This is a genomic window from Streptomyces sp. DSM 116793 (assembly GCF_057320905.1).
The window spans coordinates 6,902,555-7,133,240 of record NZ_CM170494.1 but is presented as its reverse complement, the minus strand read 5'-3'; the positions used below and the strand labels follow the sequence as shown (position 1 = coordinate 7,133,240).

167 protein-coding genes, 3 tRNA genes, 3 rRNA genes and 2 pseudogenes (1 of these 175 only partly in view) are annotated in these 230,686 nt (G+C 72.6%); 50 read left to right on the top strand and 125 right to left on the bottom strand.

What is annotated here, in order from left to right; genetic code table 11:
• A protein-coding gene (locus ACSMXW_RS28015) for an ATP-dependent helicase (RefSeq protein WP_485800313.1) crosses the window boundary here: on the top strand, window positions 1–4,100 show its 3' portion. Its footprint begins 886 nt before the window's first position; only the last 4,100 of its 4,986 coding nucleotides appear in the window; its start codon lies off the left edge, out of view; the stop codon is at window positions 4,098–4,100.
• 374 nt (window positions 4,101–4,474) lie between these two features.
• Here ACSMXW_RS28015 and ACSMXW_RS28010 read toward each other — a convergent pair whose 3' ends face one another.
• From ACSMXW_RS28010 to ACSMXW_RS27970, 9 genes are all read right to left on the bottom strand, one after another.
• Entirely contained in the window at window positions 4,475–5,335 is an 861-nt protein-coding gene (locus ACSMXW_RS28010; RefSeq protein WP_485800311.1) for an Fpg/Nei family DNA glycosylase, read from the bottom strand.
• A 527-nt stretch (window positions 5,336–5,862) separates the two neighbouring features.
• The gene (locus ACSMXW_RS28005) at window positions 5,863–6,243 is read right to left on the bottom strand and encodes a helix-turn-helix domain-containing protein (protein ID WP_485800309.1); all 381 of its coding nucleotides are present in this window, start codon (window positions 6,241–6,243) and stop codon (window positions 5,863–5,865) included.
• 109 nt (window positions 6,244–6,352) lie between these two features.
• Window positions 6,353–6,877, bottom strand: coding sequence for a CinA family protein (locus ACSMXW_RS28000; protein ID WP_485800307.1), 525 nt, complete (start codon window positions 6,875–6,877; stop codon window positions 6,353–6,355).
• A complete protein-coding gene (gene pgsA / locus ACSMXW_RS27995; protein WP_485800306.1) occupies window positions 6,874–7,755 on the bottom strand; it encodes a CDP-diacylglycerol--glycerol-3-phosphate 3-phosphatidyltransferase in 882 nt (293 codons plus the stop codon). The genes ACSMXW_RS28000 and pgsA overlap by 4 nt, the downstream gene beginning before the upstream one ends.
• On the bottom strand, window positions 7,752–9,383 hold the full coding sequence (rimO, locus tag ACSMXW_RS27990; RefSeq protein ID WP_485800304.1) for a 30S ribosomal protein S12 methylthiotransferase RimO: 1,632 nt from the start codon (window positions 9,381–9,383) through the stop codon (window positions 7,752–7,754). The genes pgsA and rimO overlap by 4 nt, the downstream gene beginning before the upstream one ends.
• 80 nt (window positions 9,384–9,463) lie before the next feature.
• Entirely contained in the window at window positions 9,464–10,483 is a 1,020-nt protein-coding gene (locus ACSMXW_RS27985; RefSeq protein ID WP_485800302.1) for a RodZ domain-containing protein, read from the bottom strand.
• A 463-nt stretch (window positions 10,484–10,946) separates the two neighbouring features.
• Window positions 10,947–13,790, bottom strand: coding sequence for a DNA translocase FtsK (locus ACSMXW_RS27980; RefSeq protein WP_485800301.1), 2,844 nt, complete (start codon window positions 13,788–13,790; stop codon window positions 10,947–10,949).
• 572 nt (window positions 13,791–14,362) lie between these two features.
• Window positions 14,363–15,046, bottom strand: coding sequence for a response regulator (locus tag ACSMXW_RS27975; RefSeq protein ID WP_485800300.1), 684 nt, complete (start codon window positions 15,044–15,046; stop codon window positions 14,363–14,365).
• 287 nt (window positions 15,047–15,333) lie between these two features.
• On the bottom strand, window positions 15,334–20,835 hold the full coding sequence (locus ACSMXW_RS27970) for a HAMP domain-containing protein (protein WP_485800298.1): 5,502 nt from the start codon (window positions 20,833–20,835) through the stop codon (window positions 15,334–15,336).
• A 288-nt stretch (window positions 20,836–21,123) separates the two neighbouring features.
• Between ACSMXW_RS27970 and ACSMXW_RS27965 the strand changes: the two genes are divergently transcribed.
• Window positions 21,124–23,847, top strand: coding sequence for a SpoIIE family protein phosphatase (locus ACSMXW_RS27965; RefSeq protein WP_485800296.1), 2,724 nt, complete (start codon window positions 21,124–21,126; stop codon window positions 23,845–23,847).
• Window positions 23,848–23,936: 89 nt separating this feature from the next.
• Here the strand turns inward: ACSMXW_RS27965 and ACSMXW_RS27960 are convergent, their stop codons facing one another.
• The 7 genes from ACSMXW_RS27960 to thyX all read right to left on the bottom strand — a co-directional run bounded on the left by ACSMXW_RS27960 (window position 23,937) and on the right by thyX (window position 34,246).
• Complete coding sequence (locus tag ACSMXW_RS27960) at window positions 23,937–24,596, bottom strand: DegT/DnrJ/EryC1/StrS family aminotransferase (protein WP_485808363.1); 660 nt, start codon at window positions 24,594–24,596, stop codon at window positions 23,937–23,939.
• A 111-nt stretch (window positions 24,597–24,707) separates the two neighbouring features.
• A 5S ribosomal RNA gene (gene rrf, locus ACSMXW_RS27955) occupies window positions 24,708–24,824 on the bottom strand.
• 91 nt (window positions 24,825–24,915) lie between these two features.
• Window positions 24,916–28,036 (bottom strand): 23S ribosomal RNA (locus ACSMXW_RS27950).
• Window positions 28,037–28,360: 324 nt separating this feature from the next.
• A 16S ribosomal RNA gene (locus ACSMXW_RS27945) occupies window positions 28,361–29,890 on the bottom strand.
• Together the 16S, 23S and 5S rRNA genes form the textbook arrangement of a ribosomal RNA operon.
• A gap of 439 nt (window positions 29,891–30,329) precedes the next feature.
• Window positions 30,330–32,015, bottom strand: coding sequence for a ribonuclease J (locus ACSMXW_RS27940; protein WP_485800294.1), 1,686 nt, complete (start codon window positions 32,013–32,015; stop codon window positions 30,330–30,332).
• 240 nt (window positions 32,016–32,255) lie between these two features.
• Window positions 32,256–33,155 carry a 4-hydroxy-tetrahydrodipicolinate synthase gene (gene dapA, locus ACSMXW_RS27935; protein ID WP_485800293.1) on the bottom strand — a complete coding sequence of 300 codons (900 nt, stop codon included), beginning with the start codon at window positions 33,153–33,155 and terminating at the stop codon, window positions 32,256–32,258.
• A 350-nt stretch (window positions 33,156–33,505) separates the two neighbouring features.
• Complete coding sequence (gene thyX, locus ACSMXW_RS27930; protein WP_485800291.1) at window positions 33,506–34,246, bottom strand: FAD-dependent thymidylate synthase; 741 nt, start codon at window positions 34,244–34,246, stop codon at window positions 33,506–33,508.
• A 262-nt stretch (window positions 34,247–34,508) separates the two neighbouring features.
• Between thyX and ACSMXW_RS27925 the strand changes: the two genes are divergently transcribed.
• Together ACSMXW_RS27925 and ACSMXW_RS27920 are read left to right on the top strand one after the other, a co-directional pair.
• On the top strand, window positions 34,509–34,760 hold the full coding sequence (locus tag ACSMXW_RS27925) for a hypothetical protein (RefSeq protein ID WP_485800290.1): 252 nt from the start codon (window positions 34,509–34,511) through the stop codon (window positions 34,758–34,760).
• A 112-nt stretch (window positions 34,761–34,872) separates the two neighbouring features.
• A complete protein-coding gene (locus ACSMXW_RS27920) occupies window positions 34,873–35,427 on the top strand; it encodes a hypothetical protein (protein ID WP_485800289.1) in 555 nt (184 codons plus the stop codon).
• Window positions 35,428–35,739: 312 nt separating this feature from the next.
• Here the strand turns inward: ACSMXW_RS27920 and ACSMXW_RS27915 are convergent, their stop codons facing one another.
• From ACSMXW_RS27915 to eccD, 6 genes are all read right to left on the bottom strand, one after another.
• Window positions 35,740–36,204: a hypothetical protein gene (locus tag ACSMXW_RS27915; RefSeq protein ID WP_485800287.1), complete on the bottom strand. Its 465-nt coding sequence runs from the start codon at window positions 36,202–36,204 to the stop codon at window positions 35,740–35,742.
• Between the two features lie 138 nt (window positions 36,205–36,342).
• On the bottom strand, window positions 36,343–37,098 hold the full coding sequence (gene dapB, locus ACSMXW_RS27910; RefSeq protein ID WP_485800285.1) for a 4-hydroxy-tetrahydrodipicolinate reductase: 756 nt from the start codon (window positions 37,096–37,098) through the stop codon (window positions 36,343–36,345).
• A 192-nt stretch (window positions 37,099–37,290) separates the two neighbouring features.
• The gene (locus ACSMXW_RS27905) at window positions 37,291–38,670 is read right to left on the bottom strand and encodes a M16 family metallopeptidase (protein ID WP_485800283.1); all 1,380 of its coding nucleotides are present in this window, start codon (window positions 38,668–38,670) and stop codon (window positions 37,291–37,293) included.
• Window positions 38,667–40,913 (bottom strand): polyribonucleotide nucleotidyltransferase, encoded by a 2,247-nt coding sequence (locus tag ACSMXW_RS27900; protein WP_485800280.1) that lies wholly within the window; start codon window positions 40,911–40,913, stop codon window positions 38,667–38,669. The genes ACSMXW_RS27905 and ACSMXW_RS27900 overlap by 4 nt, the downstream gene beginning before the upstream one ends.
• 610 nt (window positions 40,914–41,523) lie before the next feature.
• Window positions 41,524–41,811 (bottom strand): 30S ribosomal protein S15, encoded by a 288-nt coding sequence (gene rpsO / locus ACSMXW_RS27895; RefSeq protein WP_485800278.1) that lies wholly within the window; start codon window positions 41,809–41,811, stop codon window positions 41,524–41,526.
• 588 nt (window positions 41,812–42,399) lie between these two features.
• The gene (gene eccD / locus ACSMXW_RS27890) at window positions 42,400–43,902 is read right to left on the bottom strand and encodes a type VII secretion integral membrane protein EccD (protein ID WP_485808362.1); all 1,503 of its coding nucleotides are present in this window, start codon (window positions 43,900–43,902) and stop codon (window positions 42,400–42,402) included.
• A 308-nt stretch (window positions 43,903–44,210) separates the two neighbouring features.
• Here eccD and eccCa point away from each other — a divergent pair, with 308 nt between their 5' ends.
• From eccCa to ACSMXW_RS27865, 5 genes are all read left to right on the top strand, one after another.
• Window positions 44,211–48,188, top strand: coding sequence for a type VII secretion protein EccCa (eccCa, locus tag ACSMXW_RS27885; protein ID WP_485800277.1), 3,978 nt, complete (start codon window positions 44,211–44,213; stop codon window positions 48,186–48,188).
• A gap of 385 nt (window positions 48,189–48,573) precedes the next feature.
• Window positions 48,574–49,023: a hypothetical protein gene (locus ACSMXW_RS27880; protein WP_485800275.1), complete on the top strand. Its 450-nt coding sequence runs from the start codon at window positions 48,574–48,576 to the stop codon at window positions 49,021–49,023.
• Window positions 49,023–51,284, top strand: a complete 2,262-nt coding sequence (locus ACSMXW_RS27875; protein ID WP_485800271.1) for a DUF6571 family protein — start codon at window positions 49,023–49,025, stop codon at window positions 51,282–51,284. Before ACSMXW_RS27880 ends, ACSMXW_RS27875 begins: the two co-directional genes overlap by 1 nt.
• 5 nt (window positions 51,285–51,289) lie before the next feature.
• Window positions 51,290–52,045 (top strand): hypothetical protein, encoded by a 756-nt coding sequence (locus ACSMXW_RS27870; RefSeq protein WP_485800270.1) that lies wholly within the window; start codon window positions 51,290–51,292, stop codon window positions 52,043–52,045.
• Between the two features lie 177 nt (window positions 52,046–52,222).
• Window positions 52,223–52,531 (top strand): DUF397 domain-containing protein, encoded by a 309-nt coding sequence (locus ACSMXW_RS27865; RefSeq protein WP_485800268.1) that lies wholly within the window; start codon window positions 52,223–52,225, stop codon window positions 52,529–52,531.
• 180 nt (window positions 52,532–52,711) lie between these two features.
• On the opposite strand, the gene ACSMXW_RS27860 is transcribed toward ACSMXW_RS27865, so the two are convergent.
• The 7 genes from ACSMXW_RS27860 to eccB form a co-directional block, all read right to left on the bottom strand.
• Window positions 52,712–53,014, bottom strand: a complete 303-nt coding sequence (locus ACSMXW_RS27860) for a WXG100 family type VII secretion target (protein WP_485800267.1) — start codon at window positions 53,012–53,014, stop codon at window positions 52,712–52,714.
• Window positions 53,015–53,071: 57 nt separating this feature from the next.
• Complete coding sequence (locus ACSMXW_RS27855; protein WP_485800266.1) at window positions 53,072–53,410, bottom strand: WXG100 family type VII secretion target; 339 nt, start codon at window positions 53,408–53,410, stop codon at window positions 53,072–53,074.
• A gap of 149 nt (window positions 53,411–53,559) precedes the next feature.
• On the bottom strand, window positions 53,560–54,669 hold the full coding sequence (locus ACSMXW_RS27850) for a S8 family serine peptidase (protein ID WP_485800264.1): 1,110 nt from the start codon (window positions 54,667–54,669) through the stop codon (window positions 53,560–53,562).
• A 202-nt stretch (window positions 54,670–54,871) separates the two neighbouring features.
• A complete protein-coding gene (locus tag ACSMXW_RS27845; RefSeq protein ID WP_485800263.1) occupies window positions 54,872–56,539 on the bottom strand; it encodes a WXG100 family type VII secretion target in 1,668 nt (555 codons plus the stop codon).
• Window positions 56,536–56,979, bottom strand: coding sequence for a hypothetical protein (locus tag ACSMXW_RS27840; protein ID WP_485800262.1), 444 nt, complete (start codon window positions 56,977–56,979; stop codon window positions 56,536–56,538). Before ACSMXW_RS27840 ends, ACSMXW_RS27845 begins: the two co-directional genes overlap by 4 nt.
• 307 nt (window positions 56,980–57,286) lie before the next feature.
• Entirely contained in the window at window positions 57,287–58,561 is a 1,275-nt protein-coding gene (gene mycP / locus ACSMXW_RS27835; protein WP_485800261.1) for a type VII secretion-associated serine protease mycosin, read from the bottom strand.
• Window positions 58,562–58,571: 10 nt separating this feature from the next.
• Window positions 58,572–60,086: a type VII secretion protein EccB gene (gene eccB, locus ACSMXW_RS27830; protein WP_485800260.1), complete on the bottom strand. Its 1,515-nt coding sequence runs from the start codon at window positions 60,084–60,086 to the stop codon at window positions 58,572–58,574.
• A gap of 182 nt (window positions 60,087–60,268) precedes the next feature.
• Between eccB and eccE the strand changes: the two genes are divergently transcribed.
• The 8 genes from eccE to ACSMXW_RS27790 all read left to right on the top strand — a co-directional run bounded on the left by eccE (window position 60,269) and on the right by ACSMXW_RS27790 (window position 73,920).
• On the top strand, window positions 60,269–61,639 hold the full coding sequence (gene eccE / locus ACSMXW_RS27825; RefSeq protein WP_485800259.1) for a type VII secretion protein EccE: 1,371 nt from the start codon (window positions 60,269–60,271) through the stop codon (window positions 61,637–61,639).
• The gene (locus ACSMXW_RS27820) at window positions 61,639–62,496 is read left to right on the top strand and encodes a hypothetical protein (RefSeq protein WP_485800258.1); all 858 of its coding nucleotides are present in this window, start codon (window positions 61,639–61,641) and stop codon (window positions 62,494–62,496) included. Before eccE ends, ACSMXW_RS27820 begins: the two co-directional genes overlap by 1 nt.
• 408 nt (window positions 62,497–62,904) lie before the next feature.
• Complete coding sequence (locus tag ACSMXW_RS27815) at window positions 62,905–67,044, top strand: SCO5717 family growth-regulating ATPase (RefSeq protein WP_485800257.1); 4,140 nt, start codon at window positions 62,905–62,907, stop codon at window positions 67,042–67,044.
• A gap of 395 nt (window positions 67,045–67,439) precedes the next feature.
• The gene (locus ACSMXW_RS27810) at window positions 67,440–69,383 is read left to right on the top strand and encodes an ABC transporter substrate-binding protein (protein ID WP_485800256.1); all 1,944 of its coding nucleotides are present in this window, start codon (window positions 67,440–67,442) and stop codon (window positions 69,381–69,383) included.
• A 130-nt stretch (window positions 69,384–69,513) separates the two neighbouring features.
• Window positions 69,514–70,596: an ABC transporter permease gene (locus ACSMXW_RS27805; RefSeq protein ID WP_485800255.1), complete on the top strand. Its 1,083-nt coding sequence runs from the start codon at window positions 69,514–69,516 to the stop codon at window positions 70,594–70,596.
• Entirely contained in the window at window positions 70,593–71,537 is a 945-nt protein-coding gene (locus tag ACSMXW_RS27800) for an ABC transporter permease (RefSeq protein WP_485800254.1), read from the top strand. Before ACSMXW_RS27805 ends, ACSMXW_RS27800 begins: the two co-directional genes overlap by 4 nt.
• Window positions 71,534–72,748 (top strand): ABC transporter ATP-binding protein, encoded by a 1,215-nt coding sequence (locus ACSMXW_RS27795; protein WP_485800253.1) that lies wholly within the window; start codon window positions 71,534–71,536, stop codon window positions 72,746–72,748. Before ACSMXW_RS27800 ends, ACSMXW_RS27795 begins: the two co-directional genes overlap by 4 nt.
• 98 nt (window positions 72,749–72,846) lie before the next feature.
• The gene (locus ACSMXW_RS27790; RefSeq protein WP_485808360.1) at window positions 72,847–73,920 is read left to right on the top strand and encodes an oligopeptide/dipeptide ABC transporter ATP-binding protein; all 1,074 of its coding nucleotides are present in this window, start codon (window positions 72,847–72,849) and stop codon (window positions 73,918–73,920) included.
• Window positions 73,921–74,352: 432 nt separating this feature from the next.
• Here the strand turns inward: ACSMXW_RS27790 and ACSMXW_RS27785 are convergent, their stop codons facing one another.
• The 8 genes from ACSMXW_RS27785 to rimP all read right to left on the bottom strand — a co-directional run bounded on the left by ACSMXW_RS27785 (window position 74,353) and on the right by rimP (window position 82,770).
• A complete protein-coding gene (locus tag ACSMXW_RS27785; RefSeq protein WP_485800252.1) occupies window positions 74,353–75,309 on the bottom strand; it encodes a bifunctional riboflavin kinase/FAD synthetase in 957 nt (318 codons plus the stop codon).
• Between the two features lie 194 nt (window positions 75,310–75,503).
• Window positions 75,504–76,421, bottom strand: a complete 918-nt coding sequence (truB, locus tag ACSMXW_RS27780) for a tRNA pseudouridine(55) synthase TruB (protein WP_485800251.1) — start codon at window positions 76,419–76,421, stop codon at window positions 75,504–75,506.
• Window positions 76,418–76,918 (bottom strand): 30S ribosome-binding factor RbfA, encoded by a 501-nt coding sequence (rbfA, locus tag ACSMXW_RS27775; protein WP_485800250.1) that lies wholly within the window; start codon window positions 76,916–76,918, stop codon window positions 76,418–76,420. Before rbfA ends, truB begins: the two co-directional genes overlap by 4 nt.
• Window positions 76,919–77,026: 108 nt before the next feature.
• Window positions 77,027–77,320 carry a DUF503 domain-containing protein gene (locus ACSMXW_RS27770; RefSeq protein ID WP_485800249.1) on the bottom strand — a complete coding sequence of 98 codons (294 nt, stop codon included), beginning with the start codon at window positions 77,318–77,320 and terminating at the stop codon, window positions 77,027–77,029.
• A 135-nt stretch (window positions 77,321–77,455) separates the two neighbouring features.
• On the bottom strand, window positions 77,456–80,500 hold the full coding sequence (gene infB, locus ACSMXW_RS27765) for a translation initiation factor IF-2 (RefSeq protein WP_485800248.1): 3,045 nt from the start codon (window positions 80,498–80,500) through the stop codon (window positions 77,456–77,458).
• A 166-nt stretch (window positions 80,501–80,666) separates the two neighbouring features.
• Window positions 80,667–80,942, bottom strand: coding sequence for a YlxR family protein (locus tag ACSMXW_RS27760; protein WP_485800247.1), 276 nt, complete (start codon window positions 80,940–80,942; stop codon window positions 80,667–80,669).
• Window positions 80,943–81,079: 137 nt separating this feature from the next.
• Window positions 81,080–82,168 carry a transcription termination factor NusA gene (nusA, locus tag ACSMXW_RS27755; protein WP_485800246.1) on the bottom strand — a complete coding sequence of 363 codons (1,089 nt, stop codon included), beginning with the start codon at window positions 82,166–82,168 and terminating at the stop codon, window positions 81,080–81,082.
• A gap of 2 nt (window positions 82,169–82,170) precedes the next feature.
• Window positions 82,171–82,770: a ribosome maturation factor RimP gene (gene rimP, locus ACSMXW_RS27750; RefSeq protein WP_485800245.1), complete on the bottom strand. Its 600-nt coding sequence runs from the start codon at window positions 82,768–82,770 to the stop codon at window positions 82,171–82,173.
• A 654-nt stretch (window positions 82,771–83,424) separates the two neighbouring features.
• Between rimP and ACSMXW_RS27745 the strand changes: the two genes are divergently transcribed.
• From ACSMXW_RS27745 to ACSMXW_RS27735, 3 genes are read left to right on the top strand one after another with little or no spacing between them, the layout of a single operon-like run.
• Entirely contained in the window at window positions 83,425–83,958 is a 534-nt protein-coding gene (locus ACSMXW_RS27745) for a hypothetical protein (protein ID WP_485800244.1), read from the top strand.
• Window positions 83,955–84,482, top strand: coding sequence for a ferritin-like domain-containing protein (locus ACSMXW_RS27740; RefSeq protein ID WP_485800243.1), 528 nt, complete (start codon window positions 83,955–83,957; stop codon window positions 84,480–84,482). The genes ACSMXW_RS27745 and ACSMXW_RS27740 overlap by 4 nt, the downstream gene beginning before the upstream one ends.
• 19 nt (window positions 84,483–84,501) lie before the next feature.
• The gene (locus ACSMXW_RS27735) at window positions 84,502–85,485 is read left to right on the top strand and encodes an aminoglycoside phosphotransferase family protein (protein WP_485800242.1); all 984 of its coding nucleotides are present in this window, start codon (window positions 84,502–84,504) and stop codon (window positions 85,483–85,485) included.
• A 430-nt stretch (window positions 85,486–85,915) separates the two neighbouring features.
• Here ACSMXW_RS27735 and ACSMXW_RS27730 read toward each other — a convergent pair whose 3' ends face one another.
• From ACSMXW_RS27730 to dxr, 10 genes are all read right to left on the bottom strand, one after another.
• Window positions 85,916–87,613: a proline--tRNA ligase gene (locus ACSMXW_RS27730; protein WP_485800241.1), complete on the bottom strand. Its 1,698-nt coding sequence runs from the start codon at window positions 87,611–87,613 to the stop codon at window positions 85,916–85,918.
• Window positions 87,614–87,859: 246 nt separating this feature from the next.
• Complete coding sequence (locus tag ACSMXW_RS27725; RefSeq protein ID WP_485800240.1) at window positions 87,860–88,429, bottom strand: GNAT family N-acetyltransferase; 570 nt, start codon at window positions 88,427–88,429, stop codon at window positions 87,860–87,862.
• A 285-nt stretch (window positions 88,430–88,714) separates the two neighbouring features.
• Window positions 88,715–89,563, bottom strand: coding sequence for a GNAT family N-acetyltransferase (locus ACSMXW_RS27720; RefSeq protein WP_485800239.1), 849 nt, complete (start codon window positions 89,561–89,563; stop codon window positions 88,715–88,717).
• A 395-nt stretch (window positions 89,564–89,958) separates the two neighbouring features.
• Window positions 89,959–90,864, bottom strand: coding sequence for an ABC transporter permease (locus ACSMXW_RS27715; RefSeq protein ID WP_485800238.1), 906 nt, complete (start codon window positions 90,862–90,864; stop codon window positions 89,959–89,961).
• Entirely contained in the window at window positions 90,864–91,922 is a 1,059-nt protein-coding gene (locus ACSMXW_RS27710; RefSeq protein ID WP_485800237.1) for an ABC transporter permease, read from the bottom strand. The genes ACSMXW_RS27715 and ACSMXW_RS27710 overlap by 1 nt, the downstream gene beginning before the upstream one ends.
• The gene (locus tag ACSMXW_RS27705) at window positions 91,919–93,028 is read right to left on the bottom strand and encodes an ABC transporter ATP-binding protein (RefSeq protein WP_485800236.1); all 1,110 of its coding nucleotides are present in this window, start codon (window positions 93,026–93,028) and stop codon (window positions 91,919–91,921) included. Before ACSMXW_RS27705 ends, ACSMXW_RS27710 begins: the two co-directional genes overlap by 4 nt.
• 61 nt (window positions 93,029–93,089) lie before the next feature.
• The gene (locus ACSMXW_RS27700; RefSeq protein ID WP_485800235.1) at window positions 93,090–94,319 is read right to left on the bottom strand and encodes an ABC transporter substrate-binding protein; all 1,230 of its coding nucleotides are present in this window, start codon (window positions 94,317–94,319) and stop codon (window positions 93,090–93,092) included.
• 535 nt (window positions 94,320–94,854) lie between these two features.
• On the bottom strand, window positions 94,855–96,009 hold the full coding sequence (gene ispG / locus ACSMXW_RS27695) for a flavodoxin-dependent (E)-4-hydroxy-3-methylbut-2-enyl-diphosphate synthase (RefSeq protein WP_485800234.1): 1,155 nt from the start codon (window positions 96,007–96,009) through the stop codon (window positions 94,855–94,857).
• 172 nt (window positions 96,010–96,181) lie between these two features.
• Entirely contained in the window at window positions 96,182–97,483 is a 1,302-nt protein-coding gene (locus ACSMXW_RS27690) for a M50 family metallopeptidase (protein ID WP_485800233.1), read from the bottom strand.
• Window positions 97,480–98,742 (bottom strand): 1-deoxy-D-xylulose-5-phosphate reductoisomerase, encoded by a 1,263-nt coding sequence (gene dxr, locus ACSMXW_RS27685; protein ID WP_485800232.1) that lies wholly within the window; start codon window positions 98,740–98,742, stop codon window positions 97,480–97,482. The genes ACSMXW_RS27690 and dxr overlap by 4 nt, the downstream gene beginning before the upstream one ends.
• Window positions 98,743–99,418: 676 nt before the next feature.
• Between dxr and ACSMXW_RS27680 the strand changes: the two genes are divergently transcribed.
• From ACSMXW_RS27680 to ACSMXW_RS27670, 3 genes are all read left to right on the top strand, one after another.
• A complete protein-coding gene (locus tag ACSMXW_RS27680) occupies window positions 99,419–99,625 on the top strand; it encodes a hypothetical protein (RefSeq protein ID WP_485800231.1) in 207 nt (68 codons plus the stop codon).
• Between the two features lie 175 nt (window positions 99,626–99,800).
• On the top strand, window positions 99,801–101,441 hold the full coding sequence (locus ACSMXW_RS27675) for a helix-turn-helix domain-containing protein (RefSeq protein ID WP_485800230.1): 1,641 nt from the start codon (window positions 99,801–99,803) through the stop codon (window positions 101,439–101,441).
• A gap of 34 nt (window positions 101,442–101,475) precedes the next feature.
• Window positions 101,476–102,048 carry a hypothetical protein gene (locus tag ACSMXW_RS27670; protein WP_485800229.1) on the top strand — a complete coding sequence of 191 codons (573 nt, stop codon included), beginning with the start codon at window positions 101,476–101,478 and terminating at the stop codon, window positions 102,046–102,048.
• A gap of 346 nt (window positions 102,049–102,394) precedes the next feature.
• On the opposite strand, the gene ACSMXW_RS27665 is transcribed toward ACSMXW_RS27670, so the two are convergent.
• The 4 genes from ACSMXW_RS27665 to ACSMXW_RS27650 form a co-directional block, all read right to left on the bottom strand.
• Window positions 102,395–104,353, bottom strand: a complete 1,959-nt coding sequence (locus tag ACSMXW_RS27665; protein WP_485800228.1) for an acyl-CoA dehydrogenase family protein — start codon at window positions 104,351–104,353, stop codon at window positions 102,395–102,397.
• A gap of 417 nt (window positions 104,354–104,770) precedes the next feature.
• On the bottom strand, window positions 104,771–106,216 hold the full coding sequence (locus ACSMXW_RS27660) for an aldehyde dehydrogenase family protein (RefSeq protein ID WP_485800227.1): 1,446 nt from the start codon (window positions 106,214–106,216) through the stop codon (window positions 104,771–104,773).
• Between the two features lie 542 nt (window positions 106,217–106,758).
• Window positions 106,759–108,438, bottom strand: a complete 1,680-nt coding sequence (locus tag ACSMXW_RS27655; RefSeq protein ID WP_485800226.1) for a PucR family transcriptional regulator — start codon at window positions 108,436–108,438, stop codon at window positions 106,759–106,761.
• Window positions 108,439–108,849: 411 nt separating this feature from the next.
• The gene (locus ACSMXW_RS27650; RefSeq protein ID WP_485800225.1) at window positions 108,850–111,210 is read right to left on the bottom strand and encodes an ATP/GTP-binding protein; all 2,361 of its coding nucleotides are present in this window, start codon (window positions 111,208–111,210) and stop codon (window positions 108,850–108,852) included.
• Window positions 111,211–111,653: 443 nt separating this feature from the next.
• On the opposite strand from ACSMXW_RS27650, the gene gabT reads away from it, so the two are divergent.
• Entirely contained in the window at window positions 111,654–112,988 is a 1,335-nt protein-coding gene (gene gabT / locus ACSMXW_RS27645; RefSeq protein ID WP_485800224.1) for a 4-aminobutyrate--2-oxoglutarate transaminase, read from the top strand.
• A 600-nt stretch (window positions 112,989–113,588) separates the two neighbouring features.
• Entirely contained in the window at window positions 113,589–114,470 is an 882-nt protein-coding gene (locus ACSMXW_RS27640; protein WP_485800223.1) for a phosphatase PAP2 family protein, read from the top strand.
• On the opposite strand, the gene ACSMXW_RS27635 is transcribed toward ACSMXW_RS27640, so the two are convergent.
• From ACSMXW_RS27635 to ACSMXW_RS27625, 3 genes are all read right to left on the bottom strand, one after another.
• A complete protein-coding gene (locus ACSMXW_RS27635; RefSeq protein ID WP_485800222.1) occupies window positions 114,411–115,124 on the bottom strand; it encodes a GNAT family N-acetyltransferase in 714 nt (237 codons plus the stop codon). The genes ACSMXW_RS27640 and ACSMXW_RS27635 overlap by 60 nt on opposite strands.
• 13 nt (window positions 115,125–115,137) lie before the next feature.
• Window positions 115,138–117,387 carry a hypothetical protein gene (locus ACSMXW_RS27630; RefSeq protein WP_485800221.1) on the bottom strand — a complete coding sequence of 750 codons (2,250 nt, stop codon included), beginning with the start codon at window positions 117,385–117,387 and terminating at the stop codon, window positions 115,138–115,140.
• A gap of 477 nt (window positions 117,388–117,864) precedes the next feature.
• Window positions 117,865–118,620, bottom strand: coding sequence for a DUF4190 domain-containing protein (locus ACSMXW_RS27625; protein ID WP_485800220.1), 756 nt, complete (start codon window positions 118,618–118,620; stop codon window positions 117,865–117,867).
• Window positions 118,621–119,210: 590 nt separating this feature from the next.
• Between ACSMXW_RS27625 and ACSMXW_RS27620 the strand changes: the two genes are divergently transcribed.
• Both ACSMXW_RS27620 and ACSMXW_RS27615 read left to right on the top strand, forming a co-directional pair.
• Window positions 119,211–120,257 carry an adenosine deaminase gene (locus ACSMXW_RS27620; RefSeq protein WP_485800219.1) on the top strand — a complete coding sequence of 349 codons (1,047 nt, stop codon included), beginning with the start codon at window positions 119,211–119,213 and terminating at the stop codon, window positions 120,255–120,257.
• 206 nt (window positions 120,258–120,463) lie between these two features.
• Window positions 120,464–121,195: a glycerophosphodiester phosphodiesterase gene (locus ACSMXW_RS27615; RefSeq protein WP_485800218.1), complete on the top strand. Its 732-nt coding sequence runs from the start codon at window positions 120,464–120,466 to the stop codon at window positions 121,193–121,195.
• 242 nt (window positions 121,196–121,437) lie between these two features.
• Here the strand turns inward: ACSMXW_RS27615 and ACSMXW_RS27610 are convergent, their stop codons facing one another.
• Window positions 121,438–122,895, bottom strand: a complete 1,458-nt coding sequence (locus tag ACSMXW_RS27610) for a gamma-aminobutyraldehyde dehydrogenase (protein ID WP_485800216.1) — start codon at window positions 122,893–122,895, stop codon at window positions 121,438–121,440.
• Between the two features lie 423 nt (window positions 122,896–123,318).
• Here ACSMXW_RS27610 and ACSMXW_RS27605 point away from each other — a divergent pair, with 423 nt between their 5' ends.
• The 4 genes from ACSMXW_RS27605 to ACSMXW_RS27590 all read left to right on the top strand — a co-directional run bounded on the left by ACSMXW_RS27605 (window position 123,319) and on the right by ACSMXW_RS27590 (window position 127,344).
• The gene (locus ACSMXW_RS27605) at window positions 123,319–124,050 is read left to right on the top strand and encodes an ABC transporter ATP-binding protein (protein WP_485800215.1); all 732 of its coding nucleotides are present in this window, start codon (window positions 123,319–123,321) and stop codon (window positions 124,048–124,050) included.
• Window positions 124,032–125,222: a hypothetical protein gene (locus ACSMXW_RS27600; protein ID WP_485800213.1), complete on the top strand. Its 1,191-nt coding sequence runs from the start codon at window positions 124,032–124,034 to the stop codon at window positions 125,220–125,222. The genes ACSMXW_RS27605 and ACSMXW_RS27600 overlap by 19 nt, the downstream gene beginning before the upstream one ends.
• A 375-nt stretch (window positions 125,223–125,597) precedes the next feature.
• On the top strand, window positions 125,598–126,005 hold the full coding sequence (locus ACSMXW_RS27595) for a VOC family protein (protein ID WP_485800211.1): 408 nt from the start codon (window positions 125,598–125,600) through the stop codon (window positions 126,003–126,005).
• Window positions 126,006–126,270: 265 nt separating this feature from the next.
• Window positions 126,271–127,344, top strand: coding sequence for an LOG family protein (locus ACSMXW_RS27590; RefSeq protein WP_485808358.1), 1,074 nt, complete (start codon window positions 126,271–126,273; stop codon window positions 127,342–127,344).
• A 478-nt stretch (window positions 127,345–127,822) separates the two neighbouring features.
• Here ACSMXW_RS27590 and ACSMXW_RS27585 read toward each other — a convergent pair whose 3' ends face one another.
• From ACSMXW_RS27585 to rpsB, 10 genes are all read right to left on the bottom strand, one after another.
• Window positions 127,823–128,899 carry an ABC transporter ATP-binding protein gene (locus ACSMXW_RS27585; protein WP_485800209.1) on the bottom strand — a complete coding sequence of 359 codons (1,077 nt, stop codon included), beginning with the start codon at window positions 128,897–128,899 and terminating at the stop codon, window positions 127,823–127,825.
• Window positions 128,900–130,942, bottom strand: a complete 2,043-nt coding sequence (locus ACSMXW_RS27580; RefSeq protein WP_485800207.1) for an ABC transporter permease — start codon at window positions 130,940–130,942, stop codon at window positions 128,900–128,902.
• A gap of 29 nt (window positions 130,943–130,971) precedes the next feature.
• On the bottom strand, window positions 130,972–132,006 hold the full coding sequence (locus ACSMXW_RS27575) for a thiamine ABC transporter substrate-binding protein (RefSeq protein WP_485808356.1): 1,035 nt from the start codon (window positions 132,004–132,006) through the stop codon (window positions 130,972–130,974).
• A 358-nt stretch (window positions 132,007–132,364) separates the two neighbouring features.
• Window positions 132,365–133,495, bottom strand: a complete 1,131-nt coding sequence (gene rlmN / locus ACSMXW_RS27570; RefSeq protein ID WP_485800205.1) for a dual-specificity RNA methyltransferase RlmN — start codon at window positions 133,493–133,495, stop codon at window positions 132,365–132,367.
• Window positions 133,496–133,564: 69 nt separating this feature from the next.
• On the bottom strand, window positions 133,565–134,911 hold the full coding sequence (locus ACSMXW_RS27565; protein WP_485800203.1) for a hypothetical protein: 1,347 nt from the start codon (window positions 134,909–134,911) through the stop codon (window positions 133,565–133,567).
• Between the two features lie 254 nt (window positions 134,912–135,165).
• Entirely contained in the window at window positions 135,166–136,194 is a 1,029-nt protein-coding gene (locus ACSMXW_RS27560) for a phosphatidate cytidylyltransferase (protein ID WP_485800201.1), read from the bottom strand.
• Window positions 136,194–136,751 carry a ribosome recycling factor gene (frr, locus tag ACSMXW_RS27555; protein ID WP_485800199.1) on the bottom strand — a complete coding sequence of 186 codons (558 nt, stop codon included), beginning with the start codon at window positions 136,749–136,751 and terminating at the stop codon, window positions 136,194–136,196. The genes ACSMXW_RS27560 and frr overlap by 1 nt, the downstream gene beginning before the upstream one ends.
• Window positions 136,752–136,935: 184 nt before the next feature.
• A complete protein-coding gene (gene pyrH, locus ACSMXW_RS27550; protein ID WP_485800198.1) occupies window positions 136,936–137,703 on the bottom strand; it encodes a UMP kinase in 768 nt (255 codons plus the stop codon).
• Window positions 137,704–137,891: 188 nt separating this feature from the next.
• Window positions 137,892–138,728, bottom strand: a complete 837-nt coding sequence (gene tsf / locus ACSMXW_RS27545; RefSeq protein ID WP_485800196.1) for a translation elongation factor Ts — start codon at window positions 138,726–138,728, stop codon at window positions 137,892–137,894.
• 154 nt (window positions 138,729–138,882) lie between these two features.
• Window positions 138,883–139,761 (bottom strand): 30S ribosomal protein S2, encoded by an 879-nt coding sequence (rpsB, locus tag ACSMXW_RS27540; RefSeq protein WP_485800195.1) that lies wholly within the window; start codon window positions 139,759–139,761, stop codon window positions 138,883–138,885.
• A gap of 925 nt (window positions 139,762–140,686) precedes the next feature.
• Here rpsB and ACSMXW_RS27535 point away from each other — a divergent pair.
• The gene (locus ACSMXW_RS27535) at window positions 140,687–141,409 is read left to right on the top strand and encodes a murein hydrolase activator EnvC family protein (RefSeq protein ID WP_485800193.1); all 723 of its coding nucleotides are present in this window, start codon (window positions 140,687–140,689) and stop codon (window positions 141,407–141,409) included.
• A 179-nt stretch (window positions 141,410–141,588) separates the two neighbouring features.
• Here ACSMXW_RS27535 and ACSMXW_RS27530 read toward each other — a convergent pair whose 3' ends face one another.
• From ACSMXW_RS27530 to nsdA, 24 genes and pseudogenes are all read right to left on the bottom strand, one after another.
• Complete coding sequence (locus ACSMXW_RS27530) at window positions 141,589–142,155, bottom strand: TetR/AcrR family transcriptional regulator (protein ID WP_485808355.1); 567 nt, start codon at window positions 142,153–142,155, stop codon at window positions 141,589–141,591.
• Between the two features lie 404 nt (window positions 142,156–142,559).
• Complete coding sequence (gene whiG / locus ACSMXW_RS27525; protein ID WP_485800191.1) at window positions 142,560–143,396, bottom strand: RNA polymerase sigma factor WhiG; 837 nt, start codon at window positions 143,394–143,396, stop codon at window positions 142,560–142,562.
• Between the two features lie 286 nt (window positions 143,397–143,682).
• Window positions 143,683–144,837, bottom strand: coding sequence for a DNA-processing protein DprA (gene dprA, locus ACSMXW_RS27520; protein WP_485800189.1), 1,155 nt, complete (start codon window positions 144,835–144,837; stop codon window positions 143,683–143,685).
• Complete coding sequence (locus ACSMXW_RS27515) at window positions 144,834–146,444, bottom strand: YifB family Mg chelatase-like AAA ATPase (RefSeq protein WP_485800187.1); 1,611 nt, start codon at window positions 146,442–146,444, stop codon at window positions 144,834–144,836. Before ACSMXW_RS27515 ends, dprA begins: the two co-directional genes overlap by 4 nt.
• Window positions 146,444–146,800: pseudogene (locus ACSMXW_RS27510) on the bottom strand (YraN family protein); the annotation flags it as partial. The pseudogene ACSMXW_RS27510 and the gene ACSMXW_RS27515, both read right to left, overlap by 1 nt.
• Window positions 146,801–147,688: 888 nt before the next feature.
• Window positions 147,689–147,997, bottom strand: coding sequence for a DUF2469 domain-containing protein (locus ACSMXW_RS27505; protein WP_003965949.1), 309 nt, complete (start codon window positions 147,995–147,997; stop codon window positions 147,689–147,691).
• 56 nt (window positions 147,998–148,053) lie between these two features.
• Window positions 148,054–148,530 carry an NUDIX hydrolase gene (locus ACSMXW_RS27500; protein ID WP_485808353.1) on the bottom strand — a complete coding sequence of 159 codons (477 nt, stop codon included), beginning with the start codon at window positions 148,528–148,530 and terminating at the stop codon, window positions 148,054–148,056.
• 277 nt (window positions 148,531–148,807) lie between these two features.
• Window positions 148,808–149,563, bottom strand: a complete 756-nt coding sequence (gene lepB, locus ACSMXW_RS27495; RefSeq protein WP_485800162.1) for a signal peptidase I — start codon at window positions 149,561–149,563, stop codon at window positions 148,808–148,810.
• A 532-nt stretch (window positions 149,564–150,095) separates the two neighbouring features.
• Window positions 150,096–150,962, bottom strand: a complete 867-nt coding sequence (gene lepB / locus ACSMXW_RS27490; protein WP_485800160.1) for a signal peptidase I — start codon at window positions 150,960–150,962, stop codon at window positions 150,096–150,098.
• Window positions 150,946–152,088: a signal peptidase I gene (gene lepB / locus ACSMXW_RS27485; RefSeq protein ID WP_485800158.1), complete on the bottom strand. Its 1,143-nt coding sequence runs from the start codon at window positions 152,086–152,088 to the stop codon at window positions 150,946–150,948. The genes lepB (ACSMXW_RS27490) and lepB (ACSMXW_RS27485) overlap by 17 nt, the downstream gene beginning before the upstream one ends.
• Entirely contained in the window at window positions 152,081–152,671 is a 591-nt protein-coding gene (gene lepB, locus ACSMXW_RS27480; protein WP_485800157.1) for a signal peptidase I, read from the bottom strand. The genes lepB (ACSMXW_RS27485) and lepB (ACSMXW_RS27480) overlap by 8 nt, the downstream gene beginning before the upstream one ends.
• A 296-nt stretch (window positions 152,672–152,967) precedes the next feature.
• Complete coding sequence (rplS, locus tag ACSMXW_RS27475) at window positions 152,968–153,318, bottom strand: 50S ribosomal protein L19 (RefSeq protein ID WP_485800155.1); 351 nt, start codon at window positions 153,316–153,318, stop codon at window positions 152,968–152,970.
• Between the two features lie 340 nt (window positions 153,319–153,658).
• Window positions 153,659–154,534, bottom strand: a complete 876-nt coding sequence (trmD, locus tag ACSMXW_RS27470) for a tRNA (guanosine(37)-N1)-methyltransferase TrmD (protein WP_485800153.1) — start codon at window positions 154,532–154,534, stop codon at window positions 153,659–153,661.
• Between the two features lie 299 nt (window positions 154,535–154,833).
• Window positions 154,834–155,349, bottom strand: a pseudogene (gene rimM / locus ACSMXW_RS27465) (ribosome maturation factor RimM); the annotation flags it as partial.
• Window positions 155,350–155,512: 163 nt separating this feature from the next.
• Window positions 155,513–155,752, bottom strand: a complete 240-nt coding sequence (locus ACSMXW_RS27460) for an RNA-binding protein (RefSeq protein ID WP_018850017.1) — start codon at window positions 155,750–155,752, stop codon at window positions 155,513–155,515.
• Between the two features lie 2 nt (window positions 155,753–155,754).
• Complete coding sequence (rpsP, locus tag ACSMXW_RS27455) at window positions 155,755–156,183, bottom strand: 30S ribosomal protein S16 (protein WP_485800151.1); 429 nt, start codon at window positions 156,181–156,183, stop codon at window positions 155,755–155,757.
• A gap of 328 nt (window positions 156,184–156,511) precedes the next feature.
• Entirely contained in the window at window positions 156,512–157,108 is a 597-nt protein-coding gene (locus tag ACSMXW_RS27450) for a hypothetical protein (RefSeq protein ID WP_485800150.1), read from the bottom strand.
• 575 nt (window positions 157,109–157,683) lie between these two features.
• Entirely contained in the window at window positions 157,684–159,099 is a 1,416-nt protein-coding gene (proS, locus tag ACSMXW_RS27445; protein WP_485800149.1) for a proline--tRNA ligase, read from the bottom strand.
• Window positions 159,100–159,222: 123 nt separating this feature from the next.
• Window positions 159,223–160,773, bottom strand: a complete 1,551-nt coding sequence (gene ffh / locus ACSMXW_RS27440) for a signal recognition particle protein (protein WP_485800148.1) — start codon at window positions 160,771–160,773, stop codon at window positions 159,223–159,225.
• A 111-nt stretch (window positions 160,774–160,884) separates the two neighbouring features.
• Entirely contained in the window at window positions 160,885–163,569 is a 2,685-nt protein-coding gene (locus tag ACSMXW_RS27435; protein ID WP_485800147.1) for a [protein-PII] uridylyltransferase, read from the bottom strand.
• Window positions 163,566–163,865, bottom strand: coding sequence for a hypothetical protein (locus ACSMXW_RS27430; RefSeq protein ID WP_485800145.1), 300 nt, complete (start codon window positions 163,863–163,865; stop codon window positions 163,566–163,568). The genes ACSMXW_RS27435 and ACSMXW_RS27430 overlap by 4 nt, the downstream gene beginning before the upstream one ends.
• 272 nt (window positions 163,866–164,137) lie before the next feature.
• Window positions 164,138–164,476, bottom strand: a complete 339-nt coding sequence (locus ACSMXW_RS27425; RefSeq protein ID WP_485800144.1) for a P-II family nitrogen regulator — start codon at window positions 164,474–164,476, stop codon at window positions 164,138–164,140.
• Window positions 164,473–165,831, bottom strand: a complete 1,359-nt coding sequence (locus tag ACSMXW_RS27420) for an ammonium transporter (protein WP_485800142.1) — start codon at window positions 165,829–165,831, stop codon at window positions 164,473–164,475. The genes ACSMXW_RS27425 and ACSMXW_RS27420 overlap by 4 nt, the downstream gene beginning before the upstream one ends.
• A gap of 348 nt (window positions 165,832–166,179) precedes the next feature.
• Window positions 166,180–167,667 carry a transcriptional repressor NsdA gene (nsdA, locus tag ACSMXW_RS27415; protein ID WP_485800141.1) on the bottom strand — a complete coding sequence of 496 codons (1,488 nt, stop codon included), beginning with the start codon at window positions 167,665–167,667 and terminating at the stop codon, window positions 166,180–166,182.
• Window positions 167,668–168,246: 579 nt separating this feature from the next.
• Between nsdA and ACSMXW_RS27410 the strand changes: the two genes are divergently transcribed.
• A complete protein-coding gene (locus tag ACSMXW_RS27410; protein ID WP_485800139.1) occupies window positions 168,247–168,990 on the top strand; it encodes a bifunctional DNA primase/polymerase in 744 nt (247 codons plus the stop codon).
• A 589-nt stretch (window positions 168,991–169,579) separates the two neighbouring features.
• On the opposite strand, the gene ftsY is transcribed toward ACSMXW_RS27410, so the two are convergent.
• Window positions 169,580–170,779, bottom strand: a complete 1,200-nt coding sequence (gene ftsY, locus ACSMXW_RS27405) for a signal recognition particle-docking protein FtsY (protein WP_485800137.1) — start codon at window positions 170,777–170,779, stop codon at window positions 169,580–169,582.
• Window positions 170,780–171,161: 382 nt separating this feature from the next.
• Between ftsY and ACSMXW_RS27400 the strand changes: the two genes are divergently transcribed.
• Window positions 171,162–171,431: a hypothetical protein gene (locus ACSMXW_RS27400; RefSeq protein ID WP_485800135.1), complete on the top strand. Its 270-nt coding sequence runs from the start codon at window positions 171,162–171,164 to the stop codon at window positions 171,429–171,431.
• 179 nt (window positions 171,432–171,610) lie between these two features.
• Here the strand turns inward: ACSMXW_RS27400 and ACSMXW_RS27395 are convergent, their stop codons facing one another.
• From ACSMXW_RS27395 to ACSMXW_RS27380, 4 genes are all read right to left on the bottom strand, one after another.
• The gene (locus ACSMXW_RS27395; protein ID WP_485800133.1) at window positions 171,611–173,023 is read right to left on the bottom strand and encodes a sugar porter family MFS transporter; all 1,413 of its coding nucleotides are present in this window, start codon (window positions 173,021–173,023) and stop codon (window positions 171,611–171,613) included.
• A gap of 231 nt (window positions 173,024–173,254) precedes the next feature.
• Window positions 173,255–176,869 (bottom strand): chromosome segregation protein SMC, encoded by a 3,615-nt coding sequence (smc, locus tag ACSMXW_RS27390; RefSeq protein ID WP_485800131.1) that lies wholly within the window; start codon window positions 176,867–176,869, stop codon window positions 173,255–173,257.
• Between the two features lie 356 nt (window positions 176,870–177,225).
• The gene (locus tag ACSMXW_RS27385; RefSeq protein WP_485800129.1) at window positions 177,226–177,435 is read right to left on the bottom strand and encodes a hypothetical protein; all 210 of its coding nucleotides are present in this window, start codon (window positions 177,433–177,435) and stop codon (window positions 177,226–177,228) included.
• Window positions 177,436–177,820: 385 nt separating this feature from the next.
• Window positions 177,821–178,102 carry an acylphosphatase gene (locus ACSMXW_RS27380; protein WP_485800128.1) on the bottom strand — a complete coding sequence of 94 codons (282 nt, stop codon included), beginning with the start codon at window positions 178,100–178,102 and terminating at the stop codon, window positions 177,821–177,823.
• Between the two features lie 139 nt (window positions 178,103–178,241).
• Between ACSMXW_RS27380 and ACSMXW_RS27375 the strand changes: the two genes are divergently transcribed.
• Window positions 178,242–179,174, top strand: a complete 933-nt coding sequence (locus ACSMXW_RS27375; protein ID WP_485800127.1) for a CAP domain-containing protein — start codon at window positions 178,242–178,244, stop codon at window positions 179,172–179,174.
• Between the two features lie 16 nt (window positions 179,175–179,190).
• Here the strand turns inward: ACSMXW_RS27375 and ACSMXW_RS27370 are convergent, their stop codons facing one another.
• The 9 genes from ACSMXW_RS27370 to ACSMXW_RS27330 all read right to left on the bottom strand — a co-directional run bounded on the left by ACSMXW_RS27370 (window position 179,191) and on the right by ACSMXW_RS27330 (window position 190,422).
• Window positions 179,191–180,201, bottom strand: coding sequence for an Fpg/Nei family DNA glycosylase (locus ACSMXW_RS27370; protein WP_485800126.1), 1,011 nt, complete (start codon window positions 180,199–180,201; stop codon window positions 179,191–179,193).
• Window positions 180,202–180,523: 322 nt separating this feature from the next.
• Window positions 180,524–181,363, bottom strand: coding sequence for a ribonuclease III (gene rnc / locus ACSMXW_RS27365; RefSeq protein ID WP_485800124.1), 840 nt, complete (start codon window positions 181,361–181,363; stop codon window positions 180,524–180,526).
• Between the two features lie 19 nt (window positions 181,364–181,382).
• Window positions 181,383–181,556, bottom strand: coding sequence for a 50S ribosomal protein L32 (gene rpmF, locus ACSMXW_RS27360; protein ID WP_189937336.1), 174 nt, complete (start codon window positions 181,554–181,556; stop codon window positions 181,383–181,385).
• 2 nt (window positions 181,557–181,558) lie between these two features.
• Window positions 181,559–182,206 carry a YceD family protein gene (locus ACSMXW_RS27355; protein WP_485808351.1) on the bottom strand — a complete coding sequence of 216 codons (648 nt, stop codon included), beginning with the start codon at window positions 182,204–182,206 and terminating at the stop codon, window positions 181,559–181,561.
• Window positions 182,207–182,672: 466 nt separating this feature from the next.
• Window positions 182,673–183,887: an ATP synthase F0 subunit B gene (locus ACSMXW_RS27350; RefSeq protein WP_485800122.1), complete on the bottom strand. Its 1,215-nt coding sequence runs from the start codon at window positions 183,885–183,887 to the stop codon at window positions 182,673–182,675.
• Window positions 183,888–184,425: 538 nt separating this feature from the next.
• The gene (coaD, locus tag ACSMXW_RS27345; RefSeq protein WP_485808349.1) at window positions 184,426–184,905 is read right to left on the bottom strand and encodes a pantetheine-phosphate adenylyltransferase; all 480 of its coding nucleotides are present in this window, start codon (window positions 184,903–184,905) and stop codon (window positions 184,426–184,428) included.
• Window positions 184,906–184,931: 26 nt separating this feature from the next.
• On the bottom strand, window positions 184,932–185,516 hold the full coding sequence (gene rsmD, locus ACSMXW_RS27340; protein ID WP_485800120.1) for a 16S rRNA (guanine(966)-N(2))-methyltransferase RsmD: 585 nt from the start codon (window positions 185,514–185,516) through the stop codon (window positions 184,932–184,934).
• Between the two features lie 296 nt (window positions 185,517–185,812).
• On the bottom strand, window positions 185,813–188,146 hold the full coding sequence (recG, locus tag ACSMXW_RS27335; protein WP_485808347.1) for an ATP-dependent DNA helicase RecG: 2,334 nt from the start codon (window positions 188,144–188,146) through the stop codon (window positions 185,813–185,815).
• Between the two features lie 350 nt (window positions 188,147–188,496).
• On the bottom strand, window positions 188,497–190,422 hold the full coding sequence (locus ACSMXW_RS27330) for a DAK2 domain-containing protein (protein ID WP_485800119.1): 1,926 nt from the start codon (window positions 190,420–190,422) through the stop codon (window positions 188,497–188,499).
• Between the two features lie 705 nt (window positions 190,423–191,127).
• Here ACSMXW_RS27330 and rpmB point away from each other — a divergent pair.
• Entirely contained in the window at window positions 191,128–191,313 is a 186-nt protein-coding gene (gene rpmB / locus ACSMXW_RS27325; RefSeq protein ID WP_189937345.1) for a 50S ribosomal protein L28, read from the top strand.
• 171 nt (window positions 191,314–191,484) lie between these two features.
• On the opposite strand, the gene thiD is transcribed toward rpmB, so the two are convergent.
• Both thiD and ACSMXW_RS27315 read right to left on the bottom strand, forming a co-directional pair.
• Window positions 191,485–192,339, bottom strand: coding sequence for a bifunctional hydroxymethylpyrimidine kinase/phosphomethylpyrimidine kinase (thiD, locus tag ACSMXW_RS27320; protein ID WP_485800117.1), 855 nt, complete (start codon window positions 192,337–192,339; stop codon window positions 191,485–191,487).
• 204 nt (window positions 192,340–192,543) lie between these two features.
• The gene (locus tag ACSMXW_RS27315; protein ID WP_485800115.1) at window positions 192,544–193,509 is read right to left on the bottom strand and encodes a thiamine-phosphate kinase; all 966 of its coding nucleotides are present in this window, start codon (window positions 193,507–193,509) and stop codon (window positions 192,544–192,546) included.
• 260 nt (window positions 193,510–193,769) lie between these two features.
• On the opposite strand from ACSMXW_RS27315, the gene ACSMXW_RS27310 reads away from it, so the two are divergent.
• Both ACSMXW_RS27310 and ACSMXW_RS27305 read left to right on the top strand, forming a co-directional pair.
• Window positions 193,770–194,003 (top strand): Lrp/AsnC family transcriptional regulator, encoded by a 234-nt coding sequence (locus tag ACSMXW_RS27310; RefSeq protein ID WP_485800113.1) that lies wholly within the window; start codon window positions 193,770–193,772, stop codon window positions 194,001–194,003.
• Window positions 194,004–194,023: 20 nt separating this feature from the next.
• Entirely contained in the window at window positions 194,024–194,554 is a 531-nt protein-coding gene (locus tag ACSMXW_RS27305) for a DUF3515 domain-containing protein (RefSeq protein WP_485800112.1), read from the top strand.
• A gap of 206 nt (window positions 194,555–194,760) precedes the next feature.
• Here ACSMXW_RS27305 and ACSMXW_RS27300 read toward each other — a convergent pair whose 3' ends face one another.
• The 3 genes from ACSMXW_RS27300 to ACSMXW_RS27290 form a co-directional block, all read right to left on the bottom strand.
• On the bottom strand, window positions 194,761–195,912 hold the full coding sequence (locus tag ACSMXW_RS27300; RefSeq protein ID WP_485800110.1) for a D-alanine--D-alanine ligase family protein: 1,152 nt from the start codon (window positions 195,910–195,912) through the stop codon (window positions 194,761–194,763).
• A 128-nt stretch (window positions 195,913–196,040) separates the two neighbouring features.
• Window positions 196,041–197,108 (bottom strand): NAD(P)H-dependent glycerol-3-phosphate dehydrogenase, encoded by a 1,068-nt coding sequence (locus ACSMXW_RS27295; protein WP_485800108.1) that lies wholly within the window; start codon window positions 197,106–197,108, stop codon window positions 196,041–196,043.
• Window positions 197,105–197,878, bottom strand: a complete 774-nt coding sequence (locus ACSMXW_RS27290) for a lysophospholipid acyltransferase family protein (RefSeq protein WP_485800106.1) — start codon at window positions 197,876–197,878, stop codon at window positions 197,105–197,107. The genes ACSMXW_RS27295 and ACSMXW_RS27290 overlap by 4 nt, the downstream gene beginning before the upstream one ends.
• Before the next feature lie 188 nt (window positions 197,879–198,066).
• Here ACSMXW_RS27290 and cofC point away from each other — a divergent pair, with 188 nt between their 5' ends.
• Window positions 198,067–198,732 (top strand): 2-phospho-L-lactate guanylyltransferase, encoded by a 666-nt coding sequence (gene cofC / locus ACSMXW_RS27285; RefSeq protein ID WP_485800104.1) that lies wholly within the window; start codon window positions 198,067–198,069, stop codon window positions 198,730–198,732.
• 99 nt (window positions 198,733–198,831) lie between these two features.
• Window positions 198,832–199,038, top strand: coding sequence for a hypothetical protein (locus tag ACSMXW_RS27280; RefSeq protein WP_485800102.1), 207 nt, complete (start codon window positions 198,832–198,834; stop codon window positions 199,036–199,038).
• Between the two features lie 299 nt (window positions 199,039–199,337).
• Here ACSMXW_RS27280 and ACSMXW_RS27275 read toward each other — a convergent pair whose 3' ends face one another.
• From ACSMXW_RS27275 to leuC, 4 genes are all read right to left on the bottom strand, one after another.
• Window positions 199,338–199,988 carry an HU family DNA-binding protein gene (locus ACSMXW_RS27275; RefSeq protein ID WP_485800100.1) on the bottom strand — a complete coding sequence of 217 codons (651 nt, stop codon included), beginning with the start codon at window positions 199,986–199,988 and terminating at the stop codon, window positions 199,338–199,340.
• A gap of 162 nt (window positions 199,989–200,150) precedes the next feature.
• Window positions 200,151–200,378: an SCO5555 family protein gene (locus ACSMXW_RS27270; RefSeq protein ID WP_485800098.1), complete on the bottom strand. Its 228-nt coding sequence runs from the start codon at window positions 200,376–200,378 to the stop codon at window positions 200,151–200,153.
• Between the two features lie 333 nt (window positions 200,379–200,711).
• Window positions 200,712–201,305, bottom strand: a complete 594-nt coding sequence (gene leuD, locus ACSMXW_RS27265; RefSeq protein ID WP_485800097.1) for a 3-isopropylmalate dehydratase small subunit — start codon at window positions 201,303–201,305, stop codon at window positions 200,712–200,714.
• A 147-nt stretch (window positions 201,306–201,452) separates the two neighbouring features.
• The gene (gene leuC, locus ACSMXW_RS27260) at window positions 201,453–202,883 is read right to left on the bottom strand and encodes a 3-isopropylmalate dehydratase large subunit (protein WP_485800095.1); all 1,431 of its coding nucleotides are present in this window, start codon (window positions 202,881–202,883) and stop codon (window positions 201,453–201,455) included.
• 217 nt (window positions 202,884–203,100) lie between these two features.
• Between leuC and ndgR the strand changes: the two genes are divergently transcribed.
• Complete coding sequence (ndgR, locus tag ACSMXW_RS27255) at window positions 203,101–203,817, top strand: IclR family transcriptional regulator NdgR (RefSeq protein WP_485800093.1); 717 nt, start codon at window positions 203,101–203,103, stop codon at window positions 203,815–203,817.
• Window positions 203,818–204,035: 218 nt separating this feature from the next.
• Here the strand turns inward: ndgR and ACSMXW_RS27250 are convergent.
• From ACSMXW_RS27250 to ACSMXW_RS27220, 7 genes are all read right to left on the bottom strand, one after another.
• A tRNA-Glu gene (locus ACSMXW_RS27250) sits at window positions 204,036–204,111 on the bottom strand.
• An 81-nt stretch (window positions 204,112–204,192) separates the two neighbouring features.
• A tRNA-Glu gene (locus ACSMXW_RS27245) sits at window positions 204,193–204,265 on the bottom strand.
• 21 nt (window positions 204,266–204,286) lie between these two features.
• Window positions 204,287–204,358: transfer RNA gene (locus ACSMXW_RS27240), tRNA-Gln, on the bottom strand.
• Window positions 204,359–204,447: 89 nt separating this feature from the next.
• Window positions 204,448–205,197: an HAD family hydrolase gene (locus tag ACSMXW_RS27235; protein ID WP_485800092.1), complete on the bottom strand. Its 750-nt coding sequence runs from the start codon at window positions 205,195–205,197 to the stop codon at window positions 204,448–204,450.
• Window positions 205,198–205,419: 222 nt separating this feature from the next.
• Entirely contained in the window at window positions 205,420–206,919 is a 1,500-nt protein-coding gene (gene gltX / locus ACSMXW_RS27230; protein WP_485800090.1) for a glutamate--tRNA ligase, read from the bottom strand.
• Window positions 206,912–207,721, bottom strand: coding sequence for a fumarylacetoacetate hydrolase family protein (locus ACSMXW_RS27225; protein ID WP_485800089.1), 810 nt, complete (start codon window positions 207,719–207,721; stop codon window positions 206,912–206,914). Before ACSMXW_RS27225 ends, gltX begins: the two co-directional genes overlap by 8 nt.
• Window positions 207,722–207,978: 257 nt before the next feature.
• Entirely contained in the window at window positions 207,979–208,197 is a 219-nt protein-coding gene (locus ACSMXW_RS27220) for a hypothetical protein (protein ID WP_485800088.1), read from the bottom strand.
• A 541-nt stretch (window positions 208,198–208,738) separates the two neighbouring features.
• Here ACSMXW_RS27220 and ACSMXW_RS27215 point away from each other — a divergent pair.
• The 8 genes from ACSMXW_RS27215 (at window position 208,739) to ACSMXW_RS27180 (ending at window position 220,006) form a co-directional block, all read left to right on the top strand.
• Entirely contained in the window at window positions 208,739–212,926 is a 4,188-nt protein-coding gene (locus ACSMXW_RS27215) for a sensor histidine kinase (protein WP_485800087.1), read from the top strand.
• 9 nt (window positions 212,927–212,935) lie between these two features.
• Window positions 212,936–213,349, top strand: a complete 414-nt coding sequence (locus tag ACSMXW_RS27210; RefSeq protein ID WP_212911881.1) for a roadblock/LC7 domain-containing protein — start codon at window positions 212,936–212,938, stop codon at window positions 213,347–213,349.
• A 130-nt stretch (window positions 213,350–213,479) separates the two neighbouring features.
• Window positions 213,480–213,887, top strand: coding sequence for a DUF742 domain-containing protein (locus ACSMXW_RS27205; RefSeq protein ID WP_485800086.1), 408 nt, complete (start codon window positions 213,480–213,482; stop codon window positions 213,885–213,887).
• Entirely contained in the window at window positions 213,868–214,443 is a 576-nt protein-coding gene (locus ACSMXW_RS27200; RefSeq protein WP_485800085.1) for a GTP-binding protein, read from the top strand. The genes ACSMXW_RS27205 and ACSMXW_RS27200 overlap by 20 nt, the downstream gene beginning before the upstream one ends.
• 439 nt (window positions 214,444–214,882) lie before the next feature.
• The gene (locus ACSMXW_RS27195; RefSeq protein WP_485800084.1) at window positions 214,883–218,344 is read left to right on the top strand and encodes a nitrate- and nitrite sensing domain-containing protein; all 3,462 of its coding nucleotides are present in this window, start codon (window positions 214,883–214,885) and stop codon (window positions 218,342–218,344) included.
• Window positions 218,345–218,354: 10 nt separating this feature from the next.
• Window positions 218,355–218,768 (top strand): roadblock/LC7 domain-containing protein, encoded by a 414-nt coding sequence (locus ACSMXW_RS27190; protein WP_485800082.1) that lies wholly within the window; start codon window positions 218,355–218,357, stop codon window positions 218,766–218,768.
• A gap of 91 nt (window positions 218,769–218,859) precedes the next feature.
• Window positions 218,860–219,444: a DUF742 domain-containing protein gene (locus ACSMXW_RS27185; RefSeq protein ID WP_485800080.1), complete on the top strand. Its 585-nt coding sequence runs from the start codon at window positions 218,860–218,862 to the stop codon at window positions 219,442–219,444.
• Window positions 219,425–220,006, top strand: a complete 582-nt coding sequence (locus ACSMXW_RS27180; protein WP_485800079.1) for a GTP-binding protein — start codon at window positions 219,425–219,427, stop codon at window positions 220,004–220,006. The genes ACSMXW_RS27185 and ACSMXW_RS27180 overlap by 20 nt, the downstream gene beginning before the upstream one ends.
• 484 nt (window positions 220,007–220,490) lie before the next feature.
• On the opposite strand, the gene ACSMXW_RS27175 is transcribed toward ACSMXW_RS27180, so the two are convergent.
• The 3 genes from ACSMXW_RS27175 to ACSMXW_RS27165 all read right to left on the bottom strand — a co-directional run bounded on the left by ACSMXW_RS27175 (window position 220,491) and on the right by ACSMXW_RS27165 (window position 223,082).
• The gene (locus ACSMXW_RS27175; protein ID WP_485808345.1) at window positions 220,491–220,670 is read right to left on the bottom strand and encodes an acyl-CoA carboxylase subunit epsilon; all 180 of its coding nucleotides are present in this window, start codon (window positions 220,668–220,670) and stop codon (window positions 220,491–220,493) included.
• 116 nt (window positions 220,671–220,786) lie between these two features.
• A complete protein-coding gene (locus tag ACSMXW_RS27170) occupies window positions 220,787–222,379 on the bottom strand; it encodes an acyl-CoA carboxylase subunit beta (protein WP_485800077.1) in 1,593 nt (530 codons plus the stop codon).
• A 178-nt stretch (window positions 222,380–222,557) separates the two neighbouring features.
• A complete protein-coding gene (locus tag ACSMXW_RS27165) occupies window positions 222,558–223,082 on the bottom strand; it encodes a hypothetical protein (protein ID WP_485800076.1) in 525 nt (174 codons plus the stop codon).
• Window positions 223,083–223,474: 392 nt separating this feature from the next.
• Here ACSMXW_RS27165 and ACSMXW_RS27160 point away from each other — a divergent pair, with 392 nt between their 5' ends.
• A complete protein-coding gene (locus ACSMXW_RS27160; RefSeq protein WP_485800074.1) occupies window positions 223,475–224,077 on the top strand; it encodes a YceI family protein in 603 nt (200 codons plus the stop codon).
• Between the two features lie 85 nt (window positions 224,078–224,162).
• Here the strand turns inward: ACSMXW_RS27160 and ACSMXW_RS27155 are convergent, their stop codons facing one another.
• From ACSMXW_RS27155 to cimA, 3 genes are all read right to left on the bottom strand, one after another.
• The gene (locus ACSMXW_RS27155; protein WP_485808343.1) at window positions 224,163–225,455 is read right to left on the bottom strand and encodes a hypothetical protein; all 1,293 of its coding nucleotides are present in this window, start codon (window positions 225,453–225,455) and stop codon (window positions 224,163–224,165) included.
• Between the two features lie 488 nt (window positions 225,456–225,943).
• Entirely contained in the window at window positions 225,944–228,430 is a 2,487-nt protein-coding gene (locus ACSMXW_RS27150; protein ID WP_485800073.1) for a glycoside hydrolase family 3 N-terminal domain-containing protein, read from the bottom strand.
• Window positions 228,431–228,729: 299 nt separating this feature from the next.
• Window positions 228,730–230,346: a citramalate synthase gene (gene cimA, locus ACSMXW_RS27145; protein WP_485800072.1), complete on the bottom strand. Its 1,617-nt coding sequence runs from the start codon at window positions 230,344–230,346 to the stop codon at window positions 228,730–228,732.
• Window positions 230,347–230,686 lie beyond the last annotated feature (340 nt).

Below are 230,686 nucleotides of genomic sequence, written 5' to 3'. Positions count from 1 at the left end.
GCAACAGGCTGAACGAGATCGCGTACGAGCGCGCCACCGGGGAGCCCCTGGAGGAGGCGCACTCCCCGGCCCAGCTCATGGGCGGCTCCGGCGCCGCCCACGGCGCCCCTGCGGTCATCGCGCGCGCCCACCACGGCTCGGTCTCCAAGGAGCAGCGCGCCCAGGTGGAGGAGGACCTGAAGGCGGGCCGGCTGCCCGCCGTCGTGGCCACCTCCAGCTTGGAGCTGGGCATCGACATGGGCGCGGTCGACCTCGTCGTGCAGGTGGAGTCGCCCCCGTCGGTGGCGTCGGGGCTGCAGCGCGTCGGTCGCGCCGGCCACCAGGTGGGCGCCGTCTCCACCGGCGTCGTCTTCCCCAAGTACCGCGGCGACCTGGTGCAGGCCGCCGTGGTCACCGAGCGGATGCGCGCCGGCGCGATCGAGGCGCTGCGCGTCCCGGCCAACCCGCTGGACGTGCTGGCGCAGCAGCTCGTCGCCATGACCTCCATGGACACCTGGCAGGTGGACGACCTGCTGGCCCTGGTGCGCAGGGCGGCGCCCTTCTCCTCGCTCCCGGAGTCCGCCTTCACCGCCGTCCTGGACATGCTCGCCGGCCGCTACCCCTCGGACGCCTTCGCGGAGCTGCGGCCGCGGGTGGTGTGGGACCGGGTCGCGGGCACCGTCACCGGCCGTCCGGGGGCGCAGCGGCTCGCGGTCACCTCGGGCGGCACGATCCCGGACCGGGGCCTCTTCGGGGTGTTCCTCGCCGGGGCCGACCCCAAGAAGGGCGGCGGACGCGTCGGTGAGCTGGACGAGGAGATGGTGTACGAGTCGCGGGTCGGCGACGTGTTCACCCTGGGCACCACGTCCTGGCGCATCGAGGACATCACCCGGGACCGCGTGCTGGTCTCCCCCGCGCCCGGGGTGCCCGGCAGGCTGCCGTTCTGGAAGGGCGACCAGCTCGGCCGCCCGCTGGAGCTGGGCCGGGCGCTGGGGGCCTTCCTGCGCGAGGTGAGCGCGCTGCCCAGGGACGACGCCCGCCTGCGGCTGCTGGCCGCCGGCCTGGACGCCTGGGCCTCGGACAACGTCCTCGGCTACCTGGACGAGCAGCGCCAGGCCTGCGGCCATGTCCCGGACGACCGGACGATCGTGGTGGAGCGGTTCCGCGACGAGCTGGGCGACTGGCGGGTCGTCGTCCACTCCCCGTTCGGAGCCCAGGTGCACGCCCCGTGGGCGCTCGCGCTGGGAGCCCGGCTCGCCGAGCGGTACGGCATGGACGCCCAGGTCATGCACGCGGACGACGGCCTCGTGCTGCGGCTGCCCGACGCCGACCTGATGGGCCTGGACCTGCTCGACCAGGACCCGGCGCGCCCCGGTACGGAGTACGACGCGAACCAGGCACCCGTGGGCGGCTCGGACGTCGTCTTCGACAAGAGCGAGGTCGACGGGATCGTGACCGACCAGGTCGGCGGCTCGGCCCTGTTCGCCTCCCGGTTCCGCGAGTGCGCCGCGCGGGCGCTGCTGCTGCCGCGCCGCAATCCCGGCCGGCGCACTCCGCTGTGGCAGCAGCGCCAGCGCGCGGCGCAGCTCCTCGAGGTGGCCAGCGAGTTCGGCTCGTTCCCGATCGTCCTGGAGGCGGTCCGCGAATGCCTCCAGGACGTCTTCGACGTCCCGGGTCTCGCCGAGCTGATGGGCGACATCGAGTCCCGCAAGGTGCGCCTCGTGGAGGTCACCACCCAGGAGCCGTCCCCCTTCGCGCGGTCGCTGCTGTTCGGGTACGTGGCGCAGTTCCTGTACGAGGGCGACTCCCCGCTCGCCGAGCGCCGGGCCGCCGCGCTGTCGCTGGACTCCAGGCTCCTCGCCGAGCTGCTGGGGCAGGCCGAGCTGCGCGAACTGCTCGACGCCGATGTGCTGGCCGAGCTGGAGCGTGAGTTGCAGTGGCTGACCGAGGACCGGCGGGTGAAGGACGCGGAGGGGGTCGCCGACCTGCTGCGCGTGCTCGGGCCGCTCACCGGCGCGGAGATCGCCGAGCGCGGCGGGCAGCCGGAGTGGATCGACGGGCTGGCTGCCGCCCGCCGCGCCATCCGGGTGCGTATCGCGGGCACGGAGCACTGGGCCGCCGTGGAGGACGCGGGCCGGCTCAGGGACGCGCTGGGCACCGCGCTGCCCGTCGGGGTCCCCGAGGCGTTCACGGAGCCGGTGCGGGACCCCCTGGGAGACCTCCTCGCGCGCTATGCGCGCACCCATGGGCCGTTCACCTCCGCTGCGGCCGCCGCCCGGTTCGGGCTCGGCGCCGCGGTCACCGACGGCGAGCTGAACCGCCTGACGGCGAGCGGGCGCCTCGTCCAGGGCGAGTTCCACCCGGCCGGCGTCGGCCAGGAGTGGTGCGACGCCGCGGTGCTGCGCAGGCTGCGCCGCCGGTCCCTGGCGGCCCTGCGGCACGAGCTGGAGCCGGTGCCGCCCGCCGCGCTCGCGCAGTTCCTGCCGCAGTGGCAGCAGCTCGGCGGGCACGGGCTGCGCGGCATCGACGGCCTGGTGCGGGCCATCGAGCAGGTGCAGGGTGCATCGGTGCCCGCCTCGGCCCTGGAGCGGCTGGTGCTGCCGTCCCGGGTCGCCGACTACACGCCGGCCATGCTGGACGAGCTGACGGCCGCCGGCGAGGTCGTGTGGGCCGGTGCGGGGGCGCTGCCCGGCAAGGACGGCTGGATCGGTCTCTACCTGGCCGATGCCGCGCCCGTCCTCCTGCCGCCTCCGCATCCCCTGGAGCTGACTGCGCTGCACCAGGCCGTCCTGGACGTGCTCTCCGGGGGCTACGGGCTGTTCTTCCGGCAGATCGCCGACCAGATACGCGCCACCACCCACCCCGATGTCACCGATCCCCAGCTCGCCGACGCGATCTGGGAGCTGACATGGTCGGGGCGGCTGACCAACGACACCCTCGGCCCACTGCGCGCCCTGCTGGGCTCGGGCCGCACCGCGGGGGCCACCGCGCACCGCGCCAAGCGCGCCGTCCCGCGCGGCCGCTTCGGGACGCTGACGACGTCCCGCGCCACGTCCCGCAACGGCCCGCCCACCGTCGCGGGCCGCTGGTCGCTGCTGCCGGAGCGGGAGACCGACGCCACGGTCCGCGCGCACGCCCTGGCCCGTACGCTGCTCGACCGGCATGGTGTGGTGACGCGGGGCGCGGTGGCCGCCGAGGGCGTGGAAGGCGGCTTCTCCGCGGTCTACCGCGTACTGTCCGCCTTCGAGGAGAGCGGGCAGGCCAGGCGGGGCTATGTCGTCGAGGGGCTGGGGGCGGCCCAGTTCGCCATGGACGGCGCGGTGGACCGGCTGCGGGCCGTGGCGAACGCCCGCGACCGGGGCGAGACACTGCCGCCGCCTCCGGGCGCCTCGGCCCCGGGTGCCCCGGGTACCCCGTCCGGGGCCGACGGGGGCTTCGAGGCGGCCGTGGAGTGGGCCGAGGGGTTCGGCGTGCCCGGCGCCGAAGGGGCACCCGGCGCCTCCGGGCGCTCCGGGGGGCCGGTCCCTCACTTCGAAGGGCCGCGGAGCCTCCAGGGCGTGCGTGGTGCCTCCGGTGGCTTCGAGGACTTCTCCGACGGCGACGGTGACGCGTCGGGTGGGTACGGCGGGTACGACGGCCCCGGCGGATACCGCGGCCATGGCGAGGGGCGCTCGGGCGTGGCGGGCGGCGCCCGGGGCCTCGGCGGGCGCACTCGGGCACGTGGCGCGCCGCGTGCCGTGGTGCTGGCCGCGGCGGATCCGGCGAACGCCTACGGGGCGGCTCTGCCGTGGCCGGAGCCGCCGGCCGGCGCGGGGCACAAGCCGGGGCGCAAGGCGGGCTCCCTGGTCGTCCTGGTCGACGGCGAGCTGACGCTGTACATGGAGCGGGGCGGCAGGACACTGCTGGCCTGGCCCGAGCAGCCGGATGCGGCGCTGTCCGCTGAGGACGGCCGGCTTGGCGCCGCGGCGGAGGCGCTGGCCGCGGCGGCCCGGGCGGGCAGGCTGGGGACGGTGACGGTGGAGCGGATCAACGGTGAGGGCTCGCTTACGTCGCCGTTGGGCGGACTTCTGGAGTCTGCGGGGTTCCATGCGAATCCGAGGGGGCTGCGGTTGCGGGCGTAACCCGCGGCCCTGGGGTCGGCAGTCTGTCCCGGGGCTCTGTGCGGGCCTGTGCGCCGGGCGCTGTGGGCTCCGCCGGGTGGGGTGTGCGCGGTCGTCTCCGGACCTGCTGTCCGCGGGGGCCGTTCGCGCAGTTCCCCGCGCCCCTGGCGAGGCGCACCCCCCATCCCCGCCACCCCGGGCAGCCCGGGACCAGCTCCCGCGACCGACCCGGAAGGACACGTTCAGTCATGCCCGGACCGACCGCCGTGGTGGCTGCTCACGCAGTCCCCCGCGCCTGACAGGGCGTACACCGCCGAGCCCACCGCCCGCCCCGCGCCTGAGGGCGTACACCGCCCAGCCCACCGCCCGCCCCGCGCCCCTGTCGGGGCGGCGGGTTACCCGGAGGCGCGCCAGGAGGTGCGGCGGGCGGTGGCTGCCCTGGGCTTGGGTGTGGGGTGGGGGTGGGGAGACGGGCCCGGTTGGCATGTGGGGCACCAGTACGTGGGGCGCTCCCGGGAGCCGTCGCCCTGGGTGTCCACTCGGATCGAGGTGCCGCAGCGCAGGCAGGGGCGGGGGGCGCGGCCGTAGACGAAGAGGCGGGGGGCACGTCGGCCCGTGGTGGAGCGGTTGGGCTCCGTACGGTTCGCCTCCAGCAGCCGCTTGGCGAAGGCGAGGAGCCGTTCAGGGGCTCCTGTGGCCAGTTCCCCCACCGGAAGCCAGGGGCCGGCCCCGATCAGGAAGCACAGTTCGGATGTGTAGACGTTGCCCACGCCGGCGAGATTGCGCTGGTCGAGCAGGGCCTCGCCGAGCGCACGGGACGGATCACGGAGTAGGTTGGCCAGAGCCGCCTCCGGGTCCCAGTCGGGGCCCAGCAGGTCGGGGCCGAGGTGCCCCACAGCACGTGCCTCGTCCGAGGTGCGCAGCAGTTCCACGACGGGCAGTCGGTAGCCCACGGCCGTGGCCCCGCCCGTGCCCAGGATCGCCCGGATCTGATGCCCGGGGCCGCCCCGCCAGCGCTCGCCCGGCCCGTACACCCTCCACGAGCCCTCCATCCCCAGGTGGGAGTGGAGGGTCAGGCCGCCTTCGAGCCGGGTGAGCAGGTGCTTTCCCCGCGGTGCGACCTCCAGGACCGTGCGCCCCGTGAGATCGGCCGTGGCATGGGCCGGCACCCGCAGGTCGGAGCGGGTCAGCTCGCGTCCCGCAAGGCTGCGGTGCAGCCGCTGCGCGGCCTGCCAGACGGTGTCTCCTTCGGGCATGACTTCCAGGGTGTCATGGACTCCGGGGTGGGTGGCTCGGCTCCCAGGTGCCCTCGGGCTCCAGGGGGCGGTCTCGGCTCCAGGGGGCGCGGCTCCTGGACGCGCTCGCGGTCTCGGCCTCCGGGGGATCTCGGCCCCAAGGGGACGCGGCTCCTGGAGGCGGTCGCGGTCTCGGCCTCCGAGGGATCTCGGCTCCAGGAGGGCGCGGCTCCTGAGGGCGGGCGCGGCTCCAGCGGTCGCGGCTCCAGCGGGCGCGGCTCCAGCGGGCGCGGCTCGGCTTCAAGGGCGGTCGCGGTCTCCGCCTCGGGGGGCGGTCTCGGCCTCCAGGGTCGCCTCAGTTCGGGAGAACCCCGGGAATGCGCCAGAATGCGCCACGAGCCCCGGCTCGGGCGGTCACGACGTTCGTGCCACCCCGGCCGGGGCTCCGTGCTCTTGCCTACGTCTGGTGAACGGGGCATCCACCTGCCTTGCAGGCCCCGTGGGCGCCCGGCGCACACGCGGCGCCGGGACATACCGCAGCGGGTCTGTCAGGCGGCGACTACGTCCACCGCTTCGGCGGGTGCCTTGATCGTCACCCGTTCCGGGGGGACCCCGGCGACCGATACCGAGTTCAGCATGGGGTGCACCGCTGCCGGTGCCGGCACCGGTTCGGTCGCTGCCGCCGACTCGGCGAGCTCGGCGAGGGCGAGTTCGTCGCTCACCTCGTGCATGAGCTCGGACATCCGTACCTCAAGCGCGTCGCAGATGGCGGAGAGCAGCTCGGAGGAAGCCTCCTTCTGCCCCCGCTCCACCTCGGAGAGATAGCCGAGCGAGACTCGGGCGGACGAGGAGACTTCGCGCAGAGTACGGCCCTGGCGCTGGCGCTGCCGACGCAGCACGTCACCCAGCAGGCGACGGAGCAGGATCATCGGTGGCTCCCTCCTCGGACCGTGTAGCCGCTTCCGTTACGCCCCACCGTACCGCCTCCCGCAGCGGCTGTGCGGGGAGCGATGTCGTGTTCACTGAGGGCTGCAAACATCAAGTCCCCCCGTTCTGTTCCGTATCCTGTGCCCGGTTCTTCCCGGGCCGTTCGCCGGAAAGCTGCTGAAGCAGCAGTTTGAGCACGCTCCGTACACTCTCCATACGGATTTCCGCTCGATCGCCGTTCAACCTCAGCTCGGCCACTTTCTCCTCGCCGTTCGGTCCAGCGACCGCCACGAAGACCTTGCCGACGGGCTGTCCGTCCTGCGGATCCGGGCCGGCGACGCCGGTGGTCGCCGTGCCCCAGTGGGCACCGAGCGCCCGGCGCACGCCGCGCGCCATCTGCAGCGCCACCTCGGCATCGACGGCGCCGCGCTCGGCGAGCAGCGTCCCGTCCACACCCAGGAGCTGTTCCTTCAGGTCGGTCGCATAGCTGGTCACGGAGCCGCGGAAGACCTTGGAAGCGCCGGGTACGACCGTCAGCTCGGCGGCCACCAGACCGCCGGTCAGCGACTCCGCTACGGCTAGTGTCTCACCGCGCGCAAGCAACTGACGCATCACTGCCTCGGCCCCGGGCGTCATCGTGGCGGCTCCTCGTGGCGGAGCTCCCCCGCGCGTACCTCCGCCTCCGTACCGTGCCGGCGCCCGGCCGCGACCTCCGCCGCCAGGGCCGCCCCGGGCCGCCCGGCGGGCTCACCGCCCACCGCCGGCCCGGTCCCCAGGGGCTCGGTCCCCACCGGCCCGGTCTCCACGGGCTCGCTCCCCGCGCTCTCGGCTCCCGCGCTCTCGGCCCCCGCGGGCCCGGCCGCCCCCGCCGGGCGCCCCTGCCGCAGCCCGCGCTGCCGCAGGACTATGGCACGTTTCACATAGTCGAGACCGGTCAGCACGGTGAGCGCCACGGCGATCGCCATCACCCAGAAGCGGAGCGACGCCAGGGGCCCGGTCAGCGCCAGGACGTACATGCCGACCGCGGTGCCCTGCGCCAGCGTCTTCAGCTTGCCGCCGCGGCTGGCCGGAATGACCCCGTAGCGGATCACCAGGAAGCGCAGCAGGGTGATGCCGACCTCCCGGCCGAGGATGACGCAGGTCACCCACCAGGGGAGCTCGCCGAGCGCGGAGAGGCAGATCAGGGCGGCGCCCATGATCGCCTTGTCCGCGATCGGGTCGGCGATCTTCCCGAAATCCGTGACCAGGTCGTAGGTGCGCGCGAGGTGCCCGTCGAAGAGGTCAGTGATCATGGCGATGGCGAAGGCCGCCCAGGCGAGCGACCGCCAGGCCGGGTCATAGCCGCCGCCGGCCATCATCAGGGCGATGAAGCCCGGCACGAGCAGCAGCCGGATCATCGTGAGCAGATTGGCGACGTTCCACAGGCTGGCCTGGTCGACGGCCGCAGCGCCCAGCTTTCCCCCGGGCGCCGGCCTGCCGGAACCGCCCGTGGCGGATGCCGGGACTCCGGTCATCTGCCCGCCTCCTCGGTACCCACGCCGCCGTCGATGACCTCGGCCATCAGGTCGACCCCCTCGGTGCCGACCACCTTGGCCACGACCATACGGCCGACGGCGGGCCGCGCACCGTTCCTCGCGGCGGCTTCGCCACCGGTGAACAGGACCTGACCGTCCGTCTCCGGCGCCTGGTGCGCGGCGCGGCCCGTGGCGGGCTCGGTGCCGTCCGCGGAGCCCGCCGACTCCACCAGCACCTCGATGGTCTCCCCGAGGCGCTCCTCCGCGCGCTGGACGGTGAGCTCCTCGGCCAGGCGGGAGATGTGCGCGAGGCGCTCGGCCACTTCGTCCTCCCCCAGCTTGCCGTCGAAACCGGCGGCTTCCGTGCCGTCCTCGTCGGAGTACCCGAAGACGCCGATGGCATCCAGCCGCGCGGCGGTGAGGAAGCGCTCCAGCTCGGCGACGTCGGCCTCGGTCTCGCCGGGGAAGCCGACGATGAAGTTGGACCGCACGCCCGCCTGGGGCGCCCGGCCCCGGATCCGCTCGAGCAGTTCGAGGAACCGGTCGGTGTCGCCGAACCGCCGCATGGCGCGCAGCACGCCGGGCGCGGAGTGCTGGAAGGAGAGGTCGAAGTAGGGGGCGACCTTCTCGGTGGACGTGAGGACGTCGATCAGGCCGGGGCGCATCTCGGCCGGCTGGAGGTAGCTCACCCGCACCCGCTCGATGCCGTCCACGCCCGCCAGCTCGGGCAGCAGCGTCTCCAGGAGGCGGATGTCGCCGAGGTCCTTGCCGTACGAGGTGTTGTTCTCGGAGACGAGCATGACCTCCTTGACGCCCTGCTCGGCCAGCCAGCGGGTCTCGGCGAGGACGTCGGAGGGGCGCCGGGAGATGAAGGAGCCCCGGAAGGACGGGATGGCGCAGAAGGTGCAGCGGCGGTCGCAGCCGGAGGCGAGCTTGACGGAGGCGACCGGTGAGCTGCCGAGTCTGCGGCGCAGCGGAGCCCGGGGGCCGGAGGCGGGGGCGAGGCCGGGCGGGAGGTCCGCGGGGGCCTGCTCGGCGGCCTGCTGCCCGGTCAGATCCGGCTCGGCACCCGGGGCAGGGGCCCCGGTGGCCGGGGCGGGGGCCCCGCTGGCCGGGGCGGCGGCCTGCCCCGGGGAGGTCTTCGGGGTGGCCGCCGGGCCGTGTCCGGGCAGTGCGACGCCGGAGCCCGCCCGCTGCCGCTCCACGGGGCTGACGGGGAGCAGCTTGCGCCGGTCGCGAGGAGTGTGGGAGGCGTGGATGCCGCCGCCGAGGATGGTCGTCAGGCGGTCGGAGATGTCCGCGTAGTCGTCGAACCCGAGGACGCCGTCCGCTTCGGGGAGGGCGTCGGCCAGCTCCTTGCCGTACCGCTCGGCCATGCAGCCGACGGCGACGACGGCCTGGGTCCTGCCGCGCCCCTTGAGGTCATGGGCTTCGAGGAGCGCGTCCACGGAGTCCTTCTTGGCGGCCTCCACGAAGCCGCACGTGTTGACCACGGCGACGTCCGCGTCCTCGGCGTCCTCCACGAGCTGCCAGCCGTCCACCTCCAAGCGGCCTGCAAGCTCCTCCGAGTCCACCTCGTTACGGGCGCAGCCGAGTGTGACGAGAGCGACGGTGCGGCGTTCAGGCATGCGCTCAGGTTACTTCGTCGCACCGGCAGTACCCGCCCCCAGGGCGCCGGGGTCGTGCGGAACGCGCTGTTCACCGCCGGTCAGCCGACCTCCGGATCGCCCTTGGTGTACGACAGGCGCCCCACCTGACCGGGCCGGAACTGGTTGTCGATCTTCTTGCCGTTCACGAAAAGCTCGACGGAGCCGGCGTTGCCGACGATGAGGTCGATCTTCTCGCTGTCCTGGAAGGTCTTCTTCTGGCCCTTCTGGAGGGTGCCGTCGAAGAGCAGTTGGCCGTTGTGGTCCTTGGCCGAGACCCAGCTGCGGCCCTGCGCGGCGTTGATCATGACCGTCACCTTGTCGCGCGGGGCGGCGGCGATGGCGCTGTCGGAGGGGCCGGGCTTGGGCGCGGCGGGCTTGGCGGGGTGGTGCGGCTTGGCAGCGGGCTTGCTCGCGGCCGGGTTGGCACCCTCGGCGGCCTGTGTTCCGGAACTGTCCGCGGGGGTGTTCCCCTGGAAGAGCGTGAAGCCGACGAAGCCGATGACGACGACGATGGCGGCGACCATGGCGGCGGTCCAGTTGGGGCTCCGGCGCTCGGGACGGATCCGCTCGGCCTCGAAGAGGGGCGTGGCGGGCGTGGGCGCCTCCTGGGCGCCGTACTCGGCGTCGTACCGCTCCAGCAGCGGCTCGGGGTCGAGGCCGACGGCGCGGGCGAGGGTCTTGATGTGGCCCTTGGCGTAGACGTCGCCGCCGCACCGGCTGAAGTCGTCCTGCTCGATCGCCTGAACGATCGGGATGCGCACCCGGGTGGCGGTACTGATGTCGTCGATGCTCAGTCCGGCGTCGAGCCGGGCACCCTGGAGGGTGCGGCCGATGGCGCTGGCGTCCAGGGGGCGGTCGTCCTCCAGGAGGCCGTCGCCGGCGTCCCGCGGGAGCTCGCCGGCGTCCCGCGGGAGCTCGTCGCCGTGCGGCGGGAGCTCGTCGGCCGCCAGGAACTCATCGTCGTCGTCCGACAGGAGGGGAGTCCGCTCCGCGGGCGGACTCTCGCCGGCCCGCTGGTGGACGTTCTCGGTCGCCGGACGAGCGCCGCCTTCCGGGCGGCGGTCCTCTTCGTCCGGCATACGGTCGTTTTCGGCCGTTGCACGGCCTTCTTCCGCCGAGCGGCGGCCTGTTTCAGGGGAGTTGCCGATGGACACGGGGGCGCCTTTCGAGCGTGTAGCCACCTGCTGGGGGTTCAGTTTATTGGGGGTGCAAAAGGGCGGGGCAACCGGGCGAGAGGGTTTTATACGCTATCCGGATGGGGCTTTTCCCCGATGGGGGAAGCCGATGATGCGCCTCTCCTCAACTTGACGTATACCGAAGCGAAACGGTTGCCCCACGCCCCTGGCGACTCGGCGGGCGCACGGCTCGACCGGGTGCTCCCGAGTGCCCTGCGCACCTGATTCCCCATGGGCGCCACCACGTCCCTCCGGAGCTGCGGTGAGGCGTCGCGGCTTCGGGGGCCGCACAGGTGCCGCGTCGCGTGTGCGCCGACTCGTGCGCCGTGTGCGACCCGCCGTCCGTCGCGAGCGCTGGTTTCGCTCCCTAGGGTTGAGCTTCCCCGCGGATCACGGCGAGCACTCCATCAAGCTCGTCGGCCTTCACAAGAACGTCACGTGCCTTGGAGCCCTCGCTGGGGCCGACGATGTTCCGGGACTCCATGAGGTCCATGAGCCGCCCGGCCTTGGCGAAGCCGACACGGAGCTTGCGCTGGAGCATCGAGGTGGAGCCGAACTGGGTGGAGACGACGAGTTCGGCGGCCTGGCAGAGCAGGTCGAGGTCGTCGCCGATGTCCTCGTCGATCTCCTTCTTCTGCTTGGAGCCGACGGTGACGTCGTCCCGGAAGACCGGCGCCATCTGGTCCTTGCAGTGCTGGACGACCTGGGCGACCTCCTCCTCGGTGACGAAGGCGCCCTGCATACGGGTCGGCTTGCTGGCGCCCATCGGCAGGAAGAGCCCGTCACCCTTGCCGATCAGCTTCTCGGCGCCCGGCTGGTCGAGGATGACGCGGCTGTCGGCGAGCGAGGAGGTGGCGAAGGCGAGCCGGGAGGGGACGTTCGCCTTGATCAGGCCCGTGACGACGTCCACCGAGGGCCGCTGGGTGGCGAGCACCAGGTGGATGCCGGCCGCGCGGGCGAGCTGGGTGATGCGCACGATGGCGTCCTCGACGTCCCGGGGCGCGACCATCATCAGGTCCGCCAGCTCGTCGACGATCACGAGCAGGTACGGGTACGGGTGCAGCTCGCGCTCGCTGCCCTCCGGCGGTTTGATCTTGCCGCTGCGCACGGCGGCGTTGAAGTCGTCGATGTGCCGGTAGCCGTAGGCGGCGAGGTCGTCGTAGCGCAGGTCCATCTCGCGGACGACCCACTGGAGAGCCTCGGCGGCGCGCTTGGGGTTGGTGATGATCGGGGTGATCAGATGCGGAATGCCCTCGTAGGCGGTGAGTTCGACGCGCTTGGGGTCGACCAGCACCATGCGGACGTCCTCGGGGGTCGCGCGCATCATGATCGAGGTGATCAGGCAGTTGATGCAGGACGACTTGCCGGAGCCGGTGGCGCCCGCCACGAGGACGTGCGGCATCTTGGCGATGTTCGCCATCACATAACCGCCCTCGACGTCCTTGCCGAGCGCCACCAGCATCGGGTGGTCGTCCTCGGCCGCGTCCGCGAGGCGCAGCACATCGCCCAGGTTGACCATTTCCCGGTCGGTGTTGGGGATTTCGATGCCGACCGCGGACTTTCCGGGAATGGGGCTGATGATCCGCACGTCGGGGCTGGCGACCGCGTAGGCGATGTTCTTGGTGAGCGCCGTGATGCGTTCGACCTTCACGGCCGGGCCGAGTTCGACCTCGTAGCGGGTGACCGTGGGCCCGCGGGTGAAGCCGGTCACGCGGGCGTCGACCTTGAACTCGGTGAAGACGGTGGTGAGGGACGCGACCACCGCGTCGTTGGCGGCGCTGCGCGCCTTTCCGGGGCCGCCGCGCTCCAGGAGGTCAAGGGAGGGCAGCGCATAGGTGATGTCGCCGGAGAGCTGGAGCTGCTCGGCGCGCGGGGGCAGGGCGCGCGGCTCGTCGGGGGCGGACTTGGTCAGGTCGGGCACCGCACCGGACCCGTCTCCCGGGCCCGAACCCGCTCCGGTGCCGTCGGGGGCGCCCGGGCCCGACGCGGCCGGGGTGTCCTGGTCGGCCTTGGTGAGCCGGGCGCGGGCCGCCGGCACCGGTGTGGTCTGGCCCGGCCGCTGGTCCACGGTGACGCCCTGGGTGAGGTCGGCCACCAGCGGCGAGGGCGGCATGCCGTGCAGGACGGCGCCGTCGAGCGCGGCGGCGGCCGCCGCGGCCACGTCCACCGGGTCCATGGGCCGCCCCGTGCCGGCCGGGCGGTCCGTGCCCGCCGCGGGCTCCGTGCCGGCGCCGGCCGGGGCCCTGCGTCCCTTGCGGCGCCTGGAGAGCGCCTGCTCCTCCGCCTCCTCGTGGTCGTACGGCTCCGCGGGCGCGCCGCGGCGGCGGGAGCGGGGCAGCGCCTCGCGCCACTGCTCCTCGTACCGGGCGTCGTCGCCCTCGTAGGCGGCCTCCTCGGCGGCGTCCTCGCCGGGGTCGGGGTGCACGATGCCGAGCCTGGTGCCGAGCAGCCGCAGCCGCTGGGGGATGGCGTTCACGGGGGTGGCGGTGACCACCAGCAGGCCGAAGACGGTGAGCAGCACCAGCAGCGGCACCGCGAGGACGTCGCTGAGGGTGTGGCTCAGCGGGGTGGCCACGGCCCATCCGATGAGGCCGCCGGCGTCCCGGATGCCCTGCATTCCGTCGCTGCGGGCGGGCGAGCCGCAGGCGATGTGCACCTGTCCGAGGACGCCGACGACCAGGGCGGAGAGCCCGATCACGATGCGGCCGTTGGCCTCGGGGCGCTCGGGGTGCCGGATGAGGCGGATGGCGATGGCGGCGAGGAGGATCGGCACCAGCAGGTCGAGCCGGCCGAAGGCGCCGGTGACCAGCAGCTCGACCAGGTCGCCCACGGGGCCGTCCAGGCTGGACCAGGTGCCTCCCGCGACGATCAGCGCGATGCCGAGCAGCAGCAGCGCGAGGCCGTCCTTGCGGTGCGCGGGGTCCAGGCCCTTGGCGCCGCGCCCGATGCCGCGGAAGAGGGCGCCCACGGTGTGGGCGGTGCCCAGCCACAGGGCGCGCACCATGCGGTAGACGCCCCCGGTGGGGCTGGGTGCCGGCTTGGGCGCGGCCTTCTTGGCGGGGGCCTTCTTCGCCGGAGACTTGCGGGCGGGCGCCTTCTTCGCCGCGGCCTTCCGCCCGGAGCCCGGTGCGGCCTTCTTCGCCGTGCCCTTCGCCGGCGCGGCCGCCTTCTTCGCGGGCGTCTTCTTGGCTGCGGACTGACGTGAGGCCATGGGGGTGAGATTACCGCCGTGGGCCTCGGTGGACACGTGTGCCCACGCTTCACCCGTTCGTGTCGCCCCCGGCGAGAGAGGAGGCTGACGGCCTGTCAGGCGCCCGTGTGGCGGCCGCGCCGGGCGGCATGGGCAGCGAGGCCGCCCCGGGCTCCACGAGGCGCTCAGGGCGCCACGAGACGCCCGGACGCCACGAGGTGCCCGTGGATACTGCAAGACGCCCTGAACACACTGCGACAAGACGCCCTGAACTTCGCAAGGCGCCCCCGGAGAGCTTCGCGGACACCGTGAGACGCCCGGACGCCCGGAGGCGTTCCGGAGAGGTGCCAGTCGAGTGCGGTACCCCGGATACCCCGGATGCCCCGGACTACGCGGGCGCCCTGGAAAGATGCCGGACACAGTGAGGGGCCCCGGACTCCGGGGGCGCCCCGGTGCCCCAGGTGCGCGGAGTCGCGAGGGTTTACCTTTCGCCGCCCGGGGTCCGGCCCGTCGGCCGGTGGGGAGTCTCCCGCCAGCGGGCGCGCCCTTGGCCGTCCGGGAGCGGTGTCCGGGAGCGGTGCCCGGAAGCGACGTCAGTTCTGCGAGGGCAGCGGCGGGGCGCCGTTGCCCGTGCCCGGCTCCAGGGCGTCGAGCGCCCGCCGCAGGCCGGTGAGCTTGCGCTCCAGGTGGGCGGCGGTGGCCACGGCGGAGGCGTCCGCAGAGTCGTCGTCCAGCTGCTTCGACAGGGCCTCGGCCTGCTCCTCGACCGCGGCGAGACGGGCCGACAGCTCCGCGAGCAGCCCGGCGGGCTCCTTCGCGTCCCCCACGGGTGACTTGCCGCTGCCTTCGAGCTGGAGGCGGAGCAGGGAGGCCTGCTCGCGCAGCTGGCAGTTCTTCATATACAGCTCGACGAACACCGAGACCTTGGCGCGCAGCACCCAGGGGTCGAAGGGTTTCGAAATGTAATCCACCGCGCCGGCCGCGTAGCCGCGGAAGGTGTGATGCGGGCCATGATTGATGGCGGTGAGGAAGATGATCGGGATGTCGCGGGTGCGCTCGCGGCGCTTGATGTGCGCCGCCGTCTCGAATCCGTCCATACCCGGCATCTGGACATCCAGCAGGATCACTGCGAAATCGTCCGTGAGCAGTGCTTTGAGCGCTTCCTCCCCGGACGACGCCCGCACCAGTGTCTGATCGAGCGCAGAGAGGATGGCCTCCAGCGCCAGCAGATTCTCCGGCCGGTCGTCGACCAGGAGGATCTTGGCCTTCTGCACCATGGCCCGCCCTCCTCGCCCCGGCATGGGGCCTCCCCTGTCCAAAGGACTCGGGGCGACACCGGGCGCCGCCCCGGGGGACGACTCCCTTACGCCGTCCGTCCTTGTGCCGGTCATCGTAGCCGCACCCCGCCTGTCGCCACACCCTGTCACTGCCATGTCACCGTGCATGGATCACAGCACACTGCGGAAACGCGGGGCGAGACCAAAAGGTTCCCCGATTACCGCAGTTCTACACGGCGCCGGAGCGGATCAAGGCTACAACTTTGCCACCTGTGAACGTACGCCAGTCAGCCCTCGCTCATCCACCTCCGCATCACCGACAGCAGGTGGTCGGGATCGACCGGCTTGGTGACGTAGTCGGAGGCGCCGGACTCGATCGCCTTCTCCCGGTCGCCCTTCATGGCCTTCGCGGTGAGGGCGATGATCGGCAGGCCCGCGAACTGCGGCATCCGCCGGATGGCGGTCGTCGTGGCGTACCCGTCCATCTCGGGCATCATGATGTCCATCAGCACCACGGCGACGTCGTCGTGCTGCTCCAGCACCTCGATGCCCTCCCGGCCGTTCTCCGCGTACAGCACGGCCAGACCGTGCTGCTCCAGGACGCTGGTGAGGGCGAACACATTGCGGATGTCGTCGTCGACGATGAGCACCTTCTCACCGTCGAACACGGCGGCCCCCCACTCCTCGGGGCCGGCCTCCCGCTCCGCGCCCGCCTCGGCACGGGGATCCTGGGGACCGTCCACGCCGTCCGGCGCGTGCGTGCCGTCCTCGTCGGCCTTCACGTGCTCCTCGGCCGGGGGGAGCTGCGGGATGGTCCTGCGACGGCGCCTGAAGAGCGCGGCGGGCCCTGACTGGGAGTCCTGGTACGACTTCACCTCGGGGGGCGTGTCCGGGTCCTCCACGGCCGTCAGGGTGTCGCCCGGCTCGATGGACGGGGCGAGCTGGGCGTAGTCGGTGGTCAGTTCACTCGGGTGCATCGGCAGGTACAGCGTGAACGTGGAGCCGCGGCCCGGTTCGCTCGCGGCGTTGATCTCGCCGCCGAGCAGCCGGGCGATCTCCCGGCTGATGGACAGTCCGAGGCCGGTGCCGCCGTACTTCCGGCTGGTGGTGCCGTCGGCCTGCTTGAACGCCTCGAAGATCACCCGCATCTTGCTGGCCGCGATGCCGATGCCGGTGTCCGTGACGGAGAACGCGATCAGCTCGGCGTCCGGGTCGCTCAGCGCGCCGGTCTCCAGCAGTTGTTCGCGGATGGCCACGGGCACGTCGGCGCCGGCGGTCCTGATGACCAGCTCCACCGCTCCCGAGTCGGTGAACTTCACCGCGTTCGACAGCAGGTTGCGCAGCACCTGGAGCAGCCGCTGCTCGTCGGTGTGCAGCGTCGCGGGCAGCTCCGGCGAGACCCGCACGGAGAAGTCGAGTCCCTTCTCCGCGGTGAGCGGCCGGAAGGTGGCCTCCACGTAGTCCACCAGCTGGACGAGCGAGATCCGCGTCGGCGAGACGTCCATCTTGCCCGCCTCGACCTTCGTCAGGTCCAGGATGTCGTTGATGAGCTGCAACAGGTCGGAGCCGGCGCCGTGGATGGTCTCCGCGAACTCGACCTGCTTCGGGGAGAGGTTCCCCTCGGCGTTGTCGGCGAGGAGCTTGGCCAGGATCAGCAGGGAGTTGAGCGGGGTGCGCAGCTCGTGCGACATGTTCGCGAGGAACTCGCTCTTGTAGCGCATCGACACGGCCAGTTGCTCCGCCCGCTCCTCCAGGACCTGGCGGGCCTCCTCGATCTCGGTGTTCTTCACCTCGATGTCGCGGTTCTGCTGGGCGAGCAGTTCGGCCTTCTCCTCCAGCTCGGCATTGGACTCCTCCAGCGCCTTCTGCCGGTTCTCCAGCTCGGCGGAGCGCTCCCTGAGCTGCTCGGTCAGCTCCTGGGACTGCTTCAGCAGCACCTCGGTCTTGGTGTTGACGCTGATGGTGTTGACGCTCGTCGCGATCATCTCGGCGATCTGGTTCAGAAAGTCCTTCTGGATCTGGGTGAAGGGCTGGAACGAGGCCAGCTCGATGACGCCGAGCACCGTGCCCTCGAAGAGCACGGGGAGCACGATGACGTGCGCGGGCGGCGCCTCACCGAGCCCGGAGGCGATCTTCAGGTAGCCCGGTGGCACGTTCTCCACCAGGATCGTCCGCCGCTCCTTGGCGGCCGTCCCGATCAGCGTCTCACCGGGCTTGAAGGACGTCGGCATGGAGCCCATCGAGTAGCCGTAACTGCCGAGCATCCGCAGCTCGTAGGCGTCGTCGGAGGCCGTCGCCAGGTCCTGGGCGTCGTCCGTGGGCAGCGCCAGGAAGAACGCGCCGTGCTGCGCGGAGACCACCGGCGTCAGCTCGCTCATGATGAGGGAGGCGACGTCCTCCAGGTCCCTGCGGCCCTGCATCAGGCCGGAGATGCGGGCCAGGTTGCCCTTCAGCCAGTCCTGCTCCTTGTTGGCGATGGTGGTGTCCCGCAGGTTGGCGATCATCGTGTTGATGTTGTCCTGCAGGACCTGGATCTCGCCGGCGGCGTCCACGTCGATCTTCAGGTTGAGGTCGCCGCGGGTCACCGCGGTGGCCACGGCCGCGATCGCGCGCACCTGACGGGTGAGGTTGCCGGCCATCTCGTTCACGGACTCGGTCAGGTCGCGCCAGGTGCCGTCCACGTCCCGCACCCGGGCCTGGCCGCCGAGCTGGCCCTCGGTGCCCACTTCGCGGGCCACCCTGGTGACCTGCTCGGCGAAGCTGGAGAGCTGGTCGACCATCGTGTTGATGGTGGTCTTCAGTTCCAGGATCTCGCCGCGGGCGTCGATGTCGATCTTCTTCGTGAGGTCGCCCTTGGCGATCGCGGTGGTGACCATCGCGATGTTGCGAACCTGGCCGGTGAGGTTGGACGCCATCGAGTTCACGGACTCGGTGAGGTCCTTCCAGGTGCCCGAGACGCCGGGCACCCGCGCCTGGCCGCCCAGGATCCCGTCGGTGCCCACCTCGCGGGCCACCCGGGTCACCTCGTCGGCGAACGACGACAGCGTCTTCACCATGGTGTTGACGGTGTCCGCGAGCTGGGCGACCTCGCCGCTGGCCTCCACGGTCACCTTCTTGGTCAGGTCGCCGTTGGCGACCGCGGTGGCGACCTGGGAGATGTTCCGCACCTGGCTGGTCAGGTTCTTGGCCATCAGGTTGACGTTGTCGCTGAGGTCCTTCCAGATGCCGGTGACCCCCGGCACCCTGGCCTGACCGCCCAGGTTGCCCTCGGTGCCCACCTCGCGGGCCACCCGGGTCACCTGTTCGGCGAAGTTCGAGAGCTGGTCCACCATGGTGTTCACGGTGGTCACCAGTTCCAGGATCTCGCCCTTGGCGTCGACGGTGATCTTCTTCGACAGGTCGCCCATGGCGACCGCCGTCGTCACCTCTGCGATGTTCCTCACCTGGATGGTGAGGTTGTTGGCCATGAAGTTGACGGACTGGGTGAGGTCCTTCCAGGTGCCGGAGACGCCCTGCACCTCGGCCTGGCCGCCGAGGATGCCCTCGGTACCCACCTCACGCGCCACCCGGGTGACCTGCTCCGCGAAGTTCGAGAGCTGGTCGACCATGGTGTTCAGGGTGTTCTTCAGCTCCAGGATCTCGCCCCGGGCGTCCACGCCGATCTTCTGGGACAGGTCGCCGCGGGCCACCGCGGTCGCCACCTGGGCGATGTTGCGCACCTGCGCGGTGAGGTTCCCGGCCATGCCGTTCACCGAGTCCGTCAGGTCCCGCCAGACACCCGCCACGCCCGGCACCTGCGCCTGGCCGCCCAGCCGGCCCTCCGTGCCGACCTCGCGGGCGACCCTCGTCACCTGGTCGGCGAACGCGGAGAGCTGGTCGACCATCGTGTTGATGGTGTTCTTGAGCTCCAGGATCTCGCCGCGCGCGTCCACGTCGATCTTCTGGGACAGGTCGCCGCGCGCGACGGCCGTGGTGACCTGGGCGATCTGCCGCACCTGCGAGGTCAGGTTGCCCGCCATGAAGTTGACGGAGTCCGTCAACTCCTTCCAGGTACCGCTGACGCCGTCCACCCGGGCCTGGCCGCCGAGGCGGCCCTCCGTGCCCACGTCCCGGGAGATCCGCGTCACCTGGTCGGCGAAGCTGGAGAGCTGGTCCACCATGCTGTTGACGGTGTTCTTCAACTGGAGCATCTCGCCGGAGACGTCCACGGTGACCTTCTGCGACAGGTCGCCGTTGGCCACCGCCGTCGTCACCTGGGCGATGTTGCGGACCTGTCCTGTGAGGTTGCGGAAGGCCGTGTTCACCGAGTCGGTGAGGTCCTTCCATGTGCCCGCGGCGCCCGGCACCTGCGCCTGGCCGCCCAGCTCGCCCTCGACGCCGATCTCCCGCGCCACCCGGGTGACTTCCGCACCGAACGAGGAGAGCCAGTCCACCATCGTGTTGACGGTGTTCTTCAGCTCCAGCATCTCGCCCGCGACATCGACGGTGACCTTCTGCGACAGGTCGCCGTTCGCCACCGCCATCGTCACCGTGGCGATGTCCCGCACCTGAGTGGTCAGATTCCGGAAAACCGTGTTCACCGAATCGGTGAGGTCCTTCCACGTGCCCGCCGCACCGGGCACATTCGCCTGGCCGCCCAGCCGGCCCTCGGCACCGACCTCGTTGGCGACGCGGGTGACCTCGTCGGCGAAGGTGCGCAGCGTCTCCGTCATCTGGTTGATGGTCTCGGCGAGCTGGGCCACCTCGCCGCGTGCGCTGACCGTCACCTTCTGCGACAGGTCGCCGTTGGCGACGGCCGTGGTGACCTGCGCGATACCGCGCACCTGCGCGGTGAGGTTGCCGGCCATGAGGTTCACCGAGTCGGTGAGGTCCTTCCACACCCCGGCCACACCCGGCACCCGGGCCTGGCCGCCCAGCTCGCCCTCGGTACCCACCTCGCGTGCGACCCGCGTCACCTCGGACGAGAACGACGAGAGCTGGTCGACCATCGTGTTGACGGTGTTCTTCAGCTCCAGCATCTCGCCGGCCACATGAACCGTGACTTTCCTGGACAGATCACCCCGCGCCACGGCGGTGGTGACGAGAGCGATGTCACGGACCTGGGCGGTGAGCCGTTCCGCCATGGTGTTGACGGAGTCCGTGAGGTCCTTCCAGGAACCCGACATGCCCCGCACCCGGGCCTGCCCGCCGAGCTTGCCCTCCGTACCCACCTCGCTGGCCACTCTGGTGACCTCGTCGGTGAACGTGGAGAGCTGGTCGACCAGGTTGTTGACGGTCCGGCCGACCTTCAGGAACTCGCCCCGCAGCGGCCGGTCGCCGCCGTCCGGCGAGGGCGTGCGCAGCTCCATCCGCTGTTCGAGGTCGCCCTGGGCCACGGCCGTGAGCACTCTGCCGACCTCGGACACCGGGCGCACCAGGTCGTCCACCAGCGCGTTCGACGCCTTGATGGCGGCCGCCCAGGAGCCCTCACCGCCCCCACCGTCCAGCCGCTCCGTGAGTTTCCCCTCACGGCCCACCACACGCCGCACCCGGGACAGCTCGCCCGTCAGATGGAGATTGCGCTCGGCGACCTCGTTGAACACGGCGGCGATGTCGGCCATGACGTCGTCACCCGAGACCGTGAGGCGTTTACGGAAGTTGCCGTCACGCATCGCCACCAACGCCGCGAGCAACTTGTGCAGGGCAGCCGTATCCACGGCGGTTGTCCCGTTTTGCCGCGATGTACGCGGTTTAGTTGGGGACTGTCCGCCTTGTGCGCGCGTGTTCCGCGTCGCTGCGCCAGACTCCACCGTGTCCCTCCCGCAGGGGTCGACCTTTTGCTCGGGCTCTCTTGAAGCTCGTTCTCAGAAGACTGTTCTCTCTTGAAGCGTGCCCAGTGTTTCACCCTTGCGGAACCAGGCCATAACAGTTCGGCAGCTTCCCACACCCTCCGCACACCCTCTGGACGGAAACTCTTACGGGCGGCATCCGCACAGACGGCGAAGGTAAGTAACCTGGCATGCGGCTGTCCAACCATGCCGGGTGCCGGGCTGGGCGGAAGCACGAGTACGAGCGGGTATCGGAGGGGCGGCCGCACCATGACCACCGGAGTGCACCTGCCCGGGGGACAATCCCCGGACCGGCCTGACGACGGGACCGGCCGAAGGCAGAGGCACATCGAGACCCGGACGAGGAGTTCTGTGATCACCGCGCGCGCGGCCGCCACCTTCGAACCCGTGGGGCGCTCCGTCGCCACGGCCCGCTCCTTCGTGCGCGACACCCTGCAGGGCTGGGGCCTCACCGACATCGCGGACGACGCCGTGGTCCTGACCAGTGAACTCGTCACCAACGCCGTCGTCCACGCCGGCACCTCCGCCGAAGTGCTCTGCCTGCGCGCCGCCGACGGAGTGCGCATCGAGGTCGCCGACCGCTATCCGGAGCGCGAGGTGCCCGTCCAGCACTCGCCCGTGGACATGGGCAGCCCCGACAGCGAGGGGGGCCGCGGCCTGCAGCTGTGTGCCGCGCTCGCCAGCCGCTGGGGCGTCGAGTACTCCCGCACCCACAAGCAGGTGTGGTTCCAGCTCACCTCCCCCGAACGCCCCGTCGGCACTCGTACCGCGGGACCACCGCTGCCGGTGAACCTTCTGCCGCTGACCGACGGCCGGGTCCGCGTCGCCGTCGCCCAGATCGACCGCACGGGCTCCCTGACCGCGTGGAACGAGGACGCCGAGGAGCTCTTCGGCTACCCGGAGGAACAGGTCGTCGGCAAGCCCCTGACCGACTTCGCCGCCTGGCCGCACACCCCGGGCACCAGCACCGGGGTAGCCGACGCCCTCCAGCTCTCCCGCTGGGAGGGCAGCTACGGCATCCGCAGCGCCTCCGGCCGGGTCGTCCCCGTCTACGCCTCGCACCTGCGCGTCCGGGACGCCGACGGCGAGCCCTCCACCGTCTGCCTGCTGGTGCGCGACCACGAGCGGGCCGTCCTGCAGACGCCGCTGCGTCCGCCGTCGTCCGACCCCGCGGTGAGCGCCGAGGGCCAGGCCGCCGACCCCTTCGAGGTCTTCATCGGCTCCCCCGCGCCGGACGACCTGGACGGCCTGCTCCAGCGCACGGTCGAGCGCGCCCGGGACATGCTCGACGGCGACGCCGCGTTCCTGCTGCTGGCCACGGACGACGAGACGGAGCTGGAGGTGCGCGCCTCCACGGGCCTGCCGTCCGCGCGCCAGAGATTCGCCCGGGTGCCCGTGGAGGCCGGCCACGGCCGTTTCGGAACGGCCCGGATGCCCGCCGTCCACGAGGACCTGTCCGTCGTCCAGGGCGCCGTCCCGCTGCTCGACGGGACGGGCATGCGCTCCGTCGTGACCGTGCCCCTGAAGGTGGAGGGCCGCCTCACGGGCTCCCTGGGCGTGGCCGCGGAGGCCCCGGCCCGGTATTCGAACGAGGAGGCGCTGCGGCTCCAGTTCGCCGCGGACCGCATCGCCCTCGCCGTGGAGTCGGCCCGCCTGGGCGAGTTGGAGCGGCTGCGCCGCGGCTCCCTGTCCTTCCTGGTGGAGGCCTCCGACCTGCTCGCCGGCACCCTGGACCGCGACCAGACTCTCGCGCTGATGGCGCAGATGACGGTGCCCACGCTGGCGACGTGGTGCGCGGTCTACACCATCGCCGACCAGTCCTCCGAGCCCGACCTCTCCTATGTGCTGCACGAGGACGAGGAGCGCATCGACGGCCTCAAGGAGCTGCTGTCGAAGATCGTCCCGCCGGACCCGGTGCCCACGCCCGGCGCGCGGGTCTGGAAGGCGCCCGCGGAGGCGGCCCACCAGGCGGCACTGCAGAGGTCGCTCAGGAACATCGACCTCAGGGAGCCGGCCACGGTCTCCTCCGGCATCGGGACCACCCTGGCGACGGCGTCCGCGGTCGGCGGCGAGACCGTCGTCCTGCCGCTGGTCGCCCGCAACCGTGTGATCGGGATGCTGACGCTCGGCAAGCCCTCCGACGACCATTTCCGCCAGGAGATCCTGGAGCTGGCCGAGGACCTGTCACGCAGGGCGGCGCTCGCGCTGGACAACGCCCGGCTGTACTCGGAGCGCACCGCCATCAGCCAGTCCCTGCAACGCAGTCTGCTGCCGCCGGAGCTGCCGGAGGTGCCCGGTGTGGAGGTCGAGGTCATCTACCGCGCGGCGGGCGAGGGCAACGAGGTCGGCGGCGACTTCTACGACCTCTTCCCCATCTCCGACGGCGCGTACGGCTTCGCCATCGGCGATGTCTGCGGCACGGGCCCCGAGGCGGCGGCGGTCACGGGTCTCGCCCGCCATGCGCTGCGGCTGCTGGCCCGTGAGGGGTTCGGCGGGCCCGCCGTCCTGGAGCGACTCAACGCCGCCATCCTGGACGAGGGCGCGCGCAGCCGGTTCCTGACCCTGCTGTACGGGGAGTTGTGGCCCCAGGAGGATGGCAGTGCGCTGCTGAAGGTGGTCTGCGCCGGCCATCCGCTGCCCCTGCGGCTGCGTCAGGACGGCTCGGTGGAGCCGGCGGCGGAGCCTCAGCCGCTGCTGGGCGTCATGGAGGATCTCGACCTCTACGAGCAGACGGTGACGCTGGATCCGGGCGATGTCCTGCTGTGCGTCACGGACGGCGTGACGGAGCGCCGCGAGGGCACCCGCATGCTCGGCGACGACGGCCTCACGGACGTCCTCACCACCTGCACGGGCCTGACCGCCGGCGCGGTGGCGGCCCGCATCCTGCGTGCGGTGGAACGCTTCGCTTCCGACGCTCCCTCGGACGACATGGCCATCCTGGCGATGCGGGTACCGGAGCCGCCGTCCGTGTGACCGGGCCGTCCGCGCGGGGCGCGCCGGTTGCGGCGCCGGTACCCGTGCCGGCGGGTCGCGGGCGGGTGGCCCGCGACCCCGTGGCCGGTCTAGGCGGGCTGGAGGAGGCCGCCTAGGGCGTTGCAGACGGAGATGGTACGGCGGATGTCCCGGTGACCGAGGGCCGCGTCCACGGGCATGGCGAGTGTCTCGTCGGCGGCGCGTTCCGTCTCCGGCAGGCTTATGTCGCGACGGAACCGTGGCAGCCGGTGCACCGGTGTCTTCACGGGGACCTGGCAGGCGATGCCGCGGGCGCGCAGGGCACGGGCGAAGGCGTCGCGGTCGGGCCGCCCGTTCCCCGGCACACGGACGACGTACTGCTCGTAGGTGTGTCCGGGGCAGCCGGCGGGGGTGAGCACACCGGTGAGGCGCTCGTTCAGCAGCTCGGCGTGCGCGCGGCGCTGGGCGATTCCGTCGAACGCGGCGTCGCGTTCGGTCTGTTCCAGCACAAGGAGGGCGTGCTTCCGGCCGATGTCGTGCAGCCGCGCAAGGTCGCAGGGATGCCCGAAACGGTGCACGGCGATCACACCGGCGGTGCGCGCGTTCACGGCGGCGGCCACGGCGCCGGGATCGAGACAGTAACTCGCCGGGTCGATGTCGGCGAAGACGGGGAGGGCCCCGGCTCGGGCGACGGCCTCGGTCGCCTCGATATTTCCGAATGCGGGAACGATGACCTCGTCGCCCGCTCCGATACCTGCCGCACGCAGCAGTTCAAGAGTCCCCATATGACGGATGGTGGCCTCGGTACGTGAACGGCGCGTAAAGAGGGGGCAAATGAAAATGGTCCCGGAACCGAAGTTCCGGGACCATTTTCAAAAGGAGTTCGGCGGCGTCCTACTCTCCCACAGGGTCCCCCCTGCAGTACCATCGGCGCTGTAAGGCTTAGCTTCCGGGTTCGGAATGTAACCGGGCGTTTCCCCCACGCTATAACCACCGAAACACACACCACCAACCACAACCCCCGCCAACCAAGACGGACTAGCGTGATTGTTCGTGGTTTCAGAACCAACACAGTGGACGCGAGCACCTGAGGACAAGCCCTCGGCCTATTAGTACCAGTCACCTCCACACCTTGCGGTGCTTCCAGACCTGGCCTATCAACCCAGTCGTCTACTGGGAGCCTTACCCCATCAAGTAGGTGGGAGCCCTCATCTCGAAGCAGGCTTCCCGCTTAGATGCTTTCAGCGGTTATCCCTCCCGAACGTAGCCAACCAGCCGTGCCCTTGGCAGGACAACTGGCACACCAGAGGTTCGTCCGTCCCGGTCCTCTCGTACTAGGGACAGCCCTTCTCAAGACTCCTACGCGCACAGCGGATAGGGACCGAACTGTCTCACGACGTTCTAAACCCAGCTCGCGTACCGCTTTAATGGGCGAACAGCCCAACCCTTGGGACCGACTCCAGCCCCAGGATGCGACGAGCCGACATCGAGGTGCCAAACCATCCCGTCGATATGGACTCTTGGGGAAGATCAGCCTGTTATCCCCGGGGTACCTTTTATCCGTTGAGCGACGGCGCTTCCACAAGCCACCGCCGGATCACTAGTCCCGACTTTCGTCCCTGCTCGACCCGTCAGTCTCACAGTCAAGCTCCCTTGTGCACTTACACTCAACACCTGATTACCAACCAGGCTGAGGGAACCTTTGGGCGCCTCCGTTACCCTTTAGGAGGCAACCGCCCCAGTTAAACTACCCATCAGACACTGTCCCTGATCCGGATCACGGACCCAGGTTAGACATCCAGCACGACCAGAGTGGTATTTCAACAACGACTCCACGAACACTGGCGTGCCCGCTTCACAGTCTCCCACCTATCCTACACAAGCCGAACCGAACACCAATATCAAACTATAGTAAAGGTCCCGGGGTCTTTCCGTCCTGCTGCGCGAAACGAGCATCTTTACTCGTACTGCAATTTCACCGGGCCTATGGTTGAGACAGTCAAGAAGTCGTTACGCCATTCGTGCAGGTCGGAACTTACCCGACAAGGAATTTCGCTACCTTAGGATGGTTATAGTTACCACCGCCGTTTACTGGCGCTTAAGTTCTCAGCTTCGCCCACCCGAAAGTGAGCTAACCGGTCCCCTTAACGTTCCAGCACCGGGCAGGCGTCAGTCCGTATACATCGCCTTACGGCTTCGCACGGACCTGTGTTTTTAGTAAACAGTCGCTTCTCGCTGGTCTCTGCGGCCACCCCCAGCTCACACCGCACGGGCGATCACCAGGAATGGCCCCCCTTCTCCCGAAGTTACGGGGGCATTTTGCCGAGTTCCTTAACCATAGTTCACCCGAACGCCTCGGTATTCTCTACCAGACCACCTGAGTCGGTTTAGGGTACGGGCCGCCACAAAACTCGCTAGAGGCTTTTCTCGACAGCATAGGATCATCCACTTCACCACAATCGGCTCGGCATCAGGCCTCACCCACAAGCCAGGCGGATTTACCTACCTGACGGGCTACACCCTTACCCCGGGACAACCACCGCCCGGGATGGACTACCTTCCTGCGTCACCCCATCACTCACCTACTACCAGCTCGGGCCACCGGCTCCACCACTCCCCTTCACCCGAAGGCTCCAGGGCGGCTTCACGGGCTTAGCATCACTGGATTCAATGTTTGACGCTTCACAGCGGGTACCGGAATATCAACCGGTTATCCATCGACTACGCCTGTCGGCCTCGCCTTAGGTCCCGACTTACCCTGGGCAGATCAGCTTGACCCAGGAACCCTTAGTCAATCGGCGCACACGTTTCCCACGTGTGAATCGCTACTCATGCCTGCATTCTCACTCGTCAACCGTCCACAACTACCTTCCGGTGCTGCTTCACCCAGCAGACGACGCTCCCCTACCCATCACGATCTCCGTTAAGAGTAATATCGCAATGACACGACTTCGGCGGTGTGCTTGAGCCCCGCTACATTATCGGCGCGGAATCACTAGACCAGTGAGCTATTACGCACTCTTTCAAGGATGGCTGCTTCTAAGCCAACCTCCTGGTTGTCTCTGCGACTCCACATCCTTTCCCACTTAGCACACGCTTAGGGGCCTTAGTCGATGCTCTGGGCTGTTTCCCTCTCGACCATGGAGCTTATCCCCCACAGTCTCACTGCCGCGCTCTCACTTACCGGCATTCGGAGTTTGGCTAAGGTCAGTAACCCGGTAAGGCCCATCGCCTATCCAGTGCTCTACCTCCGGCAAGAAACACACGACGCTGCACCTAAATGCATTTCGGGGAGAACCAGCTATCACGGAGTTTGATTGGCCTTTCACCCCTAACCACAGGTCATCCCCCAGGTTTTCAACCCTGGTGGGTTCGGTCCTCCACGACCTCTTACAGCCGCTTCAACCTGCCCATGGCTAGATCACTCCGCTTCGGGTCTTGAGCACGCTACTCCACCGCCCTGTTCGGACTCGCTTTCGCTACGGCTCCCCCACAACAGGTTAACCTCGCAACATGCCGCAAACTCGCAGGCTCATTCTTCAAAAGGCACGCAGTCACGAGAATGAAGCAAACTCCATTCCGACGCTCCCACGGCTTGTAGGCACACGGTTTCAGGTACTATTTCACTCCCCTCCCGGGGTACTTTTCACCATTCCCTCACGGTACTATCCGCTATCGGTCACCAGGGAATATTTAGGCTTAGCGGGTGGTCCCGCCAGATTCACACAGGATTTCTCGGGCCCCATGCTACTCGGGAAACAAACAAGTGAGCCGCTGACATTTCAGCTACGGGGGTCTTACCCTCTACGCCGGGCCTTTCGCATGCCCTTCGCCTACATCAACGGTTTCTAACTCACCCAACAGCCGGCAGACTGCTGAAGCTCGCTCCCACAACCCCCTGAACGCAACCCCTGCCGGGTCTCACACGCTCAAGGTTTAGCCTCATCCAGTTTCGCTCGCCACTACTCCCGGAATCACGGTTGTTTTCTCTTCCTGCGGGTACTGAGATGTTTCACTTCCCCGCGTTCCCTCCACATACCCTATGAGTTCAGGTATGGGTGACAGCCCATAACGACTGCCGGGTTTCCCCATTCGGACACCCCCGGATCACAGCTCGGTTGACAGCTCCCCGGGGCCTATCGCGGCCTCCCACGTCCTTCATCGGTTCCTGGTGCCAAGGCATCCACCGTGCGCCCTTAAAAACTTGGCCACAGATGCTCGCGTCCACTGTGCAGTTCTCAAACAACGACCAACCACCCACCACCCCAAACCACACGGCTTGAGTTCACTGGGGCCGGCAACCGAAGACACAACCAAGCGGCCGCGCCCTCAGACACCCAACAGCGTGCTCGACCCGTCCCACCCGAAGAACCACGTTCCACGCCCCCACAAGGGCAGTACTAGCAGCCTCCAGCCCAGAACCAGGCCGAATAGTCAACGTTCCACCCATGAGCAACCGGCACCGGACACTCGCCGATGAACCGGCCTCTGACCCGAACCCCACAACAGGATCCGAGTAAGAAGTGCTCCTTAGAAAGGAGGTGATCCAGCCGCACCTTCCGGTACGGCTACCTTGTTACGACTTCGTCCCAATCGCCAGTCCCACCTTCGACGACTCCCTCCCACAAGGGGTTGGGCCACCGGCTTCGGGTGTTACCGACTTTCGTGACGTGACGGGCGGTGTGTACAAGGCCCGGGAACGTATTCACCGCAGCACTGCTGATCTGCGATTACTAGCGACTCCGACTTCATGGGGTCGAGTTGCAGACCCCAATCCGAACTGAGACCGGCTTTTTGAGATTCGCTCCACCTCACGGCATCGCAACTCATTGTACCGGCCATTGTAGCACGTGTGCAGCCCAAGACATAAGGGGCATGATGACTTGACGTCGTCCCCACCTTCCTCCGAGTTGACCCCGGCGGTCTCCCGTGAGTCCCCAGCACCACAAAGGCCTGCTGGCAACACGGGACAAGGGTTGCGCTCGTTGCGGGACTTAACCCAACATCTCACGACACGAGCTGACGACAGCCATGCACCACCTGTACACCGACCACAAGGGGGACCGTGTCTCCACGGTTTTCCGGTGTATGTCAAGCCTTGGTAAGGTTCTTCGCGTTGCGTCGAATTAAGCCACATGCTCCGCCGCTTGTGCGGGCCCCCGTCAATTCCTTTGAGTTTTAGCCTTGCGGCCGTACTCCCCAGGCGGGGCACTTAATGCGTTAGCTGCGGCACGGACCACGTGGAATGTGACCCACACCTAGTGCCCACCGTTTACGGCGTGGACTACCAGGGTATCTAATCCTGTTCGCTCCCCACGCTTTCGCTCCTCAGCGTCAGTATCGGCCCAGAGATCCGCCTTCGCCACCGGTGTTCCTCCTGATATCTGCGCATTTCACCGCTACACCAGGAATTCCGATCTCCCCTACCGAACTCAAGCATGCCCGTATCGACTGCAGACCCGGAGTTAAGCCCCGGGCTTTCACAACCGACGTGACACGCCGCCTACGAGCTCTTTACGCCCAATAATTCCGGACAACGCTTGCGCCCTACGTATTACCGCGGCTGCTGGCACGTAGTTAGCCGGCGCTTCTTCTGCAAGTACCGTCACCTTGCGGCTTCTTCCCTGCTGAAAGAGGTTTACAACCCGAAGGCCGTCATCCCCCACGCGGCGTCGCTGCATCAGGCTTGCGCCCATTGTGCAATATTCCCCACTGCTGCCTCCCGTAGGAGTCTGGGCCGTGTCTCAGTCCCAGTGTGGCCGGTCGCCCTCTCAGGCCGGCTACCCGTCGTCGCCTTGGTAGGCCATCACCCCACCAACAAGCTGATAGGCCGCGGGCTCATCCTTCACCGCCGGAGCTTTCCACACCGAGGAGATGCCTCCCGGTGTCATATCCGGTATTAGACCCCGTTTCCAGGGCTTGTCCCAGAGTGAAGGGCAGATTGCCCACGTGTTACTCACCCGTTCGCCACTAATCCCCGACCGAAACCGGTTCATCGTTCGACTTGCATGTGTTAAGCACGCCGCCAGCGTTCGTCCTGAGCCAGGATCAAACTCTCCGTGAATGCTTCCCCGTACTCGGGGCGAACACATCACGAGAGCGGTGCGGGAAGAGGAATTATCTTCCCGCACACAGCATCCTCGCTGTGTATTTCTTTCAAAGGAACCTCGTCACCGGAGAACAATCTCCGGCAGACGGGGTATCAACATATCTGGCGTTGACTTTTAGCACGCTGTTGAGTTCTCAAGGAACGGACACTTCCTTTGTACTCACCCCGGAACCAAGTTCCGCAGCTTTCCTCCGGGCGTTTCCCTTCGGTGTCTCCGACTTTATCAGAAGTTCTGAGTCGGATTTTCCGTCCCCCTCGGGCGGCCCGGATGCCCCCAGCTGAGGGTCAGTCGGCTTCCCGTCGAGGCGGAGCCGTAAACGTACTGGAGCAGGGCGCCCGGATGCAAATCGAGGCGCCCTGCTCCGAGTTGGCGGCCGGTGGGTACCGGCCAGGGTCAGACCTCCACCACGACCGGGAGGATCATCGGACGGCGGCGGTAGGTGTCGGAGACCCACTTGCCGAGCGTGCGCCGCACGAGCTGCTGGAGCTGGTGGGGCTCGACCACGCCGTCCTGGGCCGAGCGCTGGAGGACGTCCTCGATCTTCGGGATGACGTCGCCGAAGGCGGAGTCGTCGATGCCGGAGCCGCGGGCCTGCACGAAGGGCCCGCCCGTGATCTTGCCGGTGGAGGAGTCCACCACCACGAACACCGAGATGATGCCCTCGTCACCGAGGATGCGGCGGTCCTTCAGCGAGGTCTCGTTGACGTCGCCGACGGAGAGGCCGTCCACATAGACATAGCCGGCCTGGACCTTGCCCGAGATCTTGGCCTTGCCCTCGACCAGGTCGACGACCACGCCGTCCTCGGCGATGACGATGCGGTCGTGCGGTACGCCGGTGAGGGCGCCCAACTCGGCGTTGGCGCGCAGATGGCGCCACTCGCCGTGCACCGGCATCAGGTTCCGGGGCCGGCAGATGTTGTAGAAGTAGAGCAGTTCGCCGGCTGAGGCATGGCCGGAAACATGGACCTTGGCATTGCCCTTGTGGATCACGTTGGCGCCCCACCGGGTGAGCCCGTTGATCACCCGGTAGACGGCGTTCTCGTTGCCCGGGATGAGGGAGGACGCCAGGATCACCGTGTCGCCCTCGACGATCCGGATCTGGTGGTCGCGGTTGGCCATCCGGGACAGGGCCGCCATGGGCTCGCCCTGGGAGCCGGTGCAGATGAGGACGATCTCGTGGTCCGGCAGGTCGTCGAGCGTCTTGACGTCCACCACGAGCCCCGGAGGCACCCGCAGATACCCCAGGTCACGGGCGATGCCCATGTTGCGGACCATGGAGCGGCCGACGAAGGCGACCCGGCGCCCGTACTCGTGGGCGGCGTCCAGGATCTGCTGGATGCGGTGCACATGGCTGGCGAAGCTCGCGACGATGATCCGCTTGTGGGCGCTCGCGAACACCTGGCGCAGTACCTGGGAGATGTCGCGCTCATGCGGGGTGAAGCCGGGCACCTCGGCGTTGGTCGAGTCGGCTAGGAGCAGGTCGATGCCCTCCTCGCTGAGCCGGGCGAAGGCGTGCAGGTCGGTGAGGCGGCTGTCCAGCGGGAGCTGGTCCATCTTGAAGTCGCCCGTGTGCACGGCCATGCCCGCGGGCGTGCGGATGGCGACCGCGAGCGCGTCCGGAATGGAGTGGTTGACGGCGACGAACTCGCAGTCGAAGGGGCCGATGCGCTCCCGCTGCCCCTCGGAGACCTCAAGGGTGTACGGGCGGATGCGGTGCTCCTGGAGCTTCGCCTCGATCAGGGCGAGGGTCAGCTTGGAGCCGATCAGCGGGATGTCCTCCTTCTCGCGGAGCAGGAAGGGCACACCGCCGATGTGGTCCTCGTGACCATGCGTGAGGACGATGCCCTCGATGTCGTCGAGGCGGTCCCTGAGCGACGAGAAGTCCGGCAGGATCAAATCGATTCCGGGCTGCTCCTCCTCGGGGAAGAGCACTCCGCAGTCGACGATCAGCAGACGGCCGTCGTATTCGAAGACGGTCATGTTGCGGCCGATTTCGCCGAGGCCGCCCAGCGGGGTGACGCGCAGCCCCCGGGCGGGCAACTTCGGCGGCGGACCGAGTTCAGGATGCGGATGACTCAAAAGACTCTCCTCACCATGCGCGCCACGTACCAGTGGGGCACGTGGCGCGCATGACGTTCGTGCGGTGGCAGTCGTCGATGGAAGGCAGGGGTACTCACCCTGCGACCAGGACACGGCGACGATCCGGCCGGGCCCTGGTGGTGTTCGGCGTTCATTGAGTTGTGCGTATTCAGTTGTGAAGTCTGTGGCGGGCGGCGGCCCAGCGGGACGGTGCCTGCGGCCGGGCTCACGGGCCCCTCTTTACAGCTGTACCCCGCCCGCGGCCAGGTCGAGCTTGAGCTGAGCGGTCTCCTCCGCGGAGAGCTCGACGAGCGGGAGGCGCAGCGGGCCGGCGGGCAGGCCCTGCAGGCCGAGCGCCGCCTTGCAGGTGATGACGCCCTGGGTGCGGAACATCCCGGTGAAGACCGGCAGCAGCTTCTGGTGGATCTCGGTGGCCTTCTGCACGTCACCGGCGGTGAACGCCTCCAGCATGGCGCGCAGCTCGGGGGTGACCACATGGCTGACCACGGAGACGAAGCCGATGGCGCCCACGGAGAGCAGCGGAAGGTTGAGCATGTCGTCGCCGGAGTACCAGGCGAGGCCGGAACGGGCGATGGCCCAGCTCGCCCGGCCGAGGTCGCCCTTGGCGTCCTTGTTCGCGACGATCCTGGGGTGCTCGGCGAGGCGGACGATGGTCTCGGTGTTGATCGGGACGCCGCTGCGGCCGGGGATGTCGTAGAGCATCACCGGCAGCCCCGTGGCGTCGGCGATCGCCGTGAAGTGCTGGTACAGCCCCTCCTGCGGGGGCTTGTTGTAGTACGGCGTGACGGTGAGCAGGCCGTGCGCGCCGGCCTGCTCGGCGGCGCGGGCCAGCTCGATGCTGTGGCGGGTGTCGTTGGTGCCGACGCCGGCGACGACGTGGGCACGGTCCCCGACGGCCGCGACGACGGCTCGTACCAGCTCCGTTTTCTCCGCGTTGGTGGTGGTGGGGGACTCGCCGGTGGTGCCGTTGACGATCAGGCCGTCGTTGCCGGCGTCCACCAGATGGACGGCGAGACGCTGTGCGCCGTCGAGGTCCAGAGCGCCGTCCGCCGTGAAGGGCGTGATCATGGCGGTGAGGACCCGCCCGAAGGGGATCTGCGGAGTGGAGGTCGGAGCCATGGGTAATACGCTACTCGCTGCTCAGCGCGCGGTCCTCCCTCGGGGGACGCGCCCGGGCGGCCGGGGCCGGGCCGGACGGCGCCCGAAGGCCGACGTCAGGACGGGGACAAGGGTGGAGCCCGGCACTGCCTGCTCGGGGGTTCAAGCAGTGCCGGACCCGTCAAATCAGGCTAGATGAAAATCGCTAAATACCGCAATACGGACAGTTCACCCGGCTGAATCGGAGGCGCGGCTGCCCACCCGGCAGGCGCCGCGCGCGGACTTGCCCCCGGGAGGACGCCGCCGACGGCAGACGCCGGGCGGCCGGGCGCACACGGGCGGGCCCGGTCAGGCGCCGTGGGCCTGTTCCGCTACGGCGCCACCCTCCCGTTCGCGTTGAAGGCCGCGTGTGTCAGCGGCATCAGCCGGGCCCAGTGCTCCTCCATCCGCTCCCCCACCATCTCGATCTCGCGCTGCGGGAAGGACGGCACCTTCGCCAGCTCGTGCTGGGTGCGCAGGCCGAGGAAGTGCATCAGGGAGCGGGCGTTGCAGGTGGCGTACATGGAGGAGAAGAGGCCGACCGGGAGGACCGAGCGGGCCACCTCGCGGGCCACGCCCGCGGCGAGCATCGCCTGGTACGCCTCGTACGCCTGCCGGTAGGAGTCCTCCATGGCGCGGACGGTCAGCTCGTGCTGCTCCCGGCTGCCGGGGACGAAGACGTACTTGCCCGGGCGGCCCTCCTGGACCAGCTTGCGGGAGGCGCCGGGCACGTAGAAGACGGGCTCCAGGCGGCGGTAGCGGCCCGATTCCTCGTTGTACGACCAGCCGACGCGGTGCCGCATGAACTCGCGGAAGACGAAGATCGGGGCGCTGATGAAGAAGGTCATCGAGTTGTGCTCGAAGGGGCTGCCGTGCCGGTCCCGCATCAGGAAGTTGATCAGGCCCTTGGAGCGCTCCGGGTCCTTCTTCAGCTCGTCCAGCGACTGCTCGCCCGCGGTGGAGACACGGGCGGCCCACAGCACGTCCGAGTCGCTGGCGGCGTGCTTCACCAGCTCGACGGTGACGTCGCTGCGGAAGCTGGGCTTGGGGTCGTCGGCGGGTGTGTCGGTCACGCTTCAGGGTCCTTCCCCTCTTGGCTCGGGCGCCGCCCACTCTACGGTCCGGCACTGACAACCGGCCCCGGCCCCGGGTGCCCCATACGCCCTCCTACCGCTGTGAACGGCGGCGAAGCAACTGATCTTCAGTGAAGACGGTTGATCACCGAAGAATTCAAGTGAAACGGGCACTTCCCGGTGGTTTCGAGCGTCTACAGGGGTAGCGGCGCTCTGTTCGAGTCGCCGCGTCGATCGATGCATCCGAGGAGTGGTAACCCCCATGTTCCGCCGGCGTGAGCCCATCCCCTTCGCCTTTCTCGCCGATACCGACAGGTTCCGCAGCAATGTCGCTCCCCCGCCCCGCCCGCGGCCCAGCACCGGGGAGCTGGCGGGCCGGGTGCTGCTGGGGCTGACGGTGGTCGCCGGGCTCGTCGGCTCCGTGATCCTCGGCCTGCCCGCGCTGTCCGCGCACCAGCCCGCGGAGCACGCCCACCAGTCCGAGGCGCAGACCGGCACGGCCCAGGGCCGCTGACCGCCCACCGCGGCTCGCCGCTCACCATCCGGACCCCCGAGGGTGGTGGGCGGCCGGCCGGCTGGATAGCCTCACCGGGCACAGCCCTGAGTGGATTGAGTGAGGATCAGCCGTGCCCCTGCCCTTTCTGACGGCCGACCGCGCGTTCGACGAGGCGTCCGCCGATGTCGCGCTGCCGTTCGACGACCGTGACCGCTGGCGCCGCCCGTATCGGCCCGGCCCCTGGCGGGTGGCCGCCGCGGCGGTGCTTCTGCTGCTGTCCTCATATGTGCTGGTCGCAGCCGTGATCATCGCCTTTGCGGGGACGCCCGCGGGTGGTGGGACCTGTGCCGGGCTCGCCGTGCTGATCATCCTCGGCGCGCTCAGGCTGCTCCGGGTGGGCACCTGGGTCAGCGCGCACGGGCTGCGCCGCGTCGGCTTCTTCGTCACCCGTACGGTCCCGTGGGGGCAGGTGGTCGCGGTACGGACCGTTCAGCAGCCGGTGCGGTGGCTGGGTCTGCCGCGCACGGTCCAGGGGCAGGCGCTGATTCTCGTCCGCGCGGACCGGCAGGATGAGCGGGCTGCGTTGCTCACCACGCATGACGGGGACTTTCTGCGGCGGGCGGAGGCGTTCGATCGGGCGTCGGACGCGGTGGAGGCGTGGGCGGAGGAGTATCGGCGCGGGTGACGCCTCCGGCGCGGGGTGCGCCTCCGGCGGGGCGCCTCCAGCGCGGTGCGCTTCCAGCGGGGGCGCCCCCGTAGGGGCGCGGGGAACCGCGCACGCAACCACCCGCCGGTCGGCGGTCCGCACACGACAGGAACAGCCCCTTCAGGACGGTGGCGATCCGACGGTCTCGTCGTGGCTGGTCGCTCCCCCGCTGCCTGAAAGGCGTGGGAGGTGTCCCCGGTTCCCCGCGCCCCTGGGTAGGCCGGGGCTGGCCCGACACCGCCGCCCCGCGCCCCTGGGTCAGCCGGGGGCGGGCACCGACAGCCGTTGCCCCTACGGGGCGCCCGTGCCGCTGTCGTGGAGTGTGATCGCGCGCTGTATCGCCTTGCGGGCGCGCGGCGTGTCGCCGGCGTCGTGGTAGGCGACGGCCAGGCGGAACCAGCAGCGCCAGTCGTCCGGCGACCGCTCGGTCTCGGACTTGCGGCGTTCGAAGACGGCGTCCGCACTGGCCCGGTCGGGACGGCCCGAGGGCCTGCGGACCGGTTCGTCCACGGGTGGCCCGCCCCCGGCGGAGCCTTCGGCGGACACCACCGCCGCCAGCCTGTTCGCGCGCCGTACGAACCGCGTGTTCTGCCACAGGAACCAGAGGCCGAGCAGGGGCAGGACCAGCACCGCCGCCCCGAAGACGACCGTGAGCGGGGTGCCGTGCCGGATCAGCAGGACACCCCGGCCGGCGGCCAGGACCAGGTACCCGACCAGGGCGGCGGCCGTGATCGCGTAGGTCACCTTCGCGCGCATCGCAGTCACCGTCCGGTGGTCGGGCGGCCGGGCCTGGGCGGCCGGAGGGCCGGGGCGGGTCAGACGTCGGATGTGGGGTCGGCCGTCGGGGACGGGACCCAGCTACCGAGAGCTCGACTCAGGACTTGAGCACAGGACTCAGATCTTGAGGTCGAGGAAGTGCTCCAAGCCGTAGGTGAGCCCCGGTGTGTCCACCACACGGCGTGCCGCGAGCAGGATGCCCGGCATGAAGCTGCTGTGGTGCAGGGAGTCGTGCCGGATGGTGAGGGTCTCGCCCTCGCCGCCGAGCAGCACCTCCTGGTGGGCGAGGAGGCCGCGCAGCCGTACCGAGTGCACGGGGACGCCGTCGACGCTCGCCCCGCGGGCGCCGTCCAGCGCGGTGACCGTCGCGTCCGGCGCGGGGCCGCTGCCCGCCTCGGCCCGGGCCTTGGCGACGAGCTGGGCGGTGCGGGCGGCGGTGCCGCTGGGGGCGTCGGCCTTCTTGGGGTGGTGCAGCTCGATGACCTCGACGGACTCGAAGTACGGGGCGGCCGCCTCGGCGAACTTCATGGTGAGCACCGCACCGATGGAGAAGTTCGGCGCGACGAGAACGCCTGTGCCTGGCGCGGCGTCGAGCCAGCCGGTCAGCCGGGCGAGCCGGTCCTCGGTCCACCCGGTGGTGCCGACCACGGCGTGTACGCCGTTCCTGACGCAGAAGTCGAGGTTGTCCATGACCGATGCCGGGGTGGTCAGCTCGATGGCGACCTGGGCGCCGGCCTCGGTGATCCGCTCCAGCGGGTCGTCGCGCTCGACTTCCGCCACGAGGTCCATGTCCTCGGCGGCCTCGACGGCCCGGGCCGCCGCGGAGCCGATCCGGCCCCGGGCGCCGAGCACCGCCACACGCAGCTTGCTCATTCCTTGATCCTTGTCGGTACGGGGCCCGGGGCACCACCGGTGTGCCCCCGGACGGGCCCGGCGAGTCCCCCGGGAGGGCCGGCGAGTCCAGCGGGTGCGCACGGCGGGGCCCCGGGCGGCACCGGTGGTGCCGTGTCGCGGGCGCCGCCGAGCGACGGCTCGGGCCGCCGACGGGCGACGGCTCGGGTGCGGCTAGGCGACGGCGTCGTCCAGCCGGGCGGCCTGCTTGTCCTTGAGCGGGCCGATGACGGAGAGCGAGGGGCGGTGCCGGAGCAGGTCGTGGGCGACGTCGCGGACGTCGTCGGGGGTGACCGCGGATATCCGGGAGAGCATCTCGTCCACCGACATCTGCTCGCCCCAGCACAGCTCGCTCTTGCCGATCCGGTTCATCAGCGCGCCGGTGTCCTCCAGGCCGAGGACGGTGGAGCCGGAGAGCTGGCCGATGGCGCGGCCGATCTCCTCGTCGGACAGGCCGTGCTCCGCGACGTGGTCCAGCTCGTCGCGGCAGATCTTCAGCACGTCGTGCACCTGGCTCGGCCGGCAGCCGGCGTAGACGCCGAAGAGGCCGCAGTCGGCGAAGCCGGAGGTGTACGAGTAGACGCTGTAGGCGAGGCCCCGCTTCTCCCGCACCTCCTGGAAGAGGCGGGAGGACATGCCGCCGCCGAGGGCGGTGTTGAGCACCCCGAGGGCCCAGCGGCGGTCGTCGGTGCGGGGCAGGCCCGGCACGCCGAGGACGACGTGGGCCTGCTCGGTCTTGCGGCCCAGCAGTTCGACCCGGCCGGCGGTGCGCACGGCGCGGTGGCCGTCGCGCGGGGCGAGCGGCTCGGCGTCGGCCCGGGTGAGGGAGCCCGCACGCTCGAAGGCGGCACGCACCTGGCGCACCACCTTGTGGTGGTCGATGTTGCCCGCGGCGGCCACCACCAGGTGGGTGGGGTCGTAGTGCCGCTTGTAGAAGCGGCGGATGCGGTCGGCGGTGAGGGCGCTCACCGTGTCGACGGTGCCGAGGACGGGGCGGCCCAGCGGGGTGTCGCCGAGCATGGTGTGCGCGAAGAGGTCGTGCACGCAGTCGCTGGGGTCGTCCTCGGTCATCGCGATCTCTTCGAGGATCACGCCGCGCTCGGCGTCGACGTCCTCCTGGCGGATCAGCGAGCCGGTCAGCATGTCGCAGACGACGTCGATGGCCAGCGGCAGGTCGGTGTCGAGCACGCGCGCGTAGTAGCACGTGTACTCCTTGGCGGTGAATGCGTTCATCTCGCCGCCGACGGCGTCGATGGCGGCGGAGATGTCCAGCGCGGAGCGCTTGCCCGTGCCCTTGAAGAGCAGGTGCTCCAGGTAGTGGGTGGCGCCGTTCAGGGCGGGGGTCTCGTCGCGGGAGCCGACGTGGGACCAGATGCCGAAGGTGGCGGAGCGGACGGAGGGCAGGGTCTCGGTGACCACGCGCAGGCCGCCGGGCAGGACGGTGCGGCGGACCGTGCCGATGCCGTCCTGGCCCTTGAGCAGGGTTTGGGTATGGGCGACGGCCCGCACCTTGGAATCGGTGCGGGCCGTCGCCGTGGAGCTACGGGACGTCACTTGGCGGCAGCATCCTTGTTGTCGTTCTTGTCGTTCTGCTGGGCGTCGCCGTCGGCGTCGTCCTCGCCCTCGATCACCGGGATCAGCGAGAGCTTGCCGCGGGAGTCGATCTCGGCGATCTCGACCTGGACCTTCTGGCCCACCCCGAGGACGTCGTCGACGTTCTCGACCCGCTTGCCGCCGGCGAGCTTGCGGATCTGCGAGATGTGCAGCAGGCCGTCCTTGCCGGGCAGCAGGGAGACGAACGCGCCGAAGGTGGTGGTCTTCACGACCGTGCCCAGGTAGCGCTCGCCGACCTCCGGCATGGTCGGGTTGGCGATGCCGTTGATCGTGGTGCGGGCGGCCTCGGCGGAGGGGCCGTCGGCGGCGCCGATGTAGATCGTGCCGTCGTCCTCGATGGTGATGTCGGCGCCGGTGTCCTCCTGGATCTGGTTGATCATCTTGCCCTTGGGGCCGATGACCTCGCCGATCTTGTCCACCGGGATCTTGACGGTGATGATCCGCGGGGCGTGCGGCGACATCTCGTCGGGCCGGTCGATGGCCTCCATCATCACGTCGAGGATGTGCAGCCGGGCGTCGCGGGCCTGCTTGAGGGCGGCGGCCAGCACGGAGGCCGGGATGCCGTCCAGCTTGGTGTCGAGCTGGAGCGCGGTGACGAAGTTCTTGGTGCCGGCGACCTTGAAGTCCATGTCGCCGTACGCGTCCTCCGCGCCGAGGATGTCGGTGAGGGTGACGTAGTGCGTCTCGCCCTCGATCTCCTGCGAGATCAGGCCCATGGCGATGCCGGCGACCGGCGCCTTCAGGGGCACACCGGCGTTCAGCAGGGACATGGTGGAGGCGCAGACGGAGCCCATGGACGTCGAGCCGTTCGACCCGAGGGCCTCGGAGACCTGGCGGATCGCGTAGGGGAACTCCTCGCGGCTGGGCAGCACCGGCACCAGCGCGCGCTCGGCGAGCGCGCCGTGGCCGATCTCACGGCGCTTCGGGGAGCCGACGCGGCCGGTCTCGCCGGTGGAGTAGGGCGGGAAGTTGTAGTTGTGCATGTAGCGCTTGCGGGTCACCGGGGAGAGGGTGTCCAGCTGCTGCTCCATGCGGAGCATGTTCAGCGTGGTGACGCCCAGGATCTGGGTCTCGCCGCGCTCGAAGAGCGCCGAGCCGTGCACCCGGGGGATGGCCTCCACCTCGGCGGCGAGCGTACGGATGTCCGTGACGCCGCGGCCGTCGATCCGCTTCTTCTCCTTGATCACGCGCTCGCGCACCAGCTTCTTGGTGAGCGCGCGGTACGCGCCGGAGATCTCCTTCTCGCGGCCCTCGAACTGCGGCAGCAGCTTCTCGGCGGCGAGGTTCTTCACGCGGTCCAGCTCGGCCTCGCGCTCCTGCTTGCCCGCGATGGTGAGCGCGGAGGCCAGCTCGTCGCGGACGGCGGTGGTCAGCGCCTCCAGGACGTCGTCCTGGTAGTCCAGGAAGATCGGGAACTCGCCGGTGGGCTTGGCGGCCTTCGTGGCGAGGTCGGACTGGGCCTTGCAGAGCACCTTGATGAAGGGCTTGGCGGCCTCCAGGCCGGCGGCGACGACCTCCTCGGTGGGGGCCTCGGCACCGCCGTCGATCAGCTTGATGGTCTGCTCGGTGGCCTCGGCCTCGACCATCATGATCGCCACGTCGCCGTCGTCGAGGACGCGGCCCGCGACGACCATGTCGAAGACGGCGTCCTCGAGCTCGGTGTGGGTCGGGAAGGCCACCCACTGGCCCCTGATCAGGGCGACCCGGGTGCCGCCGATCGGCCCGGAGAAGGGCAGGCCCGCGAGCTGCGTGGACGCGGAGGCGGCGTTGATCGCGACGACGTCGTAGAGGTGGTCGGGGTTGAGCGCCATGATCGTCTCGACGATCTGGATCTCGTTGCGCAGGCCCTTCTGGAAGGACGGGCGCAGCGGGCGGTCGATCAGGCGGCAGGTGAGGATGGCGTCCTCGGAGGGGCGGCCCTCCCGGCGGAAGAAGGAGCCGGGGATCTTTCCGGCCGAGTACATGCGCTCCTCGACGTCCACCGTGAGCGGGAAGAAGTCGAGCTGGTCCTTGGGATTCTTGGACACGGTGGTGGCGGACAGCACCATGGTGTCGTCGTCCAGGTACGCCACGGCGGATCCGGCGGCCTGCTTGGCCAGGCGGCCCGTCTCGAAGCGGATGGTGCGGGTGCCGAAGGAGCCGTTGTCGATGACGGCCTCGGCGTAGTGGGTCTCGTTCTCCACCAGCAAAATCTCCGTTACGTCTGCTGTGTCCCCGGCCCGTGTGGCGGGGGACCTGCGGAGAAGCGCGCCTTGTGTGCTGGCCGGTCTTCGATCGAAGCACCCGGGGTGCGATGCCCGGGGGCCACTACCGAGGACCGGCGGCGGCTGGGGTGCGCTCCTCCTCGTCGATGGTGTGTTCAGTTGTCCTGCGCGGCTCCCGGCCGGTGGCCGGGAGCCGGTTCTTGTGCACCAGACTACAAAGCGGTGAAGACACCGCGCACGTGCCGCGTACGGGCCCGGCCACCGCGGCCGGCCGCCGGCGGTCGGAATCCCGGCCGTGACCGGGCGGAAATCCGCGCCGTCACCGGGCGGAAATCCCGGCTGTGACCGGGCGGAAATCCGGGCCGCCGTGGCCGGATTCCGGGCCGTGGCCGGGGAATCAGGCCGGCCCCGGGGTGGGGTACGGCATGGGAAGTGCGCCATGTCCATGGCCGGCGCGCCCGTGCTCGCGCCCCGGTACCGCGGTGCGGGAACCCGCCGCGGGCGGCCGGCGCGGCACGGGCGTGGCATGGGCACGGCTATGCGAAAGGGAGCGGCTCCCAGTGGCGGGAACCGCTCCCTGTACGGCGTGCTACCTCGCGCCCGCGGCGCCGCGGCGGATGCCCAGGCGCTCGACCAGCGTACGGAACCGCTGGATGTCCTTCTTGGCGAGGTACTGGAGCAGGCGGCGGCGCTGACCGACCAGGATCAGCAGGCCACGGCGGGAGTGGTGGTCGTGCTTGTGGGTCTTGAGGTGCTCGGTGAGGTCCGAGATACGGCGCGAGAGCAGGGCGACCTGGACCTCCGGGGAGCCGGTGTCACCCTCCTTGGTGGCGAACTCGGTCATGATCTGCTTCTTCGTGGCGGTGTCGAGCGACACGCGTACTCCTCGTTCGGGTCTTGGTTCGTCTTCACGACGGCCACCGAGTGCCCCTGGTCTTGGTCTCAGGGGAGCTTCCGTGACTCGGGAGGCGGGGATCCGCTGGGCGCCGCCTCCAGGCCCCGCCATGCACGGGATCCGGGGGCGCGTACACAAACGGCCGATGACAGCCTACCAGTGGTGTGCAGGCGGTCGGTCACCGGTTGTGCCCGGCCGGAGAGGTGGGGGCGGCCGTTCCCCGGGCGGCGGCTCCCGTGTGCGATCGCGGCGGCGGTCCGTGGGCGCCAGGACGGGCGTCCGGGGCTCCGGCAGGGGTCCGCTGCGGGCCTCGCCGTGGTCGCTCGCGCAGTCCCCGCGGCCCCTTGACGGGCCCTTGCGTGCCCGCGACCTCTTCGGCCGCCAGAAGCGCGGGCTCCGGCGCGGCGCCCCGGGCTCGGGCGCGGTGCCCCGGGCTCGGGCGCGGTGCCCAGGGCTCGGGCGCGGTGCCCAGGGCTCGGGCGCGGTGCCCAGGGCTCGGGCGCGGTGCCGCGCAGGCCCCGTCGTGGTCGCGCGCGTCGCGCCGCTCCTCGGGCGTCTCGGAGCGTCGGCTCAGCTCGTCATCGCGCGCGCCGAGGCGTAGACGTCGAAGACGGCGAGCGTCAGCGGCACCAGCGTCAGCAGGACGAAGCCCTCCGCGATCTCCAGGAAGCGTCCCCAGAAGGGGCTGACGCCCTTGTTCGGGATGATCAGGCCGATGGCGGTGGTCAGCGCGGTGGCCGCGGCGATCACGGCGGCGAGCCACAGGGCGCGGATGTCGAGGCCCGTGCTGTCACCGGCCAGCGCGTGCCGGATCAGGGTCTGCGGGGGGTTGAGGCAGAGCCCGAGACCGAGCAGCAGCAGTGCGCCGAGGCCGGCGGCGAGGGCGGCCACCACCTGTGCGGTGTAGCGGAACAGCCGCGCCCGCATGATCATCGCGATGCCGGTGGCGCAGGCGAGGAGCTGGCCCCAGACGTTGTCGGCGAAGCCGAGCACCGCCGCGGCGCCCACGGCCACCAGCGCGCAGCCGCCGACCAGGCCGACCAGCAGCTCATGGCCGCGGCGCGCCTGGGCTGCGATGCGCTCGGCGTCGACCGGCTCCTGCGGACCGGGGTCGGCGGCGCCGGCGGGCGTGGCGTGCGGGGACTCGAAGCCGATCGGCAGCCGGGCGAACCGCATGGAGAGACCGGGCAGGAAGGCCAGCGCGCCCACGGCGACCGGCGCGCACACCGCGGCGGTCTCGATCGGGGCGATGTCGGTGAGGCTGGCGATGAAGACCGTGAGCACGCCGACGGCGGAGGCGAAGACGAACGCCACGAAGGGGCTGTCGCCGCCGGGCGAGAGGACGGTGAGGACCACCGCGGCGACCAGCACCGCCGCGCACGCCAGCAGGAACTGCAGCCGGCCGATCCCCTCGTGCGCGCCGAGCGCCAGCAGCCCGGACCCGGCCACCGCCACGTTGGGCAGCGCGCCGAGGCCGAGCGCGACGGCGGAGCCCCGGTCGTCGTAGACCCGGGCGCGCACGGCGGCGAGCGTGACCAGCAGGACGCCGGCGACGGTGGCGAGGATGCCGGAGAGGCCGTGCATGTCGTGCGTCGGCCGGGAGGTCCACAGGACGAAGGCGAGCAGGGCCGGCAGGACGCCGCCGGCGACCAGGCCGGCGCCGCGGGTGAGCGACTCGTTCCACAGGGTGCTGTCGCGGGACACCGCGGAGGCGACCGCGTCGGAGACGTCGTCGTAGACGGCGGGCGGCAGCGACTCGGCGAAGGGGCGCATGCTCAGCAGCTCGCCGTCGAGGACGCCCTGCGCGGCGAAGGTGCGGGCGCTGTCCAGGACGGTGCCGTCGCGGCGCACCAGGTGGTAGCCGACGGGCGCGCCCTCTGCGGGGCTCTGCGCGGACAGGCGCAGCACCTCGGGGTAGAGGTCGGCGACGGGTACGTCGTCGGGCAGCGCGACGTCGACGCGGCTGTCGGGGGCGACGATGGTGACGCGGCAGAAGCCGAGCTCCGATCTGACGCCGGCCTGCGCTGCCGGCCCAGGGCCGCCGGTTCCGGCACCCGCCGTCGAGGACACCATGCTCACCTGCTACTCCCCCTCACGGGTCACGGGTCCTTGGGCCCTCACAGGTCGAGGACCGCCTGTCCGGCCTGCACTGGGCCCCTCGCTCCCGGCCCCCGCCTGCCGCGGCCCGGTGCGGGCGGCCGGCCGGGGCCGTGGCATCGGCCCAGCCCCCATTGGCCGTTGGCGCCCAGCGCGGGCGTGCGGGCGACACCCTACCGTCCGCTTCCCCGCTCATATGTCAGTAGGATCGCACGGCGCATCGGCGTCCGTCAGAACACGTCTCGGGGGACGCGGACCTAAGAATCCGCAGGAATGGACGAGCAGTGAGCCAGATCATCGTCAAGCGGCCGCCACGGGTTCTGCCGTCGGAGGTGCCGACGGAGGAGATCGAGCTGCAATCCCCGCCCGAACTGCCGCGGGGCCAGCAGGAGGGCGCGCTCATGCAGTTGCTGCCCATGCTGGGCATGGGTGGCTCCGTCGTCTTCTACTTCATGCCGACCACGCAGCCGTTCATGAAGGTCATGGGCGCGGTGATGGTGGCGTCCACGCTGGCGATGTCGATCTCCATGCTGATCCGCTACCGCCGGGGCACCCAGGGCGAGTTGGCGAACATGCGCCGCGACTACCTGCTGTACCTCTCGCAGACCCGGCACACCGTCCGTGACACGGCACGGGCGCAGCGGGACGCCCAGTACTATCTGCACCCCTCCCCCGAACAGCTGTGGGCGCTGGTCGCCGAGGGCAGCCGGGTGTGGGAGCGCCGCCCCGGCGACGACGACTTCGCGCAGGTGCGCATCGGGCTCGGCCCGCAGACGCTGGCCTCGCCCCTGCTCGCCCCGCAGACTGCGCCGGTGGAGCAGCTGGAACCCCTCACCGCGCACGCCATGCAGCGCTTCCTCGCACTGCACAGCACCCTGGACGAGCTGCCCATGGCGGTGTCGCTGCGCGCCTTCTACCACCTGACCATCAGCGGTGACCCGGACTGCGCGCGGGCCACCGCCCGGGCGGTGGCGGCGTCGCTGGCGTCGCTGCACTCGCCGGAGGACCTGGTGATCGCGGTGGCGGCGGGCCGGGACGGGGCCGCGCACTGGGAGTGGGCGAAGTGGCTGCCGCACTGCCAGATCCCGGGCGCGCCGGACGGCGCCGGCAGCCGGCGCCTGATCACCGGCGACACCATGGAGCTGGAGGAGCTGCTCGCCGCCCGCCTGCAGGGCCGGCCCCGCTTCCACCCCGCGGGCGCCCCGCTGCCGGAGGAGCCGCACATCGTCGTCATCCTGGACGGCGTCTCGCTGCTGCCGGTCTCCACGCTGGCGAGCCCGGAGGGGCTGCAGGGCGTGACGGTCGTGGAGGTGGTGGCCGGCGAGCTGTCCGGTGCGCGCGGCGGTCTTTCCGTGGTGGTGCACCCGCGCACGGTCCACCTGGAGTCGGAGGACGGCCTCGTCTACGAGGGCACGCCCGACCTGCTGTCGTACGAGGCCGCGGAGGCGCTGGCCCGGCAGCTCGCGCCGCTGCGGGTGGCCTCCGGCGGCGAGGACGACGAGCCGCTGCTGGCCAACCTGGAGTTCACCGACCTGCTGGGGCTGGGTGACGCCGCGTCGGTGGACACCAAGCGGACCTGGCGGCCGCGGGCGCTCGCCGAACGGCTGCGGGTGCCCATCGGCGTCGGCGAGGACGGCCGCCCCGTGATGCTGGACCTGAAGGAGGCCGCGCAGGAGGGCATGGGCCCGCACGGGCTGTGCGTGGGCGCGACCGGGTCCGGCAAGTCGGAGCTGCTGCGCACCCTGGTGCTGGGGCTCGCGGTCACCCACTCGTCGGAGACGCTGAACTTCGTGCTCGCGGACTTCAAGGGCGGTGCGACGTTCGCGGGCATGGCGCAGATGCCGCACGTCGCCGCGGTGATCACCAACCTGGCCGACGACCTGACGCTGGTGGACCGGATGGGCGACTCCATCCGCGGTGAGCTCAACCGCCGCCAGGAGATGCTGCGGGACGCCGGCAACTACGCCAACATCCACGACTACGAGAAGGCGCGCGCCGCGGGTGCGCCGCTCCAGCCGATCCCGTCGCTGGTCCTCGTCATCGACGAGTTCAGCGAGCTGCTGACCGCCAAGCCCGACTTCATCGAGATGTTCGTGCAGATCGGCCGCATCGGCCGGTCGCTGGGCGTGCACCTGCTGCTGGCGTCGCAGCGCCTGGAGGAGGGCCGGCTGCGCGGCCTGGAGACCTATCTGTCGTACCGGGTGGGTCTGCGGACGTTCTCCGCCGCGGAGTCCCGCGCGGCGCTCGGTGTCCCGGACGCCTACCACCTGCCGAACGTGCCCGGCTCGGGTTACCTGAAGTTCGGCACGGACGAGATGGTGCGGTTCAAGGCGGCGTACGTCTCCGGGGTGTACCGCTCCGGTGCGCAGCAGGCCGCGCTCGGCGGTCCCGTACCGGTCGAACGGCGGCCGGTGCTGTTCACGGCCGCGCCGGTGCCGGTGCACTACGCCGACCCCGGGGAACGGGCGGCGCAGGGCAGTGCGGAGGCCGGGCGGGCCGAGGACAGCGCGCTCGCCGACACGGTCCTCGATGTGATCGTGCGCCGTCTCGAGGCGCAGGGCCCGGCGGCGCACCAGGTGTGGCTGCCGCCGCTGGACAGCCCGCCGCCGCTGGACGCGCTGCTGCCCGGTCTCGCGCCGGTGCAGGGCCGGGGCCTGACCCAGCCCGGTTACGAGGGTGCGGGGCGCCTCGTCGTCCCGGTGGGCCTCGTCGACAAGCCGTACGAGCAGCGGCGCGACCCGCTGTGGTGCGACTTCTCCGGCGCCGCCGGCCATATGCAGATCATCGGCGGCCCGCAGTCCGGCAAGTCCACTCTGCTGCGCACCCTGGTGGCGTCGTTCGCGCTCACCCACACCCCGCACGAGGTGCAGTTCTACGGCCTGGACTTCGGTGGCGGCGGCATGGTCGCCGTCGCCGGGCTGCCGCACGTCGGCGGTGTGGCGTCCCGGCTCGATCCGGAGAAGGTGCGGCGCACCGTCTCCGAGGTGTACGGGGTGATGAGCCGGCGCGAGGAGTACTTCCGCGCGCGGGGCATCAGCTCCATGGCGGAGTACCGGACGCGGCGCGCCCGGGGCGAGATCTCGGTGACGGACCAGCCCTGGGGCGACGTCTTCCTGGTCATCGACGGCTGGGGCAACTTCCGCTCCGACTACGAGGCCCTGGAGGAGTACGCCCTGGACATCGCGGCCCGGGGCCTCGGCTACGGCATTCACCTGGTGCTGGCCGCGTCCAGGTCGATGGAGGTGCGGTCCAACCTCAAGGACCAGCTGATGAACCGCCTTGAGCTGAGGCTCGGCGACCCGATGGACTCGGAGTTCGACCGGAAGGTCGCCGCGAACGTGCCGGCCGGTGTGCCCGGCCGTGGCCAGACCCCGCAGAAGGCGCACTTCATGGCCGCGGTGCCGCGCATCGACGGCCTCAGCTCCGACACGGAGCTGTCGGAGGCCACGGCCTCGCTGGCCAGTGAGGTCTCCCGGCACTGGACGGTCCCCGGCGCGCCTCAGGTGCGGCTGCTGCCGCGCGAGTTCCCCGCGGCCCAACTGCCCGCGGGGCATGTGCACCCCGAGCGCGGCGTGGCGTTCGCGCTGGACGAGAACAATCTGGAGCCGGTCTTCGTGGACTTCGAGCAGGACCCGTTCCTGCTCGTCTACGGCGAGAGCGAGTCGGGCAAGTCGAACCTGCTGCGGCTGCTCATCAAGCAGCTCACGGAGCGGTACTCCGGCGACGTCTGCAAGTTCTTCGTCGTCGACAACCGCCGCGCGCTGCTGGACGTCACGCCCCGCACGCACCTCGCGGAGTACGTGCCGATGTCGAACGCCATGGGCCACCACGTGGAGGCGCTGGCGGACCTGATGCGCCGGCGCACGCCCACCGCCGACGTCACCGCGCAGCAGTTGCGGGAGCGGAGCTGGTGGCGGGGGCCGACGGTGTTCGTGGTGGTCGACGACTACGACCTGGTCTCCACGTCCAGCGGCAACCCGCTGGCCGACCTCACCGAGATGCTGCCGTTCGCCCGGGACGTCGGCGTCCGCTTCGTCATCGCCCGCAGCTCCGCGGGGGCGGGGCGGGCCACGTACGAGCCGTTCATCCAGCGGATGACGGAGCTCGGCGCCCAGGGGCTCATCCTCTCCGGCGACCCCGGGGAGGGCGACCTGATGGCGGGCGTCCGCCCGCGCCCGATGCCCACGGGCCGCGGCGTCTTCATCTCGCGCCGACGGGGCAGGCCCCTGGTCCAGACGGCCCTGATGCCCGACATCCACTGACCCCTTCCGCCTCTCCTCCGCCCCGCCCGGCACCCGCCCCGGCCGCTGCGTGCCGGGCGGGCTGGACCGGAGTGGGCGTGGCGGGCGCCCGCACCCGCACCCGCACCCGCACCCGCACCCGCACCGAAGTGTTTCGGCCTCCGCCCGTCCGGGGTGACCACAACTCCCCCGTCAAACCCTCACAGACGGCGACCGCCCGGCCACGGGCCAAACGCCCCCCTGCGGGCGCCGCATTGGTAGGTTGACGCCTGCCCCCGCGGATCGGACTTCGGCCCGATCACACATAGAATTCGCGCCACAGGGCGGGTGTACGCGGAGGGTGGCGGGTGCCGGGGGAGGCACCGGTGCGCGGTCGTACGCCGCATGACGGGGAAGGGGTTGCCGGATGGCATGGGACGAGTGGGAGCAGCTCAAAGCGGAGGCCGCCGGCCGGCAGTCCGCGCGGATGGAGCTGAACTCCGTACCGGTGGACGGAGGCAGCACCTCGTCCGCCCCGGGCGACCTCAAGGTCAGCCAGAAGGATCTGGCCGCGGTCGGTGACGCCGCCTACAAGCTGTACAACGACTTCAACAAGTACAGCGACCACGCCCGGCTCTCCTCGATGAGTGCCGCGGGCGGCCTGGAGAAGGAGGGCTTCGCGATCGGCGGCGCGCTCGACCACGTCGCGGAGCACTGGATCGACCAGTGCCAGAGCCTGCTGGACGCCTGCGCGCACATCTCCAACCACATGGACTTCACGAAGAAGGCGCACGCGGGCGACGAGGTGTACATCGCAGGCACCCTGAGCAGCATCTCGACGCTCGACAAGGGCTTCGACGAGCGGAAGGGCAGCTGATGGACCTCGACGCGCTCCGCTTCGGCAACTTCTCCAAGCTCGGCGACGCCATCACCGACTGGGAGGAGATGGCCAAGAAGCTCGAGACCCTGGCCCGCGACGCCCAGCACAACCTGAAGGGCAAGGCCGACAAGGCGAACTGGGCCGGTGTGAACTCCCAGGTATCCCGCGGCTTCATCGACAAGACCGCCGGAGAGTTCGGTGACGCCCACACCCAGGCGAACACCGTCCACAACATCCTCAAGGACACCTACGACGAGCTCACCGGCTACCGGAAGCAGCTCAACGAGGCCATCGACCGCGGCCTGAAGAAGAACCTCACCGTGGTGGACACCGGTAACGGCGGCTTCACCGTGACCATGAACATCCACCCCGACCGGGCCGCCGAGGGCACCAAGGTCCCCGAGCACAGCGAGCAGGACGTCAACGACCTCCGCGACGAGGTCCAGCGGATCCTCAAGAACGCCACCGACAGCGACACCTCCGCCGCGAAGGCCCTGCGGCTCATCGTCGACCAGGCGAAGTACGGGTTCTCGGACGCCGACTACTCGGACCGTGACTCCGCGGCCAAGGCCATCAAGGCGGCCGAGGATATGGCCGCTCTGATGAAGAAGGACCCGAAGGACCTGAGCGACGCCGAGCTCAAGGAGCTCAACGACAACCTCGCCAAGTACGGCAAGGACCCGCTCTTCGCCGAGACGCTCGCCACCGACGTCGGCCCGAAGAAGACCCTGCAGTTCTGGACGGACCTCGCCGACCCTCAGCAGCCGACCTACGACCCCGAGCGGGACAAGCTCGCCAAGGCGCTCCAGAAGAGCCTCGGAATCACGCTCGGCACCGCCACGCTCTCCGACAGCCCCGCCATGGACGCGTGGGAGAAGCAGATGGTGGACCTCGGCCCGCAGGGCATGGGGGACGACGAGGACGGCTTCCCCAAGGGCTTCCAAGTGATGAGCGCCCTGATGCGGTTCGGGGACTACGACGACCAGTTCCTCAACGACTACGGCGACAAGCTCGTCGCCTACGACAAGGACCACAACAGCGAGGATCCGAACTTCTGGATAAACAACTTCGACCAGTCGGACCTCAACTTCTACGGCAAGGGCGACCGCGGCCGGGACCCGATGACGGGCTTCCTGGAGGCGCTCGGGCACAACCCGGAGGCATCCACGCAGTTCTTCGCCCAGCCGGACGGCGTCAAAGGCACGGTCGACCAGGACTCCGAGCTCAACGACCACTTCAAGTACCTCACCGAGGAACGCCATTGGTGGTCGGACCAGCCCCAGACCAAGCACGGCTACATGGCCGGCCAGGACGCCCTGGGCCATGCTCTGGAGTCGGCCACGACCGGCTACGCGTATGACGCCAAGCCGCCCGGCCCGGGCGCCTTCGTCGACCACCGCAGCGCCGCCACGGCGGGCGTGATGGAGCAGGTCGCCTACCTCTACGGGGGCGAGAACGGCCCGAAGATGCTGCACGAGCACCCGGAGCTGGCGGACAGCCTCGGCAAGATGGCGTCGGCCTACATCGACGACATCGACTACAGCATGTCCGGCATCGGCGACCACGGCAGGGATGCCGACAACTTCCCCGCCAGGTACCCGGGCCGGGCGGACTTCGGCAATGACGGCGCCATCAATTTCCTGAGCGTCCTCGGCCAGAACGAGGAGTCGCACAAGATCACGTCCGGTGCCCAGCATCTCTACACGCTCAGCCTGCTCCAGCAGAATCCGCCCACGGACCAGGAGCACTACGACCGGGCCAAGGACGCGCTGAGCATGGAGGCGCAGACCCGCGGCGTGCTGGACCACTCCCGCGTCCAGCAGGCGGCGGCCGACTACGGCGCGGACGCGGACGACGCCAACAAGTCCCTGGGCAGGTCCACGGACTGGATCAAGTGGGGCGTCGGCGTGACCATCGGCGCGGGTGTGGCCGCCATTCCCGGCGCGGAGGGGGCGGGTGTCGCGATCATCCCGCTCGCCACGGAGACGGCCGGCAGCGCGGTGGAGGAGTTCATCGGCCAGGGTATCGACAACGCGGCGGACAAGGCCGAGCAGGATCCGACCGCCAAGGCCCAGATGACCAGCCAGAAGTTCTTCACGGCGGGTGCCGGCGCCATCGGTGACGACTACGACTACTACTTCAGGGGCCACGAGAAGCAGGGCGACTTCGACAATGTCGTGGGCGACCTCAACGACAAGTACTACGGCACCGGCCCCAACGAGGACAGGTACCGCGGACGCCCCCCGTACAAGGACTGAGGACCGTGCGAAACTTCCACTTCTCCGAGGGCCTCGGCCGGGGCCGCCGTGACCACCGGGCTCCCAGGGGATACCGGCCCCGGCTGCTCGGCGGGGTGCTGTGGGCCGCCGCCGCGGCGACGGCCCTGGCGGGCGTGTCCGCCTGCTCGGACAACGGGCAGGGCGACGAGGGCGGGTCCCCGAAGGCCTCGGGGGCCCCCGCGACCCGAATCTGCGACGGCACCATGGACCAGCCGGCCGTGGCGGCCCTGAAGCGACTCGGAGGCACCGACACCTTCGAGGAACCCGGCGGGAAGGGTGAGCGGTTCTCGCTGAGCGACGCCTCGGCCCAGCTGAACGGCACAGGGCATCACATCAAGTGCAGCGTCTACCTGCCGGGCGACACCAGTGGCGCCCCGTTCGTCCAGCTGGACTTCAAGGCCGCGGATGACCATCCGACGCGGTCCGAGGTCGAGAAGCTGTCGCCGGGTAGGGACCTCACGTTCTACCCCCTGGGCGCCTACGCCGCCACGAGCGACAAGAACTCCACCACGCTGTACTTCCCGTGCACCACCAAGGGCTCCGGCGGTCAAAGGAGCCGCTATGTGGACACGCTGATGTACAGCACGGCGGGCCAGCTGAAGGGCGACTCCACCAGTACCAGCAAGGACAGGATGACCGTCCTCAACTCCTTCGCGCGCCAGCTGGCGGAGCGGCTCGGCTGCGCGGACGAGGCTCATCTGCCGGCGACGGTGCCGGACGGCGAGTCGGTGCGGCCATAGCCGCGTCGGTGCGGCCGTAGCCGCGCGGCGCGCAAGGTGTGCGCAGTGTGCGAGGCGCGTCACCGGGGTGTGACAATACCGTCGGCCGCGTCGTTGTCATGGCAGCGGCCGCAGGGTCCTCGGGGCCCGCGTACGCTGGCCGCGCAGCACATCCGCACCTCGTGAAGGGACCGCCCGATGGCCGACGCTCAGGACACGGAGCTGGACGCTGAGACCAAGGCGCGCAAGGAGCGCGAGAAGGAGGAGCTCTACGCGCTCGACATCTCCGGTGTCGAGTGGCACGGCGCACCGGGCACCGAGGAGCACGAGGAGCGCGTCGAGATCGCCTACCTGCCCGGCGGCGCCGTGGCCATGCGCTCGTCCGTCGACCCCGACACCGTCCTGCGGTACACGGAGGCGGAGTGGCGGGCGTTCGTCCTCGGCGCTCGGGACGGCGAGTTCGACCTGGAGCCGGCGCCGCACAACGGCGGCCTTCCGGCGGAGTGACCGCCCACGGCGGCCGGCCCCGTGACACACACCACCGGCCCGGCCGCCGCCCGGCAGCCACCCGGTGGCACCGGGAGGTACGGACGGGCGTGGCAGGGTGGCGCGAAAAGGCGGGGGTGGGCACCTCCCGCGCGTGCCCACCCCGCTGTCGTGCCGCGTACCGCGTACCGCGTGTACCGCTCAGTTGAAGTAGCTGGCGGCCTTCAGGTCACCGCCGCGGTAGTCACCGCCGGCGTTGTGCACCAGGCGCGTGATGTTCATCAGCGCCTCGTGGATGACCTTGGCGTCCTTGTCCCACGCCCGCTGCACCTCGGTGTAGGTGCGGTGGGCCTCGCCGTCCCACCCGGTGGCGGCGCGGGCCACGGCCGCCTTGATGTCCTCAAGGTCGGTCTCCAGCCGCTTGGCCTGGTTGCCCAGCTCGGTGGCCATCGCGTCGAGGCCGCCGTACTTCACTGCGAGTTCGTCGTAATGCGGGTTCGCCATGGTTACCCATCTCCTTGGTGAAATCTGCTGCGTGCGGGCGGGCGCGGTGAGCGCCGGTCAGTAGCTGCTGAGGGCCGACGTCTGGTTACCCAGGCCCGGGTCGATCTGCTTGGCGTCCGCGATGATCTTCTCCTCGGAGTCGTTCTTGATCTTCCGAGTGGCGTTCATGGCGTCCAGGAACTTCGCCAGCGTCTTACCCATGTGGACGAGGCTGGTGTTGATCTCCGACTGCTTGCTGCCGAAGGCATTGGCGCCGAGGCCCACCCAGTGCGCTTCCAGCTGGTCGATGGTGCCCTGCAGCCGCTTGACCTGATCCTTGATCGAGTCGTACTTCTCGACGATGTGCTGCTCGAGCTTGATCAGTTCTTGATCCGATACCTTCTGGCCGTCTGCCATGACTGGGCTTCCCTTCCTGAACCTGTCTCTGTCTTCACTGCGGTCTTCAGTTGTCGGGTACCTCTACGCCCGTCTGCTCGGGCTTCGAGGGGCACAGTCCGGCATCGCCGACCAGCAGCCGAATTGTGGATGTCGCTCTCGATCGCGTCTCAGGCGGTGCGCCGCTTCCTGACGAAGGCGAAGACCGCGCCGCCGACCACGACCACCGCGGCGACCACGCCGACGATGGTCCACAGCTGGCCGCTGCCGTCGGAGTCGTCCTGGGCGGCGGCCGCGGACGTCTCTCCCCCCGACGTGTCCGCGCCCTGCGATGATGCCTTGCCGTCCGAGGATGTGTCGTCCGGTTTCTGGGACGCCGATCCGGCCGCGGAGGTTCCGGAGCCGGCGGCGACTCCCGGGGTCTTCGCGCCCGTGATGGGGTCGATGTCGGCCGGGCCGGGGTTGCCCTCGTGGTGCAGGAGGTTCCGGGCCGGCCGGATCAGACCGTACCCGAGGTAGGTGCTCGGCTTGTCCTTCGGCCAGTCACGTCCGGCGGTGTCGATCAGGACGCGGAGCACCTGGTCGGCGGTCCAGGTCGGGTGTGCCGACCAGACGAGCGCGGCGGAGGCGGAGGCGATGGCGGAGGCCTGGCTGGTGCCCTCGCTCGGGCAGTACTTCTTCAGGGTCTTGTCGCACCAGGCGGGGACGTGGGCGCCGGGGGAGGCGAGGTCGACCTTGACACCGTGCTGGGAGAACTTGGTGACGGTGCCGTTCTCGTCGGCAGCGGAGACGCCTACGACGCCGTCGTAGCCGGCGGGGTAGTACAGCTTCTTGTTGCCTTCGTTGCCCATTGCGGCGAAGAGCAGTTTGCCTTTTTTGATCGCGTACTTGACCGCTTCCTCTTCCTTAAGCGTAGGAATGTCCACGCCGAAGGACATGTTGATGACCTGGGCATCGCTGTCCGCCGCAGCCCTGATTGCTTTGTCGCTGTCTCCTCCGCGTTTCGATGACAACGACTTCAGGGTTGTCCGAACAGGGTCGATCCTGGCGTCCGGTGCCAGGCCCTTGAGTCCGCCGCCCTTCCCTGAGCCCGCGATGAGTTCGGCCATTGTCGTTCCGTGGCCTTCATAGTCATCGTGTGCACCCCCCGGCGTTCCTGTCACGTCCGTGCCTGGCAGCAACTTTCCCTGGAGCGAGGGAGTCTCGGAGACGCCGGTGTCGATCACCGCGACGGTGATGCCCTTGCCCGTGCTGACCTTCCACAGCTGGTCAGCGCTCATGGCATCCAGGTACCACTGCTGCGACTGGACGTCGTCAGCGGCTGCCGCGGGGGCAAGACCCGTCAGAGCAACACCCCAGACCCCAAGCGTCGCGGCCACCAAGCCCGCGCCTCGTCGTCTGCGGCCGTGACTCCGCGCGGTGGAGCTGGCGCGGCGGTCGGTTCCTGGCTTCATGCCTGTGCACGTCCTCGTGAGAAAAGGCCTACTCGGTCTCGGGTGGTGCGTGAGGTGGGCGGTGCTGGGGCGCAGGAGGTTCCGCGCCGTCGACGCCGTGCTGGTGCTGGTGTCCCTTGGGGTCCTTGCCGTGCTGCCCGGGATGCTGCTCCTGGTCCCCCTTGCCACGGACCAGGCCTGAGCCTCCGGAGGTGAATCCCGCCCGCTCGCCCTTGGGGCCCTTCGTCCGCTCCTTGGGCGCTCCGACGACGCCCTCGGGGGCACCCGGCGCCCGCCGCATGGACCCCGGCTTGCCGCCCTGCGGATTCGGTGCTCCGATCACACCGCGCTGGCCGACCTTGCCGCCGGTGCCCTGGGTGCGGCCGGGCGTCTCCTTCTGCCCGCCGATGACGGTGCCCTTGGGAACACGGGACGTCGAGCCGGGCGTCTGGCTGGTGGGCCTGCCTCCGACCACCCCGCCCTTGCGGACGGCTCCGGCGCTCGACGACTTGGCCTGGTTCACCTGGCGCGGGGTGCCACCGGTCACGCCGCCCCGGCCCATCGGCATACGGCCGGTCGAGCTGGTGCGGCCGACGGCATGTGCCTGGTTCATCGCGCCGCGGCCCATGGTGTTGGCCGCGCGTCCGGCGCTCGTGGTGTTCCTGCCGGCTCCCGTGGCGTCCCGGACGGAACCGCGGGCCTGCACCTGGGAGGGCCGGCTGTTGCCGAGCGCCTTCACCGGGCCGTTCGCCGGGTTCTGGTTCACGGTGCCGTTGGCGATCGGCAGCGGCGACGGCTGCGTGGGGCCGTTCGGCACGGTGTGCGTCGGCGGCGGGCCGTCGGGCGGAGGCATGGTGGGCAGCGGGGTGCCCACGGTGTCGATCTGCGTGCTCACCTCGGGCCGGTGGTGCTGGTCGGTGATGATGCCGTGCGTCGACAGCCGCTGCTCGATGTCTCCGGACACGTGGCCCGTCGATCGGTGCGTCTGGGCGTCGACTCGGCCGGAGCGTTCGAGAGTGCCACTGCGCCCCCCACCTGGCGAGTGCTCAGCAGATCCGCCATGGGGCGCGGGCACCCCCACATCAGGCATCATCTCGAACCGAGGCGGCTTCTGCTGCGCCAGCGCCCCGCTGGAGACCGTGTAGAACGACGCCAGCCGGTTCATCTGGTTGATGGCCTCCTGGCGGTGGCCCTCGACCTGGACTGCCTCGTCGTACTCGGGGTTCCCCTTGACCCGCTTGGGCGCAGGGATGTCCTCGACCCTCTTCTTGTGCGGCCGGGTGTCCTTCGGCGGCATGGAGCTGCGGACCGAGCGGAGGCCGGAGCCCGCCGCGGTGATCTGCAGGCCGGCTGCGTCGGCGTAGTCGGCGAGGGCGTGTGTGTGCGTGACGAGGTTGCCGCCCCAGTCACGGAAGTTGGTGCCCGCCTCGCCGTGCCAGTCGACGTTGCCGATGTGCTGGCCGAGTTCGTTCGCGGCGTCCCTGATGGCGTCGCGGGCGTCCCAGAGTGCCTGGCCGGCGTTCTCCAGGTCGGCGGGGTTGGTGTTCTCGACGAGCTCGATCATGGCGTTGAGCTCGTGGCCCTCGAAGTCGGAGCGGCCGAAGTTGCCGTGCCCCAGGAAGGGCGCGAACAGCTCCATGGCCTTGGTGCCCACGTCCGTGACGCTGACTTCGGTCTGGGCGCGCTGGACGTCCTGCGTGTGCTTTCCGTGGGTCATGAGTACCCCGTTCCGGAATGCTTGTCGTCACTGTGGCCCTGCGGCTTCTCGGTGTGCTCCTGCGGCGGCTTGTTGTCCTCGCGGATCTGCGCCTGCAGCGCGTGGAACCTGCGCCGCAGGTCCTCGTCGAGGTTGTCGAAACCGATGTCCGCGCCGTGCACGGCGATGCCCATGGCCTCGATCTGATGGCCGAGCGACTTGGAGAGCGTGGTGAGCTCTTCGTGTACGCGGTTGTACTGGTGGAAGAGGTCGTCCGCCTCGCCGAACGCCCCCTGCCCGCTCAGTGAGGCGCGGGAGATCCGCTGGGCACCGACCTTGCCGGAACTGCCCGCCGAACCCTCGAACTCACTGAGCAGCTTGTCCACGCGCCGCTTGAAGATCTTCAACGCCTCTGCGCCGCGCTTCAGGTCGGCGCCACCGCCCGCATCCGCAGGAAGCACTGGACCTTCCCTCCCCGTTGTGTTCCCCAGAGCCGGCCCGGCCGGGGTCCCACCGGGCCGGGCTGGCGAAGCCGCTACTAACCGCGCTTTTATTACTTTAGTCAACAGGCAGAACCGGGCCAACTGATCTGTGTACTAGGTCAGTTACGACTCCACCACCACCGGGGCGGATCATCCCCCTAATTCCCCCGATTTCCCCCGCCCCTCTCGAATCAGCGCGCGAGCAACACTACCCGGCCCCTCTGACACCGGCACCCGGGCTGGCGGGAAACACCGGTCCCGTCGGTCACTCGCCCCTTTTCCCGGCTCATCCCCCGCCCCGGATCCTGCGCCTGCGCCGCCGGGCGTCCCGTGTCGCGACGCCCGTGCCGGCGAGGCCCGCCACCAGGACCGCGGCGCCGACCATGACGTAGGTGCCCAGGCGGGCGTTCCGCTCGGCCTGTGTCTCGCCCAGGTGGAGCGGGGCGGGAGTGGGGGCCTCGGCGCGGACGAGGCCCTCGTGGGGGACCGGCTTCTCCACCTTGTGGTCGTCCTCGGTGAGGGCGCGCACCGGGTCGACCACGCCCCAGCCGACGTGGCTGTCACGGCCGTTGAAGGAGCGTTCCGCGGTCTGCTCGATCTGGGCGACGATCTCCCGCGGGGTCCAGTCCTTGTGTTTGGCCTTGATGAGCGCGGCGACGGCGGCCACATAGGGGGCGGAGAAGCTGGTGCCGTCGTCGGAGCAGTGCCCGCCCTTGGGAACCGTGGAGATCATGTCGACGCCCGGCGCGGCGACGCCCACCTGGTAGCTGGACTGGGAGAACTGCGCACGCTCGTTGTTGCGGTCCGAGGCGGCCACCGCGAGGACGCCCGGGTACGAGGCCGGATAGGTCTTCTTGACGTTGCCGCCGAGGCCGTCGTTGCCGGCGGAGGCCACCACGACCACGCCGGCGTCGATGGCGTTCTCCACGGCCTGCCGCAGCCTGTCGCCGGGGGCGACGGCGTCCGAGGTGTCCTGGGAGATGTTGATGACGTCGGCCTTCTCCTGGACCGCGTAGTCGATGGCCTTCGTCAGGGTGTCGGTGTTGCCGTTGCCCTGGGCGTCGTTCTGCTTGATGGGGATGATCGTCGCCCCCGGGGCCAGGCCCACGAAGCCGGTGCCCTTGAGGGGGCGGGCGGCGATGATGCCTGCGACCTTCGTGCCGTGGCCGACGGTGTCCGTGGTGCCCTGCTCGTTGCCACGGTCGCCGATGGTCTCGCCCCTGGCGTCCTTCTTCGGCAGGAAGTTGTGCCCGGAGCCCACGTCCACGGCGTGGGTGAGCTGCGGGTTCTTCACGTCCACGCCGGTGTCGATGACGGCGACCCTGATGCCCTTGCCGGTGGACTGCTGCCACAGCTCGTCCAGGTTCACGCGCTGCAGCGACCAGGGCTTGCCCGGGTACTTGGGGTTCGGGAACGTGCATTCGCCGGAGTCGGCCGCGGCCGGGGCACCGGCGGCGGCGAGCAGGCCCGCGGCCGTGGCGGTGGCCAGCAGGGCGGCCGCCACGGTGCGCGGCCGGCCGGGGCGCCCGGGCGCCGGCCGGCGAGAGCGTGCGTGGGTCATCGGTGCCGCCTCACGAACCCTGCGGCTGGCAGGCCGCCGCCTTCGACAGCCGGGGGCCGGTCGGCAGGAACTCCGACCACGCGGCCGGGACCGGCGCCGGGGTGACGTCCCCGTAGCCCAGGCGGGTCTGGGAGTCCTTCTCCGGCGGCGGCTGCTGCCCGTTCTTCTTGCCGGTGTCGCCGATGCCGCAGTCGTCCGTGGCGCTGTCGCCGTTGCCCTGCAGGGCGTAGCGCAGCCCGGTGTCGGTGACCAGGAAGACGCCGCCGGCCTTGGTCTCGGTGTTCTGGAACTGGCGGTAGAGCTGGCCGGAGCCGGGGGTGACGTAGGCGCTGCTCGACCCGGTGGCGAGGGTGGCGGGGAAGGCGGTGCCCGCCCAGATGCTGAGGGTGGTGGAGCCGTTCCCCGCGACCGAGCGCAGCACGTTGCAGACGGTGTTGTGGGCGCCCTTCTGCGTGCTCGGGGTGTTGACCACGTGCGGCTTGTGCTCCGGCCACGTGCGGTCGCCGCCGAACTCGGTGCCGCTCGGTGTGAAGGAGCCGCGGTTGACCTTGATCGCCTGACCGGTCGTCATGACCTGGGAGAGATCAGGGTCCTGGAGGAGCAGGTTCGCCATGAAGTCGGAGACCGGCTCCACCCGGCCGGACAGGACGACGTAGTAGCGCAGCACTCCGCCGTCCAGCGCCTGGAGGATGGTGCCGACCTTGTCGGCCTGGGAGCTGAGGGTGCCGGCCACGCCGGCCGCGTTCCCGATGCCGTCGATGGTGGGGAACGCGATCCGGTCGCCCCTGTGGAGGGTGTTCAGCCACTCCTGGGACACCTTCTGCGGCTGGTTTCCGCTGGAGACGACGGCGCCGACCAGGTTCTGGTCGACGTCGAGCGGGTAGGCCATGCCGCCGTGGTCCACCACGTAGCGGGTCTTGTCGGGCCCCTGCACGTACAGGAGGTCACCGCCGCGCAGCCGCGCGGCGCCGTCCATGCGCTTCTCCTCGCGCTTGGCGAAGACGAACGCGGCCTTCTGGACGGCGCCTCCGTCCCCGGGGCGCTGGCAGACGGCCCAGCGCTTCGCCGCGCCCGCCTCGGCGGGATCCGGCAGGCGGTCGGGGGCGTAGGGGATGCCGATGGTGACGCCGTGCGGGACCTTGCCGCTGTCGAGGACGGACTCGTCGACGTTGACGACCTGGCCCTTGTCGGGGTCGAGCAGCAGCTTGGCGGAGGCCATGTTCAGCACGGGGTGCAACTGCGCCTTGTTCTTGGTCTTCAGGACGACGTAGCGGGTCGTGGACTTGCTGGCGATGATCACCTTCTCGCCCGGGGTGTCCCAGCCCTGGGGTGCGGTCGGCTTGAGCATGCCCCAGGCGCCGAAGGCGGCCAGGATCACCACCGCGATGATCACGCTGGGCACCAGGGCCCGCAGCGGCCGGGGCGCGCCCTCCTCGGAACCCGTGGCCGAGGGCTGCACGAAGGCCGCCAGCATGCGCCGCTTCGCGAAGGTGTAGGCGTTGAGTTCGTCCCGTCGTGATGCCATGAGTGTCTGCCGCTCCCCCTTGCTCCCATGCGGCGCCCGACTCCCGTACGGCGTGGGGAGGCTGCCGTCCCGTCCCCGCCTCTATTGTCGGACCGGGCCCCTACTATGCCTGGTGAGGGACCGCTCGTGTCAGGCGGGTAGGGTGCGGGATCCGAAAGCGGCCTGCCCGCAGGAGCGTTCGGATGGAAACGGACGGAATTCGGGGGTTTGAAGCAGTGACTTCCGCTACGCCGGCTCGGCCGCGGTCGAGGAGCCGGTCCGCGGCGCAGCGCTCGGGGCCCGGCCGTGGGCCACGGGCCGCCGCCGCGTCCCCGGTGCCCGCCGCCCAGGCCCCCGTCGCCTTCCGGCTCACCAGCCGCTCGGGGCAGTTCATCTCCTTCCGGCTGCAGCAGCTCGTGCTGATCGAGCTGGCGGCGGCCGTGCTGCTGGGCGCCTGGGTGGCGGACACGCTGCTGCTGGTGCCCGGTGTCGTCGTCGCCGCGCTCCTGGTGCTGCTCGCGGTGGCGCGCCGCCGCGGCCGCTCGCTGCCCGAATGGCTCACCACCGCGCGCGGGTTGCGCGCCCGGAAGCGCCGGGCGAAGAGCACGGCCATACCGCCCGGCACCGAGCCCGGCTTCGCGCCCGCGGTGGAGTGCGACCCCGCGCTGCGCACGTATGCGTACGGCGGCAAGGACCGCCGCCCGGTCGGCATGGTCGGCGACGGGACGTTCCTGACGGCCGTCCTCCAGGTCGAGTCCGACGCCACCGCGCTGCGCAACGAGCGCGACCGGCGCCCGCTGCCCCTGAAGCTGGTGCGCGAGGCCATGGACGTGGACGACATCCACCTGGAGTCGGCCCAGGTCGTGCTGCACACCCAGCCGGCACCCGCGCTGCACCTGCCCCAGGAGTCCGTGGCGGTCAGCAACTACGCGCCGCTCCAGGCGCAGACGGGCGCGCCCGCCGTCCGGATCACCTGGATCGCGCTGAAGCTGGACCCGGAGCTGTGCCCGGAGGCGGTGGCCGCGCGCGGCGGCGGGCTCACCGGTGCGCAGAAGTGCGTGGTGCGCTCGGCCGACCAGCTCGCGAGCCGCCTGACCGGCGCCGGCTTCCGCGCCACGCTCCTCACGGAGGAGGAGCTGGCCGCGGCGATCGCCACCTCCGCGTGCGCCAACCCGATGGTGACGGCGCAGGCCGGCCGGGCCGAGGCGCCGCAGCGCAGGACCGAGGAGACCAGCCGCACCTGGCGCTGCGACAACCGCAGGCACACCACGTACTGGGTGCGCCGCTGGCCGCAGCTGGGCGGCTCCGGCGGGTCGCTCCCGCAGCTCGTCGCCCTGATCACGGCGATACCCGCGCTGGCCACCACCTTCAGCCTCACCCTGGGCCGCGGTGAGCACCAGGAGATGACGGTGCGTGGCTTCGTGCGCGTCACGGGCCGGGGCGACACCGAGCTCGTCGCCGCCCGCCGCCGCCTGCAGCAGGCCGCCCGGCACACCAGGACGGCCCTGGTCCGGCTCGACCGCGAGCAGCTCCCCGGCGTGCTCGCCACCATGCCGCTGGGAGGCACCCGCTGATGGCCATGACGACTCCCCCAACGGCGCACGGCGGCAGGGGCGCGCCGGTGACCACCACCCCGGCGGGTCAGCCGGGGCCCTGGGGGCAGGAGCCGCTGGGAGCGGCGGCGCAGGGCCGGCCGGCCGCCTCCGAGGCCGGGTTCCGCGCCCGGATGCGCGCCGGTTTCGGCCTGATGGGCCCGCGGAACGGCCGTCACGCGGTCTCCGCGGCGGACGTGGACACACTGGCGCTGCCCGTCGGCGACGACGGTGTGGTGATAGGGGTGGACGCGCAGTCCCGCCCCGCGGTGCTCGGCCTGCACCGCCCGACGCCCTACGACATCCTGCTGATCGGCGGCCTGTGGACCGCTCAGGTGCTGGCGCTGCGGGCCGCGGCGACGGGTGCGCGGGTCGCCGTCGAGACCGGCCGGGCCGGTGACTGGGCGGCGCTGGCGCACACGGCGGGCGGCGCGCAGCAGATCATCACCCTGCACGACGTCGGTAGGGTGCCGCCGCTCGGCCCGTCGGCGGGCAGCCCGGTGCTGGTGCTGCGGGACTGCGGGATGCAGCCGCCGCGCGGCCGGGTGGTGTCCGGGCCCTGGCAGTCGGTGCTGACGCTGCTGCCGTATCTGAGCCCGGTGGCGCCCCGGTTGATGCGGCAGACGCGGCTGGTCGGCGTGCAGCGGCTGTCGCCCGACGAGTCCAGCAAGCTCGGCCGGCTGCTGGCGCTGCCCGGCGCGGACGTGGAGTCGCTGCCGACGCTCGCCGACGGCGTCACCCTTTGGTGTGCCGGCCGGGACCGGCAGTACGTGATGACCCAGGCCACCGACGCCGAGACCGGATTGTTGGGTATGCCGCGGCGGATGGACCGGGCGTAGGGATTTCACCCGCCGTCGGCGGTTTGGGGGTGTTTCCCGGGCGCGTGGGGAAGCGTCCGGGCGCATTCGGGCGAGGCGAGGCGCCGTACCCCCTCGACGGGTCCGCCGACGGGCCTGCCCCAGGGGCCGTCGTGGTGATTAGGCTGGGTCCGGGGCACGATCGCCGCACCCGTGGACCGGGCGGTCCGTGAGCGGGTCGGCGAGGGTGTCCCAGGGGGAGTGCCGTACGGGCCACACGGCCCGGCACGGTGTCGGACGACCGCGGCCGGAACGGCTCCAGGGCCGCGGACAGGTGCACACGGCTTTGAGGACGCGGACAGCTGGTGCCGTCGGTACACGGCAGTTGAGGTCGGCGGAGACGGTCGCCCCAGAACGGTACGAGGGTGCTCGACCACACCAGGAGGAATTGTGAGCAGCGATCGGGACGGTATCCGCGGGGGCTGGGAGTCACCCGACGATGACCAGTCCGACGCCGAGTCCGCCTTCGAGGCGACGGGAGAGTTCACCATCGACTACGCCCCGCCCGCCTGGTACACGCAGAACGCGTCGCCCAGCTCGCAGGACGCGTCGCCGGCTCCGGGGTCGCCCACACCGCCGCAGGTCTCCCCCATACCTCCGGTCGGCTCGGCCCCTCCCCCGGCGCCCACCGGCGAACCGGTGGACGTGCCGCGGCTCCCGGAGGGCAGTGGCTTCGAGCCGCGCTGGGGGACGCAGGGCGAGACACCCGGCCAGGGCGCGGCCGCTCCCGGCGCCGCTCAGGGCGGCTACGGCTACCCGGCGCCCGGCTCGGGCCATGGGCCGGGGGCGAGTGCGGGCAGTGGTCCGGGCTTTGATTCCGGTTCTGCTTCCGGTTCCGCTCCGGGCGGGGGGTACGGGTCCGGCTCGGGTACGGGTTCCGGCGCTGCCGGGGGTCCGTGGGGCGACTCCGCGGGTCAGGGTTCGGCCGGCGCGCAGGACGCCTACGGCGCGGGCCCGGGCGGCTCCTACGGTTCGGGGTACGGCTCGACGCCGGCCGCGGGGAACGGCACGGGCGCGGCCTACAGCCCGCCGAGCCCGCCCGGCGGGACGCCGTACGGTACGGACTCCTCTGGTTCCGGGCACGGTTCCGGAACCGGCGCGGGCGGTACGGCGGGGGCCGTCGGCGGGCCGGGTCCGGAGGGCACCGCCGGGGACTCCTCCTGGGACCCAGGGAACAGCGGCGACCTGGAGAGCAACGCCACGATGCGGATCTCCTCGGCCGCGCTCAAGCGGGAGCTGGCCCAACTCGCCGCCCAGCACAGCGCGTCCGCCAAGGCGGGGAGCACCGCCGGGGCCGACGACCGCTCCGGTGCGGAAACGGACGGCGCGGACGAGACCGGCGGCACCGCTGGCACGCGCGCGGACGGCCTCACGACGGACGGCCGGACGGACGGAACGGACGGGACGGACCCCGCCGCCTCCACGGGCTCCGCGGCCTCCACGGACTCGGGGGCCGCCGCGATCGTCTGGCCGCCCGAGACGGACCCCGACTACCCCCGCACAGGCCTGGGCTCCGAACACGGCACGGGCACCTCGGCCACCCCCTCCGGGGGCACCCCGGTCTCCGGGAGCGCCACATCGCCGGGCGAACCGTTCCCGGGGGCCGACGACGACTTCCCCAGCCTCCGCTCCCCCTGGTCCACGGGCCCGGACGACGACGCCGACGCGACATCCGGGACCGACCGGGACTCCGGCGCGTCGTCCGGCAGGGATGACGCCGCCGCCGACGCCGACGCCCGGTCAGGCACCGCGGACGACACCGGTACGCCTGATGCCGCCGGTGCGGGTGCCGCCGGCTCGGACGGCGACGGCACGGACCCGGCGGCGGCCGAGTACGACGGCCCGCAGGACTCCGCGCCCGGCTCCGGCACCGACGCGGACGACGCCGCGCGCGCGGAGACGGACACCGCCGACGCCGCCACGGATGCCGCCGGCGCCCCGGCCACCGGGACGGACTCCGTCGGGCCCTCGGCCGACGGCACCGCGGGCACGGACGGCACCACCGCGGACGGGGCCGGAAACCGCGGCGTCCAGGGCATGGACCCGGCGGGCACGGGCGGCCCGGCGAGCGCAGACGGGCCCGCAGGCACAGGCGGCACGCCGGGCGCCGGGCAGGGCGGCCCCGCCGGACCCGCGGACGCGGGGCAGCCCCAGCCCGGCCCCTGGGGGCCCCTCCCCGGACAGCAGGGCGGGCTCCCCGCGCCGCCGCCGTCCTTCGAACTCGCCGCGCCGGCGGCCGCCGACCAGTGGTCCGCCGCACCGCAGCAGCCCGGACAGCCCCAGCCCCAGCCCCAGCCCCAGCAGGCGGCTCCCGGCACACCGCAGCCCGGGCAAGCGGGGCAGCCGACGGCGGGCCAGCCCGGGCAGCCGGGAGCCGGGGCCCCGTTCCCCGCCCAGGGACCGGGAGCACAGCAGCCCGCGCCGCCCCCATGGCCCCACCCCACGCCCGGCGCACCGCCCGCCCCGCCCACCCCCGGACAGCCGGGTGGCTACGGCTTCCCCCAACAGAGCAACCCCGCTGCGCCGCCGGCCCCCGGCCCGCAGGGCGGCTACGGCTTCCCCCAGCAGGGCGCCCCCACTCCGCCGGCACCCGCTCCCGGGCAGCCCGGCGGCTACGGGTTCCCGCAGCAGGGCGCCCCGGGCGCGGGACAGGCCCCCGGGGTCCCGGGAGCACCCGGGGTCCCGGGAGCACCCGGGGCGCCCCAGCCGACCCCCGGTCACCAGGGCGGTTACGGCTTCCCGCCCCAGGGCAATCCCGCGGCCCCGCCCGCCCCCGGGGGGCAGGGCGGCTACGGCTTCCCGCCCCGGACCGGCCAGGCTCCCCCGCCCGCCCCCGGGCAGCCCGGCGGCTACGGCTTCCCGCAGGCACCCGCGCCCGGTGTGCCGGACCCGAGGACTCCGGCGCCCCAGGCGCCCCACCCCGGCCCGGGTCAGCCGCAGGCGCCCCAGCCCCCGGGCCAGGGCCAGAGCCAGGGGCCGGGGCAGCCGCAAGCCCCAGGTGGCCAGGGCCCCGTACCGCCCCAGGGCCCCGGCGCCCCCGGGCAGCAGCAGCCGGTGCCGGGTCAGCCGGCCGCCTTCCCGCCGGGCGCCCCCGGGGCGCCCGGCGCCCCCGCCGCGCCCCAGGGCCCGGGCGGCCCCCAGCCCTACGGCGCACAGCAGGCCCCGGGACAACCCGGAGCGCCCGGACAGCCCGGCGCCCCGGGGCAGCCCGGCATGCCCGCGGCACCCGGCGCGTACCCGCAGGCGATGCAGCACGACCAACGGCAGCCCACCAACCCGGGCGCCCCGCTCGGGTACACCGCGGCGGTGGAGCTGTCGTCGGACCGGCTGCTCAACAACAAGAAGCAGAAGGCGAAGAGCGGGCGGCCCACCGCGAGCGGGTCGCGGTTCAAGCTCGGCGGCAAGAAGGAGGAGGCCGAGCGGCTGCGGAAGCTGGAGCTGATCCGCACTCCCGTGCTGTCGTGCTACCGGATCGCGGTCATCTCCCTCAAGGGCGGGGTCGGCAAGACGACCACCACCACGGCCCTCGGCTCGACGCTGGCCATCGAGCGGCAGGACAAGATCCTCGCCATCGACGCCAACCCGGACGCGGGCACGCTCGGCCGCCGGGTGCGGCGCGAGACCGGGGCCACCATCCGCGACCTGGTGCAGGCGATCCCGTACCTCCAGTCGTACATGGACATCCGGCGGTTCACCTCGCAGGCCCCGTCCGGCCTGGAGATCATCGCGAACGACGTCGACCCGGCCGTCTCGACGACCTTCAACGACGAGGACTACCGGCGCGTCATAGAGGTGCTCGGGCAGCAGTACCCGGTCATCCTCACCGACTCGGGCACCGGTCTGCTGTACAGCGCGATGCGGGGTGTGCTGGACCTCGCCGACCAGCTCATCATCATCTCCACGCCGTCGGTGGACGGCGCGAGCAGCGCGTCCACGACCCTCGACTGGCTCTCGGCGCACGGGTACGCCGATCTGGTGTCCCGTTCGATCACGGTGATCTCCGGGGTCCGCGAGACCGGCAAGATGATCAAGGTGGAGGACATCGTCAGCCACTTCGAGACGCGCTGCCGGGGCGTCATCGTCGTCCCGTTCGACGAGCACCTCGCGGCGGGTGCCGAGGTGGACCTCGACATGATGCGGCCCAAGGTGCGCGAGGCGTACTTCAACCTGGCCGCGATGGTCGCGGAGGACTTCGTGCGGCACCAGCAGGCCCACGGCCTGTGGACGTCGGACGGGAACCCGCCCCCGCAGGTGGCGCCCCCGCTGCCGGGCCAGCAGGCTCAGGGGCAGGGGCCCGGGGGCTGGCAGCAGCAGGGGTATCCGCAGGGCTACCCCCCGGCGGCCCCCCAACCGGGCGCTCCCCAACCGGGGATGCCCCATCCCGGCCCCCCGGGCCCCGAGGTGCCCCCGCCCGGCATGCCGCCCCAGGCCGGGATGTCCCAGCAGCCGGTGCCGCCCGGCCCGGGCGCGTCGGGGTCCGGTGTGCCGCAGCGCTGGACCCAGCAGCCTCCCGGAGCGGGAGGACAGTAGTCCGGTAGGAGCACTTCGGGTGCCCCGGTCCGTGCCGCCCGCCCGGCGTGGACCGGGGCACCGGCGCGTTCGGGTGCACCCGCCCGGCGGACCGGCCGCCCGGGATCCCGCAACCGCCGGCCCCCGCCCGATTGTCTACAAACCCGTAAGCAGCACCGCCTCATGGCCCGGACCAGGGGGTGGGTCGGCCGCCACTCCCTGGCCTGGCGGTTTTCACCGGTCTTGACCAATGGGCGACAGGTCCCGACCAATTCGTGATTTCCGCAGGCCACGTGGGGTCAACCGAGCGTTGACTCGCGCAGACCCGCGCTGATAAACACACTCATCAACCAAGCTGGCGCACCATGATCAAGAAGGCCATCCCTGCGCGAGCGACTAGGCGAGGTCACCGACCCATGGACAGACACGAGAAGAACGGCCGGCGCTCGCCCGGTCGGCAGTCAGACGGCCGGCACTCAGACGGCCCGCACCCGTTCGGCCCGGCCCGGCCCGGCGCATCCGAGGGCCCGGCCCGGCGCGGGGTCCGCGGCCGGTACCGGCTGGCGGCGGCCGGCGCCGGGGCCCTGGCGCTGACGGCGGGGCTCGCCACACCGCTGAACCCCGCGCCGCAGCAGGCCGCCGCGGCCTCGGGCAGCGGCAACAAGACCCTCACGGTCGCGGTCGCCCAGAGCGTCGACTCGCTGAGCCCCTTCCTCGCGGTGCGCCTGGTCAGCACCAGCATCCTCCGGCTGTCGTACGAGTACCTGACGGACTACGACCCCAAGGACGCGCACGCCATCCCGGGGCTCGCGACCAGCTGGAAGCCGTCCGCGGACAAGCTGACCTGGACGTACACGATCCGCAGCAACGCCAAGTGGTCGGACGGCAAGCCGGTCACCGCCGAGGACGCGGCCTGGACGTACACCAAGATGATGACGGACCCGGGCGCCGCCACGGCGAACGGCAGCTACGTCGGCAACTTCAAGAAGGTGACGGCGCCCAGCCCCACCAAGCTGGTCATCACCCTGAAGAAGCCGCAGTCCACGATGGAGGCCATCGACGTCCCGATCGTGCCGAAGCACGTCTGGCAGGGCGTCAAGGACTTCAGCAAGTTCAACAACGACCAGAAGTTCCCGATCGTCGGCGACGGCCCGTTCACCATCACCGACTACAAGGCCGACAGCTATGTGAAGCTCAAGGCCAACAAGGACTTCTGGCGGGGCGCACCCAAGTTCGAGAACCTCGTCTTCAAGTACTACAAGGACAACGACGCCGCCGTCGCCGCACTGCAGAAGGGTGAGGTGTCGTTCGTCCAGAACCTGACGCCCGCCCAGGCCGCGTCGCTCAAGGGCACCGCGAACGTCAAGGTGAACGACGCCCCCGGCCGGCGTTTCTACGCCCTGGCCACCAACCCGGGCGCGCGGGCCAGGAACGGCAAGAAGTTCGGCAACGGCGACCCGTCGCTGCTGGACGAGCGGGTGCGGCACGCGCTGTTCCTGGCCGTCGACCGCAAGGCGCTCATCGACAAGGTCTGGCAGGGGCACGCCGTCTACGGCGAGGGCTACATCCCGCCGCGCTTCTCGACGTACTTCTGGAAGCCCTCCGCCAGTCAGGCGATGGGCTACGACCCGCAGAAGGCGGCCCGGCTGCTCGACCAGGCCGGGTACAGGAAGAACTCCGCCGGCAAGCGGGTCGGCAAGGACGGCAAGCCGCTGAACTACCGCATCCTGTGCCATGCCACGGACCCGCAGGACAAGGCCGTCGGCAAGTACCTCAAGGAGTGGTACGGCAAGCTGGGCATCGGGCTCACCGTCGACTGCCTGGACAATGTGACCGACCCCTGGCTGGCCGGTGACTACGACCTGGCCATCGACGGCTGGTCGGTCAACCCCGACCCGGACTACGTCCTGTCGATACACACCTGCGGCGCACTCCCGGCCACTCCGAAGGACACCAGCTACACCGACAACTTCATCTGCGACAAGAAGTACGACGAGCTGTACGCCAGGCAGCTCGCCGAGTACGACCCGGCGAAGCGCGCCGATCTGGTCAAGCAGATGGAGTCGCGGCTGTACGACACCGGGTACATGAACGTCATCGCGTACCCGAACGCGATGGAGGCGTACCGCACCGACCAGATCAAGTCGATCACCACCATGCCCGAGGCGGCCGGCAACATCTACGGCCAGGATGGCTACTGGAGCTGGTGGTCGGCGAAGCCCGCGGACTCCTCGGGCTCCTCGGGCGGGTCCGGCTCGACCGGCGTGGTCATCGGTGTCGTGGTGGCCGTGGTCGTCCTCGCCGGTGCCGGGGCGTTCGTGTGGATGCGCCGCCGCTCCACCGCGGAGGACCGTGAGTAGCCCGGCGGACGCCGCCGCTCCTGCGCCAGGGACCGTGACCGGCCCGGCGGGCTCGCGGGCCACGGCGCGCGTAACGTCATGAACAACGCGACACAGGGGGCCATCAGGCCGGGTCCCGGGAGAACACCGTATGGCATCTGAGAGCACCCCGGCGCTCGCCGAGGGCACGGCGGACGTGGCGAAAGGCGGTCCGGCCCAGGCCGGGCCGCCGGCCCGCGGCCTGGACGCACGCAACACCGTGGCGTATCTGCGCTATGTCGCGGGCAAGCTGGTCGGCGCCGCCGTCTCGCTGCTCGCCGTCCTGGTGACCGGTTTCTTTCTGTTCCGGCTGATCCCCGGCGACCCGGTGAAGTTCATGACGGGCGGCCGGCAGGTCTCCGCCGAGCAGCTCGCGGCCTACCGCCGGGAGTTCGGCCTCGACCTGCCGCTGTGGCAGCAGTTCACGGACTACTGCGGCAAGGCCCTCACCGGCGACCTGGGCACCTCGTACCAGTTCAACACCCCCGTGCTCGACAAGATCACGGAGGCGCTGCCGAACACGGTGCTGCTCACCGGCACGGCCTTCGTGCTCTACTCGGCGCTCGGCGTGGCGCTCGGCACCCGGGCGGCCTGGCGCAACGGCGGGCCCGGGGACCGGTTCCACACCGGTCTGGCGCTGACGCTGTTCTCCGTGCCGTCGTTCTGGCTCGGGCTGATGCTCATCATCGTCTTCTCGGTGGGCATCGGCCCGCTGCCGGGCCTCTTCCCCACCGGGGGCATGGAGTCCGGCAGCGGGGGCGGCTTCGGTCATGTGCTCGATGTGGTGCACCACATGATCCTGCCGGTGATCACCCTGGTGGCGGTGCAGTACGGCGAGACGCTGCTCGTCACCCGGTCGGCGGTGCTCGACGAGATGGGCAGCGACTACCTGACGACGGCGCGCGCCAAGGGCCTGCGGGACGACCTGGTGCGCCGCAGGCACGCCGTGCCCAACGCGATGCTGCCGACCATGACGCTGATCTTCGTCAACCTGGGCCGGGTGGTGGCGGGCACCGTCCTGGTCGAGACCGTCTTCTCCTGGCCGGGCCTCGGCGGCCTCTTCTACGAGGCGCTGAGCGTGCCGGACCTGCCACTGGTGCAGGGCTGCTTCCTGGTGTTCTCGGCGGCCGTGATCCTCATGAACACCCTCGCCGACCTGATCTATCCGCTGCTCGATCCCCGGGTGGGCCGATGACGACCGAGACGACCACCACCGCGCCGCCCGACCCGGCGCCGCCCGCGGCCCGGAGCCCCCGGGCGCTGGCCTGGCAGCGGCGGCGGCGCTCCGTGGCCCGCTTCTGGGCGCAGTACCGCACCCACCGGGCGGGCGTCGTGGGGCTTGTCCTTCTGGCGCTGTTCGCGCTGGTCGCCCTGACCGCGCCGCTGACCCTCGGCTCCGACGTGCAGAGCGTCACCGACGCGCCGGGCAGGCCGATGGAGGGTCCGAGCGGCCAGTTCTGGTTCGGCACCGACCAGTACGGGCGGGACCTGTTCGGCCTGGTGCTGTGGGGCTCGCGGGTGTCGCTGACGGTGGGTCTGCTCGCGGCGGTGCTGTCGGTGGCGATCGGGGCGCTGGTCGGCATCACCGCCGGGCACTTCCGCGGCTGGTACGCGACCGTGATCATGCGGGTCACCGACTGGTTCCTCGTCATGCCGACGCTCGTGCTCGCGATCGCGCTGGCCACCGTGATGTCCAGGTCGCTGAGCACCATCATCCTGGCGATCGGCGTGACGACCTGGCCGACCACCGCCCGCCTGGTGCGTGCCCAGACGCTCGCCGTGGAGTCCCGCCCCTACATCGAGCGGGCCAGGGCGCTGGGCGGCGGTCACGCGCACATCATGTCCCGGCACGTGCTGCCGAACGTGATGCCGCTGGTGCTGGCGCAGACCACGCTCGGCATCTCCAACGCGATCCTCTCCGAGGCCACCCTCGCCTTCCTGGGCCTCGGGGACCCGACCATCACCTCCTGGGGCGGCCTGCTCCAGGACGCGCGCGAGGCCGGCGCCGTCAGCTCGGGGCACTGGTGGTACCTGGTGCCGCCGGGCCTGGCGATCGCCGCCGTCGCCCTGGCGTTCACGCTGTGCGGCCGCGCCGTGGAGTCCGTACTCAACCCCAAGCTGGGGGTGGCCCGATGACCGGCACAGACACCACGGACACCGCCGGCGAGCGGCGCGGCACGGGGGCGTCCGCCGCGGCCGCCGCCCCGGCGGACGGCACCCTGCTGGACGTACGGGACCTGGCGGTGACGTACCCGGGCGGGGCCGCGGCCGTGCGGGGTGTGAACCTGTCCGTGGCGGCCGGGCACAAGCTCGGCATCGCGGGCGAGTCCGGCTGCGGCAAGTCCACGCTGGCGATGGCGCTGCTGCGGCTGCTGCCCGCGGGCACCCGGGTGACGGGACGGATCCTGCTGGACGGCGAGGACGTGCTCGCCATGAAGTGGGGCCGGGTGCGCGCCGTGCGCTGGGCGGGGGCCTCGATGGTCTTCCAGGGCGCCATGCACTCCCTGAACGCGGTGCACCGCATCGGCGACCAGATCGCCGAGCCGATCCTGCTGCACAAGAAGGCCACGCCCGCCGCCGCCAAGCGGCGGGCCCGTGAGCTGCTGGAGCACGTCGGGCTGCCCGCGGCGCGCGCCGACGCCTACCCGCACGAGCTGTCCGGCGGGCAGCGGCAGCGGGTCATGATCGCGATGGCGCTGGCCTGCGATCCGCGGCTGATCATCGCCGACGAGCCGACCACCGCGCTGGACGTGATGATCCAGGCCCAGATCCTCCGGCTGATCGAGCAGCTCGTGGCGGAGCAGGACATCGGCCTCATCATGATCAGTCACGACCTGGCGGTGCTCGCGGACACCTGCGACCGGCTCGCCGTGATGTACGCGGGGCGGGTGGTCGAGGAGGGGCCCGCCCGGCAGGTCTACGAGGACGCCAGGCATCCGTACGGGCAGGCGCTGTCCTCCGCGTTCCCGCGCATCGGCGACCCGTCGTCGCGGTTCGCTCCGCGCGGACTGCCCGGGGATCCGCCCGACCCGACGGCGCTGCCGCCCGGCTGCACGTTCCACCCGCGCTGCCCCGTGGCGCTGGACTCCTGCGCCGTGGACGACCAGCCGCTGCGGGACGCGGGCGCGGGCCGGTCCGCGGCCTGCGTCCATGTGGACGGCGGCGCGGCCGGGGACGACACGGGCGAGGGTGACGAGGCGTCGAGTGAGGCCGCGTCGGGTGAGGCCGCGTCGGGCGGCGGGCGCTCGGGTGAGGCGGCGTCGGAGGGCGCGGCCTCGGGAGCGGCGGCACCGGACGGCTCCGCGTCGGGTGAGGACCAGGAAGAAGCGAGGAGCAGCACATCATGACCACCTCCGGCTCCCCCGGCTCCGCCGGCTCCCTGGACGAGACGGGCACCCCGGCGTCGGACGCCGCGGAGGCCGAGACGCCCACGGCTGAGCCGCCCATGGCCGATACGCCCGCGGCCGCCTCCGGAACGGATGCCTCCGGTAACGCCGCCGGGGCCCCCGACGGGCCCGCCGGCACCGCTGCCGCGCCACTGCTGAGTGCGGCGGGGCTGCACATCACCTTCCCCGGGCGGCACGGTGCCGCCCCGGCCCGCGCCGTCGACGGGGTGGACCTGGACATCCGGCCCGGTGAGATCGTGGCGCTGGTCGGCGAGTCCGGCTGCGGCAAGACCACGCTGGCGCGCTCGCTGCTCGGCCTGGAGTCGCCCACGTCCGGGCGGGTGACCTTCGGCGGCAGGCCGCTGGACTATGCGACGGCCGCGCTCAAGAAGTACCGCAGGCGTGTCCAGCTGGTGCTCCAGGACCCCACCGGCTCGCTCAATCCCCGGCACACGGTCTACGACGCGGTGGCCGAGGGGCTGCGGATCCACGGCACCACCGGTAAGTTCGCCGACGAGAGCGCCGCGGTCGCGGACGCGCTGGCGCGGGCCGGGCTGCGGCCGCCCGAGCGGTTCTTCCTGCGGTACCCGCACGAACTCTCCGGCGGCCAGCGCCAGCGGGTGGTGATCGCGGGTGCGCTGGTGCTGGAGCCGGAGCTGATCGTCGCCGACGAGCCGGTGGCGTCGCTGGACGCATCGGTGCGGGGCGAGATCCTCGCGCTGCTGCTGAAGCTCCGTGACGAGCTGGGGCTCGCCGCGCTGGTGGTCACCCACGATCTGGGCCTCGCCTGGAACATCGCCGACCGGGTGGCCGTGATGTACCTGGGCCGGATCGTGGAGACCGGCCCCGTCGAGCAGGTCCTGACGGCGCCGCGCCACCCCTACACGCAGGCACTGCTGTCCGTGCTGCCCGAGGCGGAGGGCGAGGAGGTCGTCCTCACCGGAGAGCCCCCGGACCCCTCGCGGATTCCCTCCGGGTGCCGGTTCCATGCGCGGTGCCACGTTCTGGCGAACGGGGCGGCCCTGCGGGCCGGGGTGGCCGATGCGTGCCGTACGGAGGACCTTCCGGTGCTGAACGGTTCCGGGGCGCCCCAGGTGGCCTGCCACTGGGCTCTCGCCCAGGCCCGGGACTAGGGGGCTGGTGACGCCCCGCCGCCCAAGGGCGCGGGCAACTGCGCACGCAACCACCCACCCACCGGCGGCCCGGATGCGACGGAGACTGCCCCTCCGGGACGGTGACGACCCGACCGCCTCGTCGTCGCTGGTCGCGCAGTTCCCCGCGCCCCTTATCGGCACACACCGCACGAAGCCAAGCCCCGGCCCACCCAAGGAGCGCGGGGAACTGCGCGACCAACCCCCACCGGCCGACGGCCCGCACACGACCGAAACAGCCCCACCGGGACGGTGACGACCCGACCGCCTCACCGTCGCTGATCGTGCCCGCGCGGCGGAGCCCACGTGGCGGAGCCTCCCTCACTGCCTCCTGGGCATGGGTGGTATCCCCAGGTCACAGCCCCGCGCCCCTGACGGAACCGGGGGGACCGCCTGCCCAACGCACCCCCGCGGCTAGCGGGAGGAAGCGTATGACTCGATGAGTTCGCGGGAGCGTTTCACATCGTCGCCGATCGCCTCGAGCAGCTCGTCGACCGAGTCGAAGCGAGCCTGGCCGCGCACGAAGGACAGGAACTCCACGGCCACGTGGAGCCCGTAGAGCTCCAGGCCGACCCGGTCGATGGCGTACGCCTCGACCGTCCGCTCCGTGCCGTCGAACTGCGGATTCGTGCCCACGGAGATCGCCGCGGGCATCGCCTCGCCCTGCGCGAGCAGCCACCCGGCGTACACCCCGTCCGCGGGGACCGCGGAGTGCGGCAGCGTCTCCACGTTGGCGGTGGGGAAGCCGAGTTCCCTGCCGCGCTGCGCCCCCCGCACGACCACCCCCTCCACCCGGTGCGGCCGCCCGAGGATCTCCGCGGCCCCGGCCACGTCACCCGCGGCGATCAGCCGGCGGACGAGCGTGGACGAGAACGGCTCGCCGCCGCCCGCCTCGCCGCGCACGAAGAGGTCGACCACCTCGACGTCGTAGTCGTACGTCCTGCCCAACTCGGTGAGCACGCCGACGTTGCCCGCGGCCCGGTGGCCGAAACGGAAGTTGGGGCCCTCCACGACGGTCCGTGCGTGCAGCTTGTCGACCAGCACCTTCGCCACGAACTCGGCGGGCGAGAGCTGGGAGAACTCGGTGGTGAAGGGGAGGACGAGGACGGCGTCCACGCCCAGCTCGGCCATCAGGTCGGCGCGCCGGTGGTGCGGCGCGAGCAGCGGCGGGTGGCTGCCGGGCCGCACCACCTCACTGGGGTGCGGGTCGAAGGTGACGACGACCGAGTGAATGCCCAGCTCACGGGCGCGCCGCACGGCGCGGCCGATGATGAGCTGGTGGCCGCGGTGCACGCCGTCGTAGGAGCCGATGGTGACGACGCTGCGCCCCCAGTCCTGGGGGATGTCCTCCAAGCCACGCCAGCGCTGCACGGTGTCGCTCCTTGGTCGTTTGCTCATCGCTTGCTCGCCGAACCTTGCTCCTGCCCGGGGCGGTCAGGGCCGAATCCGCGCCGCCCGCCGTGGAGTACGCCGATCCCGCAGGTCCAAGACTGCCATGCCGGAAGCGTCCGGCATGCATCGGCATGGGGCCGTGAGCGGGGCTGTGACGCGATGCACGTACCGGGTCACCCGGGGCCGCCGGCGAACACCACCAGGCTCTTGGCGCGCCCCTTCAGCTCCTCCACCAGCGCGAGCAGCCGCCCCTCGGAATCGAAGACGGCGACGGGCCCGGCCCCCTCGTACGCCGGGGGGATGTCGATCCGGACGCCGTTGCGGAGCAGCCCGGCGCGCCGGGCGTCCACGTCCCAGCGGGGGAACGCCGCCGCGGCGGCATCCGCGATCGGCAGCACCGTCAGCTCCTGCTGGAGCTGGTCGAGCGTCCGGGCCTGGTCCAGGCCGTAGGGGCCGACGCGGGTGCGGCGCAGGGCGGCCAGGTGGCCTCCGACGCCGAGCGCCGCGCCCAGGTCGCGGGCCAGCGCCCTGATGTAGGTGCCGGACGAGCAGACCACGGAGACCAGCAGGTCGAGCACGGGCGTACCGTCCTCGGCGGTGGTCTCCCTGCGGTCGTGCACGGTGAAGGAGTAGACCGTGACGGGCCGGGCCGGCAGGTCGAACTCCTCCCCCTCGCGGGCCCGCTTGTAGGACCGCTTGCCGTCCACCTTGATGGCGCTGACCCGGGGCGGCACCTGCATGATGTCGCCGGTCAGCTCGGCGATCCGGTCGTCGACGGCGTCCTGGGGCAGGCCGGTCGGGTCGGTGGCCGCGGTGACCTCGCCCTCCGCGTCGTCGGTCACGGTGTCCTGGCCGAGCCTGATGGTGCCCAGGTACTCCTTCTCGGTGAGGGCCAGGTGGCCGAGGAGCTTGGTGGCCCGCTGCACGCCGAGGACGAGCACGCCGGTGGCCATGGGGTCGAGGGTGCCCGCGTGGCCGACGCGGCGGGTGCCGGCGATGCCGCGCATCTTGGCGACCACGTCGTGTGAGGTGAAGCCCGACGGCTTGTCGACGATGACGAGGCCGTCGGGCACGGGGTGTGTACGGCTCATTCCGGGGCGTCGCCCCTCGGCTCCCCGTGGGAGGCGGCGGGGCCGCCGCCGGCGGCCTCCCCGGCGTCCTCGGCGTCGCCCGGCTTGCGGTACGGGTCGGAGTCACCGGCGTAGTCGGCGCCCGCGGACGCCTCGCGCACCCGGGCGTCGGAGGCGCGCGCCTTGTCGAGGAGGTCCTCGATGGTGCGGGCGTTGTCCGGGAGGGCGTCGGCGACGAAGGCGAGGGTGGGGGTGAACTTCACGCCCGCCGCCCTGCCGACCTCGGAACGCAGCACGCCCTTGGCGCTCTCCAGGCCCGCCGCGGCGGCCGCGCGGTCCTCGTCGTCGCCGTAGACGGTGTAGAAGACGGTCGCCTCCCTCAGGTCGCCGGTGACCCGGGTGTCCGTGATGGTGACGTGCGAACCGAGCCGCGGGTCCTTGATCCCGCGCTGCAGCTTCTGGGCCACCACCTCCCGGATGAGGTCCGCCAGCCTTTTCGCTCGCGCGTTGTCGGCCACTGGTCCGTCTCCTTCTTGTCTTTCCTCGTTGTCTGCTGTGCGGCTCGGCGTCCGCCGTGCGCCGTCGGCGTCCAGGGGCGCGCCGGGCCCTCGGCCCTCGGCCGGCGGTCAGTCGTCGTCGCCGTGGAAGCGCCGTCTGGCGGAGAGCAGTTCCACCTCGGGACGGGCGGCGACCAGCCGCTCACAGCGGTCCAGTACGTCCGTGATGTGTCCGGCGTCCCCCGAGACGACCGCGAGGCCGATCACCGCTCTGCGGTGCAGGTCCATGTGGTCGACCTCCGCCACGCTCACCGCGTACTTGCGCTGGAGCTCGGCGATGATCGGGCGGACGACGGAGCGCTTCTCCTTCAGCGACCGCACGTCGCCCAGGAGCAGGTCGAAGGAGAGAGTCCCCACAAACATGTGTGTCCGGATGTCCCGCCGGTACGGGATCGTCACTCCCGCCAACACCTGGCGGGAACACCAGCACCGTACACGCAACGGCCGGGGCCGATCGACGGGAATTCCGCCCGCCGACCGGCCCCGGTGCCGCCGCTGTCAGACGCGCGGCTTCTCGCGCATCTCGTAGGTGGCGATGACGTCGTCGACCTTGATGTCGTTGAAGTTTCCGAGGTTGATACCGCCCTCGAAGCCTTCGCGGATCTCGGTGACGTCGTCCTTGAAGCGGCGCAGGCCCTCGATGGTGAGGTTCTCCGCGACGACCTTGCCGTCCCGCAGCACCCGGGCCTTGGTGTTCCGCCGGACCTCGCCGGAGCGGATGAGCACACCGGCGATGTTGCCGAGCCTGGACGAGCGGAAGATCTCGCGGATCTCCGCCGTGCCGAGCTCGACCTCTTCGAACTCCGGCTTGAGCATGCCCTTCAGGGCCGCCTCGATCTCCTCGATCGCCTGGTAGATGACCGAGTAGTACCGGACGTCCACGCCCTCGCGCTCGGCCATCTGCGTCGCGCGCCCGGCGGCGCGGACGTTGAAGCCGATGACGATGGCGTCGGAGCCCATGGCCAGGTCGATGTCCGACTCGGTGACCGCACCCACACCGCGGTGCAGGACGCGGATGTCGACGTCCTCGCCGACATCGAGCTGGACCAGCGAGGACTCCAGGGCCTCGACGGAACCGGAGGCGTCGCCCTTGATGATGAGGTTGAGCTGCTGCACCTCGCCGGCCTTGAGCACCTTGTCCAGGTCCTCCAGGGAGACCCTGCGGGTGCGCTTGGCGAACGCGGCGTTCCGCTCGCGGGCGGCGCGCTTCTCGGCGATCTGGCGGGCCGTGCGGTCCTCGTCGACGACGATGAAGTTGTCGCCGGCGCCGGGCACGTTGGTCAGGCCGAGGACCTGGACCGGGGTGGACGGACCCGCTTCCTCGACGGTGTTGCCGAGGTCGTCGAGCATGGCGCGGACGCGGCCGTAGGCGTCGCCGACGACCATGGTCTCGCCGACCCGCAGGGTGCCGCGCTGCACCAGGACGGTCGCGGTGGCGCCGCGGCCCTTGTCGAGGTGCGCCTCGATCGCGATGCCCTGGGCGTCCTGCTCGGGGTTGGCGCGCAGGTCGAGCGCGGCATCGGCGGTGAGGATGACGGCCTCCAGGAGGCTGTCGATGTTCACGCCCTGCTTCGCGGAGATGTCGACGAACATGGTGTCGCCGCCGTACTCCTCGGCCACCAGGCCGTACTCGGTGAGCTGGCCGCGGACCTTGGTGGGGTCGGCGCCCTCGACGTCGATCTTGTTGACCGCGACCACGATCGGCACGTCGGCCGCCTTGGCGTGGTTCAGCGCCTCGATCGTCTGGGGCATCACGCCGTCGTTGGCCGCCACCACCAGGATGGCGATGTCGGTCGACTTGGCACCGCGGGCACGCATGGCGGTGAACGCCTCGTGACCCGGGGTGTCGATGAACGTGATCTTCCGCTCGTCGCCGTTGACCTCGGTCGTGACCTGGTAGGCACCGATGTGCTGGGTGATGCCGCCTGCCTCGCCCGCGATGACGTTCGTCTTGCGGATGGCGTCGAGGAGGCGGGTCTTGCCGTGGTCGACGTGACCCATGACGGTGACCACCGGCGGACGCGCGACCAGGTTCTCCTCGCCGCCCTCGTCCTCGCCGAACTCCAGGTCGAAGGACTCGAGCAGCTCGCGGTCCTCCTCCTCGGGGCTGACGATCTGAACGGTGTAGTTCATCTCGTCGGCGAGGAGGTGGAGCGTCTCGTCGGAGACGGACTGGGTCGCCGTGACCATCTCGCCGAGGTTCATCATGACCGCGACGAGGGACGCCGGGTTGGCGTTGATCTTCTCCGCGAAGTCCGTGAGCGACGCGCCGCGCGACAGGCGAATGGTCTCGCCGCTGCCACGAGGCAGCATCACACCGCCGACGGACGGGGCCTGCATGGCCTCGTACTCCTGGCGGCGCTGCCGCTTCGACTTGCGGCCACGGCGCGCGGGGCCGCCGGGACGGCCGAACGCGCCCTGCGTGCCACCACGGCCACCGGGACCACCCGGACGGCCGCCGAAGCCGGGACGGCCACCGCCGCCACCGCCGAAGCCGCCACCGCCGCCACCGGGACGGCCGGCGAAGCCGCCGCCACCGGGACGACCGCCGCCACCGCCACCGCCGGGACGGCCGGCGAAGCCGGGACGGCCACCGCCACCACCGCCACCGGGCCGGCCGGCGCCGCCGGGACCGCGGCCACCGGGGCCGCCGCCGGGACGCGGGCCCGCCGCGGGACGCTGCGGCATCATGCCCGGGTTCGGGCGGTTGCCACCGGGGCCGCCGCCAGGACGGGGCGCCTGCGGGCGGGGCATGCCGCCCGGCGTCGGACGGGGGCCGCCGGGGCCGGGACGGGCACCGCCCTGGCCGGCACCCTGCGGGCGCGGGGCGCCGGGCGCACCGGGTGCGCCGGGGCGCGGCGCACCGCCGCCGGGACGGGGCGCCTGCGGGCGGGCCATACCGGTGGAACCGCCGGACGTGAAGGGGTTGTTACCCGGGCGCGGGCCGGACTGCCGGGCGCCGGGCCGGGGTGCCGGGGCACCGGGACGCGGGGCCTGGCCACCGCGGCCCTGGCCCTGTCCGGGCGCGGGCCGGCCGCCGGGCTTGGGCGCACCGGGACGCGGCGCACCGCCGCCGGGACGGGGCGCGCTGGGCGCGGCCGGGCCGGGGCCGGACGACGGCGGCGCGGTGAACTCCGGGGTCGCGGGGGCCGCGGGCGCGGGCTTGGGAGCCGGCCGGGGGCCGGGCGTGGGACGCGGGCCCGGCGCCGGAGGCGCGGGGCGCTGCTCGGCCGCGGGGCGCGGCGCGGGCTTCGGGGCGGCCGGACGGGCCGCCTGCGCCGGGGAGGCCGGCGAAGCCGGTGAGGGCGCCGCGGGCCTGGGGGCTGCCTTCCTGGGTGCGGCGGGCCTGGCGGAACCACGGCCGGAGCCGTTGCCATTGCCGCCGCCCTGCTGGAAGGCGTCGGTCAGCTTGCGTACTACGGGCGCCTCGATCGTCGACGACGCCGAACGGACGAATTCACCGAGTTCCTGGAGCTTGGCCATGACGACCTTGCTCTCCACACCGAACTCCTTGGCGAGTTCGTATACCCGGACCTTAGCCACTTCGCTCCTTTTAGGTCCGGGTTACCGCCGGACCGTCGCTACTTCATGGGCGTACTCATCGCGTACTCATCGAGTGCTCATCGCAATCTCGACCTACTTCCGACTCGCGAGGTACCAGGGCCGCACGGGGTTCCGTACGGCGCTTCTTACAGGTGCCCCCTGACGTTCAGGGGCTGTCTTCGACGGCCCGGCGCAGCGCCTGGGTGTCGAGCTTCGTCCGGGCGCGGAAAGCCCGGGTGAAGGCCCGACGACGCTCTGCCAGGTCCAGACAGACCAGGACGGGGTGCACGTATGCACCCCGGCCGGGCAGCGTACCGCGAGGATCGGGGACGCAGGCGTCCTCGATCCTCACGATCCGCAGTAGATCGTGCTTGGCCGCCCGCTCCCGGCAACCCACACAGGTGCGCTCAGGGCATGCGCGGACATGCGTCCGGCCAGACACCGTTAAGTCTACCTCCCCACGCCGACCTCACCCGATTGGGGCAAAAATCGAACACCAGTCGTCCTGATCTCGGCGGATGTCGTCCCGATCCGGACGGTGACCGGTCCACTACCCGACAGTACTCCCCCGGGCAGGGGTCAGGCGCGGTCCCGGGGTGCGTCCGGGGTACCGGCCCGGTCCGCGGACCCACCGCGCGGGCCGGTGCGGCCCGCCGCCTCGCGGTCCCCCGCCTCGGGCCCGGTCTGCTCGGTGTCCGGGCGGATGTCGATCCGCCAGCCGGTGAGGCGAGCGGCCAGGCGGGCGTTCTGGCCCTCCTTGCCGATCGCCAGGGAGAGCTGGTAGTCGGGGACCGTGACACGCGCCGAGCGGGCGGCCAGGTCGACGACCTCGACCTTGGAGACCCGGGCCGGTGAGAGGGCGTTCGCGACCATCTCGGCCGGGTCCTCGGACCAGTCCACGATGTCGATCTTCTCGCCGTTCAGCTCCCCCATCACATTGCGGACCCGGCCGCCCATGGGCCCGATGCAGGCGCCCTTGGCGTTCAGCCCCGAGCGGACCGAGCGGACCGCGATCTTGGTGCGGTGGCCGGCCTCGCGGGCGATCGCGGCGATCTCGACGGAGCCGTCGGCGATCTCCGGGACCTCCAGCGAGAAGAGCTTCTTCACCAGGTTGGGGTGGGTGCGCGAGAGGGTCACGGAGGGGCCCCGCACGCCCTTGGCCACCCGGACCACGTAGGAGCGCAGCCGCATGCCGTGCGGGTACGTCTCGCCCGGCACCTGCTCCTGGACGGGCAGGATGGCCTCCAGCCTGCCGATGTCCACCAGGACGTTCTTCGGGTCGCGGCCCTGCTGGACCACGCCCGTGACGATGTCGCCCTCGCGGCCCGCGTACTCGCCGAGGGTGGCGTCGTCCTCGGCGTCCCGCAGCCGCTGCAGGATGACCTGCTTGGCGGTGGTCGCGGCGATCCGGCCGAAGCCGCTCGGGGTGTCGTCGAACTCGCGGGGCTCCTGGCCCTCCGCCAAGTCCGCGAGGTCCTCGGCGTCCTCCCGGGCCCAGACGGTCACATGGCCGGTGTTGCGGTCCAGCTCCACGCGCGCGCGGCGGTGGCTTCCCTCGGTGCGGTGGTAGGCGATGAGGAGGGCCGACTCGATCGCCTCGACCAGCAGATCGAAGGAGATCTCCTTCTCCCGTACCAAGCCCCGCAGGGCACTCATGTCGATGTCCACGGCTACGCCTCCTCTGCGTTCTTCGTGTCCTGAGCGTCGTCGGCGCCCGTGCTGTCCGTGTCGCCCGTCTCGCCCGCGGTATCCCGTTCGCTCGGGGAGCTGCCGCTTCTGCGGTTGAACTCGATCTCCACGCGTGCTCTGGCGATGTCCGCGAAGGAGAGCCTGCGGGCGGTGGGCCTGCGGCCCTTCACGCCGGGCACCGCCACGTCGAGGCCGTCGTCGTCGACCTTCGTGATCCGGGCGGTCAGCTCGTCCGCGCCGGCCTCCGCGGCCGCCTCGGGCGTCAGGCGGAACTTGACCAGCCGGTCCACGGCACGCACGTAGTGGCGGTGCTCGGTGAGGGGCCGGTCGGTGCCCGGGGACGTCACTTCCAGGACGTACTCGCCGGGGCCCATCGCGTCCGTCGCGTCCAGCTCGCCGGAGATCTCCCTGCTCAGCTCGGCGCAGGTGTCGAGCTGCACGCCGGAGTCGGAGTCCACCACCACACGGAGCACACGCCGCCTGCCCGCCGGGGTCACGGTGATCTCTTCGAGGTCCAGGTCCCTGGAGCCGACCAGCGGCTCCAGCAGTTCCCGCAGCCTCTCGCTCTGGGTGGTGCTCATCCGGGTGACTCCTCGGCCGCGTGTGCTGTTGTGGGGAAACGAGGGACGGGGTGTGTGTCGTGTCGCGTCAAAGCGTATCCGGTCCCCGGGGGTGTTGCCGTCCACCGGGGCGCCGCTGATGTCGGGGGCCGCCCCGGTACCCCGGCGGGGGCCGGCCCCGACGAGACGGTCACTCGCGCGGTTCCCGCGCCCCTGACGAGGCGCTACTGGCCGGGAGCACCCCGGCTTCCCGGGGCGCGGGAACCACGCGACCGGCCACGACGAGACCGCCGTGTCGCCACCGACCCCGACCGCCCCGTCGCCCAGACCCCAAGGGGGCGGCCCCTGCCGCCCTCGGACCACCGGTCCGTGGGTGGTCGCCGGCACAGCTCCCCGCGCCCTACCCTGACGGGGCGCGGCCGGGCCGAGAGCAACCCCGGTTCCTCCGGGACGCCGTGGGCGTCGGGGGACCCCGGTTCCCAGGGGCGGGGAAGCGCGCGAGCGACCACTGCGGGACCCGTCGCGTCGTCACCGGTCCGAAGGGGCGGGCACCTCGCCTCCGGACCACCGGAGCCGAGCCGATGAGCGGGGGGCGGGCGGAGCGCGGGTACGGTGATCACGTCCGCCCCCGCCTCCTCGTGCCGTACGAGACCCGACCCCCCACAGGACGTTGCCGTGTCCCCCAGCCCCCTGCCGTCCGCGCCGCACAGGCCGCGCAGACGAACGCTCCTCCTCGGCGCCACGGGCGCGGCCGCCGGTGCCGTGCTGACCGCCGGGTGCACCGACGACGGACCGGACCGCGCGGCCCGGGAGAGGTCGGCCACCGAGCGGGCACGCGCGCGTGCCGCACGCGAGAGCACGGACCTCGTCGCACGCTATGACGCGGTGCTCGCGGCGCACCCGTCACTGCGTCCACGGCTGACGCCGCTGCGCGCGGACGTGGTACGGCACGTGGCGGCGTTCGGCGGCGCCCCGTCGGCGGCGCCCTCGACCGGGCCGTCCGGGGCGGCGGCGAGCGGCGCGGTCGCGGCGGACGTGCCGGCGAGCGAGACGGACGCGCTGGCCGGGCTCGCCACCGCCGAGCGGGCGCTCGCGGACCGCCGGATGGCGACGCTGGGCGGCGTGCCCGGCGAGTTCGCGCGGCTGCTGGCCTCGGTGGCCGCGGCGGGGGCGGCGCACGCATATCTGCTGACGGAGGGCGACGGATGAGCGAGGCACAGCGCGCGGCCGTACGGGACGACGGCGCGAAGGGCTCCTCGGAGCGGGCCGCCGAGGTGGCCGCCGCGCAGGCCGCGCTCGCGGCGGAGCACGCGGCCGTGTACGGCTACGGGGTGGTGGGCGCGCGGATCGGCGCCGACCGCAGGGCCGACGCACGCGCCGCGTACGATGCACACCGCTCGCGCCGCGACGAGCTGGCCCGGACGGTGCGCGACCTGGGCGCGGCCCCGCGCGCCGCGGCCGCCGGCTACGCCCTGCCGTTCGAGGTGACCGACGCGGCGGCCGCGGTCCGGCTGGCCGCCCGGCTGGAGGACCGGGTCGCCGGTGCCTACGCGGACCTGGTCCGGGCCTGCGCCGGCGCCCGCCGCCGCTCGGCCGCGGACGCACTGCGGGACGCGGCGGTGCGGGCGGCCCGGTGGCGGGGTGCCGGTGTGGCCTTTCCCGGGTTGGCCGAGCGGGCCACCGGGGCGGGCGCGCCCGCGGCGCCGGACGCCCCGGAGACCCGGCGGCCGTAGGGAGAGGGACGACACGCGCATGGCCTTCGAACCGCCGCAGCGTCTGCTGCGCGCGCTCGACGAGCAGCGGCGGGACGGCACCGGGCCCGGTGCCGGCGCCGCGGGCGCCGCCTGGCTCGCGGTGCTGCCGCGGCTCGTCGAGTCGGCGGTGGCCGGTTATGCGCTGACGGTGGAGCGGGTGCACGTCCCCGGCGGGCGCAGCAGCCTGGTGCTGCTGGTGCGGCGCGCGGACGGCAGCCCCGCGGTGCTGAAGCTGGCGCCGCCACAGGCGCGCCCCGCGGACGAGCGCGCCGCGCTCGCGCACTGGGCGGGGCGTGGGGCGGTCCGGCTGCTCGACGGGGCCCCGGGGGCGGACGGTGCGAGGGGTGCGGCCGGCACCGCGGGTCCCCCCGGCGCGGAGGGCGGTGCGCTCTTGCTGGAGCGGCTGCGACCGGACGTTCCGGTGCGGTCGCTGCCGGAGGCGCGGTCGATGCTCGAGGCCGCGGGGACGCTGCGCCGGCTGTGGGTCGAGCCGCCCGGCGGGCATGCCTTCGAGACGGTCGGCGAGCGCACGGAGCGGCAGGCGGCGGCGATGCGGGCGGGCGCGGAGGCGTCCGGGGACGCGGACGTCTCCGCGCTCGTCTCGGCGGCGCTGGGGGCGCGGGCCGAGCTGCTGGCCGCGCCGCCCGAGGCACGGCTGCTGCACGGTGCGTTCCGGCAGAGCAAGGTGCTCGCGGGCGAGCGGATGCCGTGGCTCGCCGTGGGGCCGGAGCCGGTGGTCGGCGAGTGCGCCTTCGATCTGGCCCGGCTGGTGCGGGACCGCGTGGAGGACGTGATCGCCACTCCCTCCGGCGCGGCGGTCACGCGGCGCCGGGTGAAGCGGCTTGCGGAGTCCCTGGAGGTCGAGCGGGAGCGGTTGGGTGCGTGGACGCTCTTCCGTGCCGTCGAGTCGGCGGTACGGGCACTGCGCGTGGGGCGCGTCCAGGACGCGGAGCTGCTCTTCGAGTTCGCCACGTGGCTGTAGGGGGCGGCTCCCAGCCAGTCCCCAGGGCGGCAAGCCCCGGCTGCGGCGGGTTCGGGGGGCCGCAGCAGATCGCGGATTCAGCGGGGCCGCAGCAGATCGGCGGTGCCGGAACCGACCGCCGCCCGCGGTGCGCTCGGCGCCGCCGATCGCCTTCCGTGTGGTGGCGCGGCTCGGCGGCGGACCTGGGGAGGCAGGCCCATGAGCGCCCTCCCGGCTCCCCGGCCCCGGGAGGCGGGCCGAAGACCGGCTCGGCCCCCCGAGGGCGGTCCAAGGCCCGCTCGGGGGCCACGGGAAGCGGGGCCCTCGGGGGCCCCAGGAGGCGGGGTCACAAGGCCCGGCCCCGGGACAGCTGGGCCCACGGCCCGGCTCGGCGGCCCTGCCCGGCCCGGCTCCGCGGCCCAGGGGGAGGCCGGCGCCCCGCGGGCCGCTCTCAGTGGGCCGTGAGGCGGGTGATCGCCTCGGCCACCGGCAACTCCTCGCGCTCACCGGTCCTGCGGTCCTTGACCTCCACCACGCCCTCCCCGGCCCGCCGGCCCGCGACGACGATCGTCGGCACGCCGATCAGCTCCGCGTCGGTGAACTTCACGCCGGGTGACACCCCGGCCCGGTCGTCCACCAGGACGCGGACCCCGGCCGCGCCGAGCTGCTCGGCGAGGGACAGCGCCAGCTCCGTCTGGGCGGCCTTGCCCGCGGCCACGACGTGCACGTCGGCCGGCGCCACCTCGCGCGGCCAGCACAGGCCCTGCTCGTCGGCGGTCTGCTCGGCCAGCGCCGCCACCGCCCGGGTGATCCCGAGCCCGTAGGAGCCCATGGTGACCCGCACGGGCTTGCCGTTCTGCCCGAGCACGTCGAGCTGGAAAGCGTCCGCGTACTTCCGGCCGAGCTGGAAGACATGGCCGATCTCGATCGCACGGTCCAGCTTCAGGCCCGTGCCGCAGACCGGGCAGGGGTCGCCGGGCTCGACCACGACCACGTCCAGGTAGTCGTCGACCTCGAAGTCGCGGCCGCAGACGACGTTCCTGACGTGGGTGCCGGGCTTGTTGGCCCCGGTGATCCAGGAGGTTCCGGGGGCCACCCGCGGGTCGGCGATGTAGCGGACCTTGTCCAGGCCCTGCGGGCCGACGTAGCCGCGTACCAGGTCGGGCCGCCCCTCGAAGTCCTCCGCGGTGACCAGGTCGACGACGGCGGGCGCCAGGTGCTCGCCGAGCTTGCCGAGGTCCACCTCCCGGTCGCCCGGCACACCCACGGCGACGATCTCGCCGTCCACCTTGACCAGCAGGTTCTTCAGCGTGGCCGACGCGGGCACGCCGAGGTGCGCGGCCAGCGTCTCGATGGTGGGGGTGTCGGGGGTGTCCAGTTCCTCCATGGGCGGGTGGTCGGCGGCGGCCACGGTCGGCGCCTTGAAGGTGACGGCCTCGGTGTTCGCCGCGTAGTCGCAGGACGGGCAGTACACGAAGGTGTCCTCGCCGGCGGCGGCCGGTGCGAGGAACTCCTCGGACGCCGAGCCGCCCATCGCGCCGGAGACCGCGGAGACGATCCGGTAGTCGAACCCGAGCCGGTCGAAGATCCTCTGGTACGCGGCGCGGTGCAGCGCGTACGACTCCGCGAGGCCCTCGTCGGAGACGTCGAAGGAGTAGGAGTCCTTCATCAGGAACTCCCGGCCGCGCAGCACGCCCGAGCGGGGCCGGGCCTCGTCCCGGTACTTCGTCTGGACCTGGTAGATCATCACCGGCAGGTCCTTATAGGACGTGCACTGGTCCTTGACGATCTGGGTGAAGATCTCCTCGTGGGTGGGCCCGAGGAGGTAGTCGCCGCCCCTGCGGTCCTTGAGCCGGAAGAGCAGGTCGCCGTACTCCTCCCAGCGGCCCGTGGCCTCATAGGGCTCCTTGGGGAGCAGGGCGGGCAGCAGGACCTCCTGGGCGCCGATGGCGTCCATCTCCTCGCGGACGATCCGCGCGATGTTGTCCAGGACCATCTTGCCGAACGGCAGCCAGCTCCAGACGCCCGCGGAGTTGCGGCGGACATAGCCGGCGCGGACCAGCAGCTTGTGGTTGAGTGTCTCGGCGTCCGCCGGGTCGTCGCGCAGTGTCTTGATCATCAACCGGGACATGCGCTGGACCTGGGCCATGGTGATCTCCTGCGACGAAAGGGTGATGAGCAGGAGGTTAGCCGGGCGGCCGGGGACACCGGAAATCCATGACGAAATCGCCCCAGCGGGTACCGGGTCGGACACCCGGCCGGCCCGCCGGTACGGGCCCCGCCGCAGGGGTCCGGCCCGCGCGGCCGCCCCCGGCGCAGGTGCCACGGCACACCGGCGCCACGTCAGCACCGGCACCCCCTACCGGCGCGGCGGCCACCGCCGGCGCGGCGGCCCTCACCGGCGCAGCGGCAGCGGCGCGCCCATCACCGCGTACGGCCTGGGCGCGCTCGGGAAGTGCACCTGCCTGGCCAGGTCCACATAGCCGAGCGAGCGGTACAGCGCGCGGGCCGGGCTGTCGGTGTCGATGGCGGACAGGATCGAGCGGGGCTGCTCGGCGGTGTCCGTGAGGGCGGTGATCAGGGCGCGGCCGATGCCGCGGTTCTGGTAGGCGGGCAGCACGTGCAGCTCGGTGATGACGAAGGAGTCGTCGAGCCAGCCGTCCTGGCCCTGGCTGCGCAGGTACGGGGCGACGACGGTGGACCACCAGTGCGTCCGGTCGTTGGGCATGCCGTAGACGAAGCCCACCAGGCGGCCGTCCGGGCGGGTGGCGCCGAGCGCGCGGGCTCCCGGGTAGGTGATGTGCCGGAGCACGATCTGCCGCCGGACGCTGATCTCGTCGTCGCTCAGCCCGAAGGCGTGGGCCTGCACGGCGAGCGCGTCGTCGACGCGTGCGGCCAGGTCCAGCGGCGCGATCACCACGTCGTCGTCGGAGGTGTGGGGGGATCGGCCGGGGATGCGCAGCATGCCGGGGAGACTACCCCGGCATGGGGGTGGGGCGGTCACCGACCGGGTGGGTGGTGTCTGGTGCCCCGGACCACCCGACGGTGGGACGGTCGCTCCGCTACCGCCTCAACGGCGTGGCGGGGTCTCCGGGGCACAGCCCCGCCCCTGGTCGGGGCGCGGCCCCGTCTCGAAGGCGCGGGGAACGGCGCGCGCACTCACGACGGGAGCCGCACGCCGCCGCCGGCCCCGGGGCATCCTCGCGGCGGAGCCGTGCGAGCGCCCGCGAGGAACCGGTTCTGCTCGGCGTCAGAACAGGACGCTCATGAACGCGCCGACCTCCTGGAAGCCGACGCGCCGGTATGCGGCGCGGGCCGCGTGGTTGAAGTCGTTGACGTAGAGGCTGGCGACCGGGGCTATGTCCGCGAAGGCGTGCCGCAGCACGGCCGCCATGCCGGGCGCGGCGAGGCCCTGGCCGCGGTACTCGGGGGCGACCCAGACGCCCTGGATCTGGCAGGCCTGCGCGATGGCGGCGCCGATCTCGGCCTTGAAGACGACCTTGCCGTCCTGGTCGAGCCGGGCGAAGGAGCGTCCCGCGCCGACGAGTTCGGCGACCCGGGCCTGGTAGAGCAGGCCGCCGTCGCCAGCGAGCGGCGAGACGCCGACCTCCTCGGTGAACATCGCCACGCAGGCCGGCATGATCGTCTCCAGCTCGTCCTTGCGGATCCTGCGGACGTAGGGATCCGGGGTGACGGTGGTGGGCAGCCGGTCGGTGACCATGAGGGGCTGGTGGGGGCGGACCTCGCGGGCCGGGCCCCAGCTCGGCTCCAGCAGCCGCCACAGCTCGGCGGTGGGCCCGGCGGGGCCCACGATGGACGAGCACCGCCGGCCCGCCCTGCGGGCCCGCGCGGCGAAGGCGCGTACGGCGGCGGGGGTGGCGCAGATGGGGACCAGGTTGGCGCCCGCGTAGCAGAGCGACTGGAGCATGCCGTCGGCGTACCAGCCCCACATCTCGCCGCCGAGCCGCCAGGGGTCGAGCCCGGCGACCTGCACGCGGGCGGTCACGAAGGCGTTGGCGACCGGCTCACGGCCGAGTACCGCCAGCGCGGCGTCCAGGTCACTCGGTTCGAGGACCCGGGTGGTGGTCTGCGTCAACACGGATGCGGGGCCTCACCGGACGGGCTTTTCGGATCCTGGCACTGTACCCGGCGGGGTGGTGCGGCGCTGCTCCCGCCGGAGGAGGCCGGCTTGCCGGTCCCCGGTTCTCATTGTCCACCGCCCCGGAGGTGTTGTTCCTGTCGCGTCCCCACTCGCGGCCCGGTGGCGGCCGTCCCCCGCTGCTTGAACGGCGTAGGAGGTACCCCCGGCAGGTCCCCGCGCCCCGGCCGGAGAGCACCCTCGCGTCGAGGCGCACCCGGAAGGGGCACGGGAACTGCGCGCGCAACCGCGGCGGGACCCGCACACCGCCACCTGCCCCGGGGGTGCGGCCCCCGTACCGGCACGGTCCCGGTGCGGCCCCCGTACCGGCACGGCAGGGGCACCGGCCCCGTGCCTCAGCCGCCCCGCTGACGCGGCGTCTCCTCCCTGACCCGCGTCACCAACTGGGTCGGATTGACGAACCGGAGCGCGATCACCAGCAGCACCAGCATCGACGCCGTGTACATCACGGCCATCGCGTCGATGGACTGCTGGGTGCGGATGCCCGCGGAGAACACCGCGTAGTAGAGCGCCACGACCAGGGTCTGGCTGTCCGGGCCCGCGGTGAGGAACGTCAGCTCGAACATGCCGACCGTGCGTACCAGCACGAGGACGGAAGCGGCGAGGATGCCGGGCACCAGCAGCGGCGCCAGCACCCGCCCCAGCACCGACCAGGTGCGCGCCCCGCACATCCGGGCCGCCGCCTCGATGCGCGGGTCGATCTGCTCGATGAACGGGGTCATGGTGAGCACCACGAACGGCACGGACGGCACCAGGTTCGCCAGCACCACCCCGGAGAGCGTCCCGGCCAGGTGGAACTTGTACAGGACGGTCGCCAGCGGGATGCCGTAGGTCAGCGGGGGCACCAGGATCGGCAGCAGGAAGAGCAGCATGACGGCCTTCTTGCCGGGGAAGTCCCGCCGGGCGAGCGCGTACGCGGACGTCACCCCGATCACCACGGAGACGGCGACGACGAGGACGGCCACCAGGGCGGTCGTCCAGAAGACCTGTCCGAGCGAGAACTCCTGCCAGGCCGAGCCGTACCACTTGGTGGTCCAGCCGTCGGGCAGCCAGCTGGTGAACCAGCGGGTGCCCAGGGAGTCGGCGAGCGGCACGCCGATGATCCCGGCGAGGTTGACGAAGAAGAACCCGAAGACCGCTGTCGCCACCCAGTTGCCGGGGCGCCGGTACCACGGCCTGGCCTGCTCCGGCCGCTCCCCGGCGGCCCCGGCGCGGCCCGGTTTCCCCACGACGTCCGCCATCAGCCCTTGCCTCCTGTCGCGCCCCGGTACAGCAGTGATCGCCAGGCGAGCACGACGACCACGACGGCGAGCATCACGGCCGCCATGATCATGGCGATCGCGGAGCCCATCGAGTAGTCGAAGCTCTGGAAGGCGGCCTGGTACGCCTCGATGGAGATCACATGGGTGCTGCCGCGCGGGTCGCCGACGAGTTGCGCGGACGGGAAGACGGCGAAGGCCAGCACGAAGGAGAGGCAGAAGGTGATCGCGAGGCCGGGTGCCAGCAGCGGCAGCAGGACGTACCGGAAGCGGTGCCACCGTGCAGCGCCGAGGGTGGCTGCGGCCTGTTCCAGGCTGGGGTCGATTCCGGTGAGGTACGAGAGCGTGAGCAGGTACGAGAAGGGGAAGCCGGTGATCACCAGGGAGGCCAGCACGCCCCAGTAGTTGTGCACCAGGCCCAGCGGGTGGTCGATCAGGCCGATGGCGAGCAGGATCTTGTTGAACCAGCCGTTGGGTCCGAGGTAGCCGAGCAGGCCCTCGGCGGTGAGCACCGTGCCGAGGGTGATCGGCATGACCAGCAGGGTGGTGATCAGCCGCCGGCCGCGGAACGGCGCGCGGGTGCGGAAGGCGACCGGCACGGCCGCCAGGCAGTTGACGAGCGCCGCGGGCACCGCGAGCCGGAGCGTGGTCCAGATGGTGCCCCGCAGGTAGGGGTCGGTGAAGAAGCGGCGGTAGTTCGCGAAGGCGCCGCCGCCCTTCTGGGGCTGGAAGGAGAGCCCGATGCCGTAGAGGAACGGGTAGCAGAAGAGCAGCACGAGGAAGAGCACGCCGGGTACGACCAGCAGCAGGGTGCGGTCGACGCCCCGCTCGGCAAGCCGGTGCCGCAGCGCGGGCCGCCCGCCGGGGTCCGATTCGCCGCGGCCGCCTCCGCCGCGGCCGGTTCCGCCACGGCCCGCCCCGCCGGGCACGGTGGCCGGGCGCGCGGGGGCGGGCACCGGGGGCGCCGTGCTGCCGGCGCCGTGCCGCGCGGCGGGGCGCGCGGCGGGGCGCCGGCCCCGCCCCGCGTCCGCGGCGGTCATGTCCGCACCGCCGGGGCCCCGGTGGCCGCGGGAGCGTCGTCCGGCGCCTCGTCCGGCGCGAAGACCAGGACCCGCTCGGGCGGTGCCGCAAGGCGCACCTCGTCGTCCGGGGCGAGCCGTGCATGGGTGCGGAAGTGCACCGGCTGGCCGTCCGCGAGGCGGGCCTGCACGGCCAGCTCCCTGCCGTGGTACTCGACGACCTCCACGGTCGCCGGCAGCCCGCCGCCCGTGGTGCCCTCGGTGACGTCCAGGTCCTCGGGCCGTATGGCGGCCGCCGCGCGGGCGCCCGCGGGCACCCGGTCCCGGCCCTGCCCGGTCAGCCGGGCGCCCGCCACCTCGATGACGGGCTCGGCGCCGCCGGTGACCACGGTGGCGTCCAGCATGGTGCGGTACCCCATGAAGGACGCGACATAGCGGTTGGCGGGGGTGGCATAGACCTCTTCGGGGGTGCCGATCTGCTGGGTGCGGCCGTCCCGCAGGACGACCAGGCGGTCGGCGAGGGACAGGGCCTCCTCCTGGTCGTGGGTGACGTAGACGGTGGTCAGGCCGAGCCGCTGGTGGAGGCGGCGGATCTCGGCGCGCATCTCCAGGCGGAGCGCCGCGTCCAGGTTGGACAGCGGCTCGTCCATCAGGACGAGACGGGGTTCCAGGACGATGGCGCGGGCGATGGCGACGCGCTGCTGCTGGCCGCCGGAGAGCTGCCCGGGCCGCTTGTGGGCCTGGTCGGCGAGGTGGACCAGGTCCAGCGCCTCGGTCACCCGCCGGGCGGCCTCGGCCTTCGGCACCTTGGCCATCTTCAGCCCGAAGGCGACGTTGCCCTGCACGGTCATGTGCGGGAAGAGGGCGTAGTTCTGGAAGACCATGCCGAAGCCGCGCCGCTCGGGTGCCAGCCGGTCGATGCGGCGACCGTCGAGCAGGATGGCGCCGCCGGTGAGCGGCAGCAGGCCGGCGAGGCAGTTGAGCGCGGTGGACTTGCCGCATCCGGAGGGCCCGAGCAGCGCGATGAACTCGCCGCCCGAGATCTGAAGGTCGAGGCCGGCCAGTGCCTGGTGGCGGCCGAAGCTGCGGGAGACGCCGTCCAGCCGCAGGGTGGTGAAGTGGGTCATCGCCGCCTGCCCCGGCGCGCGGTCGCGGGCTGCCCGCTCATGTGGCCGGTCATGTGGCCGGTCACTTGCCCGCCACCTGGCGGTTCCACAGGTCGAACGCGGTGACCTGGGCGTCGGCGGGCAGCGAGGGCTTCTTGGGGAACTCGTCGATCCACTGGTCGAACTCGGGCACCCCGTACTCCTTGACGACCTGCTGGGACTTGGCGGGCGCCATGGACAGCGGGACGTCCCTGACGGCCGGGCCCGGGTAGAAGTAGCCGTCGTCGTAGGCCTTGGCCTGCTGCTCGGGCGTCAGGATCCACTTGATCAGGTTGAGGTCCGCGGACATGGTGTCGGCGTCGACGCCCCTCGGGACCACGGCGTACTGGGCGTCCGTCACCCAGGTCATGTGATCGAAGTGGGCAGCCCTGATCTTCTTCGGGACGGTGCCGAGCGCCCGTGGGTTGATGTACCAGCCGGTGGTGCTCGTGGTCATGTCGATCTGGCCGTTGGCCAGGTTCTTCATGGTCTCGGCGGTGCCGGAGGCGTACACCGCGGCGTACTTGTCCAGCTCCTTGAGGTAGGCCCAGGTCTTGTCCCAGCCGTGCTCGGGGTCGGACGGGTCCTTGTCGCCGAGCAGGTAGGGCAGGCCCATCAGCCAGGTGCGGCCGGGGCCCGAGTTGGCCGGGTCGGCGTACTGGAAGCGCTTGGGGTGGGCCTTGGCCCAGGCCAGCAGCTCCTGGGGGGTCTTCGGCGGGTTCTCGACCGCGTCCGGGTTGTACTCGACGAGCGGGCCGGAGGGGTAGTAGACGATGGCGGTGCCCTTGCCCTGGGCGAGCTTCGCCATGTCCGCGGCGGGCGGCAGGTAGTCCGGGTCGCCGATGGCCTGCTGGTGGGCGCTCATGTCGGACCAGAGGTTCTGGGAGATGCCGGCGGCGAGCCCGTCGGTGCCGGTGAGGACCAGGTCGATCTGGACGTGGCCGGCCTGCTGCTGTGCCTTGATCTTGCCCGCGAGGTCGGGCGCGGGCGCCTTGGAGTAGGTGACCTTGCCGACGATGTCCGGGTGCTGCTTGCGGAAGTCGTCGATCACGCCCTGGGTGAGCTGGAGGTTTCCGGCGACGTCCAGGATCTCCAGGTCGACGGGCTTGCTCGGCTTGGCGGGGATCTTCTGGGCGGTGCCCTGGTCGTCCGTCGTGCCCGAGTCGGGCGCGCCGCAGCCGAAGGCCGCGGCGGCGAGCAGCAGGCCGATGAGCAGCAGCCGCTGCGGACGGTGGTGGGTGGGACGGGTTCCGTGGTGCGTACCGATGGTCACGGCGACTCCCTGCGCGGCACCTGGTGGTGCGCATAGCGCTTCGTCGGGTGAGGAGGTGCGCGGATCGCCCCTACCCACGCAGCTCTTAACGCCGCAAAAGATCCCTCTGTTTACTTGGACATGTCAAGACGGCGTGGGTACCTCCGGTACCGGGCGACCCCGAAAGTGCGCAGCCCTCACACCGGCAACACGACACCGGGGGCGCCCCGGCCCTCCGGGCGCCCGTCTCCCGGGCCTCGGCCTCTTGGGCGCCCCCCTGCCGGCGGGGCCTGTTCGCGCAGCCCCCCGCGCCCCTGGGCGCCCCCGGCCCTCTCGGGGCGCTCCGGCCCCTCCGGGGCCCATGCCCGACAGACTGCTCCGCCTTGTGGGGTCGCTGGGCTGCGCAGGTCTCGGCACCGCCTGACAGGTTCGTCGGGCTTCTCACCACCGCGGCGGGAGGGGGACGGGAGACGCAGGCGTGCGTGGGGACGCAGGCGTGCGGGTGGCCGAAACCGGCCCGCCCCATGCCCAGTAGGGGCCGGCAGGGCAGCTCAGCTCAGCTCACGGAGATTTCGGGCTGACCCGAGGCGACGCCGTCCTTCTCCATCTGTTCGGCGATCTTCATCGCCTCGTCGATCAGCGTCTCCACGATCTTCGACTCCGGCACCGTCTTGATGACCTCACCCTTCACGAAGATCTGCCCCTTGCCATTGCCCGAGGCCACCCCGAGATCCGCCTCACGCGCCTCACCCGGACCGTTCACCACACACCCCATGACCGCCACCCGCAACGGCACCTCCATCCCCGTCAACCCCGCGGTCACCTCCTCCGCAAGCTTGTACACATCCACCTGCGCACGACCACACGACGGACACGACACGATCTCCAGACCCCGCTGCCGCAGATTCAACGACTCCAGAATCTGAATACCGACCTTCACCTCCTCCACAGGAGGCGCCGACAACGACACCCGAATCGTGTCCCCGATCCCCTCCGACAACAGCGCACCGAACGCCACCGCCGACTTGATCGTCCCCTGGAACGCAGGCCCCGCCTCCGTCACACCCAGATGCAACGGATAATCACACCGCTCAGCCAACAACCGGTACGCATTCACCATCACCACCGGATCATTGTGCTTCACAGAGATCTTGATATCCCGGAAACCATGCTCCTCGAACAACGACGCCTCCCACAACGCCGACTCCACCAGCGCCTCGGGCGTCGCCTTCCCGTACTTCTCGAGAAGCCGCCTGTCCAACGAACCCGCATTCACACCGATACGAATCGGCGTCCCCGCGGCAGAAGCCGCCTTCGCAATCTCACGAACCTTGTCGTCAAACTGCTTGATATTCCCAGGATTCACCCGAACCGCAGCACACCCCGCATCAATCGCGGCAAACACGTACTTCGGCTGGAAATGAATATCCGCAATCACCGGAATCTGCGACTTCCGCGCGATCGCGGCCAACGCGTCCGCATCATCCTGCGTCGGACACGCCACCCGCACGATCTGGCACCCCGCCGCGGTCAACTCCGCGATCTGCTGCAACGTCGCACCCACATCCGACGTCCGCGTCGTCGTCATCGACTGCACCGACACCGGCGCATCCCCACCCACCGCAACAGACCCCACCTGGATCTGCCGGCTTTTACGGCGGTCTGCGAGCTTGGTCGGAACGGACGGCATGCCAAGAGAAATCGCAGTCATCTGCTGTGCAACCCCAAGGTGTGGATCAAGGGCCCCGTCGGTGGGCGGGCCGGGATCCGAGATTACGGCACGGGCGCACGCCGGGGCATATCCGCAGCGTATCCCGTCTTCTGTGTCACTCCTGCGGGCGGCCGGGCCACCACGGTGCCCGGCCGCCGTGAACCGACGTCGATCAGGAGATTTTGACCGGGTTAACGACGTCGGCGATGAGTACCAGGATGGTGAAGCAGACAAAGATCCCGGCGACCACATACGCCACGGGCATCAGCTTCGCGACATCGAAGGGGCCGGGGTCGGGCCGCTTGACCAGCCGGGCGGTGTGCCGGCGCAGCGCCTCCCAGAGGGCGCCCGCGATGTGACCGCCGTCCAGCGGCAGCAGCGGGAGCATGTTGAACAGGAACAAGGAGAGGTTGAAGCCCGCGACGAGGAACAGCATCATCGCGATCTGGTTCTCCGGCGGGATGTCGAGGGTGAACACCTCGCCGCCGACCCGGGCCGCGCCGACCACGCCCATCGGGGAGTCCGGCTGGCGCGGCGCACCGCCGAAGGCCGCGTCCCAGAGGGCGGGGATCTTGGACGGCAGCGAGACCATGGAGTCGACGCCCTGCTCCATCATGTCGCCCATCCGGCTCACGGAGCTGCCGAAGGACTGCTGGACGATGCCGGAGGCGGGGCTGAAGCCGAGGAAGCCGGCGTAGACGTACTTGCCCTCGACGTAGCCGCCGTGCCCGTCGACCTTGCTGACCTGGTTCTTTATGAGGTTGGCGTGCAGGACTCGGTGGGCGCCGTCGCGCTCGACGGTGATGGTGGCGGGGCCGATGGTGTCGCGGATGGTGTCCTGGAGGGTGGACCAGTCCTTCATGGGCCTGCCGTCCACCGCGACGATCTTGTCGCCCGCCCTGAGCCCGGCGGCCTTGGCGGGGGCGGGCCTGTCGCCCTTGTGGCAGGTGGAGCGGTTCTCGCTCTGCTGGATGACGCAGTCCGACACCTTGCCGACGGTGGTCGTCTGGGTCTCGACGCCGAAGGTCATCATGACGCCGAGGAAGACCGCGACGGCCAGGATCAGGTTCATGAACGGGCCCGCGAACATCACGATGACCCGTTTCCAGGGCTTGCGGGTGTAGAAGAGGCGGTGCTCGTCACCGGGCTGGAGCTCCTCGAAGGCCGCCGAGCGGGCGTCCTCGATCATGCTGCGCCAGGGGGAGGTGGAGCGGGCCTCCAGCTTTCCGTCCGGGCCCGGCGGGAACATGCCGATCATACGGATGTAGCCGCCGAGGGGGATGGCCTTGATGCCGTACTCGGTGTCGCCCTTCTTCCGCGAGAAGAGGGTCGGCCCGAAGCCGACCATGTACTGGGGCACCCGGATGCCGAACATCTTGGCCGTGGTGAGGTGCCCCAGCTCGTGCCAGGCGATGGAGATCAGCAGGCCGATCGCGAAGACGACTATCCCGAGGATCATCATCACTGCCGTCATGTGCGGGCCTCCGCGGTCGCCTTCGCCGAAAGTTCACGGGCCCTGGCGCGCGCCCAGGCCTCCGCTTCAAGGACGTCCGCGACGGTCAGTGAAGTTCCCGTACGAGGAGTGCCGTGTTCGGCGACGACCTCGGTGACGGTCTCCATGATGCCGTTGAAGGGCAGCGCTCCGTTCAGGAACGCGTCGACGCACTCCTCGTTGGCGGCATTGAACACCGCCGGGGCCGTCGACGCGAGTCGGCCGACGTGCCTGGCGAGCCCGACCGAGGGGAAGGCCTCATCGTCCAGCGGGAAGAACTCCCAGGTCGACGCCGTGCTCCAGTCGAAGGCGGGCGCCGCGTCCGGGATGCGCTCGGGCCAGCCGAGCCCGATGGCGATCGGCCCCCGCATGTCCGGAGGGGTGGCCTGGACGATGGTGGAGCCGTCCAGGAACTCCACCATCGAATGCACGTACGACTGAGGGTGGACGACGACCTCGATCTGCTCGAAGGGGATGTCGTACAGCAGATGGGCCTCGATCACCTCCAGGCCCTTGTTGACGAGCGTGGCGGAGTTCACCGTGATCACCGGACCCATGGCCCAGGTGGGGTGGGCGAGCGCGTCCTTGGGGGTGACGTGCGCGAGGTCGGCCCTGCTGCGGCCGCGGAAGGGCCCGCCGGAGGCGGTGACCACCAGCTTGCGCACCTGGGCGCGGGTGCCGGAGGCGAGCGCCTGGAAGAGGGCGGCGTGCTCGGAGTCGACCGGGATGATCTGGCCCGGCTTGGCCAGCGCCTTGACCAGCGGGCCGCCGACGATCAGCGACTCCTTGTTCGCCAGCGCCAGGGTCCGCCCGGCGCCGAGGGCGGCCAGCGTCGGGGCGAGGCCGATGGAGCCGGTGATGCCGTTGAGCACCGTGTGGCAGTCGGAGGCTGCCAGCTCGGTGGCCGCCCCGGGCCCCGCGAGGATCTCGGGGAGCCGCTCCCCGGCGCCGTACCGCGCGGCCAGCGCCTCGCGGAGCGCGGGCACCACGTCCTCGCGTGCCACGGCGACGGTGCGTACCCGCAGACGGTGGGCCTGCTCGGCGAGGAGCGCGACCCGCCCGCCCGCGGCCGAGAGGCCGGTGACGCGGAACCGGTCCGGGTGGCGCAGCACCAGGTCGATGGCCTGGGTGCCGATCGAGCCTGTGGAGCCGAGGATGACGATGTCCCGGCGGACCGAGGGGCCGCCGCCGGGATCGAAGACGAGATGCGGGTCCGCGAGGGGCGCTGGGCTGTCGCTCATCCCCCCATTGTCGCCGTTCGGCGAGACGGCGCCGACAGCGGCTGCCCGGCCGCGCGTCCCCGGGCCGCCGGGCCGAGGGCCTGCCGAGGCCGTGCCGAGGAGGCCTGCCGAGATCGTGCCGAGGCCTTCCGAGGTCGTACCCGGGCCGCACCGAGGCCGCGCCGGCGCCGCGGAGCACCGGTGCGCCCGCGTGCACGCCCCGGGGCGCGCGGCCGAGGGAGCGCGCACAGCCGCCGGAACACCTGCGCCATCGACGGAGTCGACGGGCCCCTCCTGTGCGGCGCGGTTCCCGACGGGATGCCGCCCCGGCGAAGCGGAATTGGGAATTTCCAGTTCCGAGGGTTTTCTGGGAGGCCTGGGGCGGGAGAGGGCGCAGGGGCGCATTCAACTGCTGTCATTGCGCTGGCATATGACATTTCCGCCGTCGCGAAATGGCACTGCCTGCGATTTCTCCTGCCGAACCGAAAAGACTTCCCGTTTACGTGACGATAGGTTCGCTCAGCGTCACGCGAGCGGTTAAGGTCGGCGAACACAGCACGACCCCGGGAACACGGTCTGCCAACCACCCGGGGCCTGCTGCATCAATGAGTACGAGACCAAGGAGCGTGCATTGCCCCTCCATCCCGCCGCCGTCCCTCCCCCGCACGGGGGCCGGACCAGCGGTTACGCAACTTACATGTCTCCCTTCGGGGACGTCCAAACCTCACGGGCCGTTTGCGGCCGGGTCAACATCCGGCTGGGAGCCTTCCTCGCCCTGCCGGTTCTGCTGGTGCTGCTGATCCGTGACGTCCCGGCCGCACCGCTGCTCGGTACCGCCGTGCTGACGATCCTCACGGCGGCAGGCAGCGTCACCTACCGCTATGCCAGGAGCGACCGCTCCTGACGCTCATGCCGGGCCGCGTCCGCACGGCCGCGGCCCGGCCCCCGCACCCCGCCGCCCCACCGGTGCGACGGTCTCCCTTTCGTTCCGCCGACCCGCCAAACCGGCACGGACCGCGTGACGAGAAGCAGCAGCCGGCCCTGGCACGGCCCGGGCCGTGCGCCCCGAAGGAGTCCCTGTGCCCACCCGACCCTCCAGCGACCTCACGTGCCCCTCCTGCGGAGCCACGTTCCGGCGCCCCAGCAACCGGGGTCGTCTCCCCCGGTTCTGCAGCCCGTCCTGCCGCAGTTCCGCCTACCGCGCCCGGACCACCGTCCGGGCGGGAGCGCCGCCGGAACACGACGAGGCCGCCGCCGGTCTCGCGGAGGAGACCCTGCGGACCGCCCGGGAGCTGCTCGGCGCCGCGCAGAGCGCCGCGCGCGGCGCCCCCATCGAGCTGGTGCACCGGGCGGTCACCATGAAGCTCGACGCCGAGGACATGCTCGCCGTGGCGGTGCGCAAGGCCCGCAGCCACGGGGTGACCTGGGCGCAGATCGGCGCGGCCACCAGCATGGCCGCCGGGTCGGCGCGCGGGCACTGGTCACCCGACCAGGTCGCCCGGGCGCTGGAGCGGCGCCGGCGCAGGGCGGAGGCCCGCACCCGCGGGCTGCCCGGGCAGGCGGCGCAGGGCGCGCGGGACGCACGATCCACGGCGGGCACGGGGCCGGCGAGCGGTGCGGTGCCGGTCGGCGGCACACCGCCGGCCGACGGCAGAGTGCCGGCCGGCGGAGCGGTGCCGGTCCGCGGGACGCTGTCGTCCGGTGGCGTGATGCCTGGAGCGGCGGTGGTACCGGGGACCGCTGCCGGTCCGGCGCCCGGCGCGACTGCGGGCATCGGCGCGGCGCCCGGGGCCGGTGCCGTACCCGGGATCAGAGGGGCGCCCGGGACCTGCGGGATGTCCGAGACCGGCGAGGCGCCCGGGACCTGCGGGACGTTCGAGGCCGGCCGGACGTCCGAGGCGGGTGGGGTTTCCAGGACCGGCAGGGTGACCAGGACCGGTGGGGCGCCAGGGCCCAGCGGCGCCTTCGAGACCAGGGGGACACCCGGGACCAGCAGAGCACCCGGGACCAGCGGGGCGTCCAGGACCAGCGGGGCGTCCAGGACCTGTGGCGCGCCGGGCAGCGGTACGGGACGGGCTGCGGGCGGCCGGCGCTCCGCGCCGCCGCGCGCGCCGGCGCGCGGGGACGACCAGGAGAGACGCGCCGCCGAACAGCTCGCCCTGGCCATGGGCCACCTGCGTGAGTCGCACCGCACCTCGGCCCGCGCCCTCGCCCGGCGCATCGGCGTCTCGGCCTCGTACCTGTCCCTGGTCCTCGCCGGCAAGCGGCTGCCGTCGTGGGAGGTGACGAGGAGCTTCGCCGAGGCGTGCGACGCCGATCCGGACGACCTGGCCCACCTCTGGTGCCAGGCGCACGGCACCGCGCCCGCGCCGCCGCGGTCGCCGTCCGAGGGGCGGGCGGTGATCCGCACGGCGCTGCGCGGCCTGTACCTGGCCGCGGCCGAGCCGGACCTGCCGGCACTCGGCGGGGCGGGGCAGGGCCTCACCCGGGACCACCTCGCCTGCCTGGTGGACCCGGCGGCGCCGCCGCCCGCTGACTGGGGGGTGATCGCCCGCCTGGTGACGGCGCTGGGTGGCCAGGAGGAGGACGTACGGCGGCTGTGCTGGCAGGCGTCCGCGCTGGTGGCCGGGGCGCAGGTGCCGCCACCCGGGGCCGCGGCCGGCCTGCCCGTCATCCCCGCGGCCGGCCTGCCCGTCATCCCCGCGGCTGCCTTCGGCTGACCCTCCCACCCCTCCCTCGCCCTCAGGAGCCCGTATGTTCCGCGACGAAGTCGCCGGCGTGGACGCCGGCCGTCCGCTGGAGTTCAACGGCATCGACGTGAGCCTGCCGCTGGAGTTCGGCGCGTTCTGCATGCTGCACGGCGCCCGGTACCGGGCCTACGCCCGGTGCAGGCTGGGGGACGGCCCCGCCGCCGAGCACGCGGTGCGGTGTGCCCTGGGGGAGCTGCTGGCTGCGTGGCCGGCGGCGCTCAAGCTGAGCCCGGCGGCGGTGGGATGGCGCATCCTGCGGCGCAGGCTGGCCATCGCCCTGCGGGCGCGCCAGGCCCCTGACGCCGATGTGGTGCACCGGCTCGTCGAGGGTCCGGCGGCCGACGCGGGGGTGCTCCACCACGGACTCGGACTCCCCGCCAAGGGCGTCGCCGACCTCATGGGATGCGGTGCGGAACGCGGCACGTACTGGCTGCTCGCCTTCGAGCGACGGCTCGCTGACGAGCGGCCCGGCGGGGCGTTACGCACCGCGGTGGACGCGCTGCGGGCACGCCGCGCAGGTGCCCCCCTGGCGGAAACGCGTGGGAGGCGCCCCCAGCGCAGTTCACCGGCCCGCTGAAGGGCGCGGCCGCGCCGGCGGCTCGGGGGGCGGCGGCGTCCGGCGGCCCGGAGGGGGCGCGGGGACGGCGCGGGGACGGCGCGGGGAACCGCGCGACCAGCCCCCACCGGCGGTGGCCGGAAACGAGACCGCAAGGGGCTCGGGCCGGTGGCCCGCCGAAGGCGCATCGTGGCAGGGGCACGCCCAAGCGGCGGTGCCTCTCCCACTGCTCCCCCTGCCCCTAAGGCTTCCCCACTGCCCCCAAGGCTCCCCCGCTGCCGTGAGGCGGGGGGTGGTACCGCCGGCGGTACCCCGAGGACACGGCCGCGCCCCTGGAGACGGGGCCCGAGGCGGAAGGGGGCAGGGCTCAGTGGATGCGCCGGTGGACGTTCTCCTTCTGGGACGGGCCCGGCACGGCGTCCGCGATCCAGGGGCCCTCGCCGCTGGGGTCCACGACCCCTTCCTCCAGCCAACTGTACGCACCCGCCATGACGCCCTTGACCAGCTTCCGGTCGGCCGCGTCCGTGTTCGTCCACAACCGGTCGAACAACTCGTCGACCCGCAGTCGCGCCTGGCGGCAGAAGACGTCGGCGAGTTCGTACGCCTCGCGCCCGTGCTCGCCCCCCGAGCGCAGCAGCTCCGCACGGACACAGGAGGCGCTCATCGCGAACAGCTCCGCGCCGATGTCGACGATCCGGCCCAGGAAGCCCTGCTTGGTCTCCATCCGGCCCTGCCAGCGGGACATGCCCATGAAGGTGGCGCGCGCCAGCCTGCGGGCACCCCGCTCGACGAACCGCAGGTGGGTGGCGAGGTCGGCGTGCCCGGCGGGGTGGAACTCCCCGTAGGTGCCGGGCAGGTACCCGGGCCCCGCGACCAGCTTGGGCAGCCAGCGGGCGTAGAAGCCGCCGGCCCTGGCGCCGGCCCTGGCCTTCTCGCTCAGGGACTTGTCGGGGTCGATGAGGTCGCCGGCCACGGACAGGTGGGCGTCCACGGCCTCGCGGGCGATCAGCAGGTGCATGATCTCCGTGGAGCCCTCGAAGATCCGGTTGATGCGCAGGTCGCGCAGCAGCTGCTCGGCGGGGACCGCGCGTTCACCGCGGGCCGCGAGCGAGGCGGCGGTCTCGAAGCCCCGGCCGCCGCGGATCTGCACCAGCTCGTCGGCCATCAGCCAGGCCATCTCGGAGCCGTAGAGCTTGGCGAGGGCCGCCTCGATGCGGATGTCGTTGCGGTCCTCGTCGGCCATCTGCGAGGAGAGGTCGAGCACGGCCTCCAGCGCGAACGTGGTCGCCGCGATGAAGGAGATCTTGGCGCCGACCGCCTCGTGCCGGGCCACCGGCCTGCCCCACTGTTCGCGGGCGCCGGACCACTCCCGGGCGATCTTCAGGCACCACTTTCCCGCCCCGGCGCACACCGCGGGCAGCGAGAGACGGCCGGTGTTGAGGGTGGTGAGGGCGATCTTCAGGCCGGCGCCCTCGGGCCCGATGCGGTTGGCCGCGGGGACCCGCACCCGGTGGAAGCGGGTGACACCGTTCTCCAGGCCGCGGAGGCCCATGAAGGAGTTGCGGTTCTCGACGGTGACCCCCTCGGCGGAGCCCTCCACCACGAACGCGGTGATGCCGCCCCGGTGCCCCTCTGACTCCGGTACCCGCGCCATCACGACCAGCAGGTCCGCGATCACGCCGTTGGTCGTCCACAGCTTGACGCCGTCGAGAACGTAGTCGTCCCCCTCCGGCACGGCGGTGGTGGCCAGCCGGGCCGGGTCGGAGCCGACGTCCGGCTCGGTGAGCAGGAACGCGGAGATGTCGGTGCGGGCACAGCGCGGCAGGAAGGTGTCCTTCTGCTCCTCGGTGCCGAAGAGCTTCAACGGCTGGGGCACGCCGATCGACTGGTGCGCGGAGAGCAGCGCGCCGATGGCCGGGCTCGCTGAGCTGACGAGGGCGAGGGCCTTGTTGTAGTAGACCTGCGTGAGGCCGAGGCCGCCGTACTTCTCGTCGATCTTCATGCCGAGCGCGCCCAGTTCCTTGAGGCCGATGATCACCTCGTCCGGGATCCGGGCCTCACGCTCGATGCGGGCGGCGTCGACCTTGGTCTCGCAGAAGTCGCGCAACGCGGCGAGGAAGGCCTCGCCGCGGCGCACGTCCTCGTCCGCCGGCAGCGGGTGCGGGTGGATCAGGTCGAGGCGGAAACGGCCGAGGAACAGCTCCTTGGCAAAGCTGGGCTTGCGCCACTGCTGTTCGCGGGCGGCCTCCGCGACCTGCCGTGCCTCCCGCTCGGTGACGGCGCGGCCGGTGGCGGACGTGGCCTCGGACGTGGTCGGTGCGGACATGGAGAGCTCACCTCGCCCCATTCTCGTGGGCGCCGGCCGGTGGTTACCGGCCGGTTCTACTCAGCCGTATACCCCCGATGGGAGGGAGTTACCGGTCCGCACCGGTTTGCGACACGAGCGGGTGAGCGGCCTACGGCCCCCGCCGGCGGGCCGCACCCCGGCAGGGACGCGGGAGACCGGCCGGTGAGGCTGCGCCCCGGCAGGGGCGCGGGGAACTGCGCGACCGACCCCGACGCACCCGCGGCGAGCCACCGGCCCGGGCCCCTTCCGGTCCCGTCCCCGACCACCGGCCGGTGGGACTTGATCGCGCAGTTCCCCGCGCTCCAGGGACCCGCCGAGCTCCGGAAGGCCTCTTCTCCCGCCGGAAGGCCTCGTGTCCGGCCGGCGGCGGTTGGGGGTGCGGGCCCCGGAGGGCCCCTAGAGGTCGAGGCCTGTGAGCACCATGACCCGCTCGTACGTGTAGTCCGCCATCGCGAACCGCACGCCCTCACGGCCCACCCCCGACCGCTTCACGCCGCCGTACGGCATCTGGTCCGCGCGGTAGGAGGGGACGTCGCCGACGATGACGCCGCCGACCTCCAGGGTGCGGTGGGCGCGGAACGCGGCCTGCAGGTCGTGCGTGAAGACGCCGGCCTGGAGCCCGTACTGGGAGTCGTTGACGGCGGCGAAGGCCGCGGCCTCGTCCTCGGCCCTGGCGACCGTGAGGACCGGGCCGAAGACCTCCTCACAGGAGACCGCCACGTCCGGGGGCACGTCCGCGAGGACGGTCGGCGCGTAGACGGCGCCCTCGCGCTTGCCGCCGGTGAGCAGGGTGGCGCCGGCCTCCCGGGCCTCCTCCACCCAGGACTCGACGCGCCGCGCGGCGTCCTCGCTGACCAGCGGCCCGACGTCGGTGGCGTCGTCGGCGGGGTCGCCGGTCACCTGCGCCTCCACGGCGCGCACGATGCGCGGCACCAGGCGGTCGTAGAGGGCCGCGTCGGCGATGACGCGCTGCACCGAGATGCAGGACTGCCCGCCCTGGTAGTTGGCGAACGTCGCGATGCGCTGCGCGGCGTGGTCGAGGTCGGCGTCGGAGGCGTAGTCGCCGAGGACGACCGCCGCGCCGTTGCCGCCGAGTTCGAGCGTGCAGTGCTTGCGCGGCACCGAGTCCAGGATGGCGAAGCCGACCTTGTCGGACCCGGTGAAGGAGATCACCGGCAGCCGTTCGTCCTGCACCAGCGCGGGCATCCGGTCGTTGGGCACCGGCAGCACGGACCAGGCCCCGGCGGGCAACTCGGTCTCGGCGAGGAGCTCGCCGATCAGCAGGCCGGACAGCGGGGTGGCCGGGGCGGGCTTGAGGACGATGGGAGTGCCGACGGCGATCGCGGGGGCGACCTTGTGGGCGCACAGGTTCAGCGGGAAGTTGAACGGCGCGATGCCGAGCACGACGCCCTTGGGGAAGCGCCGGGTGAGGGCGAGCCGTCCCACGCCGCCGGGATCGGAGTCCAGGCGCTGTGCCTCGCCGCCGTTGAACCGCCTGGCCTCGTCGGCGGCGAAGCGGAAGACGGAGATGGCGCGGCCGACCTCGCCGCGGGCCCACTTCATGGGCTTGCCGTTCTCCGCGGAGATGAGGGCGGCGATCTCCTCGCTCCGCTCGGCGATCCGCCGTGAGACGTGGTCGAGCGCGGCGGCGCGTACGTGCGCGGGGGTGGCGGCGAACGCGTCGCGGACGGCGTACGCGGCGGCCACCGCCTCCTCGACCTGCTCCTCGGTCGGCACGGCCGCCCGGCCGACCAGGCGCCCGTCCCATGGGCTGGTGACGTCGACGGTGGTCTCGCCGGTGGCCTTGCGCCCGGCGAGCCAGAAGGCGTGGGTGGTGGTCATCGTGGGCCGGCCCTTCCGAGGTGGGATCTCTCTGGCCTCCACGGTAGGGGCGGAGGGACGGCCGGTCGTTTGTCCGGTACGTAGCATTCCCGCACGCAGCTGTGACGGATTGGCAGGGACAATCGGACGCCACCGGACGCCACGGCCGTAGGCCGTCGACGCGGGGCCGCGCCGCGAGAGGGGCGCGGGGAACTGCGCGAGCAACCCACCCGGACTGTCATCCCGCCACCGAACCAGGCAGCCGCCCTGCCGCACCGCCCACCAGCGACAAACCGGCGGCACCACACAAACCGCCCAAGACACAGCGGCAGGACGCGGAACGCGCCCGAAAGGGCGCGGGGAACTGCGCGACCAGCCCACCGCAACCCGCAGCCCGCCACCGACCCAAGCAGCCGCCCCCTACCGCACCCGCCCACCAGCGACAGGTGGGGGATCCGCGCTGCCGAGGCGCGGAGTGGGGTGCCCCGCCCCCGGGGCGCAAAAGGGCCCACGGGGAGCATGGGGGCGTGCGGGCCCGCAGCAGGGGGCCGCCCGGGAACCCCCTACTCCGCCCCCGCCGTCGCCTTGAGCGCGAGCCACAGCTCCATGCGCACGTCCGGGTCGTCGAGGGAGCGCCCGAGGATCTCCTCGACGCGGCGCATCCGGTACCGCAGGGTGTGCCGGTGCACGCCGAGGTCCGCGGCGGCCGCGTCCCACTGGCCGTGGTGCGAGAGCCACGCGCGCAGCGAGGCGACGAGGTCGCCGCGGCCGTGTGCGTCGTGCTCGCGCAGGGCCCGCAGCAGGCCGTCGGCGAACGCCCGCACCGCCTCGTCGGCGAGCAGCGGCAGCACGGATCCCGAGGCCAGCTCGGCGTGTTCGACCAGGGCCCGGCCGCGCCGCCGGGCCACCGAGAGCGCCTGCTCGGCCTGCCGGTACGCGGCCGGTGCGCCGATGAGCCCGGCGGGCGCGGAGACCCCGACGACGACGTCGGCGACCTCGGCGGCGGCCGCCGGCTCGGCCGGGGTGCCGTGGGAGGCGTCCAGGGCCTCGGTGTACTGGGCGCAGGCGTCGGCCGCGACGCCGCCGTCGGCGGCGAGCAGCACCAGGCGGTCGCCCTCGGGCACCACGAGGACCGCCTCCCCCGCGCGGGCGGCGGCGGACTCGACGGCGTCCACAAGCGCCTCCAGCGGGCCGGCGGGGGGCGGCTCCGGGGCGGCCGGGACGGCACCCGGGGCCTGGGCCCGGCCGGTCTTGGCGGCGGCCGGGGCAGGCCGGGCCGCGGAGGTCTGCTCCGCGATGATCAGCCGGTAGGGCGCGTCGAGCAGGCCTCCGTAGAGGTCGCCGGCGACCGCCCGGGCGTGGTCGGGCTCGCTGGCCAGCAGCATGCGCAGCACCGCCCCGCCGATGCGCAGCTCCGCCGCGTGCAGGGAGCGGGAGCGCTCGGTGGTGAGGGTGAGCAGGGCGATCGCGGAGTGCACGGCGTACCGGTCGGCGGTGCCGAGGGCGGCGGCGGTGCCGACGGCGAGCGCGGCGCGTGGCCGGCGTCCGGTGCCGAGCGTGTGCAGCTCCACGCGGTCCTCGGCGCCGCCCCTGCGGTCCGCGGCGCCGATGCCCACGACGGCGCTGGCCGGTGCGGGCCTGCGGCGCAGCCGCTCCACCTCGGGGGTGAGCCGGGCGGCCCTGCGGGACGACCACTCGGGGGCCGCGGCGACCACGGCGCCGGACGCGTCGTACAGCGCGGCCCAGCCGTCGACCTGGGCGGCGAGCGCGCTGAGCAGCCGCTCGGGGCCGTCGGCCAGGGCCTGCTTGGTCAGCTCGCGCTGGGCGGCGAAGCCGGCGGTGACCGCGCGGTACTGCTCGGCGGCGATGGCGGCGGAGACGGCCTTGCTGATGGCGAGGAAGGGGGTGCGGCGGGGCACCTCGAGCAGCGGCAGGCTCTCCGCGGTGGCGGCGTCCACCAGGGCCTGTGGCACGTCCTCGTAGTGCACGCCGACGGCGAAGCCGATGCCGGCGACGCCGGCGCGGGCCAGGCGGTGCACATAGCGGCGCATCGCCTCGTGGTCCTCCGCGTCCAGATTGAGCGCGGTGATCAGCAGCAGTTCGCCGCCCTCCATGTACGGCACCGGGTCGGTGAGCTCACTGGCGTGCACCCAGCGCACGGGGGCGTCCAGCCGGTCCCCGGCCGCGCGCACCGTGAGCTTGAGGGCGGAGTGGTGGACGAGCGAGGCGAGGGTGGGAGGCATGGGACCAGGGCCTTCGGTTCTGTGACGGACGCACGCCGGCGGGCCTCGTCCGTAAACGCTGACGGGGCCGTGCCGGGCACGGTGACGCAGTGACGGCTACGACGAGAACACCGCGGACGCTGTCAGCCCGGCCCTGACACCGCCCGGGCAGCCACGCGGCCCTCACTGATCATTTGGCCGTCGCGTATGAACGGTCCCTATCGATTGTGCCTCAGTGTAGGGGACCGATGCGATCCCTGCCCCACCTCATCCGGACAATCCGATCACCGTGTCCCGGCCGTTCACGGGCGCGAACGGGACGCGGTGGGGGGCGCCCACCAGCAGCGGGGCGCCCCAGCGGCGCGGGAGACCGCCCTGCGCACCCCGACGACGGGAGACCGGCACCCCGGTCACGGGCGCGGCGCCGCGCGGTCAGGCGCGCAGGTCGACCAGGAGCGGCGGGGCGTGCTCGCCGTCGACCGCGGTCAGGGAGAGCACGGCGTGCCCCGGCGGCAGGTCGTGCGCCAGCTCGGAGGCGGACCAGCGTTCCCGTTCCACCTGCCGCACGGTCACGGCGTCCGTGGTCACCGCCCTGCCGGTGACCAGCTTGCGCAGCGCGTGGATGGCGCGGGTCATCGGCTGGTCGGCGAAGACGGTGTGCTTGGCGACCTCGCGGGTCTCCACCCACTGGGTGCCCCACGCCTCGGCGAAGCGCCGGCCGTCCCAGGTGGTGACGCCGGAGAACGCCATGCGGCAGCCGACCGCGCTGTGCAGTGCCCCGTGCAGCGCCTCCGGCACGTCCGCGATGGTGCGCAGCGCCAGCACCACGCCCGCGTTCACCGCGCGCAGCCGCTGGATGCCGCGCACCGTCCGGGCGGTGACGGCGTGCGTGGCGTCGTCGAGGACCAGGCAGACGAAGGACCCGCGGTCGGTGCGGGACGCGGCGAGCGAGGTGAACTGCGCGAGCAGCAGCCGGGCGAGCAGCCGCGACGCCTCCTCGTGCCGCCGCTCAGGGAGGTCGATGCGGACCCGCAGCGGGTGGTGGGCCATGGCGCGCAGCGAGAAGCTGCGCGCGGCGCGCTCCCCCGCGCCGAAGAAGCCGGCGAACGCGGGCCGGTCCAGCACCGCCAGCCGGTCGGCGAGGGCCAGGCCGGGGTCGGCGGGGCTCGCCGCGAGCCGCGCCCGGGCGTCCAGCTCGCGCAGCATGGCGTCGTTCCCCGCCGCCTCCAGCGCGCCCCGCAGGGCCGCGAGGGCGGGCGGCGCGCCGGCCAGCAGCTCGGCCAGCTCGGGCACGGTGGGGAAGCGGCGGTGGGCCGCGTGGAACGGGCCGAGGAGCTGGGCCAGCGCGGTGCCGGCGCGCCGGGCGTCCACCCCCTCCACGTCGCCGACCAGGCCCTCGGCGAGGAAGGACGCCGCCTCGTCGGGGTCGGTGACGCCGGCGTACAGGTCGAGGTCGTGCACGGAGGCGGGGTCGCCGGGCCGCACCACGACGTCGAAGGCGTCGTCGGGCCCCAGCGGCGTGCCGGCGGCGCAGACGGCGACCACGGCGCAGCGGCCGGTGAGCGCCTGGAGGGCAAGGGACTCGACCACGGGCCGCACGAGCCGGTCCGTCTTGCCCGCGCCGGGCGGACCGACGGCCAGCAGCGAGGTGCCCAGCACCGCCGGTTCGAGGGCGGCGCCCGCGCCGCGGTGCTCGAAGGGGTTGCGTTCGCCGTCCACGCAGGTGCCTATCCGCACCTGACCGGTGAGCAGGTCGTGGTGGGCGGTGCGCGCCGGGAGGTCGCGCGCCCCGGACGGGTGGGTCCAGGCGGCCGCCCCGTCGCGCAGGACGGTGTCCGTGAAGGCGGCGAGGGCCGCGGGGCTGTGCTGCGCCGCCGCCCAGGCCTGCCGCACGCGGGCGCAGTCCACGTCGTTCATCCGGCCGGCCCGCACCTCCGCGGCGAGCCGGTCCGCCGCGTCGTGCCGCCCCGCTGCCCGCACCTCCGGCCACTCGTCCGGCGGCACCCCGGGGGCCGGTTCCTTCGGCGGCGGGGGCGGCAGCTCACCGCCGCCCGCGGCGCCGCGGCCGCGCAGCACCGCCGACCAGCCGCCGATCCTGGCGAACGGCCACAGGAGGGCCACCGTGATCGCCGCGTAGAGCAGGAACGTGAAGAGGTCCGACCGGTACACGCCGCTGCCCGCCACCAGCGCGACCAGCGCCAGGACCGGGAGCACGACGGGCACGACCTCCGTCCACACCAGGAGCATCACCACGGCCGCGGCGAGCAGGGCCACGCCGGCCCTGAGCGGTTGCCGCCGGCCCGTCACGAACTGCCTGGCCGCCTCCGGCCAGTTCCCCAGCCGGCCGAAGACGACGACCACAAGGCCGAAGACCACGCCGTCGTAGACGTACCGGGCCTCCCTGCCCTCGACGGTCCTGATGGACGTGGTGCCGGGCCACCACCAGGCGTCGGGCGTGAAGAGCTTCAGCGGGACGAACTGGTACGGGATGTATCCGTTGCGCCACAGGGACCAGACCAGCAGCCCCGACAGCAGCGAGATCAGCATGCCGGTCAGCAGCGCCCGGGCGGAGGCGCGCTCCGGTTTCTCCTCCGGGCGGCGCGGCACGTACCCGTACCGCCAGACGCCCGGTGTGGCGGGTGGCCGGGGGCGGCTCAGCCATTCGGCGGTGGCCGGGCGGGCGACCGGGGCGGGCGGGTGCCCGGGGCGCGGCGGGACCGCCGGCGGCCCGGCCGGGCGCGGCACCGGTACGGCGTGCGTGCCCTGCGTCTGGTGTGTGCCGTCCCTGTCCATCGCCCCTGTCCCCCTGACCGGCCGCTCTCCTTGCGGGTCAATCTAGTGCCCGGGCAGGGGGAGTTCACCGGTGACAGTCCCCTGGCCGTGTCCTCGCGCCACCGTCCAGGGTCGGCGGGCCTGCGCGGGGCCGGTCCCTCCGGCGGGCCCGGGGCGGAGGCACGGGTGGTGCGGGCCGGGCCCGTGGCTATGTCCACTGCGGACAACCCCTCTTCCCGACAACTCCCCCGTGGAGCATGCCTCCACCCCACCCACGGCCCTAGCCTGCGAAAGAACCCCAAGACGCCGGAAACCACCGAAGCCGCCGGGAACACCGGAGCACCAGGCGCACCGGGAACACCGGGAACACCGGGAACAAGAACGTCACCAGAGCGCACCCGTGCGCACCAGAACGCAGCAGAACGCACCAGGCAGTGTCCGCACCACCCCACAGGAGCCCCTTCATGACCGCACTTCCGCAGGAGCGCCGCGTCGTCACCGCCATCCCCGGCCCCAAGTCGCAGGAGCTTCAGGCCCGACGCACCGCCGTGGTCGCGGCGGGTGTGAGCTCCGTGATGCCCGTCTTCGCGGCGCGCGCCGGCGGCGGCATCATCGAGGACGTGGACGGCAACCGGCTGATCGACTTCGGCGCGGGCATCGCCGTCACCACGGTGGGCGTCTCCGCCGAGGCCGTCGTCCGGCGTGCCACGGCCCAGCTCGCCGACTTCACCCACACGTGTTTCATGGTCACCCCCTACGAGCCGTACGTGGAGGTGGCCGAGCGGCTCGCCGAGCTGACCCCGGGCGACCACCCGAAGAAGTCGGTGCTCTTCAACTCCGGCGCGGAGGCGGTGGAGAACGCCGTCAAGATCGCCCGCTCGTACACCAAGCGGCAGGCGGTCGTCGTGCTCGACCACGCCTTCCACGGCCGCACCAACCTGACGATGGCGCTGACGGCCAAGAACATGCCGTACAAGGACGGCTTCGGCCCCTTCGCGCCCGAGGTGTACCGGGTTCCGGTGGCGTACGCCTACCGCTGGCCGACCGGCCCCGAGAACTGCGGTCCCGAGGCCGCGGCGCAGGCCATCGACGAGATCACCAAGCAGATCGGCCCGGAGAACGTCGCCGCGATCATCGTCGAGCCGGTGCTCGGCGAGGGCGGCTTCATCGAGCCCGCGAAGGGCTACCTGCCGGCGCTGCGGGAGTTCGCCACGCGGCACGGCATCGTCTTCGTGGCCGACGAGATCCAGTCCGGTTTCTGCCGCACCGGCCAGTGGTTCGCCTGTGAGGACGAGGGCATCGTGCCGGACCTGATCACCACCGCGAAGGGCATCGCGGGCGGCCTGCCGCTGGCCGCGGTCACCGGCCGCGCCGAGATCATGGACGCCGCGCACAGCGGCGGCCTGGGCGGCACCTACGGCGGCAACCCGGTGGCCTGTGCGGGCGCGCTGGGCGCGATCGAGACGATGAAGGAGCTCGACCTGCCCGCCCGGGCCCGCCGGATCGAGGAGATCATGAAGCCGCGGCTGACGGCGCTCCAGGAGAAGTACGACGTCATCGGCGACGTCCGCGGGCGGGGCGCAATGCTCGCGATCGAGCTGGTGAAGGACCGTACGACCAAGGAGCCGGCGCCCGAGGCGACCACCGCGCTGGCCAAGGCCTGCCACGCGGCGGGGCTGGTGGTGCTGACCACCGGGACGTACGGCAATGTGATGCGGTTCCTGCCGCCGCTGGTGATTCCCGAGCACCTGCTGAACGAGGGGCTCGACATCCTTGAGCAGGCGCTTGCGGGGCTCTGAGCGGGGCGCGGCGGGCGGCGTGGTGGCGGGTTGCGGCAACCCGCCCTCCCGCCGGCCACCTGCCGGGGCCGGGGGGCGTCAGAGGTCGCCCCTCCAGGTGGTGGGCGTACTGCCGGTCGCGTCGTGGCTGTCCCCCACCGCCTGAAAGGCGTGGGGGGTACCCCCGGCAGTTCCCCGCGCCCTGGGGGCGGGGCGCTGCGCACCATCCGCCCGCCGTCTCCCGGTGGCCGGTGGCCGGTGGCCGGTGGCGGCAGAGAGTGCACCCTCGGGACGGTGGCGACCCGCGGTCCCGTCGTGGCTCGTCGCGCCCACGCGGCGGAGCCGCCCCATGTCACAGCCCGCCCCGGGTGGGCCGGGGCGGGCCCGCGCCGGCAGGGCCGTTCGTGCCTCTCCCAGGCCGCCGCGTGGGGGTCAGAGGGTGTGAAGAACGTGTGCGAGGGCAATGACGGGTTGCCGATCGGGCTGTCGGGGGGCCGGGCCACTGTCGTAAGTTCTTCGCAGATGAGAGAGACACCCCGCCCACAGGGGACTGCGGGCGGTTCCGGATCGTGGCCTCCCCAGCCGCGTTCCGGCTGTGCCCTCGCGCACACACCCGGGGCCTTGGGCCCCGGAACTCCTCACCGATCGGATGGCCGCCCGCCCCAAACCCCCCGGGGCGCGCGGCAAACCGGTCAGAACGGCCACCCCGGAACCATCCCCCCTGTTCCGGGGTGGCCGTCCGCATGTCTGGCCCTGTCGCTGTTCGCCCTGGTCGCCTGGCAGGTCGCCGCCGACGGCCCGCTGCGCCGCGCCGACGAGCGCCTCGGCCACGCCCTGCGCGGCGGCCTGTTCCGCCCGCTCGCCGAACTCCTCGCCGACCTGGGGAACGCCACGGTCGCCGTCCCGGTGCTCGTCCTGGCGATCGGATGCACCGCGCTGCGCGACCGCCGCCGGGCCCCGGCACGCTGGTGGCTGCCGCCGCTCGCGGCGGCCCTGGCGATGGGGGCGGTGCCGGCGCTGGTCGTGCCGCTGAAGGTGCTCATCGGCCGGCCCGGCCCGCCGGGCGCGGCTCCCGGCGGCTACTTCCCGTCGGGGCACGCGGCCACCGCCGTCGTCGCCTACGGCCTCGCGGCGCTGCTGATCCTGCCGTCCCTCGGCTGCCGCGCCCACCGCCGCCTGCTGCTCGCGGGCGTGCTCGCCCTGAACGCGGCCATCGGCGCGGGACTGGTGGTGCGCGGCTACCACTGGCCGCTGGACGTGCTGGGGAGCTGGCTGCTGTGCGGTGTGCTGCCGGGGGTGTGGATTCGTGTGGTCCGGCGATGGGGGCCGGGGTGGTGGTCGGGCGGTTCGGGCGGCCGGGTGCGGTCGGTCGGCGGGGGCGCGCGTGCCGCTGCCGGAGGGGGGCGGCGGGTTGTCCGCCCGCGGCCGTCCGGAGCGCCGGGTTCAGGAGGCCGTGGAGAGCGGGAGGCGGGACGGGTCGGCGAGGCCGAGCAGGCGGAGTGAGGGGCCCCGGCCGAGCGCGGCGAAGAGCTCGGCGGTGGGCCGGTCGGTGCCGACGGCGCCCTCGGTCTCCTCCAGGTAGCCGGTGAGAAAGTCCCGTACCGGCGCCGCGGGCAGGGTGGCGGCGGACCGGCCGGCGCCCGGCGGCCCGGTGGTGAGGGCCGCCAGGAGCATGCCGTAGATGCGGTTGCGGCCGGGCCCCAGCGCGGGCTGGAAGTACGGCAGGTCCAGGGCGCGTGCGCCGTGCCGGGCGTAGAAGCGGAGCCGGGCCGCCGGGTCGCCGCGGCACGGGTCGGGCGGGTGGCCGAGCGGGTGCTCGAACTCGGCGAGGGTCATCAGCGGCCGGAACCGGCTCTGCCACGCCCCGGTGACCTCCGCCATCAGGCGGCTGCCGAGACCTGCCGAGCGCAGGCCGGAACGGACGGCGAGGTGGGCCAGCAGCAGCACCCCGCTGTCCGGCGACCACTCGCCGACGGCCGCCGCAAGGGGGCTCTGACTGTCGTCGACGAGCGCGGTGACGACGGCGCGGCCCTCGGCCAGCGGTGCGACGAGGACCCCGCCGGGCATCAGCTCGTCCGCGTTGAAGGCAGGGCTCAGTACGTCGCGGTGCACCGCGTCGAGCAGCGGGCCGGGGCCCGCCACGTCCAGGACCCGCATGGGCGCCCCTTCCTCATCCTCGTCGCCATCCGCCGCGCCCGACCCATATGCCGAGCACCGTCGCGCCGGCTCCGATGAGCACGACGCCGGCCACGGCCAGGGTCCGGGCGAGCGCCTGGCCGCTGAAACCGGTCTGGAGCACCTGTACCAGCCCGGACACCCCGGCCGCGGCGATGACGGCCAGGAACACCTCCAGCTTCACCCGCTGCTGGGCCAGCCGCTGGGCCGCCAGCTTGTCGATGGTGACGCCGAGCTGCTCCGTGGCGACCTCTTCGAGACGAGCCGTCAGTTCCTCCGCGCGCTCCGGGAACCCGGAGTACCGCAGCAGGAGGTCGATGTCCCGGGCGTCGACGGGCGAGGTCACCAGCGAGGGGGAACGGATCAGGGCGAGGACGGCCCTGGCGTCCACCGTGAACTCGTTCAGCCGCACCTTCTCGTCGTCCACCTCCTGGGAGAGCTCCGTCAGCTCGGCGACGCTCGCCACGGGGCCGCCGGCCAGGGCGAGGCTCCGGCGGTGCAGGAGCTGGATCCGCTCGTAGTGGCCGGCGAGCTCGTCGGACCAGCCCGCGAAGAGGCCGTCCAGGGACGCGGTGAACTCGGCGAGGTCGACCCGGCCCGCGCTGATGAACTCCGGCTGGCCCAGGGAGACCAGCAGGGTGGTGTTGGGGGTGCGCACGACGAGTTCCTCGCTGAGCCCCCGGGCGACGGCCGCGTGCTCCACTTCGGTGGGGAACCGTATCCAGTCGGCGACCGAGCCCATCTGCGACGGCACCGGGTTGACGAGCACCTCCGCGCCGCCCGCCGCCAGCGCCTCCGCCGTCGTCCTGACCTCCCTGGGGGTGCCGGCCCCGTGCGGACCCACCGCGGTGGACGCGGCGTCCACGCTGAGCACGAGCTGGTACATGCCGGGCCTGCTGACCGTCCGTACGCCGGAGAACCGCCGGCCGTCCGCACCCGGCGACGGCTCCGGGCCGCCGCCGGCAAGGGCCCGCCGCAGCTCACGCTCGACGTCCTCCGCGAGGGCGACGGCGAGGTGGGACAGGCGCGGCCAGGTCCTCGCCGCCGGGCCGGGGGCGCCGGTGCGGAAGGAGACCCGCCCCTGGCCGTGCTCGGGGGCGCCGCGGAACATCATGGCGTACAGCTCGTGGGCGGGGGTGGCGGTGATCTCCGCCTCGAAGCGTATGGCGTGGTTGCCCAGTTCGGAGAACCGGACCTGCGCGGCCACGGAGGCGAGCCGGGCTCCGTCGAGGCCCCGGACGACGACGTCGGGGAGGGTGATGGCCGCGCCCTCGTAACGTCTGCCGCGGGAGTCCGAGCCGTCCCAGATGTCGTCCATGTCCAGCGAGGTGGAGACGGTCAGCTCTCTCGTCCCGCCGAGTGTCCAGTCCGCGGCGTGCCGCCGGACCTCGTCCACCGCCTGCTCGGCGCCGATGCCGCGGACGGCGAACGGGTAGAGGTAGACCAGCGTGCCGTGGTCCACGGTCAGCCAGACGTCGTTGCGGCGGGCGTCGAGCCGCAGCAGGCTGAAGCGGTGCGCCCGTAGTTCGCTGCGGTCGACGCTGGACAGGGCCGGGTGCGCCTCCGCGGCCCCCAGGACGCGGATCACCTCGCCCAGCGGGGTGCCGGAGCGCAGGAACTCCCGGGCGCCCCGGGCCGCCGCCGCGACCGCCGTGCAGTACGTCTCCCACTTCTCCGCGGCCGCGGAGAGGTGGTCGCCGAGCGCGGGGAAGCCGGTGAGCCGGGCGGCCAGCCGGGCCGTCCGGCGGGCGCCGCGGGTGGCGTCGTCGCAGGCCGCGGCCAGGCCGTCGAGGCGGCAGCTCACCATCGCGTTCTCGGCGCTGATCCGGTGGTCGAGGACCGTGAGGGCGGACAGCACGGCGTCCACCGCGTCGCGCTCGCGGGGCGGCACCCGGACCTGCCCGGAGCGCAGCAGGCGCTCGGTGGCGCGCAGCGTGTCCCACAGCAGGCCGAAGTGGTACGAGACCTCCCAGGCCTGCTCGACCTCGTACAGCAGGTGGAGCAGGAGCAGGGCGGGGCCGCCGGGCTCGTCGCACACCCTCGGCAGTTCCGCGGCCAGCGCCTCGGCCACCTCGCCGGTGCGGTCCGGCGGGCGGCGGGCGGACGGCCGGCGCTCCGCGCCCTGCCCGGTGTTCCAGCGCGGCAGGTCGCGCAGCCGCCCGGTGCGCACGCCGTGGCTCGCCAGCCAGTGGCCGAGCGGCTCCGGGTCACCGCCGGCCAGCGCGCTCAGGAGGTCCCGATGCATTCCCGCATCTTAGGAACGCGGAGGTGTGCGGCGGGAGGAGCGGAACGAGCCAGAGCACCGGTGCGCGGGGGCGCGTCGTGCGCCGGGCGTGGTTGTGCGCGGGTGCACGGGTTCCGCGGGTGCGCTGGTCCCGCGGGGGCGTGGGGGCGCAGGTGCGCTGGCCCGCGGGTGCGCAGGTGCGCTGGCCCCGCAGGCGCGCGAGTGCGTGGGTGCGCGGATCCCGCTGGTACGCGGGTCCCGCGAGTGCGCGGATCCCGCCGGCGTGCGGATCCCGCTGGTGCGGTGGTGCACGGGGGCCGCGGTGCGGTGTCGCCGGTGTGCTGTTCGCCGGTGCGTCGGCCGACCCGCGGGTCGGCGGCCGGCGGACCGGCGAACCCGCGGACTGGCGCGCCGGTGCGGCGGCGGACTCAGCGTCCGGCGGGGTAAGGATGGGTCCGGACCGGTCCGGTCGGAGGCCCGGCGGGTGGTGCGCGGCCGTCAGTGCGGGTGGTGCGCGGCCGTCAGGTCGGCCGAGTAGCCGTAGCCGCCGTCGGTGCCGTAGTCGTCGTCTCCGGACTCGGATATCGCGACGGCAAGGGCGATCACCACGACCACCGCCAGGATGATGCCGATGATGCCCAGCACGAAACCGGCCTGGGCCTGGCCGCCGTTGGTGGCCTCGCCCCGTTCGACCCGTTTGCGGCCCTTCACGCCGAAGACCACGGCGAGGATGCCGAGGGCCAGGGAGACCACACCGTAGACCCAGCAGAGGCAGACGGAGAGGATGCCCAGCACCAGGGCGGCGGTGCCCTGGCCGTTCTGTGGCATGCCCATGCCCGGCCAGCCGTATCCGGGGTAGCTCCCGGGATAGCCGGCGCCGGCCGGATAGCCGGGGTACCCGGGTGCGCCGGGGCCGCCCATCGGGGCACCCGGGTAGCCGGGGCCCGGGCCGGGGTGACCGTACCCGGTGCCGGGGCCCGAGGGGGCCATGGGCGGGGGCGGCACAGCCCCGGGCGCGCCGGCCGGCGGGAAGCCGGGCGCGGTGGCATGGCCGGCCAAGGGCGGGACCCCGACGATCGTCTGCTGGTCGTGCAGGCCCTGCTGCGGCGCCGCGGAACCCTGCGGGGGCGGCCCCGCGGAGCCCTGCGGGGGCGGCCAGGCGGACTGCTGCCGCTCAACCGGCGAGGGCGGTCCGTACGGCCGCGAGGGACCGCCGTAGGCCTGTGCGGGCGGCTGCGAAGGGCTGCCGGGCACTTCGTGCTGCCCGGCGGATCCCAAGGGGTGCCCGGCGGGTCCTGCGGGATGTCCGGTGGCTTCCGGCGGGTGCCCGGGTGGCTGGGACGGTGCCGTGGACGGCGGCGGTGGTGTGCTGGACGCCTGCGTCGGTGTCGGTGCCGTGGCGGGCCGCGGCGCCGGTATGGGCACGTGGGGCGCCCCGGCGGTGGGGGCGGTGGCCGAGGTGCCGGGGGCGCCCGGTGCGGTGCCGGGGGCTGGCGCACCCGGCACCGTGCCGGATGCTGGGGCGTCCCCGGTGGCGGTGCCGTGCGCCCGTGCGCCCGGCGCGCTGGCGTGCGGGGGCGGCGCGGCACCGGCGCGCGGCTTCTCCAGGGACGTCCCGCGCTCCGGCGGCACCCCCAAGCCGCCCCGCTCCGCCGGGTCACCCGCGGGCTGTTCCGGATCGCCCGCGGGCGGTGCTCCCTCTGGCATGGACTGCCCCCCTCTCGTTCGTCCCGTCATGCTACGGGCCAGGCCCGCCGCAGGTGACACGGCCGCCTACGATGAGCCGGCACCACCGATCAGCCGATCACCGCGCCCGGGCCGGGCGCCCATCCCGGGGAGGGACCTTGACCGACCTGCACGCCTTCATCGCCGGACTGCCCAAGGCCGAACTGCACGTGCACCATGTGGGCTCCGCCTCCCCGCGTATCGTCGCCGCCCTCGCCGCGCGCCACACCGGCACCCTGGTGCCCACCGATCCGGAGGCGCTCGCGGAGTACTTCACGTTCACGGACTTCGCGCACTTCATCGAGGTCTACCTCTCGGTCGTGGACCTGATCCGCGACCCGGAGGACATCCGCCTGCTGACGTACGAGATCGCCCGGGACATGGCCCGGCAGAACGTGCGCTACGCCGAGCTGACCGTCACCCCCTACTCGTCGACGAGTCGCGGCATGGACGAACGCGCCTTCATGGCGGCCATAGAGGATGCCCGGACGGCCGCCGAGGCGGACTTCGGCACCGTGCTGCGCTGGTGCTTCGACATCCCCGGCGAGGCGGGCCTCGCCGCCGCCGAGGAGACCGCCCGGCTGGCGGTGACGGACGGGCTGCGGCCGGAGGGCCTGGTGGCGTTCGGGCTGGGCGGGCCGGAGATGGGCGTGCCGCGGGCGCAGTTCAGGCCGTACTTCGACCGGGCCATCGCGGCGGGCCTGCACTCCGTGCCGCACGCCGGGGAGACCACGGGGCCCGAGACCGTCTGGGACGCCCTGCGCGACCTGCGGGCCGAGCGCATCGGGCACGGCACCAGCGCCGCGCGGGATCCGAAGCTCCTCGCCCACCTCGCCGAGCACCGGATCCCGCTGGAGGTCTGCCCCACCTCGAACATCGCCACCCGCGCGGTGCGCACCCTGGACGAGCACCCGATCAAGGCGATGGTGGACGCCGGCGTGCTGGTCACCGTCAACTCCGACGACCCGCCGATGTTCGGCACCGACCTCAACACCGAGTACGAGATCGCGGCGCGGCTGCTCGGGCTGGACGAGCAGGGCGTGGCGGCGCTCGCGAAGAACGCGGTCGAGGCGTCGTTCCTGGACCCGGCGGGCAAGGCCGCGATCGCGGCCGAGATCGACGCGTACACCGCGGCATGGCCGTCGGCCGCGCCGGTGAAGGGCTGAGCGCACGGGCGACGGAGGGGACGGCGCCCGGCCCGGGGCGGCGGACCGGCCTGGGGCGGTGGACCGGCCACCGGGCCCGCGGACCACGGCGGACCGGCCACCGGACCCGCGGCGACGGCGGGCCAGTGCGGGCCAGGAGGGGCCGGTGGCCCGGGATCCCGAACCGCCACGGCTCGGGGGCTCGGGGCCCGTACCACAATGGGCCCATGCACACCGTGACCGCCGTCGCCCACCGGGGCGATCCGTACCGCAGGCGCGAGAACACCCTGCCGTCCGTGCGCTCCGCGCTCGACCGGGGCGCGGACGCCGTCGAGATCGACGTCCGGCTGACCCGCGACGGCGTTCCCGTGCTACTGCACGACGCCACCCTGGAGCGGCTGTGGGAGCACGACGCCCCGCTGTCCCGGCTCACCGCGGCGGAGGTCACGGAGCTGACCGGCGGCGGGGTGCCCACGCTGGCGGAGGCCCTCGGGGCGGTGATGGAGCGGGACGCGGCGGCCCGGGTGCTGATCGACCTGCCGGACGCCTCGCCGGCCACGGTGCGCGGGGTGCTGGGAGTGGTGCGCGAGCAGGGGGCCGGCGAGCGCGTGTACTACTGCGGGGGCGCGCGGGCCATGCTGGCGGTGCGCGCCGCGGATCCGGGCGCCGAGATCGCCCTCACCTGGACCACTCCGGCCGCGCCGCGCCCCGCGCTGCTCGACGCGGTGGCGCCGCGCTGGCTCAACTACCGCTTCGGCCTGGTGAACCGGGACCTGGCGGCCCGGGTGCACGCCGGCGGCCGGCTGCTGTCGGTGTGGACGCCGGACACCGGCAGAGCGATGCGGAGGCTGCTCGCGCTGGGCGTGGACGCCATCACGACCAACCGCGTCGACGTGCTGCACGCACTGCGGACGCGCCGAGCCGGCGCCACGGCTCGGCCGGCGACGCCGTCCGGCTGAGGCGACTGCCCGCCTCGGCGGCTGTCCGGATACTCAACGGCTGCCCGGTCACGTGACGGAGCGGCTACCGACTGAGCGCTCCCGGCGGGCCGGCACGCCAGGGCGCTCACCCAAACCGCCCCCGCGCCGACCGGCCGCTCGCCCGCGTGTTCCAGCGGCGGCGTCGCCTGCGCGTCCACGGCCTCGCCGAGCCGGAGTCCGATGCACAGGGCCGCCGTCGCCGGCCGCCGGAACTGCTCGTCTCAGAACTCCAGCGACGTCATCACATGCTTGACGCGCGTGTAGTCCTCGAAGCCGTACGCGGACAGGTCCTTTCCGTAGCCGGACTTCTTGAAGCCGCCGTGCGGCATCTCCGCGACCAGCGGGATGTGGGTGTTGATCCAGACGCAGCCGAAGTCGAGCGCCTTGGACAGGCGCATCGCGCGCCCGTGGTCCTTGGTCCACACCGAGGAGGCGAGCCCGTACTCGACGCCGTTCGCGTAAGCGATGGCCTGGGCCTCGTCGGTGAAGGGCTGGACGGTGATGACCGGGCCGAAGACCTCCTTCTGGACGATCTCGTCGTCCTGCTTGAGGCCGGAGACGACGGTCGGGGCGTAGAAGTAGCCCTTGTCGCCGATCCGGTGGCCGCCCGCCTCGACCTTGGCGTGCGCGGGCAGCCGGTCGATGAACCCGGCGACCTGCGCGAGCTGGTTCGCGTTGTTGAGCGGCCCGTAGAGGACGTCCTCGTCGTCGGGCTGCCCGGTCCTCGTCTCGGTGGCGGTCTTGGCGAGCGCCGCGACGAACTCGTCGTGGATGTTCTCGTGGACCAGGACGCGGGTGGCGGCGGTGCAGTCCTGCCCGGCGTTGAAGAAGCCCGCCACGGCGATGTCCTCGACGGCCTTGGCGAGGGCGGCGCCGTCGAGGTCGTCGAAGACCACGACCGGGGCCTTGCCGCCCAGCTCCAGGTGGACGCGCTTGAGGTCCTGCGCCGCGGACCCTGCGACCTCCCGGCCGGCCCGCACGGAGCCGGTGACGGACGCCATGGCCGGGGTGGGGTGCTCCACCATCAGGCGGCCGGTGTCACGGTCGCCGGTGATGACGTTGAAGACGCCCTTGGGCACGATCGAGCCGATGATCTCGGCCATCAGGACGGTGGACGCGGGCGTGGTGTCGGACGGCTTCAGCACGACCGTGTTCCCGGCCGCGAGCGCGGGCGCGAACTTCCACACCGCCATCATCATGGGGTAGTTCCAGGGCGCGACCTGCGCGCAGACGCCGATGGGCTCCCGCCGCACGAACGACGTCAGCCCCTCCATGTACTCGCCTCCGGAGCGCCCCTCCAGCATCCGGGCCGCGCCGGCGAAGAACCGGATCTGGTCGACCATGGGCGGGATCTCTTCGGTGCGGGTGAGGCCGACGGGCTTGCCGGTGTTCTCGACCTCGGCGGCGATCAGGTCTTCGGCGCGCTCCTCGAACGCGTCGGCGATCTTCAGCAGGGCCTTCTGCCGTTCCGCGGGGATCAGGTCGCGCCAGGCCGGGAACGCCGCCTCCGCGGCCGCCATGGCGGCGTCGACGTCCGCCCGGCCGGACAGCGGCGCGGTGGCGTAGGCCTCACCGGTGGCCGGATTGACGACCTCCGTGGTGCGCCCGTCCGCGGCCTCGCGGAACTCGCCGTTGATGTAGTTGCGTAGCGTGCGCAGCGGACGCAGCTCGGTGGTCATTGCCGGCCCTCCTGTCGGATGCCCAGATGTCCAGTTGTTCAGGGTGTTCAGCATGTTTACGGGGTCATGCGTTCAGCTGTCCACAGGGTGAGACGTCTTCGGCACCACCCTAGTCCCCTGCCCGGCCGCCTCCAGGGGCGCGAGCGGCGCGCACGAGAGCGGCCGGCGGACGGGCCGCCGGGGGCGGCCGGTGCGTCTGCCCGGGCGCGGAGCGGCCACGGCCGGCGCAGTGCCGACGCCGGCCGCCGGTCACCTTTTCGGGTGAGATGGGTGTGCCCGCGGTTACGCGGCGGCGGCCCGTGCGAGCTGGGCCGTACGGGGGACGGACGGCCGCGGAACTGCCGGGCGCGGGGGCGGCTGCATGTTAAGTTCACGCCGTTTCGGGGGGACTGACGGCTCTGAGCGGAAACTGAGGTGTTCGCCATGGCGGCCCCGCCGGACAACGACGTGCTCACGGCGCATGCCCTGACCGTCACGTACCACGGCTCCCCCGCACTCGCCGAGGTCTCCCTGGCGGCGGGGGACGGTGAGATCCTGGCGGTCAGCGGCCCCCGCGGCAGCGGCAAGACCACCCTGTTGCGGTGCCTGTCCGGGCAGCTCGTGCCGGACCAGGGCGAGGTGTGGTTCCGCGGCACCGGCGTGCACACCCTCGGCAGGCCGGCCCGGGAGCGGCTGCGGCGCGAGCGGTTCGGCTGGGTCGGCCCGCGCCCCGGCCTGGTGCCCGAGCTGACCGCCTGGGAGAACGCCGCCCTGCCGCTGCTGCTGTCCGGCAGCGCGCACCGCACGGCCCGCGCGACCGCCCTGGAGTGGCTCGGCCACCTGGACATCGCCCACTGCGCGCGCAAGCGCCCTTACGCCCTCACGCAGGCGCAGCGGCAGCGGGTGGCCGTGGCCCGCGCCCTGGTCGCGGGACCCGCGGTGCTCTTCGCGGACGAGCCGACCGCGCCGCTGCACCACGCCGACCACGACCATGTGCTGCGCACCGTGCTGACCGCGGCACGCGCGCGCGGCATCACCGTCGTGCTGGCCACCTCCGACCAGCACACCGCCGCGCTCGCCGACCGGTCGGTGTCCCTGCTCGACGGGCGGGCCACCGGTGGCGTGCCCCACGGCGCCGGGGCGGAGGGCGAGGCCGCGTGCTCGCTCTCCGTCTAGCCCGCGGGGCCCACCCCGCCGTCCAGCTCCGCCGGCTGCTGGTGTCCGTGGCGGCGGGCGGCACCGGCTTCCTGCTGCTGTGCACCCTCGGGTATGCGCTGGGCCATCCGCAGACCCCGCAGAACGCCCTCTTCCGGCTGCTGTGGTGCCTCGCCCCGCTGGTGGCGACGGTGGACCTCGCGGTGGCCGTCGCCCGCAGCGACCCCGGCACGCGCCCGCGCTCCGCGCTGTTCGCGGTCGGCCTCGGCCCGCACCGGCTCATGGTGCTCTCCGTGCTCTCCACCGCGCTCAGCTGCGCCGTGGGGTCCGTGCTCGCGCTGCTGCTCTTCCTGCACCTGCGCGGGAACCTGGGCGGCCTGCCGTTCCACGGCGCCGCCGATGGGCTGCTCGCCGCAGGCCGGCCGCTGCCGGTGGCCGGCGTCCTCACGCTGCTCGTGCCCGTCCCGGTGGCCGCCGCGGCCGCCGCCGCCCTCGCGCTGCGGCCCCGGCCCGGGCCGGCCCACGGGCGCGGCGCCGAGGAGGCGGACGCCCTGGAGGACGCCGACCGGCCGCCGGCGCCCGCGCGGCGCCCGGCCGGGCTCGCCACGGGCGTCGCGCTCCTGGTGGCCGGCTTCGCCGCCGAGCTGTGGGCGGGCGGCACCCAGCGGCCCTCGGACGGACTGCCGCTGCCGAACGGGCTGGCCAACGGCTCCCTGGGCGTTCTGGCCGGCTGGGGCCTGACGGCGCTCGGTCTCGCGCTGGCCGGGCCCGCCCTCACCCACCTCGCCGGCCGGCTGCTCCAGACGGCCCGGCCCAGCGCACTGCGCCTGCTCGCGGGGCGCATCCTGCAACAGGAGGCACGGCGGCTCGGCCGGCCGCTCGGCGTGGTGTGCGCCGTGGCGTCCGGCGGCTACGCGGCCGCCGCGCTGTACGACCGCGAGCAGCCCGGAACGGGACCACTGAGCCTGCTCGGCGCCCTGATCGTCGCGGGCTGCACGTTCGCCACCCTGCTGATCGCCGCGCTGGAGGTGCGCAGGGCGCGCGCCGACACGACGGCGGCCCTGCTGCGGCTCGGCGCGCCGCCCCGGCTGCTGCGCACGGCGGTGGCCCTGCGCGCGGCGGCCCTGCTGGCCGTGTTCCTGCCGCTGACCTGGGGGGTGTCGGCGCTGGCCGCGGTGCCGCTGGGGGGCTGAGAGGGGCGTTCGCCGGGAGAGCCGAGCCGGGGGGCTGTGCTGGGGGGCTGTGCTGGGGGGCTGTGCCGGGGGCCGACCGCGCTCCGGCCCGCGGCGACCGCACCCGCCCTGCCCCTGACACTCCTCGAAGCCTCGCAGCCGTCGCGGGCCTCAAGGGCGTCCGGGCCTCAAGCGCCTCGTGGGCCTCGCAGGCGTCGCGGGCCTGGCGCCCCGCGCCCGAAGTGGGCCCCCGGAAGTTCTCGAAGTCCTCGTCCCGAGAGCGATGAGTTCCGAACGGCGGTGCGGTCCACCACTGCGTAGGGCCGTACCGCACCGGCCGCGTGAGCACGCGGGCGCCGGCCGCGGCGGCGCACAGCGACATCCCGGGAGGGACCCGTGTACCAGCAGATGATCTTCGTCAATCTGCCCGTGAACGACATCGAGGTCAGCAAGAAGTTCTTCACGGAGCTGGGCTACACCCTGAACAAGCAGTTCACGACCGACGACTGCGCCTCCGTGGTGATCAGCGACACCATCGTCGCGATGCTGCTGACCAGGGAGCGCTACCAGGAGTTCACCGACAAGGCGGTCGCGGACGCCACCACCACCTCCGAGGTGCTGCTCTGCCTGAGCGCCCCGGCCCGCGAGAAGGTCGACGAACTGGTGGACCGCGCGATCTCCCTCGGCGGCACCGCGTCCGGCAAGACGCAGGACCTGGGCTTCATGTACGGCCGCGCCTTCGACGACCCGGACGGGCACACCTGGGAGGTCGTGTGGATGGATCCGGCGGCAATCGAGGGCTGAGGGAGCGCGCCCTTCGGCACGGGAGCGCGCGGGGGGCGTTCCCGTGCCGCACAGCCGCTCCCGTGCCGAACGGCGCTCGGGTGCCGGTGGCTTCGGCCCCGGGGGTCCGGCCGGCCACCGCCGGCACGCTGCCTAGCATGGGCGGGTGCAGCCGACTGACGAGACCAGCCCCGCCGCCCCGCCGTCATCCACCGCGTCCCCGGGCGCCACGCCGCCGTCCGCGTCACCCCGTGGCGCGGGAACCGGGTACGAGACCGACCGCGAGATCGAGACGCTCGCCGAGTTCGACTCGGTACTGGCCGACGGCGGCTCCCTGACCGGATACCGCGTCCAGGGCGTCGACCTCACGGCCCGCACGGACGCGCTGCTGACCGCCGAGGTGCCGGGTGCCGTCTTCCTCGGCTGCCCGATGGCCGAGCAGGCGGCGGCACGCGTGCGCGAGGCCGGCGCGCTGGTCTTCCCGCCGGTGCCGGGCCTGCCGTTCGACCCGTACCGCGGGCTGCTCTACACGCCCGGCGAACTCTTCGACGGACTCTCCAAGGGCTATGAGACGACGCCGGACGCGCGCGCGTACGCGTGGTTCCGGCGGACCGGCTCCGACGGCGATGTCTTCTCGTCGATGCTGCGTGCCGTGCACGACGACTCCGTCTCGGACGCCCTGGACGAACTCGTCGTGGGCGCGCGGGTGGTGGGAGTGATGGGCGGCCACGCCATGGCGCGCGGCACGGACGCCTACGCCGGCGCGGCACGGCTCGGCAGGACCCTCGCCAGAGCCGGGTTCACGGTGGCGACGGGCGGCGGTCCCGGTGCGATGGAGGCGGCCAACTTCGGCGCGTACGCGGCCCCCTTCGACGACGCGATGCTGACGGAGTCCCTCGAACTCCTCGGCAAGGCGCCCTCGTTCAGGCCCTCGGTGACGGACTGGGCCACGGTCGCCTTCGAGATACGCTCCCGCTGGCCCGGAGGAGGTGCCTCGATAGGCATCCCCACCTGGTTCTACGGGCACGAGCCGCCGAACGCGTTCGCGGCGCACATCGCCAAGTACTTCGCCAACGCCCTCCGCGAGGACGGCCTGCTCGCCCGCTCGAACGCCGGCGTGGTGTTCCTGCCCGGCGCCGCGGGCACGGTCCAGGAGATCTTCGACAACGCCACGCCCAACTACTACGAGTCGCGCGGCGAGCCGACGCCGATGGTGCTGGTCGACCGCGCCCACTGGACCGAGCGCCTGCCGGCGTGGCCGCTGCTCCAAGCCCTCGCGCGTGAGCGGTCCATGGAGCACCGGATCGCCTTGGTCGACTCCGTAGAGGAGGCACCGGACGCGCTGGCCCGGATGGCCTGAACGGCCCGGGCAGCCTCCTTGGGCCGGTGGCGGCGCGCGGGCATCGTCGTGGCCGTTCGCGCCGGTTCCCCGCGCCCCTTTCGGGGCTCCGCGCGGTTCCCCGCGCCCCTTTCGGGGCTCGGAAGCCGCTTGGTGCGCCCCGAGCGCTCCGAGCGCCCCGGGCCCGGCGGCGCCGTCCTCGTAGGGGCCGCGGGAGCCGGGCACGCCGTCCTCGGGTGGTTCCTCCGCCCTGGGTGCGGACCATGGCCTCCATCCGGCGGACGGCACCGCCGACGTGCCGCATCAGCGTGTCCGGGGTCCGGTCGGGGCAGGTCGGAACGGGTGCCGTGAGGTCGGCGCCGGCGGCGGGCACGGCACGCGGCAGCCGGGTCTGCTCCACCGCTTCGGCGCAGTACCGCTCGTGGCCGAGCCCGGTCCGCGGCCGTGCGTCACGCGGTCCGCCGTCCGGACAGGTCAGGCCCGCACCGCACGCGCACGGTCACGGCAGCACGACGATGTCCGCGGCGTCGAACGCCACCCCCACCTCCGCCCCGGTCTCGGGCGCGTCCCGCAGCGGGCAGGCCGCCTCCAGGCGGGGGCCGCCGTCGTGCGGGGCGAGGCGGACGGCGACGTGGCTGCCGCGGAACGTGCGCGCCGTGACGGTGCAGCGCAGACCCGCCTCGGCGGGCCCGAGCCGGACGCCCGCCGGGCGCACCAGCAGGCGGCACTCGCCCTGCGCGGTGCCGGCCGGCACGGGCAGCTTCCCCCAGGCGGTGTCGGCGGCCTCGCCGCCGACTCGGGCGTCGATGACGTTCTCGAAGCCGAGGAAGCGGGCCACGAACGCGTCGGCGGGCCGCTGCCAGACCGTCAGGGGGGTGCCCGACTGGGCGATGCGGCCGTCCCTCATGACCACGACCCGGTCGGCGAGCGCGAACGCCTCACCCTGGTCGTGGGTGACGGCGAGCACGGTGGTGCCCAGCTCGGCGAAGAGTTCCCGCAGCTCGACCACGAGGCGTTCGCGCAGGGTGCGGTCGAGCTGGCCGAGGGGCTCGTCGAGCATCAGCAGCCGGGGTCGCGGGGCGAGCGCGCGGGCCAGCGCGACCCGCTGCTGCTCGCCGCCGGAGAGCGCGGTGACGGGCCGCCGCTCGGCGCCCGGCAGCCCGACCAGCTCCAGCAGCCGCGCGACACGCTCGTCCCGCTCCCGGCGCGGCACCCCGTGCATCCGCAGCCCGAAGGCGACGTTGCCGCCGACGTCGTGTCCCGGGAAGAGCTGGTGGTCCTGGAACATCAGGCCGACGCCGCGCCGGTGGGGCGGCACGCCCCGCTGGTCGCGGCCGGCCAGCAGCACCCGGCCCGCGTCCAGCGGCTGGAGGCCGGCGACGGCGCGCAGCAGCGTCGACTTGCCGCTGCCGCTGGGGCCGAGCACGCAGACGATCTCGTGCTCGGCGACCGTGAGGTCCACCCCGTCCAGGGCGGGCCGGGCGGCGGCCCTGCCGTAGCGGACGGTGGCGGCGTCGAGCGTGAGCATCCGGATCTCTCCCGTGGCTCCCGTGGCTCCCGTGGCTCCCGTGGGCATCTAGAACTCTCCCGTGTGGTCGGTCCTGACGCGTTCGAGCAGCAGGAGCGCGAGCGCGCACACCACCATCAGCACCACGGAGAGCGCCATGGCCTGCCCGTAGTTGAGGTCGCCCGCCCGGCCCAGCAGCCGGGCCACGGCCACCGGCAGGGTGGGCCGGTCGGGCCGGGCTATGAAGACGGTGGCGCCGAACTCGCCCAGGGAGACGGCGAACGCGAAACCCGCGGAGGTGAGCAGCGCACGGCGCACCATCGGCAGGTCGACCTCGCGCCAGACCCGCGGCGGCGACGCGCCGAGCACGGCCGCGGCCTGCCGGAGCCGGTCGTCCACGGCACGCAGCACGGGCAGCATGGTGCGCACCACGAACGGGGCCCCGACGAGGGCCTGCGCGAGCGGCACCAGGATCCAGGAGGAGCGCAGGTCGAGCGGTGGCCGGTCGAGCGCGATGAGGAAGCCGAAGCCGACCGTGACGGCGGAGACCCCGAGCGGCAGCATCAGCAGCGCGTCGAACCCGCGCAGCAGCGCCCCGGCGCGCCGGCTGAGGGCCGCGGCGGCGAGCCCGCCCACCACCAGGGCGATGGCGGTGGCGGCGAGCGCGTACTCCAGGGAGTTGGCGACGGCGTCGATGGGCGGTACGAGGAAGACGCCGCCGTCGGCGGAGCCCAGCGCGCGGTAGTAGGCGAGGCCGTAGCCGTCGGCGGTGCGCAGGGAGCGCTGGATGAGCACGGCGAGGGGCAGCAGGAGCAGGGCGCAGACGGTGGCGAGGACGGCGCCGAGCAGGGCCCACTGCGCCGCGCCGCGCGGCCGCCGTGCGGTGCCGCCCGCGTCCACCAGGTGCAGGGCGCGCTCGCGGCGGCGGACGGTCCGGGCGTGCACGGCGAGGATGGCGAGGACGGCGGCGAGTTGCAGCAGGGTGAGCACGGCGGCGGCCGGCAGGTCGAAGAGCTCCGCCGTCTGCCGGTAGATCTCGACCTCGACGGTGGAGAAGGCGGGACCGCCGAGTATCTGCACGATCCCGAAGGACGTGAAGGTGAACAGGAAGACGATGAGGGCGGCGGCGGCCACGGCCGGCGCCAGCGCGGGCAGCGTCACGGCCCGCCAGGCCGCCCGCCGCGAGGCGCCGAGCATCCGCGCGGCCTCCTCCTGACGGGGGTCGAGCTGTGCCCACAGGCCGCCGACGGTGCGGACGACGACGGCGTAGTTGAAGAAGACGTGCGCGAGCAGGATGGCCCACACGGTGGTGTCCAGCCGCACGCCCCACAGCTGGTCGAGGAGCCCCCCGCGGCCGAGCAGCGCCAGGAAGGCGCTGCCCGCCACGACCGTGGGCAGCACGAACGGGACGGTGACCACGGCGCGCAGCAGCCGCTTGCCCGGGAAGTCGAGCCGCGCGAACACATAGGCCCCGGGCAGCGCGAGCACCAGGGTGAGGGCCGTGGACACCAGCGCCTGCCAGACGGTGAACCAGAGCACGTGCCCGACGCCGGGGTCGCCGAGCACCGTGCCGATCCGTCCCATGTGCCAGGCGCCGCCGGCCCGCAGACCGCGGGCGACGATCGCGGCGACGGGGTAGGCGAAGAAGAGCGCGAAGAACGCGACGGGTACGGCCAGCAGACCGAGGCGCACCGCCCCGGACCGCCCCCGGTGCCGCGGATCCGCCCCCGGCCGGCGGCTGCGCCGCAGCCGCACGCCCGCGCCCGCGTCCGCGTCCGCGTCCGCGTCCGCTCGGCGAGTGCCCTCCCCGTCCGGCACGGCCCGGGGGTTGGCCTCCTCGCCGGGCACGGCCCGGGGGGTGGCCTCCCTGTCCGCTCGGGGCCGGAGGGTGCCCTCCCCGTCCGGCACGCGCCGGGGGTCGCCCCGCTCGTCCGCTCCAGGCCGGCCGGCGTGCCGTGCGTCCGCGCCGTCGAGCCGTCCGGGGCGCTCCGCACCGGCCCCGCGGGCACCCGGCTCGCCGGCGGGGGCCTCACGGGGCGCCCGCTCGCGCGCGCCTGATCCGCGCGGCGCCCGCTCGCCCTCCTGGGACCGCCGAGGCGTCTCCTCGTCCATGACGGACCGGCGGGTGGGCCGCCCGTCCGTCACTTCAGGACGAGGGAGGTCCATGTCCTGACCCACTGATCGCGGTGCTGGGCGATGGCGCCGGGCGACATCGTCTGCGGGGTGTCGACCTGTACGGCGTACTTCCGGTACAGCGCGGGCGGCTGGGCCGTCTCGCGCACCGGGTCGACGAACATGTTCAGCGGCATGTCGTCCTGGAACTTCTTGGATATCAGGAAGTCGAGCAGGGCCTTGCCACCCTTGGCGTTCTTGGCGTGGTCGAGCAGGCCGGCGTACTCGATCTGGCGGAAGCAGGTGCCCTTGGCCACGCCGGTCGGGGCGGTCGCGGGCTGCGGGTGGGCGTAGATGGCCTCGGAGGGCGGGGACGAGGCGTAGGAGACGACGAGGGGACGGTCGCCGCCCGCCTTCCTGCCGCCGGCGGAGCCGGAGAACTCCTCGTTGTACGCCTGCTCCCAGGTGTCGACGACCTTGACGCCGTTCGCCTTGAGCTTCGTCCAGTAGGCGGGCCAGCCCTTGGCGCCGTACTGGGCGGCGCTGCCGAGCAGGAAGCCGAGGCCCGGCGAGGAGGTCGAGGCGTTCTCCGTGACGAGGAGGTTCCGGTAGGCGGGCCGGGTGAGGTCGGCGAAGGTGGCCGGGGGCTTGAGGTGGTGGGCGGTGAAGTACCTCTTGTCGTAGTTGACGCAGATGTTTCCGGTGTCGATGGGGGTGACCCAGTGCTGCCCGCTGTCGGCCCAGAACTCGGGGCGGACCAGGTCGAGCCCGTTCGCGCGGTAGGGCTGGAAGAGGTGGTTGTCGAGCGCACGGCTCAGGAGGGTGTTGTCGACGCCGAAGAAGACGTCGCCCTGGGGGTTGTCCTTGGTGAGGATGGCCTTGTTGACGGCTTCCCCGGCGTCGCCGTCCTTGAGCACCCTGACCTTGTAGCCGGAGGTCTTCTCGAAGTCCCTCAGCACGCTCTTGGAGGCGGCGAAGGAGTCATGGGCGACGAGTGTCACGGTCGTGGAGCCGGAGCCCGGTGCGGCGCTGCCGGAGTCCGAGCAGGCGCCGAGCGCGCCCATGCCGAGCCCGGTGGCCAGGGCGACGGCCGCGGCCTTCTTGATGGTGCTCACTGGATTCCTCCTGGCTGACCAGGAGAAGACGCGGCCCCGCCGTCGCGGCCCCGCTGGGCCGGCGCCCCGTCCCTGGGGCGGTGGCGGGGCGCAACCGCTGGAGTGGTGACCGAACTTCCTACCCGGGGCAGGGGTCGCTCGGGGAGCGCCCCTTGCCCCCGACGGCGAGGTTCAGAGGGTCTGCGGCAGCGCGTCCGGAGCACCCGGAGGTGTCCGCGTGTGCCGCACTCTCAGCGCTGTGGCGCTCCCCTGTCGGAATGTGCAGATGTGTGCTGTGCGGATATGTGTACGGGGTCAGCGTACAAGTTCAGCGTTCGGCCCCTGCGAGTTGTCCACAGGCCCCGTCGATCTCCTGGCCACGGGTGTCGCGGACCGTGACGGGCACGCCGTGGGCGGCGATGGCGGCGACGAAGGCCTTCTCGTCCTCGGGGCGTGAGGCGGTCCACTTGGAGCCGGGCGTGGGGTTGAGCGGGATGAGGTTGACATGGGCCCGCTTGCCCTTGAGCAGCCGCCCGAGCCGGTCGCCGCGCCAGGCCTGGTCGTTGATGTCCCGGATGAGGGCGTACTCGATCGAGACCCGGCGGCCGGACTTCGCCGCGTACTCCCAGGCGGCGTCGAGCACTTCGCGGACCTTCCAGCGGGTGTTGACGGGGACGAGGGTGTCGCGCAGTTCGTCGTCGGGCGCGTGCAGCGACACGGCGAGGCGGCACGTGAAGCCCTCGTCCGCGAACCGGTGCATGGCGGGCACGAGGCCGACGGTGGAGACGGTGATACCGCGCTGCGACAGCCCGAGGCCGTCCGGCTCGGGGTCGGTGAGGCGGCGGATGGCACCGACCACGCGGGGGTAGTTCGCGAGCGGCTCGCCCATGCCCATGAAGACGATGTTGGAGAGCCGGGCGGGGCCGCCCGCTCCGCCGGTCTCCCGGCCGCCGCCGATCTCGCCGTTCCGCAGGGCCCGTATGCCGTCGACGATCTGGTGGACGATCTCGGCGGTGGACAGGTTCCGCTCCAGTCCGGCCTGCCCGGTGGCGCAGAACGGGCAGTTCATCCCGCACCCGGCCTGTGAGCTGATGCACATGGTGACGCGGTCCGGGTAGCGCATCAGGACAGACTCCACGAGGGCGCCGTCGAAGAGCCGCCACAGGGTCTTGCGGGTGGTGTCGTCGTCGCAGCTGATGTGCCGCACCACGGTCATCAGGTCGGGCAGCAGCGCTTCCCGCAGCCGGCCCCGCGAGGCCGCGGGGATGTCGGTCCACTGGTCGGGGTCGTGCGCCAGCCGGGCGAAGTAGTGCTGCGAGAGCTGCTTGGCACGGAAGGGCTTCTCCCCGATCGCGGCGACGGCCTCCTTCCGCTGCGCGGGCGTGAGATCGGCAAGATGCCGCGGCGGCTTCCTGGCCCCGCGGGGGGCGGCAAAGGTGAGTTCTCCGGGTGCAGGCATGATCTGACAAGTGTCGCAGATCGTTCCGGGTGGCCGGGGGCGCGTGCGAGCGGCGACCGAGGGCGCGGGTCAGTCCGACGGCTTGACCGCGGCAGCGCCGGAGGGCGAGCCGCCCATGGAAGCGCTGGGGGTCAGTGTGCCGGCGGGGTACAGGGGATCCGTGGACTGGTGCACCGCCTGTAGCACCTCAGCCCCGCGTCGGTCGACGTATCCGGTGAACAGTTCCTGCGCGTAGCCGAAGATCGCCGCCCAGGCGATGATCTGCGGCGCGGAGTCAAGTGCGCTGAGGCCCGGCACGAAGCCCCCGGCCATGAGCAGCAGCCCGAGGGCGGCGGTGAGTGCCCCGGCGGGCAGCTTCAGGACGGCGAGCGCCACCGGGATGGGGAACGCGGTGGCCGTCCCGCGCATCCGCCGCAGCGCGGTCGTCGCCGCGATGCCCGCCGCCACCATGCCGACGAGTTCGACGACCAGGTAGTCCATGCGATTCGCGAAGTCCCTGTTCTCCCTGTCGGTCGCGGACAGGGGGAAGTCCCGACTTGACGCCCCCGTGGGGCAGACGACCTTGTACATGCTCTCGCTGAATCCCCAGCTCTGCACCGTCTGTGGGTTGAAGCACAGCGGCACGGCCCTGGGCGAGACGGCGCCCAGCACCGCGACCGCGATCGCGGCGACGAGCACGATGACGATCATCCAGAGCAGGATGCGTACGAAACTCTCGGCCCGCAGTTTCTCGCGGTGTGCGGCGTCGTGGGCCCCGCCGACCGCTTCGATGATCGTGAGCGCACGCGGTGCGTCGAACACCGCCTTGCGGCTCTCCAGGTCGCGCACGATCTGTTGCACGGCGAGCCTGCGCTTGTCGGGCGGCTCCAGGTGGTCCTCCACCACCGTCACCAGGTGCGGTAGGAACGGCTTCAGGTCGTCGGGGTCGAGGAGCCTCAGCCACAGCGCATAGGCGGCGTTGAAGTGCAGCCGGGCGGCGGTCATGTGGGAACTCGCCGCACCGCGGAGGTGCCGGTGGTAGGCGATGACTCTTTCCGCCCTGACCAGTTCCTTGCGGATGCCCTTGATGATCGCGGCCTTGTCCGCGGGAAGGCGCGCCTCTTGCGGCCTGACGCCTTCCTCTCTCCTCCTGGCGGCCTCCTCGCCCCGCCTGGTAGCCCCCTCGTCCTGCCTGGCGGCCTCTTCTTCCCGCCTGGCGGCCTCCCCTTTCAGCCTGGCGGCCTCCTCCTTCAGCCTCGCGGCCTCTCCCAGCCGCTTGGCTGCCTCCTCCTCCCGCCTGGCAGACCCTTCGCCCCGCTGGGCGGCTCCCTCTTTCAGCCTCGCTTCCTTCGCCGCGAGGACCACCCGCAGTTTTCGCACGTCCGCGCGGATCTCCTCGCGGAGCGCCCAGGAGGAGCGCTCCTGATACCACTCCACGAGGCGGTTGGGAGGCCGCTTCCGGTCCTGTTTGCCACCACGGCGGTCACGACGCCGGTCCCGGTCGTGCCTGTCACCGCCGCGTTCACCTGGCCGGCCACGGTCGTACATGGTGGACATGATCCGTCCATCCCCGCCGGGCACCTGAATCTAGCCCCCGGTAGGCGACATGGAGTAGCCACAGGAAGAGCCCGCCACCCCCCGAAGGGGTAACGGGCCTTCGTCGGCGTCCACGGAGGTCAGGCGTCCAGGGGTCAGGCGGCTCCCACGAAGATCACCATCAGCAGCCACACCACGGGGGCGGTGGGCAGGAGGGAGTCCAGGCGGTCCATGAGACCGCCGTGGCCGGGCAGCAGGGTGCCCATGTCCTTGATGCCGAGGTCGCGCTTGATCATCGACTCGCCGAGGTCGCCCAGGGTGGCGCTGGCGGCGACCGCGAGGCCCAGCAGCAGGCCCTGCCACCAGGTGCCGCCGTCGATCAGCAGTTGCATGCAGAGCGCGCCCGCGACCATCGCGAAGGCCACCGCGCCGATCAGGCCCTCCCGGGTCTTGCCGGGGCTGATCCGCGGGGCGAGCTTGTGCGAGCCGAAGCGCCAGCCGACCGCGTAGGCGCCGGTGTCGCTGACGACCGTCAGGATCAGGAAGGTGAGCACCCGGCGCGGCCCGTCGCCGGCGCTCAGCAGCAGGGCGACGAACGTCGCGAGGAACGGCACGTAGAAGGCGGCGAAGACACCCGCGGTGACGTCCCTGAGGTAGCCCTCGGGCGGCTGCGTCATCCGCCACACCAGGACCGCGAGGGCGGTGAGGGCCACCGCCACGAAGGCGCCCTCGGTGTCGCGGACGTACCCGGCCACCACCATGGCGGTGCCGCCGACGGCGAGCGGCACCAGGGGGGCGTTGATGTCCTTGCGCTCCCGCAGCCGCGAGGTGAGCTCCCAGAGGCCCACGACGACGGCGACCACGATCACCCCGACGAAGACGGCCTTCACCACGAAGAGCGCCACGAGGATCACCGCGCCGAGCCCGAGTCCGACCCCTATGGCCGCGCCCAGGTCACGGCCGGCGCTCTTCTTCTGCTGTGGGCCCGGGTCGGGCTCGGAGTCGCTGGGCATGGGCTCCTGCAGGGTCTGCATCGGCTGCGGCGGCACATCGCGGAAAGCATCGTACGCAGGACCCGTCCGGGCAGCCCGTTCGGCGGAGTCCTGGTCGGGCGGGAGCCATGGGCCGGCGTATCCGGCCCCGGACGGCGCCCCGGACGCCGCTCCCCAGGAAGAGTCGTTCATCAGACCTCGAGCAGCTCGGATTCCTTGTGCTTGAGCAGCTCGTCCACCTGGGCGACGTACTTCGCGGTGGTGTCGTCGAGCTCCTTCTCGGCGCGCCGCCCCTCGTCCTCGCCGACCTCGCCGTCCTTGATCAGCTTGTCGATGGCCTCCTTGGCCTTGCGGCGCACCGAGCGGATCGCGATCTTGGCGTCCTCGCCCTTGGTCTTGGCGACCTTGATGAACTCCTTGCGGCGCTCCTCGGTGAGCTCCGGGAAGACCACCCGGATGATGTGACCGTCGTTGCTCGGGTTGACGCCCAGGTCGGAGTCGCGGATGGCCTGCTCGATATTGCGCAGGGCGCTCTTGTCGAACGGGGTCACCACCGCCATCCGGGGTTCGGGCACGGAGAACGAGGCGAGCTGGTTGATCGGCGTCATCGCGCCGTAGTAGTCGGCCACGATCTTGTTGAACATCGCCGGGTGCGCACGGCCCGTGCGGATCGCGGCGAAGTCCTCCTTGGCGACCACGACGGCCTTCTCCATCTTCTCCTCGGCTTCGAGGAGGGTCTCTTCGATCACCACTTGCTCCTGCGTGTCTTGAGCTGGCCCGGCTTCGCACGGGCTGCGGCCGGCTGCGTCGTGTCTGTTTCCTGCACGGTGTCCTCCCGGCAGGGCTTTGTCCATCCCCTCAGGGAGCCGTTTCCCGAATCGCGCACCCGGCTGCCCGGGCCCCGCGGCGCCGGGTACCCGGGCGCGGGCCGGCTCAGGCCCGGCTGCCCTGGTCGCTTACGAGCGTGCCGATCTTCTCACCCTTGACGGCCCGCGCGATATTCCCTTCCTTGAGAAGCTCGAAAACCAGGATGGGCAGCTTGTTGTCGCGGCAGAGGGTGACGGCGGTGGCGTCGGCGACCTTGAGGTCACGGGTGATGACCTCGCCGTACTCGAGCGCGTCGAACTTCACCGCGTCGGGGTTGGTCTTGGGGTCCGAGTCGTAGACGCCGTCCACGCCGTTCTTCCCCATGAGGAGGGCCTCGGCGTCGATCTCCAGGGCGCGCTGGGCCGCGGTGGTGTCGGTGGAGAAGTACGGCATGCCGGTCCCGCCGCCGAAGATCACCACGCGGCCCTTCTCCAGGTGCCGCACCGCCCGCAGCGGGATGTACGGCTCGGCGACCTGGCCCATGGAGATCGCGGTCTGCACGCGCGAGACGATGCCCTCCTTCTCCAGGAAGTCCTGGAGGGCGAGGCAGTTCATGACCGTGCCGAGCATGCCCATGTAGTCGGAGCGGGCCCGGTCCATGCCGCGCTGCTGCAGCTCGGCGCCGCGGAAGAAGTTGCCGCCGCCGATGACGACGGCGATCTGCGAGCCGTCGCGCACGACGGCCGCGATCTCGCGGGCGATCTTGTGCACCACGTCGGGGTCGACGCCGAGCCCTCCGCCGCCGGCGAACGCCTCACCGGACAGCTTCAGCAGGAAGCGTCCGGGCACTTTGCCGTCGTCGCCGTGCTCGCCCTGGGCGGCCTTGGTGGTCATGGTGATCTCCTTGTGGTGCGCAGACGAAGAAGGCCACTGCCGGTGGGTGATCTTGCATCCCGTGCGCGGCAATGGCCTCCTCGTCGGATCTGCGTTCGTCCGTCACATGCGGCCCATGGCGTGTCCGCCGAGCGCCGGCGACTGCTGGGTCGACCCTAGCGGGGTCTCCCGCGTGTCGCGTGACGGACTCAGATGCCGACCTTGATGCGCGTGAAGCGCTTCAGGGTGACACCGGCCTCGTCCAGGACCTTCTGGACGGACTTCTTGTTGTCCTTCGCGAACGGCTGGTCGAGGAGGGTGACCTCCTTGAAGAAGCCGTTGACGCGGCCCTCGACGATCTTCGGGAGCGCCGCCTCGGGCTTGCCCTCGTTGCGGGAGGTCTCCTCGGCGAGCCGCCGCTCGGTCTCCACGACCTCGGCCGGGACGTCCTCCCGGGAGAGGTACTTCGGCGAGAACGCGGCGATGTGCTGCGCGACGTCCTTGGCGATCTCCGCGTTCTCCTTGTCGAGCTCCACGAGGACGCCGATCTGCGGCGGCAGGTCGGGCATCGTGCGGTGCATGTACGCCGCGACGTAGCCGTCCGCGAACTGGGCGAAGCGGTCCAGGACGATCTTCTCGCCGAGGTTGGCGTTGGCCTCGTCGACGTAGGCCTGGACGGTCTTGCCGGGCTCGATCTCGGAGGCGAGCAGCGCGTCGAGGCTCTCCGGGGAGGTGGCGGCGACGTGCTCCGCGAGCGCGTTGGCGACGGACTGGAACTTCTCGCCCTTGGCGACGAAGTCCGTCTCGCACTTCAGCTCGAGCAGGACGCCGCTGCTGTTGTCGGCGGCGATCCTGGAGACCACGGCGCCGTTCTCGGCGGAGCGGCCCTCGCGCTTGGCCACACCCTTCTGGCCCTTGACGCGGAGCAGCTCGACGGCCTTGTCGACGCTGCCCTCGGCCTCGTCGAGGGCCTTCTTGCAGTCCATCATGCCGGCGCCGGTGAGCTCGCGGAGCTTCTTGACGTCGGCGGTGGTGTAGTTCGCCATCAGTCTGTGAGTCTTTCTCGAAGTCGGGAAGGTCGGGGGGTCCCGGGGCGGGCCGTGCGGGCCCACCGGCCCGCGGGCACGCCCGCCCGCGGGGCCGGCGGCGGGGCGGTGGCCGGCGGTGCCACCGGTCCCGCCGCCGGCGACCGTGCGGTCGTCAGGCCTGCTCGGCGTCCGCGGCCGGCTGCTCGGCCGGGGCGGCCTCGGCGGGCTGCTCGGCGGCGTCCGCGGCCTTGTCGCCGGCTTCGTCGGCCTTCTTCTCACCTTCGAGCAGGTCACGCTCCCACTCGGCCAGCGGCTCGCCCGCTGCCTTCTCGCCCGGCTTGGAGTCACCGGTGGCGACACCGGAACGGGCGATGAGGCCCTCGGCGACGGCGTCGGCGATCACCCGGGTGAGCAGGGTGACGGAGCGGATCGCGTCGTCGTTGCCCGGGATCTTGTAGTCGACCTCGTCGGGGTCGCAGTTGGTGTCCAGGATCGCGACGACCGGAATGTTCAGCTTGCGGGCCTCGCCGACGGCGATGTGCTCCTTCTTGGTGTCCACGATCCAGACGGCGCTGGGCACCTTGGACATCTCGCGGATGCCGCCGAGGGTCTTCTCCAGCTTGGCCTTCTCGCGGGAGAGGACCAGCAGCTCCTTCTTGGTGAGGCCGGAGGCGGCCACGTCCTCGAAGTCGATCTGCTCGAGCTCCTTGAGGCGCTGCAGGCGCTTGTAGACCGTCGAGAAGTTGGTGAGCATGCCGCCCAGCCAGCGCTGGTTCACGTAGGGCATGCCGACGCGGGTGGCCTGCTCGGAGATGGCCTCCTGCGCCTGCTTCTTCGTCCCGACGAACATGACCGTGCCGCCGTGGGCGACGGTCTCCTTGACGAACTCGTAGGCGCGGTCGATGTACGACAGCGACTGGAGCAGGTCGATGATGTAGATGCCGTTGCGCTCGGTGAAGATGAACCGCTTCATCTTCGGGTTCCAACGGCGGGTCTGGTGACCGAAGTGGACGCCGCTCTCCAGCAGCTCCCGCATCGTGACGACGGCCATGGCCGTGTTCTCCTTGGCTCTCGGTTGTCGCGCCCGCCGGACGGCGGCCGCTCCTGACGCCCCGGCGCGCTGTGCCACGAGGGACCGAGAAGCGCGGACATCGCCGGTGAGGGGCGGATGTCGGGGCGTGCGAAGTCGATCCGGTGACCCGGATCGCCATCAGAAGTGTACGGGAACGGGGACGCGGGGGGTGACGCCGTTGTCCACAACCGGCGAGTAGTCCACAGATCCCGGCCATGATCCCTTTGTGGGCGGGTGGGGGTGGGATCTTGGGGTTGTGGGGTTCGGGGGCGGGGGTCGGGGCGGCTCGGGGTGGTGGGGGTACGAGGCGGTTCGGTGCGGTTCGGGGTGGCGGGGGGCGGGGCGGCTCGGGGTGGTGGGGGTACGAGGCGGTTCGGTGCGGTTCGGGGTGGCGGGGGGCGGGGCGGGGGGCGGGGGTGCGGGGCGGGGGTCCCGCCGGGTCGGTGGGGTCGTGGGGCTGGTCGGGTCGGGTCGGGTTTCGGTGGGGTCGTGGGTCAGGTCGGTGGGGTCGTGGGGGCGGTGGGGCCTTGGGGGCGGTGGGGCCGTGGAGGCGAGGTCTTCGGGGCGCGAGGTTTTCGCCGTGCGAGGTCTTCGGATGTCAGGTCTCGGGGTGGGGGGTCTTAGGTGTAGCGGCGTCTTGGGGTCTTGGAGTGCACGAAGGGGCGGGGGGCAGGGGCGGGGGCGGGGCGGGCTTCGGGGTGGGAGAACCGTGAGCGGTGGCGCGGTGTGTCGTGTGTCGTGTGTCGTGTGAGGGGAGGGGTTCCGGGTGGGTCAGCGGCGGCCGGGGGGTCGGGGTCGGGTGGTTCGAGCCGGGGTGATGTGGGGGCGGGGGGCCGTCTGGGTGGGGGTGACGGTGATCGTCGCCGGAGTGTTTGCCGAGGTGGCGGTCGCAACGCCTGTGCGGATGCGCCCACGGGTGGGCCCCATCGGGGTGGAGGCCGGCGGCGAGCCGGGGACGCGTGTGGTGCCGGGGACGCGTGTGGTGCTCGCGGGGCGGGCCACCGGCGCGGCGGGTGCGCCGGGTGATCCTGCGCGCCCGGGCGCACGGGGTGTCCATGCGCACCCGGAAGCACGGGGCCGCCCGGGTGCGCGGCCCGGTGGGCAGCCGGCGCAGCGAGGCGGGGCCGGCGGGGCTCCGGCGTCCGGCGCAGGGGACGTGCCGCGGGTGGGGCGGGTGTGGCCGGTGGGGGTACGCCCCCTGGTGGTGCGCGGCTGGGAGCCGCCCGCGACCCCCTACGGCCCGGGTCACCGCGGTGTGGACCTCGCCGCACCGGCCGGCTCCCCTGTACGGGCGGTCGCCCCGGGCCGGGTGACCTTCGCGGGCCGGGTGGCCGGCCACGGCGTGGTCTCGGTCCAGCTGGACGGTACGGGTGATCCGGCGCTGCGCACGACGTACGAGCCCGTGCGGGCGTCGGTGCGCAAGGGTGACAGGGTCACGGCCGGCCAGGTGGTGGGGGTCGTGGAGGCCGGCCCCTTCCACTGCCCGGTCGTCTGCCTGCACTGGGGCCTGCTCCGCGCGGCCACCTATCTGGATCCGCTCCTTCTCCTGCCACCAGCCCTGCTGCACACGGCCCCCGTCCGCCTGCTGCCGGTGATCGGCGTGCCGGAGCCACCGGAGCAGGGCTGACCGGGTGACCGGGCCCGCCGGGCGGCTCCTTGGGGATTCTCGCGCGACCACTGGCCGGTGGGGACTGGGCAGGCAGTCCCCACCGCCCGCTGTTCGGGCGCTTCGCGCCCAGAGCGAAGAACCGGTGGCCGGGGGCGTGGTGCCACCGGCGGCCTCGGTTCCGGCGGGCGGATCTGCGCCTAGGCCGGCTCGCCCCGCACTCCGCGGAGCGCCATCCGTACCGCTGCCTCCGTGATGGCGTCCGGGTCCTCGCCGCCAGGGTGCTCGATGCGGCGGACGGCGGCGTCGACGATGCCCTGGAGCAGCCGTGCCGCCAGTCGGGGCTGTGCGTGGCCCATGGCCTCCAGTGCCTCGACGATCATGACGGTGAGGCCGGTGTGCGCGGCACGGATCTTCTCCCGGGCACCGGCGTCCAGCTCGCTCGCGGAGATCGCGGCCACGGCACGGTGCCTGCGGTCGCCGACCAGGGCGAGCTGGCTCCTGACGTAGGCCTCGACCGTGGCCTCGGGGGTGTCCGCCTGCTGCATGGCGGTCTCGACCTCGCCCGCCCAGACCGGGAAGTCGACCTCGCAGAGTGCCTCCACGACCGCGGCCCGCGAGCGGAAGTACTCATAGACGGAGGACCGGGCGAGGCCGGTTCGCTCGGCCAGCGCGGGGAAGGTCAGAGCCTCGGTGCCGCCTTCGGACAGCAGGGACCGCGCGGCGTCCAGGAGGGCGTTGTGCTGCATCGACCGGTGCTCGGCCACGGAGGCCGCTCGAATCCTTGGCACGCCGCCCACTCTACGTACGTCCGCCACGCCGGGAACCCCGTTCCCCGGCTACTCGACCGAGCGGCCACCCCCGTCCGCCCTCCCGCCGCGCTGGCCTGCGGTTTCCGCGCCACGACAGCCGGCCGACGCCCGGCCCGTCGGAGCGGACCCCGCTGAGGTCCGTCGCACCGGTCCCCGGCGTCCCCGCGAGGGCGCGCTGCGGCCGGGTGGGGGGAACGGCGCGACCGGCTCCGGCGCGACGGGCAGGCGCCCACGTCCGAACCGCCCCACGCCTCACGAGGGAGCCCGGCCCCGGAGGCCGGGCCTTGCGGGTGTGCGCCGGCGTGCGCCGGCCGAACCGCTCCGGCGCACGCCCGCACCCCGCCCGTGCGGAGCAGGCCTCAGCGCCCGAAGCCGGCCAGCTTGGCCCGCAGCTGAAGGACGGACTTGGTGTGGATCTGGCTGACGCGGCTCTCGGTGACGCCGAGGACGTTGCCGATCTCGGCGAGGGTGAGTCCCTCGTAGTAATAGAGGGTGACGACGGTCTTCTCGCGTTCCGGCAGCGTGTTGATCGCGCGGGCCAGGAACCTGCGCAGCTCCCGGTCCTCGGCGACCTCCACGGGGTTGTCGGCGGCGGTGTCCTCCAGGGTGTCCATCAGGCTGAGCCGGTCGCCGCCTTCGCCGCCGACATGCAGCAGCTCTTCCAGGGCGACCACATTGGCCAGGGACAACTGGCTGAAGACGGCGTGCAGCTCCTCCAGGGGGATGCCCATCTCCGAGGCGACCTCGCTCTCGGAGGGGGTACGGCGCAGCTGGGCCTCGAGGGTGGCGTACGCCCGCTCCACATTGCGGGCCTTCTGGCGCACGGACCTGGGGATCCAGTCCAGCGCCCGAAGCTCGTCGATCATGGCACCGCGGATCCGGGTGATCGCATACGTCTCGAACTTGATGGATCGCTCGATGTCGAACTTCTCGATGGCGTCGATGAGGCCGAAGACTCCCGAGGAGACGAAGTCCGCCTGCTCGACGTTGGCGGGCAGTCCCACGCTCACACGGCCCGCGACGTACTTGACCAGCGGTGAGTAGTGCAGGATCAGCTGTTCGCGCAGGCGTTCGTCACCCGTCTCCTTGTACGACCGCCACAGCTCGTCGAGCGACGAGGGGCCGGGAGGCCGCTCGCTGCCGCGGGCAGCGGGGGGAACTGCCGCCCGGTCGGACCCGGAGGTGTGCTGGGGCATTCGTCGCCTTGTGCCGTTCTGCCGTGAACTGTGTGGGACCGGACTGGGTGCCGGTCCGATTCCGGGTGGTCGGTGCGGAGATGAGGGTCCTGTACCGGAATCCTTTGTGAGCGTAGCGTGACTGTAGCGTCGCGGTGTGCGAAGGCCAGGGGATTGCCTTGCCGCAGATACGTTCCGCTGAGCCGTCCTCGGCGACGGCGGGCGACGTCCGGCCCTGGCCCGCGGTGCGCCAACTGCGGGAACTGGCAAGGCTTTCGAGGAACGACCGAACGGGGTGGTCTGCTGGTCAGGGCTTACGACGAGTGAGATTCGGCCTCCGGTCGTTCTGGCGTGTCAACTGCCAGCCATCGCCATGTCGTTCGACGAACCCCAGTGAGCGGAGTTCGTACAGCCGGGCGACGGCGTCGTCGGGGGTGGTGACGGCCGAGCGTGCGATGTCCTCCGGCGCCGCGGCGCCGCGGGCCGGCAGTGCGGCCAGCACCCGGGCGAGGGCCGGCGCGAGCAGGTCGCGGGGACGGGCCGCACCGCGCCGCGGCGGGGCCAGCTCGCCCATGTCGCCCACGAGTTCCACGACTTCCGCGGCGTCGGTGACCAGCTCGGCCTCGCCCCGCAGCAGCTCGTGGACCCCCGCGGAGAGCGAGCTGGTGGCGGGCCCCGGCACGCCCATGGTGAACCGGCCGAGCCGCTGTGCGCTGCGCGCCGTGGAGAGCGCTCCGCTGCGGTGCGCCGCCTCCACGACGACGGTGCCGCGGGTGAGGGCGGCGATGACTCTGTTCCGCAGCACGAAGCGGCTGGGCGTGGGGTGGTCGCCCGGCGGCAACTCGCCGATGACCAGGCCCTGTTCCGCGATACGTGTGATCAGCTCGGTGTGGCCGCGCGGGTAGGGGCGGTCGACGCCGCAGGCGAGCACGGCGACGGTGGCTCCCCGGGCGCCCAGCGCACCGCGGTGGGCGGCGCCGTCCACCCCGTAGGCTCCGCCCGACACCACCACCCAGCCGCGCTCCGCGAGCTGGGCGCCGAGGAGTGCCGCCATATGGGCGCCGTACTCGGTGCAGGCACGGGCGCCGACGACGGCGACGGAGCGCAGGGCCCATATCCGCAGCGACGGCCGGCCGCGTACCCACAGGCCGACGGGGCGGGCGTCGCCGAGGTCGTCGAGCTGAGCCGGCCACTCCAGGTCGCCGGGGCAGACGAAGCGGGCTCCGGCGGCGCGGGCCGTGGCGAGGTCGGTCTCCGGCCGGGCGTGGGCGGCTCTGGAGCGCAGGCCGGCCCACCGGAGGGCGCTGACGCCGGGCAGCGGGTCCCCGTCGGTGGTGAGCCGCTCGGCGACGGCAATGGGGCCCAGTTCCCGCAGCCAGCGGCCGCCCGTCTCGTCGCCGGGCTCGAGGACGCGGGTCAGCGTGGCCCGCGCAAGGCGCTCGGTGCCGGTCACGGCCGTCATGCCCCGACCACCTCCAGGCTGGTGCCCCTGCGGATACCGGTGCGCAGTTCCAGGGCCCAGTCGACGTCGGAGGCCGTGGGGCGGTCACGGCCCGCGAGGTCGGCGACGGTCCAGGCGACGCGCAGGGCGCGGTCGAGGCCCCGGGCGGTGAGCAGCCCCCGCTCCAGGTCCTCCTCGGCGCGGCCGAGCGCTCCCGGGGCCACCTGCCACCGGGTGCGCAGCTCATGACCGGGCACCTCGCTGTTGGTGGCCCACGGGGTGCCGGCATAGCGGGCCGCCGCGCGCTCGCGGGCGTCCGCGACCCGCTGGGCCACCGCCGCCGTGGGCTCCGCACCCGTGTGCATCCGCAGCAGCTCGGAGCGGGTGACGGGCTGGACGGTGACTCTGAGGTCCACGCGGTCCATGAGCGGGCCGGAGAGCCGGGCCTGGTAGCGGCGGATGGAGGAGGGGCGGCACTCGCAGCCGCCCTCCGCCGAGCCGTACCGCCCACAGGGGCAGGGGTTGGCGGCGAGGACCATCAGGAAGCGGGCCGGCATCCGCAGCATTCCGGCGGCGCGGGCGACGACCACATGGCCGGATTCCAGCGGCTGACGCAGGGCGTCGAGCGACTTGCCGGAGAATTCGGCGGCCTCGTCCATGAAGAGCACGCCGTGGTGGGCCAGCGAGACGGCTCCCGGCCGGGGCAGGCCCGTGCCGCCGCCGACCAGGGAGGCCATGGTGGCGGAGTGGTGCGGCGCGCAATACGGCGGCCGGTCGACCAGGGGCTGGCCCACGGGCAGGGTACCGGCGACCGAGTGGACCGCGGTGACCTCCAGGGCCTCCTTGGAGGTGAGCGGCGGCAGCAGGCCGGGGAGCCGCTCGGCGAGCATCGTCTTCCCCGCACCCGGGGGACCTTTGAAGAACACGTGGTGGCGTCCGGCGGCGGCCACCTCCAGGGCGGCCCGGGCCAGGTGCTGGCCGGCGACGTCCGCCAGGTCCGGGGGCTGGTCGCCGCAGGCCACTCCGGTGCCGAGGCCGGCACCCGGAACGGCGAGGGTGGCGAGGAACGGGTCGGGCCGGGCCGGCTCGTGGAACTCCTCCTCCTCGGGCACCGGCTCGTCGGTGAGGACCGCGATGAGCTGGCGCAGGCTGCGCACGCCGAGCACGGAGACGCCGGGCACGAGCGCGGCCTCGGCGGCGGTGCTGTCGGGGACCACCACCTGCTCGTAGCCGGCGTCCGCGGCGGCGAGTACCGCGGGGAGCACACCGCGGACGGGGCGGGCTCGGCCGTCGAGGCCCAGCTCGCCGATCATGACGATGTCCGCCAGGACACGGGGGTCGATCCGCTCGGCGGCGCCGAGCACGGCGCAGGCCACGGCGAGGTCGAAGCCGCTGCCTCCCTTGGGCACCGATGCCGGGCTGAGCCCCACGGTCAGCTTCTTCTGGGGCCACTCGGCGCCCGAATTGACCACCGCCGCCCGGACGCGGTCGCGGCTCTCCGTCAGGCTCTTGTCGGGCAGGCCCACAAGGGTGAACGCGGCCACCCCCGGCTCCAGGTCGGCCTGCACCTCCACGACGACGCCTTCCACACCGACCAGGGCGACCGAGCAGGTGCGTGCGAAACCCATCACGCCACCCCCCGGACGTGCTCGACCACGGGGGCGCCGCGGTCCGGGAGGAGGACGCCGACGACATCGATGCGCAGGCCGCCCGGGGGCGCGCCGCCGTGCTCCTGGAGCCAGCGCTCCGCGAGGCCGCGCAGCCGGGCCGCCTTGGCGGGGGTGACGGCCGCCATCGGGTGCTGGAACGGACCGGCGCGGCGGGTCTTCACCTCGCAGATCACCAGGGCGTCGCCGTCCCGGGCGACGATGTCGATCTCGCCGGTACGGCCCGCGCGCCAGTTCCGCTCCAGGATCGTCATCCCCGCTTGGGTGAGGTGCCGGGCGGCCAGCGACTCTCCGTAACGCCCCATCGCGCCGCGCGCGCCATCGGTGTGCTGGCGGGCGTCTCTCCGGGAGCCTCCCGGAGCGGCGGGCCGGCCCTCGGAAGCGGTACGCGGGCCTCCGGAGGCCGTGGGCCTTGCCGCGGGCCTGGCTCCGGGAGCAACAGACCGGCTTCCGCACGCCGCGGACTGTGCTCCGGAAGCAGCGGGCCGACCTCCACGGCCGGCGGACGTGCCTACGGAAGCCGCGGACTCCGCTCCACCCGACGAGGCCCCGCCCGGATCGCCCACGCCGCGGGTCCCGCGCGGGCCGGTACCGCGTCTCTCGGCGCCCCGGGTCCCGGCGCCCCGGCTCCCACCGCCCCTGCGCCCGGTCGGCTCCCCTGCCGCTTGCTGCGCTTGCTCTGCTTGCCCTGCTCTCTGTGGTTGCTCTGCTTGCCGTGCTTGCTGCGCGTTCATGTCGGCACCTCCTGGCGCCAACCCTCACGCAGTCCCCCGTATCGTGTTGATCTTGGTGGACAACTCACGGATTGTGGATAACTCGGTCACCCACCCGAGCGAACCCGGGACCCATGCGCCCCGCACCGCCCCGCACCGCCACGGAGCAGCTGGCAATATCGGCTGGCGGCCTGCGGGCTTCTGCCGCGCGGGATGGGTTCGGCACCGCCGGGCCGCTTCCGCCGTGGTTGCCCGCCATGGGCGGTGGAGTGAGCGGGCCGGGCTTCTGCCGGGGAAGGGGCTGGGCTGTCGTGCTGGAGGAAGGGGCTGGGCCGTCGTGCTCGGAGAATGAGCTGAGCCTTTGCGGCTAGGTGGGCGCAGGGCCGGGCCCGGAGCCAGGCCGGAGGGCAAGCGCCACGCCCACAAGCCGGAGCCGGCTCACGGGCGACACACCACCGCCCACCGGCCGAAGGCCCGGCGGCCGCGCTGTGCTCAGCCCCCGGGCAGTTCCAGATCGCTCTTGTTCAGCTCCTCGATGTTCACGTCCTTGAACGTGAGCACGCGCACCTGCTTGACGAACCTGGCCGGCCGGTACATGTCCCAGACCCAGGCATCCGCCATGGAGACCTCGAAGAACACCTCACCCTGGACCGAGTGCACCTGCATCTCGTAGTCATTGGTGAGATAGAAGCGTCGTTCGGTCTCGATCACATATTTGAACAGACCGACGACATCGCGGTACTCCCGGTAGAGCTTCAGCTCCATCTCGGTCTCGTACTTCTCGAGGTCCTCGGCGCTCATGGCATGTTCCCCTTCAGCCGTGCGTCCCCTCATTGTGCGCCAGCCCTTACGAACCCTCAGACGATTTCGGTGTCGAGAACCTGGGGACTGGCGGGGGGACCCTCGTCGAGCAGCGTGCGCAGCAGCTCGGCGAGTCTGGTCGGATACACCGTCTCACGTGCTTCGGAGAGTTCCCGGCACGTCCACCAGCGCGCTCCCACGACGCTGCGCTGCTCTAGGTTTGTGAGTTTGGTCGCACGGGTCATGGTCTGGGTTGTATGGGCGAGGTAGTACCACTCGTCCTGGTCCCAGCGCCGGCCCGCGAAGGGAAACGAACAGATCCGGCGCCACAGCACCGGGCCCAGCTCCACATCGGTGATGCCGGTCTCCTCCGCGAGCTCGCGGAGCGCGGCCTGCTCCCGGGTCTCGTCGCCCTCCAGGCCGCCGCCGGGCGTGAACCACCAGTCGTCGGCCGCATCGCCCGGCTCGTGCCCGTGAAGCAGCAGGATCCGGTCCCGAGGGTCGAGGAGCACCACCCTGGCCACCCGCCGCAGCGGCCCGCCACCCGGCCCGACAGGTGCCCCAGCGGCGCCACCCGGCCCGTCTCCGAGCGGCCCGCCAGGGGCACCACCCGGCTCGTCCGAGGCACCTCCCGACGCGTCCCAGGCGCCCTCCGGACCCGGCACGCCCGAGGCGCCACCCGGCCCGCCCCGGGCCGCCCTACGCAGGGCCGGTCCGCCCCGGGCCGGCCCACCCGGTGGACCGCCCGACACGTCCGGACAACCGTCCGGACAACCGCCCGGAGAACCACCCGGCACGCCAGGCGCAGGCTCAGCCGACACCGGCCAGCTCCCCGCGCCCGCTCCTGCCGCTGCGACTGCGGCCGCCCAGGCGGCCTGCGACCGGGCCCCAGGCGGCGCCGCCGAGGATCAGCACGGCGCCGACCACGACCATGGTGAGCACGGTGGTGAGGGGGCCCGGGTGGGAGAGCCCGCCGGGCAGGGCGGCGAAGCCCGTGGGGCGTTCGAGCATGCCGCGCAGCGGCCACGCGACGGCGTCGACCCGGGCGTCCACCGCGCTGCGCGGCACGGAGCCGTTGCCCGCGTCCTGGAGGTGCATGCTGGAGTCGAGCGAGCCGCGCCGCTGGTCGCCGAGGACGAACAGGCGGCCCTGGGGGACGGTGGTGGTGGGTATTCCGCTCACGGAGGCGGGCTGGCCCTTGGCGAGGTACGGCTCGGAGATCTCCTTGCCGTTCACGGTCAGCTTGCCGTCGGTGCAGCAGGCCACCTTGTCGCCGCCGACCCCGACGACCCGCTTGACCAGGGGGAGGTCGCCCCAGCTGGAGTCGGTGAAGACGACCACGTCGCCGCGGTGCACCTGGCTGCCGTCGATGCGCTGGGCGAGCACCCGGTCACCCGCGTCGATGGTGGGGGTCATGGAGCCGGTGGGCACGGTATAGGGCCGGTAGACGACGGCCCCCCATATGAAGCCGCCTAGGAAGAGCACACAGCCGAGGGCGACGGCCAGCCCCGACAGCGTGCTGCCGAGCCGTCCGGTGCCCTCGTGTGTACGACGCGTCCCGCTCATTCCTGTGCTCCACCCAGTTCGGAGAATCGATCCCGCGGGCACACGGCGGCCCCGGAAGATCGGCGATCTGGGACGGCACCCTACCGGGCGGTACTGACGCCAGAAAGCCTGGTGTCGGTACCGTCCGCGAGGCCGGGTGCCGCAGCCCGGCAGAGGGGCGGCTCATCCGGCAAGGGCGGGGCGGCGGCCCAGCCCGCGGGATCGCGTCCCTCGCCCACGAGACCGCCTCCCTCGCCCGCGGGACCGCTTCCCCTGCCCGCAGGACGGTGTGCCGGAGCAGGCAAGGACCGTGCGCTTCAGCAGGCGAGGGCCAGGCGAGGGCAGAGAGTGGCCCGTGGGGACGGCAACCGCCCACCGGCCTGTGGCCCGGATACGGCAGAGAGTGCTCTTTCGGGTCTGTGGCGATCCGCAGGCCTCGTCGTGGCCGTCCCCCCGTGCCAGGGAGGCGTGAGAGGAACCCAAGCGCGGTTCCCCCCGCCCCTGCCCCTCCCGGGGCGCCTTCACCACCCCGGAGAGGAACCCCGACGGTGGCTCACCTGCGGACGTCGGCGCCTCGCGCCGCACTCCCGGCGGAGCGGGAGACCGCGCGCCTCCTGCGCCAGAGCACCAGCGGCACCGCGCCGGCGAGCCCCAGCGCGCCGGGCGCCGCCGCGGCCGCGGCGTTGATGCCGGGCTGGTCGAAGGTGTGCGGGACCGGCAGGGTCGCCCAGCGGTCGGGCGGCCAGGCGATCACGACGGCGCGGCCGACGACATTGCCCACGGGCACGAAGCCGCCGTTCTTGTCGTGCTGGTGGTACCGGGAGTCCAGGGAGTTCTGGCGGTGATCGCCCATGACCCAGATTTTACCCTTGGGTACCGTGACCTTGAACTGGCCGCCCTGGTCGTCGGCGCTGCACGGGGTGTTGCCGGCGTAGATGTACGAGTCGTCCAAGGGCTTGCCGTTGACCTTCAGGGGCCCGGTGCCGTTGCACTCCACGGTGTCGCCCCCGACGCCGATGACCCGCTTGATCAGGTCCTTCTCGTCGGCGGACGGCATCAGGCCGATCCAGCTCAGGGCCGTCTGCACGGCGTTCGGCTTGGGGGTGGGCTCGCCGCTGAGCCAGTTGTCGGGGTCGTGGAAGACGACGACCTCGCCGCGCTGGGGCTGGGCGCCGAACCAGGGCGTGAGCTTGTCCACCAGCACCCGGTCGCCGATCTGGAGGGTGTTCTCCATGGAGGCCGACGGGATCGAGAACGCCTGCACGAGGAACGTCTTGATCAGGAGCGCCAGCACCAGCGCGATGACGACGAGAAGCGGCAGCTCCTTCCAGAAGGAGCGCTGCTTGGTCTCCTTCTCCCGGGCGTGCGAGCCCGAGCGGTGGCTGCCCTCACCTGCTCCCTGATCAGGCAGGGGGCTCATGCCGTCCGCCTCGGCGCCGGGCGCGTCGGGCGCGCTCGCCGTGTCGTGCCGGGGGCCGGACGATCGCCCTTCGGGGTCCTGCGAACGCGCTCCGTGAGCATCCGGAAGGCCACCGGTGCCTTCCGGCCGCTCCTCGGGGCCATCGTGTCCGGACCGTGTGCCGACCGCCACATCCCCCACATCCACTCCTCACTCCGTGCCGCCGCCTGCCCCGGATCCGGTGCAAGCCCACCACTCCCATAACGAGCGGGAGTTCCGCAGGGGTCGGGAGGGTTCCGTCGGGATCCGCGGGGGCCACCCTATGCGAGATACCTGTGGACGCGGCCGAGGCACCGCTCGCGTCGGGTACGCGCGCGTAGGTGCCGGGCTCCTCCAGGCTGCGCCAGTGGCTCACCGGCCAGGCTATGACCCGGGCACGGCCCACGACGCTGTCGAGGGAGACGGTGCCGCTGTAGGCCTCGGTGCGGTGGTAGCGGGAGTCGGCGGACCTGGCCCTGTGGTCGCCCATGACGAACAGCCTTCCCGGCGGCACCGTCAGGTTGAAGGCGAAGTCGGAGGGCCTGTTGCCGGGGTAGATGTACGGCTCGTTGAGGGGGACGCCGTTGACGGTGACGCGCCCCTCGCCGTCGCAGCACTTCACCGTGTCGCCGCCGACCGCGACAACGCGTTTGATCAGGTCGCGCTCATTGTCGGAGGGCAGCAGGCCGATGAAGGACAGTGCCTCTTTGACCTGCTTGACGCCGACCGGGTCGCTCTTCTTCTGGCCCTGCTCCTGGTCGAGCCAGTGATTGGGGTCCCTGAAGACGACGACGTCGCCGCGGTGGGGCTCGGCGCCGAACCAGGGCGTGAGCTTGTCCACCAGCACCCGGTCGCCGACGCGGATGGTCTCCTCCATGGAACCGGAGGGGATCACGAAGGCCTGGACGAGGAAGGTCTTGAGGACCAGGGCTATGAGAACGGCCACACCTATGAGGAGGGGTATCTCCTTGAGGGTCGAGCGCCGTCTGCGGCGTCTGACCTTGCGGGCGAGCTTGCGGCGCTCGGCCCGGCCCCCGTGCGGGCGCGCACCGGCCGGCGCGGTGCTGCCCGCGTGACGGCCGAACCGGGAACGTCCGCGGTTACCCATGGACACCGCCCCAGCGGCCGGCCGGCCAGACGATCCACTCCGCCTTGCCTATGACGGCGTGCACGGGGACCATGCCGCCGCCCGGTCCGCCCAGGTGGTCGCGGGAGTCGCTGGAGTCGCTCCTGTGGTCGCCGAGCAGGAAGAGGGTGCCCTCGGGCACGGTCACGTCGAACGGCGCCTCGGAGGGGGCGTCTTTCGGGTACAGATAGCCCCTCTCGTCGACCGCCGCGCCGTTCACCTCGATCCTCCCCTGGCTGTCGCAGCAGACCACATGGTCTCCCCCCACTCCCACGACTCGCTTGACGTAGTCGCCGGCGCCGAAGTATCCGCTGCCGTCGAAGACGACGACGTCACCGCGCCGTGGCTCCGTCCCGAAACGGTACGCCACCTTGTTGACGAGTACACGATCCCCGACGTGCAGTCCGGGCTCCATGGAGCGGCTGGGGATCTCGAAGGGCTGCAGGACGAACCGGGCCGTGAGCAGCATGAGTACCACGCACAACAGCGCGGCGGCCGTGAGACGGCCACCGGGCAACCGATCCCGCAGCGCCCCCACCGACACCCGCCCGGAGCCTCCGGGCACGCGCGCGGGGCTCGCGTCCGGCGGCCCGCCCGCGGGGTCCCCCTGCCCCCGCGCGGAGCCCTCGGCCGCAGGTCCCCGCGCCGAGTCCCCCGCCGCCGGGGCACCCGCGGGGTCCCCGGCGGCCGACGCCCGCAGGCGGCCCCCTGGCCCTGGCGCCGACACACGCGCGGAGCGCGACCCCTCCCCCGCCGGGCCCTCTTCAGAGGACGGGCGGGAGGGATCGCGCTCCGCGGGGTGCGCCTCGGTGTCCATCGGGCCAGATGCTATCCGGCCCGGCCAGGGAGCCTCGGGCGCGCTCAGCTCTCGCGCTTCTCCTTGATCTTCGCGGCCTTCCCGCGCAGGTCACGGAGGTAGTACAGCTTGGCACGGCGGACGTCACCGCGCGTGACGAGCTCGATCTTCTCGACGATCGGGGTGTGCACCGGGAAGGTGCGCTCGACGCCCACGGAGAAGGAGACCTTGCGGACCGTGAAGGTCTCACGGACGCCGGCGCCCTGGCGGCGGATCACCACGCCCTTGAACTGCTGCACACGGGAGCGGTTGCCCTCGATGACGCGGACGTGGACGTTCACGGTGTCGCCCGGGCGGAAGGCCGGGATGTCGGTGCGCAGCGACGCGCTGTCGACGGAGTCGAGCAGGTGGGACATGGGAGTCTGCTTTCTTCGCCGATGCCACAGGTCATCGGCGGGAAGTCGATGAGACGGTGAGTGCGGTGCTCGCCGGGGCGGGCGTCGTGTCCCCCTGTGGCAGGGGCGCACGCCCGACGAAGTGCAACAGCGCACCATTCTTCCATGCGCCGGGGCTGCGCCCAAATCGACGGCCTGCGCCGCTGCGCCGTGCTCAGCCGTGCGGGGCGCTCAGCCGGTCGTGCGGCACCTGAGAGCCTGGGCCCCGCCGTGCGGCCTGAGAGCCTGAGCCCCCGCCGTGCGGCCCCGAGAAGCCCACGTCCCGCCGTTGCGGCCCCTGCGGGGCCCCGCCGTGCCGCCTTCAGCCCCGCCGTACGGTCCCCGCGGCGGGCGTGGGCTCCTCGGGGGCGTCGTCCGCCCCGGGGTCCGGCTGCGGGCCACGCAGGTACCGTCCGCCGGGGCCCGGGTACCAGCCGAGGGCGGCCAGGGTGGCGCGGTCGTGCTTGTCGAAGGCCTCCGGGTCGCAGCGCTCGATGAGGTCGGGGCGGTGCTCCGCGGTGCGGCGCAGGGCCTCGTCCCTGCGCCAGCGGGCGATCCTGCCGTGGTGGCCGCTGACCAGCACCTCGGGGACGCCCCGGCCGCGCCACACCGGGGGCTTGGTGTAGACGGGGCCTTCCAGGAGGTCGGCCATGGCGCCGGGCGCGAAGGAGTCGTCGCGGTGCGACTCGGCGTTGCCCAGCACGCCGGGCAGCAGCCGGGCGACGGCCTCCACCATCACCAGGACGGCCGCTTCGCCGCCCGCGAGGACGTAGTCGCCGATGGAGAGCTCCAGGACGGGCATGCGGGTCGCGTACTCGTCGACGACGCGGCGGTCGATGCCCTCGTACCGGGCGGGGGTGAAGATCAGCCAGGGCCGCTCGGAGAGGTGGACGGCCGCCTCCTGGGTGAACGGGCGCCCACTCGGGGTGGGCACGACGAGCACCGGGCGTCCGGCGCCGCGCTCGTAGCCGTCGGCGACGACGGTGTCCAGGGCCTCGCCCCACGGGTCCGTCTTCATGACCATCCCGGGGCCGCCGCCGTAGGGCGTGTCGTCGACCGTGTTGTGCCGGTCGTGGGCCCACTGCCGCAGGTCGTGGACGCGGACGTCGAGCTGTCCGCGCGCGCGTGCCTTGCCGACGAGGGAGACGTCCAGCGGGTCGAGGTACTCGGGGAAGATCGTGACGACGTCGAGCCGCATCAGGCGCCGTCCTGGTCGCGCGAGGAGCGCACGGTGCGCGAGGGGCGCGTGGAGACGGTCTCTGCGCCGTCATCGCCCTGGCCGCCATCGGCGTCGGCCCCGGCGTCGGCGTCGGCGTCGGCGTCGGCGTCGGCGTCGGCGTCGGCGTCGACCTCGGCACGTTCGTCATCCGCACCTGGGCGACCGCCATCCGTGCGACCGCCATCCGTGCGGCCGCCATCCGTGCGACCGCCATCCGTGCGACCGCCATCCGTGCGACCGCCATCCGTGCGGCCGCCATCCGCATCCGAGCGATCGTCGTCCGCCCGGTCGTCGACGAGACCGGGCGGCGGGTCGATGATCGCCTTCTGCTCCGCCAGGTCGATCTCCTTGACGATCTCCTCGACGAACGGGACGAACACCTCGCCGCCGTCCGGCCGGGCCACGACGAACAGGTCCTGGGAGGGCAGGTGCGAGATCTCGGTGATCCGCCCGATGCCGGTGCCGTCCACGGTGACGACGTCGAGGTCGATCAGCTGGTGGTCGTAGTACTCGTCCGGGTCCTCGGGAAGCTCGTCCGGATCCACATCGGCGATGAGCAGGGTGTTGCGCAGTGCCTCGGCGGCGTTGCGGTCCGTCACTCCCGCGAAGCGCAGCAGCAGCCGGCCGCTGTGCACGCGGCCGGTCTCGATGGTGAGCGGCCCCGCGGCGGCCGGGTCGGTGGTGAGCACGGCGCCGGGGGCGAGCCGCAGCTCGGGTTCGTCGGTGCGCACCTCGACGGTGACCTCGCCCTTGATGCCATGGGCGCGGCCCACCCGGGCGACTACAAGCTGCACGGTGTCCGACTCTCCTGATCGTGTCCTGTACGGCCGCGGTCGTGTGCTGTACGGCCTTGTTGCATGCTGTGCCCCACAACGGCGCTCAACGACGACATCGGGCCGGGGACGGCCCGAGCGGCCCGTCCCCGGCCCGAGCCGGTGCTGCAGTGTGCCGGTGAACTCAGTGAACCTGGTCCACGTCGACGAGGTCGACGCGGATGCCACGGCCACCGATGGCGCCCACGACCGTGCGCAGTGCGCGGGCCGTGCGGCCATTGCGGCCGATCACCTTGCCGAGGTCGTCCGGGTGCACCCGGACCTCCAGGACGCGCCCGCGGCGCAGGTTGCGGGAGGCCACCTGTACGTCGTCGGGGTTGTCGACGATGCCCTTCACGAGGTGCTCGAGAGCCTCCTCAAGCATGCTCAGGCCTCGGTCGACGCGGCGTCGGACGCAGCCTCGGACTCGTCCGCCTTCTTGTCTGCCTTCTTCTTCTGCGTGATGGCCTCGCCCTTGGCCTCGTCGTCACCGCCGAGGGCCTCGAAGGTGGGCCGGGCGGCCTTCTCCGCGGGCTGCAGCAGCGGCGCGGGGGCGGGCTCGCCCTTGAACTTCTGCCAGTCGCCGGTCTTCTTGAGGATGGCGAGGACGGGCTCGGTCGGCTGGGCGCCCACGGAGAGCCAGTACGCCACGCGCTCGGCGTCGACCTCGATGCGCGAGGGGTTCTGCACCGGGTGGTACAGGCCGATCTCCTCGATGGCCCGGCCGTCACGGCGGGTACGGGAGTCGGCGACGACGATGCGGTAGTGAGGCGAACGGATCTTGCCCAGACGCTTCAGCTTGATCTTGACTGCCACGGGAGTGGGTTCTCCTGGTTTGACGTGGTGGGCACAGCGGGATGGCCGCGTGGGGCTGCGGTACCCGAGGTGGCCCGATGGACGCGTCAGCCGGAGGAGAGAGGGGTCCTGTGCGGCTGTCGAGTACAGCCAGCCATTGTGCCACACCTGGAAGGGCCCACCGAACCAGCGGACGGCGCCCCGGGGCGGGGCGCAACTGAGTACGGGGCGGCCCCCGGCGACGCCGGTGGGGGCGTCGGCCGGGGCGGCCCTGGATGGGGCAGGGTCAGCCGTGAGGGCGCTGCCCTGCGGGACGCGGCGGGCGCACGGGGAGCCCGCAAGGGAACTGTCAGCGCGCCCCGGCGCCGACCACCTCCGGAATCCGGAAGGGCTTGCCGCAGCCGCCGCAGACGATGGGGGCCTGCGCCAGCACGGACGGCACGACGCGGACATTGCGCCCGCAGTCGCACACAGCCTTGACCCGGACGCCGCCGCCGGACGAACCGTGGCGCCCCGCGGGGCCACGGAAGCTGCCGGCGGAGTCGCGCTCGGTGGCCGCCGAGTGCGCCTTGAGGGCGCGCTGGAGTCGCTCGATGGTGGGACGGTAACGCCTTCTGGCCTCGGGCTTGAGACTCACCAGGGAGAACCCGCTGCTCGGGTGGGGCTCCTCCGGGTGGTCGAGACCAAGCTCCTCGGCGATCGCGAGGAATCTGCGGTTGTGGTACCGGCCGGCGCGGGAGGTGTCACGCACCCCGCGGGCGGCCGCGATGCCATGGACTGCCTCGTGGAGGAGTCGCTCGAAGGAGAGTTCGGCGCCACAGGCGGACGACGACTCGCCGATCAGTGATTCGGGCGCGGCAAGATCTGGCAGCTCTGGGTGGTGCCGCTGAATTTCGGCCCATGCCCCTGCCAGCTCTGCGGCGAGAACAGGTGGTGTCGTGCTCACGTCGTGAGAACGATCCGGGGTGCCTCTGTGTTCCGATTCCGGGGCATCCCAAATATTTTGCACTTACCACTCAGTAAGCACTGATGCGCTGCGACGAGGACGGGCGCTCTGATCTGCGGATATGTCGCACAGCTCACACTAAGGCAGCACGTAGTGACACGTACGCAGCGCCCCTCAGGCAAAATCCGCGCGCCTCAGGCAAAGTCCGCACGCCGGGACGTTCGGCGCTCACGCCCTGGCACTCGTGCGCCCGGCGCCGCCGCATGTGCGGCGCGGGCGCGCTCCTCGCCAGGGCCGCGCATACCCCGCGTCGGCCTGTGCATGCCTCGCGTCGGAGTGCGCCTGGGCCGCACGTCAGGGTGCGGGTGGCGTCCGGTGGCACGGGGCCCGGGTCACGGGCGGGTGCCCCGTCCCCGGAGTGCACGGGCGGTGCCATGGCCCGGGTCACGGGTGCGGCGGTCGGCCCGGGTCACGGGCACGGCGCGCGGCGGACGCGGGCACCGCCGCGTACCGCGGAGGCACCGCGGAGCCGGAGACGCTCGGACGAGGTCGCACGGCAGCGCCCCGTGGGCCGGTCAGTAGGCGCGTCCCACGAGGGCGACATTACCGGGTGCGTCGTCGGCGTCAGGAACCGCCCCGTCCGGCGTCGTCAGGCACCGGACCGTGACGGCGTGCTCGGCGAGCCTGTCCTCGCCCGCCTCCCCCAGGGCCGCCCAGGGGATGCGGGCCCAGCCGCCGCTCCTGGCCGCCGCGATGGCCTCCCCGATGCCGGTGACGTCCGTGGTGCGGGCCTCGCGGCGTTCGCGGGACTGCCGCAGCAGCAGGGCCTGGTCGGCCTCCAGGAGCTCCGGCAGCAGTCCGGCGAGGCCGGCGAGGGCGACGGGCTGCTTGCCGCCGGGGATCCGGCGGGCCAGCGTCACGGTGCCCTCCGCGAGGTCGCGGGGGCCGACCTCGACGCGCAGCGGCACGCCCTTCAGCTCCCAGTCGACGGCGCGGCGGCCGAAGGGGGTGTCGGTGCGGTCGTCGACATGCACGCGGATGCCGGCGGCCGTCAGTGCGACGCCCAGCTCGCGGACCTTCGCCAGCACCGCCTCGTCGTCCTTGACGGCGAGGACCACGGCCTGGACGGGGGCCAGCCGGGGCGGGACACGCAGCCCGTGGTCGTCGCCGTGCGACATGATCAGTCCGCCGACCATCCGGGTGGACGCGCCCCAGGAGGTCTGCCAGACCGGTTCCTCCCGGCCGTCCCTGGAGAGGTAGCGGATCCCGAAGGCCTTGGCGAAGTTCTGTCCGAGTTCGTGGCTGGTGCCCATCTGGAGGGCCTTGCCGTCGCCCATCATCGCCTCCAGGGTGAGGGTGTTGACGGCTCCGGCGAACCGCTCCCCCGGGGTCTTGCGGCCGGGCACGACGTCGATGCCGAGGACGTTCACCATGAAGTCGGCGTAGACCTCGCGGTGGATGTGCGCCGCGTAGTCGCGGGCCTCCTCATAGCTGGCGTGGGCGGTGTGGCCCTCCTGCCACAGGAACTCGGTGGTGCGCAGGAACACCCGTGGGCGCATCTCCCAGCGGACCACGTTCGCCCACTGGTTGATGAGCAGGGGCAGATCGCGGTAGCTCTGCACCCACTTCGCGAACGAGGCGTTGACGATGGTCTCGGAGGTGGGCCGCACCACGGCGGGCTCCTCCAGGTCCTTGCCGCCGCCGTGGGTGACCACGGCCAGCTCGGCTGCGAAGCCCTCGACGTGCTCGGCCTCCCTGGTGAGGTACGACTGCGGGATCAGGAGCGGGAAATAGGCGTTGGCGGCGCCGGCCGCCTTGATGCGCGCGTCAAGCTCCTGCTGCATCCGCTCCCACAGGCCGTACCCGTACGGCCTGATGACCATGGTGCCGCGCACCGGGCCGTTCTCGGCGAGTTCGGCCTTGGTGACGAGGTCCTGGTACCAGCGCGGGAAGTCGTCTGCTCGGGGGGTGAGTACGGGTGCCTTGGCCATGGCGCGCATGCTACGGCGACGGGCACGTCTGCGGCCGCCGAGTCAGCCGGCGGCACGGCGGGACACTCCATGTGCGGCAGCCGGGGCGGCGGCCCCCGGCTGCCCGCGGGCCGCCGGAGCCGCTCAGCCCATGAACTTCTTGAACTCGTCCGGCAGCTCGAACGTCCCGTCGCCCTGGTCGCCGGGCGCGCCGAAGGCCTGGCCCTGCGCGGCGGCCTCGCGGCGTGCGGCGGCCTCCTGCTCCTGCTGCTTGCGCTTCATCGGGTTGCCCGAGCGCTGCTTGCCCTTGGCCGCCTTCTGCTTCTTGCGCTGGCGGCCGGGACCGCCGCCCATGCCCGGGATCCCCGGCATGCCGGGCATGCCCCCGCCCTGGGCCATCCGGGACATCATCTTGCGGGCCTCGAAGAACCGCTCCACCAGGTTCTTCACCGCGCCGACCTCGACGCCGGAGCCGCGTGCGATACGGGCGCGCCGGGAGCCGTTGATGATCGTGGGGTCCTGGCGCTCACCGGGGGTCATGGACTTGATGATCGCGGCGGTGCGGTCCACCTCGCGCTCGTCCACGTTCTGGATCTGGTCCCTGACCTGCGCCATGCCGGGGAGCATGCCGAGCAGCTTGCTGATGCTGCCCATCTTCCTGACCTGCTCCATCTGGGCCAGGAAGTCGTCGAGCGTGAAGTCCTTGCCCTTGGAGCTGGCCAGCTTGGCGGCCATCTTCTCGGCCTCTTGGCGGCTGAACGTCTGCTCCGCCTTCTCGATCAGGGTGAGCACGTCACCCATGCCGAGGATGCGGGACGCCATCCGGTCCGGGTGGAAGGCGTCGAAGTCGTCCAGCTTCTCGCCGTTGGAGGCGAACATGATCTGACGGCCGGTGACGTGCGCCACCGAGAGCGCGGCTCCGCCGCGGGCGTCGCCGTCGAGCTTGGAGAGCACCACGCCGTCGAAGCCGACGCCGTCCCTGAAGGCCTCGGCGGTGTTGACCGCGTCCTGGCCGATCATGGCGTCGACGACGAAGAGGATCTCGTCGGGGCTGATCGCGTCGCGGATGTCCGCGGCCTGCCGCATCAGCTCCTGGTCGATGCCGAGCCGGCCGGCGGTGTCGACGATGACGATGTCGTACTGCTTGGTCCGCGCGTGCTCGACGGAGTCCTTGGCGACCTGTACCGGGTCGCCGACGCCGTTGCCCGGCTGGGGGGCGTAGACGCCGACCTCGGCGCGCTCGGCGACGACCGTGAGCTGGTTCACGGCGTTCGGGCGCTGGAGGTCGCAGGCGACCAGCAGCGGGGTGTGGCCCTGGCTCGTCAGCCAGCGGCCGAGCTTGCCCGCGAGGGTGGTCTTGCCGGAACCCTGGAGTCCGGCCAGCATGATCACGGTCGGCGGCTGCTTGGCGAGGCGCAGGCGGCGGGTCTCGCCGCCGAGGATGCCGATCAGCTCCTCATTGACGATCTTGATGACCTGCTGGGCCGGGTTCAGCGCCTGGGAGACCTCCGCGCCGCTCGCCCGCTCCCGGACCTGCTTGATGAAGGCGCGCACCACGGGGAGCGCGACGTCCGCCTCGAGCAGCGCTATGCGGATCTCGCGCGCCGTGGCATCGATGTCCGCCTCGGAGAGCCTGCCTTTGCCGCGGAGGGATTTGAAGGTCGCTGACAGGCGGTCGGAGAGGGTATCGAACACGGCGGCGTAGGTCCTTGGTGTCGGCGATGGTCTGCGTCGTCCCCCAGGGTATCGGGCCCGGCGGCCGATCGTCCCGGCCTGATCGATCCGAGTGGGCCCGGGCGGCTTCGGTCACCCCCTCAGCACGGCCTCCAGGGAGCCCGCCACGGCGCCCGCGCGCTCCGTGCCGAGCGGCAGGCCGTCGGCGCCGGTCACATAGAACGCGTCGACCGCGTTCGCGCCGAGCGTGGACACGTGTGCGCTGCGCACCCGGACGCCCGCCGCGTCCAGCGCGCGCCCCACGCGGTGCAGCAGCCCCGGCGCGTCCTGCGCACGCACCTCGATGACGGTGGCGCGGCGCGAGCCGGTGGGCGCGACGGTCACCCTCGGGGGCGGCGGTGCGCTGCCGCGGCGCCGCGGGTAGGCGGCGTCCCGCTCGGCGAGGCGGCCGGCGATGTCCAGGGAGCCGTCCAGCGCCCGCACCAGGTCGGCGCGGAGCCGGGTGGCCTGCGGGAGGGAGCCGTACTCGGCGGCGACCCGCCAGTCCAGCAGCAGGACGGCCCGGGGTGGCGGGGCGGCGTCCGGGCCGCCGGCTGCCCGGACGCCGGGCGCTCCGCCGTCTGTCGCGGGTGTGCGCGGCGCCCGCTCCGCGGCCGGCTCCGCGAGGTCGTCGGGCAGCTCTTTCACGCGCAGCTCGGCGGTGCGCACCGTCAGCCGGTGCAGGGCGAGCACGCCCGCGACCGCCGGCAGCACCCCGGGCTGTTCGGGGACGGCGACCAGCAGCTCGGCGCCGAGCGGCTCCGGCTCGCCGGGCGTGCCGGCCGGGCCGGCCGGGCCGGTGGGGCCGGTGGGGCCGGTGGGGCCGGTGGGGCCGGCCGCGGGGAGGTCCTCCGCGGCGGCCACTCCGTGCGCGCCGTCGCCCGGGGACTCGGGCCGGGCCCGCAGCCGCAGCACGGGCCCGGCGGTGCGGAACGCCTCCATGGCGAGCCGCTCCTGCTCGGCGGTGGGCGCGGACGGCTCGGGCGCGGCGGGCGCCCGGCCCGAGAGCACCCCGGCGGCCCGCCGCACCAGGTCGGCGACGAGCCCGCCACGCCAGGACGACCAGGCGGCGGGGCCGGTGGCCAGCGCGTCGGCCTCGGTGAGGGCGTGCAGCAGCTCCAGGGTGCCGGTGCTGCCCACCGCGTCGGTGACGGTGGCGACGGTCGCGGGGTCGTCCAGGTCACGCCGGGTGGCGGTCTCGACGAGCAGCAGGTGGTGGCGGACGAGGGTGGTGATCACGGCGGTGTCGGCGGCGTCGAAGCCGATCCCGGCGGCGATCCGCGCGGCGAGCGCGGCGCCCGCCTCGGAGTGGTCGCCGTCCCTGCCCTTGCCGATGTCGTGCAGCAGGGCGGCGACGAGCAGCAGGTCGGGACGGCCCACCCGGCGGGTCAGCGCGGCGGCGCGTACCGCGGTCTCCACCAGGTGCCGGTCGACGGTCCAGGTGTGCACGGCGTTGCGCTGGGGGCGGCAGCGCACCCACTCCCAGTCCGGCAGCAACCTGCTGATCAGCCCCTCCGCGTCCAGTGCCTCCCACACCTCGACGGTGGGCCGGCCGGCGCCCAGCAGGGTCACCAGCCGGTCGCGGGCCTCGGAGGGCCAGGGGGTGGGCAGCGGCCGGGTGGTGGCGGCGAGCCTGCGCACCGCGTGCAGGGAGAGCGGCAGCCCGGCCTGGGCGGCCGCCGCGGCGGCCCGCAGCGGCAGGACCGGGTCGTGCTCGGGGCGTGCGGTGCGGGCGAGCACGGCCTCGCCGTCCTGCTCGACGACGCCTTCGGCGAGCGGGGTGCGCTCCGGCTGCGCGGCGCCGCCCCGGCCGAAGCCGCCGCGGGTGAGGACGCCGCGCAGCCGGGGCCGCCGGGAGCGGGAGCGCAGCACCCGGCCCACCTCGCGCCAGGTGACGTCGCTCGCGTAGGCGATGGTGCGGGCGGCCTCGTAGACGGTGCGCAGCAGGGCGTCCGCGTCGGGCAGGCCGAGGGCGTCGGCGACCTGGTCCTGCTCCTGGAGGCTGAGCCGGTCGGTGGCGCGCCCGGTGGCCAGGTGCAGGGCGTCGCGGGTGTCGAGCAGGGTCCGCCGGGCGTCGGCGAGGCCCTCGCGGGGAGCGTCGGCGAGCCAGGAGGCGGCGACGGCGCGCAGGGCGGTGGCGTCGCGCAGCCCGCCGCGGGCCTCCTTCAGGTCGGGTTCGAGGAGGTAGCGCAGTTCGCCCTGACGGGCGGCCCGCTCGGCACACAGCTCACGCAGTTCGGGCAGCCGCTTGGCGGCCTGGTTGCGCCAGTCGGCCAGAAGGGTGGTGCGCAGTTCGGCGCTGAGCCCCGGGTCGCCCGCGAGGTGGCGCGCGTCCAGCAGGCCGAGGTGGACCTTCAGGTCGCCGCCGGCGGTCCTGCGGGCCTCGGCGGGGGTGCGCACCGAGTGGTCGAGCGCGAGTCCGAGGTCCCAGACGGGGTACCAGATGCGGTCGGCGAGCGCGGCCACGGCGGCCGGGTCGGCGCGGGTGTCGTACAGCAGCAGGAGGTCGAGGTCGCTGCGCGGGGACAGCTCACCGCGGCCGTAACCGCCGACGGCGACCAGGCTGACGCCGGGCAGTCCGGCCGCGGCGCGCGTGAACAGACCGCCGAGCCAGGCGTCGGTGAGCCCGGCGAGGGCGGCGCGGCGCGCGGAGCCGGCCGGCTCGTCCCGGGTGAGCAGGCGCAACCGGGCCGCGGGGTAACCGTCGGCCTCCGGGTCGGGGAGGCCGGCCTCGGCGTCGGGTTTCGGGTCTTCCGGCTTCCGGTCGCCGGGCTTCACGTCTTCAGCCTTCCGGTCTTCAGCCCTCCGGTGTTCAGGCCTGTGGTCATCGCCGCGGCCGTCGTCCCCGCCGCGGCCATCGTGCGTGTGATGGCCATCGTGCGTGTGACGGCCGTCGTGCCCGCCTCGGTCGACGTGCGTGTGACGGCCGTCGAGCTCGCCGCGGTCGATGTCTTCGTCACGGTCGACGTGCTCGTCACGGTCATGGCGTGCGCCAGGGTCGTCGCGTTCAGCACGATCGTCGCGAGCGGCACGATCATCACGGTCGTCCCGTCCGCCATGCTCGTCGCGGTCATTGCGTTCGTCCACGCTGGTCACCAGGTGACTCCTGCCGTTTCGGCCCCCTCGTCCATGTGCGGTGCCGCCACACCCGGCGGGCGGTGGCCCTGCGGGGGCGGCGGGGCGACCGGCCGCCGGGCCGCCGGATGCCGGCCGCCGGTCGCCACTCCGGGGCGATCGGTCGTGCCCGGCCGCCACCCCGGATGCCCGGGCGCCCGGCGCGCCGTCGGGCCCGCCAGGCCGTCGCCGGGCCCGGAGGATCCCTCCCCCAGGGCCATGTCGCCCGCGCTCAGAGCGCGTCGGGCCCGCGCTCGCCGGTCCGGACCCGGACGGCCGTGTCGACCGGCACGGACCAGACCTTGCCGTCCCCGATCTTGCCGGTTCTGGCGGCCTTGACGATGACGTCGGTGACGTGGTCGGCGTCGTCGTCCTCCACCAGGACCTCGATCCGGATCTTGGGGACGAGGTCGACGGTGTACTCGGCACCGCGGTACACCTCGGTGTGGCCGCGCTGACGGCCGTAGCCGCTGGCCTCGGTCACGGTGAGGCCGTGCACACCGGAGGCCTGGAGTGCTTCCTTGATCTCGTCGAGCCGGTGCGGCTTCACGACGGCGGTGATCAGCTTCATGCGTCGACCTTCCTGGCCTGGGCGTGTTCGTCGACCGGCGGGACGAGACCGACGCCGCCGACGGTGCGGTGGGCCGTGCCGCCGCCCGCGCCGCTGAAGTCGTAGGCGGTCTCGGCGTGCTCGGTGCGGTCGATGCCGGCGACCTCGTCGTCCTCGGTGACCCGCATGCCGAGGGCCTTGTCGACGAGGAAGGCCAGCACCGCGGAGGCCACCAGCGAATAGGCGAGGACGGCGAAGACGCCGGCCGCCTGCTTGCCGAGCTGGTCGAGCCCGCCGCCGTAGAAGAGGCCCTTGGCGTCGGACTGCACGCCGCCCGTGGCGAAGAACCCGATGAGCAGGGAGCCCACCACACCGCCGACCAGGTGGACGCCGACCACGTCGAGGGAGTCGTCATAGCCGAGCTTGAACTTGAGGCCGACGGCCATGGCGCACAGCAGGCCCGCGATGGCGCCCACGGCTATCGCGCCTAGCGGGCTGACGCAGCCGCCGGAGGGCGTGATGGCGACCAGCCCCGCGACCGCGCCGGAGGCGGCGCCGAGGGTGGTGAAGGTGCCGTGCCGGAGCTTTTCGTAGCCGAGCCAGGCCAGCATGGCGGCTGCGGTGGCGACCTGTGTGTTGACGAACATCACGGCGCCCACACCGTCGTCGTTGCCGAGCCACGAGCCGGCGTTGAAGCCGAACCAGCCGAACCACAGCAGACCTGCGCCCAGCATCACGAGCGGCAGGCTGTGCGGGCGCATGGGGTCCTTCTTGAACCCGACGCGCTTGCCGATGACCAGGATGACGCCGAGCGCCGCCGCACCGGCGTTGATGTGCACCGCGGTACCGCCCGCGAAGTCGATCACCCCGAGCTTGAAGGCCCAGCCGCCGGCACCCCAGACCCAGTGCGCCACCGGGAAGTAGACCACCGTCGCCCAGAGCGCGATGAACAGCGCCCAGGCCGTGAACTTCACCCGGTCGGCCAGGGCACCGCTGATCAGCGCGGGCGTGATGATCGCGAACATCAGCTGGAACACGGCGAAGACGTAGATCGGGATCGTGTAACCGGGCCAGAGCTGGGTGAGGCCTATACCGCTCAGGCCCACGAAGTGCCCGTCCCAGCCGACGATGCCGCCGTGGTCGGTGCCGAACGCGGCGGAGAAGCCGTAGAGCACCCACAGGATGGTGACGATCCCCAGGCTGATGAAGCTCATCATCAGCATGTTCAGGGCGCTCTTGACGCGGACCATACCTCCGTAGAAGAAGGCGAGGCCCGGTGTCATGAGCATCACCAGGGCGGAGCAGATGAGCATGAACCCGGTATTGGCGGCGGACAACTGCGGGGTGTCCGCGGCCAGGGTGATGCCTGGGGGCATCGGTGTCTCCTCGTCGTCGGTACGGCCCGTGGTGCGGGCCGGGCGAGTGCGGTCGTGAGGGGGGTCGGCCAGTTCGGCTGAGCGTTCCGCAGTGCCGTTTCGGTCGATGCCGCAGCATGTTTCGCGAGGGTGACGAAGGCTGCCCGTGTGTTACGCAGCGGTGAACTCGGGTGTCCTCGGCGCGGTGCTTCGTTACCATGTCGCAACCACGACAGAGCGGCGCCCTCGGATGGGCGCCGCTTGCGGTGTGGCGGATGTCAGGGGCCCCGCGGGCGGGGCCGCGCCGGGCGTGTGGCGGAGGGCCGGGCGGGTGTGCGGGCGCCGGGACGCCTGGGCGTGTGGTGCGGGTCAGACGGTCGCCGCCGCCTCCGGGAGGTGGACGGCGAGCTGCTCGGAGAGGTCGTCGACGGCTGCGAGGCCGGGGTAGTCGCGGGTCACGGTGTCGACGGTGGTGCGGATGCGGGTGTTGACGCGCTCCGAGCGGACCTTCTTGGCGATGCCGAACGCCTCCCGGGTGAGGGCGGCGCTCTGCTCCGGCTCCCGTTTCAGCAGGTGCACGGTGGCGAGGCCCATCAGGTTGAGGGCGTAGGAGCGCTGGTGCTCGCGGTCGGGTGCGAAGAGCTCGACGGAGCGCGCCATGGCGGGCTCGGCGAGGGTGGCGTAGGTGGGGCTGCGGCCTGCGACCCGGGCCAGGTCGCGGTAGGAGTGGCCGTTCTCCCCGTGCAGCTCGGCCTCGGTGAAGAAGCGGATCCAGTCGGGCTCGGGCTCGGTGCCGTCGAGGGCGTCGGCGAAGGTGTCCTCGGCCATCCGGACGGCCCGCTTGCACTTGCCGGGCTGGCCCATGTTGGCGTAGGCGCGGGCCTCCATCGCATACAGCATGGACTGGGTGCGCGCTCCTGCGCAGTCGCGGCTGCCGTACTGGGCGAGGTGGATCAGCTCCAGGGCGTCGTCGGGCCGCCGGAGGTGGATCATCTGGCGGCTCATGCTGGAGAGGATGTACGACCCGAGGGACTTGTCGCCGGCTTCCTTGGCGGCGTGCAGCGCGAGCACGAAGTACTTCTGGGCGGTGGGCTGGAGGCCGATGTCGTAGCTCATCCAGCCGGCCAGCTCGGCGAGTTCGGCGGCGACCTTGAAGAGGCGCTTCCTGGTGGGCTCGGGGTGGGGCTCCTGGAGAAGGTCCGTGACTTCGTGGAGCTGGCCGACGACGGCCTTGCGCCTTAAGCCGCCGCCGCACTGGGCGTCCCATTTGCGGAACATCACCGTGGTGGCCTCTAGCAGCTCCAGCTCCGGCTGGGAGAGGCGGCCGGGGCGGCGCGGGGTGGCCTGGGCGGCGGGCTCGGTCGCCGGGGCGGCCGGGGAGGGCACCAGCCAGCGCTGCAGCGGCTCGACGAGGGCGGGTCCCGCCGCGAGCGAGAGCGAGGTGCCGAGGAAGCCGCGCCGGGCCAGCATGAGGTCGCTGCGGGAGAACTCGCTGATCATCGCGACCGTCTGCGGGCCGGTCCAGGGCAGGTCGACGCCGGAGGCGGAGGGCGGCCTGTGCGGGGCGCGCAGGCCGAGGTCCTCGACGGCGACGACACAGCCGAAACGCTCGGAGAACAGGTCGGAGAGGATGCGTGGGATGGGCTCGCGGGGGTTCTCCCCGTCGAGCCAGCGGCGGACGCGGGAGGTGTCGGTGGAGATGTGGTTGGCGCCGAGCTGACGGGCTCTGCGGTTGACCTGGCGGGCCAGCTCGCCCTTGGACCAGCCGCTGCGTACGAACCAGGAGCCGAGCAGCTCATTGGGCCGCTTCTCGGCATGCGTGCCACCTTCGCCCCTGCCGACCACTAACGCCCCCATTTCCGAAGCCCACTTGTGTGTGCGGTGCGTGTCCAGCCGTACCAGAATGCCGCGCCGCGCGGCGGCCCGTCCGATATGTGGAACCGGCCGGTATCCGCCGGTATCCGCCGGAATTCGTGGATACCGGGTCATTCCGCGGAGGCCGGCTTGTGCGCATCTCCACTCGGCGTCCGCGCGGTAGGCGGGAGCGGCGTGCCGTCTGCATGCCCGACGTGCCCGACCGACGTGCCACATCCAGGATTGTGTACTCAAAGTAACGCCGCAGTCACCCCTTCGGCCAGGGGGATTATCGAAACGCCACCATTCGCCACCCCTTCGAATGAACTCCCCTGGCACTCCGCACGATTCACTTGACACATCACAGTCGACAAGGCGACGAGCCGGAAGCGGATGGAACGAAGTGCGCCGGGGCGCGCGGACGTCTGGCGCACCACCCACAGCGCCACAAGACGCCGCCATAACGGGACGGCTTCCGGGATGACGGGACGAATCCCGGGACAGAGGACCTAAGTGAGAACTGAGCGTCACGGACCGATTTCTTTGAGTGACCAGCGGCGTACTGGACCTGTTGGAGGGGGCATGGGTTTCACGATCGGCGGCAGCCGCGAGCTGCGGCCCGGTGCGCCTCGGTCGGGTGCGTCGCGGCCGGGTGCCCTGCGGTCCGGTGTGTTGCGGTCCGGTGTACTGCGGTCGGGGGTGCGCCGTCGCGGCCGGGCGTCGGAGTGCACCCTCGCGGCCGAGTTCACGGGGCTGTGGGGGTGGGATGTCGTTCCGGGCGCGCGGGCCGTGGCGGGTACCTGCTCCTGCGGGCGTGCGGACTGCCCGGCGCCCGGCGCCCATCCCTTCGACTTCGCCCCCGTCGTACCCGCCGGGGCCACGCTCGACGAGGTGAGCCTGACGTGGGCGCGCTTTCCCGGTGCCGCCGCGATGCTCCGGGTGGGGGGTGCCTTCGACGTGATCGAGGTGCCGGAGGCGGCGGGACGGCATGCGCTGGTGCGGCTGGAGCGGATGGCGTTGCCGCTCGGGCCTGTGGCGCTGACGCCCGGTGGCCGCGCGCAGTTCTTCGTCGCGCCCGGGGCGGCCGCCGAGCTCCCGGTGCTGCTGTACCGGATGGGGTGGGACGGGGCGGACCTCGATCTGTGCGGGCGGGGGCCCGGCGAGTACATCACGGCTCCGCCGTTCGATCGGGGGGGTCTGGGGGCGGTGCGGTGGCTGCGGGCTCCCGAAGTCGACATGGCGAGTGGGGGGCGGGAGGCGCCGGAGGCGCGGTTGGTGTTGGGGACGCTTGCGTATATGGCGCACAGGGCGCCGTTTGCCGGGTGACCCGGGGTGGCCGGCGGACCGGAACCGCCGCCGCCGCACCACCGGCCGGTGGTGACCCGTCGCGCGATTCCCCGCGCCCCTTCTGGGGCGCGCCCAGCCCCTTGCGGTCGCCTCCCCGCCCCGGCCGGTGGACGGTTTCGCGCAGTTCCCCGCGCCCCTTCCAGGGCCGCGCCCAGCCCCCCGCGGTCGCCTCCCCGCCACCGGCCAGTGGCCCCTCCTCGCGCAGTTCCCCGCGCCCCTTCCAGGGCGCCCGTACAACCCGGCGGGGCGCAGCCCCGGCTTGAAGGGGCGCGGGGAACTGCGCGAACGGCCACGACGCAACCGTCGAATCGCCACCCACCGCAAGAGGCACCCCCGGACACACACCGGGACACCGGGACGCCGACCCGTAGCCGAGCCCGTAGCCGCGCCCCCTCGCGCACCCGCACCACCCGGCGGCGCGCAGCCCCGGGCCGAAGGGGCGCGGGGAACCGCGCGAACGGCCGCGACGCGAGCGTAGGATCGCCACCCGCCGTGGGGGGTCGGGGCGCCTGTCGGGCCAGCGGCCGGTGGCCGCTTCCGTGGGGGTGCCCGCACCCCTTCAGGGGCGCTACGCGCCGATGAGCGCGTCCACGAACGCGTCCGGTTCGAAGGGGGCCAGGTCGTCGGGGCCCTCGCCCAGGCCCACCAGCTTGACGGGGACGCCCAGCTCGCGCTGGACCGAGATGACGATGCCGCCCTTGGCGGTGCCGTCCAGCTTGGTGAGGACGATGCCGGTGACGTCCACGACCTCCGCGAACACCCTGGCCTGCACCAGGCCGTTCTGGCCGGTGGTGGCGTCCAGGACGAGCAGCACCTCGTCCACCGGGGCGTGCTTCTCGACGACCCGCTTGACCTTGCCCAGCTCGTCCATCAGCCCGGTCTTGGTGTGCAGCCGGCCCGCCGTGTCGATGAGGACGACGTCGGCGCCCGACTCGCTGCCCTGCTTGACGGCGTCGAACGCGACCGACGCCGGGTCGCCCGCCTCGGGACCGCGCACCGTCCGGGCCCCGACCCGCTCGCCCCAGGTCTGGAGCTGGTCGGCCGCGGCGGCGCGGAAGGTGTCCGCGGCACCGAGGATGACCGACCTCCCGTCGGCGACGAGGACCCGCGCCAGCTTGCCGGTGGTGGTGGTCTTGCCGGTGCCGTTGACACCGACGACCAGCACGATGCCGGGGGTGTCGAGGCCGGACTCGGTGTGCACGGTGCGGTCGAGGTCGGTACCGACCAGCGTCAGCAGTTCCTCGCGGAGCAGGGTGCGCAGCTCCTCCGGGGTGCGGGTGCCGAGCACCTTCACGCGCTCCCGCAGCCGGCCGACCAGCTCCTGGGTGGGCGCCACGCCGACGTCCGCGGTCAGCAGGGTGTCCTCCACCTCCTCCCAGGTCTCCTCGTCCAGGTGCTCGCGGGAGAGCAGCGTGAGCAGGCCCTTGCCGAGCGCGGTCTGCGACCGCGAAAGACGGGCGCGCAGCCGCACCAGGCGGCCCGCGGCGGGCTCGGGGACCTCGATGGCCGGCGGTGCCTCGGGCTCGGTGACCACGGGGGCGGGCGGCTCGGCCTCGACGGTGGGCGCCCCGGTGTCCTGGGGCGCGCCGCCCGGCTCGCCCTCCTTCGGGGCCTGGGGCCGCGGCGGTGCGGTGATGTCGGGGGTCTGGGTGGGCGCCTCGGCCTGCGGGGGTGTCTGCCGCTTCTTCCTGCGGCTGCCGATCACGAGCCCGCTGAGCGCGCCGATCACGACCACGGCGATGACTACAGCAAGGATGACGGTTTCCATAACGCCCCCAGTATCAGGTATCGCGGCGTCCCGGGAGCCGGGGCGCCACCGGGACGCCCCGGACGCCGCCCACGGCCACAGCCGTATGCCTCGTATGCCTCGGTTCCGCACCGGCCGGCGGGGGGCGGCTCACTCCCCCGGCCCGGCCCCGAAAGCGCCCCGGGCCGCCCCTGGTCCGGCCCCGAGACGGCCCTGGCCCGCTCCCGGTCCGTCGCCCGCACCGGCCCACCCGATCCCCGCTTTTGGACTTTCCTCACATATCACCGATCCGACCTGGAAGGACGTCACGGAAGTCTCACAGGGCAGTGCAATGGAACGATGGAGGCAGCGGACACCGGCGGCAGCAGACAGAGGACCCGACGAGGAATGGGAGAGCCGAGAGGTGAAGTTCCTTCTCGAAGTCGACATCGACGAGACGCTGCCCGGCGTGGAGCCGGCCCGGGAGCTGGGCCGCATCCTGCGCTACTGGGGCGGTTGCCTCCGCCACCACGAGCTGCGGCCCGGCGCCGGCTCGGCCGTCTACGACTCGGCGTACCGCGAGGTGGGCCGCTGGAGCGTCACCGGCGCCCCGGAGGCGGCCGCGCCGGGCACCCCGGAACCGCAGACACCCCCACCGGCACCGGAACAGACACCCGCGCCGCAGGCCCCCTAGACGCACGGCTCCCCCGACCACCCGGCCCCTGGACGTACGACTCCCTGGACACCCGGCGCCCCGGACACCCGGCGCCCCGGACGTACGACTCCCGGACGCCGCACGCGACCGCCGCCCCGGCTCGGGCTCTGGCCGGGCCGGGGCGGCGGACGGATCGAGGAGACGGGCGGCGGGGACGGTCAGCCCATCTCCTCCAACGCCTTGCCCTTGGTCTCCGTCACGAACCTGACGACGAAGGGGATCGAGAGCACGGCGAAGGCGGTGTAGATGATGTACGTGCCGGAGAGGTTCCAGTCGGACAGCGACGGGAAGCTCGCGGTGATCGCCCAGTTCGCGATCCACTGGGCGGAGGCGGCGACGCCTAGCGCGGCGGCGCGGAGCCTGTTCGGGAAGATCTCGCCGAGCAGGACCCAGACGACGACGCCCCAGGAGAGCGCGAAGCAGAGCACGAAGAAGTGCGCCGCGATCAGCGCCACCCAGCCCTGTGTGGCCGGTAGCTTGCCGTTGATCAGGGGCGCCGAGAACGCCCAGGCCAGCAGCGCGAGCCCGACCGTCATGCCCGCGGAGCCGATCAGCGCCAGCGGCTTGCGCCCGATCCGGTCGACGAAGATCATCGCGATCACGGTGCCGATGATGTTGATGATCGACGTGGTGAAGGAGTAGAGGAACGACTCCGTGGGGTTCACGCCGACCGACTGCCACAGCGTGGCCGAGTAGTAGAACGCGACGTTGATGCCGACGAGCTGCTGGAAGGCGGAGAGCCCGATGCCGATCCACACGATCGGCTTGAAGTAGCCCCGGCCGCCGAGCAGGTCGCGGAACGTGGACTTGTGCTCGCGGCGCATGGCGTGCTCGATCTCGGCCAGCCGGGTGTCCAGGTCGACGTGGCGGCCCTCGACCTCGGCCAGCACCTCACGGGCCTTGGCGTGCCGGCCCGCGGAGATCAGGTAACGGGGCGACTCGGGGATGGCGAAGGACAGCGTGCCGTACAGGACGGACGGGATCACCATCACGCCCAGCATCACCTGCCAGGCCTCCAGGCCGAGCAGGCTGCCGCGCTGGTCGCCGTGGGCGGCGTTCAGCAGGCCCCAGTTGACGAGCTGCGAGAGCGCGATGCCGACGACGATCGCGGCCTGCTGGAAGGAGGCGAGCCGGCCGCGGTAGGCGGGCGGGGAGACCTCGGCGATATAGGCCGGGCCGATGACGGAGGCCATGCCGATGGCGAAGCCGCCGATGACCCGCCACATGGCGAGGTCCCACAGCGCGAACGGCAGCGCGGAGCCGACGGCGCTGACGGTGAAGAGCACCGCGGCGATCCGCATGCACAGGATCCGGCCGATGCGGTCGGCTATCCGGCCGGCCGTGGCGGCGCCGATCGCACAGCCGATCAGCGCGACGGCGATGACCTGAGCCAGCGCGGCAGGGCCGATGTCGTAGCGGGAGCGGATGGCCTCGACGGCGCCGTTGATGACGGAGCTGTCGTACCCGAAGAGGAAGCCGCCCATCGCGGCCGCCGCCGCGATGAAGATGACGTGTCTGAGGTGCTCGGGGTGCGCTTCCCTGGCGGACGGTGTTGCCGCTGTGCTGGTCACTGCGTACTCCTCGGGCCGACGACAAGACTGCCGCGGTGGGGGCGAGCACCTCCAGTGGCGCACACCGGTGCGTTGCCCACCACCTGAAACGTAAAAGCAATGTTGCCGAGGCTATCCATTCAAGTATCGAAGTCAATAGGCCTGGATGAAGAGATACTCCGTCGGCAGGTGATGATTGGATTCAAGATGTGAACGAATGACTGAGGGCGGCGCCCTCACCAGGGCTGTTCCTCAGCGCAGCCGCTGGCTGATCACCTTGGAGACGCCGTCGCCCTGCATCGAGACGCCGTAGAGGGCGTCGGCGACCTCCATCGTGCGCTTCTGGTGGGTGATCACAATGAGCTGCGAGGCCTCCTGCAGCTCCTGCATGATGCGGATCAGCCGCTGGAGGTTGGTGTCGTCCAGGGCCGCCTCCACCTCGTCCATCACATAGAACGGGCTCGGGCGCGCCTTGAAGATCGACACCAGCAGCGCCACCGCGGTCAGGGACCGTTCGCCGCCGGACAGCAGGGAGAGCCGCTTGACCTTCTTGCCGGGGGGTCTCGCCTCGACCTCCACGCCGGTGGTCAGCATGTTGTCGGGATCCGTGAGGATCAGCCGGCCGTCACCTCCGGGGAACAGCCGCGAGAAGACGCCCTCGAACTCCCTGGCGGTGTCCCGGTAGGCCTCCGTGAAGACCTGCTCGACACGCTCGTCGACCTCCTTGACGACCTGGAGGAGGTCGGCGCGGGTCTTCTTGAGGTCCTCAAGCTGCTCGGAGAGGAATTTGTGACGTTCCTCCAGAGCGGCGAACTCCTCCAGCGCCAGTGGGTTGACCTTCCCGAGCTGCTGGTAGGCACGCTCGGCCGCCTTCAGCCGCTTCTCCTGCTGGCCGCGCACGAACGGCGTGGGTCTGTTGCGCGGGTGCTCGGGGTCCTCGGGAAGCTCCTCGCCCTCGGCGGGCGGTGACGGCGGCACAAGCTGGTCGGGGCCGTACTCGGCGATCAGACCTGCGGGTTCCACGCCCAGTTCCTCCAGTGCCTTCGTCTCCAGCTGCTCGATCCGCAGCCGCTTTTCGGCACCGAGTACCTCACCGCGGTGAACTGAATCCGTCAGCTTGTCGAGTTCGGCCTTGAGGTCGCGGCCCTGTGCGCGAGCCGCCGTCAACTCCTGTTCGCGGGCGGCCTTGGCCTGCTCCGCCGCGGCGCGCTCGGCGTCGGCGCGCACCACGGAGACCTCGACGTGCGCCAGCAGCTGGCGCGCGCCGCGGGCCACCGCGTCGGCGACCGTGGCCTCGTGCCGCAGCCGGGCCCTGCGCTGTTCGGCACGCGCGCGTGCCTCGCGTTCCGCGCGTGCCGCGCGGTCGAGCGAGTCGGCCCGCCCCGCCAGGCCCTTGACCCGCTCCTCGTGGGTGCGGACCTGGAGGCGGGCCTCCATCTCGGTCTGCCGGGCGTTGGCGCCGTCGGCGGAGAGCCGGTCGCGCAGCGAGGTGTCGGGCTCCTCGTCGGTGCCCGCGGTCTCCTCGGCGACGGCGAGCCGCTCGGCCAGCTCCTCGGCCTCCTGGGTGGCCCGCTCCAGCGCGTCCTGTGCCCGCGCGGCGGCCGCGGCGGCGCGCTCCGCCTCGCCCGCCGCTCCTCTGGCCTGCCCGGCCAGCCGGCCGAGCTGCTGCGCCACGGACGACTTCTCGCGGTCCACCACCCGCCGGCGCTCGGCCAGCTCCTCCACGCGGGCCGCGCACTCCGTGCGCCGCTCGGTGGCCTCGTGTTGTGCGGCCGTCAGCTCCTCGCACCGCTCCGCCAGCTCCTCCAGTTCCGCGGCGGCCTCGTCCACGGAGGCCTGTACCTCCAGGAGGCTGGGCGCGCCCGCGGAGCCGCCGTGCGCGAAGTGCGCCCCCAGCAGGTCTCCTTCGGCGGTGACGGCGGTCAGCCCGGGATGGGCGTAGACGAGGTCCTCGGCGTCCTCGAGGGTGCTGACGACCACGATGCCCCGGAGCAGGCGGCGCACGGCGGGCATCAGTTCCGCAGGACCGCGCACCAGGTCGGCGGCGCGCGGCGGGCCGGCCGGCGAGCCGGGCGCTGCCTGCCCGTCCGGGGAGGCGGGGGCCGGGGCGGCTTCGGGGCCCGCGGCCGCGTCGGCGGCCGGCGGCTGCTCCCCCGCGAGCAGCAGGGCGGCACGGCCCGCGTCCTGTTTGCGGAGCAGCCGGATGGCCTCGGCGGCCGACGCGGGGGTGGTGACGGCGATGGCGTCCGCGGCGGCGCCGAAGGCGGCGGCCACCGGGACCTCGTATCCCGGGGTCACCGTCAGGAGTTCCGCGGCCGGTCCGAGCAGGCCGGTCAGCCGGTCCTGGGCGGCCAGCAGGGCGCCGCTGCCGTCCTTGCGGCGCAGGCCGAGGGCGAGCGCCTCGTGGCGGGCGGCCACGGCGGCGCGCTTGCGCTCCGCGGCGGTGGCGGCCTCCCGGGCGGCGCCGGCCGCGCTCTCGGCCTCGGCGAGCGCGCTCCTGGCCGCCTCGTGCTCCGCGGCCAGCTCCTCGTCGCCCGCGTCGAGGCCGTCGACCTCCGCCTTGAGCTGTTCGTACTCCTCCTGGGCGGTGACCGCGCGCTCCTGTGCCTCGTCGCGGGCGGCGGCCAGCCGGTCGATCTCGGCCTGTGCGGAGGCGGCGCGGGACCGGGCGGCACCGGCCTGTGCGCCGAGCCGGGCCAGTCCCTCACGGCGGTCGGCGATGGCGCGGGCGGCGTCCTTGAGGCGGCGCTCCTCCAGCGCCAGTTCCCGCTCCAGCTCGGAGCGGTGCGCGACGGTGTCCTCCAGGGCGCGCTCCGCCGCCTCCAGCGCCGCCTCCAGCTCCGCCTCCTGCTCACGGATGCGGGCGGCCTCGCGCTCCAGGTCCTCCGGGTCGCGCCCGCGCCGCTCCTCGGGCTGCTGGGAGGTGGCGCTCTTCACACGGGCGTCAGCCAGCGAGATGGTGCCGCGCACCCGCTCCGCGAGCTGGGACAGCTCGTACCAGGTCTGCTGGGCGCGCTGGAGCCGGGGCGTGAGCCTGCGGACCTCGTCCTCCAGGGCGGCCTCCCTGCCGAGGGCCGCCTTCAGCTCGGACTCGGTGGCCTCCTTGCGCTCCTTCAGCGCGGCCTCGTCGGCGATCTCGGTCTGGAGAGCGGTGCGGAGCTGGACGAGGTCGTCGGCGAGCAGGCGGAGCCGGGCGTCGCGCAGGTCGGCCTGGATGACGGCGGCCCGGCGGGCGACGGCGGCCTGCCGGCCCAGCGGCTTGAGCTGGCGGCGGAGTTCGTCGGTGAGGTCCTGGACGCGGGCCAGGTTGGCCTGCATCGCGTCCAGCTTCCTGAGCGCCTTCTCCTTGCGCTTGCGGTGCTTGAGCACGCCCGCGGCCTCTTCGATGAAGGCGCGGCGCCCCATCGGGTCGCCGTGCAGCACCGAGTCCAGCTGGCCCTGCCCGACGATGACGTGCATCTCGCGGCCGATGCCGGAGTCGGAGAGCAGTTCCTGGATGTCGAGCAGCCGGCAGGTGTCGCCGTTGATCTGGTACTCGCTGCCGCCGTTGCGGAACATGATCCGCGTGATGGTGACCTCGGCGTACTCGATGGGCAGCGCGCCGTCCGTGTTGTCGATGGTGAGGGAGACCTCGGCGCGGCCGAGCGGGGGGCGACCGGTGGTGCCGGCGAAGATGACGTCCTCCATCTTGCCGCCGCGCAGCGACTTGGCGCCCTGCTCGCCCATCACCCAGGACAGTGCGTCCACGACGTTGGACTTGCCGGACCCGTTGGGTCCGACGACACAGGTGATGCCCGGCTCGAACCGCAGCGTCGTCGCCGACGCGAACGATTTGAAGCCACGCAGGGTCAGGGCCTTGAGGTGCACGCCGCCGCACTCTACCTTCCGGTTCCGGCGCCTCTGGGTGAACTCGCGGTTTCACCCAGGAACGTGCAGGGCACACCAGACGGTGAAGGAAGGGGAACAGAAGGACTCAAGAGCCCGTGGCGGGTGGGGCCACAGGGCAGCGCGAGGACCGGCCCGGCACGCCGGCGCGAGGGGCCGGCCGGCTGACCGCTCTGCGGGGCCGGAAGCGGACGGGTCCGGGGACGGGCCACCTGAGGGGCCGGGGAACGGGGCACCTGAAGAGGGGACAAGAAAGAAGGGACGCCGAGGCGTCCCTTGCAGTTCGGACCGTGGCTGATGAACAGCCCGTCCATCGGGTCAGCAGAGCAGAGCGTGGGTCAGGTGAGCGCGGGCTCCGCCTGGGGTACGTCGACGCTCTTCAGGAGCGAGTCGCCGTCGTGCGAAGCGGCAGCCGAGAGTGCGTCGTTCTCCGCCTGGATGCGTACGAGCTCGGATTCCAGGTCCTGGACGCGCTGCTGGAGCCGTCGCATCTCGGCGAGGAGTCGAGGGTCGGAGCCGCCGACATAACCGAGAAGCGCCTTTGCCATGATGGATGGTCCTCCATAATGAGTGACCGACCGTAGCGGTGTGGGTCGTGACTGAGGGATGTTCGCACCCGCGGTGTCCGGCTTCTTCTGATTGGTACTGCCGCTCTCGACGCCAAACAGTTAGGGTGCGCGGGGCTTCCAGAGTCTCACCAAAAAGTTTGACGGTCAACACGATCAAGCCCCGGCGGGCGGGGCTGCCCGGCGGCGCGCGGGGGCGTGGACACGGCGCGGCTACTGCTTCGGGGCCCGGGGGCGTGGAGATCATCCTCGCCTGCCCGGCCGCCTGCGGCAAGCCCTTTCTCCGCACCGACCAGGACGTTCTTCCGCACGGCCCGCTCCGTCACCGCCCGCCGCGCCCCGGGGCGCGGCGGGCCGCCACCGAGCGTCAGGCCTCCTGGAACCCTTCGTAGCCGCCGCGCGACGTGTCCCAGATCTCAGTGACTCCGTCGACCTTGCCGGGCGTGTCGCCGCTCCGCAACCACTCCAGCAGCCGCTCGGCCCGCTCCCGCGGGCCCTCGGCGACGACCTGGACCCGCCCGTCGGGCAGGTTGCGGGCGACACCGCTCAGGCCACCGATCTCCTTCGCCTTGGCCCGCGTGTACCAGCGGAAACCCACTCCCTGTACCCGCCCGCGCACCCAGGCGGTGAGCCGTACGTCGTCGTTCATGGCTGCACGCTAACCGCCCGATCGGTCCGCGGGCACCTCGGCCCCGGCCGGTATGGGGTAGCGTCCCGACCCAGCACACCTCACTCGTTCGAGTGAACTTTCGAGGGCATTGCCGACGCTGGGATCTGGAGGCGAGGACATGGGACGTCACCGACGCTCCGACACCGGACGCGCCACCCCGGACCGGGCGCCCGTGGCCATGGACCCGGACGCCGGGCGTGGCGAGCGTCCCCAGCCGGGCGCGCACCGCCATCGCAGGCGCGGCGCCGCCACCGTGCGCACGGGGCTGCTGGGCGTGTCCGCCGCGGTCGCGATGGGGGCCGTGGCGGTGGCGACCGGGGTGCTGCCCGGCGGCGGCTCGTTCTCCGTCGGCGGCGACGACGGCTCCGACCAGGTGCGCTCGGCCGGCGTCCCGACCGGCCTCAAGACCCAGGGCGGCACCGGCGGCAGCGCGGAGGGCACCGGCACCGCGCACCCGGACCACGGCACCGGCCACGCCACGTCGCCCGCGGCGAGACCTTCGCCGTCCGGGGACAGGGCCGCGCCCAAGGCGGCAGGCAGGACGCCGGCGGCGCGGACCCCGGACGGCAGGACCACACCACCCCCCGCCACCCACGGCACCGGCGGCACGTCCGCGTCCAGCGCCCCGCGGACCGCCTCCGCGCCCGCCACCACTGCGACCACGGCGTCCGCGGAGAGTGCGGCCGAGGCGCAGGTGCTGAGCCTGGTCAACCAGGAGCGCAGCAAGGCCGGCTGCCAGCCGCTGGACGCCGACAAGGCGCTGGCGCGGCTCGCGGCCGACTTCAGCGAGGAGATGGCCGACGAGGGCTTCTTCGACCACACGGACCCGCAGGGCCGCTCGCCCTGGGACCGGGCGGCCGCGGCGGGCATCAGCGGCCTCGGCGGCGAGAACATAGCGCGCGGCCAGGCGGACGCGGCGGCGGTGATGGACTCCTGGATGCACAGCGCCGGGCACCGCGCCAACATCCTCAACTGCGACTACCGGACCATCGGCGTCGGCGTCCACTTCGGGACCGGCGGGCCGTGGTGGACGGAGGACTTCGGCTTCTGAGGCCGGCGTCAGGACGTCAGGGCAGTGCCGGGCGGCGCGCCGCGGGCCGCGGCGGGCGCTGGCAGCGCGGGCAGAAGTAGCTGGAGCGGTTCATCCAGGGCCGGCGGCGCAGCGGCGTGGCACAGCGGCGGCAGGGCTCGGACTCCCGGCCGTAGGCGTCGAGCGAGCGGTCGAAGTAGCCGGACTCGCCGTTCACATGGACGTAGAGGCTGTCGAAGCTGGTGCCGCCCACGGCGAGCGCGGCGTTCATCACATCGCGGACGTGGCCGAGCAGCTCGGCGGTGCGGGGGCGGGTGAAGCCGGCGGTCGGCCGCTCGTAGTGGAGTCCTGCCCGCCAGAGGGCCTCGTCCGCGTAGATGTTGCCCACGCCGCTGATCAGCGACTGGTCGAGCAGCGCCCGTTTGATGGTGCTCCGCCGGCGGCGCAACGCGGCGTGGAAGGCGTCGTCGTCGAAGAGCGGGTCGAGGGGGTCGCGGGCGATGTGCGCGATGACGTCGGGCAGGCCCTCGGGGGTGGTCTCGTGCAGCGAGAGGCCGCCGAAGGTGCGCTGGTCGACGAAGCGGAGCTCGGTGCCCGCGGCTTCTGCGGCGACGGCCGCTTCCGGTGCGCCGGGGACTTCCGTGACACCGCGTGCCTCGGGGACGGGCGTGCCGGCCGGGACGGGCGTGCCGGTCGGGACGGATGTGCCGGCCGGGGTCACCGGGGCCATGGTGTCGGTGAAGCGGATGCGGATGCGGAGATGCTTCTCGTCCGGGGCGTCGTGGGGCTTGACGAGCAGTTGGCCGCTCATGCCGAGGTGGGCGAGGACCGCGAAGGGGGTGTCGTCCAGCGGCAGCCAGAGGTACTTGCCGCGGCGCTGCGGGACGCCGAGGCGTGCCCCCTTGAGGCGGTGGACGAAGTCGTCCGGGCCGGGGGTGTGGCGGCGGGTGGCGCGCGGGTGCAGGACCTCCGCCTCGGTGACGGTGCGGTGGGCCGTCCATCTGGCCAGGCCCCGGCGGACCACCTCGACCTCGGGAAGTTCCGGCATCTTCTTCTCCTCCAGGGGTGGGCCCCGGCCACGGCAGCGCCTTCGGGCCGGCGGCGGTCCGACCTTTCGTCGTGGCCGATCGTGCGGTTCCCCGCGCCCCTGATCGGGGCGCACCCGTACGTGAAGCCGGGGCCCGGCCCACCTCAAGGGGCGCGGGGAACCGCGCGAGCGACCGCCACCGGGCGGTGGTCCGGAGACAACCGACCACCCCCTGCGGACGGTGGCGATCCGACGGTCTCACCGTGCCGGCCGCTCCCCCACTACCTGAAGGACGTGGGAGGTGCCCCCGGTTTCCCGCGCCCCCGGGGACGGGGCAGGCGGGTCACGCGGGGGTCGGGTCCGTCGGTGGGGCCGTGTCGGGGGTCGCGGGAGCCCCGGGGGCCCCGGGGGCCACCCGGGCGTCCGCGGCCTCGCGAATCGCCCGCCAGGCGGCCTCGGCCGCCTGCTGCTCCGCTTCCTTCTTGCTGCGGCCGGTGCCGGTGCCGTACGAGACGCCTCCGACGCGGGCGGCAGCAGTGAAGGTCTTCTCGTGGTCCGGGCCGGTCTCCGTGACCAGGTACTCGGGGACGCCGAGCCCCTCGGTCGCGGTCAGCTCCTGGAGACTGGTCTTCCAGTCCAGGCCCGCGCCCAGATTCGAGGACTTCTCGATCAGCGGGTCGAAGAGCCGGTGCACCAGCTCGGCCGCCGCGTCGAGACCCTGGTCGAGATAGACCGCGCCGATCACCGCTTCCAGGGTGTCGGCGAGGATCGACGCCTTGTCCCTCCCACCGGTCCCCTCCTCGCCCCGGCCCAGCCGGATGAAGGCGCCGAGGTCGAGCCCCCGGCCGACCTCCGCCAGCGCACGCGAGTTCACCACCGCGGCCCGCAGCTTGGCGAGCTGCCCTTCGGGGAGGTCGGGGTGGATCCGGTACAGCGTGTCCGTGACGACGAGGCCGAGCACGGAGTCCCCCAGGAACTCCAGCCGCTCGTTGGTCGGCAGGCCGCCGTTCTCGTATGCGTAGGAGCGGTGGGTCAGCGCACGCACCAGAAGGGCGGACTCCAGGTGGTACCCGAGCCGCCCTTCCAGAAGCGTGTGGGACGAGGCCGTCAGACCGTCCCCGCCGGTGCGGGGCCTGGGATCATCCCCGCTGGAGCGGGGCCTGTTCTTCCTGGCGTCTGGCATCGTGCCCCTCACCAACCGCTCAGACCTCTAGGACCTGGCGCTTGTTGTAGGTGCCGCAAGCGGGGCAGGCGTTGTGCTGCAGCTTGGGCTCGTGGCAGCGCTCGCACGCCACCAGAGTGGGGACCGCAGCCTTCCACTGCGACCGGCGGTGGCGCGTGTTGCTGCGCGACATCTTCCGCTTCGGAACGGCCACGGCTACTTCTCCTGTGTGTCATCCCCGCCGCGGCGGGGCACGTCCTTCTCGCCGTCCTGAACGGTCTCGGCGAGTCCCTGCAGTGCCGCCCAACGGATGTCGACGGCGTCATCGTGGTGGTGGTCCGGATCGTCCGCCAGGCGCGCCCCGCACACGGAGCACAGACCCGGGCAGTCCTCCCGGCACACCGGCTGCATCGGCAGTGCGAGCACCACCGCATCACGCAGCACCGGCTCGAGGTCGATCAGACCGTCCTCGACAAAGAGCCTGTCCTCTTCCTCCTCGTCGTCGACGGCGTCCTCCGGGCGCGCGATGGGGCGCCCGCGTTCGTCGGCGTCGGGATACGAGAACATCTCCTGGAAGTCCGCGTCGAGCGTGAGCTCCAGCGGCTCCAGACACCTTACGCACTCCCCCTCGGCCGTGGCATGGGCGGTGCCCGTCACGAGCACGCCCTCCATGACCGACTCAAGACGGAGGTCGAGCTCCACCTCGGTGCCCTCGGGCACCTCGATGACTCCTCCGATCCCGAAGATCGCGTTTCCGCCCGGTGCTTCGACCGTGCGCGTCAGGCGCTGCATGGCACCGGGACGCCGCCCCAGCTCGTGTGTGTCGAGCACGAGAGGGTTGCGGTGGTCGAGGCGGGCGTTCAGGGCTCTTCCTGCTTTCGGATCTTCGGTGCTTCGCGACCGCCGCGGCGGTCGCCGCGGGTCTGCGGGGTGAGAGGCCGGCCGCACCGCCTGGGATCAGGGCAGCGGACCCGATGAGTGCGAATCTCAGCGAGCGGGCAGCCCGGACCGCGGGCGTACGCGCGACCGAATCGCCAGGATACTGGACCACTTGCGTTCGGCCCAAACCGGTACGGAGGCCGTCAGCCGGGTGCGGCCCCTCCGGCCTCCCGCCTGCGTCCCTCCGAGCAGCCCCGGGGGCACCCGGCCGGCACGCCGGGGGGAGTTCGGCCGCTCCCCGCCCCACCTCCGCGGCGGTCCGGCGGCCCGGCGATCCGGCGATCCGGCGACCTCACGGCCCGGCGGCCCGGGGGCCTGGCGATCCGGCGACCTCGCGGCCCGTGGGCCTGGCGATCCGGCGATCCGGCGGCCCGGCGGCCCGGCGGCCCGGCTACTGCTCGTACCCGCGTGACTGCTGGTACTGCCGCAGCTGCTCCGTGCTGATCATGCTCGTGTCGAAGAGGCTGGTCTCGTCCAGTGCCTGGGCGTCGTCCTGCTGCGGGTCGTAGCCGCCGGCGGGCTGCTGGGCCGGGTCGTAGCCCTGCTGCGGGTGCTGCGGGTAGCCGTACGCGTCCTGCTGCTGGCCGTAGCCGTAGGGGTCCTGCTGACCATAGGCCTGCTGGTAGGCGTAGGCGTCCTGCGGGTAGCCGGCCTGCTGGGTGTAGGCGTCCTGCTGGTAGCCGTACGGGTCCTGCTGGGCGTAGGCCGCGTGGTCGGGGTCCTGCACCTGGTAGGGGTCCGCGACCTGGGCCCCGGCCGCCGCGGGGTCCGCCTGTGCCGCCGCGGTCTGCTCGGCGAGCCGGGCTGCCGCGGCCTGGTGGGGGATGCGCGGCGGCTGCGTGGGCTGCTCCGGGGCCTGCTCGGGGACGACGGCGGGGCGGCCCGCCAGGTCGGCCAGGTAGTCCTCGTCGCTGGTGTGCCGGTTGCCCGGGTCGGTGGAGTCGTCGGCGAGGCTGCCGAGTTCGTCGGTGGCGACCCGGCCGTGCAGCTTCTGCCGGCCCCGGCCGACCGCCTCCAGGGTCTTGGCGAGCACCGCCTCGAACGCGCCGAGCTTCACGTCCACATAGGCGTCGGCCCGCTCCCGCAGGGTGTCGGGGTCCTGGCTGCGCTCCGGGGCCTCGGTGTAGTCCGGGTCCTCGTAACCGTCGTCGTCGAGCCCCGAGCCGGTGCCGAGCAGCTTCTCGCGGCCGCGGCCGACGGAGCCGAGGGTCTTGGTGAGGACGACCTCGAAGTTCGCGAGCTTGGAGTCGACGTAGTCGTCCGCCTCCGCCCTGATCTCCTCGGCCTCCTGGCGCGCCTCGGCGAGGATCCGGTCCGCCTCGGCCTGCGAGCGGCGGGCGATCTCGGTGTCCGAGACCAGCGAGCCGCGCTCGGCGTGCGCCGTCTCGATGATCCGCTCCGCCTCCTGGCGGGCCTGCTCGACGAGCTGCTCGCGATCGCCGATCAGCTCCTGGGCCTGGGCCAGGGAACCGGGCAGGGCCTGCCTGACCTCCTCCAGCATGGCCAGCAGCTCGGCGCGGTTGACCACGCACGAGGCCGACATGGGCATGGACCGGGCGTTGCCGACCACCGCGACGATGTCATCGAGCTTCTTCTGCACGTCCACCGTGTGCTCGCCACTCTCTGTGCTGTGGAGGGGGTCCCTTCGCCCTTGGAAGGGTGCCTTGCGGGGCCCGTGGCCCTGGGCCCCTGCGGGACCCGTGGCCCCGGGGCCGGCCCCGCGCGTGCGGGGCCGCGGCCACGGACCGGCCTTGGACTGCGAACAGACTACGAAACGACTGCACCGACTGTACGTGCACCGACTGTACGGCCAGTCGGCGGACGTCCGGGGGCGAATGACGCGACAGCGGGTGACGGGGCGTCAGGCACCCGTGGCCGGTACCGGGCGCGGGTGGGTGCGCGGCCGTTCACATGCCGCACGACCGCGGTCCCCTCGCGGCCTCCGCCGCGCCCGCTCGCCGCGGCCCGCTCGCGGCGCCCGCTCCGGCGCGCCCGGCCGCCGGTGTCCCTGCCGCAGCCGCTGCGGTCACTCGTGGCGGACCGTCGTGGCCACTCCTGGCGGCACCGTCGTGATCACCTCTGGCGGAACCGTCGTGGTGACTTCTCGCGGCACTGCCGGGATCCTTCTCGCGCAGCCGCCGTGGTCACTTATCGCGCAGCCGCCGCATCAGGGCCTCGGTGACCACGTCGGGCAGCAGGTGGGAGACGTCGCCGCCCCAGGCGGCCACCTCCTTCACCAGCGACGAGGACAGGAAGCTGTATGTGGGGTTGGTGGGCACGAAGAGTGTCTCGACACCCGAGAGGCCGTTGTTCATCTGGGCCATCTGGAGCTCGTAGTCGAAGTCGCTGACCGCGCGCAGGCCCTTGACGATGGCCGGGATGTCGCGCTGCTTGCAGAAGTCGACGAGCAGGCCGTGGAAGGACTCCACCCGGACGTTGCCGAACTCGGCGGTGACCTGGCGGATCAGGTCCATCCGCTCGTCGACGGAGAACAGGCCCTTCTTCGATTTGTTGATCATCACCGCGACGTAGACCTCGTCGTACAGCTTGGAGGCTCGGGCGATGATGTCGAGATGGCCATTGGTGATGGGGTCGAACGACCCCGGACAGACGGCGCGGCGCAACTGAAGTCCCTCGCTCTCCGGTCCGGTCATGGTGCGTGGTGGCGCGTAGAGGCGGCGCGACCGTACCAAAGTGTGCCCTCGCCGTATCGCCGGGACCTGATGGCCGCGAAACCGGCCGGCCACCCGAAGTCCCCGCCTCTGGTGCTGCGCTCCACGGTGACGAGGGCTTCGTCGGCGAGCCACCCTCGGGCCGCGAGTGTGAGCAGAATCTCGCCAAGATCGTCGTCCGGGAGTGCGTAGGGCGGGTCCAGGAAGACGACGTCGTACGGCTGCCCGGGAGGCGGTCCGGCGAGGGCCTGTTCGGCCTTCGCGGCGCGGACCTCGGCGCCCGGCAGGGCGAGGGTGCGGGCGTTCTCGCGCAGGGTGCGCACGGCGCGCGGGTCGGCCTCCACGAGCAGGGCGTGGGCGGCGCCCCGGGACAGCGCCTCCAGGCCGACGGCACCCGACCCGGCGTACAGGTCGGCGACGCGGGCGCCGCCGAGGGTGCCGCGCAGCGACTCCCACGTCGAGAAGAGGCCCTCGCGGGCCCGGTCCGAGGTGGGCCGGGTGCCCTGGCCCGGCGGCACGGCGAGACGGCGTCCGCCGGCGGCACCGGCGATCACGCGGGTCATGTCAGTCCTTGTCGTCCGGTGCGGGACCCCTGGTGGCGGCCCCTGGGTGGCTCTGCCCTCAGTCTCTCAGTTTCCGGGACGCGACCCCTGCCGGTCTTTCCGTTCGGCGTCGCCCCGGCCGGCGCGCGCTCGCCCCCGGGGTTCCCGGGGGCCGCACTCGCGGCTCCGGCCGGCCGCGCCCGTTCCCGCCGCCCATCACGCGCGCCTTCGGCTCCGCCGGCCACTCGCGCCTCCGGCCGCCCCACGCCTGCTCCCGCCGGCCGCCGATGGGCGGTCCGTCGTGGCTGGGCAGGCGGTCAGCCCTTCTCCAGGTACTGTTCGCGTTCCGCGTCGAGCAGGGCCTCCAGGGCCGTGCGCAGGCCGGGGAGGGCGGTGAGGTCGGGGTCGGCGGCGACGACGGCGGCCGCCTCCTCGCGGGCCTCGGCGATGATCTGCTCGTCCTCGATGACGGCGAGCACCCGCAGCGAGGAGCGCACCCCGGACTGCGCCTGGCCGAGCACATCGCCCTCGCGGCGCTGCTCCAGGTCGATGCGGGAGAGCTCGAAGCCGTCCAGGGTGGCGGCGACGGCGTTCAGCCGGGCGCGGGCGTCGCTCGCCTCGGGCATCTCGGTGACCAGCAGGCACAGGCCGGGTGCCGAACCGCGGCCGACCCGGCCGCGCAGCTGGTGGAGCTGGGAGACACCGAAGCGGTCGGCGTCCATGATGACCATCGCGGTGGCGTTCGGGACGTTCACGCCGACCTCGATGACGGTGGTGGCGACCAGGACGTCCGTCTCGCCCGCGGCGAAGCGGCGCATCACCGCGTCCTTCTCGTCGGGCGGCATCCGGCCGTGCAGCGCCTCCACGGCGAGGCCCCGCAGGGGGCCTGCGGCCAGCTGCCCCGTGACGTCCAGGACGGCCAGCGGGGGGCGCTTGTCGGGGTCGGCGGCGCCGTCCGGCAGCTCGTCCGGCGCGGGGGCGGGCGCGGTGGCCTTCGCGCGTGTGGCGGCCTTGGCGGACGGCCCGCCTGTGCCGCCGGACTCCTGGCCGCCCTGGCCGCCCTGGCCGCCCTTGCCGCTCCGGCCGCCGGACGCGGGCGGACCGGCCTGGTCGGCCTGGTCTTCGGCGTCGCCGATCCGGGGGCAGACGACGTACGCCTGGTGGCCGGCCTCGACCTCCTCGCGGACCCGCTCCCAGGCCCGCTGGAGGAAGTGCGGCTTGTCCTGGGCGGGCACGACATGGCTGGCGATGGGCGAGCGGCCGGCGGGGAGCTGGTCGAGGACCGAGGTCTCCAGGTCGCCGAAGACGGTCATGGCGACCGTGCGCGGAATGGGGGTGGCGGTCATGACCAGCAGGTGCGGCGGCTGTTTCCCCTTGCCGCGCAGGGCGTCGCGCTGCTCCACGCCGAACCGGTGCTGCTCGTCGACGACGACCAGGCCCAGGTCGTGGAACTGCACCTTGTCCTCGATGAGCGCATGGGTGCCGATGACGATGCCTGCCTCGCCGGTGGCCAGGTCGAGCAGCGCCTGACGGCGGGCGGCCGCGCCCATCGAGCCGGTCAGCAGCACCACCTTGGTGCCCTGCTCCGCGCCGCCCAGCATGCCTCCCTCGGCCAGCTCCCCCATCATCTCCGTGATGGAGCGGTGGTGCTGCTGGGCGAGGACCTCGGTGGGGGCGAGCATCGCGGCCTGGCCGCCGGCGTCCACCACGGCGAGCATGGCGCGCAGCGCCACCATGGTCTTGCCGGAGCCCACCTCGCCCTGGAGCAGCCGGTGCATGGGGTGCTCGGAGGCGAGGTCGTCGAGGATCTCCCGGGAGACGCGCTGCTGGCCCTCGGTGAGCGTGAACGGCAGCCGGGCGTCGAAGGCGGCCAGCAGGCCCTCCGGCAGCGGCCTGCGGGGCACGGCGGGCAACTGGCTGTCGACGTGCCGCCGGCGGGCCAGGGCCACCTGGAGGACGAAGGCCTCGTCCCACTTCAGGCGGGCACGGGCGTCGGCGATGTCCGCCTTGCTGCCGGGTCGGTGGATCTTGTGCAGCGCCTCGGGGAGCGGGACGAGGCCCCGGCCCTCCTTGAGGCCGGGCGGCAGCGGGTCGGCGGCATCCAGGGCGGCGGGCAGCACCGCGTCGACCGCCTTGGCGATCTTCCAGGACTCCAGCTTGGCGGTGGCCGGGTAGATCGGGATCAGGGCGCCGGCCCAGGAGTCGACGGCCTCGGTGGCGTCGCCGTCGGCCCCGCCGCGCAGCAGCTGGTACGCGGGGTGGGCGAGCTGGAGCCTGCGGTTGAAGACGGAGACCTTGCCGGCGAACATCGCGCGCGTGCCGGGCAGCAGGTCCTTGTGCGGCTTGTGCACGCCACGGCCGAAGAAGACGAGCTGGAGCTGGCCGCTGCCGTCGGTGATGGTGACCTCCAGGCGCTGTCCGCCGCCCGAGCGGAAGGGCAGCACACGGGCGCCGGCCACCTGGGCGACGACCGTGACGTGCTCGTCCAGGGGGAGGTCGGCGAGGCGGGTGAGCTCACCGCGCTCCGCGTAGCGGCGCGGGTAGTGGTGGAGCAGGTCGCCGACGGTGTGCAGGCCGAGGTGCTCGGCCATCACCTTCGCGGTGGCGGGACCGATCACTTTCTTCAGGGGTTCTTCGAGCGCGGGCACGATTCCATTGGACACCACGGCACCGACAGAGCGGGGACTCGACGGCGGGGTGCGCCGTCGAGTCGGGGGAGCGGTGTCCCTCTGCGGTGGGGGCTTCCGCGGTGGCGGAGGTTCCCGCGGCGGCGGCGGGTGCGGGGCGGACGTGTCCTGCTCGGGCCGCCCCTGCGGGGCGCGGTGCCTTGGCGGAGGCCTGCGGCCTCCCCCGGGAGGTGCCGCTTTCGGTCGGTGGCGACGCGGGGGCTTCGTCGTGGCCGGGCGCGCAGTTCCCCGCGCCCCTGCCAGGGCCCACCGCGCACGGAAGCACTCCCCGCGCCGCACGGAAGCACTCCCCGCGCCCTGCGCTCGGGGTGGGCCTACTCCACTCCGATGAAGAGGAGGGGGGTCCGGTGGCCGCCGTGGTAGAGAGCGGTGTCCACGGCCAGGTGGGAGTCGCGTACCCGTGCTTCGAGGCGCTGGGCGACGGCGTCGGGGAATCCCTCGGAGAGGACCAGCGTGACCATCTCGCCGCCCGAGGACAGCATCCGGTCGAGGACCGCGGCGGCGGTGGTCTCCGGGTCGGGGCCGATCACGGCCACGTCCCCGTCGATCAGGCCCAGGACGTCCCCGGCCTGGCAGACCCCTGCCGTGGTCCAGGACTGGCGCTCCGCGACGGTCAGCTCGGCGAAGCGCGTGGAGCGGGCGGCCGAGGTCATGGCGACCACGTCCTCGTCGAAGCGCCGGTCCGGCTCGTGCACGGCGAGCGCGGCGATGCCCTGCACGGCGGCCCGGGTGGGGATGACGGCGACGCGTATGCCCGCCGTCCGTACCTCTTCCGCGGCGGCGGCCGCGGTGTGCCGCAGCGCGTCGTCGTTCGGGAGCAGCACCACCTCGCCGGCGCCCGCCCGGCGGATGGCGGCCACCAGTTCACCACTGGCGGGCGGCTCCCCGGGGCGCGCCAGCACCGTGGTGGCGCCGGCCGCGGTGCACAGCTCGCCCAGGCCCTCGCCGGGCACCACGGCCACCACGGCCCGCCGGGCCTGCCCGCGCCGGGCCGGGTCGGCGGGCGCGGGGGCCGTATGGACGTCGCCCGCGCCGAAGTGGGTGATGCGGATCCGGTACGGCCGGCCGGCCTCCACGCCCGCCTCCACGGCCGCGCCGGCGTCGTCCACGTGAACGTGGACGTTCCACAGGCCGTCCCCGCCGACCACCACCAGCGAGTCCCCCAGGCCGTCGAGCCTGGCCCGCAGGCGCTGCACGGCGGCGTCGCCGGCCTCCAGGAGGTAGATCACCTCGTAGGCGGGGCCTGTGGTGCGGCCGGCGGACGCGGTCCCGCCGGCCGGTGCCGCACACGGCTCAGGGATGCCGGCCACCTCCGGGAGACCCGCCGTCCCCGGGAGGCCTGATGCCGCTGGGAGGCCTGATGCCCCGGGGAGACCTCCCGTCCCCGAGAGGCCCGCCGCCGCCGGGACGCCTCCCGCCCCCGGGACACCCGCCATGGGGCCCGACGCCGCCGGGAGACCCGCCGTCCTGTCCGCGTCCCCGTCCGTCCGGCCCGCGGGGTGCCCGGTCGTCCGGCCCGCGGGCCGGACGCGGGGCTGGGCTCCGGGCGCCGGGGCGGAGCCGGCGCAGACCTCGGCGAGCGCCGCCAGGACCACCACGAGGCCCCGGCCGCCCGCGTCGACGACGCCCGCGCGGCCAAGAGGCGCGAGTTGCCCAGGGGTGGCGTCCAGTGCGGTGCACGCGCCGGCGTGGGCCGCGTGCGCCACCGCGCCGCAGTCTCCGACGGCCCGCTCCGCCGCCTCGGCCGCCGCCGTCGCCACGGTCAGCACGGTGCCCTCCACGGGGCGTGCGACGGCCGTGTAGGCGGACTCCGCCGCGCGCCGCAGGGCGCGCCTCAGCTGATCGGCACCGCCCGTGCCTCCGCTCGCCGGAGGGTCGCCGTGCTGCCCCGCGAGCACCTGGGCCATGCCGCGCAGCAACTGCGCCAGGATCGTGCCCGAGTTGCCGCGGGCGCCGATGAGCGCGCCGTGCGCCATGGCGCGGACCGCCTCGGCCAGGGTCGGCCGCTGCGGTTCGAGACCGGCGAAGGAGGCCTCGACGGCCCGTGCCGCGGACTCCACCGTCAGATAGAGGTTGGTTCCGGTGTCGCCGTCGGCCACCGGATAGACGTTGATCGCGTCGATCTCCTCGCGGGAGCGCCCCAGGGCATCCAGTGCGAGCGTGCACCACGCGCGCACGGCGTCGGCGTCCAGGGCCCGAGGGCCGCCCGCGGGAGGGCGCGCGAGCCGCGCGGCGGGCACGACCGGTTCCTCCGGCCCGCCCGGCTCGGCGCGAAACGGCTCGCCGTGCGCTGCTCGGCGCCGTTCGTCGTGCCCTGCGCGGCGCGGACCGTCGTGCCCTGCGCGGCGCGGCTCGCCGTGCGCTGCTCGACACGGCTCGTCATGCGCTGGGCCAGGCGCCTCCCCCGGCTCGCCACCACGCCGTTCACCCGGCTCCGTGCCACACCGTTCACCCGGCTCCGTGCCAGGCGGTTCACCCGGCTCCGTGCGAGGCTCGTCCGGCTCTGCGCGGGGCGGCTGCTGCGGCGGCTGCGTCGGCTGCGTCGGAATCGCCTCCTTGAGCTGCTGGGCTGTGGGGGTGCCTCCCGGGGGCCCGGGACGCACTGGGTGAGCCCGGTACGCACTGGGTGAGCAGCGTAGACCCCGGTGGGGGGCGGGCATGCGCAGGGACGGGAGCCGGGCGGGCTGGGCGGAAGAGGGAAAGCTCCGGGTGGGCGGGAGGAAGTGCCTGGGCCGGCGGAGCGAGGGGCGCGCCGGCCCGCGCCGGGTGGGCGGCGGGACGGGGCCCGGGTCACCCGTGGTAGTTTCGTTGTACGGAAGCAGGCGTTGTATGCTGCTCCGGTTGCCCGATACCCGTCGGGCCTCTTCCCTGGCAGAGCCACTCGATCTCAGATCCCGGCATGCCGGGATCCACCGTACGTGCATCTGAAGTCTTTGGAGTGACCCGTGGCTGCCAACTGCGACGTCTGCGGCAAGGGGCCGGGCTTCGGCAACAGCATCTCCCACTCGCACCGCCGCACGCCCCGTCGCTGGAACCCCAACATCCAGCGCGTGCGTGCCGTGGTCGGCGGGACGCCGAAGCGGCTCAATGTCTGCACCTCGTGCATCAAGGCCGGCAAGGTCTCGCGCTGACGCACCTCCCCCGCGCGCTCGACGGGCAGGGGAGGACCTTGGCGCGGCCACCTCGCTGGTTGCTGCGGAGCCGGTCCGCCTTCGGGTGGGCCGGCTTTTGTGCGCCCTGAGAAGCCCCGCCCGACCCTCTCCGGATCATGCGACCCTGCCGGGCGCGGGCGGCGGGCGGCATCACGTATCGGGGGCCTCCCCGGGCCCCGTCGTCCGGGGCGTCCTGAACCGCCAGCCGTGGTCGACGGGTCCGATGCCGCCGCCCAGCGGGAAGCCGGCGGCGATCGCGCCGGTGACGTACTCCTTCGCGGCCGCCGCCGCGTCCGGCACCGTCCGGCCCATCGCCAGTTCGGCGGCGAGGGCGGAGGCGAGGGTGCAGCCGGTGCCGTGCGTGTGCCGGTTGGGGTGGCGGGGGGCGCGCAGCCAGTGCTCCTCGCTGCCGTCGGTGAGCAGGTCCACGGCCTCCGCGGCGTCCGCGGCGCCGGCCCCTCCCTCCCCCGTGAGGTGACCGCCCTTGACGAGCACCCAGCGGGGGCCGAACGCGAGGACGGCGTCGGCGGCGCCGCGCATCGCCCGGCGGGAGTCGACGCGTATGCCGGTGAGTTGGGCCACCTCGTCGAGGTTGGGGGTGGCGACCGTCGCCGTGGGCAGCAGCTTGGTGCGCACGGCGTCCAGCGCGGAGGCGGCAAGCAGCGGGTCGCCGTGCTTGGAGACGCCGACGGGGTCGACGACGACGGGGGCGTCGGTGGCCGCGAGGAGATCGGCGACGGTCTCCACCAACGGCGCGGAGGCGAGCATGCCGGTCTTGACGGCCTGCACGCCGATGTCGTCGACGACGCTGCGGTACTGCGCGCGCACCGCCTCCACCGGCAGCTCCCAGGCGCCTTGGACGCCGAGGGAGTTCTGCGCGGTGACGGCGGCGATCACGCTCATGCCGTGCACGCCGAGCGCCAGCATCGTCTTCAGGTCGGCCTGGATGCCCGCGCCGCCCCCGGAGTCGGAGCCCGCGACGGTCAGCACCCGTGGTGGAGCCATGGCATTCCCCAGTCGTCGTGTCGGAAGCGTCGGATGTCCGGCCCGCCGGTGCGGCACCCGCCCGCACAGCGGCCCGGCGCGGCACCCGACCGCACGCCGGCCCGGCGTTGCCCCGCCCGCACGGCCGGCCCGCCGCGGCACCCGACCGCACCGCCCGCCGGCCCCGCCCGGCCAGGCGGGGCAACGGCGCGATCGGGCCGGCGATCAGCCCTCGATGTCCGCGAAGTGGTCGAAGCCGCTCCTGCTGGTCCACGGCGCGCCGTCGACGGTCACCTGCGGCAGGGCCGAGGGACCGCGCACCTCGCCGATCACCTTCCAGCGTGCGGGCAGCTTCACGTCCGGCGGGAAGGTGGCCACGATCGCATGGTCCTCTCCCCCGGTGAGCACCCAGTGCAGCGGGTCCACGCCGACGGCCTGGCCGATGTCGTTCATCTGGGAGGGTACGTCGATGGCGCCGGAGCGGATGTCGATCCTGACCTTGCTGGCCTCGGCGATGTGCCCGAGGTCGGCGACCAGTCCGTCGCTGACGTCGGTCATCGCGGTGGCGCCGAGCCCGGCGGCCGCGGGGCCGGCGTGGTAGGGGGGCTCAGGCCTGCGGTGCGCCTCCACGAAGGCGCGCGGTGAGCGGAAGCCGCGGGAGAGCACCGCGTACCCCGCCGCGGACCAGCCGAGCCAGCCGGTCACCGCGACCAGGTCGCCGGGTTGGGCGCCGGCCCTGGTGACGGGCTCGTGGTTGCGCAGGTCGCCGAGGGCGGTGATCGCGACGGTGATGGTGTCGCCGCGCGCCACGTCCCCGCCGACCACGGCGGCGCCGGCCACCTGGCACTCGTCGCGCAGGCCGTCCATCAGCTCGCTCGCCCAGGTGGCGGGCAGCTCGGCGGGCACGACGAGGCCGAGCAGCAGCGCGGTCGGCACGGCGCCCATCGCGGCGATGTCCGCGAGGTTCTGTGCCGCGGACTTCCGCCCGACGTCGTAGGCCGTGGACCAGTCGCGGCGGAAGTGCCGCCCCTCCAGGAGGACGTCACAGCTCGCCACGACCCTGCGGTCGGGTGCGGCGACCACCGCGGCGTCGTCGCCCGGCCCCAGCCGGACCGCCGGGGTGGTGGTGAGCCGGGAGGTGAGCTCTCTGATGAGCCCGAACTCCCCAAGCTCGCCCACGCTTCCCTTCATTGTGGTGTTGCCCCTTCCGCGCCGGTCTCTCTGCGATTGTGCCTGCGGTCGCTCCGGGACTGCGCGGCGGGTGGCCGGGAACGGGTGTCCACGGCCCGCCGGGCCGCCGCCCGCACCCGTACCGAGGTGTGTCATGCCGCCCGCTCCGGGGCCGCCCGGTGTGCGCCACGGTTCCCCCGGGTCTCCCCGTGGTGAGCGGCGACGCGATACCGTGGCGTCCCTTTCTTCCCCATGATCCCCGTGGCCGCCCTGGAGGTTCCGTGGTACAGGCGTACATCCTGATCCAGACGGAGGTCGGCAAGGCCTCGGCCGTCGCCGAGATAGTCGGCAAGGTCCCCGGCGTGCTCCAGGCCGAGGACGTGACGGGGCCCTATGACGTGATCGTCCGCGCACAGGCCGACACCGTCGACGAGCTGGGCCGCATCGTGGTCGCCAAGATCCAGCAGGTGGACGGGATCACCCGCACGCTGACCTGCCCGGTCGTCCATCTGTAGCCCCCGTCTACTCTTGGCCGGTGCACCTCTTCCGTCACCGGCGCGACCGCGCCGTCCGGCCGCCCGTCCTCGCCCTGCTGCTCGCCGTGCTCGCCGCCGCAGGGTGCACCTCAACGGACGAGGCGGCGACGGTGGCGGTTCCCTCCCCGGCGGCTGAAGCCGCCTCCTACTGCCATCGGCTGCACCGGCAGCTTCCCCGGCACGTCGACGGCCTCGGCCGGAACGATCCGCGGCCACGGTCCACGCTGACCGCGGGGTGGGGCGATCCGGCGATCATACTGCGCTGCGGTGTCCCCCGGCCCGCGGCGATGGACGCCGTGCCGCCCGACGGCTCCTCGTCGGACGACGCTGGTCCCGACGGTGTCGAGGTGGACGGCGTCGGCTGGCTCTCCGAGCCGCAGAAGGACGGTTCGTACCGGTTCACCACGACCCTGCGCAAGGCGTATGTCGAGGTGATCCTGCCCGAGCAGCGCACACAGGACGGTCTGGCGCCGCTCACCGACCTCGCGGCACCGGTGAGGCGGACCATCCCGCAGGGCATCGCCGACTGACCCCGGAGCCGGCGGATCCGCGACCCCGGTGCCCAGCACCGGGAACCCGGTGCCCTCACCGGGAGCCCGGGAGCCGACGGCGACCGGAAGCCCCGGGGCAGGCGGCAATCGGAAACCTCGGGCAACCGGAAACGCCCGGGCAACCGGACATCCCGAGCAGCCTGGAACGCCCGGGCGACCGAAGACCCCGCCGCCGGCCGCACCCGCTACCGCAGCCCCGTGGACCGCCGGAGCGCCGCCTGCACCAGACGGTCCACCAGCTCGGCGTAGCTGACGCCGCTCTCCTGCCACATCCGCGGGTACATGGAGATGGGGGTGAAGCCGGGCATGGTGTTGATCTCGTTGATCACGAACTCCCCGTCCTCGGTGAGGAAGAAGTCCGCACGCACCAGGCCCTCGCAGGAGACGGCCTCGAAGGCGGCGACCGCGAGACGCTGCACCTCGGCGGTCTGCTCGGGGGTCAGCGGGGCGGGCACCAGGCCCGGCGCGGCGTCGATGTACTTCGCCTCGAAGTCGTAGAACTCGTGGGACTGCGCCGGCGGGATCTCGGCCGGCACGCTGGCGCGCGGCCCGTCCTCGAACTCCAGCACCCCGCACTCGATCTCGCGGCCCCGCAGCAGCGACTCGACGAGGACCTTCGGGTCGTGCCGCCTGGCCTCGGCGAGCGCCTCGTCGAGACCGTCGAACGACTCGACCTTGGTGATGCCGATCGACGAGCCGGCCCTGGCCGGCTTCACGAACAGCGGCCAGCCGTGCTCACCCGCGAAGTCGGCGATCCGCTTGCGCGCCGCGCTCTCGTCCCGCTCCCACTCGCGCGGGCGGATCACCAGGTAGGGGCCGACGGGCAGCCCGAAGGAGGCGAACACCCGCTTCATGTAGTCCTTGTCCTGGCCCACGGCGGAGGCCAGCACGCCCGAGCCCACGTACGGCGTCCCGGAGAGCTCCAGCAGGCCCTGCAGCGTGCCGTCCTCCCCGTAGGGGCCGTGCAGCACGGGGAAGACGACGTCGACGTCGCCGAGCGCCTTGGGCACGGCCCCCGGCTCGGTGTAGACGACCTCGCGGTTGCCGGGGTCCACCGGCAGCACCACGCCGCCCTCGGTGGACTCGGCGAGTTCCGCGACGGTGGGCACGCGGCGGTCGGCGATGGCCATCCGCTCGGGTTCGTCGGCGGTCAGCGCCCAGCGTCCGTCCGTCGTGATGCCGATGGGCAGGACGTCGTACTTCGTACGGTCGATGGCCCGCAGCACGGCACCCGCGGTGACGACCGAGATGCCGTGCTCGGAGCTGCGCCCGCCGAACACGACGGCAACGCGCGGCTTGCGGATCTCGTGGCTCTGGGGGGAGGTCTCGCTGCTCATATCGCGATGAGGGTACCCGGTGGGGGCTGATCGCCGAAGGACGCGCCTCGCATACAAGCCCGTCCGGCGTTCGAGGACGAGCCCGAAGGGCGATCAAGGGGTCCGGGGGGTGCCCCCCGGAAAAACGCTCAGCTCCGCTCGGGCTTGGCGCTGCGCGCCATCAGCTCCTTGAGGGCGACGACAGGCGGCTTCCCCTCGTGCACGATGCCGACGACCGTCTCGGTGATCGGCATGTCCACCCCGTACCTGCGGGCCAGATCGAGGACGGACTCGCAGGACTTGACCCCCTCCGCGGTCTGCCTGGTGACCGCGATGGTCTCCTGAAGGGTCATGCCCCTGCCGAGGTTGGTGCCGAAGGTGTGGTTGCGGGAGAGCGGCGAGGAGCAGGTGGCGACCAGGTCGCCGAGCCCGGCGAGCCCCGAGAACGTCATCGGGTCCGCGCCCATGGCGAGGCCGAGCCGGGTGGTCTCGGCGAGGCCGCGGGTGATCAGCGAGCCCTTGGCGTTGTCACCGAGCCCCATGCCGTCCGCGATGCCGACCGCGAGACCGATCACGTTCTTGACCGCGCCGCCCAGCTCGCAGCCGGTGACGTCGGTGTTGGTGTACGGACGGAAGTACGGCGTGTGGCAGGCGGCCTGGATACGCCGGGCCACCGCCTCGTCACGGCAGGCGACCACCGCGGCCGCCGGCATCCGGGCGGCGATCTCCCGCGCCAGGTTGGGTCCCGTGACGACCGCGATGCGCTCCTCCCCGACCTTCGCCACGTCCTGGATGACCTCGCTCATCCGCATCGCGGAACCCAGCTCGACGCCCTTCATCAGGGAGACGAGCACGGTGTCCGGGGCGAGCAGCGACGTCCAGGAGGCGAGGTTGTCGCGCAGCGTCTGCGAGGGCACGCAGAGGAAAGCGAGGTCGGCACCGGCCGCGGCCTCGGCGGGGTCCACGGTGGCGCGCACGGTCCTGGGGAGTTCGGTGCCGGGCAGGTAGTCCGGGTTGGTGCGGGTGGAGTTGACGGCGTCCACGACGTCGGCGCGGCGGGCCCACAGCGTGACCTCGCAGCCGGCGTCGGCGAGCACGACCGCGAAGGCGGTGCCCCAGGATCCGGTGCCGAAGACGGCCGCCCGGACCGGCCCGGCGGGACGGGCGGGGGCACCGGGGGCGGTCGCGGCGGCGGGGGGCGGGACGGGGTCGCTCACTTGCCGGCCTCCGGTGTGCCGTTCCCGGTGCCGCGGGCCGCGGCGGACCTGCGGCGCTGCTCGATGCGGACCTGCCGGGGGTCATAGCGCTTCGCGGGCGCCTTCTCGCCGCGCAGCACCTCCAGCTGGGCGGTGATGGCGTCCATGATGACCTCGGTGGCCTCCTTGAGGAGGTCGGGGGTCAGGTCCTTGCCGTAGAAGCGGGACAGGTCGACCGGTGGTCCGGCGAGCACGTGGTGGGTCTTGCGGGGCAGCAGGTCCGGCTTCTTGGCGTACGGCGGCAGCAGCAGGTTGGCGCCCCACTGGGCGACGGGGATCACCGGGCACCTGGTCTCCAGGGCAACGCGGGCGGCGCCCGTCTTGCCGGTCATCGGCCACTGGTCCGGGTCGCGGGTGAGGGTGCCCTCGGGGTAGAAGGCCACGCACTCGCCGCGCCGCACGGCGTCGATCGCGGCACGGAACGCGCTGAGCGCGTCGGTGCTCTCGCGGTAGACGGGAATCTGCCCGGTGCCGCGCATCACGGCCCCCACGAATCCCTTCTTGAAAAGCCCGTGCTTGGCGAGGAAACGCGGAACGCGACCGGTGTTGTACTGAAAGTGGGCGTAGGCGAACGGGTCCACATGCGAATTGTGGTTCACCACGGTGATAAATCCGCCGTCAGCCGGAATGTTCTCCATTCCACGCCAGTCACGCTTGATCAGCACCACCAGCGGCGGTTTGCAGATGACTGCCGCAAGGCGGTACCAGAAGCCGATTCTGCGGCGGGACACGCGTGCACCTTCCGTTAGGGGCCTGAGGTCGCACAAGTGTCGCCCCAGGCCGCCGGTCTGTCGAGGACACGGTACGCCCGGGTGTTTTCCCGCACCCGGCACCCCGGCCCGGTTCGCTTACCCACCCGGGCGCGGCTCAGTCCTGCCCGGGGGGTGACAATGGGCGCGACGCGAAGGGACGGAACTCGGTGCACTGGACCCTGGTCATTCCGCTGAAACCGCTGGTGCGGGCCAAGAGCAGGCTCTCCGACACCGCGGGCGACGGTGTCAGGCCCGGCCTCGCGCTGGCCTTCGCGCAGGACACCGTGGCGGCCGCGCTCGGCTGTCCGCGTGTCGGCGGTGTGGCGGTCGTCACCGACGACGCCCGGGCGGGCCGCGAGCTGGCCGCGCTGGGCGCCCGGATCGTGCCGGACCAGCCGGGGGCCGGGCTGAACGCCGCTCTGGCGCACGGTACGGCCGTGGTGCGGGCGCGCCGCCCCGACGCCGCCGTGGCGGCCCTCAACGCCGACCTGCCGGCGCTGCGGTCCGCCGAACTGGCCCGGGTGCTCGCGGCCGCCGGCGAGTTCCCGCGGGCGTTCCTCCCGGACGCCGCCGGGGTCGGCACCACCCTGCTGTCCGCGGCGCCCGGCGCGCCGCTGCGACCCGCCTTCGGAACCGCGTCGCGGGCGCGGCATGCCGCCTCCGGTGCGGTGGAACTGACGCTGGCCGGAGTCGACTCGGTCCGCCAGGACGTGGACACCGGCGAGGACCTGCGGGCCGCCCTGACACTCGGGGTGGGCCCGCGCACCGCCGCGGCCGCGGGCCGGCTGCTCATCGCGGACTCGACCTGCGATGTATCAACAGGTGGGACGTGATGTACCGAGGACTGGTCTCCGGCAGCGCCGGCGGCCCCGGCTCGCCGTCCCGCCGGGCGCCCGGGTGTGGGCGGCGGGCGTCTCACCTAAGCTGCCCCTATGCAGGCGACCGCGTACACCTACGACCCCGAGACCCGCAGCGGCAGCGTGCTGCTCGACGACGGCACGCCGGTGCGGTTCGACGCGGCCGCCTTCGACGCGGGGGCCTTGCGGCTGCTGCGGCCGGGGCAGCGGGTCCGGATCGAGGCCGCCGAGGCGGGCGACGGCGCTCTGCGCATCACGCTGATCACCCTCGCGACTCTGTGATGCCCGCCCCGGCTGCCGCGGGGGCCGCGGGGGCCGCGGGGACGGGGTACCTCGCACGCCTTCGTGGCAGTGGGCAGTGACCGGCCCGCCACCGGCCGGTGGTCCGGCGACGACCGGGACCGGCCCCCTTGGGACGGTGACGATCCGACGGTCTCGTCGGAGCCGGGCGCGCATTCCCCGCGCCCCTGGAGACGGACCGGGGCGCAGCCCGGACCGAGGTCTTCGGGGCGCTGAACACCGCGGGCCGGGCTCCCCGAGGGAGTCCGGCCCGGCGCGCGTGCCCGTGGTGACCCGAGGCCCTACCTCCTACGGGCCGTGGCCTTCTTGGCGGTGGTCGTGCGTCCCGCCGACTTCTTGGCCGGCGCCTTCTTGGCCGTCGCCTTCCTCGCCGGCGCGGACTTGCGCGCCGTCGCCTTCTTCGCGGTCGACTTCTTCGCCGGAGTCGCCTTCTTGGCCGTGGTCTTCGCCGGGGCCTTCTTCGCGGGCGCGGCCTTCTTCGCCGTCGTCTTCTTCGCGGGCGCGGCCTTCTTCGCCGTGGTCCGTTTCGCGGGAGCCGCCTTGGCGGTGGTCTTCGCCGTGGCCTTCTTCGTGGTGGCCTTGGCGGTCGCCCTGGTGCCACCCGACAGGCTGCCCTTGGGCGCCTTCTTGACGGCGACCTCTCCCTTCGGGAGCTTCTTGGAGCCGCTCACCAGGTCCTTGAAACCCTGCCCCGCGCGGAAGCGGGGCACCGAGGTCTTCTTGACCCTCACGCGTTCCCCGGTCTGCGGGTTGCGGGCGTAGCGGGCGGGCCGGTCGACCTTCTCGAACGACCCGAAGCCGGTGACCGAAATCCGCTCTCCGCCGACCACCGCACGGACGATGGCGTCCAGAACGGCGTCGACGGCGTCGGCCGCCTGCTGACGCCCGCCCATCTTGTCGGCAATCGCTTCTACGAGCTGCGCCTTGTTCACGTCTTCCCCTTCGGAGACATCGCCAGAACGAATCTGTTCAAGCCTTTTCGCACGTTAGGCAGATATATACCGCAAATCAAACACGAAACGGCCTAATCACCCTTGTGCCGCAATGAGTCCCGACCGTCTGCGACTTCCCGGCCGGCCCCGGCGGCCCGACGCTCAGACGTCCTCGGGGAATCGGCCCTCGTCGAGGTCTGCGTTCAGTTGTTCCAGACGCCTTGCGGCTTCGGCGAGATCGTGCTTGGCCGCGGCCGTGATGACCAGCAGCTTCCGGGTCAGCGCCATCCGTACGCCCTCCGGGACTTGCAGTGCGCGCACCCTGTCGTGCGCGATCTTGAGCTGGTCCGCGACGACGCCGTAGAGCCCGAGTTGGTCATCGCGATCCATGCACCGATTGTGCCATCTGGGGCGAGTTGTCGCCTGCCCGGGGCGCAACTCCTGGGGGCCGGACGGGTTCCGGCGCCGCGCCCCCAGGGCCCGCCGGCGCGCCGGAGCGCGGCGCCCCGCCGGGCCGACTCCCCTGCCGGGCACCGGAGTTGACCGCCGGGCCGGCGCCGCCCGGAGCGGCGCCCGGACCGGGAAAAGTACGCACACGGATGTACCCCCAACCGTGCACGGTAGGGGGTACATCGAGGCCTTGCGAGGACCGTCGGACGGTGTGTCCGCGGTCCGGGGCCGGGCGTGGCGCCCGCGGGCCGGGGGTGCGGCCGGCCGGCGCCGTCAGAGCTGCAGCGTGCGCGGCTTGAACGACGGCCGTCCGGCCTCGTAGGACGCGATCTGGTCCTCGTTGCGCAGGGTGATGCTGATGTCGTCCAGGCCGTTCAGCAGCCGCCAGCGGGCGTTCTCGTCGAGCTCGAAGTCGGCGGTGACGCCCTCGGCGCGCACCTGGCGGTCCTGGAGGTCCACGGTGACCTCGGCCGTCGGGTCGGCCTCGGTCAGGGCCCACAGCGCGTCCACGACCTTCTGGTCGAGAACCACGGTGAGCAGGCCGTTCTTGAGCGAGTTGCCGCGGAAGATGTCGGCGAACCGGGACGAGATCACGGCCTTGAAGCCGTAGTTCTGCAGTGCCCACACGGCGTGTTCACGGGATGACCCGGTGCCGAAGTCGGGGCCTGCGACCAGCACGGTCGCACCCTGCCGCTCGGGCTTGTTCAGGATGAACTCGGGGTCCTTGCGCCAGGCCTCGAAGAGCCCGTCCTCGAACCCGTCCCGGGTGACCTTCTTGAGCCAGTGGGCGGGGATGATCTGGTCGGTGTCGACGTTGCTGCGGCGCAGCGGGACGGCCCGGCCGGTGTGGGTGGTGAAGGCTTCCATGGTCTTCCTCCGGAGTTCTGCGGACGTCTGCGAACGCCCGCGGACGGTCTGTGCCCGCGGACGTTCCGCGGCCCGCGGGTGCCGTGCCGCGCCGGCCGGTGTCCCGGCGCGCGGCGAGAGCCGGCCCCCGCGGGGCGCCGCGGCTGGTCAGACGGCCGCGGGCGCGGTGACGTCGGTGTCGGACAGGTCGGCGGGTGCGGCCAGGTGGCCGAGGACCGCGGTGGCCGCGGCGACCTGCGGCGATACCAGGTGGGTCCGGCCGCCCTTGCCCTGGCGGCCCTCGAAGTTGCGGTTGGAGGTGGACGCGGAGCGCTCACCGGGAGCCAGTTGGTCGGGGTTCATGCCCAGGCACATGGAACATCCCGCGTGCCGCCACTCGGCGCCGGCCTCCTTGAACACCGTGTCCAGGCCCTCGTCCACGGCCTGCAGGCCCACCCGTGCGGAGCCCGGCACGACCAGCATCCGTACCCCGTCGGCGACTTTGCGGCCCCGCACGACCTCGGCCGCGGCCCGCAGGTCCTCGATCCGGCCGTTGGTGCAGGAGCCCACGAAGACGGTGTCGACCTTGATCTCGCGCAGCGGCTGCCCCGCGGACAACCCCATGTACTCCAGCGCCTTTTCCGCGGCCAGGCGCTCCGAGGGGTCCTCGTACGAAGCGGGATCGGGGACCCGCTCCGACAGCGGCAGGCCCTGCCCCGGGTTGGTGCCCCAGGTCACATAGGGGGCGAGGGTGCTCGCGTCGATGACCACCTCGGCGTCGAAGACGGCGTCGTCGTCGGTGCGCAGCGTCTTCCAGTAGGCGACCGCGGCGTCCCAGTCCTCGCCCTCGGGGGCGTGCGGGCGGCCCTTGAGGTACGCGAACGTGGTCTCGTCGGGCGCGATCATGCCCGCGCGGGCGCCGGCCTCGATGGACATGTTGCAGATGGTCATCCGGGCCTCCATCGAGAGCTTCTCGATGGCGGAGCCGCGGTACTCCAGGACGTAGCCCTGGCCGCCGCCGGTGCCGATCCTCGCGATGATGGCGAGGATCAGGTCCTTGGCCGTGACCCCCTCGGGGAGTTCGCCCTCGACCGTGATGGCCATGGTCTTGGGGCGGGCCATCGGCAGCGTCTGGGTGGCCAGCACGTGCTCGACCTGGGAGGTGCCGATGCCGAAGGCCAGGGCGCCGAACGCGCCGTGGGTGGAGGTGTGGGAGTCGCCGCAGACCACGGTGGTGCCGGGCTGGGTCAGCCCGAGCTGGGGCCCCACGACGTGCACGACGCCCTGCTCGACGTCGCCCAGCGGGTGCAGCCGTACGCCGAACTCGGCGCAGTTCTTGCGCAGCGTCTCCAGCTGGGTGCGGGAGACCGGGTCCGCGATGGGCTTGTCGATGTCGAGGGTCGGGGTGTTGTGGTCCTCGGTCGCGATGGTGAGGTCCCTGCGGCGCACCTGGCGGCCGTTCTTCCGCAGCCCGTCGAAGGCCTGGGGGCTGGTGACCTCGTGGATCAGATGCAGATCGATGAAGAGAAGGTCGGGCTCGCCCTCGGCGCGCCGGACGACGTGATCGTCCCAGACCTTCTCCGCGAGTGTCCTACCCATCGCTTTCCCTCCGGCCGGCGTCATCGACCGGCACAACTAGAGACATGGACGCCGTCGCCCGTCCGCATGGACGCGCTGCCACCCCGGGACGTGCCGGGCATCGGCGGTGTACCGGTGTACAGGCCGTTATCGGTGTACGGACCGGTGTCCTACAGAGTGGCAAGTTCCCGGCAAAATTGAACTTGCGTTTCACAGAGTGAGACGCGAGTATCGTTTCATGGACAACTCTAGCGGCGTCGGCGTTCTGGACAAGGCGGCTCTTGTCCTGAGCGCCCTGGAGTCCGGTCCGGCCACCCTCGCGGGCCTGGTCTCGGCCACCGGACTGGCACGGCCCACGGCGCACCGGCTCGCCGTGGCGCTGGAACACCATCGGATGGTGGCGCGGGACATGCAGGGCCGGTTCATCCTGGGCCCGCGCCTTGCGGAGCTGGCCGCGGCGGCCGGCGAGGACCGCCTGCTGGCCACGGCCGGCCCCGTGCTCACGCATCTGCGGGATGTGACGGGCGAGAGCGCGCAGCTCTACCGCCGCCAGGGCGACATGCGGATCTGCGTGGCGGCGGCCGAGCGCCTGTCGGGCCTGCGGGACACGGTCCCGGTGGGGTCGACGCTCACCATGAAGGCGGGCTCGTCCGCACAGATCCTGATGGCCTGGGAGGAGCCGGAGCGGCTGCACCGCGGCCTGCAGGGGGCGCGTTTCACGGCCACCGCGCTGTCCGGCGTGCGCCGCAGGGGCTGGGCGCAGTCGATCGGCGAGCGGGAGCCCGGGGTGGCGTCGGTGTCGGCCCCGGTGCGCGGGCCCTCGAACCGCGTGGTGGCCGCGGTGTCGGTCTCCGGGCCGATCGAGCGGCTGACCCGGCACCCGGGGCGGATGCACGCCCAGGCGGTGATCGACGCCGCGGCACGGCTCACCGAGGCGCTGCGCCGGGCCGGCTGAGCGGGCCGCCCTGCCGACGGTGGCCTCACCCGCCGAAGGTGACCTTCCCCTGTGACCTCAGTCACTGAGCGGGCTGGGCGGCCTCAACGCCGCGGCAGCCCTCCCCGCTCCCGAGCACACAGCGCGCTGCCGAGCCCACAGCGCGACGGTGGACCGCACAAGGCCCGAACGCACAGAAGGCCCCCCGCCACTGCGGAGAGCCATCGAACGGAACCTGCTGGTACCCCCGACCGGATTCGAACCGGCGCTACCGCCTTGAGAGGGCGGCGTGCTAGGCCGCTACACAACGGGGGCCTTGGCGATCCCACCCGGCGGGCCGGGTGCTGTCACCGTGCACCGATGGGAGCTACCCGGTCGGACCACGGGATGGATCTGTACCCCCGACCGGATTCGAACCGGCGCTACTGCCTTGAGAGGGCAGCGTGCTAGGCCGCTACACAACGGGGGCTTTGCAGATGAGCTCTGCGAGCTGGCCTACCAGGACTCGAACCTAGACTAACTGAACCAGAATCAGTCGTGCTGCCAATTACACCATAGGCCACCAGAACACAACCCCCAGATGAGGCTTCTGTTCGGCTTGCGCTTACGGGGCCCGGGCTCTTGCCCGTTTCCCTCGGCGCAGGAAGAACATTACCCGAAGGTGGACGGCGCTCCAAAACGGGTATCGGCGTTGAGCACGGCCGGGAGCTCGGCGAGGCTTGTGATGCGGCGTACACCCTCCGGCACCGCCCGGTTGCCGCCGGTCCTGTCCAGCCAGATTCCGAGCAGGCCGGCGTCGTGGGCGCCGCGGGCGTCGATCTCGGGCTGATCGCCCACGTAGGCGACCTCGGCGGGTTCCAGGCCGAGCACCGCGCAGGCCGCCAGGAAGGCCCCGGCCTCCGGCTTGGAGACGCCCAGCTCCGCGGCGCACAGCAACGCCTCGAAGCGGTCCCGTATACCGAGCGTGCGCAGCTTGCGTTCCTGGGGCCGGGCGGCGGAATTCGACAGCACGGCGTGCCGGTGGGTGCGGCCGAGGGCGTCGAGGGCGGGCACGGTGTCGGGGAAGAGCGCCCAGGCGGCCTCGTAGTGCGTGAGGTAGCGGCCGAACCAGCGGTCGGCCTCGGCGTCGTCCAGCGCCGCGGCGGCCAGGAACTCCCGCACCCGGTCCCGCCGCTGCGCCAGGAAGTCGACCTCGCCGGCCGAGAACCGCGCCCAGTGCCGGCCGGTGATCGCCCGCCACAGCTCCAGCGCGTCCTCCGCGCTCCCGTACCGCTCCAGCAGGCCCTCGGCGACCAGGTGCGCGCGCATGCCCGCGGTGTCGGCGCCCGCGTAGTCGAAGATCGTGTCGTCCACGTCCCAGACGACGGCTTTGATGGTCCGGTGCGTATGACCGCCATTCATGCGGTCAGCTTAGCGACGGGGCCGCGCCCCCGTGGGGGCGCGGAGAACGACGCCGCGGTACCTCCCCCGCCGCTCAGGCAGTGCGGGACGGACTGCGGTGGTGGCCCGCGCCCCCGCCGCCGAGCGGCATGGCGACACAGCCCCGCACCCCTTCGGGATCGGGGCTACGCCTGGATGAATCGGGGCTACGCCCTGGACAAGGGGCGCCGCCATGCCCCCGCGTCAGGCCGTGAGCCTGGTGAGGGCCGCGTCCACACGGGACAGGGTGCGGGGGCGGCCGAGTACCTCAAGGGACTCGAAGAGGGGCAGGCCGACAGTGCGACCGGTGACGGCGACACGGACCGGCGCCTGGGCCTTGCCGAGCTTGAGCCCGTGCGCCTCGCCCGCCGCCAGCACCGCGGCCTTGAGCGCGTCGGCGCGCCACTCGTCCTCGCCGAGGGCCGCGAGGTTGGCACGCGCCGTGCTCAGCAGGTCGGCGGCCCCCTCCTTCATCGCCTTCTGCCAGGACGCCTCGTCCGAGACCGGCTCGGGCAGGAAGAGGAAGTCGACGTTCGCGGTGATGTCCGACAGGACCGTCACCCGGGTCTGCGCCAGCGGGGCGATCGCCTCGAAGGCGGCCCGGTCGAAGTCCTCCGGGGCCCACGGGGCGTACGGCGCCTTCAGCCAGGGCTCGCAGGCTTCGATGAACGCCTTCACATCCAGCATCCGGATGTGGTCGGCGTTGATCGCCTCCGCCTTCTTCAGGTCGAAGCGTGCCGGGTTCGGGTTGACGTTCGCCAGGTCGAAGGCGGCGACCATCTCGTCGATGGTGAAGATGTCCCGGTCCGGCGCCAGCGACCAGCCCAGCAGCGAGAGGTAGTTGAGCAGCCCCGCGGGGAGGAAGCCGCGCTCCCGGTAGAGGTTGAGGGACGACTGCGGGTCGCGCTTGGAGAGCTTCTTGTTCCCCTCGCCCATCACGTACGGCAGGTGGGCGAAGACCGGCACCTGCTTGGCGTGGCCGAGCTCGATCAGCGCACGGTGGAGCGCGATCTGCCGCGGGGTGGAGGAGAGCAGGTCCTCGCCGCGCAGCACATGGGTGATCCCCATGAGCGCGTCGTCGATCGGATTGACGAGCGTGTAGAGAGGAGCGCCGTTGGCCCGGACGATGCCGTAGTCCGAGACGTTCTCCGGCGTGAAGGTCAGCTCGCCGCGGACCAGGTCCGTGAAGGTGATCGCCTCGTCCGGCATGCGGAAGCGGACGATGGGCTCCCGTCCCTCGGCGCGGTACGCCTCGACCTGCTCGGGGGTGAGCGTCCGGCAGTGGCCGTCGTACCCGGAGGGCCGGCCGGCGGCGCGGGCCGCGGCGCGCCGCTCCTCGAGTTCCTCGGTGGTGCAGTAGCAGTGGTAGGCGTGGCCGCTCTCCATGAGCTGCCGGGCGATGTCCCGGTAGATGTCCATCCGCCGCGACTGGCGGTACGGCGCGTGCGGCCCGCCCACCTCGGGGCCCTCGTCCCAGTCGAAGCCGAGCCAGCGCATGGCGTCGAGGAGCTGTTCGTAGGACTCCTCGGAGTCGCGGGCCGCGTCGGTGTCCTCGATGCGGAACACGTAGGTGCCGCCGTGGTGCCGGGCGTAGGCCCAGTTGAACAGGGCGGTGCGGACCAGCCCCACGTGGGGGTTGCCGGTCGGCGAGGGACAGAACCTCACGCGGATGGCGGGGCCGGTGGGGTCGGGTGCGTTAGCCACGCTTGATCACCTTGTTGGTGAGAGTGCCGATGCCTTCGATGGTGACGGCGACCTCGTCGCCGTCGGTGAGGGGGCCGACTCCGGCCGGGGTGCCGGTGAGGACGACGTCACCCGGAAGCAGGGTCATGGCCTGCGTGACGTTGACGATCAGGTCCTCGATCGGGTGGATCATCTCGCTGGTGCGGCCGAGTTGGCGCTGGTCGCCGTTGACCGTGCACTGGATGGTCAGGTCGCCGGCCGTGGCCAGGTCGATGCCGGTCTCCACCCAGGGACCGAGGGGGCACGAGGAGTCGAATCCCTTCGCGCGGGCCCACTGCTTCTCACGCTTCTGCACGTCACGCGCGGTCACGTCGTTGGCGCAGGTGTATCCGAAGATCACGTCGGCCACGCGCTCGCGCGGCACCTCCCGGCACATCCTGCCGATGACGACGGCCAGCTCGGCCTCGTGGTGCAGTTCCTCGGAGAACGAGGGGTGCACGATCTCGTCCCCGGTGCCGATCACGGACGTGGACGGCTTGAAGAAGGCGAACGGTGCTTCGGGGACCGCGTTGCCCAGCTCGGCGGCGTGCTCCGAGTAGTTGCGGCCGAAGGCGACGACCTTGCTGGGGAGCACCGGCGGCAGCAGCCGCACCTTGCTCAGCGGCACCTTGGTGCCGCTGAGCTCGAAGTCGGTGAACGGGATGCCCTTGATGATGTCGAGGACGAGACCGTCGGCCCCGTCGGTCGGGCCGGCCGGGGACACCTCGCCCTCGACCGCGCCGAAGGCGACGTTTCCGTCGATGGAGAACCTGGCGATGCGCACGGCTGCCTATGCTCCTCAGTGAGCCGGCTGGAGTCTGACGCTCAAGGCTAACGCCCGGGGCGGACGGTGCCGGCGCGCCCCGTCAGGGGGCGGGAACCGCGCGAGCACCCCCCACCGGCTGGTGGTCCGGCTTCGCCGGACGGTCCCCGGGGGCGGTGGCTACGCCCGCATCTCGTCGTGGTTGTCCCCCACCGCCTGAAGGGCACGGCAGGTGCCCCGGCAGTTCCCCGCGCACCTCGGAGATCGGGGCTGCGCCCCTACCGAGCCGGGGTGTCCGAGGCGTCCGTGTCCGCCTCCGTGGAGTCCTCGCCCGGCAGGGTGACGAGAATCGTGCGGCGCGGGTTGGCCGTCTGGGAGGGGAGGGTGACGGCGTGTTCCGGCTGCTCCGGCGCCTCCGGTGCCTCCGCGTCGCCGAGCTTCGCCAGAGTGGTGCGCCGCGGATTGGCTATCGTGCGGAACATCATCGTCGTCTTCATGAGACCGCTGAGGACCTTTGCAGTAGAGGGCTGTCGGTAAATCGTCAGGCTAAACATCGTCTTCGGCCGCACGTCGGGAAGCGGCCATGATCTCCATGTGAGTTTGCTCACGAATCAAGGTACAAAGGCGACAATCAGGACCGAAATCGGAAGGACGAGAAACGGACATCAGGCCATCGACCCCCGCATTCCTCTCCCGATCATGCCGTCTGGGACACCGGAACCGCACGGCCGGGGTCCAGCGAAAAGTCCGTTATAAGGCGGAACGCTTTCCACCGGACGTAATCCACTCCTCACACGGCGTCACGGTGGTCACAGGCTGGGACACGGCCCTTGTTGGAGATCCCGCACTGTGCTGGAATTCCCGGGACCGCCGCGGGGATCGAGTCCGGCGCACAGGGGCGCAGAGCAGCGCCGAGTGGCGGCGGGAAGGGGGACCGGCGCCGGTCACTCAAGACCACGGGGTGCGGAGCGCCCCACCACGCCGAAACCGCCTCTGCGTTGACACGGAGAGGCGCCTGGTCCAGAGGTTGCGACGCTAGTGCAGGGACGTTACAAGAGGGATGGCAGCGCTTCGGCCGAGTCGGAGCCGCACGGCGGGCCCGACCGCGGCTCCCCGGCCCCGCACGCCCAGAATCCCGGGCCCGGGCCGTCCGGCGGGGCCTCGGACGGTGGTGAGCGTGCGCCGCGGCCCCCTGCGGCGCCCGGCCCCCAGGCCCCGGCGCCCGTCGCCAAGCCCAGGCCCCAGGCGGGCACCGGCCCCCGAATAGCGCTGCGCAACTGGCGGATCTCCACGCGCCTGGTCTCCCTGCTCGCCCTGCCCGTGGTGGCGGCGACCAGCCTCGGCGCCCTGCGCATCGGCCAGTCCATGGACGAACTCAAGCAGCTCGACAACATGAAGCTGCTGACGGACATGACCAAGCAGGCGACCGAGCTGGCCGCCGCGCTCGAGGAGGAGCGGGACCAGTCGGCCGGCCCGCTCGCGCACGGTGACAAGCCCACCGACTTCGACGTCAAGGGCCCGCGGGACAAGACCGACCTGGCGTACAGCGCGTTCAAGAACGAGAGCCAGAAGATCGACGACACGGGCGGCGACTCGGGCCTGCTGGGCATCCGCTCCAGCATCGTCCAGATCACCGCCCAGCTGAACTCCCTGCAGACCATCCGCAAGGACGCCTACAAGGACCACCACTCGTCCTCCCAGACGGTCGATCAGTACAGCCAGCTCATCCAGCAGCTGCTGTCGCTCTCCGAGGACATGGCCCAGGCGACCAGCAACCCGGAGATGATCCAGCGCACCCGCGCGCTGGCGGCGTTCTCCTCCGCCAAGGAGTTCGCGTCCGTGCAGCGGGCCGTGATCGCCGCCGCCCTGCCGCCCAACAACCACGAGAGCGGCGACCTCAGCGAGACCGACCGCCGCTACGCCCTCGCCGCGTACAACAAGGAACGCGCCGAGATCACCATCTTCAGCGGCATCTACTCGGGCAACGCCCAGGAGCTCCTGCAACCGGTCGAGGACGGCAACCCCACCGTCCAGGAGGCGGACACCTACACGCAGCACGTCCTCAACCAAGAGGGCGGCATGAAGATCCAGGACAAGCGCTCGTACAAGGACTGGGTGGACGCCGACTCCACCAAGATCCAGGCGATGTCCAAGATCGAGCTGACGCTGCTCAACGAGATGGAGCAGAAGGCCCGCGAGCTGCGCAGCGAGTCCGAGCGGAACGCCATCATCAGCGGTGCGCTGATCCTGCTCGTGCTCGGTGTCTCGCTGGTCGGCGCCTTCATCGTCGCGCGGTCCATGATCCGCTCGCTGCGGCGGCTCCAGGACACCGCCACCAAGGTCGCCCAGGACCGTCTGCCGGAGCTGGTCAAGCAGCTCTCCGAGTCGGACCCGCAGGACGTCGACACCTCCGTCGAGTCGGTCGGCGTGCACTCCCGGGACGAGATCGGGAAGGTGGCCGCGGCCTTCGACGACGTGCACCGCGAGGCGGTCCGCCTGGCCGCCGAGCAGGCGCTGCTGCGAGGCAACGTCAACGCGATGTTCACCAACCTCTCGCGCCGCAGCCAGGGCCTCATCCAGCGCCAGCTGTCGCTGATCTCCGAACTGGAGTCCCGCGAGGCCGACCCGGACCAGCTCTCCTCGCTCTTCAAGCTCGACCACCTCGCCACCCGTATGCGCCGGAACGGCGAGAACCTCCTGGTGCTCGCCGGCGAGGAGCCGGGCCGCCGCTGGACCCGGCCCGTGCCCCTGGTCGACGTGCTGCGCGCCGCGGCCTCCGAGGTGGAGCAGTACGAGCGCATCGAGCTGGCCGCCGTGCCCGCGACCGAGGTCGCGGGCCGGGTCGTCAACGACCTCGTGCACCTGCTCGCCGAGCTGCTGGAGAACGCCACCTCGTTCTCCTCACCGCAGACCAAGGTCAAGGTCACCGGTCACGCCCTGCCGGACGGCCGGGTGCTGGTGGAGATCCACGACACCGGCATCGGCCTCTCCCCGGAGGACCTGGCGGCGATCAACGAGCGGCTCGCCTCGCCGCCCACCGTGGACGTCTCGGTCTCCCGCCGGATGGGTCTGTTCGTGGTCGGCCGCCTCTCGCAGCGGCACGGCATCCGCATCCAGCTGAGGCCCTCCGACTCCGGTGGCACCACCGCGCTGGTCATGCTTCCCGTCGACGTCGCCCAGGGCGGCCGGCGCGGGCCCGGCAAGTCCGGGGCGCCCGGGGGCGGTCCCGCCGCCGCCCAGGCGGCCGCGGGTGCCGCGGCCGCCCGCCGCGGTGCGGGTGCGCCGGGTGGGCCCGGCGCGGGCCCCGGCGCCTCCGGGGGCCGGCTGGGTGCCGGTGCGTCGCGCGGCCAGGTCGGCGCGGGCACGGCACCGCGCGCCGCGCTGCCGTCCCGCGACGCCGGCCCGGGGGCTCCCCAGCGCCCCGGCTCCGGCAGTGAGCCGAGCGGTTCCGGCGGCCGGCGGGGCCCCGTGGCCCCCCAGGGCCCGGTGCCCCCGCAGCGGCCCGTCGCCCCACAGGATCCGGGTGTCCCCCGGCAGGGCAGCCCGGCCGGGGCGAGCGCCTTCGGGCAGGACTCCGGCGCACCGGGCCTCGGTCCGGTCAGCGCGGGCGGTACGGGGCGGCACGCCGGCCGCCCGGGCCAGGGCCGCGCCCCGGTGCCGTCGCAGCGCACCGGCGAGGCCGACCGCGGCGGCAGGCCGCAGCTCCCCCCGCGCGGCGCGCCGCGTGCCGAGCTGCCCGGCGGCAGCCCGGCGTCCCAGGCGCCGCAGGCGCCGGGCGGTCAGCGCGTGCCGAGCTGGAGCAACGACACCGGCCCGCAGTCGCGGCCGGACGCGCCGCGCGGCCACGACGAGCACGCGTCGCCCTTCGCCCGGATGGGCGACCCCATGGACGAGCGGCAGGGCGGACCGCGGGACGGCGCCTCCACCGGGCAGTTCCCGGCGCTGGGCGGCGGCGACCGGCAGGGTCCCGGGTCCACGGCGGAGATGCCCCGGATCGACGACCGGCAGGGTCCCGGGTCCACGGCGGAGTTCCCCCGGATCGACGACCGGCAGGGTCCCGGGTCCACGGCGGAGTTCCCCCGGCCCGACTTCAACGCGCCCCGCCCGGGCGGGGCGCAGGGCCCCGGCCAGTACACCCGCTCGGACGTCTTCGGCGCTCAGGACGCGGGTGACTTCGGCGGGCAGCGCCGCCAGGACGCCTCCTCGACGGGGCAGTTCCCGGTGCCGGGCCACGACGCCCGGGGGGCAGCGCCGCAGGATGCGTCCTCCACCGGGCAGTTCCCGGTGCCCGGCGTCTCCCGCCAGGACCCGTCCTCCAGTGGCCAGTTCCCCGTCCCCGGCTACGACAGCCGCCGGGAGGGCCGGGACGCCTCCTCCACCGGCCAGTACGCGGTGCCGGGCTTCGACAGCCGGGGCGCCGGGCCGCAGGACCCGTCCTCCAGTGGCCAGTTCCCCGTCCCCGGCTACGACAGCCGCCGGGAGGGCCGGGACGCCTCCTCCACCGGCCAGTTCGAGCGTCCCTCCTTCGGCGGTGCACCGTCCGGCAGGCAGGACGCACCACGCGCACAGGACGTACCGCGCCCGGGGGGCACCGGGGACACCGGTGGCTTCACGGCGCCGCAGTTCGACCGGGGCCGGCTGCCGCTGCGGCCGGCGGCACAGGCCGCGGAGCCCGAGCCACTGCCGCCGGCGGGTCCCGGTGACGGCCGTACGCCGCTCTACGACACCCTGGAGACCAACTGGTTCCGTGGTGGTGGCCGGGCAGCGGCGGCGCAGTCCCCGGAGGAGCCGCCGTCCCGGCAGGCCGGGGGCTCGTCGGGCGACTCGGGCGGTTTCGACGCCTTCCAGGGCGGGGGCAACTCCTTGGGCCTGGGCGGCGACGGGTCCGGGGGCTCGCCGGATGCGAACGGCCAGCTCCTCCCGGACGGCTCCACCTGGCGCAGCTCGCCCAACGACGAGCTGGTCCGCCAGGCCGAGCGGGTCCGCCAGCCCACGGCCGGCGGAGTCACCACGTCAGGTCTTCCGCGCCGGGTGCCGCGGGCCAACCTCGTCGCGGGCACGGCTCAGCAGCAACCACAGCAGGCCGGACCGCAGGTGTCACGCGCACCCGACGACGTGCGCGGCAGGCTGACCAATCTCCGTCGGGGCATCCAGCAGGGGCGGCAGGCCGGAACGGGTTCGACCACCGGCAGCTTCCCGAGCCCCACTCACCAGCAGGAGCGTTAGTTGAGCCCCATGAGCCAGGCGGCACAGAACCTGAACTGGTTGATCACCAATTTCGTGGACAACACCCCAGGCGTGTCCCACACCGTGGTGGTCTCCGCCGACGGACTCCTTCTGGCGATGTCCGAAGGCTTCCCGCGCGACCGCGCCGATCAGCTCGCGGCCGTCGCCTCGGGCCTGACCTCCCTCACGTCGGGGGCATCCCGCATCTTCGAGGGCGGCATGGTCACACAGACCGTGGTGGAGATGGAGCGAGGCTTCCTCTTCATCATGCAGATATCGGACGGCTCCTCACTGGCCGTCCTCGCCCACCCGGAGTGCGACATCGGTCTCGTGGGCTACGAGATGGCACTGCTCGTGGACCGCGCCGGTGCGGTGCTGACACCGGACCTGCGCGCGGAACTCCAGGGCAGCCTGCTCCACTAGCCTCCGTCAGGCCACACCACACGTCCGAACGCCCGAACGAACCGTCGCACCGTCCGGCCGCCACAGCCCATCCCCCCACCGGCTCTGTCAGACGGCACGCAAACCCCTTGCTGTCCCGCCCGGAGGATTCATGACCCCGCCCACCGCCTCTCACGACCCGTACGGAGCGTCCCATCAGGCGTACGGTCCGGAGGGCGACCAGCCGCTGGTGCGTCCGTATGCCATGACAGGTGGCCGGACCAGGCCGCGGTACCAGCTCGCCATCGAGGCGCTGGTGAGCACGACCGCCGACCCGGCGCAGCTCATGGGGCTGCTCCCGGAGCACCAGCGGATCTGCCACCTGTGCCGTGAGGTGAAGTCCGTGGCGGAGGTCTCGGCGCTGCTGTCGATGCCGCTGGGCGTGGCGCGGATCCTCGTCGCCGACCTGGCGGAGGCGGGGCTCGTGGCGATCCACCAGCCGGGTGGCGATGAGAATGCCGGTGGTCAGCCGGATGTGACACTGCTGGAAAGGGTGCTCAGTGGACTTCGCAAGCTCTGAAGGAGGTCGCTCGACGACCTCCGCGAAGATCGTGGTGGCCGGTGGTTTCGGCGTGGGCAAGACCACGTTCGTCGGCGCGGTCTCGGAGATCAACCCGCTGCGCACCGAGGCCGTCATGACGTCGGCCTCGGCAGGCATCGACGACCTGACACACACCGGGGACAAGACCACCACGACCGTGGCCATGGACTTCGGCCGCATCACCCTGGACCAGGACCTGATCCTCTACCTGTTCGGCACCCCCGGCCAGGACCGGTTCTGGTTCATGTGGGACGACCTCGTACGCGGCGCCATCGGCGCCGTCGTCCTCGTCGACACCCGCAGGCTCGCCGACTGCTTCCCCGCCGTCGACTACTTCGAGAACTCCGGACTGCCCTTCGTCATCGCCCTCAACGGCTTCGACGGCCAGCAGCCCTACTCCCCCGACGAGGTGCGCGAGGCCCTCCAGATCGGCCCCGACACCCCCATCATCACCACCGACGCCCGCCACCGCGCCGACGCCAAGAGTGCCCTCATCACTCTCGTGGAGCACGCGCTGATGGCCCGGCTGCGGTAGACGGCCGGGGTACGGTGCGCGCCGCCGCCGGGATGTGCGGGGCGCGGTCCACGGGCCGCGCCGATCGGTCGGCGGGCCGCCCGGACGCCGGTGCCGGCAGGGCGGTTGACGGCCTTCATCCGGGGCGGCCGGGTCGGTTGACACGGCCGCTTCGGGTGTTCATAACATTTCGACACGGAATTCCTCGGGTGCCGCCACGCGTCGCGGTCGTCCGGTGCCACTGCGCTGACATGAGCCTCGCCATTTGGCGGGGCTTGTTATTTATGCCCCTTTTATCAGCGGCTCCCGCAGCGGCGGGCTTTCGCCCCCCGCTGTTTGGAGGAGCACCGCCTGACGTGCTGGAATGCCGAGAACTGCCCTGCTGTACAAGGGCCGGGCGGAGACAGCGGCACGCGGTCGGTGCCGATGCCGAGAGGTTGTTGGTCGAGTGAGCCGAAGCATGAACGGTCCTGCGCCGTCGTCGCGGGGCAATTTCACCCCGCCACCGCGCACGGCGGAGCCCTCCGCGAGCGATGCGGGGCCCACCCCCCTGCCGCCCGCGGGCAGCCGGTTCTCGCCCCGCAACTGGCGGGTGCCGACCAGGCTGTACGCGATCCTGCTGATTCCGGTGGTGGTCGGCCTGGTGATGGGCGGCTTCCAGGTGAAGGGCTCGATCGACACCTGGCGCGAGGCGGAGGACGCCGAGCACACGGCCCGCCTGGTGCAGGCCGCGCTCACCTACGGCCAGCGGCTCATCGAGGAGCGGGACGTCTCCGCGGCACCGCTGCTGCGCGGCGACCGCAAGGACCCGGCGGTCGCGAGCGCCCGCGCGGCCACCGACCAGGCCGCCAAGGCCTTCGACGCCGCCGCGAAGGACATGCCCCGCACGGCGAGCCTGGAGCGCCGGCTGGCCGACTTCCGCAAGGCCGAGCCCGGTCTGGCGGGGCTCCGCGCGAGCGCGTACACCGGCCGGCTCGGCGGCGTGCAGACGGAAGAGGGCTATGTCGCCATCCAGCACCCGCTGATGGAGTTCGCCAACGAACTGGGCCTCGGCACCGGCAACATCACCAGCTACGGCCGCACCGTCTACGCCATCTCGCTGGCCAAGGCGGCCGTGTCCCTGCAGCGCTCCATCGGCATGCACCTGCTGGTCAGGCCGGGACCGACGGCCGCGGACCTGAACAGGCAGCGGGTGGCGCTCAGCTCCTACGCCTACCTGGAGGGCATCGCCACCGAGGAGTACCGCTCGGGCGGCACCGAGGAGGACGAGGCGGTACTCGACCGGGCCACCGCGAAGCTCAAGGAGGACGGCGCCAAGGCGGCCCGGGCCAAGGCCGCCGCCGCCAAGGCGAAGGGTGAGCGCTATGTGCCGCCGCCCGCCACGGACGCCATGGTCGGCGCCCTCGCCGCACTGCCCGGCACCGCGAAGAGCGACCGCCAGGCACTCGCCGGGCACGGCATCACCGAGGCCAACTGGTGGGACACGAACACCGCACGGTTCGACGCGTACCGCACGATCGAGTCGGACCTCGCCGACAAGGCCGTGAACGAGGCCGCGGGCATCGCGAACGACGCCAAGCGCTCCACGTTCGTCACCGGCGCCGTGGTGCTGGTGGCACTGCTCGCGGCGGTCGTGCTGGCCGGCATGATGGCCGGCCAGATGAGCCGGAGCATGCGCCGCCTGAGGTCCGCCGCGTTCACGATCGCGGAGCAGCGCCTGCCCATGCTGGTCGACCAGCTCTCGCGCACCGCGCCGGGCCGGGTCGACACCCGGGTGCAGCCGCTGCCGATCTCCTCCACCGACGAGATCGGCGAGGTGGCGCGCGCCTTCGACCAGGTGCACCGGGAGGCCGTCCGGCTCGCCGCCGAGCAGGCCATGCTGCGCGGGAACGTGAATGCGATCTTCGCCAACCTCTCCCGCCGCAACGAGTCCCTGATCGAGGGCCAACTCGCCCTGATCTCCCACCTGGAGAACCGCGAGACCGACCCGGACCAGCTGGCCAGCCTCTTCCGTCTTGACCACCTAGCGACCCGGATGCGCCGGAACGGCGAGAACCTCCTGGTGCTCTCCGGCAAGGAGCCGGGCCGCCGCTGGGACCAGCCGGTGCCGCTGGTGGACGTGCTGCGCGCGGCCTCCTCCGAGGTGGAGCAGTACCACCGCATCGAGCTGGTGGGCGTCCCCGAGGCGGAGATCCACGGCCTTGCCGTGACCGACCTGGTGCACCTGCTGGCCGAGCTGCTGGAGAACGCCACCGTGTTCTCCTCGCCGGAGACCAGGGTGCGGGTGACCGCGACCCGGCTGCCGGACGGCCGGGTCATGATCGAGATCCACGACCAGGGCATCGGCCTCGCCGCGCAGGACTTCGCGGACATCAACCACAGGCTCGCCAAGCCGCCGGCCGTGGACGCCGCGGTCTCCCAGCGCATGGGGCTGTTCGTGGTCGGCAGGCTGGCCGAACGGCACGGCATCCGCGTCCAGCTGAGGCCCTCCGCCGAGCACGCCGGGACGACCGCGCTGGTGATGCTGCCCGACGCCATCACGCACGGCGGTGGCGGCGAACCCCAGCAGGACGAGGCCGAGTTCACGGTCTCCTCGATCATCCCCGAGCAGCAGGCCTACCCCGCGGAGCCCGTGCACACCGCGGCCGAGCTCGGCTTCGACGACAGCCGCTACTCCGACACCGCCACCCCGGCCCGGGGCCTGGACCCGGTCGCACGCTCCCTGCTGCGCGGCGAACGGCAGGCCGCGCTGGGGACACCGCCCGGGGGCCGTCCGCAGGACGCGGAACAGCCGCACGGCGCCGGGGCCGGCAACGGTCCGGAGGCGTACGGGGCCGATTCCGGGACCGCGCAGCAGTCGTACGGCACGGGTGCCGGCCAGGACACGTACGGCACCGGGTCAGCCCAGGAGGCGTACGGCACGGACGCGGGACAGGCCGCGTACGGCACGGATGCCGGACAGGCCGCGTACGGCACGGGCACCGGCCCGGAGGCGTACGGCAACGGTGCGTACGGCGCGCAGAACGGCGGTCAGGGCGCGGCGTACGGCGCGCAGAACGAGTCGTACGGCGTGCAGGACGGCGGTGCCGGGGGCTACGGCGGTCAGTCGGCGGGCGGGTACGACGGGGCGTTCCAGGGCGGGTACGACGGCGCCGGAGGCCCGCTCGGCGCCGAGTCCCCGGCGGCCCCGGGCGGCCCCTTGGACGGCACCTATGCGGAGGCGGCGGGCCAGGACCGGGCAGCCCTCGGGCAGGACCTGACCGGGGGCCATGACGGCGGCCCCCACCAGGGGGAGTGGGTACACCAGGGCAGCTTCCAGGCGGCCCACCCGACCACGCCGCAGCCTCAACCGGAATCTTCTGCCGACGCTGACGCGGATGGCCGTGACCGCGTAGGCTTCGACCGGTCGGGTCCGGTTCCGAGCACGTCTCACGAGCTGACCGACGCGGGCCTGCCCCGCCGTGGCTCCGCCGCGGGCGGCGCAGCGGGCGAGGGGGCGTCTGCCACCCGGCAGCGGCCGGATGACCGCCAGGACCCCGGCGGGCGGCCGCACACGGACCAGGAGGCGCCCGACGGCGACCGGCCCGCGCAGCAGCCCGGGGAGAACGGATGGCGTTCTGCCAACGACCAGCGGTGGCAGCGCGCCGAGGCGCTCCGTGCGCCCCGGGCCGGCGGGGTGACCTCATCCGGCCTGCCGCGCCGGGTGCCCAGGGCCAACCTGGTCGAAGGGGCCGCCGAGCAGACCCCGCAGGGCGGCCCCCAGGTCTCCCGCGCTCCCGAGGACGTCCGGGGCAGGCTGAGCAGGCTCGCCCGAGGCGTGCGGCGGGGGCGCACCGAAGGCAGTAACAGCAACGGTCCGGCCACGGCGGATCCGCACAGCGGTCACCGCGGCCATGAAAGCACCTACAACCAGGAGCGTTAGTGTGAGCCCGATGAGCCAGGCGGCACAGAACCTGAACTGGTTGATCACCCATTTCGTGGAGACCACCCCCGGGGTGTCCCACACCGTGGTGGTCTCCGCCGACGGCCTCCTTCTGGCGATGTCCGAAGGCTTCCCCCGTGACCGCGCAGACCAGTTGGCGGCCGTCGCCTCCGGCCTGACATCCCTGACGGCGGGGGCCTCCCGCATCTTCGAGGGCGGCATGGTTAACCAGACAGTTGTGGAGATGGAGCGTGGATTCCTCTTCATAATGTCCATCTCCGACGGGTCTTCGCTCGCGGTACTTGCACACCCTGAAGCGGACATCGGTCTCATCGGGTACGAGATGGCACTTCTCGTCGACCGCGCGGGTACGGTTCTCACTCCGGACCTGCGCGCAGAGCTACAAGGGAGCCTTCTCAACTGACCCACCGGACGATGCGACGTGGCGACTCGTGGCCGTAAGGTTTCGGACACGCTTCCCCGGTGAGTTGGGCCGAAAGGCGGAGGAGGACATCGTGGCAACACCCCCGGATGGTTCCGGCTGGCCCTATGGGCCGGCGGAGGGCCATGACGACGGCATGCTGAACCCTTACGGCCTGCCCGCCGCGCCCGGTGGTGCGTACGCGCCACAGCACCCTCGGATCCACCAGGGCCCGCCCCCGCCGGTTCCCTATGAGCAGCCGCGCCCCCGCATCACGACCGTCGAACCTCTGCGGCGCCCCGACGAACCGGAGCCCGCGCCCGCCGGGGCCTCGGGTGATCATCCTCTGGTACGGCCGTATACGATGACGGGCGGCCGGACCAGGCCGCGGTATCAGCTCGCCATCGAGGCGCTGGTGTCCACCAGCGCCACGCCGCAGCAGGTGCAGGGGCAGTTGCCCGAGCACCAGCGGATCTGCGATCTGTGCCAGGAGATCAAGTCGGTGGCTGAGATCTCGGCGCTTCTCACCATTCCTCTTGGCGTGGCCCGTATCCTCGTCGCCGACCTGGCGGAGGCCGGTCTTGTGGCCATCCACCAGCCCGGCGGCGACGAGAGCGCCGGCGGCCAGCCTGATGTGACACTGCTCGAAAGGGTGCTCAGTGGACTTCGGAAGCTCTAGCGGCGGAACCGCCCGGTCGACCACCTCCGCGAAGATCGTGGTGGCCGGAGGTTTTGGCGTGGGCAAGACCACGTTCGTCGGCGCGGTCTCGGAGATCAACCCGCTGCGCACCGAGGCCGTCATGACGTCGGCCTCGGCAGGCATCGACGACCTGACACACACCGGGGACAAGACCACCACGACCGTGGCCATGGACTTCGGCCGCATCACCCTGGACCAGGACCTGATCCTCTACCTGTTCGGCACCCCCGGCCAGGACCGGTTCTGGTTCATGTGGGACGACCTCGTACGCGGCGCCATCGGCGCCGTCGTCCTCGTCGACACCCGCAGGCTCGCCGACTGCTTCCCCGCCGTCGACTACTTCGAGAACTCCGGACTGCCCTTCGTCATCGCCCTCAACGGCTTCGACGGCCAGCAGCCCTACAACCCGGACGAGGTGCGCGAGGCCCTCCAGATCGGCCCCGACACCCCCATCATCACCACCGACGCCCGCCACCGCGCCGACGCCAAGTCCACCCTCATCACCCTGGTGGAGCACGCGCTGATGGCCCGGCTGCGGTAGCGGACACGAAATCCGCAGGACACGCGAACGGCCCCGGTCCGGTGGACCGGGGCCGTTCGTCGTCGTACCGGCCGCACAGGCCCGCCTAGGGGGCTTCTGATGGATCTCCGTGGGAGAAGGAGCGGCTCCCCCACTGCCTCAAAGGCGTGGGAGGTGCCCCCAGTGCGTGCTCTGGGGGTGCCCCCTGCTCGAAGAGCTTGGGGGAGTGCCGGGTGCACGTCCTCGTACTGGGCGTACGTGGGCTTGTGCCCGGTGCGGCGAGAGTACGTGCCGGGCGTCGCGACGCCACGGAGATCCATCAGAAGCCCCCGAGGCCCATGGGGACCGGACGGCCCTGTCCGGGGCCGGACAGGGCCCGGCAGGGGGCGAGGCCGGCCGGCAGCGCGCCAGGACCCGGCAGCGAAGACCCGGCAGGGGTCAGGGGCATGCACAAGGCCGGGCGCCGCTCGGGAGAGCGACGCCCGGCCGGGTGAGGCCGACGGCCTCAGCGCCAGCTGTGCGGCGGCCGGAAGCCGGACTCCCGCTCCAGGCGGCGCCAGCCGGCCCTGGGGCGGACGCGCTCGGCGGGGGCGGACTGGGCGGCTGCGCCCGCCCTGGCGAGCAGGACGGCGGTGATGGCGGCCAGTTCCTCGGGACCGGCCTGGCCGCGCTCCACGCGCAGCACGTCGCCGGCGGGCGCGGCGGTGACGGGCTCGCCGGCCGGGGGCTCGGCGGGACCGCTGGTGCGGTCGGTGGTGGTGATGGACATGGGGCGTCTCCGTGGGCGAGAGGTCCGCAGGGTCACTGCGGGGGGTTGCCGTGCTTGCGCGAGGGCAGGTCGGCGTGCTTGGTGCGGAGCATGGCGAGGGAGCCGATGAGCACCTCACGGGTCCCCGCCGGGTCGATGACGTCGTCGACGAGGCCGCGCTCCGCGGCGTAGTAGGGGTGCATCAGCTCGGCCTTGTACTCCTTGACCATGCGGGCCCGCATGGCGTCGGGGTCGGCGGCCGACGCGATCTGGCGCCGGAAGATGACGTTGGCGGCGCCCTCCGCGCCCATGACCGCGATCTCGTTGGTCGGCCAGGCGTAGGTCAGGTCCGCACCGATGGACTGACTGTCCATGACGATGTAGGCACCTCCGTACGCCTTGCGAAGGATCAGCGAGATCCTGGGCACGGTGGCGTTGCAGTACGCGTACAGCAGCTTGGCGCCGTGCCGGATGATCCCGCCGTGCTCCTGGTCGACGCCCGGCAGGAAGCCGGGCACGTCGAGCAAGGTGACGATCGGGATATTGAAAGCGTCGCACATCTGGACAAAGCGCGCAGCTTTTTCCGAGGCCTCGATGTCCAGCACCCCGGCGAGCACCTGGGGCTGGTTGGCGATGATGCCCACCACCTGGCCGTCGAGCCGGGCCAGGGCGCAGATGATGTTGCGCGCCCAGCGCTCGTGGACCTCCAGGTACTCGCCGTCGTCGACCAGTTCCTCGATGACCTTGGTCATGTCGTAGGGGCGGTTGCCGTCGGCGGGCACCAGGTCGAGCAGGACGTCGCTGCGCCGGTCGGCGGGGTCCTGGCACTCGACGGCCGGCGGGTTCTCGCGGTTGTTCTGGGGCAGCAGGGAGAGCAGGTAGCGCACCTCGGCGAGGCAGGTCTCCTCGTCGTCGTACGCGAAGTGGGCGACGCCCGAGGTCTCGGCGTGCACGTCCGCGCCGCCGAGGCCGTTCTGGGTGATCTCCTCGCCGGTGACCGCCTTGACCACGTCGGGGCCGGTGATGAACATCTGCGAGGTGTCGCGGACCATGAAGACGAAGTCGGTCAGTGCGGGGCTGTAGGCCGCGCCGCCCGCGCAGGGGCCGAGCATCACGCTGATCTGCGGGATGACACCGGACGCCTTGGTGTTCCGCTGGAAGATGCCGCCGTAGCCCGCGAGCGCGCTGACGCCCTCCTGGATCCGGGCGCCCGCGCCGTCGTTGAGGGACACCAGCGGCGCGCCGGCCGCGATGGCCATGTCCATGATCTTGTGGATCTTGGTGGCGTGGGCCTCGCCGAGGGCGCCGCCGAAGATCCGGAAGTCGTGGGCGTAGACGAAGACCGTGCGGCCCTCGACCGTGCCCCAGCCGGTGATCACGCCGTCCGTGTAGGGCTTCTTTGCCTCCAGGCCGAAACCTGTCGCCCGGTGCCTGCGCAGCTGCTCGACCTCATGGAACGAGCCGGGGTCGAGCAGCAGCTCGATCCGCTCGCGGGCGGTCAGCTTGCCCTTGGCGTGCTGTGCCTCCGTAGCCTTGTCGCTCGGGCCCCGCAGGGCCTCCGCCCGGATCGCCTGCAGTTCCGCCACTCGCCCGCGCGCGTCCGTGGGCTCGCCCCCCGGGGTGGCGGTCTCGTCCATAACGGTCATGTAGCGACCATACGAAGTCGGACCGCAAAAACGGGCCGTCGACTCCGTACAGTCTCCGGCCCGTTTTCCTGGTAGGCCCGAACAGAACCCTTTCGGAGGAGGGCCCTCCCGACTGCTGAGGGCCCGTTCCGCTTGTGGGGGTCGCACAATCGGACCCCCACGCTCCCTTGGTACGGACCTAGCAGCCGCAGGAGTAGTAGGTGGCGTCCCAGTGGTTGCCCTCGTCCGCGTAGAGGTTCCCCGAGGCGGCCTCCCACTGCGGGTAGCCGTCGCCGCGCAGGCCGATGTAGGTGAAGGCGCTCTTGATGTAGTTGGTGAGGCAGGTGCTCTTGCCGTAGTCGAGCTTGTAGCCGTTCCAGTGCGAGTAGGTGCCGCTCGCATGGCCGGTTTCGGTGCCTCCGGTGATGTTGAGCGCGCACCCTATCGCGCCCTTCAGGGTCACGGCGCCCTGGGCGGTGGCCTGGTTGAGGCCCTCGAACGAGGTACAGGTCGGGTTGTTCCGGTCGGAGCAGCCGCCGGACGACGACCAGGTGATGCCGGCACTGCGGAACATAGCGGTGGCCTGGGCATGGGTGAGCTTGGTGACGGCCGCCTGGGCGGAGGCGTCCGTCGTACCGGTGAGGACGCCGACGCCGGGCGCGATCAGGGCGCCGACGAGCAGCGCCAGTGCACTGAGCAGCACACGCAGCGTTCTCTTCTTCATCACGGGGTTCCTCCCTGCTGAGGACCGCATACGGCCGGGGCCGCACGCGGTCGTGAATGGTCGCCTGCCCTCGGCGGCGCACGGGCCCTGAGGTGGGAAACGTCCGGCGCGCGGGGGCAGTCGGCATGGCCGTGCAGGTGGAGCAAGGAGATGGTGCCCGGTTCTACGCGCGTCCGCCAGAGGTTCGGGCAAGGTGCCGGAAACCGGCCGGGCAGCCGCCCGGAGGCGGCCGGAACAAGATGCCGGAAAGCCGTCGGCCGACATGCGCACTTGATGTTGAACCCTGAACGGAATACCTCTACAGTCATCACTCGTTTAATCTTCAACATCAAGCGGGCGGCCCGGTGCCCATGCTGCATCCGGACCGCCGCCTCAGGCAGAGGAGTGCAGTCATGGGCATTTTCGGACGGGGCAACGACACGGCGGACGCGGCGGTCGCGCAGGCGGGTCCGGACGCGGCGCTCTCCGGCGACTACACCATCGACCCCTCGCACACCACGATCGGCTTCGTCGCCCGGCACGCCATGGTCACCAACGTCAAGGGCGGCTTCCTGGACTTCGAGGGCACCCTGCACCTGGACGCCGCGAACCCGGCGGCCTCCACCGCGTCCCTGGACATCACGATGGACAGCATCGACACCGGCTCCACCGACCGTGACGCCCACCTGCGCAGCGCGGACTTCTTCGACACCGAGACGCACCCGAAGATGACGTTCCGCTCGACGTCGGCCGAGGCGGTGGGCGGCGACTCCTACCGGATCACCGGTGACCTCTCGATCCTCGGCACCACCAGGCCGATCACCATCGACCTGGAGTTCAACGGCTTCGCCAAGGACCCGTTCGGCAACGAGCGGGTCGGCTTCGAGGGGACGGCGCAGCTGCTGCGCTCCGAGTACGGGTTGACGTGGAACGCGGCGCTGGAGACGGGCGGGGTGCTGATCTCCGACCGGATCAAGCTGAACTTCGACATCTCGGCGATCAAGAACAAGGGTTGATCGCCGCTTCCGGCGCCCCCGGCGCCCGGGCCAAGGCGCGGGGACGGGGGGCGGCCGCACCGCCATCGGCCGGGGCCGGGGCGCGTTAGAAGCCGCCCCCGCCGCCGAAGTCCCCGCCGCCGAACCCGCCGCCGTCACCGCCGCCGAACCCGCCGCCGAAGTCGCCCTGGTCGAAGTCGCCGCCGGAGTAGTCCCCGCCGGAGCCGTCCCCGGGGCCGCCGAAGTCGCCGTAGCCGCCGCCGTAGTCCGCGGCGTAGCCGGGGCTGGCCATCATGTTGCCCAGCAGGGTGCCGATGAGCAGGCCGGGCAGCAGCCCGCCGCCGAAGTAGCCGCCCGCCCAGGGCCCGTACGCGGGTCCCGCCTCCCAGTACGGGCGGCGGCCGTAGGCCGTCTCGACGGTCCTGGCCATCGGCTCCTCGCCCTCCCGCAGCCGGGTGGCGTCGGCTTCGCAGACCGGCACATCGCGCTCCGTGCCGCCGGGCGGCGCCCAGCGGACGTCGGCCACCGACGGGCCGTGCCGCGGATCGAAGAAGCACGGCGGACGGCGCTCGGGCAGCGGTCGGCCGGCCCTGCGTGCGGCGAGTGCGGCCAGCGAGAACCGGCCGTCCTCCAGTGCCTCGGTGACGCCCTTGACGTCCTCCGGGCGCTGCGCGGCGGCCATCCGGGCCTTCGCCCGTTCGTAGGCGTCGAGGCCGTGCTCGTAGTCGCCGCGCATGGCGTCGTCCGCGCCGGGCTCGCGCGGGCTGAAGTCGAGCCGGTCCAGTTCCTCGCCGAAGGCGGTGATGTCCTCGTCCACGACGACGCGCAGCCGCTCCAGGGCCGCGCGCTGCTCCTGGATGTGCCTGCGGCGGTTCGTCCGGGTCACCGTGTACGCCGCGGCGCCGCCCAGCACGATCACGGCGCCCACGCCGATCAGGGCCGCGGAGGGCACGCCGCCGTCGCCGTCCCAGGAGGACGGGGCGGAGCCGTGCGCGCCCCGGATGGCCTGGTCGGCGAAGGAGTTGAGCTGGGTCGTGGCGCTCTGGCCCTGCACCGAGGCGACCAGGTTGTCCACCGCACGCCCGGAGAGCACGGAGGAGTCGGCGCGGGCGTCGAAGGCGTTGCCGAGGCGGATGCCGTAGACGCCGGTGATGCCGGTCTCGGTGCGCAGGTCGCGGAAGAGGTCCTGGGTGGGGAAGCCGGCCGGCAGCACGGCGATGAAGACCGGCTTGTCGGCCTTCTTGATCTTGTCGGAGAGTGCGTCGGCGTCCGCGCGGGAGAGTTGGGAGGCCGCTGCCGGGTGCACGTACACCGGGCCGTCGCGGAGGGCGTCCGCGATCCGGGACACATCGGCTTGGGTGGGGGCCTGGGCGGAGGCGCGGGCGATGTCCTGGGCCATCTGTGTGGTGGACGTGCTCGTGGCGGCGGTCGTCGTCGCGCCCCCGCCACCTGAGCCTCCGGAGCCCCCGGAGAAGCTCGGCACGGCCAGCGCGAGCGCCGCCACCACGGCCACCACGAACACGATCAGCAGCCGCAGCACCCTGCGGGGCGTGATGCGGCGCCCCGCAGAGCGGGCGACCGCACCGGACACACCGGGCGGGCCGCCGGCCCTGGGTATGTGCGCCTTCATGATTTGAATCTACCCGAAATACGACGAAGGCAGACATTCAGCGCCGGCCTGCTCCCGGCGCGCGGACCGCCGGTCCCGGCCCCTCCGGGGCGCGGGGAACTGCGCGACCGGCCACGACGACACCGCACCGCCGCTACCGTCCCGAAGGGGCCGTATCCGTCCCGTTCGGTGGGGGCACCTGTCACGCCCTTGAGGCAGTGGGGGACGGCCGGTGGTGTCGCGCGCGTGGTTCCCCGCGCCCTGACGGGCGCCTCCGCTCAGATCGCCCGGTACGCCTGCGTGAGCTCGCCGATCGCAGCGGCGTAGTGGCCGGTCAGCAGCAGGTGGTCCGCCTCGGCGAAGGGACCCGACACGGCGGCCGTCAGACGGTCGCCGACCCGCTGCTGGACAAGCTGCCGCGCCTGGCCGACCAGGGCGCGGCCCGCCTTCGCGGAGTGCACGTGCTCCGCCGCGGTCGCCAGCCCCTTCAGCGCCTTCAGGGCGACGGCGCCACCGCGCACCGGGGTCGCCCCGGTGGTCAGCCCCCAGCCGAAGGGGAACTGCGGGTCGTAGCTCTCGTCCCCGACGTTGATGGGCAGCTGGTCCTGGGACTTCGGCCAGGTCACCGGGAGCTGCCCGGTGAAGGGCCGGGTGCCGTAGAGCACGTCGGCGACGCCCTCACCCTCGGTGCCCGGCAGCCAGGAAGCCACGACGGCGTCCATCTCGCCGAGCCGGTCGCCGATGAGCTGCGGCCGTCCGGAGACGATCAGCACCGCGCACGTCATGGCGCCGCAGACCTTGTCCACGGCGGCCTTGTCCGCGGCGCTGAGCTCCAGGTCGTGTCCGTTGCCGACGTCGCCTACACCCTCCGCGTACGGCTTCTCACCGACCACGACCACGCCGACGTCGTAGCCGTCGGTGGACGCGGAGGCGTCCTTGGAGTAGTCGATCCGGGCGTTCGGCGCGGCCTGGCGCATGCCCTGGAGGATCGTGGTGCCCTTGGTGATCGCGCCGGAGGAGCCCTGCCAGGTGACGGTCCAGCCGCCGGTCTGGTTGCCGATGTCGTCGGCGTTGGACCCGGCCACGTACACCTTCTGGTCCTTCCGCAGCGGCAGGACCGGGTGGCCGCCGGTGCCGTTCTTCAGCAGCACCTGGGACTGAGCCGCGGCCTGCCGGGCCACCGCGCGGTGCGCCGCGGAGCCGATGTCGGCCGCGCCGCTGGTGTCCGCGTAGGGGTGCTCGAACAGGCCCAGCTCGAACTTCTCGGTGAGGATGCGCGAGACGGCGTCGTCGATGCGGGCCTGCGAGATGGTGCCCGCGTTCACCTGGCCGGTGAGCGCCGAGAGGAACTCCTGGTACTTGTTGGGGACCATCACCATGTCGACGCCCGCGTTGACGGAGATGCGCACGTCCGCCGGGTAGTCGGGCGAGATCTGGTCGATGGCCGCGTAGTCGCTGATGACGAAGCCGTCGAAACCCATGTCGCCCTTGAGGGTGCCGTTGATCAGGTCGCCGTCGGCGTGCATCCTGACCGGTGTGTCGTCCTCGTCGGTGATCTGCATCGACGAGTAGGACGGCATCACCGAGCCGACGCCGCGCCGCACCGCCTCCCGGAACGGCGGGAGGTGGATGTCCTCCAGCTGCTTCCTGGTCACCTTGGTGACGCCCTGATCGATGGTGTACGAGCCGTTGGTGGACGAGCCGTAGACGGTGCCGCCGTCGCCCACGTAGTGCTTGGCGGTCGCCAGCACCTTGTCGTTGCGGGAGAGCCCGGAGCCGTCCGCGGGGCCCTGGAGGCCCTGGACGATGGTCTCCATGGACGTGACCAGTGCCGGGTCCTCGCCGAACGACTCGTAGGAGCGGCCCCAGCGTTCGTCGCGGCTGACGCACAGGCAGGGCGCGAAGTCCCAGGGGACGCCGGTGGCTCGGGTCTCCGCCGCGGTGACCTCACCGGTCTTCTCGGCGAGTGCCGGGTCGCGGGTGGCACCGAGGCCGATGTTGTGCGGCTGGATGGTGGCGCCGACGAGGTTGTTGTGGCCGTGCACCGCGTCCACGCCGTAGATCAGGGGGATCTGCAGCGGGGTGGCTAGGGCCCGTTCCTGGTAGCCGTCGATCATGTCGGCCCAGGCCTGGGGGGTGTTGGGGGTGGGCACGGAACCGCCGCCGGAGAGCAGTGAGCCGAGCCGGTAGGTGGTGATGTCCGCCGGGTTCCTGATCGCGGCACGCTCCGCCTGGGTCATCTGGCCGACCTTGTCGGCGAGCGACATCCGCGAGAGCAGGTCGAAGACGCGGTCCTTGATGGGCAGCCGGGCGTCGAGGTACGGCATGTTCTGGGCGTTGACGACGATCCTCGGCTGCTGCCGCGGTGCGGTGGCGCCGGTGACGTCGAGCTTCAGCGGGATGGTCCGCGCGGTCCGCTCGCCCCGGGCCGCCCGGGTGTGCACCGCGACGGTGCGGGTGGCCCCTGAGGCGGTGCCGGCCGGGAAGGTGACCGTGCCGGAGACCGGGGTGTAGTCCTCGTCCGGGGCGGCGCTGCCCCCGCTCGTCGCATACGCGACGGTGACGGGCCGGGCGGCGGGGGCGCCGCCCGTGGTCCTGAGCGTGACGGTGACGTGTGCGGTGCCGCCGCCCTCGACGGGATAGACCGCGGCGTCGGTGACGACGCCTGCCGCGGCGCCGGCTGCCCCGGCCGCGGTGGCGGACGAGGCGAACGGCAGCAGGCCCGCGATCAGGCCGGCCGAGACGAGCAGGGCTCTTTTGCGCATCGCTGTCCCTTCAGGGGAACTTGCGGAGCTCGCGGCCGAAGGCGTGCGGCCTTCGGCCACCGCCGCGCACTCATGACGGAGGCCTGCCCGGACGACCTTCGCACCCTCGAAGACCCACCGGACAGGCCTATTTCACGGCGTGAGTAAAGTGGCATGTCCCGAATTCGTCAAGACCTGACACCATTTCAGGCCGGGGGCCACACCTTTGGCGGGGACCCCGGGATCCGTCGTCGGACGGCTTGACCTGGTGGTGTTCCGTCGCGACCGGTCAGGGGCTTCCGTCGCGACCGGTCAGGGGCTCACTCCGTGGGGTCGACCCCGGCGCGCAGCAGGCCGTAGGTGTAGGCGTCCTCCAGGGCCTGCCAGGATGCGGCGATGACGTTGTCGCCGACGCCGACCGTGGACCACTCGGCGCTGCCGTCGGAGGTGGCGATCAGGACGCGGGTGGTGGACTCGGTGCCGTGCCGGCCCTCCAGGATGCGCACCTTGTAGTCGACCAGCTCCAGCTTGGCGAGCTGGGGGTAGAACCGCTCCAGGGCGACCCGCAGCGTGCGGTCGAGGGCGTGCACCGGGCCGTTGCCCTCGGCGGTGGCGACGATCCGCTCGCCCTTCGCCCAGAGCTTGACGGTGGCCTCGTTGGCGTGGGTGCCGTCCGGGCGGTCCTCGACGATGGCGCGCCAGGACTCGGTGCGGAAGTAACGCAGCGGACGGCCCTCGGCCTCCTCGCGGAGCAGCAGCTCGAAGGAGGCGTCGGCCGCTTCGTACGTGTAGCCCTTGAGCTCGCGCTCCTTGACCCGCTCGACGACCCGGCCGACCAGCTCCCGGTCGCCGCCGAGGTCGATGCCCAGTTCCTTGCCCTTCAGCTCGATCGAGGCCCGTCCGGCCATGTCGGAGACCAGCATCCGCAGGCGGTTGCCGACCAGCTCCGGGTCGATGTGCTGGTAGAGGTCCGGGTCGACCTTGATCGCGGAGGCGTGCAGGCCCGCCTTGTGCGCGAACGCGGAGACACCCACATAGGGCTGGTGAGTGGACGGCGCCAGGTTGACGACCTCGGCGATGGCGTGGGAGACCCGCGTCATCTCCCGCAGGCTGCCCTCGGGCAGTACCTGCCGGCCGTGCTTCAGTTCCAGCGCGGCGACCACCGGGAAGAGGTTGGCGTTGCCGACCCGCTCCCCGTAGCCGTTGGCCGTGCACTGCACATGGGTGGCGCCGGCGTCCACCGCGGCCAGCGTGTTGGCGACCGCGCAGCCCGAGTCGTCCTGGGCGTGGATGCCGATCCTGGCGCCGGTGTCGGCGAGCACGGCGGCGACCGTGGCCTGCACCTGCGCGGGCAGCATGCCGCCGTTGGTGTCGCAGAGCACGACCACGTCGGCGCCGGCCTCGGCGGCGGTGCGGACCACGGAGGTGGCGTACTCGGGGTTGGCCCGGTAGCCGTCGAAGAAGTGCTCGCAGTCGACGAACACCCGGCGGCCCTGTGCGCACAGGTGGGAGACGGTGTCGCGGACCATCTCCAGGTTCTCCTCCAGGGTGGTGCGCAGGGCCAGCTCGACATGGCGGTCGTGCGCCTTGGCGACCAGTGTGATCACCGGGGCACCGGACTCCAGCAGCGCCTTGACCTGCGGGTCCGCCGCCGCGGTGGTCCCGGCGCGGCGGGTGGCGCCGAAGGCCACCAGGCGGGCGTGCCGGAAGGTGATCTCCTCGCGGGCGCGGGCGAAGAACTCGGTGTCCCTGGGGTTGGCGCCGGGCCAGCCGCCCTCGATGAAGCCCACCCCGAAGTCGTCCAGGTGCCGGGCGATGGCCAGCTTGTCCGCGACGGTCAGGTTGATGCCCTCGCGCTGCGCGCCGTCACGCAGCGTGGTGTCGAAGACGTGGAGCGCCTCGAACCTGTCGTCCGTGGCCTGACCGGTGCTGTTCATGCTGTGTGACTCCTGTCGGATGAGGGGCCTGGGCTGGATCCTGGCTCCACCTGCCCCCATCGTCGCGTGCGTCCCGTTCCCTCCAGGGTGGGGTGGCGGAAACGAAAAAACCTCTCGCGGGTGCGAGAGGTCTGCGCGCGGGTCTGGGGCACGGTGCCGCTGCCGCGAGGTCTGTCGCGGGGCAGCGATCACTGCGGACCGGCGCGCCTGCTGCCAATAATCGTGGCGTACGAGGGCACGGGGGCAGTCAACCACATGCCGGCTCCCGTCTGCGGCTCCGTCTCACCATCCGGTCCCGGGTCGGCATGGGGGGCGCCCCCGGACCCGACGGTCCCGTCGG

Excerpts from the sequence above, each read along its gene's own strand:
- ACSMXW_RS28010 (WP_485800311.1), bottom strand. The coding sequence starts at position 5,335 with ATGCCCGAAGGAGACACCGTCTGGCAGGCCGCGCAGCGGCTGCACCGC.
- ACSMXW_RS28005 (WP_485800309.1), bottom strand. The coding sequence starts at position 6,243 with ATGATCCTGCTCCGTCGCCTGCTGGGTGACGTGCTGCGTCGGCAGCGC.
- ACSMXW_RS28000 (WP_485800307.1), bottom strand. The coding sequence starts at position 6,877 with ATGACGCCCGGGGCCGAGGCAGTGATGCGTCAGTTGCTTGCGCGCGGT.
- pgsA (WP_485800306.1), bottom strand. The coding sequence starts at position 7,755 with ATGACCGGAGTCCCGGCATCCGCCACGGGCGGTTCCGGCAGGCCGGCG.
- rimO (WP_485800304.1), bottom strand. The coding sequence starts at position 9,383 with ATGCCTGAACGCCGCACCGTCGCTCTCGTCACACTCGGCTGCGCCCGT.
- ACSMXW_RS27985 (WP_485800302.1), bottom strand. The coding sequence starts at position 10,483 with ATGCCGGACGAAGAGGACCGCCGCCCGGAAGGCGGCGCTCGTCCGGCG.
- ACSMXW_RS27980 (WP_485800301.1), bottom strand. The coding sequence starts at position 13,790 with ATGGCCTCACGTCAGTCCGCAGCCAAGAAGACGCCCGCGAAGAAGGCG.
- ACSMXW_RS27975 (WP_485800300.1), bottom strand. The coding sequence starts at position 15,046 with ATGGTGCAGAAGGCCAAGATCCTCCTGGTCGACGACCGGCCGGAGAAT.
- ACSMXW_RS27965 (WP_485800296.1), top strand. The coding sequence starts at position 21,124 with ATGACCACCGGAGTGCACCTGCCCGGGGGACAATCCCCGGACCGGCCT.
- dapA (WP_485800293.1), bottom strand. The coding sequence starts at position 33,155 with ATGGCTCCGACCTCCACTCCGCAGATCCCCTTCGGGCGGGTCCTCACC.
- ACSMXW_RS27925 (WP_485800290.1), top strand. The coding sequence starts at position 34,509 with ATGTTCCGCCGGCGTGAGCCCATCCCCTTCGCCTTTCTCGCCGATACC.
- ACSMXW_RS27915 (WP_485800287.1), bottom strand. The coding sequence starts at position 36,204 with ATGCGCGCGAAGGTGACCTACGCGATCACGGCCGCCGCCCTGGTCGGG.
- dapB (WP_485800285.1), bottom strand. The coding sequence starts at position 37,098 with ATGAGCAAGCTGCGTGTGGCGGTGCTCGGCGCCCGGGGCCGGATCGGC.
- eccD (WP_485808362.1), bottom strand. The coding sequence starts at position 43,902 with ATGGTGTCCTCGACGGCGGGTGCCGGAACCGGCGGCCCTGGGCCGGCA.
- ACSMXW_RS27880 (WP_485800275.1), top strand. The coding sequence starts at position 48,574 with ATGGCATGGGACGAGTGGGAGCAGCTCAAAGCGGAGGCCGCCGGCCGG.
- ACSMXW_RS27875 (WP_485800271.1), top strand. The coding sequence starts at position 49,023 with ATGGACCTCGACGCGCTCCGCTTCGGCAACTTCTCCAAGCTCGGCGAC.
- ACSMXW_RS27865 (WP_485800268.1), top strand. The coding sequence starts at position 52,223 with ATGGCCGACGCTCAGGACACGGAGCTGGACGCTGAGACCAAGGCGCGC.
- ACSMXW_RS27860 (WP_485800267.1), bottom strand. The coding sequence starts at position 53,014 with ATGGCGAACCCGCATTACGACGAACTCGCAGTGAAGTACGGCGGCCTC.
- ACSMXW_RS27855 (WP_485800266.1), bottom strand. The coding sequence starts at position 53,410 with ATGGCAGACGGCCAGAAGGTATCGGATCAAGAACTGATCAAGCTCGAG.
- ACSMXW_RS27850 (WP_485800264.1), bottom strand. The coding sequence starts at position 54,669 with ATGAGCGCTGACCAGCTGTGGAAGGTCAGCACGGGCAAGGGCATCACC.
- ACSMXW_RS27845 (WP_485800263.1), bottom strand. The coding sequence starts at position 56,539 with ATGACCCACGGAAAGCACACGCAGGACGTCCAGCGCGCCCAGACCGAA.
- mycP (WP_485800261.1), bottom strand. The coding sequence starts at position 58,561 with ATGACCCACGCACGCTCTCGCCGGCCGGCGCCCGGGCGCCCCGGCCGG.
- eccB (WP_485800260.1), bottom strand. The coding sequence starts at position 60,086 with ATGGCATCACGACGGGACGAACTCAACGCCTACACCTTCGCGAAGCGG.
- eccE (WP_485800259.1), top strand. The coding sequence starts at position 60,269 with ATGGAAACGGACGGAATTCGGGGGTTTGAAGCAGTGACTTCCGCTACG.
- ACSMXW_RS27820 (WP_485800258.1), top strand. The coding sequence starts at position 61,639 with ATGGCCATGACGACTCCCCCAACGGCGCACGGCGGCAGGGGCGCGCCG.
- ACSMXW_RS27810 (WP_485800256.1), top strand. The coding sequence starts at position 67,440 with ATGGACAGACACGAGAAGAACGGCCGGCGCTCGCCCGGTCGGCAGTCA.
- ACSMXW_RS27805 (WP_485800255.1), top strand. The coding sequence starts at position 69,514 with ATGGCATCTGAGAGCACCCCGGCGCTCGCCGAGGGCACGGCGGACGTG.
- ACSMXW_RS27800 (WP_485800254.1), top strand. The coding sequence starts at position 70,593 with ATGACGACCGAGACGACCACCACCGCGCCGCCCGACCCGGCGCCGCCC.
- ACSMXW_RS27795 (WP_485800253.1), top strand. The coding sequence starts at position 71,534 with ATGACCGGCACAGACACCACGGACACCGCCGGCGAGCGGCGCGGCACG.
- ACSMXW_RS27790 (WP_485808360.1), top strand. The coding sequence starts at position 72,847 with ATGGCCGATACGCCCGCGGCCGCCTCCGGAACGGATGCCTCCGGTAAC.
- truB (WP_485800251.1), bottom strand. The coding sequence starts at position 76,421 with ATGAGCCGTACACACCCCGTGCCCGACGGCCTCGTCATCGTCGACAAG.
- ACSMXW_RS27770 (WP_485800249.1), bottom strand. The coding sequence starts at position 77,320 with ATGTTTGTGGGGACTCTCTCCTTCGACCTGCTCCTGGGCGACGTGCGG.
- rimP (WP_485800245.1), bottom strand. The coding sequence starts at position 82,770 with ATGAGCACCACCCAGAGCGAGAGGCTGCGGGAACTGCTGGAGCCGCTG.
- ACSMXW_RS27740 (WP_485800243.1), top strand. The coding sequence starts at position 83,955 with ATGAGCGAGGCACAGCGCGCGGCCGTACGGGACGACGGCGCGAAGGGC.
- ACSMXW_RS27735 (WP_485800242.1), top strand. The coding sequence starts at position 84,502 with ATGGCCTTCGAACCGCCGCAGCGTCTGCTGCGCGCGCTCGACGAGCAG.
- ACSMXW_RS27730 (WP_485800241.1), bottom strand. The coding sequence starts at position 87,613 with ATGGCCCAGGTCCAGCGCATGTCCCGGTTGATGATCAAGACACTGCGC.
- ACSMXW_RS27725 (WP_485800240.1), bottom strand. The coding sequence starts at position 88,429 with ATGCTGCGCATCCCCGGCCGATCCCCCCACACCTCCGACGACGACGTG.
- ACSMXW_RS27715 (WP_485800238.1), bottom strand. The coding sequence starts at position 90,864 with ATGGCGGACGTCGTGGGGAAACCGGGCCGCGCCGGGGCCGCCGGGGAG.
- ACSMXW_RS27710 (WP_485800237.1), bottom strand. The coding sequence starts at position 91,922 with ATGACCGCCGCGGACGCGGGGCGGGGCCGGCGCCCCGCCGCGCGCCCC.
- ACSMXW_RS27705 (WP_485800236.1), bottom strand. The coding sequence starts at position 93,028 with ATGACCCACTTCACCACCCTGCGGCTGGACGGCGTCTCCCGCAGCTTC.
- ispG (WP_485800234.1), bottom strand. The coding sequence starts at position 96,009 with ATGACTGCGATTTCTCTTGGCATGCCGTCCGTTCCGACCAAGCTCGCA.
- ACSMXW_RS27690 (WP_485800233.1), bottom strand. The coding sequence starts at position 97,483 with ATGACGGCAGTGATGATGATCCTCGGGATAGTCGTCTTCGCGATCGGC.
- dxr (WP_485800232.1), bottom strand. The coding sequence starts at position 98,742 with ATGAGCGACAGCCCAGCGCCCCTCGCGGACCCGCATCTCGTCTTCGAT.
- ACSMXW_RS27680 (WP_485800231.1), top strand. The coding sequence starts at position 99,419 with ATGTCTCCCTTCGGGGACGTCCAAACCTCACGGGCCGTTTGCGGCCGG.
- ACSMXW_RS27670 (WP_485800229.1), top strand. The coding sequence starts at position 101,476 with ATGTTCCGCGACGAAGTCGCCGGCGTGGACGCCGGCCGTCCGCTGGAG.
- ACSMXW_RS27665 (WP_485800228.1), bottom strand. The coding sequence starts at position 104,353 with ATGTCCGCACCGACCACGTCCGAGGCCACGTCCGCCACCGGCCGCGCC.
- ACSMXW_RS27660 (WP_485800227.1), bottom strand. The coding sequence starts at position 106,216 with ATGACCACCACCCACGCCTTCTGGCTCGCCGGGCGCAAGGCCACCGGC.
- ACSMXW_RS27655 (WP_485800226.1), bottom strand. The coding sequence starts at position 108,438 with ATGCCTCCCACCCTCGCCTCGCTCGTCCACCACTCCGCCCTCAAGCTC.
- ACSMXW_RS27650 (WP_485800225.1), bottom strand. The coding sequence starts at position 111,210 with ATGGACAGGGACGGCACACACCAGACGCAGGGCACGCACGCCGTACCG.
- gabT (WP_485800224.1), top strand. The coding sequence starts at position 111,654 with ATGACCGCACTTCCGCAGGAGCGCCGCGTCGTCACCGCCATCCCCGGC.
- ACSMXW_RS27635 (WP_485800222.1), bottom strand. The coding sequence starts at position 115,124 with ATGCGGGTCCTGGACGTGGCGGGCCCCGGCCCGCTGCTCGACGCGGTG.
- ACSMXW_RS27630 (WP_485800221.1), bottom strand. The coding sequence starts at position 117,387 with ATGCATCGGGACCTCCTGAGCGCGCTGGCCGGCGGTGACCCGGAGCCG.
- ACSMXW_RS27615 (WP_485800218.1), top strand. The coding sequence starts at position 120,464 with ATGCACACCGTGACCGCCGTCGCCCACCGGGGCGATCCGTACCGCAGG.
- ACSMXW_RS27610 (WP_485800216.1), bottom strand. The coding sequence starts at position 122,895 with ATGACCACCGAGCTGCGTCCGCTGCGCACGCTACGCAACTACATCAAC.
- ACSMXW_RS27605 (WP_485800215.1), top strand. The coding sequence starts at position 123,319 with ATGGCGGCCCCGCCGGACAACGACGTGCTCACGGCGCATGCCCTGACC.
- ACSMXW_RS27585 (WP_485800209.1), bottom strand. The coding sequence starts at position 128,899 with ATGCCCACGGGAGCCACGGGAGCCACGGGAGCCACGGGAGAGATCCGG.
- ACSMXW_RS27580 (WP_485800207.1), bottom strand. The coding sequence starts at position 130,942 with ATGGACGAGGAGACGCCTCGGCGGTCCCAGGAGGGCGAGCGGGCGCCG.
- ACSMXW_RS27575 (WP_485808356.1), bottom strand. The coding sequence starts at position 132,006 with ATGGGCGCGCTCGGCGCCTGCTCGGACTCCGGCAGCGCCGCACCGGGC.
- rlmN (WP_485800205.1), bottom strand. The coding sequence starts at position 133,495 with ATGCCTGCACCCGGAGAACTCACCTTTGCCGCCCCCCGCGGGGCCAGG.
- ACSMXW_RS27560 (WP_485800201.1), bottom strand. The coding sequence starts at position 136,194 with ATGAACGACTCTTCCTGGGGAGCGGCGTCCGGGGCGCCGTCCGGGGCC.
- pyrH (WP_485800198.1), bottom strand. The coding sequence starts at position 137,703 with ATGACCACCAAGGCCGCCCAGGGCGAGCACGGCGACGACGGCAAAGTG.
- tsf (WP_485800196.1), bottom strand. The coding sequence starts at position 138,728 with ATGGCGAACTACACCACCGCCGACGTCAAGAAGCTCCGCGAGCTCACC.
- rpsB (WP_485800195.1), bottom strand. The coding sequence starts at position 139,761 with ATGGCCGTCGTCACGATGCGGGAGCTGCTGGAGAGCGGCGTCCACTTC.
- ACSMXW_RS27535 (WP_485800193.1), top strand. The coding sequence starts at position 140,687 with ATGCGCCCACGGGTGGGCCCCATCGGGGTGGAGGCCGGCGGCGAGCCG.
- whiG (WP_485800191.1), bottom strand. The coding sequence starts at position 143,396 with ATGCCCCAGCACACCTCCGGGTCCGACCGGGCGGCAGTTCCCCCCGCT.
- dprA (WP_485800189.1), bottom strand. The coding sequence starts at position 144,837 with ATGACGGCCGTGACCGGCACCGAGCGCCTTGCGCGGGCCACGCTGACC.
- ACSMXW_RS27515 (WP_485800187.1), bottom strand. The coding sequence starts at position 146,444 with ATGGGTTTCGCACGCACCTGCTCGGTCGCCCTGGTCGGTGTGGAAGGC.
- ACSMXW_RS27505 (WP_003965949.1), bottom strand. The coding sequence starts at position 147,997 with ATGAGCGCCGAGGACCTCGAGAAGTACGAGACCGAGATGGAGCTGAAG.
- lepB (WP_485800162.1), bottom strand. The coding sequence starts at position 149,563 with ATGAGCGGGACGCGTCGTACACACGAGGGCACCGGACGGCTCGGCAGC.
- lepB (WP_485800160.1), bottom strand. The coding sequence starts at position 150,962 with ATGAGCCCCCTGCCTGATCAGGGAGCAGGTGAGGGCAGCCACCGCTCG.
- lepB (WP_485800158.1), bottom strand. The coding sequence starts at position 152,088 with ATGGGTAACCGCGGACGTTCCCGGTTCGGCCGTCACGCGGGCAGCACC.
- rplS (WP_485800155.1), bottom strand. The coding sequence starts at position 153,318 with ATGTCCCACCTGCTCGACTCCGTCGACAGCGCGTCGCTGCGCACCGAC.
- trmD (WP_485800153.1), bottom strand. The coding sequence starts at position 154,534 with ATGCGGCTCGACGTCGTCACGATCTTCCCCGAGTACCTCGACCCGCTG.
- ACSMXW_RS27460 (WP_018850017.1), bottom strand. The coding sequence starts at position 155,752 with ATGCTTGAGGAGGCTCTCGAGCACCTCGTGAAGGGCATCGTCGACAAC.
- proS (WP_485800149.1), bottom strand. The coding sequence starts at position 159,099 with ATGGCCAAGGCACCCGTACTCACCCCCCGAGCAGACGACTTCCCGCGC.
- ACSMXW_RS27430 (WP_485800145.1), bottom strand. The coding sequence starts at position 163,865 with ATGACCGCGACGAGCATGGCGGACGGGACGACCGTGATGATCGTGCCG.
- ACSMXW_RS27425 (WP_485800144.1), bottom strand. The coding sequence starts at position 164,476 with ATGAAGCTGATCACCGCCGTCGTGAAGCCGCACCGGCTCGACGAGATC.
- ACSMXW_RS27420 (WP_485800142.1), bottom strand. The coding sequence starts at position 165,831 with ATGCCCCCAGGCATCACCCTGGCCGCGGACACCCCGCAGTTGTCCGCC.
- nsdA (WP_485800141.1), bottom strand. The coding sequence starts at position 167,667 with ATGGGGGCGTTAGTGGTCGGCAGGGGCGAAGGTGGCACGCATGCCGAG.
- ACSMXW_RS27410 (WP_485800139.1), top strand. The coding sequence starts at position 168,247 with ATGGGTTTCACGATCGGCGGCAGCCGCGAGCTGCGGCCCGGTGCGCCT.
- ftsY (WP_485800137.1), bottom strand. The coding sequence starts at position 170,779 with ATGGAAACCGTCATCCTTGCTGTAGTCATCGCCGTGGTCGTGATCGGC.
- ACSMXW_RS27385 (WP_485800129.1), bottom strand. The coding sequence starts at position 177,435 with ATGGCAAAGGCGCTTCTCGGTTATGTCGGCGGCTCCGACCCTCGACTC.
- ACSMXW_RS27380 (WP_485800128.1), bottom strand. The coding sequence starts at position 178,102 with ATGAACGACGACGTACGGCTCACCGCCTGGGTGCGCGGGCGGGTACAG.
- ACSMXW_RS27375 (WP_485800127.1), top strand. The coding sequence starts at position 178,242 with ATGGGACGTCACCGACGCTCCGACACCGGACGCGCCACCCCGGACCGG.
- ACSMXW_RS27370 (WP_485800126.1), bottom strand. The coding sequence starts at position 180,201 with ATGCCGGAACTTCCCGAGGTCGAGGTGGTCCGCCGGGGCCTGGCCAGA.
- rnc (WP_485800124.1), bottom strand. The coding sequence starts at position 181,363 with ATGCCAGACGCCAGGAAGAACAGGCCCCGCTCCAGCGGGGATGATCCC.
- rsmD (WP_485800120.1), bottom strand. The coding sequence starts at position 185,516 with ATGACCCGCGTGATCGCCGGTGCCGCCGGCGGACGCCGTCTCGCCGTG.
- thiD (WP_485800117.1), bottom strand. The coding sequence starts at position 192,339 with ATGGCTCCACCACGGGTGCTGACCGTCGCGGGCTCCGACTCCGGGGGC.
- ACSMXW_RS27315 (WP_485800115.1), bottom strand. The coding sequence starts at position 193,509 with ATGAAGGGAAGCGTGGGCGAGCTTGGGGAGTTCGGGCTCATCAGAGAG.
- ACSMXW_RS27300 (WP_485800110.1), bottom strand. The coding sequence starts at position 195,912 with ATGAGCAGCGAGACCTCCCCCCAGAGCCACGAGATCCGCAAGCCGCGC.
- ACSMXW_RS27280 (WP_485800102.1), top strand. The coding sequence starts at position 198,832 with ATGCAGGCGACCGCGTACACCTACGACCCCGAGACCCGCAGCGGCAGC.
- ACSMXW_RS27270 (WP_485800098.1), bottom strand. The coding sequence starts at position 200,378 with ATGGATCGCGATGACCAACTCGGGCTCTACGGCGTCGTCGCGGACCAG.
- leuD (WP_485800097.1), bottom strand. The coding sequence starts at position 201,305 with ATGGAAGCCTTCACCACCCACACCGGCCGGGCCGTCCCGCTGCGCCGC.
- leuC (WP_485800095.1), bottom strand. The coding sequence starts at position 202,883 with ATGGGTAGGACACTCGCGGAGAAGGTCTGGGACGATCACGTCGTCCGG.
- ndgR (WP_485800093.1), top strand. The coding sequence starts at position 203,101 with ATGGACAACTCTAGCGGCGTCGGCGTTCTGGACAAGGCGGCTCTTGTC.
- ACSMXW_RS27235 (WP_485800092.1), bottom strand. The coding sequence starts at position 205,197 with ATGAATGGCGGTCATACGCACCGGACCATCAAAGCCGTCGTCTGGGAC.
- ACSMXW_RS27220 (WP_485800088.1), bottom strand. The coding sequence starts at position 208,197 with ATGAAGACGACGATGATGTTCCGCACGATAGCCAATCCGCGGCGCACC.
- ACSMXW_RS27210 (WP_212911881.1), top strand. The coding sequence starts at position 212,936 with ATGAGCCAGGCGGCACAGAACCTGAACTGGTTGATCACCAATTTCGTG.
- ACSMXW_RS27205 (WP_485800086.1), top strand. The coding sequence starts at position 213,480 with ATGACCCCGCCCACCGCCTCTCACGACCCGTACGGAGCGTCCCATCAG.
- ACSMXW_RS27195 (WP_485800084.1), top strand. The coding sequence starts at position 214,883 with ATGAACGGTCCTGCGCCGTCGTCGCGGGGCAATTTCACCCCGCCACCG.
- ACSMXW_RS27190 (WP_485800082.1), top strand. The coding sequence starts at position 218,355 with ATGAGCCAGGCGGCACAGAACCTGAACTGGTTGATCACCCATTTCGTG.
- ACSMXW_RS27170 (WP_485800077.1), bottom strand. The coding sequence starts at position 222,379 with ATGACCGTTATGGACGAGACCGCCACCCCGGGGGGCGAGCCCACGGAC.
- ACSMXW_RS27165 (WP_485800076.1), bottom strand. The coding sequence starts at position 223,082 with ATGAAGAAGAGAACGCTGCGTGTGCTGCTCAGTGCACTGGCGCTGCTC.
- ACSMXW_RS27160 (WP_485800074.1), top strand. The coding sequence starts at position 223,475 with ATGGGCATTTTCGGACGGGGCAACGACACGGCGGACGCGGCGGTCGCG.
- ACSMXW_RS27155 (WP_485808343.1), bottom strand. The coding sequence starts at position 225,455 with ATGGCCCAGGACATCGCCCGCGCCTCCGCCCAGGCCCCCACCCAAGCC.
- ACSMXW_RS27150 (WP_485800073.1), bottom strand. The coding sequence starts at position 228,430 with ATGCGCAAAAGAGCCCTGCTCGTCTCGGCCGGCCTGATCGCGGGCCTG.
- cimA (WP_485800072.1), bottom strand. The coding sequence starts at position 230,346 with ATGAACAGCACCGGTCAGGCCACGGACGACAGGTTCGAGGCGCTCCAC.